The sequence below is a fragment of the Bacillus sp. JNUCC-21 genome (genome assembly GCF_041222765.1).
Taxonomy (GTDB): Bacteria; Bacillota; Bacilli; order Bacillales; family Bacillaceae; genus Bacillus; species Bacillus velezensis.
Window position 1 is genome coordinate 1,142,239 of record NZ_CP166019.1, and the last position, 223,670, is coordinate 1,365,908.

General features: G+C 44.9%; 254 protein-coding genes, 1 tRNA gene, 2 pseudogenes and 7 riboswitches (2 of these 264 only partly in view). Of the genes and pseudogenes, 187 read left to right on the forward strand and 70 right to left on the reverse strand.

Annotated elements, in window-relative coordinates; translation table 11 throughout:
* Nucleotides 1–731, forward strand: partial view of a subclass B1 metallo-beta-lactamase gene (gene bla, locus JNUCC21_RS05945; RefSeq protein ID WP_072589810.1) — the 3' portion only. The gene continues 19 nt to the left of window position 1, outside the view; only the last 731 of its 750 coding nucleotides appear in the window; its start codon lies off the left edge, out of view; its stop codon occupies nt 729–731.
* A 41-nt stretch (nt 732–772) separates the two neighbouring features.
* Here bla (JNUCC21_RS05945) and JNUCC21_RS05950 read toward each other — a convergent pair whose 3' ends face one another.
* The 6 genes from JNUCC21_RS05950 to JNUCC21_RS05975 form a co-directional block, all read right to left on the reverse strand.
* On the reverse strand, nt 773–1,495 hold the full coding sequence (locus JNUCC21_RS05950) for an ABC transporter permease (RefSeq protein WP_007409080.1): 723 nt from the start codon (nt 1,493–1,495) through the stop codon (nt 773–775).
* Nucleotides 1,488–2,225, reverse strand: coding sequence for an ABC transporter ATP-binding protein (locus tag JNUCC21_RS05955; protein WP_007409079.1), 738 nt, complete (start codon nt 2,223–2,225; stop codon nt 1,488–1,490). Before JNUCC21_RS05955 ends, JNUCC21_RS05950 begins: the two co-directional genes overlap by 8 nt.
* On the reverse strand, nt 2,226–2,459 hold the full coding sequence (locus JNUCC21_RS05960; RefSeq protein ID WP_007409078.1) for an AbrB/MazE/SpoVT family DNA-binding domain-containing protein: 234 nt from the start codon (nt 2,457–2,459) through the stop codon (nt 2,226–2,228). It lies immediately after the preceding gene.
* Nucleotides 2,460–2,618: 159 nt separating this feature from the next.
* On the reverse strand, nt 2,619–3,050 hold the full coding sequence (locus JNUCC21_RS05965; protein WP_012117312.1) for a GNAT family N-acetyltransferase: 432 nt from the start codon (nt 3,048–3,050) through the stop codon (nt 2,619–2,621).
* A gap of 4 nt (nt 3,051–3,054) precedes the next feature.
* Complete coding sequence (locus JNUCC21_RS05970; RefSeq protein WP_007409076.1) at nt 3,055–3,570, reverse strand: YjcG family protein; 516 nt, start codon at nt 3,568–3,570, stop codon at nt 3,055–3,057.
* 25 nt (nt 3,571–3,595) lie between these two features.
* On the reverse strand, nt 3,596–4,318 hold the full coding sequence (locus JNUCC21_RS05975; protein ID WP_012117313.1) for an esterase family protein: 723 nt from the start codon (nt 4,316–4,318) through the stop codon (nt 3,596–3,598).
* Nucleotides 4,319–4,492: 174 nt separating this feature from the next.
* Nucleotides 4,493–4,618: riboswitch (SAM riboswitch) on the forward strand.
* A gap of 68 nt (nt 4,619–4,686) precedes the next feature.
* Here JNUCC21_RS05975 and JNUCC21_RS05980 point away from each other — a divergent pair.
* The 3 genes from JNUCC21_RS05980 to JNUCC21_RS05990 all read left to right on the forward strand — a co-directional run bounded on the left by JNUCC21_RS05980 (nt 4,687) and on the right by JNUCC21_RS05990 (nt 7,187).
* Nucleotides 4,687–5,808, forward strand: coding sequence for a methionine biosynthesis PLP-dependent protein (locus JNUCC21_RS05980; protein WP_369878677.1), 1,122 nt, complete (start codon nt 4,687–4,689; stop codon nt 5,806–5,808).
* A complete protein-coding gene (metC, locus tag JNUCC21_RS05985) occupies nt 5,801–6,976 on the forward strand; it encodes a cystathionine beta-lyase (protein WP_007409073.1) in 1,176 nt (391 codons plus the stop codon). The genes JNUCC21_RS05980 and metC overlap by 8 nt, the downstream gene beginning before the upstream one ends.
* Before the next feature lie 138 nt (nt 6,977–7,114).
* Nucleotides 7,115–7,187: transfer RNA gene (locus tag JNUCC21_RS05990), tRNA-Val, on the forward strand.
* 131 nt (nt 7,188–7,318) lie between these two features.
* Here the strand turns inward: JNUCC21_RS05990 and JNUCC21_RS05995 are convergent.
* The 4 genes from JNUCC21_RS05995 to JNUCC21_RS06010 form a co-directional block, all read right to left on the reverse strand.
* Nucleotides 7,319–8,548, reverse strand: a complete 1,230-nt coding sequence (locus JNUCC21_RS05995; protein WP_326220472.1) for a site-specific integrase — start codon at nt 8,546–8,548, stop codon at nt 7,319–7,321.
* A 4-nt stretch (nt 8,549–8,552) separates the two neighbouring features.
* The gene (locus JNUCC21_RS06000; protein WP_326220474.1) at nt 8,553–9,074 is read right to left on the reverse strand and encodes an ImmA/IrrE family metallo-endopeptidase; all 522 of its coding nucleotides are present in this window, start codon (nt 9,072–9,074) and stop codon (nt 8,553–8,555) included.
* Between the two features lie 66 nt (nt 9,075–9,140).
* Nucleotides 9,141–9,713, reverse strand: a complete 573-nt coding sequence (locus tag JNUCC21_RS06005) for an SHOCT domain-containing protein (protein WP_326220477.1) — start codon at nt 9,711–9,713, stop codon at nt 9,141–9,143.
* A gap of 244 nt (nt 9,714–9,957) precedes the next feature.
* A complete protein-coding gene (locus JNUCC21_RS06010; protein WP_061046888.1) occupies nt 9,958–10,323 on the reverse strand; it encodes a helix-turn-helix domain-containing protein in 366 nt (121 codons plus the stop codon).
* A gap of 164 nt (nt 10,324–10,487) precedes the next feature.
* Here JNUCC21_RS06010 and JNUCC21_RS06015 point away from each other — a divergent pair, with 164 nt between their 5' ends.
* From JNUCC21_RS06015 to JNUCC21_RS06270, 52 genes are all read left to right on the forward strand, one after another.
* Nucleotides 10,488–10,715 (forward strand): helix-turn-helix transcriptional regulator, encoded by a 228-nt coding sequence (locus tag JNUCC21_RS06015; protein WP_326220479.1) that lies wholly within the window; start codon nt 10,488–10,490, stop codon nt 10,713–10,715.
* 10 nt (nt 10,716–10,725) lie between these two features.
* Nucleotides 10,726–10,917: a helix-turn-helix domain-containing protein gene (locus JNUCC21_RS06020; protein WP_014470596.1), complete on the forward strand. Its 192-nt coding sequence runs from the start codon at nt 10,726–10,728 to the stop codon at nt 10,915–10,917.
* Nucleotides 10,918–11,067: 150 nt separating this feature from the next.
* A complete protein-coding gene (locus JNUCC21_RS06025) occupies nt 11,068–11,640 on the forward strand; it encodes a transcriptional regulator (protein ID WP_326220480.1) in 573 nt (190 codons plus the stop codon).
* The gene (locus tag JNUCC21_RS06030; protein ID WP_326220482.1) at nt 11,637–11,894 is read left to right on the forward strand and encodes a YqaH family protein; all 258 of its coding nucleotides are present in this window, start codon (nt 11,637–11,639) and stop codon (nt 11,892–11,894) included. Before JNUCC21_RS06025 ends, JNUCC21_RS06030 begins: the two co-directional genes overlap by 4 nt.
* Nucleotides 11,891–12,088, forward strand: coding sequence for a hypothetical protein (locus JNUCC21_RS06035; RefSeq protein WP_326220484.1), 198 nt, complete (start codon nt 11,891–11,893; stop codon nt 12,086–12,088). The genes JNUCC21_RS06030 and JNUCC21_RS06035 overlap by 4 nt, the downstream gene beginning before the upstream one ends.
* 102 nt (nt 12,089–12,190) lie before the next feature.
* Complete coding sequence (locus JNUCC21_RS06040) at nt 12,191–12,382, forward strand: hypothetical protein (protein WP_326220486.1); 192 nt, start codon at nt 12,191–12,193, stop codon at nt 12,380–12,382.
* Nucleotides 12,379–13,296: a hypothetical protein gene (locus tag JNUCC21_RS06045; RefSeq protein ID WP_161503360.1), complete on the forward strand. Its 918-nt coding sequence runs from the start codon at nt 12,379–12,381 to the stop codon at nt 13,294–13,296. The genes JNUCC21_RS06040 and JNUCC21_RS06045 overlap by 4 nt, the downstream gene beginning before the upstream one ends.
* Nucleotides 13,256–14,053 carry a PD-(D/E)XK nuclease-like domain-containing protein gene (locus JNUCC21_RS06050; protein WP_326220489.1) on the forward strand — a complete coding sequence of 266 codons (798 nt, stop codon included), beginning with the start codon at nt 13,256–13,258 and terminating at the stop codon, nt 14,051–14,053. Before JNUCC21_RS06045 ends, JNUCC21_RS06050 begins: the two co-directional genes overlap by 41 nt.
* Nucleotides 14,054–14,250: 197 nt before the next feature.
* On the forward strand, nt 14,251–14,952 hold the full coding sequence (locus JNUCC21_RS06055; RefSeq protein ID WP_326220493.1) for a DnaD domain protein: 702 nt from the start codon (nt 14,251–14,253) through the stop codon (nt 14,950–14,952).
* On the forward strand, nt 14,837–15,784 hold the full coding sequence (locus JNUCC21_RS06060; protein ID WP_326220495.1) for an ATP-binding protein: 948 nt from the start codon (nt 14,837–14,839) through the stop codon (nt 15,782–15,784). The genes JNUCC21_RS06055 and JNUCC21_RS06060 overlap by 116 nt, the downstream gene beginning before the upstream one ends.
* Nucleotides 15,781–15,924: a hypothetical protein gene (locus tag JNUCC21_RS06065; RefSeq protein WP_007408611.1), complete on the forward strand. Its 144-nt coding sequence runs from the start codon at nt 15,781–15,783 to the stop codon at nt 15,922–15,924. The genes JNUCC21_RS06060 and JNUCC21_RS06065 overlap by 4 nt, the downstream gene beginning before the upstream one ends.
* Before the next feature lie 94 nt (nt 15,925–16,018).
* Nucleotides 16,019–16,447 (forward strand): RusA family crossover junction endodeoxyribonuclease, encoded by a 429-nt coding sequence (locus tag JNUCC21_RS06070; protein ID WP_326220497.1) that lies wholly within the window; start codon nt 16,019–16,021, stop codon nt 16,445–16,447.
* Between the two features lie 57 nt (nt 16,448–16,504).
* Entirely contained in the window at nt 16,505–16,657 is a 153-nt protein-coding gene (locus JNUCC21_RS06075) for a hypothetical protein (protein ID WP_169509751.1), read from the forward strand.
* A gap of 82 nt (nt 16,658–16,739) precedes the next feature.
* Nucleotides 16,740–16,943, forward strand: coding sequence for an XtrA/YqaO family protein (locus JNUCC21_RS06080; protein ID WP_169509752.1), 204 nt, complete (start codon nt 16,740–16,742; stop codon nt 16,941–16,943).
* Nucleotides 16,944–16,974: 31 nt separating this feature from the next.
* The gene (locus tag JNUCC21_RS06085) at nt 16,975–17,259 is read left to right on the forward strand and encodes a hypothetical protein (RefSeq protein WP_169509753.1); all 285 of its coding nucleotides are present in this window, start codon (nt 16,975–16,977) and stop codon (nt 17,257–17,259) included.
* Nucleotides 17,256–17,519: a hypothetical protein gene (locus JNUCC21_RS06090; protein ID WP_042635071.1), complete on the forward strand. Its 264-nt coding sequence runs from the start codon at nt 17,256–17,258 to the stop codon at nt 17,517–17,519. The genes JNUCC21_RS06085 and JNUCC21_RS06090 overlap by 4 nt, the downstream gene beginning before the upstream one ends.
* Complete coding sequence (locus JNUCC21_RS06095) at nt 17,516–18,268, forward strand: DNA cytosine methyltransferase (protein WP_169509754.1); 753 nt, start codon at nt 17,516–17,518, stop codon at nt 18,266–18,268. Before JNUCC21_RS06090 ends, JNUCC21_RS06095 begins: the two co-directional genes overlap by 4 nt.
* 18 nt (nt 18,269–18,286) lie before the next feature.
* Nucleotides 18,287–18,991: an HNH endonuclease gene (locus tag JNUCC21_RS06100; RefSeq protein ID WP_130571136.1), complete on the forward strand. Its 705-nt coding sequence runs from the start codon at nt 18,287–18,289 to the stop codon at nt 18,989–18,991.
* Between the two features lie 55 nt (nt 18,992–19,046).
* Nucleotides 19,047–20,063 carry an HNH endonuclease gene (locus JNUCC21_RS06105; protein ID WP_257228980.1) on the forward strand — a complete coding sequence of 339 codons (1,017 nt, stop codon included), beginning with the start codon at nt 19,047–19,049 and terminating at the stop codon, nt 20,061–20,063.
* 123 nt (nt 20,064–20,186) lie between these two features.
* Nucleotides 20,187–20,315 (forward strand): hypothetical protein, encoded by a 129-nt coding sequence (locus JNUCC21_RS06110; RefSeq protein WP_014304492.1) that lies wholly within the window; start codon nt 20,187–20,189, stop codon nt 20,313–20,315.
* Between the two features lie 14 nt (nt 20,316–20,329).
* Complete coding sequence (locus tag JNUCC21_RS06115) at nt 20,330–20,845, forward strand: sigma-70 family RNA polymerase sigma factor (protein ID WP_169509755.1); 516 nt, start codon at nt 20,330–20,332, stop codon at nt 20,843–20,845.
* A gap of 124 nt (nt 20,846–20,969) precedes the next feature.
* Nucleotides 20,970–21,182, forward strand: a complete 213-nt coding sequence (locus JNUCC21_RS06120) for a helix-turn-helix domain-containing protein (protein ID WP_042635075.1) — start codon at nt 20,970–20,972, stop codon at nt 21,180–21,182.
* Between the two features lie 181 nt (nt 21,183–21,363).
* Nucleotides 21,364–21,576, forward strand: coding sequence for a DNA-binding protein (locus JNUCC21_RS06125; protein WP_169509756.1), 213 nt, complete (start codon nt 21,364–21,366; stop codon nt 21,574–21,576).
* A 135-nt stretch (nt 21,577–21,711) separates the two neighbouring features.
* The gene (locus JNUCC21_RS06130; protein WP_042635077.1) at nt 21,712–21,954 is read left to right on the forward strand and encodes a hypothetical protein; all 243 of its coding nucleotides are present in this window, start codon (nt 21,712–21,714) and stop codon (nt 21,952–21,954) included.
* A 415-nt stretch (nt 21,955–22,369) separates the two neighbouring features.
* Nucleotides 22,370–22,525: a hypothetical protein gene (locus tag JNUCC21_RS06135; protein WP_169509757.1), complete on the forward strand. Its 156-nt coding sequence runs from the start codon at nt 22,370–22,372 to the stop codon at nt 22,523–22,525.
* A gap of 44 nt (nt 22,526–22,569) precedes the next feature.
* Nucleotides 22,570–23,289 carry a phage terminase small subunit gene (gene terS, locus JNUCC21_RS06140; RefSeq protein ID WP_169509758.1) on the forward strand — a complete coding sequence of 240 codons (720 nt, stop codon included), beginning with the start codon at nt 22,570–22,572 and terminating at the stop codon, nt 23,287–23,289.
* Nucleotides 23,276–24,484 (forward strand): PBSX family phage terminase large subunit, encoded by a 1,209-nt coding sequence (locus JNUCC21_RS06145; protein WP_326220692.1) that lies wholly within the window; start codon nt 23,276–23,278, stop codon nt 24,482–24,484. The genes terS and JNUCC21_RS06145 overlap by 14 nt, the downstream gene beginning before the upstream one ends.
* A complete protein-coding gene (locus JNUCC21_RS06150; protein ID WP_169509759.1) occupies nt 24,484–25,887 on the forward strand; it encodes a phage portal protein in 1,404 nt (467 codons plus the stop codon). The genes JNUCC21_RS06145 and JNUCC21_RS06150 overlap by 1 nt, the downstream gene beginning before the upstream one ends.
* Nucleotides 25,874–26,800: a phage minor head protein gene (locus JNUCC21_RS06155; protein ID WP_169509760.1), complete on the forward strand. Its 927-nt coding sequence runs from the start codon at nt 25,874–25,876 to the stop codon at nt 26,798–26,800. The genes JNUCC21_RS06150 and JNUCC21_RS06155 overlap by 14 nt, the downstream gene beginning before the upstream one ends.
* 102 nt (nt 26,801–26,902) lie before the next feature.
* A complete protein-coding gene (locus JNUCC21_RS06160; protein ID WP_063095625.1) occupies nt 26,903–27,490 on the forward strand; it encodes a DUF4355 domain-containing protein in 588 nt (195 codons plus the stop codon).
* A 15-nt stretch (nt 27,491–27,505) separates the two neighbouring features.
* Nucleotides 27,506–28,423 carry a phage major capsid protein gene (locus tag JNUCC21_RS06165; protein ID WP_169509761.1) on the forward strand — a complete coding sequence of 306 codons (918 nt, stop codon included), beginning with the start codon at nt 27,506–27,508 and terminating at the stop codon, nt 28,421–28,423.
* 4 nt (nt 28,424–28,427) lie between these two features.
* On the forward strand, nt 28,428–28,763 hold the full coding sequence (locus JNUCC21_RS06170) for a hypothetical protein (protein ID WP_326220507.1): 336 nt from the start codon (nt 28,428–28,430) through the stop codon (nt 28,761–28,763).
* Nucleotide 28,764: 1 nt separating this feature from the next.
* Nucleotides 28,765–29,016, forward strand: coding sequence for a hypothetical protein (locus JNUCC21_RS06175; RefSeq protein ID WP_015388404.1), 252 nt, complete (start codon nt 28,765–28,767; stop codon nt 29,014–29,016).
* A gap of 8 nt (nt 29,017–29,024) precedes the next feature.
* The gene (locus JNUCC21_RS06180) at nt 29,025–29,324 is read left to right on the forward strand and encodes a phage head-tail connector protein (RefSeq protein WP_015388403.1); all 300 of its coding nucleotides are present in this window, start codon (nt 29,025–29,027) and stop codon (nt 29,322–29,324) included.
* A complete protein-coding gene (locus JNUCC21_RS06185; RefSeq protein ID WP_013351229.1) occupies nt 29,321–29,659 on the forward strand; it encodes a phage head closure protein in 339 nt (112 codons plus the stop codon). Before JNUCC21_RS06180 ends, JNUCC21_RS06185 begins: the two co-directional genes overlap by 4 nt.
* Nucleotides 29,652–30,068, forward strand: coding sequence for an HK97 gp10 family phage protein (locus tag JNUCC21_RS06190; RefSeq protein ID WP_318001432.1), 417 nt, complete (start codon nt 29,652–29,654; stop codon nt 30,066–30,068). Before JNUCC21_RS06185 ends, JNUCC21_RS06190 begins: the two co-directional genes overlap by 8 nt.
* An 18-nt stretch (nt 30,069–30,086) precedes the next feature.
* On the forward strand, nt 30,087–30,485 hold the full coding sequence (locus JNUCC21_RS06195; protein ID WP_007408588.1) for a DUF3168 domain-containing protein: 399 nt from the start codon (nt 30,087–30,089) through the stop codon (nt 30,483–30,485).
* Between the two features lie 13 nt (nt 30,486–30,498).
* The gene (locus tag JNUCC21_RS06200; protein ID WP_326220511.1) at nt 30,499–31,014 is read left to right on the forward strand and encodes a phage major tail protein, TP901-1 family; all 516 of its coding nucleotides are present in this window, start codon (nt 30,499–30,501) and stop codon (nt 31,012–31,014) included.
* Nucleotides 30,938–31,270 carry a fibronectin type III domain-containing protein gene (locus tag JNUCC21_RS06205; protein ID WP_326220514.1) on the forward strand — a complete coding sequence of 111 codons (333 nt, stop codon included), beginning with the start codon at nt 30,938–30,940 and terminating at the stop codon, nt 31,268–31,270. Before JNUCC21_RS06200 ends, JNUCC21_RS06205 begins: the two co-directional genes overlap by 77 nt.
* Complete coding sequence (locus JNUCC21_RS06210; RefSeq protein WP_228550842.1) at nt 31,239–31,526, forward strand: fibronectin type III domain-containing protein; 288 nt, start codon at nt 31,239–31,241, stop codon at nt 31,524–31,526. The genes JNUCC21_RS06205 and JNUCC21_RS06210 overlap by 32 nt, the downstream gene beginning before the upstream one ends.
* A gap of 56 nt (nt 31,527–31,582) precedes the next feature.
* The gene (locus JNUCC21_RS06215; RefSeq protein ID WP_003155845.1) at nt 31,583–32,089 is read left to right on the forward strand and encodes a tail assembly chaperone; all 507 of its coding nucleotides are present in this window, start codon (nt 31,583–31,585) and stop codon (nt 32,087–32,089) included.
* Between the two features lie 47 nt (nt 32,090–32,136).
* Nucleotides 32,137–32,445: a hypothetical protein gene (locus tag JNUCC21_RS06220; protein WP_003155844.1), complete on the forward strand. Its 309-nt coding sequence runs from the start codon at nt 32,137–32,139 to the stop codon at nt 32,443–32,445.
* 4 nt (nt 32,446–32,449) lie between these two features.
* Nucleotides 32,450–37,267 (forward strand): hypothetical protein, encoded by a 4,818-nt coding sequence (locus JNUCC21_RS06225; RefSeq protein WP_369878678.1) that lies wholly within the window; start codon nt 32,450–32,452, stop codon nt 37,265–37,267.
* On the forward strand, nt 37,260–38,024 hold the full coding sequence (locus JNUCC21_RS06230) for a distal tail protein Dit (RefSeq protein ID WP_101605519.1): 765 nt from the start codon (nt 37,260–37,262) through the stop codon (nt 38,022–38,024). Before JNUCC21_RS06225 ends, JNUCC21_RS06230 begins: the two co-directional genes overlap by 8 nt.
* Nucleotides 38,025–38,036: 12 nt before the next feature.
* Nucleotides 38,037–41,420: a prophage endopeptidase tail family protein gene (locus JNUCC21_RS06235; RefSeq protein ID WP_326220521.1), complete on the forward strand. Its 3,384-nt coding sequence runs from the start codon at nt 38,037–38,039 to the stop codon at nt 41,418–41,420.
* 13 nt (nt 41,421–41,433) lie between these two features.
* Nucleotides 41,434–41,823, forward strand: a complete 390-nt coding sequence (locus JNUCC21_RS06240; protein WP_134986466.1) for a hypothetical protein — start codon at nt 41,434–41,436, stop codon at nt 41,821–41,823.
* Entirely contained in the window at nt 41,813–41,941 is a 129-nt protein-coding gene (locus tag JNUCC21_RS06245) for a hypothetical protein (protein ID WP_017417518.1), read from the forward strand. The genes JNUCC21_RS06240 and JNUCC21_RS06245 overlap by 11 nt, the downstream gene beginning before the upstream one ends.
* A 20-nt stretch (nt 41,942–41,961) precedes the next feature.
* Nucleotides 41,962–42,129 (forward strand): XkdX family protein, encoded by a 168-nt coding sequence (locus JNUCC21_RS06250; protein ID WP_326220524.1) that lies wholly within the window; start codon nt 41,962–41,964, stop codon nt 42,127–42,129.
* Between the two features lie 12 nt (nt 42,130–42,141).
* Nucleotides 42,142–42,363 carry a hypothetical protein gene (locus JNUCC21_RS06255; protein ID WP_017417520.1) on the forward strand — a complete coding sequence of 74 codons (222 nt, stop codon included), beginning with the start codon at nt 42,142–42,144 and terminating at the stop codon, nt 42,361–42,363.
* 70 nt (nt 42,364–42,433) lie between these two features.
* Nucleotides 42,434–42,703, forward strand: a complete 270-nt coding sequence (locus JNUCC21_RS06260; RefSeq protein WP_014470540.1) for a hemolysin XhlA family protein — start codon at nt 42,434–42,436, stop codon at nt 42,701–42,703.
* A 15-nt stretch (nt 42,704–42,718) separates the two neighbouring features.
* Nucleotides 42,719–42,982, forward strand: coding sequence for a phage holin (locus tag JNUCC21_RS06265; protein ID WP_014470539.1), 264 nt, complete (start codon nt 42,719–42,721; stop codon nt 42,980–42,982).
* A gap of 55 nt (nt 42,983–43,037) precedes the next feature.
* Complete coding sequence (locus tag JNUCC21_RS06270; protein WP_326220528.1) at nt 43,038–44,009, forward strand: N-acetylmuramoyl-L-alanine amidase; 972 nt, start codon at nt 43,038–43,040, stop codon at nt 44,007–44,009.
* 37 nt (nt 44,010–44,046) lie between these two features.
* Here the strand turns inward: JNUCC21_RS06270 and JNUCC21_RS06275 are convergent, their stop codons facing one another.
* Together JNUCC21_RS06275 and JNUCC21_RS06280 are read right to left on the reverse strand one after the other, a co-directional pair.
* On the reverse strand, nt 44,047–44,487 hold the full coding sequence (locus JNUCC21_RS06275; RefSeq protein WP_326220530.1) for an SMI1/KNR4 family protein: 441 nt from the start codon (nt 44,485–44,487) through the stop codon (nt 44,047–44,049).
* 12 nt (nt 44,488–44,499) lie between these two features.
* Nucleotides 44,500–46,326, reverse strand: a complete 1,827-nt coding sequence (locus JNUCC21_RS06280; RefSeq protein ID WP_326220531.1) for a T7SS effector LXG polymorphic toxin — start codon at nt 46,324–46,326, stop codon at nt 44,500–44,502.
* Between the two features lie 272 nt (nt 46,327–46,598).
* On the opposite strand from JNUCC21_RS06280, the gene JNUCC21_RS06285 reads away from it, so the two are divergent.
* From JNUCC21_RS06285 to JNUCC21_RS06305, 5 genes are all read left to right on the forward strand, one after another.
* The gene (locus tag JNUCC21_RS06285; RefSeq protein ID WP_262975063.1) at nt 46,599–46,733 is read left to right on the forward strand and encodes a hypothetical protein; all 135 of its coding nucleotides are present in this window, start codon (nt 46,599–46,601) and stop codon (nt 46,731–46,733) included.
* Nucleotides 46,734–47,058: 325 nt separating this feature from the next.
* The gene (locus JNUCC21_RS06290; protein WP_326220534.1) at nt 47,059–47,265 is read left to right on the forward strand and encodes a DNA-binding protein; all 207 of its coding nucleotides are present in this window, start codon (nt 47,059–47,061) and stop codon (nt 47,263–47,265) included.
* A 223-nt stretch (nt 47,266–47,488) separates the two neighbouring features.
* Nucleotides 47,489–48,490 carry a hypothetical protein gene (locus JNUCC21_RS06295; protein ID WP_326220535.1) on the forward strand — a complete coding sequence of 334 codons (1,002 nt, stop codon included), beginning with the start codon at nt 47,489–47,491 and terminating at the stop codon, nt 48,488–48,490.
* A gap of 22 nt (nt 48,491–48,512) precedes the next feature.
* The gene (locus JNUCC21_RS06300; protein WP_326220537.1) at nt 48,513–48,917 is read left to right on the forward strand and encodes a hypothetical protein; all 405 of its coding nucleotides are present in this window, start codon (nt 48,513–48,515) and stop codon (nt 48,915–48,917) included.
* A 77-nt stretch (nt 48,918–48,994) separates the two neighbouring features.
* Nucleotides 48,995–49,342 (forward strand): hypothetical protein, encoded by a 348-nt coding sequence (locus JNUCC21_RS06305; RefSeq protein WP_326220538.1) that lies wholly within the window; start codon nt 48,995–48,997, stop codon nt 49,340–49,342.
* Nucleotides 49,343–49,464: 122 nt separating this feature from the next.
* Here JNUCC21_RS06305 and JNUCC21_RS06310 read toward each other — a convergent pair whose 3' ends face one another.
* On the reverse strand, nt 49,465–49,653 hold the full coding sequence (locus tag JNUCC21_RS06310; RefSeq protein ID WP_213390673.1) for a hypothetical protein: 189 nt from the start codon (nt 49,651–49,653) through the stop codon (nt 49,465–49,467).
* A gap of 396 nt (nt 49,654–50,049) precedes the next feature.
* On the opposite strand from JNUCC21_RS06310, the gene JNUCC21_RS06315 reads away from it, so the two are divergent.
* Nucleotides 50,050–50,454, forward strand: a complete 405-nt coding sequence (locus JNUCC21_RS06315) for a hypothetical protein (protein WP_015239644.1) — start codon at nt 50,050–50,052, stop codon at nt 50,452–50,454.
* A gap of 213 nt (nt 50,455–50,667) precedes the next feature.
* Here JNUCC21_RS06315 and JNUCC21_RS06320 read toward each other — a convergent pair whose 3' ends face one another.
* Together JNUCC21_RS06320 and JNUCC21_RS06325 are read right to left on the reverse strand one after the other, a co-directional pair.
* Nucleotides 50,668–50,958, reverse strand: coding sequence for a contact-dependent growth inhibition system immunity protein (locus JNUCC21_RS06320; RefSeq protein WP_015417243.1), 291 nt, complete (start codon nt 50,956–50,958; stop codon nt 50,668–50,670).
* A gap of 16 nt (nt 50,959–50,974) precedes the next feature.
* On the reverse strand, nt 50,975–52,849 hold the full coding sequence (locus tag JNUCC21_RS06325) for a ribonuclease YeeF family protein (protein WP_369878679.1): 1,875 nt from the start codon (nt 52,847–52,849) through the stop codon (nt 50,975–50,977).
* A gap of 520 nt (nt 52,850–53,369) precedes the next feature.
* On the opposite strand from JNUCC21_RS06325, the gene JNUCC21_RS06330 reads away from it, so the two are divergent.
* The 4 genes from JNUCC21_RS06330 to JNUCC21_RS06345 all read left to right on the forward strand — a co-directional run bounded on the left by JNUCC21_RS06330 (nt 53,370) and on the right by JNUCC21_RS06345 (nt 56,082).
* Nucleotides 53,370–53,732, forward strand: a complete 363-nt coding sequence (locus JNUCC21_RS06330; protein WP_025284574.1) for a hypothetical protein — start codon at nt 53,370–53,372, stop codon at nt 53,730–53,732.
* A gap of 290 nt (nt 53,733–54,022) precedes the next feature.
* A complete protein-coding gene (locus JNUCC21_RS06335) occupies nt 54,023–54,409 on the forward strand; it encodes a VOC family protein (protein ID WP_007407334.1) in 387 nt (128 codons plus the stop codon).
* A gap of 353 nt (nt 54,410–54,762) precedes the next feature.
* Nucleotides 54,763–55,683 (forward strand): class A beta-lactamase, encoded by a 921-nt coding sequence (gene bla, locus JNUCC21_RS06340; RefSeq protein WP_369878814.1) that lies wholly within the window; start codon nt 54,763–54,765, stop codon nt 55,681–55,683.
* A gap of 117 nt (nt 55,684–55,800) precedes the next feature.
* Nucleotides 55,801–56,082: a putative quinol monooxygenase gene (locus JNUCC21_RS06345; RefSeq protein WP_007407331.1), complete on the forward strand. Its 282-nt coding sequence runs from the start codon at nt 55,801–55,803 to the stop codon at nt 56,080–56,082.
* 99 nt (nt 56,083–56,181) lie between these two features.
* On the opposite strand, the gene JNUCC21_RS06350 is transcribed toward JNUCC21_RS06345, so the two are convergent.
* The 9 genes from JNUCC21_RS06350 to lacG all read right to left on the reverse strand — a co-directional run bounded on the left by JNUCC21_RS06350 (nt 56,182) and on the right by lacG (nt 66,829).
* On the reverse strand, nt 56,182–57,594 hold the full coding sequence (locus JNUCC21_RS06350; RefSeq protein WP_369878680.1) for an MDR family MFS transporter: 1,413 nt from the start codon (nt 57,592–57,594) through the stop codon (nt 56,182–56,184).
* A gap of 142 nt (nt 57,595–57,736) precedes the next feature.
* A complete protein-coding gene (locus JNUCC21_RS06355) occupies nt 57,737–58,210 on the reverse strand; it encodes a MarR family transcriptional regulator (RefSeq protein WP_007407329.1) in 474 nt (157 codons plus the stop codon).
* 285 nt (nt 58,211–58,495) lie between these two features.
* Nucleotides 58,496–59,608 carry an arabinogalactan endo-beta-1,4-galactanase gene (locus JNUCC21_RS06360; protein ID WP_369878681.1) on the reverse strand — a complete coding sequence of 371 codons (1,113 nt, stop codon included), beginning with the start codon at nt 59,606–59,608 and terminating at the stop codon, nt 58,496–58,498.
* Nucleotides 59,609–59,659: 51 nt separating this feature from the next.
* Nucleotides 59,660–61,159, reverse strand: a complete 1,500-nt coding sequence (gene galT, locus JNUCC21_RS06365; RefSeq protein ID WP_369878815.1) for a UDP-glucose--hexose-1-phosphate uridylyltransferase — start codon at nt 61,157–61,159, stop codon at nt 59,660–59,662.
* A 1-nt stretch (nt 61,160) separates the two neighbouring features.
* Nucleotides 61,161–62,153, reverse strand: a complete 993-nt coding sequence (gene galE / locus JNUCC21_RS06370; RefSeq protein WP_012117333.1) for a UDP-glucose 4-epimerase GalE — start codon at nt 62,151–62,153, stop codon at nt 61,161–61,163.
* Between the two features lie 3 nt (nt 62,154–62,156).
* Nucleotides 62,157–63,326: a galactokinase gene (locus JNUCC21_RS06375; protein WP_369878682.1), complete on the reverse strand. Its 1,170-nt coding sequence runs from the start codon at nt 63,324–63,326 to the stop codon at nt 62,157–62,159.
* A gap of 15 nt (nt 63,327–63,341) precedes the next feature.
* A complete protein-coding gene (locus tag JNUCC21_RS06380) occupies nt 63,342–65,039 on the reverse strand; it encodes a PTS lactose transporter subunit IIBC (protein WP_064116079.1) in 1,698 nt (565 codons plus the stop codon).
* Between the two features lie 11 nt (nt 65,040–65,050).
* On the reverse strand, nt 65,051–65,365 hold the full coding sequence (locus JNUCC21_RS06385; RefSeq protein ID WP_007407323.1) for a PTS lactose/cellobiose transporter subunit IIA: 315 nt from the start codon (nt 65,363–65,365) through the stop codon (nt 65,051–65,053).
* Nucleotides 65,366–65,428: 63 nt separating this feature from the next.
* Nucleotides 65,429–66,829 (reverse strand): 6-phospho-beta-galactosidase, encoded by a 1,401-nt coding sequence (gene lacG, locus JNUCC21_RS06390; protein ID WP_199022477.1) that lies wholly within the window; start codon nt 66,827–66,829, stop codon nt 65,429–65,431.
* A gap of 252 nt (nt 66,830–67,081) precedes the next feature.
* On the opposite strand from lacG, the gene JNUCC21_RS06395 reads away from it, so the two are divergent.
* Both JNUCC21_RS06395 and JNUCC21_RS06400 read left to right on the forward strand, forming a co-directional pair.
* Complete coding sequence (locus JNUCC21_RS06395; protein WP_007407321.1) at nt 67,082–67,843, forward strand: DeoR/GlpR family DNA-binding transcription regulator; 762 nt, start codon at nt 67,082–67,084, stop codon at nt 67,841–67,843.
* A gap of 17 nt (nt 67,844–67,860) precedes the next feature.
* Nucleotides 67,861–68,544, forward strand: a complete 684-nt coding sequence (locus JNUCC21_RS06400) for an HAD family phosphatase (protein ID WP_124693093.1) — start codon at nt 67,861–67,863, stop codon at nt 68,542–68,544.
* A 195-nt stretch (nt 68,545–68,739) separates the two neighbouring features.
* Here JNUCC21_RS06400 and JNUCC21_RS06405 read toward each other — a convergent pair whose 3' ends face one another.
* Together JNUCC21_RS06405 and JNUCC21_RS06410 are read right to left on the reverse strand one after the other, a co-directional pair.
* Nucleotides 68,740–69,087 carry a DUF3147 family protein gene (locus tag JNUCC21_RS06405; RefSeq protein WP_122503838.1) on the reverse strand — a complete coding sequence of 116 codons (348 nt, stop codon included), beginning with the start codon at nt 69,085–69,087 and terminating at the stop codon, nt 68,740–68,742.
* Nucleotides 69,071–69,496 (reverse strand): MarR family winged helix-turn-helix transcriptional regulator, encoded by a 426-nt coding sequence (locus JNUCC21_RS06410; protein WP_015239656.1) that lies wholly within the window; start codon nt 69,494–69,496, stop codon nt 69,071–69,073. The genes JNUCC21_RS06405 and JNUCC21_RS06410 overlap by 17 nt, the downstream gene beginning before the upstream one ends.
* A gap of 361 nt (nt 69,497–69,857) precedes the next feature.
* Here JNUCC21_RS06410 and JNUCC21_RS06415 point away from each other — a divergent pair.
* Nucleotides 69,858–70,254 (forward strand): annotated as a pseudogene (locus JNUCC21_RS06415) (MgtC/SapB family protein); the annotation flags it as partial.
* Between the two features lie 283 nt (nt 70,255–70,537).
* Here the strand turns inward: JNUCC21_RS06415 and JNUCC21_RS06420 are convergent.
* The 4 genes from JNUCC21_RS06420 to JNUCC21_RS06435 form a co-directional block, all read right to left on the reverse strand.
* Nucleotides 70,538–70,720, reverse strand: coding sequence for a hypothetical protein (locus tag JNUCC21_RS06420; RefSeq protein ID WP_072177299.1), 183 nt, complete (start codon nt 70,718–70,720; stop codon nt 70,538–70,540).
* A gap of 115 nt (nt 70,721–70,835) precedes the next feature.
* Entirely contained in the window at nt 70,836–71,009 is a 174-nt protein-coding gene (locus tag JNUCC21_RS06425; RefSeq protein WP_012117340.1) for a YjfB family protein, read from the reverse strand.
* A gap of 43 nt (nt 71,010–71,052) precedes the next feature.
* A complete protein-coding gene (locus tag JNUCC21_RS06430) occupies nt 71,053–71,454 on the reverse strand; it encodes a DUF2809 domain-containing protein (RefSeq protein WP_369878683.1) in 402 nt (133 codons plus the stop codon).
* A 97-nt stretch (nt 71,455–71,551) separates the two neighbouring features.
* The gene (locus JNUCC21_RS06435; protein WP_025284586.1) at nt 71,552–72,121 is read right to left on the reverse strand and encodes a YjgB family protein; all 570 of its coding nucleotides are present in this window, start codon (nt 72,119–72,121) and stop codon (nt 71,552–71,554) included.
* Nucleotides 72,122–72,245: 124 nt separating this feature from the next.
* Here JNUCC21_RS06435 and fdhF point away from each other — a divergent pair, with 124 nt between their 5' ends.
* The 4 genes from fdhF to JNUCC21_RS06455 all read left to right on the forward strand — a co-directional run bounded on the left by fdhF (nt 72,246) and on the right by JNUCC21_RS06455 (nt 78,347).
* Entirely contained in the window at nt 72,246–75,203 is a 2,958-nt protein-coding gene (fdhF, locus tag JNUCC21_RS06440) for a formate dehydrogenase subunit alpha (protein ID WP_369878684.1), read from the forward strand.
* On the forward strand, nt 75,196–75,738 hold the full coding sequence (locus tag JNUCC21_RS06445) for a DUF1641 domain-containing protein (protein WP_012117344.1): 543 nt from the start codon (nt 75,196–75,198) through the stop codon (nt 75,736–75,738). The genes fdhF and JNUCC21_RS06445 overlap by 8 nt, the downstream gene beginning before the upstream one ends.
* 207 nt (nt 75,739–75,945) lie before the next feature.
* Nucleotides 75,946–77,166 carry a cytochrome P450 gene (locus JNUCC21_RS06450; RefSeq protein ID WP_015239660.1) on the forward strand — a complete coding sequence of 407 codons (1,221 nt, stop codon included), beginning with the start codon at nt 75,946–75,948 and terminating at the stop codon, nt 77,164–77,166.
* Nucleotides 77,163–78,347: a macrolide family glycosyltransferase gene (locus JNUCC21_RS06455; RefSeq protein ID WP_031378841.1), complete on the forward strand. Its 1,185-nt coding sequence runs from the start codon at nt 77,163–77,165 to the stop codon at nt 78,345–78,347. Before JNUCC21_RS06450 ends, JNUCC21_RS06455 begins: the two co-directional genes overlap by 4 nt.
* A gap of 42 nt (nt 78,348–78,389) precedes the next feature.
* On the opposite strand, the gene JNUCC21_RS06460 is transcribed toward JNUCC21_RS06455, so the two are convergent.
* Nucleotides 78,390–78,575, reverse strand: a complete 186-nt coding sequence (locus tag JNUCC21_RS06460) for a hypothetical protein (RefSeq protein ID WP_003154919.1) — start codon at nt 78,573–78,575, stop codon at nt 78,390–78,392.
* A gap of 175 nt (nt 78,576–78,750) precedes the next feature.
* Between JNUCC21_RS06460 and JNUCC21_RS06465 the strand changes: the two genes are divergently transcribed.
* A complete protein-coding gene (locus JNUCC21_RS06465; RefSeq protein ID WP_369878685.1) occupies nt 78,751–79,569 on the forward strand; it encodes a uroporphyrinogen-III synthase in 819 nt (272 codons plus the stop codon).
* Between the two features lie 25 nt (nt 79,570–79,594).
* Here JNUCC21_RS06465 and fetB read toward each other — a convergent pair whose 3' ends face one another.
* The 3 genes from fetB to JNUCC21_RS06480 are packed head-to-tail and all read right to left on the reverse strand — an operon-like array spanning nt 79,595 to nt 82,105.
* Entirely contained in the window at nt 79,595–80,356 is a 762-nt protein-coding gene (gene fetB, locus JNUCC21_RS06470) for an iron export ABC transporter permease subunit FetB (RefSeq protein ID WP_369878686.1), read from the reverse strand.
* A 1-nt stretch (nt 80,357) separates the two neighbouring features.
* Nucleotides 80,358–81,095, reverse strand: coding sequence for a phosphate ABC transporter ATP-binding protein (locus JNUCC21_RS06475; protein WP_025284590.1), 738 nt, complete (start codon nt 81,093–81,095; stop codon nt 80,358–80,360).
* A gap of 26 nt (nt 81,096–81,121) precedes the next feature.
* Nucleotides 81,122–82,105 carry a multidrug resistance efflux transporter family protein gene (locus JNUCC21_RS06480; protein WP_039251828.1) on the reverse strand — a complete coding sequence of 328 codons (984 nt, stop codon included), beginning with the start codon at nt 82,103–82,105 and terminating at the stop codon, nt 81,122–81,124.
* A gap of 129 nt (nt 82,106–82,234) precedes the next feature.
* On the opposite strand from JNUCC21_RS06480, the gene JNUCC21_RS06485 reads away from it, so the two are divergent.
* From JNUCC21_RS06485 to JNUCC21_RS06585, 21 genes are all read left to right on the forward strand, one after another.
* Nucleotides 82,235–82,732 carry a cupin domain-containing protein gene (locus JNUCC21_RS06485; protein WP_025284592.1) on the forward strand — a complete coding sequence of 166 codons (498 nt, stop codon included), beginning with the start codon at nt 82,235–82,237 and terminating at the stop codon, nt 82,730–82,732.
* A 386-nt stretch (nt 82,733–83,118) separates the two neighbouring features.
* A complete protein-coding gene (locus JNUCC21_RS06490) occupies nt 83,119–83,535 on the forward strand; it encodes a DUF1641 domain-containing protein (RefSeq protein WP_003154908.1) in 417 nt (138 codons plus the stop codon).
* A gap of 39 nt (nt 83,536–83,574) precedes the next feature.
* Complete coding sequence (locus tag JNUCC21_RS06495) at nt 83,575–84,753, forward strand: NAD(P)/FAD-dependent oxidoreductase (RefSeq protein WP_012117352.1); 1,179 nt, start codon at nt 83,575–83,577, stop codon at nt 84,751–84,753.
* A gap of 198 nt (nt 84,754–84,951) precedes the next feature.
* The gene (uxaC, locus tag JNUCC21_RS06500; RefSeq protein WP_369878816.1) at nt 84,952–86,337 is read left to right on the forward strand and encodes a glucuronate isomerase; all 1,386 of its coding nucleotides are present in this window, start codon (nt 84,952–84,954) and stop codon (nt 86,335–86,337) included.
* A 23-nt stretch (nt 86,338–86,360) separates the two neighbouring features.
* Nucleotides 86,361–87,746, forward strand: a complete 1,386-nt coding sequence (locus JNUCC21_RS06505; RefSeq protein WP_053573479.1) for an MFS transporter — start codon at nt 86,361–86,363, stop codon at nt 87,744–87,746.
* A 76-nt stretch (nt 87,747–87,822) separates the two neighbouring features.
* Complete coding sequence (locus tag JNUCC21_RS06510) at nt 87,823–88,821, forward strand: LacI family DNA-binding transcriptional regulator (RefSeq protein ID WP_369878687.1); 999 nt, start codon at nt 87,823–87,825, stop codon at nt 88,819–88,821.
* Between the two features lie 75 nt (nt 88,822–88,896).
* Nucleotides 88,897–90,342 (forward strand): tagaturonate reductase, encoded by a 1,446-nt coding sequence (locus tag JNUCC21_RS06515; protein WP_369878688.1) that lies wholly within the window; start codon nt 88,897–88,899, stop codon nt 90,340–90,342.
* A complete protein-coding gene (locus JNUCC21_RS06520) occupies nt 90,339–91,832 on the forward strand; it encodes a UxaA family hydrolase (protein WP_072588994.1) in 1,494 nt (497 codons plus the stop codon). Before JNUCC21_RS06515 ends, JNUCC21_RS06520 begins: the two co-directional genes overlap by 4 nt.
* A 183-nt stretch (nt 91,833–92,015) precedes the next feature.
* Nucleotides 92,016–92,687, forward strand: coding sequence for a response regulator transcription factor (locus JNUCC21_RS06525; protein WP_015417275.1), 672 nt, complete (start codon nt 92,016–92,018; stop codon nt 92,685–92,687).
* Nucleotides 92,684–94,042 (forward strand): HAMP domain-containing sensor histidine kinase, encoded by a 1,359-nt coding sequence (locus JNUCC21_RS06530; RefSeq protein WP_025284598.1) that lies wholly within the window; start codon nt 92,684–92,686, stop codon nt 94,040–94,042. The genes JNUCC21_RS06525 and JNUCC21_RS06530 overlap by 4 nt, the downstream gene beginning before the upstream one ends.
* A gap of 119 nt (nt 94,043–94,161) precedes the next feature.
* Nucleotides 94,162–95,097: an ABC transporter ATP-binding protein gene (locus JNUCC21_RS06535; RefSeq protein ID WP_072588995.1), complete on the forward strand. Its 936-nt coding sequence runs from the start codon at nt 94,162–94,164 to the stop codon at nt 95,095–95,097.
* On the forward strand, nt 95,078–95,809 hold the full coding sequence (locus tag JNUCC21_RS06540; RefSeq protein WP_072588996.1) for an ABC transporter permease: 732 nt from the start codon (nt 95,078–95,080) through the stop codon (nt 95,807–95,809). Before JNUCC21_RS06535 ends, JNUCC21_RS06540 begins: the two co-directional genes overlap by 20 nt.
* Before the next feature lie 17 nt (nt 95,810–95,826).
* Nucleotides 95,827–96,018 carry a hypothetical protein gene (locus JNUCC21_RS06545; RefSeq protein WP_003154894.1) on the forward strand — a complete coding sequence of 64 codons (192 nt, stop codon included), beginning with the start codon at nt 95,827–95,829 and terminating at the stop codon, nt 96,016–96,018.
* Nucleotides 96,019–96,083: 65 nt separating this feature from the next.
* Nucleotides 96,084–97,334: an ATP-binding protein gene (locus JNUCC21_RS06550; RefSeq protein ID WP_326245907.1), complete on the forward strand. Its 1,251-nt coding sequence runs from the start codon at nt 96,084–96,086 to the stop codon at nt 97,332–97,334.
* 11 nt (nt 97,335–97,345) lie between these two features.
* The gene (locus JNUCC21_RS06555) at nt 97,346–98,011 is read left to right on the forward strand and encodes a response regulator transcription factor (RefSeq protein WP_072588998.1); all 666 of its coding nucleotides are present in this window, start codon (nt 97,346–97,348) and stop codon (nt 98,009–98,011) included.
* Nucleotides 98,012–98,203: 192 nt separating this feature from the next.
* Nucleotides 98,204–98,386 carry a plantaricin C family lantibiotic gene (locus JNUCC21_RS06560; RefSeq protein WP_003154891.1) on the forward strand — a complete coding sequence of 61 codons (183 nt, stop codon included), beginning with the start codon at nt 98,204–98,206 and terminating at the stop codon, nt 98,384–98,386.
* 86 nt (nt 98,387–98,472) lie between these two features.
* Nucleotides 98,473–101,655 carry a type 2 lanthipeptide synthetase LanM family protein gene (locus JNUCC21_RS06565; protein WP_072588999.1) on the forward strand — a complete coding sequence of 1,061 codons (3,183 nt, stop codon included), beginning with the start codon at nt 98,473–98,475 and terminating at the stop codon, nt 101,653–101,655.
* A complete protein-coding gene (locus JNUCC21_RS06570) occupies nt 101,645–103,792 on the forward strand; it encodes a peptidase domain-containing ABC transporter (RefSeq protein ID WP_072589000.1) in 2,148 nt (715 codons plus the stop codon). Before JNUCC21_RS06565 ends, JNUCC21_RS06570 begins: the two co-directional genes overlap by 11 nt.
* A 207-nt stretch (nt 103,793–103,999) precedes the next feature.
* Complete coding sequence (locus JNUCC21_RS06575; protein WP_017417595.1) at nt 104,000–104,176, forward strand: class II lanthipeptide, LchA2/BrtA2 family; 177 nt, start codon at nt 104,000–104,002, stop codon at nt 104,174–104,176.
* Nucleotides 104,177–104,212: 36 nt separating this feature from the next.
* Nucleotides 104,213–104,389 carry a class II lanthipeptide, LchA2/BrtA2 family gene (locus tag JNUCC21_RS06580; RefSeq protein ID WP_017417596.1) on the forward strand — a complete coding sequence of 59 codons (177 nt, stop codon included), beginning with the start codon at nt 104,213–104,215 and terminating at the stop codon, nt 104,387–104,389.
* Between the two features lie 86 nt (nt 104,390–104,475).
* Nucleotides 104,476–107,361, forward strand: a complete 2,886-nt coding sequence (locus tag JNUCC21_RS06585) for a type 2 lanthipeptide synthetase LanM family protein (RefSeq protein WP_072589001.1) — start codon at nt 104,476–104,478, stop codon at nt 107,359–107,361.
* Between the two features lie 44 nt (nt 107,362–107,405).
* On the opposite strand, the gene JNUCC21_RS06590 is transcribed toward JNUCC21_RS06585, so the two are convergent.
* The gene (locus tag JNUCC21_RS06590) at nt 107,406–108,170 is read right to left on the reverse strand and encodes a sulfite exporter TauE/SafE family protein (RefSeq protein WP_369878689.1); all 765 of its coding nucleotides are present in this window, start codon (nt 108,168–108,170) and stop codon (nt 107,406–107,408) included.
* 144 nt (nt 108,171–108,314) lie between these two features.
* The gene (locus JNUCC21_RS06595; RefSeq protein ID WP_025284602.1) at nt 108,315–108,782 is read right to left on the reverse strand and encodes a DinB family protein; all 468 of its coding nucleotides are present in this window, start codon (nt 108,780–108,782) and stop codon (nt 108,315–108,317) included.
* Between the two features lie 205 nt (nt 108,783–108,987).
* On the opposite strand from JNUCC21_RS06595, the gene JNUCC21_RS06600 reads away from it, so the two are divergent.
* The 3 genes from JNUCC21_RS06600 to JNUCC21_RS06610 all read left to right on the forward strand — a co-directional run bounded on the left by JNUCC21_RS06600 (nt 108,988) and on the right by JNUCC21_RS06610 (nt 111,344).
* The gene (locus tag JNUCC21_RS06600; protein ID WP_087920760.1) at nt 108,988–110,124 is read left to right on the forward strand and encodes a Rap family tetratricopeptide repeat protein; all 1,137 of its coding nucleotides are present in this window, start codon (nt 108,988–108,990) and stop codon (nt 110,122–110,124) included.
* Nucleotides 110,114–110,248 carry a PhrA family phosphatase inhibitor gene (locus tag JNUCC21_RS06605; RefSeq protein ID WP_003154881.1) on the forward strand — a complete coding sequence of 45 codons (135 nt, stop codon included), beginning with the start codon at nt 110,114–110,116 and terminating at the stop codon, nt 110,246–110,248. Before JNUCC21_RS06600 ends, JNUCC21_RS06605 begins: the two co-directional genes overlap by 11 nt.
* A 142-nt stretch (nt 110,249–110,390) precedes the next feature.
* Nucleotides 110,391–111,344: an N-acetylmuramoyl-L-alanine amidase gene (locus tag JNUCC21_RS06610; protein ID WP_015417280.1), complete on the forward strand. Its 954-nt coding sequence runs from the start codon at nt 110,391–110,393 to the stop codon at nt 111,342–111,344.
* Nucleotides 111,345–111,381: 37 nt separating this feature from the next.
* On the opposite strand, the gene JNUCC21_RS06615 is transcribed toward JNUCC21_RS06610, so the two are convergent.
* Complete coding sequence (locus JNUCC21_RS06615) at nt 111,382–111,759, reverse strand: PH domain-containing protein (protein ID WP_007610770.1); 378 nt, start codon at nt 111,757–111,759, stop codon at nt 111,382–111,384.
* Between the two features lie 111 nt (nt 111,760–111,870).
* On the opposite strand from JNUCC21_RS06615, the gene JNUCC21_RS06620 reads away from it, so the two are divergent.
* Nucleotides 111,871–112,476 (forward strand): poly-gamma-glutamate hydrolase family protein, encoded by a 606-nt coding sequence (locus JNUCC21_RS06620; RefSeq protein ID WP_015239671.1) that lies wholly within the window; start codon nt 111,871–111,873, stop codon nt 112,474–112,476.
* A 138-nt stretch (nt 112,477–112,614) separates the two neighbouring features.
* On the opposite strand, the gene JNUCC21_RS06625 is transcribed toward JNUCC21_RS06620, so the two are convergent.
* Nucleotides 112,615–113,205 carry an ImmA/IrrE family metallo-endopeptidase gene (locus tag JNUCC21_RS06625; protein ID WP_007610775.1) on the reverse strand — a complete coding sequence of 197 codons (591 nt, stop codon included), beginning with the start codon at nt 113,203–113,205 and terminating at the stop codon, nt 112,615–112,617.
* A 148-nt stretch (nt 113,206–113,353) separates the two neighbouring features.
* Nucleotides 113,354–113,692 (reverse strand): HTH-type transcriptional regulator Xre, encoded by a 339-nt coding sequence (gene xre / locus JNUCC21_RS06630; protein WP_015239672.1) that lies wholly within the window; start codon nt 113,690–113,692, stop codon nt 113,354–113,356.
* A 190-nt stretch (nt 113,693–113,882) separates the two neighbouring features.
* Here xre and JNUCC21_RS06635 point away from each other — a divergent pair, with 190 nt between their 5' ends.
* The 36 genes from JNUCC21_RS06635 to JNUCC21_RS06810 all read left to right on the forward strand — a co-directional run bounded on the left by JNUCC21_RS06635 (nt 113,883) and on the right by JNUCC21_RS06810 (nt 141,055).
* Complete coding sequence (locus JNUCC21_RS06635; RefSeq protein ID WP_007407285.1) at nt 113,883–114,062, forward strand: hypothetical protein; 180 nt, start codon at nt 113,883–113,885, stop codon at nt 114,060–114,062.
* Nucleotides 114,052–114,879: a hypothetical protein gene (locus JNUCC21_RS06640; protein WP_020955681.1), complete on the forward strand. Its 828-nt coding sequence runs from the start codon at nt 114,052–114,054 to the stop codon at nt 114,877–114,879. Before JNUCC21_RS06635 ends, JNUCC21_RS06640 begins: the two co-directional genes overlap by 11 nt.
* On the forward strand, nt 114,779–115,579 hold the full coding sequence (locus JNUCC21_RS06645) for an ATP-binding protein (RefSeq protein ID WP_007407283.1): 801 nt from the start codon (nt 114,779–114,781) through the stop codon (nt 115,577–115,579). Before JNUCC21_RS06640 ends, JNUCC21_RS06645 begins: the two co-directional genes overlap by 101 nt.
* Nucleotides 115,579–115,746 carry a hypothetical protein gene (locus tag JNUCC21_RS06650; protein ID WP_003154863.1) on the forward strand — a complete coding sequence of 56 codons (168 nt, stop codon included), beginning with the start codon at nt 115,579–115,581 and terminating at the stop codon, nt 115,744–115,746. Before JNUCC21_RS06645 ends, JNUCC21_RS06650 begins: the two co-directional genes overlap by 1 nt.
* 97 nt (nt 115,747–115,843) lie before the next feature.
* On the forward strand, nt 115,844–116,185 hold the full coding sequence (locus JNUCC21_RS06655) for a hypothetical protein (protein WP_007407281.1): 342 nt from the start codon (nt 115,844–115,846) through the stop codon (nt 116,183–116,185).
* Nucleotides 116,175–116,378, forward strand: a complete 204-nt coding sequence (locus tag JNUCC21_RS06660) for an XtrA/YqaO family protein (RefSeq protein WP_007407280.1) — start codon at nt 116,175–116,177, stop codon at nt 116,376–116,378. Before JNUCC21_RS06655 ends, JNUCC21_RS06660 begins: the two co-directional genes overlap by 11 nt.
* 113 nt (nt 116,379–116,491) lie before the next feature.
* Nucleotides 116,492–117,004 carry a sigma-70 family RNA polymerase sigma factor gene (locus JNUCC21_RS06665; RefSeq protein WP_007407279.1) on the forward strand — a complete coding sequence of 171 codons (513 nt, stop codon included), beginning with the start codon at nt 116,492–116,494 and terminating at the stop codon, nt 117,002–117,004.
* Between the two features lie 112 nt (nt 117,005–117,116).
* Complete coding sequence (locus JNUCC21_RS06670) at nt 117,117–117,914, forward strand: terminase small subunit (RefSeq protein ID WP_007407278.1); 798 nt, start codon at nt 117,117–117,119, stop codon at nt 117,912–117,914.
* Nucleotides 117,911–119,209 (forward strand): PBSX family phage terminase large subunit, encoded by a 1,299-nt coding sequence (locus JNUCC21_RS06675; RefSeq protein ID WP_076423957.1) that lies wholly within the window; start codon nt 117,911–117,913, stop codon nt 119,207–119,209. The genes JNUCC21_RS06670 and JNUCC21_RS06675 overlap by 4 nt, the downstream gene beginning before the upstream one ends.
* A 48-nt stretch (nt 119,210–119,257) precedes the next feature.
* Nucleotides 119,258–120,649 carry a phage portal protein gene (locus JNUCC21_RS06680; RefSeq protein ID WP_094031916.1) on the forward strand — a complete coding sequence of 464 codons (1,392 nt, stop codon included), beginning with the start codon at nt 119,258–119,260 and terminating at the stop codon, nt 120,647–120,649.
* Between the two features lie 19 nt (nt 120,650–120,668).
* The gene (locus tag JNUCC21_RS06685; protein ID WP_015239679.1) at nt 120,669–121,514 is read left to right on the forward strand and encodes an XkdF-like putative serine protease domain-containing protein; all 846 of its coding nucleotides are present in this window, start codon (nt 120,669–120,671) and stop codon (nt 121,512–121,514) included.
* 26 nt (nt 121,515–121,540) lie between these two features.
* A complete protein-coding gene (locus JNUCC21_RS06690; protein WP_007407274.1) occupies nt 121,541–122,476 on the forward strand; it encodes a phage major capsid protein in 936 nt (311 codons plus the stop codon).
* 16 nt (nt 122,477–122,492) lie between these two features.
* Complete coding sequence (locus tag JNUCC21_RS06695) at nt 122,493–122,876, forward strand: DUF3199 family protein (protein ID WP_015239680.1); 384 nt, start codon at nt 122,493–122,495, stop codon at nt 122,874–122,876.
* Entirely contained in the window at nt 122,873–123,229 is a 357-nt protein-coding gene (locus JNUCC21_RS06700) for a DUF3599 family protein (RefSeq protein ID WP_007407272.1), read from the forward strand. Before JNUCC21_RS06695 ends, JNUCC21_RS06700 begins: the two co-directional genes overlap by 4 nt.
* Nucleotides 123,226–123,729, forward strand: coding sequence for an HK97 gp10 family phage protein (locus tag JNUCC21_RS06705; RefSeq protein WP_015239681.1), 504 nt, complete (start codon nt 123,226–123,228; stop codon nt 123,727–123,729). The genes JNUCC21_RS06700 and JNUCC21_RS06705 overlap by 4 nt, the downstream gene beginning before the upstream one ends.
* Nucleotides 123,726–124,172: a hypothetical protein gene (locus JNUCC21_RS06710; protein ID WP_032871277.1), complete on the forward strand. Its 447-nt coding sequence runs from the start codon at nt 123,726–123,728 to the stop codon at nt 124,170–124,172. The genes JNUCC21_RS06705 and JNUCC21_RS06710 overlap by 4 nt, the downstream gene beginning before the upstream one ends.
* The gene (locus tag JNUCC21_RS06715; RefSeq protein WP_007610809.1) at nt 124,169–124,378 is read left to right on the forward strand and encodes a hypothetical protein; all 210 of its coding nucleotides are present in this window, start codon (nt 124,169–124,171) and stop codon (nt 124,376–124,378) included. The genes JNUCC21_RS06710 and JNUCC21_RS06715 overlap by 4 nt, the downstream gene beginning before the upstream one ends.
* Complete coding sequence (locus tag JNUCC21_RS06720; RefSeq protein WP_150941163.1) at nt 124,378–125,775, forward strand: phage tail sheath family protein; 1,398 nt, start codon at nt 124,378–124,380, stop codon at nt 125,773–125,775. Before JNUCC21_RS06715 ends, JNUCC21_RS06720 begins: the two co-directional genes overlap by 1 nt.
* A 1-nt stretch (nt 125,776) precedes the next feature.
* Nucleotides 125,777–126,220, forward strand: coding sequence for a phage tail tube protein (locus tag JNUCC21_RS06725; RefSeq protein ID WP_003154837.1), 444 nt, complete (start codon nt 125,777–125,779; stop codon nt 126,218–126,220).
* Nucleotides 126,221–126,296: 76 nt separating this feature from the next.
* Entirely contained in the window at nt 126,297–126,743 is a 447-nt protein-coding gene (locus JNUCC21_RS06730) for a phage portal protein (RefSeq protein ID WP_003154836.1), read from the forward strand.
* A 41-nt stretch (nt 126,744–126,784) separates the two neighbouring features.
* Nucleotides 126,785–126,937 (forward strand): hypothetical protein, encoded by a 153-nt coding sequence (locus JNUCC21_RS06735; protein WP_015239684.1) that lies wholly within the window; start codon nt 126,785–126,787, stop codon nt 126,935–126,937.
* Nucleotides 126,925–132,213, forward strand: a complete 5,289-nt coding sequence (locus JNUCC21_RS06740) for a transglycosylase SLT domain-containing protein (RefSeq protein WP_369878690.1) — start codon at nt 126,925–126,927, stop codon at nt 132,211–132,213. The genes JNUCC21_RS06735 and JNUCC21_RS06740 overlap by 13 nt, the downstream gene beginning before the upstream one ends.
* The gene (locus JNUCC21_RS06745) at nt 132,206–132,865 is read left to right on the forward strand and encodes a LysM peptidoglycan-binding domain-containing protein (RefSeq protein WP_025284610.1); all 660 of its coding nucleotides are present in this window, start codon (nt 132,206–132,208) and stop codon (nt 132,863–132,865) included. Before JNUCC21_RS06740 ends, JNUCC21_RS06745 begins: the two co-directional genes overlap by 8 nt.
* A 13-nt stretch (nt 132,866–132,878) precedes the next feature.
* Nucleotides 132,879–133,856, forward strand: coding sequence for a hypothetical protein (locus tag JNUCC21_RS06750; RefSeq protein WP_015239687.1), 978 nt, complete (start codon nt 132,879–132,881; stop codon nt 133,854–133,856).
* Nucleotides 133,856–134,122, forward strand: coding sequence for a DUF2577 family protein (locus JNUCC21_RS06755; RefSeq protein WP_007610818.1), 267 nt, complete (start codon nt 133,856–133,858; stop codon nt 134,120–134,122). Before JNUCC21_RS06750 ends, JNUCC21_RS06755 begins: the two co-directional genes overlap by 1 nt.
* A 103-nt stretch (nt 134,123–134,225) precedes the next feature.
* A complete protein-coding gene (locus JNUCC21_RS06760; RefSeq protein WP_369878691.1) occupies nt 134,226–134,651 on the forward strand; it encodes a DUF2634 domain-containing protein in 426 nt (141 codons plus the stop codon).
* Complete coding sequence (locus JNUCC21_RS06765; protein ID WP_052827322.1) at nt 134,644–135,690, forward strand: baseplate J/gp47 family protein; 1,047 nt, start codon at nt 134,644–134,646, stop codon at nt 135,688–135,690. The genes JNUCC21_RS06760 and JNUCC21_RS06765 overlap by 8 nt, the downstream gene beginning before the upstream one ends.
* The gene (locus JNUCC21_RS06770) at nt 135,674–136,252 is read left to right on the forward strand and encodes a YmfQ family protein (RefSeq protein ID WP_015239689.1); all 579 of its coding nucleotides are present in this window, start codon (nt 135,674–135,676) and stop codon (nt 136,250–136,252) included. Before JNUCC21_RS06765 ends, JNUCC21_RS06770 begins: the two co-directional genes overlap by 17 nt.
* The gene (locus JNUCC21_RS06775) at nt 136,249–136,521 is read left to right on the forward strand and encodes a hypothetical protein (protein WP_015239690.1); all 273 of its coding nucleotides are present in this window, start codon (nt 136,249–136,251) and stop codon (nt 136,519–136,521) included. The genes JNUCC21_RS06770 and JNUCC21_RS06775 overlap by 4 nt, the downstream gene beginning before the upstream one ends.
* A 2-nt stretch (nt 136,522–136,523) precedes the next feature.
* Entirely contained in the window at nt 136,524–138,113 is a 1,590-nt protein-coding gene (locus JNUCC21_RS06780) for a hypothetical protein (RefSeq protein ID WP_015239691.1), read from the forward strand.
* Between the two features lie 12 nt (nt 138,114–138,125).
* Complete coding sequence (locus JNUCC21_RS06785) at nt 138,126–138,551, forward strand: hypothetical protein (RefSeq protein WP_326161497.1); 426 nt, start codon at nt 138,126–138,128, stop codon at nt 138,549–138,551.
* A 4-nt stretch (nt 138,552–138,555) separates the two neighbouring features.
* Nucleotides 138,556–138,753: an XkdX family protein gene (locus JNUCC21_RS06790; protein ID WP_007610833.1), complete on the forward strand. Its 198-nt coding sequence runs from the start codon at nt 138,556–138,558 to the stop codon at nt 138,751–138,753.
* 56 nt (nt 138,754–138,809) lie between these two features.
* A complete protein-coding gene (locus tag JNUCC21_RS06795; protein ID WP_043021265.1) occupies nt 138,810–139,571 on the forward strand; it encodes a hypothetical protein in 762 nt (253 codons plus the stop codon).
* Between the two features lie 51 nt (nt 139,572–139,622).
* Nucleotides 139,623–139,886: a hemolysin XhlA family protein gene (locus JNUCC21_RS06800; protein ID WP_003154815.1), complete on the forward strand. Its 264-nt coding sequence runs from the start codon at nt 139,623–139,625 to the stop codon at nt 139,884–139,886.
* 13 nt (nt 139,887–139,899) lie between these two features.
* Nucleotides 139,900–140,163 carry a phage holin gene (locus JNUCC21_RS06805; RefSeq protein ID WP_003154813.1) on the forward strand — a complete coding sequence of 88 codons (264 nt, stop codon included), beginning with the start codon at nt 139,900–139,902 and terminating at the stop codon, nt 140,161–140,163.
* A gap of 13 nt (nt 140,164–140,176) precedes the next feature.
* A complete protein-coding gene (locus JNUCC21_RS06810; protein ID WP_064107867.1) occupies nt 140,177–141,055 on the forward strand; it encodes an N-acetylmuramoyl-L-alanine amidase in 879 nt (292 codons plus the stop codon).
* 34 nt (nt 141,056–141,089) lie between these two features.
* Here the strand turns inward: JNUCC21_RS06810 and JNUCC21_RS06815 are convergent, their stop codons facing one another.
* The 6 genes from JNUCC21_RS06815 to JNUCC21_RS06840 all read right to left on the reverse strand — a co-directional run bounded on the left by JNUCC21_RS06815 (nt 141,090) and on the right by JNUCC21_RS06840 (nt 145,564).
* A complete protein-coding gene (locus JNUCC21_RS06815) occupies nt 141,090–141,215 on the reverse strand; it encodes a hypothetical protein (protein ID WP_023356844.1) in 126 nt (41 codons plus the stop codon).
* A 96-nt stretch (nt 141,216–141,311) separates the two neighbouring features.
* Nucleotides 141,312–141,482 (reverse strand): type II toxin-antitoxin system SpoIISB family antitoxin, encoded by a 171-nt coding sequence (locus JNUCC21_RS06820; protein ID WP_003154807.1) that lies wholly within the window; start codon nt 141,480–141,482, stop codon nt 141,312–141,314.
* On the reverse strand, nt 141,483–142,229 hold the full coding sequence (locus tag JNUCC21_RS06825) for a type II toxin-antitoxin system SpoIISA family toxin (RefSeq protein ID WP_007407256.1): 747 nt from the start codon (nt 142,227–142,229) through the stop codon (nt 141,483–141,485). It lies immediately after the preceding gene.
* 104 nt (nt 142,230–142,333) lie between these two features.
* On the reverse strand, nt 142,334–143,332 hold the full coding sequence (locus JNUCC21_RS06830; RefSeq protein WP_007407255.1) for an inorganic phosphate transporter: 999 nt from the start codon (nt 143,330–143,332) through the stop codon (nt 142,334–142,336).
* 12 nt (nt 143,333–143,344) lie between these two features.
* Nucleotides 143,345–143,962 carry a DUF47 domain-containing protein gene (locus JNUCC21_RS06835; protein WP_003154804.1) on the reverse strand — a complete coding sequence of 206 codons (618 nt, stop codon included), beginning with the start codon at nt 143,960–143,962 and terminating at the stop codon, nt 143,345–143,347.
* 285 nt (nt 143,963–144,247) lie between these two features.
* Nucleotides 144,248–145,564, reverse strand: a complete 1,317-nt coding sequence (locus JNUCC21_RS06840) for an APC family permease (protein ID WP_007407254.1) — start codon at nt 145,562–145,564, stop codon at nt 144,248–144,250.
* 322 nt (nt 145,565–145,886) lie between these two features.
* Between JNUCC21_RS06840 and JNUCC21_RS06845 the strand changes: the two genes are divergently transcribed.
* From JNUCC21_RS06845 to JNUCC21_RS06855, 3 genes are all read left to right on the forward strand, one after another.
* Nucleotides 145,887–146,837, forward strand: coding sequence for a ring-cleaving dioxygenase (locus JNUCC21_RS06845; protein WP_012117369.1), 951 nt, complete (start codon nt 145,887–145,889; stop codon nt 146,835–146,837).
* 182 nt (nt 146,838–147,019) lie between these two features.
* On the forward strand, nt 147,020–149,167 hold the full coding sequence (locus JNUCC21_RS06850; protein WP_369878692.1) for an ArnT family glycosyltransferase: 2,148 nt from the start codon (nt 147,020–147,022) through the stop codon (nt 149,165–149,167).
* 11 nt (nt 149,168–149,178) lie between these two features.
* The gene (locus JNUCC21_RS06855; protein ID WP_007610846.1) at nt 149,179–150,150 is read left to right on the forward strand and encodes a glycosyltransferase family 2 protein; all 972 of its coding nucleotides are present in this window, start codon (nt 149,179–149,181) and stop codon (nt 150,148–150,150) included.
* Nucleotides 150,151–150,238: 88 nt separating this feature from the next.
* On the opposite strand, the gene JNUCC21_RS06860 is transcribed toward JNUCC21_RS06855, so the two are convergent.
* Nucleotides 150,239–150,415 carry a hypothetical protein gene (locus JNUCC21_RS06860; protein ID WP_015239698.1) on the reverse strand — a complete coding sequence of 59 codons (177 nt, stop codon included), beginning with the start codon at nt 150,413–150,415 and terminating at the stop codon, nt 150,239–150,241.
* A gap of 97 nt (nt 150,416–150,512) precedes the next feature.
* A complete protein-coding gene (locus JNUCC21_RS06865) occupies nt 150,513–151,862 on the reverse strand; it encodes a S1C family serine protease (protein ID WP_025284616.1) in 1,350 nt (449 codons plus the stop codon).
* A 287-nt stretch (nt 151,863–152,149) separates the two neighbouring features.
* Here JNUCC21_RS06865 and JNUCC21_RS06870 point away from each other — a divergent pair, with 287 nt between their 5' ends.
* The 10 genes from JNUCC21_RS06870 (at nt 152,150) to JNUCC21_RS06915 (ending at nt 163,231) form a co-directional block, all read left to right on the forward strand.
* Complete coding sequence (locus JNUCC21_RS06870) at nt 152,150–153,709, forward strand: MFS transporter (RefSeq protein WP_369878693.1); 1,560 nt, start codon at nt 152,150–152,152, stop codon at nt 153,707–153,709.
* Between the two features lie 155 nt (nt 153,710–153,864).
* Nucleotides 153,865–154,689, forward strand: a complete 825-nt coding sequence (locus JNUCC21_RS06875; RefSeq protein ID WP_007407248.1) for a M55 family metallopeptidase — start codon at nt 153,865–153,867, stop codon at nt 154,687–154,689.
* A 14-nt stretch (nt 154,690–154,703) separates the two neighbouring features.
* Nucleotides 154,704–155,630 (forward strand): ABC transporter permease, encoded by a 927-nt coding sequence (locus tag JNUCC21_RS06880; RefSeq protein WP_043021258.1) that lies wholly within the window; start codon nt 154,704–154,706, stop codon nt 155,628–155,630.
* A gap of 5 nt (nt 155,631–155,635) precedes the next feature.
* Nucleotides 155,636–156,583: an ABC transporter permease gene (locus JNUCC21_RS06885; protein ID WP_072589008.1), complete on the forward strand. Its 948-nt coding sequence runs from the start codon at nt 155,636–155,638 to the stop codon at nt 156,581–156,583.
* Nucleotides 156,584–156,588: 5 nt separating this feature from the next.
* Nucleotides 156,589–157,617, forward strand: a complete 1,029-nt coding sequence (locus JNUCC21_RS06890) for an ABC transporter ATP-binding protein (protein WP_012117374.1) — start codon at nt 156,589–156,591, stop codon at nt 157,615–157,617.
* Nucleotides 157,614–159,233, forward strand: a complete 1,620-nt coding sequence (locus tag JNUCC21_RS06895; protein WP_369878694.1) for a peptide ABC transporter substrate-binding protein — start codon at nt 157,614–157,616, stop codon at nt 159,231–159,233. Before JNUCC21_RS06890 ends, JNUCC21_RS06895 begins: the two co-directional genes overlap by 4 nt.
* Before the next feature lie 87 nt (nt 159,234–159,320).
* Entirely contained in the window at nt 159,321–160,256 is a 936-nt protein-coding gene (locus JNUCC21_RS06900; protein WP_301294486.1) for an LD-carboxypeptidase, read from the forward strand.
* Between the two features lie 36 nt (nt 160,257–160,292).
* Nucleotides 160,293–161,360: a dipeptide epimerase gene (locus JNUCC21_RS06905; RefSeq protein ID WP_369878817.1), complete on the forward strand. Its 1,068-nt coding sequence runs from the start codon at nt 160,293–160,295 to the stop codon at nt 161,358–161,360.
* Nucleotides 161,357–162,256: an NlpC/P60 family protein gene (locus JNUCC21_RS06910; RefSeq protein WP_369878695.1), complete on the forward strand. Its 900-nt coding sequence runs from the start codon at nt 161,357–161,359 to the stop codon at nt 162,254–162,256. The genes JNUCC21_RS06905 and JNUCC21_RS06910 overlap by 4 nt, the downstream gene beginning before the upstream one ends.
* A gap of 3 nt (nt 162,257–162,259) precedes the next feature.
* Nucleotides 162,260–163,231, forward strand: coding sequence for an ABC transporter ATP-binding protein (locus JNUCC21_RS06915; protein ID WP_012117379.1), 972 nt, complete (start codon nt 162,260–162,262; stop codon nt 163,229–163,231).
* A 27-nt stretch (nt 163,232–163,258) separates the two neighbouring features.
* Here JNUCC21_RS06915 and JNUCC21_RS06920 read toward each other — a convergent pair whose 3' ends face one another.
* Together JNUCC21_RS06920 and JNUCC21_RS06925 are read right to left on the reverse strand one after the other, a co-directional pair.
* Entirely contained in the window at nt 163,259–164,308 is a 1,050-nt protein-coding gene (locus tag JNUCC21_RS06920) for a lactonase family protein (protein ID WP_012117380.1), read from the reverse strand.
* Between the two features lie 70 nt (nt 164,309–164,378).
* The gene (locus tag JNUCC21_RS06925) at nt 164,379–165,239 is read right to left on the reverse strand and encodes a dimethylarginine dimethylaminohydrolase family protein (RefSeq protein WP_015239707.1); all 861 of its coding nucleotides are present in this window, start codon (nt 165,237–165,239) and stop codon (nt 164,379–164,381) included.
* Nucleotides 165,240–165,428: 189 nt separating this feature from the next.
* Here JNUCC21_RS06925 and JNUCC21_RS06930 point away from each other — a divergent pair, with 189 nt between their 5' ends.
* The 8 genes from JNUCC21_RS06930 (at nt 165,429) to JNUCC21_RS06965 (ending at nt 171,674) form a co-directional block, all read left to right on the forward strand.
* Complete coding sequence (locus JNUCC21_RS06930) at nt 165,429–165,947, forward strand: acyl-CoA thioesterase (RefSeq protein WP_003154772.1); 519 nt, start codon at nt 165,429–165,431, stop codon at nt 165,945–165,947.
* Nucleotides 165,948–166,047: 100 nt separating this feature from the next.
* The gene (locus tag JNUCC21_RS06935) at nt 166,048–166,593 is read left to right on the forward strand and encodes a GNAT family N-acetyltransferase (protein WP_369878696.1); all 546 of its coding nucleotides are present in this window, start codon (nt 166,048–166,050) and stop codon (nt 166,591–166,593) included.
* Between the two features lie 12 nt (nt 166,594–166,605).
* Nucleotides 166,606–166,714, forward strand: a riboswitch (guanidine-I (ykkC/yxkD leader).
* Between the two features lie 66 nt (nt 166,715–166,780).
* A complete protein-coding gene (locus JNUCC21_RS06940; RefSeq protein ID WP_007407236.1) occupies nt 166,781–167,119 on the forward strand; it encodes a multidrug efflux SMR transporter in 339 nt (112 codons plus the stop codon).
* Nucleotides 167,119–167,433, forward strand: a complete 315-nt coding sequence (locus JNUCC21_RS06945; RefSeq protein WP_007407235.1) for a multidrug efflux SMR transporter — start codon at nt 167,119–167,121, stop codon at nt 167,431–167,433. The genes JNUCC21_RS06940 and JNUCC21_RS06945 overlap by 1 nt, the downstream gene beginning before the upstream one ends.
* 74 nt (nt 167,434–167,507) lie before the next feature.
* The gene (purU, locus tag JNUCC21_RS06950; protein WP_007407234.1) at nt 167,508–168,410 is read left to right on the forward strand and encodes a formyltetrahydrofolate deformylase; all 903 of its coding nucleotides are present in this window, start codon (nt 167,508–167,510) and stop codon (nt 168,408–168,410) included.
* Between the two features lie 369 nt (nt 168,411–168,779).
* Complete coding sequence (proB, locus tag JNUCC21_RS06955) at nt 168,780–169,892, forward strand: glutamate 5-kinase (RefSeq protein WP_369878697.1); 1,113 nt, start codon at nt 168,780–168,782, stop codon at nt 169,890–169,892.
* The gene (gene proA / locus JNUCC21_RS06960) at nt 169,889–171,136 is read left to right on the forward strand and encodes a glutamate-5-semialdehyde dehydrogenase (protein ID WP_369878698.1); all 1,248 of its coding nucleotides are present in this window, start codon (nt 169,889–169,891) and stop codon (nt 171,134–171,136) included. The genes proB and proA overlap by 4 nt, the downstream gene beginning before the upstream one ends.
* Nucleotides 171,137–171,248: 112 nt before the next feature.
* Nucleotides 171,249–171,674, forward strand: coding sequence for an organic hydroperoxide resistance protein (locus JNUCC21_RS06965; protein ID WP_072589015.1), 426 nt, complete (start codon nt 171,249–171,251; stop codon nt 171,672–171,674).
* 27 nt (nt 171,675–171,701) lie between these two features.
* Here JNUCC21_RS06965 and JNUCC21_RS06970 read toward each other — a convergent pair whose 3' ends face one another.
* Nucleotides 171,702–172,211, reverse strand: coding sequence for a MarR family winged helix-turn-helix transcriptional regulator (locus tag JNUCC21_RS06970; RefSeq protein WP_012117386.1), 510 nt, complete (start codon nt 172,209–172,211; stop codon nt 171,702–171,704).
* A 73-nt stretch (nt 172,212–172,284) separates the two neighbouring features.
* Here JNUCC21_RS06970 and JNUCC21_RS06975 point away from each other — a divergent pair, with 73 nt between their 5' ends.
* The 4 genes from JNUCC21_RS06975 to JNUCC21_RS06990 all read left to right on the forward strand — a co-directional run bounded on the left by JNUCC21_RS06975 (nt 172,285) and on the right by JNUCC21_RS06990 (nt 175,035).
* Complete coding sequence (locus JNUCC21_RS06975) at nt 172,285–172,695, forward strand: organic hydroperoxide resistance protein (protein WP_003154758.1); 411 nt, start codon at nt 172,285–172,287, stop codon at nt 172,693–172,695.
* Nucleotides 172,696–172,835: 140 nt separating this feature from the next.
* The gene (locus JNUCC21_RS06980) at nt 172,836–173,420 is read left to right on the forward strand and encodes a hypothetical protein (RefSeq protein ID WP_369878699.1); all 585 of its coding nucleotides are present in this window, start codon (nt 172,836–172,838) and stop codon (nt 173,418–173,420) included.
* 21 nt (nt 173,421–173,441) lie between these two features.
* The gene (locus tag JNUCC21_RS06985) at nt 173,442–173,903 is read left to right on the forward strand and encodes a hypothetical protein (RefSeq protein ID WP_059367131.1); all 462 of its coding nucleotides are present in this window, start codon (nt 173,442–173,444) and stop codon (nt 173,901–173,903) included.
* Nucleotides 173,904–173,907: 4 nt separating this feature from the next.
* Nucleotides 173,908–175,035 (forward strand): glycosyltransferase, encoded by a 1,128-nt coding sequence (locus JNUCC21_RS06990; protein ID WP_025284627.1) that lies wholly within the window; start codon nt 173,908–173,910, stop codon nt 175,033–175,035.
* A 20-nt stretch (nt 175,036–175,055) separates the two neighbouring features.
* Here the strand turns inward: JNUCC21_RS06990 and JNUCC21_RS06995 are convergent, their stop codons facing one another.
* Entirely contained in the window at nt 175,056–176,153 is a 1,098-nt protein-coding gene (locus JNUCC21_RS06995; protein ID WP_025284628.1) for a collagen-like protein, read from the reverse strand.
* A gap of 271 nt (nt 176,154–176,424) precedes the next feature.
* A complete protein-coding gene (locus JNUCC21_RS07000; protein ID WP_025284629.1) occupies nt 176,425–177,609 on the reverse strand; it encodes an MFS transporter in 1,185 nt (394 codons plus the stop codon).
* An 81-nt stretch (nt 177,610–177,690) separates the two neighbouring features.
* On the opposite strand from JNUCC21_RS07000, the gene yeiL reads away from it, so the two are divergent.
* Nucleotides 177,691–178,362 carry a transcriptional regulator YeiL gene (yeiL, locus tag JNUCC21_RS07005; protein ID WP_025284630.1) on the forward strand — a complete coding sequence of 224 codons (672 nt, stop codon included), beginning with the start codon at nt 177,691–177,693 and terminating at the stop codon, nt 178,360–178,362.
* A gap of 47 nt (nt 178,363–178,409) precedes the next feature.
* Here the strand turns inward: yeiL and metE are convergent, their stop codons facing one another.
* The gene (gene metE, locus JNUCC21_RS07010; RefSeq protein ID WP_326246085.1) at nt 178,410–180,698 is read right to left on the reverse strand and encodes a 5-methyltetrahydropteroyltriglutamate--homocysteine S-methyltransferase; all 2,289 of its coding nucleotides are present in this window, start codon (nt 180,696–180,698) and stop codon (nt 178,410–178,412) included.
* A gap of 83 nt (nt 180,699–180,781) precedes the next feature.
* Nucleotides 180,782–180,936, reverse strand: a riboswitch (SAM riboswitch).
* Nucleotides 180,937–181,075: 139 nt separating this feature from the next.
* The gene (locus JNUCC21_RS07015; RefSeq protein ID WP_007407222.1) at nt 181,076–182,035 is read right to left on the reverse strand and encodes a S8 family peptidase; all 960 of its coding nucleotides are present in this window, start codon (nt 182,033–182,035) and stop codon (nt 181,076–181,078) included.
* Between the two features lie 219 nt (nt 182,036–182,254).
* On the opposite strand from JNUCC21_RS07015, the gene JNUCC21_RS07020 reads away from it, so the two are divergent.
* Nucleotides 182,255–183,088: an STAS domain-containing protein gene (locus JNUCC21_RS07020; RefSeq protein WP_059367122.1), complete on the forward strand. Its 834-nt coding sequence runs from the start codon at nt 182,255–182,257 to the stop codon at nt 183,086–183,088.
* Between the two features lie 45 nt (nt 183,089–183,133).
* Here JNUCC21_RS07020 and JNUCC21_RS07025 read toward each other — a convergent pair whose 3' ends face one another.
* From JNUCC21_RS07025 to JNUCC21_RS07035, 3 genes are read right to left on the reverse strand one after another with little or no spacing between them, the layout of a single operon-like run.
* Nucleotides 183,134–183,895, reverse strand: coding sequence for an energy-coupling factor transporter transmembrane component T (locus JNUCC21_RS07025; RefSeq protein WP_326156929.1), 762 nt, complete (start codon nt 183,893–183,895; stop codon nt 183,134–183,136).
* Nucleotides 183,870–185,507, reverse strand: coding sequence for an ABC transporter ATP-binding protein (locus tag JNUCC21_RS07030; protein ID WP_369878700.1), 1,638 nt, complete (start codon nt 185,505–185,507; stop codon nt 183,870–183,872). The genes JNUCC21_RS07025 and JNUCC21_RS07030 overlap by 26 nt, the downstream gene beginning before the upstream one ends.
* On the reverse strand, nt 185,494–186,093 hold the full coding sequence (locus JNUCC21_RS07035; RefSeq protein ID WP_007610905.1) for an ECF transporter S component: 600 nt from the start codon (nt 186,091–186,093) through the stop codon (nt 185,494–185,496). Before JNUCC21_RS07035 ends, JNUCC21_RS07030 begins: the two co-directional genes overlap by 14 nt.
* A 179-nt stretch (nt 186,094–186,272) precedes the next feature.
* A riboswitch (TPP riboswitch) is annotated at nt 186,273–186,386 on the reverse strand.
* A gap of 148 nt (nt 186,387–186,534) precedes the next feature.
* On the opposite strand from JNUCC21_RS07035, the gene JNUCC21_RS07040 reads away from it, so the two are divergent.
* The 3 genes from JNUCC21_RS07040 (at nt 186,535) to mgtE (ending at nt 189,884) form a co-directional block, all read left to right on the forward strand.
* Nucleotides 186,535–187,797 (forward strand): glycosyl hydrolase family 18 protein, encoded by a 1,263-nt coding sequence (locus JNUCC21_RS07040; RefSeq protein ID WP_369878701.1) that lies wholly within the window; start codon nt 186,535–186,537, stop codon nt 187,795–187,797.
* 87 nt (nt 187,798–187,884) lie between these two features.
* Entirely contained in the window at nt 187,885–188,022 is a 138-nt protein-coding gene (locus tag JNUCC21_RS07045; protein WP_003154740.1) for a transcriptional regulator SplA domain-containing protein, read from the forward strand.
* Between the two features lie 106 nt (nt 188,023–188,128).
* A riboswitch (M-box (ykoK) riboswitch) is annotated at nt 188,129–188,294 on the forward strand.
* Between the two features lie 234 nt (nt 188,295–188,528).
* Nucleotides 188,529–189,884, forward strand: coding sequence for a magnesium transporter (mgtE, locus tag JNUCC21_RS07050; RefSeq protein ID WP_012117400.1), 1,356 nt, complete (start codon nt 188,529–188,531; stop codon nt 189,882–189,884).
* A 35-nt stretch (nt 189,885–189,919) separates the two neighbouring features.
* Here the strand turns inward: mgtE and tnrA are convergent, their stop codons facing one another.
* Entirely contained in the window at nt 189,920–190,252 is a 333-nt protein-coding gene (gene tnrA / locus JNUCC21_RS07055) for a MerR family transcriptional regulator TnrA (RefSeq protein WP_003154734.1), read from the reverse strand.
* A 194-nt stretch (nt 190,253–190,446) separates the two neighbouring features.
* Here tnrA and JNUCC21_RS07060 point away from each other — a divergent pair, with 194 nt between their 5' ends.
* The 4 genes from JNUCC21_RS07060 to JNUCC21_RS07075 all read left to right on the forward strand — a co-directional run bounded on the left by JNUCC21_RS07060 (nt 190,447) and on the right by JNUCC21_RS07075 (nt 192,214).
* Nucleotides 190,447–190,602 carry a hypothetical protein gene (locus JNUCC21_RS07060; RefSeq protein WP_099566684.1) on the forward strand — a complete coding sequence of 52 codons (156 nt, stop codon included), beginning with the start codon at nt 190,447–190,449 and terminating at the stop codon, nt 190,600–190,602.
* Nucleotides 190,603–190,690: 88 nt separating this feature from the next.
* The gene (locus tag JNUCC21_RS07065; protein ID WP_003154731.1) at nt 190,691–190,873 is read left to right on the forward strand and encodes a Fur-regulated basic protein FbpA; all 183 of its coding nucleotides are present in this window, start codon (nt 190,691–190,693) and stop codon (nt 190,871–190,873) included.
* Between the two features lie 142 nt (nt 190,874–191,015).
* A complete protein-coding gene (locus JNUCC21_RS07070) occupies nt 191,016–191,480 on the forward strand; it encodes a MarR family winged helix-turn-helix transcriptional regulator (RefSeq protein WP_007610911.1) in 465 nt (154 codons plus the stop codon).
* Between the two features lie 179 nt (nt 191,481–191,659).
* Entirely contained in the window at nt 191,660–192,214 is a 555-nt protein-coding gene (locus JNUCC21_RS07075) for a hypothetical protein (protein WP_007407215.1), read from the forward strand.
* A 9-nt stretch (nt 192,215–192,223) separates the two neighbouring features.
* Here JNUCC21_RS07075 and JNUCC21_RS07080 read toward each other — a convergent pair whose 3' ends face one another.
* Complete coding sequence (locus JNUCC21_RS07080; RefSeq protein ID WP_253599863.1) at nt 192,224–194,059, reverse strand: DNA ligase D; 1,836 nt, start codon at nt 194,057–194,059, stop codon at nt 192,224–192,226.
* A 2-nt stretch (nt 194,060–194,061) separates the two neighbouring features.
* Nucleotides 194,062–194,943, reverse strand: a complete 882-nt coding sequence (locus JNUCC21_RS07085) for a Ku protein (RefSeq protein ID WP_015239724.1) — start codon at nt 194,941–194,943, stop codon at nt 194,062–194,064.
* 545 nt (nt 194,944–195,488) lie between these two features.
* On the opposite strand from JNUCC21_RS07085, the gene JNUCC21_RS07090 reads away from it, so the two are divergent.
* From JNUCC21_RS07090 to JNUCC21_RS07105, 4 genes and pseudogenes are all read left to right on the forward strand, one after another.
* Nucleotides 195,489–196,124 carry a DedA family protein gene (locus JNUCC21_RS07090; RefSeq protein WP_369878818.1) on the forward strand — a complete coding sequence of 212 codons (636 nt, stop codon included), beginning with the start codon at nt 195,489–195,491 and terminating at the stop codon, nt 196,122–196,124.
* 130 nt (nt 196,125–196,254) lie between these two features.
* A pseudogene (locus tag JNUCC21_RS07095) lies at nt 196,255–197,152 on the forward strand (TerC family protein).
* A gap of 276 nt (nt 197,153–197,428) precedes the next feature.
* A complete protein-coding gene (gene sigI, locus JNUCC21_RS07100) occupies nt 197,429–198,184 on the forward strand; it encodes an RNA polymerase sigma factor SigI (protein WP_044801321.1) in 756 nt (251 codons plus the stop codon).
* On the forward strand, nt 198,181–199,350 hold the full coding sequence (locus JNUCC21_RS07105; RefSeq protein ID WP_014417566.1) for an anti-sigma factor domain-containing protein: 1,170 nt from the start codon (nt 198,181–198,183) through the stop codon (nt 199,348–199,350). The genes sigI and JNUCC21_RS07105 overlap by 4 nt, the downstream gene beginning before the upstream one ends.
* Before the next feature lie 6 nt (nt 199,351–199,356).
* Here JNUCC21_RS07105 and JNUCC21_RS07110 read toward each other — a convergent pair whose 3' ends face one another.
* A complete protein-coding gene (locus JNUCC21_RS07110; protein ID WP_003154717.1) occupies nt 199,357–199,551 on the reverse strand; it encodes an alpha/beta-type small acid-soluble spore protein in 195 nt (64 codons plus the stop codon).
* Between the two features lie 135 nt (nt 199,552–199,686).
* Complete coding sequence (locus tag JNUCC21_RS07115) at nt 199,687–200,388, reverse strand: DUF1836 domain-containing protein (RefSeq protein ID WP_007407208.1); 702 nt, start codon at nt 200,386–200,388, stop codon at nt 199,687–199,689.
* 148 nt (nt 200,389–200,536) lie between these two features.
* Between JNUCC21_RS07115 and htpX the strand changes: the two genes are divergently transcribed.
* From htpX to JNUCC21_RS07135, 4 genes are all read left to right on the forward strand, one after another.
* Nucleotides 200,537–201,430: a protease HtpX gene (gene htpX, locus JNUCC21_RS07120; RefSeq protein ID WP_025284642.1), complete on the forward strand. Its 894-nt coding sequence runs from the start codon at nt 200,537–200,539 to the stop codon at nt 201,428–201,430.
* A gap of 158 nt (nt 201,431–201,588) precedes the next feature.
* A complete protein-coding gene (locus tag JNUCC21_RS07125; protein WP_007610933.1) occupies nt 201,589–202,941 on the forward strand; it encodes a TrkH family potassium uptake protein in 1,353 nt (450 codons plus the stop codon).
* 94 nt (nt 202,942–203,035) lie between these two features.
* On the forward strand, nt 203,036–203,710 hold the full coding sequence (locus tag JNUCC21_RS07130; RefSeq protein WP_041482012.1) for a DUF421 domain-containing protein: 675 nt from the start codon (nt 203,036–203,038) through the stop codon (nt 203,708–203,710).
* A 1-nt stretch (nt 203,711) separates the two neighbouring features.
* Nucleotides 203,712–203,882, forward strand: coding sequence for a hypothetical protein (locus JNUCC21_RS07135; protein WP_007610936.1), 171 nt, complete (start codon nt 203,712–203,714; stop codon nt 203,880–203,882).
* A gap of 41 nt (nt 203,883–203,923) precedes the next feature.
* Here the strand turns inward: JNUCC21_RS07135 and JNUCC21_RS07140 are convergent, their stop codons facing one another.
* Nucleotides 203,924–204,946 carry an acyltransferase family protein gene (locus tag JNUCC21_RS07140; RefSeq protein ID WP_072589023.1) on the reverse strand — a complete coding sequence of 341 codons (1,023 nt, stop codon included), beginning with the start codon at nt 204,944–204,946 and terminating at the stop codon, nt 203,924–203,926.
* A 255-nt stretch (nt 204,947–205,201) separates the two neighbouring features.
* Here JNUCC21_RS07140 and JNUCC21_RS07145 point away from each other — a divergent pair, with 255 nt between their 5' ends.
* Nucleotides 205,202–207,421, forward strand: a complete 2,220-nt coding sequence (locus tag JNUCC21_RS07145; protein WP_020955724.1) for a PAS domain-containing sensor histidine kinase — start codon at nt 205,202–205,204, stop codon at nt 207,419–207,421.
* The gene (locus JNUCC21_RS07150; protein WP_085341934.1) at nt 207,418–207,915 is read left to right on the forward strand and encodes a methylated-DNA--[protein]-cysteine S-methyltransferase; all 498 of its coding nucleotides are present in this window, start codon (nt 207,418–207,420) and stop codon (nt 207,913–207,915) included. The genes JNUCC21_RS07145 and JNUCC21_RS07150 overlap by 4 nt, the downstream gene beginning before the upstream one ends.
* Nucleotides 207,916–208,157: 242 nt before the next feature.
* Here the strand turns inward: JNUCC21_RS07150 and mtnA are convergent, their stop codons facing one another.
* The 3 genes from mtnA to JNUCC21_RS07165 form a co-directional block, all read right to left on the reverse strand.
* Entirely contained in the window at nt 208,158–209,219 is a 1,062-nt protein-coding gene (gene mtnA, locus JNUCC21_RS07155; RefSeq protein ID WP_369878702.1) for an S-methyl-5-thioribose-1-phosphate isomerase, read from the reverse strand.
* A 6-nt stretch (nt 209,220–209,225) separates the two neighbouring features.
* Nucleotides 209,226–210,410: an S-methyl-5-thioribose kinase gene (mtnK, locus tag JNUCC21_RS07160; RefSeq protein WP_108654845.1), complete on the reverse strand. Its 1,185-nt coding sequence runs from the start codon at nt 210,408–210,410 to the stop codon at nt 209,226–209,228.
* 109 nt (nt 210,411–210,519) lie between these two features.
* Nucleotides 210,520–210,674, reverse strand: a riboswitch (SAM riboswitch).
* Nucleotides 210,675–210,766: 92 nt separating this feature from the next.
* Nucleotides 210,767–211,546, reverse strand: a complete 780-nt coding sequence (locus JNUCC21_RS07165) for a carbon-nitrogen family hydrolase (RefSeq protein WP_015239733.1) — start codon at nt 211,544–211,546, stop codon at nt 210,767–210,769.
* 91 nt (nt 211,547–211,637) lie between these two features.
* Between JNUCC21_RS07165 and JNUCC21_RS07170 the strand changes: the two genes are divergently transcribed.
* The 6 genes from JNUCC21_RS07170 (at nt 211,638) to JNUCC21_RS07195 (ending at nt 216,647) form a co-directional block, all read left to right on the forward strand.
* Entirely contained in the window at nt 211,638–212,834 is a 1,197-nt protein-coding gene (locus tag JNUCC21_RS07170) for a pyridoxal phosphate-dependent aminotransferase (RefSeq protein ID WP_108654844.1), read from the forward strand.
* 36 nt (nt 212,835–212,870) lie between these two features.
* A riboswitch (SAM riboswitch) is annotated at nt 212,871–212,970 on the forward strand.
* A gap of 81 nt (nt 212,971–213,051) precedes the next feature.
* Nucleotides 213,052–214,266, forward strand: a complete 1,215-nt coding sequence (gene mtnW, locus JNUCC21_RS07175; protein ID WP_159078063.1) for a 2,3-diketo-5-methylthiopentyl-1-phosphate enolase — start codon at nt 213,052–213,054, stop codon at nt 214,264–214,266.
* Nucleotides 214,263–214,967, forward strand: a complete 705-nt coding sequence (mtnX, locus tag JNUCC21_RS07180; RefSeq protein WP_369878703.1) for a 2-hydroxy-3-keto-5-methylthiopentenyl-1-phosphate phosphatase — start codon at nt 214,263–214,265, stop codon at nt 214,965–214,967. Before mtnW ends, mtnX begins: the two co-directional genes overlap by 4 nt.
* Nucleotides 214,925–215,554, forward strand: coding sequence for a methylthioribulose 1-phosphate dehydratase (locus JNUCC21_RS07185; protein ID WP_014417578.1), 630 nt, complete (start codon nt 214,925–214,927; stop codon nt 215,552–215,554). The genes mtnX and JNUCC21_RS07185 overlap by 43 nt, the downstream gene beginning before the upstream one ends.
* 15 nt (nt 215,555–215,569) lie before the next feature.
* Nucleotides 215,570–216,106 (forward strand): acireductone dioxygenase, encoded by a 537-nt coding sequence (locus tag JNUCC21_RS07190; RefSeq protein WP_012117415.1) that lies wholly within the window; start codon nt 215,570–215,572, stop codon nt 216,104–216,106.
* A 280-nt stretch (nt 216,107–216,386) separates the two neighbouring features.
* Nucleotides 216,387–216,647, forward strand: a complete 261-nt coding sequence (locus JNUCC21_RS07195; RefSeq protein ID WP_003154690.1) for an aspartyl-phosphate phosphatase Spo0E family protein — start codon at nt 216,387–216,389, stop codon at nt 216,645–216,647.
* 211 nt (nt 216,648–216,858) lie between these two features.
* Here the strand turns inward: JNUCC21_RS07195 and JNUCC21_RS07200 are convergent, their stop codons facing one another.
* Nucleotides 216,859–218,376: an ATP-binding protein gene (locus JNUCC21_RS07200; RefSeq protein ID WP_046559543.1), complete on the reverse strand. Its 1,518-nt coding sequence runs from the start codon at nt 218,374–218,376 to the stop codon at nt 216,859–216,861.
* Between the two features lie 198 nt (nt 218,377–218,574).
* Here JNUCC21_RS07200 and JNUCC21_RS07205 point away from each other — a divergent pair, with 198 nt between their 5' ends.
* Nucleotides 218,575–219,021, forward strand: a complete 447-nt coding sequence (locus tag JNUCC21_RS07205) for a MarR family winged helix-turn-helix transcriptional regulator (RefSeq protein WP_007408463.1) — start codon at nt 218,575–218,577, stop codon at nt 219,019–219,021.
* Between the two features lie 35 nt (nt 219,022–219,056).
* On the opposite strand, the gene motB is transcribed toward JNUCC21_RS07205, so the two are convergent.
* The 3 genes from motB to clpE all read right to left on the reverse strand — a co-directional run bounded on the left by motB (nt 219,057) and on the right by clpE (nt 222,895).
* Complete coding sequence (gene motB, locus JNUCC21_RS07210) at nt 219,057–219,842, reverse strand: flagellar motor protein MotB (RefSeq protein WP_003154685.1); 786 nt, start codon at nt 219,840–219,842, stop codon at nt 219,057–219,059.
* Nucleotides 219,814–220,629, reverse strand: coding sequence for a flagellar motor stator protein MotA (gene motA, locus JNUCC21_RS07215; protein ID WP_007408461.1), 816 nt, complete (start codon nt 220,627–220,629; stop codon nt 219,814–219,816). The genes motB and motA overlap by 29 nt, the downstream gene beginning before the upstream one ends.
* 169 nt (nt 220,630–220,798) lie before the next feature.
* Complete coding sequence (clpE, locus tag JNUCC21_RS07220; protein ID WP_108654842.1) at nt 220,799–222,895, reverse strand: ATP-dependent protease ATP-binding subunit ClpE; 2,097 nt, start codon at nt 222,893–222,895, stop codon at nt 220,799–220,801.
* A 403-nt stretch (nt 222,896–223,298) separates the two neighbouring features.
* Between clpE and JNUCC21_RS07225 the strand changes: the two genes are divergently transcribed.
* On the forward strand, nt 223,299–223,670 hold the 5' end (the start) of the coding sequence (locus tag JNUCC21_RS07225) for a membrane protein (RefSeq protein ID WP_012117417.1). The gene runs 666 nt beyond the window's last position; only the first 372 of its 1,038 coding nucleotides appear in the window; its start codon is at nt 223,299–223,301; the stop codon falls past the right edge of the window.

The following is a 223,670-nucleotide window of genomic DNA, read 5'->3' on the forward strand; positions in this document are numbered from 1 at the left end:
TAATTGCGGGGTTATTTCTATTCGGCCTCTTTACTGCCGGAATGAAACCGGCACACGCGGCGGAGAGCTCCGCAGCAAAAGATGTCACTCTCACACAGCTGACGCCGCATGTTTGGATGCATACAAGCACCGGTACGGCAGACGGAAATCCCGTCCCTGCGAACGGATTGCTTCTTGAGACTTCCAAAGGAATCGTACTGATTGATACTCCGTGGAATGACAGTCTCACAGAGCAATTAATGACACAAATAAAAAAGCGGTTTCCCGGCAAAAGGATGACCGATGCCATTGTGACACACGCCCATGATGATCGTATCGGCGGGCTGAACACCCTGTACAAATACGGGGTAAAGGTGCACAGCACGAAACTGACCGCCGACTTCGCCCGACAGCAGGGATATGACCGGCCGCTCGGAGATTTGAAAAACGTGACAAAGCTGCAGTTTGGCGATATGAAAATTGAAACGTTTTATCCGGGAAAAGGGCATACGGAAGACAATATTACCGTCTGGCTGCCTGAGGATAAGCTCTTATTCGGCGGTTGCTTAATCAAAGCTTTAGAAACAAAGGAAATCGTGCCTACTCCGGGCTTTTATCCGGATCAGTGGCCGCGCGCGGTCCGCAAAGTCATGAAAAGATATCAGGACATCAGCATTGTCGTTCCGGGCCATGGCAGTCCGGGGGATGACCGTCTGCTGCCGCATACGATAAACCTTCTGAAAGAAACGTAATAAAGAAGACCGGCGCTCCCATTACGGAGTGCCGGCTTTTTTTATCTCTTCCTGATTTTCATAAAACTGAGGAAAGCAAGTGCAAGCGCCAAAACGGTATATCCCGCTATCGGCCAAATATGCTGATGAAAGGAAGAATAATCTCCGGATATGACTTCCTGGGCCAGCTCGATCGAGTGAACAAACGGTAAGGCATAAGCGATATGTTTGAATGTGTCACCGAGCAGGCTCACCTCCATCCAAGCCCCGCCCAGAAATTGTACGAGTGTAATATAAATCGTTCCGATGCCTGAAATTTGTTTGTCCGTAAACACAGCCCCTAAACATAAACCGAAGAAAACGGACATCATCGCAATCGGCAGCAAGACAGCGATACCTGCGAGAAGATTCATCCACTCGGCGGATAAACCGGCAGCCGCTGCTGCGATAAAACAAATGACGATTTGTAAAATGGCTAACGGCAGCATCGGCATTGCATAACCGATGACATAATCGGCTGTTTTTAAAGGGGAAGCAAACAAACGGGTCAAAAGGGCGGTCTGTTTGTCTTTTGCGATCAGCAATGCAGAGAACATCGTAAGGAAAGCAAAACCGAAAACAATGAGTCCGGGTGCTAAATGCTGAATTTTAAAGGTATCAAGCGGCGCATTTTTTTCAATCGCCGTAAACAGAAACAATAGAATAACAGGCAGTGCGATTCCAAGGATAATAGACAGAGGGTCACGAAAAATTTCTTTGCGGTTGCGAATGGCGAAATCAAGCATAAAGACCCGCCTCCCCGTCACAAATCGCTAAAAAGGCATCTTCAAATGTAGCTGAATGAGTTTGCTTTTTCAGAGCCTCCGCCGTACCCAGTGCTTTTAAAGTCCCATTTTCTAAAATGCAAATACGATCTGCCAGGGCTTCAGCCTCTTCTAAATAGTGTGTCGTTAAAATAATCGTCATGTCCCCCTTTAATGCCTCAAGATTTTTCCACAACTCGCGGCGTGAACGGACGTCCAGCCCTAATGTCGGCTCATCTAAGAAATAAATATCAGGCTTGGTGATCATTCCCATTGCGATGCTGAGGCGGCGCTGCATTCCTCCTGATAATGTTTTTGTTTTTGCTCTTTCTTTCTCTTTTAATTGAAACAATTCGAGCATCTCATCTGTTCTTTTTTTTGCTTCTTTTTTCGGAATTCCGTAGACTCCGGCTATAAACTCTAAGTTTTCCCGTACGGTTAGATGAGGAGCGATGGCTGTTTCCTGCGGGGACATATTCAATTTCGGTTTTATTTTATCCAAATCAGTCAAAATACTGTGTCCAAGCACTGATGCATCACCGTCATCCGGAGAAAGGAGTCCGCAAAGCATACTGATTAATGTCGTTTTTCCGGCTCCGTTCTCACCGAGTAAAGCGAAAAATTCCCCTTTCTCAACTGAGAACTCAAGACGGTCAACGGCGGCGGTTTCTTTATAATGTTTCGTTAATTGCTTCAGCTCAATCGCGTGCATTTACTCATCCTCGCTATCTTCATCGATTTGCTTAGCGTTTAAAATATCTTTTGCAAACTCGAAAAAGAGTTCTTGTTTAACAAGTGCGATACCTTGCTGGTCATCTCCGAGCATAAGCAGTGAATCCCCCGGATTTATATCGAAAACATCTCTTGCTTCTTTAGGAATGACAATCTGTCCTTTTGTACCCACTTTAACAGTCCCGAATATGTGTTTTCCTTTTGGTGCCGTCATGTTTATCCCTCCGAAATATGAATTGTACTTTTTGTATGAATTGTAATACTTCGCATACTAAACATACATTAACCTTCCATAAAATGCAATAAAATTCATGAAATAGTATTATTTTCATAAAAAAGCACTCCTGCCATATCAACAGGAGTGCTTTTGATTTTATCGTTTGTGTTCCTTTATCATTTCCAGATGGGGGATGCCCGCATCGAGAAATTCTTCGCCGGATGTGACGCGGTATCCTTGTTTTTCGTAAAACGGAACCGCCTGCGTCTGCGCATGTAAGATAAAGCTGTCGGCGCCCTTGGCTGCCGCCGCTTTTTCAAGCGCCTGCATAATGATGGCTCCGACGCCTAAAGAACGATGGCTTTTCATCACGCAGATGCGCTCTAATTTTCCATGCCCGTCTTTCAAGCGCCATCTGCCGGCTCCGACCGGCTGGCCGCCGTCATATATGACTATATGCTCTGACGTGTCTTCGAATTGATCAATCTCTTCTTCTTCCGGAACGTGCTGTTCTTTAACAAAGACCTCTTTTCTGACGAAAAAAGCGTCGTTTAGCTGTTTTTCAGTTTTTGCGATGATGGATTCCAAGCAGTTATTCTCCTCCGCCTAATAAAAATGTTTCGTACACAGTCCATGAGCCGTTATCCAGCTGATAGAGCAAGTGAAAACGGTCGATGACTTCTTCGTGGGAAATGTCCAGCATTTTCAGCTGTCCGAGTACGTCGGAATGTTCATCTGACGACAGCTTCTGGCCGACCGTGACATGCGGAACGAAGCTGTATTCCGGCTCGCCGGATAATGCTCCTGAGTAGCATTTCTCACTCAGAGATTTTAATTCCTCCGTCGGCTCTGCTTTCATATATATCACATTATTCACAGGAGAAAACGAGCTGTATTTTGTGATTTTCAGAACGAGCGGATGCGACTCTTTCGCCGTCTGTCTCAGCTGTGATACGACCTGCTCGATTTCCTGTTCTGTCGCTTCAAACGGATCTCTTAGCGTCAGGTGCGGAGGAATGAGCGCGTAGCTCGGGTCGTAGCGTTTCCGGTACGAATTTGCGAGATCCTGTAATTTTTTTGATGGAAATAAAACAATACCGTATTTCATGAAAGTTCCCTCCTTAAATGAATGGTTACAGCATTTTTTTCAGCGCCGGCGTGATGAGCGGCTGCCAGTAGGTCCATTTATGATCCCCGTCGAAGGTTTCATACGTGTATTCAGACTGTTTGCTTTCCAGCAGCTGTTTGAGCTCTTCGTTCGGCGCGGTGAAATCAAGAACCTGGCCGTCTGTCGTGTGAACGCCGGTTTCTTTTTCTCCGATTTGATGATAAACGGAAATCTGTTTGAGATCCTCCGACTGCCGGACGGCATCCAGCACGTGCCCGTCAACATACGGAGACTGCATGATGACGTTTCCAAACATGTTCGGATAGTCAATCGCCGTCATGAGCGAAACGGTTCCGCCGAGGGAATCCCCAATCATGGTGCGGCCGTATCCGACTTGATAAGTCGGGTATTCTTTGTCGATAAAAGGAACGAGCTCATTTGCGATAAACCGCTTATATGAGGCGAACTTAGAGCCTTCTGGATGGTATGTGTTTCTTCGCTCCCGCACATTTTTATAAGGGACGCCGATAATGATGCAGCGGTCAATTTCCCCTTTTGACATAAGCTCTTCCGCCTGCCGCCCGATTCTCCCTAATCTGAAATAATCATGGCCGTCCTGAGCGATGATCGTATGATATTTATACAGGGGGGAGAAGGTGGCGGGCAGGTAGACCAAAACGGTCATTTCCTCTTCAAGCTCATGGGAGAAAAGTTTTTTCTCATGAATGATTCCGTTTTTTGATGCCACTTCGCATTCCTCCAGGCCGCTTCTTGTCTTGATGGTTTTTTCCTATTGTACCATGAATTATTAGAAATTTCTTTCTTCAGATGCACTTCTTGCGAGAGTTCAGATAAATAAAAAGTTATTGAAATTCATTTTATAGTGCGTTAATATAGAACAATCAGAAAATACAAAACAATATTCTTATCACGAGAGGTGGAGGGACTGGCCCTTTGAAACCTCAGCAACCGGTTTGCTTTGCCGCGGGAAGGCAAAGTGCCAAGGTGCTAAATCCAGCAAGCGATTCACATGCTTGGAAGATAAGAGGAAGAGAAAAGCTCCTTCTTCTTATGAAGAGGGGGCTTTTTTATTTTGAAAAAGGATGGTGCTTACTGATGACGCAGCATGTTGATACAAAATTAGCCCAAATCGGAAATAGAAGCGAAGAAGCAACGGGAACGGTCAGTCCGCCGATTTATCTGTCCACCGCCTATCGCCATAGAGGAATTGGAGAATCTACAGGCTTTGATTATGTGCGTACGAAAAACCCGACACGCCAGCTCGTTGAAGACGCTATCGCCGTGTTGGAAAACGGTGCGAGAGGCTTTGCTTTCAGCTCGGGAATGGCAGCCATTCAAACGATTATGGCTTTATTTAAAAGCGGAGATGAATTGATTGTATCCTCCGATTTATACGGAGGCACGTACCGTTTGTTTGAAAACGAATGGAGAAAATACGGCTTAAGCTTTACTTACGATGATTTCAGCGATGAAGACTGTTTACGCTCCAAAATAACGGAAAACACGAAAGCGGTATTTGTTGAAACACCGACAAACCCGTTAATGCAGGAGGCGGACATTGAAAAAATCGCCCGGATTACGAAAGAAGCCGGCCTGCTTTTGATTGTGGATAATACGTTTTATACCCCGGTGCTCCAGCGTCCGCTTGAACTGGGAGCGGACATCGTCATTCACAGCGCCACAAAATATTTAGGCGGGCACAATGATCTCCTTGCCGGTCTTGCTGTCGTAAAGGATGAAGAGCTCGGCGAGATCATGTTTAATCACCAAAATGCGATCGGCGCCGTTCTCCCGCCGTTTGATTCGTGGCTTTTAATGAGAGGGATGAAAACACTCGGACTCAGAATGCGCCGTCATGAAGAAAACGCCCGTGAACTTGCGGAATTTTTAGAACAGGAAGAAGAAATCGCCGATGTGTTATATCCCGGAAAAGGCGGGATGCTGTCTTTCCGGCTGCAAAAAGAGGAATGGGTCAATCCGTTTTTAAAGGCGCTGAAAACGATCTGTTTCGCAGAAAGTCTCGGCGGGGTGGAAAGCTTTATTACATACCCCGCGACACAGACGCACATGGATATTCCTGAAGACATCCGTATCGCAAACGGCGTCTGCAACCGTCTGCTGAGATTTTCAGTGGGCATTGAACATGCAGAAGATTTGAAGCGGGATGTAAAGCAGGCATTACAGCAAGTAAAAGAGGGGGCCGTGTCATATGAGTAATCACAATTGGACGCTGGAAACCCAGCTCGTGCACAATCCATTTAAAACAGACGGAGCCACCGGAGCCGTCAGCGTCCCGATCCAGCATGCTTCCACATTCCATCAGTCTTCATTTGAAGAATTCGGGACATATGACTACAGCCGCTCAGGCACACCGACAAGAACAGCGCTTGAAGAAACGATCGCAGGTCTTGAAGGCGGAACGAGAGGCTTTGCTTTCAGCTCGGGAATGGCGGCGATTTCGACGGCATTTCTGCTCTTATCCCAAGGCGACCATGTCCTTGTCACGGAGGATGTGTACGGCGGAACATTCCGCATGGTGACTGAGGTTCTGTCCCGTTTCGGGATCGAACATACCTTTGTCGATATGACGGACACAGAAGCGGTCGCCCGCGCCATCCGGCCGAATACGAAAGCCATCTATATGGAAACACCGTCAAACCCGACGCTCGGCATCACGGATATTAAGGGCGTCGTCAAACTGGCAAAGGATCACGGCTGTCTGACATACCTTGACAATACTTTTATGACGCCTGCTCTGCAGCGGCCGCTTGATCTCGGCGTAGATATCGTGCTTCACAGTGCGACGAAATTTTTAAGCGGCCACAGCGACGTGCTGTCAGGCCTTGCCGCCGTAAAAGATGAAGAGCTCGGCAATCAGCTGTATAAGCTGCAAAACTCATTTGGAGCGGTGCTCGGCGTTCAGGACTGCTGGCTCGTATTGAGAGGCTTAAAAACATTGCAGGTCAGACTGGAAAAAGCGAGCCGGACGGCTGAGCGGCTGGCTGCCTATTTTGACGGACATCCCGCCATCAAAAACGTTTACTATCCCGGCCTTGCCGGACACCCGGGAGCCGATACCCATAAACGGCAAGCGAGCGGAGCGGGCGCCGTCCTGTCCTTTGAATTGGAAAGCAAAGAAGCCGTCAAAAAGCTGGTCGAAAACGTATCGCTTCCGGTATTTGCCGTCAGCCTCGGCGCCGTCGAATCCATTCTCTCATACCCTGCAGCCATGTCGCATGCCGCCATGCCGAAAGCAGAGAGGGAGAAACGCGGCATCACAGACGGCCTTCTGCGCTTGAGCGTCGGAGTCGAAAACGCCGAAGATTTAGAGCGGGACTTCGAACAGGCATTGAAAAAAATAACCCCCGCCCAAGTGAGATCATAAACGAAAAGGGCGCCGTCAATTTTGTGACGCGCCCTTTTTTTATTTTAGATAAAAAAAGTGTTGACGAATGAGAAATCAGGATATATAATTATAAATGTCAGAGAGACAATAACATACCCAGCAACACATACATATCATGATTCCGTAGCTCAGCTGGGAGAGCGCTACCTTGACAGGGTAGAGGTCGCTGGTTCGAGCCCAGTCGGAATCATAGCCAAAACCCTTGCGTAGCAAGGGTTTTTTACTTTGCTTATTTATTGATTTTGTCATCATTCATCGAGTTGGGGACGAATTGGGGACGAAATTATTTTTTTGAGCTGATTTTGAAGAGGAATTTCAAAATCAACTCTGTTTTTGTGCTAGGTTTCTAGGATCGAACTGGTTAAAGTGTTTTACTGTGCTATTTTCGAGTTTCTCGGTAACATGACCATAAATATCACTAGTTGTTCGAGCACTGGCATGTCCGGCTCTTCGTTGAATAGCACTGAGACTTTCGCCAGCTTCCATAAGGAGAGCCACCATAGTATGACGCAAGTCATGAAGACGAACATCTTTTAGACCGTACTTCTTTTTGATTTTAGTCCATTTTGCGGTAGGGGTTGTATAGTAGTAAGGTTTTCCTTTACCACTGTGAAACACATATTGATGTGCTCCGCCTTCCCAGGCATCGCCAAGCAATAATTTTTCTTTTTTCCATAAGCGATAATATTTTACCAGTTCATTCATATAAAAATCAGGCATTTTGACGAATCGTTGAGAACTTTTTGACTTTGGGCTTTTGACATGAGGCTCTCCGTTAATTGTTTTAGAAATTGATCTATTTACGTATATTCCACCTTTGTCCCAATCTACGTCCAAGTGCCATTCACAGGCAAGAGTTTCCCCTCTACGAAGCCCCCCGATCAGAGCTGCAAGATAATATAAGCGCCATTTAATATCTATTTCATACAACACTTTAATACATTCAGCTGCTTCGTCAGATTCAAGAAAGTTCATTTCTTTATTCTCAGCTTCTGGCGAACTCAATCCCTCAATAGGGTCGTCTTTTATCAATTTCCATTCCTCTGTGGCAGTTTTAAATAATGCTTGTAAGATTTTAAATATATCTTTGATTGTTTGATCACCTAATCCGCCAGGCTTTCCATCTTTTCTAGCCCCATCTTTAGATAAATCATCTATAAAATCAACAATATGAAGGCTTTTTAATTTGTCTATTTTTTTATGACCTAATGCTGGAAGAATGTGATTTTTTAAGTGATTTGAATATTTAACAGATGTTGTAAAAGAGTAAGGCTTACCATTCTTATTAAAGAGTTTCTTTTCAACCCACTTCTCTACAAATGATTCAAATGTAGCTTTTTCTGGGGCGATATATTCGCCGGCCTCTACTTCAATTCTGAAACGGTGCAGCTGGTCCTCAAGATACTCTTGTAATTTCCGTTTAGTCTTTAATAGCTTTGGATCTTCTATACGAATTGTTTTCTTTCTTCTATCCCTTTTACCTTTGGCATCGTAACCATTCTCAACAATTAATCTAAAAGAGTTTTTTCCACGGGGCTCTATACTGGCCATTTGGCTACCTCCTAACATTCAATTTACTTATTTGATGAAGATTTTTATGCCAGAGAATTGAAAACTGCTTTCTGTTGAATATTTCTAGCCGTTTAGCGGCCAAGGAATATGTCACATTAAATGTATCTCCTATTAATTTAATGGCCTCTGATTTAAGACGGGGCAGCTGCATTTTTATGAGCATGAACGTTGGTACGCAGAAGTGATACATGAAACTGTTCGCCTGGTATTCCTGAAGCTGCCTGAACATTCTATTCATGTGAAATTGGTTTCCAGTATGTTTTAAGACATGGCATAGCTCATGAACAAAGTCTTGCCACTGTTCTTGTGGAGAGGCTCGAGCATCAAGGACAACGCTATACTCACCGTTAATTTGAAACATGCAGCTGTCTCTTTGCTCATAATGAAGCCAGATACGAAATGCCGCGGCAATCCTTTCTAAATCAATGTCTTCAGGGGTCTCAATATTTAATTTGTAATAGATTTTTTTCACTTCTTCTTCAAGATACGATAACTGGATTGACATTAAAAACACCACCATAGAGGGAATGTATGTTCTGTTTTTGGTGTGAAAGAAAAGCCCATAGGGCCACTATAATTTTAAAAGCTGCTTTTTTTTCGCTGTAAACTCTTCTTCTGTCAAAAGACCTTCTTCTTTTAACTCAGCATATTTTTTAATTTCTGAAGCTATCATGTCAAAATCAGATAAATGCTGGTGAGTGGACTGGGCAGGGGACGGATCATTATTTTTTTGAGCAGTTTGTATTTCTTTTCTCACGTAGTTGACAAACTTATCATGATCCCCTTCTTGAATTCCCTTAATCAAGAATTCCACTTTATGGGTTTTGAGATCTATCTGAAACCCTGTAAATGTTTCCTTTAAGATGGTGATGCTCGTAATTTCGTTATATGACCAGCTGATTATTCTATGGGCACCAGCTTTATCTGCAATATGATATAAGTTTTCTTTGGTAGCAATAAGTAAACCTTGAGTGCCGAATTTTTTGTCATTTAACACACCGAATATAGCTTCCATTATTACTTGGTTTTTCTTCCCCAATAATGGTTGGGCTGCATAATAAGTTTTCCTGAAAGCCCCTGAAGCTCTGCGTTTTTTTCCAAAGGCACTGTTATATACTTCCTCATTAGTGAACAAAAACGCCAAATTAATTTCCCCTTTATATGTAGTCACGGCTGAGTTTGTCTTTCTTTTTTCTGATCCATTCCAGTTTGAATACTGAAGCAATCCAGAAGAGGACGATTGCTGAATCCCTTGATATAACTGGCTTCAACCTACTAATGAAAAATGCTTTCCCGTTTCAGTTCGGTTCTAATCCCGATCCAATCCCGATCTTATTAGTAAACAGAAATAACATAATAAATAATATAAATAAAGGTTTCGGCAGTTGTTACTTTTTAGGCTTGCGGCCTTCGCGTTCTTCTTTCTCTTTAAGGTACTTAATAAAATCAATTGCTTGTTTTTGACTTTCTTCTGAGAAATCACGAGCTTGTCTAAAGGCGAGTTGTAAATCAGGATCATCAAAAAGGTCAGTATTAAAAGCATTAGGTTCTTTGCCGGTTAGGAGATAGTCAGTAGTTACACCATACAGCTTTGCAATTCTCACAAGCATCTCGCCATCCGGTTTCCTTAAGCCGTACTCCCAATTCGCATATGTAGACATTGTTTTAATGCCCAATTTTTTTGCGACAAAAGATTTGCTCCAACCTTTTTTTTCTCTTAATTCAGTTAGAATTTTCCCTGTTATATTATCCATTATTATACACCTTTTTTCATTTGGTGTGTAAATTTTAACATGGTTTACACACAACAGATAATAACTTACACAAAAAGAATAAAAATATATTGACTTACCCTTATTGTGTATATTATTATGAGTTTAACGAGTTACACAAAAAGAGTAAGGTGGTGAGTTAAATAGTGTTAGAAAATTTACGGGCGACTAGAATTTCTCAAGGAAAGACCCAAACCTTTATGGCTAAAAAGCTCGGATACAGATCTGTAAGTGGGTATGCGAATATAGAAATGGGTCGTACAAAACCAAGTCTTGAAAAAGCACATCAAATATCCAAGTTGTTGAATAAAGATGTAGATGAACTTTTTTTTGATCAAAAGTTACACGAATCGAGTAAAGAACACACTGCTTAGGAGGCCGAGTATGACACGCAATACATTAACTGTGCAGGAAACAGCTGATTACCTGGGTGTTCACCATGACACAATTTACACAATGGTTCGAGAAAAACAAATTCCTCACTTTCGTGTGCGAAATCGCATTTTCTTTACCAAACACAATATTGATGCATGGATCGAAGCTCAAGAACAAGCAATCATGAAAGAGGCTCTATAGAGTGAATATTTGTTTTTATTGTGGCCACAAAGCGAAGTTTAGAGCCATGAGGCCGGATATTTGAAAAATCATAAGCCAATACAATAAAACATCTTTTGACCCTAATTAAATTTTAACAGCAAACAGCTGAATATATCAGGAGGCAAACATATGGAGAACAATCCGTACAACTTGCGGAATTTACCGAAGATCATGCGCTTTGTTCGTAAAGCGGCTGGATTTACACAATATCAGATCGGATGTTTGATAGGCGGGAAGGATCAACGATACGTTTCCGATGTTGAAAATGGTTTTAGTAAGCTTACCCCCGAATTATGCATCAGATGGTTTGAGGCGTGTGAGGCCTATGAACATATTGATCTAGTACATTACCTTTTTCGGCTGCACCCGACAACGGCGGCTCCAATAGACCCAGCTCTTAACGAGAGTGCAAGCACAGCGGTAATCAACATGATTCACCAGCTTGAAGAAGCATTGCAGGCAACAAAGCATTTAGCGCGCTGGCTGGCAAATGATAGGCCAGGCCGACAGGCGGAAGAACTGCCAATGGCCGATATTAAACAGATTTTTGATCTGATCCCAGCAAACAAAACGCTGATATATTCACTGGCCCGCAGTCATGGCCTGAACATGAAGGAACTGGCCGAAAGGTGGACCCGTAAAGCGCTAGTGAATCAGGTTGCGATGGCAAAAACAGAGGAAAGGCAGGCATTATTGGTATGAAAATCAATCAATTTCTTAAATCGGATGCAGATTCAGCAAAAAGAAAAATCGAGTCGGCGGAAGAGCTCTCTATCTTGCTTTCGGATGCGTTACGGGATGGCGATTACGAAGAAGCTATCAGTCTTGCAGGGAGCATCAAGGTTCTTACAGAGGATATTAACCGGCTGGCGAATAAAGGGCGCTTACATCAAACTGTCTTAAATATGGCGGCCCGCGGGATTCACCTGAGTGTTGTAAGTAGGTGTTCACAATGAATATTGAAAATCCGATGGTCTTGAACAACTGGCATGACAAGGGGACTGAGCCGGAAACAAAAAAGGACTTTTTCGGGGACGAAGTAACGTCAGCACATAATTATGTAATCGACAGCGGCGAGGTAATTTTACAAGACAATCTTAAACGCTATTTGAAGGAGCAACTTGGATTTAGGTTTCATTCAGCACAATAAAAAAAGCCCACTTTGAAGAGTGGACTAGGTAAGGCGTTTTGATAATTGATTGTATTCCTATTATACCAAAACGCCCCATAAAAAACAATGGAGGTTTTATACATGGCTAAAGCAGTTAAAGTGGCATTCAGTGAGCGTGCGGAGGATCAGCGACGTTTAAGGCAGGCCGGCGGCTCAATTGTATTCTCCAAAAACGGTAAAGCGCAGTTTAGTTTCCCTTCAATGGATCACTATCGGGAATGGCAGCGGCTTGGAACGGAAGCATATAAAAGAAAGGTGGCAGAAGCACAATGAATGGATTATCACAGGTGGATTACTCAGATTACATGCCGGCGCCCCAGCAGGCTACTGGCGTGACTACGGAAGCGATGGTAAGCCGACAGGCTCAAGAAGTACAAGCAGCAATGGTTATAGCAAAGAAATTCCCACGGGACGTATACGCGGCTTTTGACCGGATTAAAAAAGCATGTGAGCGGAGGCTATTGGCTGAGAATGCGGTATATGAATATCCGCGCGGCGGCACAAAGGTTTCCGGCCCATCCATCCGGCTGGCTGAGGCCTTGGCACAGAACTGGGGGAACATTGATTACGGAATTATGGAGTTGGAACAAAAGGCCGGTGAATCATCTGTCATGGCTTACGCTTGGGATCTTGAAACGAATACCCGGCAAACCAAAATTTTCACTGTGAAGCATGAACGGAAGGCGCGGGGCGCCATTACCAAACTTGATGATCCGAGGGATATTTACGAAATGGTTGCCAATCAAGGAGCTCGCCGGGTTCGCGCCTGCATACTTGGAGTGATTCCGGGCGACATCGTTGATGCGGCGGTAGATATGTGTCAAAAAACATTGATTAGCGGTCATAAGGAACCACTGGAAGACCGGCTCAGAAGCGCCTTCTCCCTATTTAAAAAAGAGTTTGGCATCACTAAGGAAATGATTCAGGAGTACATCGGAAGTAATGTTGATGCCTTTACTGAGCAAGATTTCCTGAAAATTGGCCGTATTTACACGTCCCTGCGTGATGGGATGGCGAAGAAAGAGGATTACTTCAATGTGAAGGCCACTGGCGCGACTAAATCAAAGGCTGAGGAAGAATTCAAAAAGCAGAAAGAGCAAGCTGACAAGCCTGCTGATAGTAAAGAAAAGGCGGGTGATCCTGCTAATGCGGATACCGGCGCTGAACAAGGAGAATTATTACTCTAACGAAATTGATAGATACTACATGTCAAATTCTCAATATAAAAGCTTTTTGCAGTGCGAGGCTGCCGCGATGGCAAAGCTGAACGGAGAATGGACACCGCCTACATCGGAGGCGCTCCTCTTCGGCCAATACGTTCATGCCTGGCTTGAGGGTGAACAGGCTTTTGATGAATTTAAAAAGAACACCCCATCACTTTTTACACAAAAGGGCCAGCTGTACAAGCAGTATCAGTTAGCTGACCTGATGATTGAGGCAATTCAACATGACGAACTCTGTATGTTCATTCTGCAAGGAGCAAAGGAAGTTATCGTAACGGCTGAACTGTTCGGCATCCCGTGGAAAGGCAAGCTGGACGTATACAACCCTGCCGGCAGCCGTTTTGCCGATCTGAAAACAGCCCGTTCACTCCGGGAGAGGGTTTGGCATCCGGAAATAGGCTATTGCTCATTCGTCGAGGCAAATGGCTATATTGCACAAATGGCACTGTATGCTGAGCTTGAAAAAAGAATGAATGGACGGAGCGAATGGCTTGAGCCCCTGATCGTAGGGGTTTCAAAAGAAGATCCACCTGATAAAGCTGTCATCAATATTGATGAGGGCAGGATGGAAGTAGAGCTTGAAGAGATTGAGCAGCGGATGGATCGGATTTTGCAAGTGAAACACGGCGGAGAGAAGCCAGAGCGATGCGAAAAATGCAAGTATTGCCGGGCCACTAATCAACTGAACAGCATCATCCATTTTTCGGAGTTGGTGAGCTAATGGAAAGGGAGCTGATCAGGATTCCTATCCCGCATTGTTATCTCTGGCTGGTCAAAACGGTTCAGCGCGACATGAGAAAGGACTTGTATACCCGGTACACGACTGACTACTTAAAGACAAATGAGCCGTCTCTGAGATTAGTAGAAATAGATTTCAAGGCTCTGACAGCACTGTGTGAAAGGAAGTAGGTGAGCGGTATGGATATGCAAGGTTTGGGGTATGTGGTCATGCCCCGGCTGCCATTTAAAGATTCACGAGACGAGACAATATACGATTATTTATTCAAACGAGCGGAGTACAGGGCAGATCAAGAACTAAAGCTCGGGCAGACAATCGTTAAGCTTGTGGATTTAGCCAAGCGCTTCAACTGGTCGTCTGATCAGATCAAATACTCATTAGATCGGATGGTAAAGCAAGAGTATTTGAAGTTAGACCGGCTGCCGCAAAAACGCGGTTTCATTGTGACGGTGTTGAATTATGCCGAGTACATACAGCTTGGAAATTACAACAAGAAGATAGACCCGGCTCCAATACCTTTAGGACAGCAGGAGGTTGACGAAAAAATGAAAAACGCATTTGAACTATTCGAAAACAAAACAGCCCGCACCATTGGCACGATGGAGGTTCAGCGGCTCGGGTATATGGTGGATGATTACGGCGAAGAGAAAGTCATGGAGGCGATGAAACAGGCTTTCAGAAGCAAGGGCAACAACGTCAATCTAAATTACATTGAAGCCATCCTCTCAAACCCATTTAGCCAGAGACGAAAGGAGAAACAGCAGTATGGAAGCTCGCAAAACGCAAGATATGGACGCGGCAATGAAGGCCATTCTAACCAAACTCCGGGATCGGTCAGCAGCATCTTCAGTGGGACAGGCCGCCTCAGAAGAAAAGGCTGAATACGAGTGCTCTGACTGCAAGGATAAGGGCATTATTGTTTACCGAATTCATCAAGACACAGAACGCCAGCTGAGAAAAGAGCATAAGACAATGGAAAGCCTGGCCCCTGATCAAATGGTCAGAGAAGAGGATTACCTGGCTGGGAAAGTATGCTTGCCGGATAAGGCCCGGGAATGGAAGACCACATTTTCAAAGCAATGCGAGTGTGTAAAACGAAAAAAGATCGCCCGGCTTATGAAGGCCAGCGGAATCACGGAAGAATTCGAAAAGCTCCTTTTTGGAAACTTCATCAAGGACGGGAAGCCGGACATGATCAAGGACGCTTATGAGTGCGCAGTGGAATACTATAAGGATTTTCCCAACATCATGGGAAAACGTTCAAACAGTATCGCTTTGCTCGGGCAGCCGGGCAGCGGAAAAACGCACCTGTTAACGGCGATCATGAACAATCTGATCAAGAAAAAATCAATTTACTGCATGTATTTCCCGTACGTTGAGGGAATGGGCGATCTGCGAAATGACTTTGACCAGTTGGAAACAAAGCTCGACGCCATGCGGAAAGCCGATGTCCTGTTCATTGATGACTTATTCAAGCCAGTGAAGGGGGAGCCGCGGGCGACGGATTGGCAAGTGGAACAAATTCAATCGGTTGTGAACTATCGGTACCTGAATCATAAGCCTCTGCTAATCTCTTCCGAGCTTGATACGGGCGAAATTTTGGATATCGACGAGGCGCTGGGCTCCCGGATTCATCAAATGTCCAGAGATTACACGGTGATCATTAAGGGCGACCGGATGCAATTAAACCATAGGTTAGGAGATTGGGAATGACAGAAAAAGCGAATTTCACAGCGACCGACGGAATGTATCTGTTCGGGCCCGCCGAGCAAACGGCCGGCCAGGACCTTACCCCGGCGATCCGGGTGCTTGAGGAAAAAATCAAACAAATGGAGCTGATGCACAGTGCTTAAAGCGGTGATCCTGCTGCCGGCCATCATCCTCACTGCGCCGTACAAGGAAAAGCAGATTCAGCACTGGGAACAAATTGACGGGAGGTAATGACGGTTGGATTCCATTCAGTTTATAGTTTACGGCGAGCCTGTTGCACAGGGGAGGCCGAGGGGATCTGTTATAAATGGCAAGGTTAAAATGCGTGATCCTTTGAAATCAAAGAATTTTAAACAATATGTTGCGCTGGTGGCGTCACAGTATCGGCCAAAACAAGTTATTACGGGACCTGTGGCAATGGATGTCAGAGTATTCAGACCGATGACGAAAGAAATTTCCAAATCCAAGACAAAAAGAGAAAATGCGGAAAAGGGTCTCCTGCGTCCCATAACAAAGCCGGACGTTGACAACTATGTAAAGGGAGTTAAAGACGCCCTGAATCATCTGATTTACCGGGATGATAGCCAGGTAGTCGATCTGAAAGTTAGCAAGTTTTACAGTGAAGAACCCCGAGTGGAAGTCATTATAACGGAAATCATGCCATAACGCTTTGCGGCAAAAGTTTGGTACTTGAAAACTAAATCAATTCAGGAGGTTATCGCTATGCAAGAAAAAATCAATCCATACAAGCCTGGTCCAGTTAAGGAGTGGAAAATGACACCGGAGCAGTTGGCGGCATACGTCGAAAAGCATCCAATCATCTACCGCGAGGAATTAAAGCCATCTGCCGGCTTAACGATGCGGCTGCCGTCGTAAAACGTAAAAAAGCACCGAAGCCGTGGCCCCGATGCTCTGATATGAACTGGTACTTCTATCATAGCACAGGGGGCGGGGCAGAGTGAACAAGCCAACAGAAATAAAAAATCATGAAACAACTATTCAGCAAAGCATCGAGCCGGGGAAAGTCCGCATCATCGTTTTAGATGGTATTGAAGGGACAGCCCACTTAATGGACGCCCCGGAACACGGTAAAACAATTATTCAAACAATAAAAGGCGGCCTGGCTCGTTGTGATTACGAGATCGGCCATAAATTCAAATAGCAGGGGTTTCCCCTGCGGGGGAGGAACGGGCATGAAAGAGAGAATTGAACGTCTGAAAAAACTGACATACATTCCTCAGAAGGAAATTGCTTGGCTTATTGAGCAAGCTGAACAGAGTGTTAAGCAGCAGGAAATCATCGAGGAAAACAAGCGTCAGCAGGAAGTAACAGTTCATCAATTCCGACAGGCACAAAAGGACATTCAGCATCTAAGCGGGGATAGAAAACGATACAAACAGGCATTAGAAAAGATCATTACTAATCTGAATTTCGCGATAACAGTTGCCCAAAACGAATTGGAGGGCGCAGCGGAATGATGCCATTACAAGTAGAACTACAACGGAACGTGAAGGCCACGAAGGACGAAGCAATGACTGTCGAGCAGGCGGCCGAGCTTTTAAAGGTTCATCCGGATTACATCCCGACGCTTGTCGCTCGGTCTGACGATCTAAAAATGATCGGCGATACTATTATCGCAAAACGGGATAAAACAAATATCTGGCTGGTTGGGGGATGCGTGGGACTCTTCTTCCTGGCTGTCTCTGTCCTGCCGGGAATGTTGGGGATGACGGGATGAAAAGCATTGAGTTATTTGCGGGCATTGGGGGAATCGCTCTAGCAGCTGAATGGGCCGGCATTGAGACGGTAGCATTCTGCGAGCGTGACCCTTACTGCCAGAAGGTTTTAAATAAAAATTTCCCAGATGTTCCTATCTTCGATGATGTTCACGCTTTGAACAGACAACTTTTAGAGGAAAAAGGAGTGATCGAGCCAGGTGGAACAATTGACATTCTTTCCGGAGGATATCCCTGCCAGGGTGAAAGTGTTATCGGTAAGAGAAAAGGAAAGCGGGACGATAGATGGCTATGGCCTGAAATGTTCCGGCTCACAAAAGAACTGCACCCAGATTGGGTTGTTGGAGAAAATGTTGCTGGACACATCACAATGGGCTTGGACACAGTCCTATCCGACTTGGAAAGTGAAGATTACCAAACAAGGGTATTCGTATTACCGGCTGTCAGTGTTGGCGCACCGCATCAAAGATACAGGACATTTGTTGTTGCCAACTCCGGCCGCAAGTCAGAATCACAAGCCTATCAGAGCTTTAGCACCTTCGGAAGCGGACGGAACACACGGGGTAATCTTGCCCGGGGGATTGGGCTATCTGTTTCCCAATCTTACTGGAAAATACATCAATCCCCAGTTGTTGGAGTGGATGATGGGTTTCCCAATCGGGTGGACCGAAGTATAGCATTAGGAAACGCGGTAGTACCTCAGCAGATTTTTCCTATTTTTTATGGTATAAATTATATATCCAAAAAATAGAGAAGTTGGGTGAACTTCATGAAAAATCCAAAATGGAATAGAGATGAACTTATATTGGCTCTTGATCTTTATTTCAAATTGCCGGCGTCGAAGATTTCCTCATCAAATGACGAAATTATAAAACTTAGTAAGATATTAAACCAGTTATCGTCAAGTGATAAACAAAAAGAGGAAACTTTCCGTAATCCTAACGGTGTAAGTATGAAACTCAATAATTTTAAAAGACTAGACCCTGACGCACCAGGCTCAGGGCTAGTTAGGGGTGGGAAATTAGAAAAAGTCATATGGGAAGAGTTCTCTGCAAATAGATCTATGCTGGAGTTAGTTGCATCTAAAATTAGACAGGCTGTAAAAGTCGGAGCTTTCGCGGCTGTAGCAGAGGCAAGTGAAGAAGATGAATTATTTCCTGAAGGAAAAGTGCTTTTTAGATTACATAGGTATAGGGAGAGAAATTGTAAAGTTGTCAAAGCATTAAAAAAGAAAGCAATGGAAAATAATGAGCTAAGGTGTTCTGTTTGTAGCTTTGATTTTTATCAGACATATGGAGAATTAGGTAGGGGATTCATCGAATGCCATCATACTGTTCCAATTTCAGATTATCAGTTTGAAGGTAGCAAAACCAATATGTCAGACCTAATACTAGTATGTTCAAATTGTCATAGAATGTTGCATAGAAAAAGACCATGGCCGACAATTAAAGAATTGAGACAAATATTAAGTTAATTTAAGCGGAAATCTAAAGTCCATATCAGATATACAAGTTTTTAGGGGTGGGAAAATGCTCTACTATTTCACAGCAAGCGATAAAGAAGCACAAAAACATTTTTTTGATACTATTAAAAATTCATATCATATCAAACCCTTATTAAAATATATGAATGAGGAAGTTGTTGATAAATTAAAAAGGAACAGTTCTGATGAGTATGTTCATATGTGGGGAGCAACTCCCGGAAAAAGCAATATTAGTCGTTGGAATAAATTAAAAGAGGGAGACGAAATTCTTGCCTATTCTAAAGGAGTTTTCTATTATTCCGGGACAATTTTTGCAAAGACAAGAAATTCTCTATTAGCACAAGAGGTATGGGGAACTAATAAATTAGGCCAGGCCTATGAGTATGTCTATTTTATAAAAGATTTGAAACCAGTGAATATTGATACAAAAAGATTTGCTCGTTTTTTCGGCTATAAAGCAAATTTTACTCCTCAAGGTTTTAATAATATCAAAAAAGATCTATTAGACACCAAAATGAAAAGATACAATGATTTAAGGGAGCTTATTTATGACCTTAATCATAACTTTTTTCTTTCTGAAGACGATGAGATTATTGATAGTTACCAGGAAGCTATAGACTCAGATTATTCTAAGATTGTTCTCCATCCAGATGAAGGGCCAGAACCAAGAAAAGAGCCAAAAAAAATGAATGGTAAGAATATTTGGCCGAGAAACCCAAAGAAAGCCAAAGAAGCAATCAAAAAAGCTAAATTCAAATGTGAGATTGATAATTCGCACGAAACATTTTTTTCTGAGTCAAGTAAAAATCCATTTATGGAAGCCCATCATCTAATTCCGATGCATATGCAACATGAATTTGAAGTTAATTTGGATAAAGTAAATAATATTGTATCATTATGTCCTAATTGTCACAGGAAAATCCATTATTCAAATTCTCAAGATAAAAAAATATTATTAGAAAAATTATTCAATCAAAGAAAGAGAGACTTACTACTAATAGGTATTGATATTGGATTAGAATATCTTTTAAACTCCTATGCTATTAAGAATAGAGGGAAATAAACTTTTAAAAGGATTTGAGATAAATAGATACAGTCCAAGACGGAAAGCCTGCGGACACTGATCATTGCACAGAATCACTGTGCTCTGATTGGTGTCCGTTTTTTATTTGAGCGGAGGGATGACATGAAGCAGAAAAAGAAAAAGCCCAATAAAAACGCGCAGGAGCGATCTGAACGCTTTTGGCGGCAAATGATGGGGCAAGACATGCAAAGGCTTAAAAGAGGCAAAGGCGGCGCATTTAAACGCAAATAAGGGGAGGAATCAGAATGCAGGATTTAATCATTGAATACAAACGAGCTTTAAGAGAAACAAGAAAAATGTACCGGCACAACAAAGATACGGCTGAAGTCAATCTGACGGCTGAACAGCTCAACGACAAAAAGATAATCAGTAGCATGATCAGTGACATTGAATTCACTCTTGAATGGCTACAGAACGGAAGACAGCCCAGCGCCCGCCGAGGTGCTGACAGAAGAGACGCATATCAAAGGACGATTCTTGCTGAACCGCGCTTAATTGATGCGCTCCCGGAAGAATACACAATCGTTCAAGAGGCTGAGGGAGAGGTAAGTGATTGGGATAAGGAAAGAATTGCTGATGCCCTATCCGTGCTTACCGAAAGAGAAAAAGACATTTTCATGATGCATACTGTGCAAAACATGTCATTCGAAGAGATAGCGCAGTTATTGGGGATTAAAAAAGGAACCGTGCAGAAGAACATTGAACGTTCCCGCCTGAAAATGAAAAATAGAGCAGATCACAGCCTATTCTGTTTAGCATGAATAGGTTGTTTATTTATTGAAATATAAGAAAAGTTTGCGAAAAATCCTTTAAAGACTACTATTGTCATAGGTATAATGGTATTGTTTATTGTTACAAATTAGGGAATTCAAAGAGGATGATATTATGTACAATCTTAAAGAACGCGATGCAATTAAACGGTTCTTAAATGAGGAAACCGTTAATACAAGCGAAGCAATTGAAATATTGGGCTTCACTCGTCAATACCTAAACCAGTTAGTTAAAAGCGGGGAATTAGAGCCGATGAAAGAAATGCCTCGGGACAGGCTTTTTCTAAAAGAGGATATTTTGGATTTTCAAAAACATAGAAGGAAATGAGCAAATATGAAAAAATTAATCGATGGTTCAACGATCTTATTCTTTATTCTGTTTGTGATATTGTTCACTAATTTTAATTATGGTCATCTCAGCACTCTCGATATTATTACTATGAATTTGGCAATGATCTGGTTGGTATTGACTATAATTAATATAACCCTAAAATGGAGAAACCTCCGAAATGGCTAAGTTTATTTTTGAGAGTATAGACGAGCTGAGAGATTTTATGGATAAAGAGGTCATAACGACATCTGAAGCCATTGAGATAATAGGATGCAGCCGGCAGAACCTCAAGCAGCTGGTGGATTATAAAACATTGGTTCCGATTAAAACTACGAACAGAGATCGCCTATTCTTGAGAAAAGATATTGAAGGCTATAAAAAGAAATGTTGATTGCACCCTGTCAAAAGGGTGTTTTTTCGTCTTACGGTTGCCACCTATTTATGAAGGGCGCTTTCGTTCGACAAATTTTGCGAATGGTTCCCTTGTCACACTCCTTATCCGATAATAAGGTGGGAGGTGAGAAGATTGGAACAGAAAATTTATCATATCGAAAGTCATATTTATGTGAAAATCGATAATTTTAAAACACCGGGAAATACGATCCATTTTGACGTCTATATTGCTAGAGATGAAAACGGTTATTATGGTAGAGCAGAAGTGTTTGGCGAAAAACCGATTTTTATTCCTTGGGTCCCACTTAATGACGAGGCTAGAGGACAACAAACTGAAATGATTGATTATGTAAAAGATTATTTATCAAAGAGTTAAAAGAAGCATCCTTCGGGGTGCTTTTTTATGTTCTCTGTAAACTGATTCCGGTAAATCTCAGAAAAACAATTGGCGGTTAACGGTCTGAGTGCGGTGTCGGTTTAGAGAGAATAAAAAAACACTCCAAAGAGTGCTTCATTGATTACCTTTCCAATCTTTATTAAACACAAAATTAATTGAAAGAACAGATGCTTTTTGGGAAATTTCTCGATTACAGTTAGGGCAAGTGGTTTTAAATCTTTCAGCAAATGGATATTCACCCTCATATTCCATTATATATGGTTGCCCGCATGAACAGTTATTCTCGTATTTACGCATTAACAATTTCATCACCTCTTATTTATTTTTTGGCTTTGCTAATTATTTTACAGGGAGAAAAGTTACAAAACAACACAATTCAAAGGGAGGCACAATAATGAAATTACAAGCTGAACGAAATTTTTCGTTGAGTGCTGGAATACCTGCTTATAGGTCTGTTCTGATTACAGATGAAGACAGACGCCGAGAACAACTGAGAAAAGAGCTGTATAAGGAATTAAGAATCAATCCAATGAAATCAGCACGAAGATAATTCCAAAACAAACACGAATCAGAAGGGGGCGGCGGTGAATGTAGATGGCTGAAAAGCACATTCAGGCGTATAAGGATTACGTCAAAGGCATGAAATACAAGGACCTTGCCGAAAAATACGGGGTGTCAGTGAACACCATCAAATCGTGGAAGCAGCGGCATGGTTGGGAAAGGAAAAAGGGTGCACCCCCTGAAAAAAGTGTGCACACAAAAATAGGCGGGCAACCCGGCAACAAAAACGCATTAGGAAATAGCGGCGGGGCGGCTCCGGCAAGAAATCAAAACGCGGTTTCGCATGGATTCTTCTCGAAGTATCTGCCGGAAGAAACGCTTGAAATCATGGAAGAGATTCAGGAGCGTTCCCCTGCTGATATGATATGGGATCAGATTCAGATCCAATACGCGGCCATTCTACGGGCGCAACGCATTATGTTTGTGCAGGATCAAGATGATGTAACCAAAGTTTTGAAAAAAGAGAAGCCGGGCGCATTTGGTGATGAGCAAGAATGGGAGTTTCAATTCGCTTGGGATCGTCATGCAACATTCCTGAACGCTCAATCTCGGGCAATGGGCGAGCTCCGGAGCTTGATCAAGCAATTTGACCAGCTGGCGCATGAGCAAGATGAGCGGCGCCTTAAATTGGAGCAAATGCGCTTGAATATCGAGAAGACGAAGAAGGCTGTTAACGGCGGCGACGGAAACACCCAAGAAAATGATATTGCCGCAATGTTGAGGAAAATGGTGAATGCCGATGGAACTGAATAAAAAGCAAAAGGAAGTTTGGGACAGCTTTATTAAAGAGCAACCCAAAATTCTGATTTGTAGCGGTGCAAAGAGGGCAGGGAAAACATTCGTGCTCCTTTTGACGTTCCTTGCTCACGTCAGTAAGTATCAGAATATGGGTTTATCCTTCATCATCGGCGGGGCTACTCAGGCAGCCATAAAACGAAATGTCTTGAACGATATGGAATTGATTCTGGGCAAAGAATTGAGGCTCGACAAGTCGAATGCCGTTGAGATATTTGGCAACCGTGTATATTGCTTTGACGGGGCCAATGCTGATTCATGGAAAAAAGCGCGGGGGTTCACGTCAGCCGGCGCATTCCTAAACGAAGCGACTGCCCTGCACGATTCATTCGTGAAAGAAGTCATTTCCCGGTGCTCGTATAAAGGCGCTGTGGTCATGATGGATACAAACCCCGAAAACCCGATGCACACCGTCAAAACGGATTATATCGACAAAGACGGGCAAATGCTGAAAAGCGGGCGGCTGAACATCAGGTCATTTCATTTCTCGCTGTTCGACAACAATTTTCTCGATCCGGAATATGTGGAGAGCATCGTGGCATCAACGCCGAGCGGCATGTTTACAGATCGGGATATACACGGTTATTGGGTGGCGCCTGAAGGGGTCATATACAAGGATTTCAATAAGGACATCCACTATATCAGCTCTGAGGAATTGGGAAACAGGCGCGTCAATTTCAAGAAGTATTTTGCGGGCGTCGACTGGGGATATGAGCACCCGGGTTCTATTGTTGTAATCGGACAAGATGACCAGGGGTGTTTTTATTTGCTCGAAGAATATGCCAAGCAACATGAGGAAATTGATTACTGGGTGAAGATAGCGCAGGACATCAAAGAGCGATACGGCAACATCAATTTCTACTGCGATACTGCGCGGCCGGAACACGTTCAGCGATTCCGCAGGGAGAAACTGCGTGCATTGAACGCTGATAAGGCGGTCATATCCGGTATCGAGGAAGTGGCGCGGCTGTTTAAGCGACATGAATTGTTCATCGTGAAAGATAAGGTCGCTCGTTTCGAAAAGGAAATTTTTATGTATGTTTGGAATCAAAAGACTGGCGATCCTGTGAAGGAATGGGACGACGTGCTGGACTCACTCCGGTACGCTCTGTATTCGCATAATAAACCGAAAAGGCGGAAAGGGGAGAGCTGATGAATCAGTTTATAGAAATCATTGAGAAGTCCGGCATAACACCTGAATTGATTGACAAGATCATTCAGGAACATAAGCCGGATCATGACAGAATGAAAAAGCTTTATGATCGGTACCAGGCTGAGGTTCAAGGCGTTCCGATCTTATCCAGAGAAGCCATTGAATACGAGGATTTTGAAACAGGAAAATTAAAACGTATTGATCACAAAGTAAACAATAGGCTGAACAACTCGTTTGATTCTGAAATCATTGATACAAAGGTGGGCTATCTGTTTGGTCATCCTATTGCATATGAGTTTGATGAGAGCGGTGAAGCAAGTAATGCAAAACTTGTGAAACAGCTGATTGAAGGTTTCAATGCGGAAAACAACATTGCTGATGAAGACAGCGAGTGGGGGAAAATGGCCTCTATTTGCGGTTACGGCGCCCGCCTCGCTTACGTTGATCGTTCTGGAAACGAGCGAATAAAAAATATTGATCCATGGGAATGTGCTTTTATTACTGATGGAAGCATCCATGAACCTACTTACGCTTTGCGATATTACACGGTGTATGGCGGCAAGATTAAAGCAGAATTCTATGATCAGAAATATGTTTATTATTTCAGTACGAAAGACAGCTCGGCCTTCACTCTTGATAAAAAAACTTTGCATCTTTTTGACGGCTGCCCCTTATTCGGTTTAGCGAATAACAAGGAACTAAAGGGAGATGCCGAAAAGGTCCTTTCGTTAATTGATGCGTATGACCGCACGTTGTCCGATGCATCGAATGAGATTGAGCAATACCGACTGGCTTATCTGATTTTAAAAGGGCTTGGCGCGGATGAAGAGACGCTTGATCAGCTAAAAAAGACCGGAATCCTTGAGTTGCTTGACGAAAAAGATGACGTAAGCTATCTGACAAAGGATATAAACGATGCCATCATAGAAAACCATCTTGATAGGTTGGAAGAGAATATCCTTCGCTTTGCAAAATCGGTCAATTTCTCCGATGAATCATTTGGCGGGAATGTTTCAGGGGTTGCGATGAAATATAAATTGATGTCGCTTGAAAACAAATGCATCACAATGGAACGGAAGATGACTGCTGCTCTGCGTTATCAATATAAACTGATTTTTTCCGCATGGGGCACTAAAAGGCAAGCGGCGGCGGAAGATTATAAAAAAGTTTGGTTTGGATTTAAGCGAAATCTTCCGGCAAATGTACTAGAAGAAGCAAACACGACGGGACAGCTTAAAGGAATGGTAAGCGAAGAAACCCGCCTGTCTCTGCTGTCGTTTGTTGATGATGTCCAGTATGAGCTGAAGAAGATGGAAGAGGAAGAAGAGGAATACAGGCTCAACATGCCGCCGTTAACGGATGTGGAAACAGACGCGGGCGGTGATGAAGATGAACCAGAATGATATTGATAAGTACCTGGACGACATGATCACTGAGGATGCTCAGAAGATTGATGTCGTTTTTGCATCTCGCTTAAAGGAGATCAATGCACAAATTGCCCGGCTGTATGCGAAGTACAGCAAGGACGGCCAGCTTACTTTTGCCGATGCCAACAAATACAATCGTCTGAATAAGGAAATGGAGAGGGTGGCCGAGGAATCTCACAAGGCTTTCAAAACCATTTTGACTATTGTTGAGGCATTAGCAGCCAAGCAGTTTTTAGAGAATTATATGCGTTCTGCTTATCTATTTGAAATGGAATCCGTGGTTAACTTGGGTTTTAGCATCCCGACAGCCGAAGTCATCCGGCAGGCCATTCTAAACCCCATAGCTGAATTGACTTTGTCAGCGATATACAGGCGGCATCGAGACGATTATGTCCGGCAGATTCAAATTTCCGTCGCACAGGGCCTACAAGCGGGGGAGGATTATTCAAAGATCGCCCGCCGCATTGAAAGAGCGACGGAATTTGCTCGCAGGAAAGCCCGTGACGTGGCGAGAACAGAAGCTCATAGGGTACAAGTCTCGGCAAGGATGGAAAGCGCTGAGAAGGCCTCAAAACGGAGCAATCTAAAAAAGATGTGGAATGCTACCCTGGATCTTAAAACACGAGCCGGTCACAGGAAGCTGGACGGGAAGACAATAGAACGCAATGGGCTGTTCAAATCAATTTACGGCGGCGTCGGCCCGGCTCCGGGGCACATGAATAATGCGAAAGATGACATAAACTGCCGTTGTACGATTGCTTTTAAAGTAAACGGCGTCCTGCCGGATACGAGAAGGGCGAGGGAAGGCGGTAGCGGGGCAGGTCAAACAATCCCATACCAAACCTATGAAGAGTGGTACAAATCCATTGAGGAAAAGGGCAGCCGTTAAACAGCGGCTTTTTATTTTGTCCTGAGCATGACGTTAAAAGGCTTATTTTTCATGCACTCATAACAGGCGCGCACTGTAGAGGGCAAAGGAGGAAGAAGCGTAATGCCAACATTAGAAGATGTGAAAAAATTTCTTGAAGAAAATAAAGAGAACGAAGAAGTACAGTCGTATCTGAATGAACTTTCTGCCGTGTCTGCTGACAAGGTGAATGGGTTTTTAGATACAGAAGAAGGAAAACGTCTCATTCAGCCTCGGTTGGATTCCCATTTTACGAAAGGCCTTGATACGTGGAAGGCGAACAACCTCGATGCTCTGGTTGATGCAAAGGTAAAAGAGCTTTATCCAGAAGAAACAGAAGAGCAGAAGCGGATCAGGAAGCTCGAAAAGGAGCTGAAAGATCAAAAGACAGCAGCACAACGTGAAAAGCTTTTAAACAAGGCTGTTTCTTATGCTTCCGAAAAGCAACTGCCGGCAGATGTAGAAGTAGTGGGATTCTTTGTCGGTGAGGATGAAGAATCAACGATGAAGAACCTCGGAGCATTCGAAGAGAAGTACAACGCTGCACTTCAAAAGGCTATTGAATCCAAGTTTCAAGAGAATGGCCGTGATGTCCAGTCCGGCAGCAACGAACCGACAAATCAAGATTTAGACATCAGCTCACTTGCAGCTGAAGCAAGTATTAGAAAATAAGGAGGGCTATCTTTAATGCCAACATTTAATCCAAACAATGCATTAATGCAAGACTCAGTAAATGGGAAGGTTCCAACTGAACAAGGAACGCTGGTTTTAAAAGAGTTTATGACCCAATCTGCTGTCACGAAACTCGCAAAATATGAAGAAATGACTAAGCCGGAGAAAGAATTCACGTACTTGGCTTCTGGGCCAGGGGCATACTGGGTTGGAGAGGGCGATAGAATTCAAACGTCTAAGGCCCAATGGTTAACAGCAAAAATGACTTCAAAGAAATTGGGTGTCATCATCCCTGTTTCTAAAGAATTCTTGCGCTACTCTGTAACAGATTTCTTCACGCAAATGCGCCCGGCTATCGCTGAAGCCTTTGCGATCAAATTTGATCAGGCTGCGTTATTCGGTGTAGATTCACCATTTGGAAAAGGCGTATCTGTATTTGAAAAAATCAAGGAATCTGGTAACGCTATTGCGTTAAACTCACTTGGCAATCTATATGATGAGTTAAGCGGGGTCATGGCTTTGGTCGAAGACGCTGACAAAGATGTAAACGGCTTTACAACAACACGCCGATTCCGTCAGAAACTTCGTGGTACTAAGGACGGTAACGGGCTTCCGATCTTCAACGATGCGACAGGCGGTGCCACACAGCAGGCCCTTGGCCTTCCGATTGGATATGTGGATTCTAAGTCATGGGATTACGAAAAAGCGGCATTACTTGCGGCTGACTGGAATTACACACGTTACGGAATCCCTCAAGGAATGGAATACAAAATCTCAGAGGATGCAACATTGACAACGATTGTCGATGCAGACGGAAACCCGATCAACTTGTATGAGAGAGATATGGTTGCTCTCCGTGTAACTCAGCAAGTCGGATTCATGACATTGACTGACGATGCGTTTGCGGCCATTACACCAGCAACGGAGGCGTAAGCTTATGGGGTATACATCTAAAAACTATAACACTAATAACGGCGACAAATTGGTGATCGGCGGCGAGCTTGAAATAAAAGAGGGCGCGAAGGTGACCGGGTTATCGGGTTCTGCGCCTGCTCCTAAAACTATCACTTCGGAAATGATCGGCGACGGAGAAGTGAAAAACATCAATATCGGTGATGGATCCGTCCAAAACCGTAATATTGGCACCGGGAGCGTTCAAACAAAAAATGTGGGAGATAAGGCAGTTACTTTAGCTAAACTCGGTGACGATGTGACAGCCAAACTATCTGATTTAGAGAATCGGGTAAAAGCACTGGAAGGAGGCGGCACGTGATATGAAAGCATCTAACGGTTCCAAAACCATTGAATGCACTGAAAAGGCTTTTGAGGTGGTTTATTCTCACATTGGTTTTAAGAGAGTGGAAGAGGCCAAGAAGCCAGCTGCCGATCTTCTTGATATGACTGAGGCTCAACTGCAGAAGGTAAACAAAGATGAGATTATTGCTTTCTTGAAAGAGAATGAATATGATTTTGACCCTAAAGCGCCTAAAGACGAACTGATCAAGATTGTCTTAGGTGAAGAGTAGGTGATTCAGTGGACATCGCACAAGTAAAGCGAATGACAGAGATTAAGACAGATAGGCATGACGAATATTTGTCTGAAATAGTCCCTATTTTGATTGAGTCTGCCAGTGATTTTTGTAGCAACACTTTCGATCCGGAGGCTTTACCAGCTGGCGTGAAGCTTTTTGTTGCGAAGGCTGCGGAATATAATATGAATCCTTCTGGACTCTCGGGAAGAAGCATGGGGGATGTGTCCTATTCGTACAATACAGAATTTCCTCGGTACATCACAAAACACCTTACGCCATATCGAAGGCTGAGAGTTAAATGATCTATGAGGAATTCCCGCACGTCATAACGTTTCAGCGGTGGGAAGAGGTGCCGGACGGCGGCGGGGGCTATGTTGAAAAATTCACTGATTATCTCACAACAGAGGCCTTTGTCGGCGGGATTACGTCCCGGGAATATTATCAGGCTCAGCAGCTTCAAAACCCGGTTGATTGCAATGTGTATTTCCCGTATCGCAATGATATTGAGAAGACAATGCGGATCATCTATGAAAACAAGGTGCTGACTCTCAAATCAGATCCGATCGACCAGGGAGGCATGCATGAGATTATGAATTTGAAATGTCAGGTAACAGGGGTGCTGAAGGGCAATGGCTGAGGTCAGTGGTAGATGGGTCAGGCAGATGCAAAGAGCTACGAGCGAGTTCAGAAACCGGATCATAGATGATATTAAGCAACTGGTCACAGACACGGCCGAGCTGATTTACAGCCATGCTGTTCTGAATGCTCCGACCGCCGCGATAGACGGGGGGAACCTGAAAAATTCAATTGAAATCGACTACCAAGAGGGCGGCTTGCGGGCCGTTATTTCTGTTGGTGCCGATTATGCCGTATATGTGGAATACGGAACAGGGATTTACGCAGAGGAAGGCGGCGGTCGGCAAACGCCGTGGGTTTATTATGACACCAAGCTTAATAGATGGGTGATCACGCGGGGAATGCGGGCGCAGCCGTTCTGGAATCCAGCGGTGGACGAAGGTATGCGGTATTTTGCCAGTCAAATGTAATAGAAAGGAGCTGTCATCATGCGATCTGCCCTGTGGCCGTTGCAGGCTGCTCTATTTAAGAGGTTATCAACAGACGAAGAGCTGAACGGGCGCGTCACGGGCGTCTTTGATGCAGTCCCGAAAGATCAGCAAAAGCCTTATGTAACAATGGGGGATGATGATGTATCCCCATTTAAAACCAAGACATCCAGCGGTGAAGAAATCAATGTGGTTTTACACTGCTGGTCAGGTTACAACGGAAAAAAAGAAGCGATGGAGATTCTGAGCCTCATGCTTCAAGCATTAACAAGCAAGCCCCTAACAATAGAGGGCTTTTCTTTATGTCGTTCTGAGATGCGCAGCATGCAAGTAATCACCGATATTGACGGGTACACGCGTCACGGCATTCTCAGAATGCGCTTCACAATAAACAATTGAGAGGATGAAAGAAATGCCAGATTTATTAAACGGTAAAGATGAGATTTTCTTTGTGCAGCCAATGGATGCAAAAGATGGCGAAGGTCTATTTATTGCCTTTCAGATGGAAGGATCACATACGAAAGAACAAGATACACTGGACGAGTCCACAAAATCAGGTCGGATCGTTGGATATGGTACGAAAAACGAAAGCTTTGAATTGACTTATTTTGCTGCCGTTACCGATCCAGGACAAGAAGCGATTGAAAAAGCATTTGACGACGAAAAAGCAATTAAAGTCTGGAAGGCGAATATCAACAAAAATGCAGAGGGCAAACACCCTGCCGTTTATGGGCATGCGATCATCGAAAGTTTAGAATCAGGCTCTCCACAGGATGGCTTTGTCGAAGTATCAGTCACCTTACCGGTATTAGGGAAAACCTTTAAGGGAGAATTGCCCGCGATCCCTGATGATGTGCTGGAAACAATTAAATCATCGGCCGGCGCTAAAGGCTTTGAAGATTTCGGCACTAAAAGCACTACGCCCTAATGCGCCCCAAAATCTATCGTTCACGGCTACGTCTGACAGCGTGACCGTGAAATGGGATGTGGTAGATGGGGCGACTTCATATAAGGTATACAGGGGAGCGGGCAAGCAGCTGGACGCAACTGTCACTGGCACATCCCACACCTTGACAGGAATTGCGGCCGACACGAAACTGACGGTCAACGTCTCTGCTGTGAACGATGTGGGCGAGTCCTCAATGACCGAGATTGTTACGCAAACACAAGCGGTTACGCCCTAACGTACCCCGCAATATAACTGCGAAAAGCGTCACTTCAAATCAGGTGAGTTTTTCATGGGATGCGGTGAAAGGGGCGACATCTTACAACATTTACAGATTTTATGCAAAAATAGCGACTGTCTCAAAGAATTCGTACACGTCGAATCCTAACCTGAAACCGGACACCGCCTACATTTTTAACGTGTCGGCAGTGAACTCGGCCGGGGAATCGGAACGATCGGCCAATTTTACGATACGAACAGAAAAGGAATCATAGAGTCCGGGCTTCCCGGGCTCTTTTTTAACATACAAAAATAATCGGAGGTTTTATAAATGGCTTACTTAACTATCGGAGATAAAGAATACAAATCACGTTGCGACTTTGCTTTTGACAGGTTGGCAAACGAAAAATACTCCACTGAGGACGAAAAGGGCAAAGGCGGCACAATGAATATTTACATGAGCCTGCTCAACGAAGAGGCTTCGTATCTTTCTGCTTTTTGGGATTGCGCACTCGCTTACTTGAAGAAAGAAAAGCCTTCAACTGAGGCTATTGAAGAAGCAATCATGAAAATCATTGATGAAGACGAGACAGGCGAGGCAATTGATAAGATGATCAATGAAGCATTCACAACACTGGATTCAGCGGGTTTTTTCAAAGGCGTGATCCGTCAGCGCTGGAAGATGATGGAGAAGATGAACAAAGGGAAGAAACCGGCTCCGAACGAAACACCGGAAATGGAAGCGAAACGGCTGGAGGACGAAGAGAACGGCAAGGAAGTCCTGAAGATGATGAAAGAGGCGTACAAAGAGAGAACGGGATCGACTACGACCAAATAATTACGAATTCCGCACGTTGGCTCAATGTTTATGATGTGGATTTAATCATGTCATGGACTCCTAACGAGTACAAGCTTCTGCTCAAAGGGGCCAAGTTGCGAGAAATAGATGAATTGGAGCTTATGGCAAGAAACGCCATGTTTCACCGTTACGCCATGAATGAGAAGCGCCCCAAAGAAACAAAAATGTTTGATGCAAAGAAGGCCAGACGCCAATTGGAGCGCAATATCACTGGCGATAACGACAAATGGCGCAAGTCAGATGTAAACGAGCTCGGCAAACGAGCCAAAGGGGTTCAGCGGTTTAATGATGCGATCCGCAACCACTTTGCAAAATCCGGACAAGGAATGGGGTGAGGGAATGATCGAAAGACTGACAGCAATAGTTGAAGCGCAGACACGAAGATTTACTCGCAGCATGGATCGTGTGAATGATATGATGCGCCGGATGAATGATCATCAGACGGTGGAAATTGACGCAGAGATCGCAAGCTTTCAGGCCAGAGTGCGGCAGGCCGAGCAGCAAATTGATAATTTTGTACATCGACATGAACGCACGCGAGTTGATTTAGATGCTGATTCAGATCCTCTGACTAGAGCTGTGTCAGAAGCACGGACAGCTTTAGCTTCGTTGCGAAATAGAGTCACAACCAACATAAACGGTGATACCTCGAATTTAACGAGAGCGGTAGCAGTAGCCAGAACAGAGACACATTCCTTGCCAAAACGTGTTTGGATACACATCGAAGCCCGAATTGATCGGTTTGAAACATCGATGAATAGGCTCGCCAAAATCACTAACTCTGTTTCAACTGTCATAGGTCATTCGCTTGCCGGCGCCTTCACATCCGTATTGCCTGCAATTTCTCCGGTTCTTGCCAGCATAACTGGAGTAATCGGGTCATTGGGCCCTATGCTCGGAGTGGCAGCCGGCGGAGTAATGGGGTTAACCAGTGCATTTGCAACAGCGGGAACAGGCGCGGCGGCATTCGGCGCCCTTGCTGTTACTTCAATAAGCGGTGTATTTAAAGCATCCGAAGACCTTTCAAAGCTGCAGGAGAAGCTGGACAATGCAACAAACGCAAAAGAGCGCGCTAAAATCATGAAACAGATCAATAATCTACAAAAATCTCTTGGAAAAGAAGAGAGAGAGGCATTAAAGAACCTCGAAGACTTTAAAGACAATTGGCGGGACATCGGTACGATGGTTCAAAAGCCGATCTTAAAAACATTCGGTATGTCTCTAAATACGTTTAAACTCGCGCTTAACTCACTCATTCCAATGTTTGATGGACTGGCAAAAGAGGGCGTGGGACTGGCGAAAAGCATGGACAAAGCTTTTAAAGCTCCGGACATGCAGAGATTTATTTCCTATCTGAACAAAGAAGCTCCGGCGGCGTTTGCTTCATTCGGCCGATCTGCCGGGAATGTCTTACGGACAGTTTTTAATCTGATCGTAGCATTCGGACCGACTGGAAAGAGCATGACAAAATCCATCGAAGGAATGACCCAATCATGGGTAAAATGGTCAGCGAACTTGGGTTCCTCAAAGAAATTTCAGGCTTTCGTGGAGTATACAAAAACCAACGGCCCAAAACTGCTACAGATTATCAGAAACTTTTCCGGCGGCCTGACAAAGCTGTTTACTGGATTCGCTCCTATGTCTCAAGACATGATGACGTCACTCGTAGATCTGACCAAGCGGTTCAATGAGTGGGCTGGTAGCGTTACGAAAACAAAAGAATTTCAATCGTTCATTGACTATATCAAAACCAACGGCCCTACAGTATGGAGCACATTGGGGCAGATCGCGAAGACTATCATCAACTTGCTTGTTGGCATGGCTCCACTCGGTAAAACGATTTTGGAGAATGTAAACGGGTTTTTGAAATTTACTAATGCGGCGATGGAAGCAAACCCGGCAATCGGGAAATTTATCGCAGCCGGTATTTCATTAATTGGTGCTTTAAGAGCTATAGTTCCGGCGATAGTAGCGGTAAGCGCTGTTACCAACGGTCTTAAAGATTTTAAAGATGCAGCTGAATATCTACGAATCTTCAAAACCACAGCTGCGGGTATAAAACTGACTGGCATGATTGGCCAATTAAAATCAGCGATAGCAACTATGGGGCAATTCATTGCGAAGTATACAGCGATGGCAGCAAGCGCAACAGCTAATGCTGTGAAAATGGCAGCATCGTGGACAGCCATGAAAATTTCAGCATTGATTTCTGCTCTGAAACGCGGCATTGTTCAAATGGGCTTATGGATCAAGAATATGACTGTAATGGCGGCCCAATCAATCGCAAGTGCTGCCCGTACAGCAACCGCATGGACAGCAATGAAGATCACCTCTTTTATCACAATGCTGACAAACGGGATTAAGCAGATGGGTCTTTTCATTGCCAAAATGACCGTGCTCGCAGCGCAATCCATAGCGCAGGCAACTCGCATGGCAGCGGCCTGGACAGCGGCGCAGATCAGCAATTTTATCTCTTTGCTGGTTGCAGGCGGTAAGCAAATGGTTTTATTCGGCCGGCAACTCGTCGTGCTTACAGCACAAGCGGCAGCACAGGCGGCACGTATGGCGGCATCATGGGTCATCGCAATGGGGCCTATCGGATGGATTACGGCGGCTGTCATCGGTCTGGTTGCCTTGATCATCGCGAATTGGGACACGGTGAAATCGGCTACAATTGCGGTATGGGGTGCTATTTCCAGTTGGTTGTCTACTGTCTGGACAGGTATAAAGACGATAGCAACATCAACATGGAACGGACTAACGTCGTTCTTCTCTAATGTCTGGAATGGTATTAAGAAGACTGCGACTTCAGTATGGAATGGCATTAAGAAGACTATTACCTCAATTTGGTCAGGTCTTAAATCGGCGGCTGTCACAGTCTTTACGTATATGCGGGCCCAGATCGTTAACAGGATCATTGCGACGAGAGATAAAATGATCAGCATCTGGAATGCAATTAAGAGTAAAGTCTCGTCCATATGGAATGCTCTGAAAAGTGCTGCAGTGACTGCTTTTACCTATATGCGCGCACAAATTGTGAATCGGATTATTGCAACCAGAGACAAGATGGTCAGTTTGTGGAACGCGATAAAAAGCAAAGTGACATCTGTCTGGAATGCTTTAAAAAGTGCAGCTGTAACAGCCTTCAACTACATGCGGGCGCAAATCGTCAATAGAATTGTAGCGACGAGAGACAGAGTAATAAGCCTCTGGAATACAGTGAAAAGCAAAGTGATGTCCATTTGGAACGGCATTAAAAGCGCAGCTTCTACAGCATTCAGCTACATGAAAGCTCAAATCGTAAACCGTATCCAAGCAACAAAAGAACGTATCGTCAGCATTTGGAATGGTGTCATGAAATTTTTTAGAGGCATCAACCTCAAGTCCATTGGGCGCAACATCATACAAGGATTAATAAATGGTATCAGCGGCATGGCAGGGGCTTTAGCGAGCAAAGTGAAATCAATGGCAAATGCTATTCCTAACGGCATGAAAAAACTTCTGGGAATCCATTCTCCGTCAAGGGTAATGCGTGACCAGGTCGGTTATCACGTCGGCACCGGTATGGCGGCTGGTATTGATAAATCGCAGGCCAAAGTAAAAGCGGCCGCGGCAAAAGCAGCAAAATCGGCTCAGAAGGCGGCTGAGGTAAAGGTATCCAACAAAATTAAGAACGCTGAAGTGAAGTATGACACCAAGAAAATGGGCGCCGATACCTATATCAAAACATTGCAAAAGATTCAGAAGCAAAACAAGCTTACCAGCGAGCAAAACCGAAAAATCCAGCGCGAGATATATCAGGCATCCAAAAGCGCCTCTGATAAACAGAAGAAGCTACTGAAAGAGCAGCAGCGCAAGGAAGCGAAGGCGAAACTGGCTTATACCAAGAAAGTATCAGATCAGATTAAGAAAGCTGAGGCAAAATACGATACAGGAAAAATCAGCGGGAATACCTATATCAAAACGCTTGAGAAAATCAAGAAGAAGAACAAGCTGAATTCTGACCAGCAAATAAAGGTTCAACGGGAAATCTATCAGACTCAAAAAGCGATGGCTGATAAGGCCAGAAAGCAGAAGGAAGCCGAAAAGAAAGCGGCTGACAAACTTAACAAGGGCATTCTTTCTGCAAACAATACTTATCTCTCAAAATTCAAAAGTGTGAATGATAAACTGACTGCCGATATTAAGGCGGCCAACGATGCCTATAAAAAGGAGCTGCAAGACCGAACAGACGCGATTTATAACGCCATCGGTCTATTTGACGATGTCTCAAGTGAAAAAGTGAACGGCTCCAAGCTGACTGCAAATCTTAAAAAGCAGCTGGACAAGATCAAAACGTTCAACAATGACATTTCAAAAATAGCAGGTCGGGCACCGAAGGCGTTCACAGACGAATTGAAAGAAATGGGTGTCGGGTCAGCTGATCAAATTAATGCGATTTCACGCATGACAGATTCCGAGTTAAATGAGTATGTCAAGCTGTGGCAGGAAAAGCATAAGCTGGCGAGCACTCAGGCGGAACAAGAATTAATCGGACTGAAAAACGAGACAACTAAGAAAATAGTTGAATTACGCTCGGCCGCAAATAAAGAACTGGCACTTCTGAAAAATGACTATCTCCGCAAAATTGGGGAGCTTACAGTCGATGTGAAACAACTTGGTTCTCTCAAGAAAAGCGGCAAAGCCATCGGATCAAATACAATGGCCGGCATTATTTCTGGAATGAAGAATATGAAGGGCGAGCTGGCGAAAGAAGCAAACTCCATCGCATCGACAATTGAGAAAACCATTAAGAAAAAATTGAAAATCCACTCCCCGTCCAGATTGATGCGGGATCAGGTGGGGATCATGGTTCCTGCTGGTATCGCTGTCGGGATTCAGAATGGTATCGGCACTGTTCAGAGAGCTATGGGAGCCGTCAGTGATGCCATGACTATTCAGCAAGAGGATATGAATTTTGCATATGACACATCCATTTCTAGCAGCGAACTCGGCACGGTTAGAAAAGAATTGAGCGCGGACATCCGGAACCTTGAATTGCCTGACAGGATGATTGTTGTTGAGATGGACAGCAAGAAGGTCGGTCAAGGAGTAGAAAAGCCTGTCACAGACGCACAGAAAAGGTCAAACGCAAGGAGGGTGAGATTTAATGATTAATTATCAGGAGCTGCTGCCAAACCAATGGAAAATCACGTTTGACGGCATTGATATATCACCCTTCTTTTATGTAAAGTCCACGGGCGGCCGAGGCGTGACAGGGAGGGAAGTGAATACAGCCACTATAGGGAATCGTCCGGGAGGTTTCCTGCGGGACACAAGAATTCCTGTAAGAGTCATAACCGTTGAGGTTCTTTTTGCCTTCCGTAGTGAAGAAGAGCTGAAGAAAAAGCAGGAGGAACTGACTTTTATTCTGCACACTGAAGAGCCTAAACCGTTAATTTTTAACGATGAGCCTGACAGAGTCTATAATGCTGTCTTTGAAAGCATTTCAGAAGGCGAAGAACAGGGAGGCTTTCAAACTGCAACATTGACTTTTATCTGTCCCGATCCAAAAAAATACGGCCCGGCGAAGGATTTTGAATTTAATTCAGGTGTTCAAACTATTACTAATCCGGGCTATGCAGCCGTAGACCCAACAATCGAATGCGTCTTTGAAGAGAAAGCCACTTCATATGAGGTGGCTCTTCTTAATGCTGATGGGTCTGTATCGAAAACGATCAAGCTGCTGTACGATTTCATCGCTGGTGACACTCTTGTAATTGATTCAGCAAAAAGAAAGGTCACTTGCAGCGGTAATTTAATCATGACAGCACTTCAAATTCAATCAGATTGGTTTCTGCTACCGCCCAGGACGCCAGTTAAAATCAAGTTCAGTCATAAGAGCAGCATCAAATTTAATGAGGCATATTTGTAAGGAGGTCCGGTCATGGCTGACATTTATATACTTTCACCAGATGATAAATTATTGACAGTGCTGTCCAGCCACGGACGAGAAACCTGTACGTTCTGGGATGCTAAATACAAGGAAGAGCTCAACAAGGGCTCTTCTTTTTCTTTTGTAGCCGATGCCTCCCACCCTGACGCGCGCTTCCTATTCGAAGAGAATCAAGTGGTGTTCAGGGATAAGGACGGTGTACTGCGTCTGTTTGTCATTAAGGAACTCGATGATACAAGTGAAGAAGGAGAGGTTAACACCCAGGTTACCTGTGAGGCTGCTATGATGGAGCTTGCCGAAACCTTTGTAAAAGATTTCCGCCCGACTAACAAAACTGCTCAGTTTGTACTGGACAACGTCCTTTCTCGGTCAAGATGGGTGGCGGAAGTAACGGCGGAGCTTGGAGTGAATACGACTACCTTCTATAAAAAAACAGCGTTGGATTGTATCGCTGATGTGATCAATATATGGGGCGGAGAGCTTCAGGACACTATAGAATTTGATGGAAATCAGGTCGTCAAACGAATTATAAAAATACTTCCCCGTCGCGGTAAAGACGGCGGGAAGCGCTTTGAGAGTGATAAGGATACAACAAATATCCGGCGGACCGTTATCAGTTACCCGGTGACAGCCCTTTGGGGTTACGGAGCATCCATAGCATCTACGGATGAGGAAGGAGAGGAAACGGGCGGTTATTCCCGTTTTATTGATTTCTCTGAAGTAGAATGGAAAAAATCAAAAGGCGACCCGGTCGATAAGCCTTTAGGCCAGGAATGGGTTGGCGATCCGGATTTATTAGAACGATTGGGGCGCCTTAAAGATGGAAAGCTGATCCATCGGGAAGGCCAGTTCAATAATGAAGACATAACAGATCCGGTAGAGCTCTTAAAGGCCACATATAATCATTTGATTACGACTGCATGTAAGACAGAAATCAATTACGAACTGTCCGTGCAACTGCTCGAGAGCGTGCCGGGACACGAACACGAACATGTGGAATTGGGAGATACAACGATCGCAATTGACCGAAACTTCGCTATTCCAATCGAGACATCGCAGCGCGTTATTTCAATGGAATACGATATTACCGACCCTGAAAACACTTGCGTTGTTGAGATCGGCCAATTTTTATCAGCATTACAAAAAGACGGCCGAATTGATCAAATCGAAAGCGTGATAGAAAAAAACCGCGGTACTTGGGAAAGCAAACCGGACGCCGGGGAGGTTACGGATGGAAGTTTCCCTGACAAAGCCCCGCCAGTTCCGTCGAATGTAGTGATCAAGCCAATGTTTCAGAATGTGGCCCTGACATGGGATTATGATCCGTCCAGTTATATTGCAGCCTATGAGGTATATGCTTCACAAGTAAATGGATTCACCCCATTAAAAGAGAATCGTATTTTCAGAGGCAAAACAGGCGGATATGAGCATTTTACGGGAGTAAATGAAGTTTGGTATTATCGCTTGCGCTCAATCAACACACGAGGCACAGCGAGCGAATTCACAGATCAGTTTTCCGCGACCACTCAGCGCATTCTGACTGATGATATTGTTTTCGGAGCGATCACAAAAGAAAAACTGGCCCAGCTGGCCGTTGACGCTGATAAACTTTCAAGAAACTTTGATGATGCTAATATCTTACCTGGCTCTCTTTTAAAATCTAAATGGTTCTATGATTACCCGGACACAAGCCACAGTGTTGAGGAAAAAGAATTTAACGAAATGACTGTTTCTCAAGTCATCAATGGAACAACTAGAATAGCTTTCGGAATATGTGGTAACAGGTCCTCGCCTGTTAATGTTCAAAGAATGGCCTTGGTCAAAGATCAACAATATATACTGTCTTTTGAAATAAAGCGGAATAATACCACCGACATAAATTATATTCATTTGAAAAAAAGCAGTACTTTCATACAAATTAGCAGCAATGAACAGAAAGATATTTCTGCTTTTCCGTCTGATCAATTTATAAGGGTTAATATCAAATTTACTGCTCCGGAAACCGGCTCTGATTACACAATTGGAATCGGCGGATATAATCGAAACGGAAACACTGAGCCCTGTAGCTTTGTTATTCGTAAGGTACAGGTACGCAAAGGCGACGTCATTTCTGATTATGGTTATAGCCCGTTTGATACTCAGCTGGTTGATGGGGTTATTGATGGCGACCACATCCAAAAGGCGGTAATAGAAGCAGCTCATATAAAAAATGCAGCCATAACAAGTGCGAAAATAGCTGAGGCGGCAATCGGGACAGCGGCTATTCAAAATGCGGCTATCGCAAAGGCACATCTAAAAGAAGCAATAATTGATTCGGTACACATCATTGATGGTTCAATAACAAACGCCAAGATCAAAGACCTTTCAGCGGACAAAATAAATGTCGGGACGTTAAAAGGTATCACGATTGAGGGGGTGACCATAAAAGGGGCCCGTTTCGAGGCGCTGACACAATCAGAAGATGCCGAATACTATATCGAAGGCGATAAGATTTACCAGTACACCAGAGACTCTCATTATGTTTACAACAAATTGATTGTTAGTTCTGGGAAAATAACGCAGGAACAAGGAAAGTTTTTTGATCCTGGTGATTCCTATAATGAAATCTACAGAACAGTTTCAATTGGTGATGGCAAAATAGAGCTCCGTGGCGCAGGCGAGCAAACCGCATATGAAACGGTTCCAACTATTTCAATGTATTCAGAAATAGGAGATGTTGGACAAGTTATAAGCCATTTTAATATGAAAATGGAAAGACAGGCAGCTGTTGAAGAAGACGCTTTTCTTCTTACTGCTACTACCAATCCTAAAAATATAGGAGAGCCGTTCACATATAATCGTTATCAGGCCCTTTTTGAAGGATCAGCTACTATTTATCGCTTTAAACCGAATAATTTAGATATTGATGTCCCCGGGGTCATTCGACTGAAATCAGGCCAAAAAACGATTGTTGATGCATCAGATTTAACGCTGCCATTGGGAACCAAAGTTGTAGCAGGGAATGCAAAAAATTGCGAATTCAAATTGATGGGTGGCAATGTTTCTACAGAATTAGAAGACGAGCATGGAGGCCTACAATACGGTTTGATGGTTTACTGCTTTACTTGGGACATTAAACTGCCGCCTGACGGAGGGGCAACTGCGTACGCGCGCTACAATCGCATTCCTTTTGTTGATAGTTTTGATTATGCGCCTGAGAACGTTTTTGCGGCGGTAGGTACAGCGATTGGCGCATATTCTAATGCGGTTACGGTAGGATTAGAAAATATAAGCGCCAGTTCTGTTGATATTGGAGTGAGAGGGACCGGGACTACTGCCGGAGTTGCGGGAAAAACGATAAAGGTTCAAATTGTTATTTTTTACGAATCACAATAAGGGAGTAATTTTTATGGTTGAAAAAAGGGATTTTAACATGAGTCTTTATTATGCGGACGGCATCGAAATAGAAGAAACCGGCGCGGGAATTGAAATAACTGCCGGCTCTATAAAAAAAGGAGACAAGACATATCCCATGGAGGCTGTTTCGTTCGATCTGCAGCCGGACGATACAACAAAAGTAGCGTATCAATTATATGTCCTTCATGATATAAAGTCTGATGAAATAAGCTATTTGCTCACAAAAACTTATGTAGAGCCTGACGGTTATTATCAAGGGTACAGTGGGAGCAAAAAGCTTATTATGATTCCAGTTCAAATTGTCGTTGATCCACAAGGCAACCGAGAAGGGCTTATAACAATCTATGTTCAAAATAAGGAGGATGGCAAAGATGAAGCTTGAGCCCGTGGTATTAAATATTGAAGCAAAAGATAGAGAGAAGGAAAAGACTACAGAGGAAAAGTTGCAGGAACAAGTCCTTGACCTTCAGCGGGTTTGCAATCTCTTAATGAATCAATAAAAGGAAACGGGGGGAGCCCATTGGAGAACCGAAGTGCTCTTTTCGGGTTTTTTGAGGATTGCTGGAAAAACGGAACTGTTTTGACCGTTGAAATGAGAAAAGCCGTTGAGATAGGCCGCATCACACAAGCGGAATATGATGAAATTACAGAAAGCGAACGCGGTAATGCGTATCCCGATCAAGAGTAAGGAGTGAAAGGCATGCAAGAAATGACAAAAGAGCAACTTCAGGACCAGTTACAAATTGCAGCATATAAAGCTGCTTCCCTACAGCAGGAATTGAATCTGAAGAATAATGAGCTGGCCGAATATAAAGCGCTATACACGTTTGCAGATAATAAACGCGAGGAACTCGAAAAGCAATTAAATGCGACAGTAGCGGCGAAAGAAAATAATAGTGAACCAGCACCTGTAACTGAATAGGTGTTTTTATTTTGCCTCGAAGGAGGTGAAGCGTATGAGATAGAAAAAGGGGGGCGTACTAATGTCACAAATGACGGAGGTACCGGAAGTGAATGCTTTACAAAAAGAAATAACAGAGGTTAAAGCCGGGCAAAAGACTCTTGAACAGCGAGTGAGTGTCCTTGAGCGTTCTTCAGACAGGCATGATCAGCAAATCATTTCATTAAACGAAAAGCTGAACAAAATTGATGAAAATACGACTTGGATCAAACGGACCATCACAGGAGCCATAATAACGGCAGTCAGCACCGGTTTTATCGGGGGGGCTATCGCGATCATGTATAACCTGCTGCAAAAATAAGGAGGGAAATAACATATGAAAAAATTCGACAAAGGTACAGTCGTCCGGACTGTGCTTCTTTTTATTGCTCTCGTAAACCAAGTTTTAGTGATGTTTGGTAAGGATGTGCTACCGATTGCAGATGATCAAGTGAATGACCTTGCGGACGCGGTTTATTTAGGCGGCTCCATCGGTTTTACGATCATCATGTCACTGGTAGCATGGTTCAAAAACAACTATGTGACTGAAAAAGGCCATAAGCAAAAAGCCGTTTTAAAACAGCACGATTTGACCAAGTAAGGGCTGCCGTTCGGCGGCTCTTTTATATTTCAAAACAGAATAGGAGAGATTTTTCATGACAATTGCAGTTAAAAAAAGAATAGTAGAATCTGAGAAATATGCTCTGAAATGTCCGAATCCGATGACGCCGGAGTACATCACCATTCATAATACGGCAAACGATGCATCAGCCGCCAATGAAATCAGTTATATGACTGGTAACACTGAATCGACAAGCTATCATTTTGCTGTAGATGATAAAGAAGTAATTCAGGGGATTCCGCTGGACCGGAACGCTTGGCATTCTGGCGACGGTACAAACGGAACCGGGAACCGTAAGTCTATCGGTGTAGAAATCTGCTACAGCAAGTCAGGCGGAGCGCGATACCAAGCAGCGGAGGCGCTGGCTATCAAGTTTGTGGCGCAGCTTCTAAAAGAGCGCGGCTGGGGCGTCGACAGGATCAGAAAGCATCAGGACTGGAATGGAAAATACTGCCCGCACCGTATTTTAGATGAGGGGCGCTGGGATGAAGTGAAATCGTCTATCGTTGCAGAACTTGAACGCCTTGGAGGTAAAAAAGCATCCAAACCACAAAAAACAGATTCGAAGACCAGCGGGGCGACGTACACCGTCAAGAAAGGCGATGTCCTTTCTGTAATTGCAGAGAAAACAGGAGTAAGCATGAAAACCCTGCAAAGCTTGAACGGCATCAAAAATCCGAATCTAATCAAAGTCGGTCAAATATTAAAGCTGACTGGCTCGACCGGCTCTTCATCCAACGGCAAGAAATCATCTTACACGTTGCCGTCAGGCGTTTTTAAAGTTACAAGCCCCTTAACTAAGGGAACGGCCGTGAAACGGATTCAATCTGCACTGGCGGCTCTCTATTACTACCCGGACAAAGGGGCAAGTAACAACGGAATAGATGGCTATTACGGGCCGAAAACAGCAAACGCGGTTAAACGATTCCAGTCCATGTACGGCCTGACTGCTGATGGCATTTATGGGCCGAAAACAAAAGCGAAGCTTGAATCTCTACTAACATAAGAGAATCCCTTCTCGTTATGAGAAGGGACTTATCTTTTTATTCATCGTATAGTTTATTAACCAAATCGGTAAATGAATCAGATATATGACTCAAAGCTCCATCAGGGTCTTCATAAGCAATTTCATGATCCCAGAAAACCACAGAGGGATTTTCTTTATTCTGACGATAATCGAAACAGATTTCATTACCGAAAGGATCACAGGCGAAAGGGACTATCCCTGAAAGCATTCTTCCATCCTGATAATCTTCTAAAACTTCTAAAATAAAACTTGAACTATCTTCAGTTAGGCCATGTAATCGATTAAAAACCGCACCTTTTGTATTTTCAAAGTCAAATATCTTTTTACTTGGGCGTGCTCCATTGTTGTTTAATATAGTTGAAATGTAGTCGTTTGGAAACTTAATATCTAATGCCTTTTCGATTTTTTTAACAGTTGTTTCCCCGATGGGTTCTTCGGCAAATCTCCACTCTGTCATATTGACCAACTCCTATCTGTTCTTACTTCCACCACCCCAAAGGTGCCGACCTCCTGTATGGCCTGTTTGCCGATGCACCTTTTGGTCAACTAATTGCATTCTCCCTGAATCTTGGTGATGATGCCAAGTATATCCGTCTGGTGTTTCACCAGCTTTTATCATTTGGATTTGAAGGTCATTGAATTGATTTCTAAGTAAAGGATCTCTTTCAATTTCTTCTTTTAATTTTAAGGTTGCATCTTTAAATTGTAAATAATCGCTTTCCTTATAAAGTTTAGAATCAATCTTCGTATCAAATTTTGCTTTGAAAATTGGGAAACCGTCTTTATTATATGGAACTCCAGTTTTAGGATGTTTTTGGTTTTTAAGATGGCCCATTTTTAAGTTAACTGTTTTGAGGTTTCCGTATTCATCTTTGTAAGTATAAGGTGCGGCTTTAGTAAACAAATCATCCTTTGATTGAACTAATCTCTTTAAAAGCGGCGTGTTTTTTACATTATGGGTGTTTTCAATATCTTGCGCTATTCCAACAAGGGCAGGTTCGTTCTTATTTTTCAATAAAGAGTTGATATAGTCTGTTCCATTTTTTATTCCTGTGTGTACATGGCGTGCAGCGCCAGGCTCCAATACTTTTCCCACCTTGGAGAAGCCTGTTTTTGCGAGTTTGCTTGATACGTTAACCGTCGAGCCCACACCTTTCAGGCCGACAAGGCTGCCCACCGCATATGAGACGTAGTGCGCTCTAGAGTACGTATCACCATTCACCATTTGATCATTCCACGAATCGGCTAGGTTTGTCCATATGATTTTTGCGTAAGACGGAGTATTCAATACGGTAGAAATCGTTTTAACAACCTTTTGTTCATCAGTGAGCTGATAAAAGTCCCAGGCGCCGACAGCGAGGTCTTTCAGACCTAACACAGTATCTTTCCCAACATCATAAAGACCGACTGCAACCCCTTTGAAACCGTCTGTGAGTTCTTGCGTGTTTTCAATTTGTGTGAAATAACGCTGCTGTTCTTTTGTCAGGTTTTCATAGCCGATTGTTTTAGCCATTGAGTAGAACTCATCGGCATTCGCATAGTCGAAATTGTTTAGTCTTTCTTTCAGTTTTTCAACCTCACGTTCTCTTGCTTCTTCTTTCTTAATCGTAAGGTAAGCATCTGAATGCTTTGCAATCTCGCCTTTTTTCTTATGGATGTCGCTTTCACGGTACGCCTTGGCATTGTAGTGAAGCGGCGTGGCGCTTTTTCCTTTGCCTGTGGCGTTTTGAAGCTGCTGAAAGTCGGCTTGGATAAACTGTTCGTTCGCTTCGGTTTCGGCGTATTCCTTCGTTAGATCGTGATCAAGCTTGCCGAGCTTATGTATTGTTTCACTTCTTTTTTTGTCAGCTGAAGAGAGCTTCTGATCCGTGTTTTCGGTTGAAAACAGATCAAGCGAGATGATGTCTTCGATCTCTCCGAGGATGGAGCGCATGTCCTTTTTCTGCTCTTCCATAATTGCTTTTGATTTATTCAAGGCGTGGGTAAGCTCGTGCTCCAGAAATGATTCTTCTACATGAGATTCGGAAAGACCTGCTTCTTCGACTTTGCCGGGAAGGCTTGTGAGAAATGCGATTTTCATGTCGATCAGATCAAGCCAGCTGTCTGTGACGCCGGCGTGGTCTTTGAAAAAAGCTTTGATGTTGTCAGCGCCCCGGCCTGAGAAATCGCCGTCGCCAAGATCAGCCATACCTTGAAACGCTTTTTTTAGATTGCCCATCTGGCCGCGCAGTTCTTTGTATTCACTCGCACGCTGTTTGGCAGCGGTCAACAAGCTGTTTGCTTCAAAAACTTTCATGACCATATCCTTTCTTTTAAAAAGCTTCAACAAGATATTACCATGGAAGAATGAAGGAAATGGTCGCTGTACGATTGAAAAGGTAAAATGAATCATTTGGTCTGCGTCTTTATTCCTTGTGTTGTTCTTGAATAAAGTTGATAGAAAGCAGATTTTAAGTGGTTGGGTAAAAATGACTGGCGGAGCATCCGTCTCTTTAGAGTGGTTTTTTTATGAAATATATTGGTGTCTCGGATAAAAATGGTATAATTCTTGTGTTAGGAGGTGGTTAAGTGGATGAGTTTAGAAACTGGGTACTTTCGATTGCGGGAATTGTCACAATATGCAAACAGCTTTATGACATCTTCCAAAATGAAAAGAAGCAGCGAGGAGAGAAAAAGAAAAAGCGCTTCCGCCGGCAAAGCTAGAAGCGCAACTGCAGGTTTCAAGGTTTTCAAGGGGGGGAAACCCCCTGTTTCCTCGAATATACACTCAGTATACATTAAAAGTGATTGCGGTATGCCGCAAAAACGTATTGCGGTATACTGTAACTCATCCACTTTCGAATGAAAGATTATCTCAGCAAGTACAGTACATCAGAAATGGCCATGCTTCTAATAATGTTATTTGGCCTTGTCGCTATTGATTCTAAAAACTTATCGCTTTCGGGAATGATAGCGAGTGTAATTTTATATCTGGCTGTGATCCTCACACTATTCAAAGGTCTTATTATGATTTGGTCAGAAAAACGACGTGAAAGAAAGCGAAAAAATTAAGTTTATCAAGGAAGAAGTTTTGACTGCAAGGGAAGCGAGGGATCTGCTTGGAATCACCCGGCAGCGCTTAAGTATCCTTGTGACTTCAGGAAAGCTCAAACCGGTTAAAAAGGTTGGAACAGTTGCATTGTTCTTGGACATGTGCAAGATCTTAAAAGAATTAGAAGCTAGCCATAAGAAATAGCGGAGGCATGATACAAGAGGCCTTTGTCATACTTTTCTCTACTATAAGTGAAGGGGAATTTAAACAAAAAGATGGATCTGCTGTAAAATTTTTGTTAGTATCAAATAAGAAAACCCGTCATTTAGGGGTGAGCACTTAACTTTGGACAACTTGATACAAACATATTCACTGTACAAGGTGTTTAGTGCTCTTTATTCTTGGATATAGTGAAGGGCAGGTCTATATGCAGAAATATTTAAATATAATTGAACAGAGCACAATATTAAATCAATTTGCAAAAACAAAAAAAGTTAAGTTTTCTAAACGCGATGCTAAAGAGATCATAGGCGAACTTTCAGAAAAAGGCTACCGAGACGACTTGAAGTATTTAGATGAACAATTTAAGTTTTCAAGTAAACATTTAACGTTGTGTGAACTCGAAGAAGCTTTTCCTGAAACTTCAAACACTCCAGAAAAACTGTTGAAATTTTTAACTGAAAAAAGAGGACTCAGAATAAATCAAATTGATACAGAGTGGGAACCAGATTTAAAGCCAGCATTACAATTGTGTGCAATCAAGCACGAAGGAAGTGCCGTATACTTAAAATTTGTAGAAGAAAAGAGTACAACACGAAAAAAAGGATACGGTTCAATGAAAGTCTCTTATGCTCATTTTATCTCTGTTGTTGTAATATTTACCGATAAGCCCCTTTTGGAGATGAGATGTGCATTTAAAGATATACTCAAATATAGAGAACAAATATTAGAATATATAGGTTATACAAAAGATTGTAATCACTTTACTGTTCCAAAATTGACAAAGGAAAATGCAAAAAGAATGTGTGCTCACCTTTCAGCAGGTGTTTCTTCAAGTCATATTGCACTTCCAACAAGTGTAGGGAGTATTCAATTTAATGGTAAAAGAGGTGTTGATCTAAATAGTGATAACACCTTTAACGTTATTACTAGTGCAATAAATAAACTTGGTTATCCAACTGATCATAAAATGGACGAAAAGTGTATTTTCAAATATACTGATCCAAGGACTTCTGTTGAAATAGAAACTACGTTTGAAGTTAATTACGGAAAGGGCTATTTTAAGTTTGCAAAAGAAGTACCTGAAAGTGTTGTTGATCATGTTTTAGATGTTTTAGTTAAGGTTGATATAGAAGATAAAAAAATGGCGTCTATAATTGAAGCAGCTCCTACTACAGAGCTCTTGGAAGAAAACATATCAACAAAATAGTAAAACTATTGGAGGTGGAATTATGAGCACAGTATATTTTGAGGATATTAATAATGTATTGTCAAAGTGGGCTGCAAACGATCCTCCAATAGAAGACTTCACTGTTGAGAATGTTCTATTCGCTATTGGTGTAGACATTGATTCGTATGATTTTGTACTAAAATATTTAATGAGAAAACGGGATTTTGAATTAATTCCTAAAAAAATGCTTTTGTGCCCAAATAACCATAAGGTTCGATCTTTTGATCTGGAAGAGGAAATTGAGGATTATTTTGATTGCTTTTGTGGTGAATTAGACTTTATTCCCGAGCCAGAGCACTTTTTGTTAGTTTTTGAGTTCACAGATTATTTTATAACCCAATGTCAAAAAAAAAAGAGACAAAACAGCTTGAACAGAAACTTGAGCGGGAGGCTCCTGTTAGTCTAGCTGATAAAGTAAGAACAATGAATGAACTGATAGTTAATGGACAATTTGAAGAGATAACGAGAGGGGCCTTCATTTACGTGGATAAAACAACTCATAACAATGTTTATAACCCAAGCGGAACTGCAATTAGTTTTGGTTCGCATTCTAATAACACAGTGATAAATAACAACAATAAAGGAGACAATGAGCTAGAGGAATTAACCAAATTACTGCTCACTGAGATAAAGAGTTCAGAATTAAAACCTGAAAGACAGCAAGAATTAAACGAGCTTGTGGAAGCAGCTAATTCTGAGGTAACCGCAGAAAAACCAAAGAAAGCAGTGTTGAAAAGCTTCATAGAGTCAGCAGATTCAATAATTAAGACTGCTTCTAACTCAGTGAATTTGATTTCGGCCTTTGAAAAATGGCAAAATTTTTTCTCTTAAAAAGCTTACTTTTATGTAAGCTTTTTCAATGCTTTTATTTAGCAGTCGAATAGGTACCTATTTTATAAAGAGACTCAAATGTATCTCCTTTTAAATCCTTTGTTTAACCTTATTGTAATGTGTCAAAACATCCACTTCTCTTTTTTCTTATCCCACTTCAAAATGCGCTGCCTCATCAAATTTTTCACAGCAGCACGGATCGTCTGCTCATCTTTTCCGGTTTTTCTTTTCAATTGTTCCATGGAGGGATTTTTCCCGAAGCGGGTCATATTAAAAATAATCCGATACACTTTCCGTTCAAAATCAGTCATTGCAATTCAACTCCTGTAAAGATGATATGCGAACATAGGTTCTGTTGTCGATAAATCTGATTTGGGGACAGTTGGGGACGAATTGGGGACCAACTTGTTCATTTTTAGCCAAAACAGAAGATTTATTATCAGAAAGCCTGGTCAGCAAACCTTATAAAATAAGGTTTCAAAATAAAACGTCTGTTCGTATCAGAAGATAATCACTACCTTGACAGGGTAGAGGTCGCTGGTTCGAGCCCAGTCGGAATCATACACTGCGGTTAGAGACGTTATATCAACGTTTCTAGCCGTTTTTTATTGCGTTGACTTAGTCGTATTAAGGCGCAGGGTAGCGGTCCTACCAACGACAAGGAAGCGGTTTTTATTGCGGTGACTTAACCGAATGGAGGCGGTAATATGTCCGCAAATAGAACAGGAAAACGCGTCAAAAAGGAACGTACTTTACGGAAGACTACGAGCAATCTCGATGTGCTTTTCGTACAGTTTCGCGGAAATCAGAGGGGCGGGCGCAATCAACGCTCAACCAATACGAAGACAATTACAGGTTCTTTCGAATTTTTGGATCGTAAGGGGATCGGGCGGTCCATTCACGAAATGAGCCGAGAGGTAATTCGTAAGTATATCGTGTACAGTCAAGACGAGTGGGTTAAATTCGAGGACCATTATTTTAAGAAGGACGAGCATATGAAGAAAAGGCTTGCGCCGGGGACGATTAATACATTAGCGTTTTTTTTTAAGACGTTAGTCGCATTTCACGATGTCAGAAGCTGGGTGAACGATTCGTCTAGTCTATATGTCTAAGAGCATTGGTGGAGTAACGGAACAGGATACCGTCGAATTGTGGGCCGTATCTCTTTTTAGGGTCAAAATTGTTGAAAAGTTCAGCTAGTGATGCCGTCAAGTAGTTCCAAACCGCACTGTCGGTATTGCGTTTCTATCCGGATAAGAAAGCCGAAAAATTCGGTATCAATATAAAAAGGCCCTCCATAAAATGGGGGCCTTTCAGTGTTTCTTTTAAATAGCCTCTTTTAGTTGTTCTATTACACTTTTTAACCATTCTATAGGCGGTAAGCCAATTGTCGGGAAATATATTTCTGCATTACACTTTATAATGTCTTCCTTTTCTTCTTTGGTTAGATCGCTATTTAGAAACTCTTCGCAATACTTTACTGTAAATAGCAAACCTTCTTTACTAATTTCCTCAATAAATTCGTCTAAGGCGTGTTCAGGGGATTGGATATCTTGATGAAATGTTGCACCTAAAAAATTTTCTAATTCATCTAAGAAATCATACCTTTCATCCATGATACTTCCTCTCTTTCTATTTGGTTGGATATCCTGTAAGAATAAAGTTACCGTTATTATCTTTTTTGAGTATAATTTTTGCGTTTGTGACGTTTTCTACTAGTTCTGAATTTCTTGATACACTTTTGCCGATTATTTCTCCATCGCCCTTGTATCTTAACATTAATTTAGGTTTTTTAGGATCATCAATCCAATTTTCGATTTTCTTTATATTTTTTGGATCGTTTAAAACTGAATTAGCAATTCTTTCAGCGGTAGCCCTATCTTTAAAAGTAGATGAAGCTGTAATATGTGGGTTAGGATCAGTTTTCAGTCTTTCTATTAATTCTTTATCTGTTTTCCCAACATGTCTTTCTATAAGGTGTCCGCCTTTTGCTTCGTGAGCAGCTAAACCCCCGCCCGGTGCGAGAGGACTGCTGTCTCCTTGTTTAACACTATGTATGCCAGAAGTCACAGATTTACTGAGCACACTCTCTTTCTGATCTTCAATAATACTTTTCAACAAAGGAGTATTCTTCACATTGTGAGTGTTTTCAATATCCTGTGCTATTCCGGCAAGCGCGGGTTCGTACTTGTTTTTCGAAAAGGAATTGATGTAGTTTTGTCCTTTTTCAATCCCGGTTTTTACATGTTTTGCGGCTGCTTTTTCTCCAGCTTCCAAGACGTTATCCACTTTGGCGGCACCTGTTTTCGCGAGCTTGCTTGATACTTTTACAGCTGAGCCGGAACCTTTGAGTCCCACAATGCTCCCGATGGCGTAGGTGATGTAATGTGATCTTGAATACGCATCCCCGTTAACCATTTTATCATTCCATGAATCCGCCAGGTTTGTCCATATGATTTTTGCGTAGGAGGGTGTGTTCAATACGGCCGATATGGTTTTAGCGACTTTTTGTTCATCAGAGAGATGGTAAAAATCCCATGCGCCGACAGCGAGATCTTTGACGCCTGTTATGGTGTCTTTCCCGACATCATAAAGGCCGACGCCTATTCCTTTAACGATATCCCAAGCCGTTTCTCCGACTTCTTCTAGCTGTTTTGCTTGTTCAAGCTGCATCACATATTCCACCTGAGCAGGTTCAAGGTTTTCATAGCTGATTTTCTTCGCGATTTCTAAGTATTCATCCGGATCGGTGACACCAGCGGCCAGCTTTTTCTTCAGATCCTTGATCGCTCGCTCTTTCGCCTCTTCCTTTTTAATCGTCAAATAAGCATCCGAATGTCTTGCGATATCGCCTTTCTTCTTATGGATGTCGCTTTCTCGGTACGCTTTGGCGTTGTAGTGAAGCGGCGTGGCGCTTTTTCCTTTGCCTGTGGCGTTTTGGAGCTGCTCAAAGTCGGCCTGAATGAACTGTTCGTTCGCTTCGGTTTCTGTGTATTCCTTCGTTAGATCGTGATCAAGCTTGTCGAGCTTATGTATTGTTTCGCTTCTTTTTTTGTCAGCTGAAGAAAGCTTCTGATCTGTGCTTTCGGTTGAAAACAGATCAAGCGAGATGATGTCTTCGATCTCTCTGAGGATGGACCCCATGTCCTTTTTTTGCCCTTCCATAATTGCCTTTGATTTACTGAGGGCGTGGGTGAGCTCATGCTCCAGAAATGATTCCTCCACATGCGAATTGGAAAGTCCGGCATCTTCGACCTTACCGGGAAGGCTTGTGAGAAATGCGATTTTCATGTCGATCAGATCAAGCCAGCTGTCTGTGACGCCGGCGTGGTCCTTAAAAAAAGCTTTGATGTTGTCAGCGCCCCGGCCTGAGAAATCATTGTCACCGAGATCAGCCATACCTTGAAACGCTTTTTTCAGGTTGACCATTTGGCCGCGCAGTTTTTTATATTCACCCGAACGCTGTTTGGCGGCGGCGAGGAGGGTGGTTGCTTCGAAAACTTTCATGATCATATCCTTTCATTCGAAATACTTCAACGAGATATTACCATGGAAGAATGAAGGAAAAGACAAATAAGTATTTTGAAAGTGCAAAATGATTAATTTGTTCTGGGTAAATTTACTTATTTTATGATCGGGAATTGGGGAAGAGTTAGCTTTAGGTTGAATCGGTTGTTAGAACATCATGTGACGCACCTCCTTTAAAAAGCATACACACATATTAGAGGGCTGAAATTTACCCATATGAATTGGATACGCCGGCCCAAACGGCTTTTCGCATGGAACCAACATGCGGCAACTGGTCCACAGCTTTGGAAATTTCATCCTAACAGGGAAGTACGGCAAGCATTGGGAATATAAAGGAATATAGGCTTACAGCTATGCAGGATGGATGAATATCCGTCAGACGGCGAAGGAAAGGCAATCTCCATGTAATTGTGACGGTTTGAATGCGGGTGTATGGAACTTCCCATTCATCTGCTGTTACGTCAGAGGGACGAAGCGACTTTTTTGAGGAGGAAGCGGAATGATTGAATTTACACGGCCATCGCCTATGAAGAAAACATGCACGATGCACCCGGGAAAGGAATCTGTCAGATCGGTTTCGTTTACTGATTTTAACGGCAATTCTGTAACAGTAACCCTTTGTCAAATGTGTCTGGCTGAATTAAAAATGAAAGCCGCGACTGAATACAGGAGCATGACAGAGGAGCGGGCCAAACTGAATCGTTTCAAGATTGGTGATCATGTGTATTTAGAGCATTTGGGAGTAGTCAGCGAGATAAAAAACATGGAAGGCGCTCAAGTGGCAAACAGGACAGACACAGACGGAGTCCGGAAGGCTACCCCTAGGGAAATCGCAGAATACAAAAAACAGGGGAAGCAATGACGGTGAAAAAACGATTCAGTCAATCATTTATCAGTTGTGTTACTTACAGGAGCGGCGGCCGGATGTTTACGGATGCGCGACTTACACGGCCGGAGCCTCCACGGTGAAGTGAAGGAAAATTCAAACCAAGAATGTGAATTAATCAAACGCAGTTTCATGAATCTCCGAAGGCTTTCATCCGAAATTTAGGTGCAGTATGGAAAAAAATTTATGGAAACTTGACATAATGCTGTCAGGTCCCTATTGTATGATTAAATGAATGGCCAGTAAAATGATAGGAGGCGTTCAATATGAAATTGCTGCAAATTAGACTATTGGTTAATGACTTTAAGAAAAGCGTCGAGTTTTATAAAGATTCATTAGGACTTCCAATAAGTTGGTTAGAGAAGGAAATGGAATATGCACTCTTCGATAATGGAGAAACGAAAATAGAGCTTTTATCTCGAGAAAATATGGCTGAAATAGTTGGAGAAGAAAGAAAATCTTTAGACGGAGATGCGCAATCAAGATTTTTGCTTCAGTTTAAGGTAGAAGATGTTGATAAAACGTATGACTATCTGCACAAGCAAGGGATTAAATGCGTCAATGAACCGCATGATCGTCAGGAATGGCGTGCACGAGTTGCTCATTTCAGAGATCCAGATAATAATCTTATTGAAATATATAAAATGATATAATTTTTTGACTGGCAGGATTAAGGTAATGCGTTTGTTAACTTACCTTATGATTTTTATAGTCTGCAAGAGAAACATATATAGGTCCAAGACGGAAAGCCTGCGGACACTGATCATTGCACAGCATCACTGTGCTCTGACTGGTGTCCGTTTTTATTTGCACGGAGGGATAACAAATAGATGATGAACACGAAGCGGAAATGCAAACATTCAGACGGCAAGGGCGGCGCATTTAAGCGCAAATAAGGGGATGAATCAGAATACAGGATTTAATCATTCAAAGGAAATATATTGACTTTCATCCTGTTTGTAATGTTAATTAGAAGATGTATACAAAATCATTTTAATGAGGAGGTCTGGATGTGAAAAATAAAGCGAGAATACAATTTGGAATATGCATTGGACTTTTATGTTTAAGCTTTACCGGTTTCAATCCTTTATTCGGCTCAGCGCATGCTGAAGCGAAATCTATAGAGGACGCAAAAATGACAAGCTGTATAACGAATCAGAAATTTGTTCAGCTTGAGAAAAAATTTGATGCCAGGCTCGGCGTTTATGCGATTGATACAGGTTCAAACAAGACAATCGCCTATCGGCCGAATGAACGGTTTGCTTACGCATCAACCTATAAAGTTCTGGCTGCAGCTGCTGTTCTGAAGAAAAGCTCAAATGAAAAACTTAATGCCATCATCCGCTACAGCAAAGACGATTTGGTTACATATTCTCCAATCACAGAAAAACACCTGGATACAGGCATGAGCCTGAAAGAAATCTCAGAAGCCGCTGTCCGTTACAGCGATAATACCGCCGGGAACCTATTGCTGCTGCAGCTTGGCGGTCCCAAAGGTTTTGAAAAATCATTGAAACAGATCGGGGATCATGTAACGAAAGCTGATCGATTCGAGACGGATCTAAACTCTGCGATTCCCGGGGATCGTCGTGACACAAGCACCGCAAAAGCACTGGCAACTGACCTTAAGACTTTCGCTTTGGGTAACACTCTCACGGCTGACAAGCGCACAATTTTAACAGATTGGATGCGGGGCAACGCTACCGGCGACGAACTGATTCGGGCAGGCGCTCCTGCAGGATGGGAAGTCGGCGATAAATCCGGAGCCGGAAGCTACGGCACACGAAACGACATTGCGATCGTTTGGCCGCCTGACAGAGCCCCAATTGTTTTGGCAATCCTGTCAAACCGGTTTACGGAAGATGCCAATTATAATAATGCGCTTATCGCTGAGGCTGCAAAAGTCGCTCTTAATGCTCTTAAATAATTACCGTTCATTTTTATGGACGGTTTTTTATATGTTGAGAATGCGGTATGCCGGTTTCGTTTTTCGATACATGTTATAATGTAAAGCCATAAAAAGATGGGAAGAGGGGGAATTTCGATGCATTACATAACGGCATGCTTAAAAATCATCAGTGATAAAGACCTTAATGAAATAATGAAAGAGTTCAAAAAACTTGAGGAAGAAACGAACAAAGAAGAAGGCTGTATTCAGTTCCATGCTTATCCGCTCGAACCATCAGAACGCAAAATCATGCTTTGGGAGATTTGGGAAAACGAAGAAGCTGTTAAAGTCCATTTTACGAAAAAACATACAAAAGACGTTCAAAAACAAGAATTAACGGAAGTAGAATGGTTAATGAAAAGCAATGTGAATGAGTAAAAGGCTTTGTCTATTGTTGGCTGACTCTGCCGGCAACCATCATCAGTTTCATTCACTAAAACCCTTGCTGTGCAAGGGTTTTTTACTTTAAAAAGTTCTTTATATCGCAGTCTTTTTATGGGTAAGGAACAGACTTGGAACGAAGATGGCGGCAAGGATGATGACGGATACTAAGAATCCGGCATGGTAGCCTTTTAAACTGTTCGGAATCGTCGGCTGCAATCCTTGTATGACAGTTGCGGTAACGGTTGCGATCACAGCTGACCCAAAGCTGGAACCGAGGTTTTCAATCATATGAATACCGACACCTGCTTCCGGAAGCTGTTTGCTGTCAAGACCTGTATAAGCGTTACTCATCAATGGGAGCATAATTCCTCCAAAACTGGTGCCGCGGATAAATAATACGACGGAAATCCAAATCATACTTGTGTTATCGGTGATAAAAATAAGCGGGATAGATCCGATCAGCGAAAGAACAAGACTGACCGTAACCACGTATTTCGCACCGATCTTATCAATCATTTTTCCGATCAGCGGACGAGTCACGAGCATTCCGACTCCTTGAGGGATTAAAGCGAGTGCTGCTCCGACTGCCGTGAACTGACGAATGTTTTGAAAAAACAGCGGAAGTATTAACATCGGCCCCATGATGGCAACATTCGCTAAGAACAACCCGATCGAAGATGATAAGAAGCTTTTGTTTGCAAACAAATTCATAGGCAGCACGGTTTGGTTTTTCTTGATCAGATTATATACAAGATAAATGGCTGCTGAAACAAGACCGATGCCCGCCCATAAAATGGTGTCGCTATTGTTAAATGATGCATGATCCGCCGCTTTCGTAATACCGTACATCAATGCCGCGCTCATTAATGACAAATTGATAATCCCGAAAATATCGAGTTTACGATCTTTGTTGAATGGTTCAAATTCTGGAATGGTTTTCATCATAAGCGGTGCAGCAATCAAAACGATGAACACGTTGATGTAAAAAATCCAATGCCATGAAGCGCCTTGGACGATGAAGCCTCCGATGACAGGTCCTAAGATCGGGCCGAAGATCATAGGGGTGCTGACGATTGCCATCACTTTTCCCAGGTTTTCCGGACCTGCCGTTTTAACCAAGAGTGTTGACATAAGCGGAGTGATAATGCCGGCGCTGAATCCTTGAAGCAAACGGAAGAAGATGAAGCTGGAAACGTCACGGCTCATTCCCGCAAAAACAGAAATGACACCAAAGGCGATGACTGAGCCGATGAAGATTTTCTTACCGTTATATTTATTCATAAGCCAGCCGGATACGGGTACTGCAATCGCAAGTGCTAACATATAGCCTGTAACGGACCACTGAATGATATCCAATGTTGTGTTGAAGTCTTTGGTCAGTTTGCCGATGGCGATGTTTACCATCGTAGAGTCAAGCATTGGAGCGATTGCTCCCAGTGCAATAGCCCAGGCGGCTGTGAGAACTTCTTTTGGAAGCCGAAGTTCCTTTCTTTTATGTGTTGACATAGTATTCTCCTCTCAAAATTGCTGTCTTTGTTTCCCTGTCAACAAAATAATAGAGTGGTTTTGTTTCTTTGTCAACAATAAGAGGGATATAAAAAGGCAGCCCGTTTTCATGGAGACGGGCTGCCTATGGTTTTATTCATATTTATTCCGATTTCATGTCTGCACCAAGTTTCTTTATTTCTGAATCCAAATGCCTGCTGTATGTTTCCACGAAGTTCAGCATCGTGTCAAATTGTTCATCAGTTACTTGTTCAAACACGATTTTGTCCCGTTCTTGAAACTCTTTGTGCAATTCCTCGTGAATTTTATAAATGACTTTTCCTTGCTCAGTAAGCCTGAAATAGATTTCTTTCTTGTTAAGCGGCTTCTGATAGCTTTCGATAAGGCCTTTATTGATAAGCTTCTTCGTTAATTTACTTATGGCGCCTCTTGTCATATAAAGGGACTCCGCAAGTTTTGTCACATTGGCGTCTTCAATTTTTTCGATGAATTCGATGCAATGCACTTCAGAAGGTTTATGCCCCTTAAGGCTTTCTTCCATCTTCAGCCTATTCAGCCACACCATCTTGTTAAAAAAGTCCCTGAAATCCGTGAGGAGCTGTTCTTTTTTGTCCATGTCCCGTCCTCCTGCTCGGTGGTGCTTACACAATATTATAAAATGTTTGTTTCTTTTTCAACAATCGTAAAGTTATTATTTAGGAACTGAGAGATAGTGCGCAGAAATAAGAAGGAGGGGGAAGAGAAGAAGTATTCTATTTAAAAAGCGGCTTTTTAACCGAAACGCGGGTTTTCGGGTATTTTTCTTTCCGTATTCGTTACTTGCTCTGTTTCATAACAGGCCAGCACTACAGCCTTATAAAAAAGCAGGCTGCGCAATGAGCCTGCTTGAGATTCGCATCAATCATTTTCCTGTTGCGGCGTCATGAAAAGCGTCAATTGCGGTTGTGTATTTCAAGACGTTTTTAGACACTTTGGCGGTTGCGCCTAATGGATACGCGTCTGACAGAACGCTGGAGTGAGCTTCGGGTTCCCAGTAAAATACGCCGGTTCCTTTGCCGTTCGGAACGGCTTTCACCAGTTTTATGGTGTCTTTTATGGTCCAGTAGGAATCTTTCGGATTATTTTCATCTCCGCCCAGTTCAACCACCATGACTTCCTTGTTGTAGCGTGAGGCGATGTCATTCAAATTAGATGATAAATGGCTGGTGAGCTCCCAGTACGGCTTACCTTCCCAATAGGGATAGAACGAAACGCCGATGATGTCGGTTTTTCCTCCGTTTTTAAAGAATTGATCAAACCACCATCTGAATAGGCTGTTGTCCGTGCCGTGTGCCAAATGGCTGATGACCTTGGTGGCCGGGCTGACGGATTTCACGGCGTCATAGCCTTTGTTCAGTAAGGCGGTCAATTTGCTGAAATCGTTCGTGCTGCCGTCGGGCAGTAAAATTCCTGAATTCATTTCATTCCCTACTTGCACCCAATCAGGGGAGATGCCGTGATTTTTAAGTTCTTTCATGACATCGTACGTATGGTTATACACGGCTGCCTGCAGCTGGCTGTTTGAATAGCCGGTCCATTGGTTCGGCTTGATCTGGTGGCCTGGATCAGCGAACACATCACTGTAATGGAAGTCAACCATTACCTTCATTCCTAACGCTTTTGCCCTTTTGGCCGCTGCAAGTACGCCCGCTTTGTCACTATAGCCGAGCATGGTCCATGTTGTGCCGTCTTTCAGCCAATAATAGCTGCTTGGCGGATTCACAAACACTCTCAGTCTCACGGCATTTATTCCGTGATCTTTAAGAATCTGCAAGGCATCTTTCTGTTTTCCGCCGTCATCCAGCCAGCGCACACCTTCGTCCTCCATTTGTTTCAGCCATCCTATATCAGCGCCATAGGCAAACGGGGCTTCCGCTTTTGCTTTAGGAGACTTCTCAAAGAATGTAAAAGCAGTGAAAATGAGAGAAAGACAGATTGCGTTTACAAATACACGTTTCAATCGGTTTTTGAACATCACAATACCTCCTGATAAAAAAGATTGTTGATTGATTTCACTCTGAATGTTTCAGCTGCCATTCTCCAATAACGTCGTGAAACGCTGAAACGCCTGAATTCCTTCGGGTGTCATTTTAAAAACGCCTGCATCGGTCAGCGCGCGTAAAAATACATTCGCGGTTTCTTTTTGTAAAACAGCGGCTGCATTTTCCGGTGTCACGTCTTCATCCGCTTTGATGTTTTCGGCCCACGGAAGATGAATGTCTTTGATGTCATGAGGTTCATTCAGTAAATACTTTTTCACTTCTGCCAGCTCATCTTTCAGGCGGGGAGGTAAAACGGCGAGTCCCATCACTTCAATCAGACCGATATTTTCTTTTTTGATGTGATGGACATCTTGATGCGGGTGAAAAATGCCATCCGGATAATCTTCGGAGGTGCGGTTGTTTCTGAGAGCGAGATCCATTTCGAAATCCGTTCCCCTGCGTCTGGCAATTGGAGTGACGGTATTATGGGGTTCATTCGTTTTTGCGATGATGCTGACGGTTTCGTCTGAATATTCCCGCCACTTTTCAAAAACATACGCAGCGGCATCTGTCAGCAAATCCGGATCTTTTGCGCGAAGGCGGATCACTGATACCGGCCACTTCACGGCTTCGGCCTGAACGTCTGGAAAATGACGTATATGAAAAGGGTAGAGGGAACCCGCTTTTGCCATCGGAAACTCATGGGCGCCGCCTTGATAATGATCGTGAGAAAGAATGGAGCCTCCTACGATCGGCAAGTCTGCGTTTGATCCCGCAAAATAATGCGGGAAGATTTCCGTAATGGCCAGAAGCCTTCTGAAGCTGTCACGGCTGATTTTCATCGGCTTGTGCACGCTTGAAAGAAAGATGGCGTGCTCGCTGTAATACGCATAAGGAGAGTATTGAAACCCCCACTGTTCTCCCGCTAAGTCAAGCCTGATGATGCGGTGGTTTGAACGGGCGGGGTGATGCGGTGTTCCGGCATACCCCTCGTTTTCCATACAGAGCAGGCATTTCGGATACCGGTTTTCCGGACTGTTTTTTACCGCGGCGATGTCTTTAGGATCTTTTTCCGGTTTTGATAAATTAATGGTGATGTCCAATTCCCCAAAAGGTGTTGGTGAGCGGTACACGATATTTTTTCGAATGGCCCGCGTCTTAATATAGTCGTTGTTTTGGCTCAGTCGGTAAAAGTAATCTGTTGCTTTTTTCGGGCAATCTGATAACAATTTGCTGAATGCGGCATTGATCAGAGAAGGGGCCGGCGTGATCACGTCCATGATTCTGCTTCCCAGCATGTCTCTTTCAGCCGGCGTATCGTTAATGATTGACCGTTTTACCGCGTCTTTCACCATTTCGTCCAAATAGTGAAGCCTGTTTTGTTTCTTGATATGTTTCGGTTCTGCATAATCCGGCAGTCCGAGCAGATCGAGAAGTCTGTTTCTTGTATAAATCACATCTGTTTCATTTATGTCGCCTAAGACAGTGCTTTCTTTCAGAAACCCTGCCACTGATTCAAAAACTTCAATGACCGCCGCCTCCATTTCATTTGTCCTTGTATCCGTTTGGATGTTGCCGATGCCAATTCCATGCTGACGCAATGATTTCCGATATGTCCGTTTGTTTCGGATTCCAGCCCAGAATGTTCCGCGCTTTATCGCTGGAAGCAATGAGGGTGCTTGGATCACCGGGTCTTCTTGCGGCCGCTCTTACTTTTATGTCTCTTTCGGTCACTTGCCGGGCCGCTTCCGCCATTTCTGATACGGAAAACCCGCTGCTTGATCCTAAATTGAAAATGCCGCTGTCTCCGCCGTTTTGCAAATATTCCAGAGCGAGAATATGGGCATCGATTAAATCGGAAACATGGACATAATCGCGGATGCACGTGCCGTCTTTTGTATCATAGTCAGTGCCGAATATCAAAACCTCCTCGCGCTGACCGAGCGCGGTTTGTAAAAGGATAGGGATAAGGTGGGTTTCCGGATGATGATCTTCTCCGATGGAACCGTCCGTTTTCGCGCCGGCAACGTTAAAATACCGAAGCGAGACATATTTTATGCCGCAGGCAGTTTCACACCACTTCAGCATTTTTTCTGCCATGAGTTTTGATTCGCCGTATGCGCTTTCCGGCTTTTCCGGCATGTCTTCTGTGATGGGCACTTTTTCAGGTTCGCCGTATACAGCGGCGGATGAAGAAAACACAATGTGTTTCACCCCGAATTCCTGCATGACCTCCAGTGTAATTTGCGTACCGTACACATTATTATTGAAATATGAAAGAGGGTCTTTCATTGATTCGCCGACAAGGGATTGAGCGGCAAAATGGAGAACGCCTGTTACGTTCTCCTTCGCAAACACAGAGCGAAGAAACGGTTTGTCACGGATATCTCCATGGTAAAAAACTGCTTTTTCATGAACAGCTTTCCGGTGGCCTGTCTGCAGATGATCAACAGCTATCGTTTTAAATCCTTTGTTTAATAATTGATCAACCGCATGAGAACCGATATAGCCGGCTCCGCCGAGAACGAGAATCGCCATGATTTATTTTTCCCTCCATTCAGCCGCGCCATCGCTTATATCCGCGATGTAGAAAGAAGCTTCAAGACCTGTCCTGCTGCGGTAGTGAGATGAAACGGCCCGGATAAAGCCGGCGGTTTCTTCATTTTCCACAATGGCTATGGCGCAGCCGCCGAACCCCGCGCCCGTCATCCGCGCTCCGAGTGCTCCTTCTTTCCAGGCTGCTTCAGCGAGTGCGTCTAATTCGTCACCGGTCACTTCATAATCATCGCGTAACGAACGGTGGGACGCATTCATCAGCTCGCCGAACGTTTTCAAATCATTCGATTTGAGAGCCTCCGCGGCTGAGAGGGTCCGCTCGTTTTCATTGACCGCGTGCCGGGCTCTTTTACGCAAAGTTTCACAGGAGAGAAGGGATTCGAGTTCGTTGAATTCTTCTGCCGTCAATTCCGCAAGTGATGCGATATTCCGATATTGCCGCAGTTCCGAGAGAGCTGCGTCGCATTCGCTGCGGCGTTCATTATATTTTGAAGCGGCCAGCTCCCGGCGCTTGTTCGTATTCATAATGACGATTTTATATCCGTTAAAAGCAGCCGGAATCATTTCGTGCTCAAGCTTATCGCAGTTTAACAGAATGGCCATGTTCTTTTTGCCTTTTTGCACTGCGAATTGATCCATAATGCCTGAATTCACGCCGATAAATTCATTTTCGACTCTTTTTCCGATAAGCGCCAGTTCAGTATCGGAAACATCCAGGCTGAATAACTTTCTTAAAATGGAACCGGTTAACATTTCAATAGAAGCGGAGGAGCTTAAACCGGCTCCGTTTGGAATCGTACCGTGAAAAAGAATATCCATTCCGCTGTCTATTTGGCCGCCGGCTTTAAGAAGGTAATGGATCATCCCCTTCGGATAATTGGCCCAGCCGTCTTCTTTTTTGTATGCTGTGGCGGAAAGATCAAGGCAGACAATGCCGCTGTCAGGAAAGTTTTCTGAGTATAACCGGATCTGGTGATCTCCGCGTTTTGCGCATACGGCATATGTTCCGATCGTGATCGCGCATGGAAGAACGTGGCCGCCTATATAATCCGTATGTTCCCCGATCAGGTTGATCCGGCCGGGTGCGAAAAACAGGTCTCCGTTACTTCTCTTGAAAATGTCTTCGAATCTTGATTTTAAAAGTTTGGCATCCATGATAAACCTCCGATTCTATTTTGAGGTATGCTCCAGTATGAACTGAATGGCTTTTTGTGAATTTCTGGTGAGGCTGATATATTCTGCTCCTTTCGTTGCGATGAGTTTCACTTGCAGGCGGTCCGCATCTTCTTTAATGTCATCATAATAAGAGCCGACTTGCGGAGCTAAAATGATCATATCGAAGTCTTTCATGATGTCGTAATGGGATCCGTAGGCGCCTGCTGAGGCGGTAATCGGCACGTTATATTCTTCGGCTCCTTCTGTCAGTGCGTTCGCAAGCATGGCGCTCGTTCCCGCTCCGGCGCACAGCACTAATACATTGGTGCCGTGTTCCAAGGCGGATGAGGATTCCTGAAGATTTGTGCTGATGACGGAGGACGCGTCTTCGGAGGCGCCGGCCATGGCGGGCTGTAATGTTTGCGGCGCGGTTTCAGGCTCGGTGTGTTGGGCTTCTTTCGCCGCTAATACTTTGTCATAAGCTTTGCAGAATGGCAGGTATATCAGGAAATCGACAATGATTAATACAGCCGTCAGCACAAAAGCCGAGAGCCCCATGCCGGTTCCGAGAATCAAGCCGGCGGGCGCCGGGGTGGCCCACGGAAGAACATACATAAAACTGTTCATTCCGATGACATCCACGAAAAATTTAAACAGACAGACATTCACCATCGGCGTTACAACAAACGGAATGAAAAAATAAGGATTTAAAATGATCGGCGCAGCAAAGAGCAGAGGTTCGTTTACTGCGAAAGACACCGGAACCGCGGATGCTTTTCCGACAGCTTTCAATTGCTTGGATTTCGCGAAAAGAAGAAAGATAAACGGAACCACAAGGGTTGCGCCGGTTCCTCCCATTGTGCCGACGAAGTTCCCGAGTCCGACGGTCAGCACGTTGGACGCCTGCTCGCCGGCATTATGAAGCTGAAGGTTCGCCTCCACATTTGCGTAAATAATAGCTGCGATGGCCGGTTCCACAATAGAAGGACCGTGAACGCCGACAAACCAGAACAGCGCCATCATTCCCCAAATGACACAAATCCCGAAATAACCGTCTGCGGCGGTAAAAAACGGCGATAAGAGAGAGGAGAGAGCCTCTGCAAACGATACGTTCAGCGTGTTCCTGATCAATAAATCAACGATCACCATGGCCAACACGGAAAAAGCGAACGGAAAAACATCTTTAAATGTTTGTGAAATGGTACCCGGTACTTCTTTAGGCATTTTAATCGTAATATTTTTCAGCACGCAGAATCTGTAAACGTTCACTGTTATGAAAGCGGATACAAAAGCGGCTAAAAGACCTTTTGTGCCGAGGTATTCCGTGGAGAATCCGCCATCAATTTGAGTGACGCTTAAAATGAGAAACCCGACGACTGAAGCAAGCATCGCTGAAACGGGGTTGATCCCTTTGTTTTTAGGCATTTTTCGGTTCATTGATTCACTCAGGCATTTCGCACTTGTTGCCGCAACGATCAGACCGAGGGCGCCCATTGAATAGTTATAAACTTTCCAAAGCCATTCAGAAACACTTTTAGGCCAAGTGAACCCCAACACTTCCGGCACAGCGGCGGTGAGGATGAAAATGCTGGCGAATAAAATAACAGGCATGGCCGTTAAGAAGCCGTCGCGGATCGCGCCTAAATAAATGTTTCTTGAGATTTTTTCAAAAAACGGTTTTCCCTTTTCGATTTGCTTGATGATACCGTTCATTTTTCCACTCCTTATCGGCGGCTTCGGTAGAGTTCTATAAAATCCTGAATAAGATCACGGAGCAAAAGGGTTGTCATCAAGTGGTCCTGACCGTGAACGAAAATAAATCCTAATTCCATGTCCTTGCCGTCAGCTTCTTCAGCTAACATTTTCGTTTGCGCATTGTGGGCGAGGGTTAAATTTTCATCGGCGCTTTTCAATGCTGCTTCCGTGTTTTCGAAGTTTCCGGCACGGACTTCTTTCAGGACTTTCAATAAAGTGCTTCTGGCGTCGCCGGCATAGGCGACGATTTCAAAACCGAGCATCTGCAATTCTTCCTTTGTCATGAAAAAAACCTCCTAAAGACGGCACACATGATGAAAAGAGACTCTTTTCACCATGTATGATCGTTAAATGATTGTTTTTGTTTCACTTACAAGTTTGTACCAGTAGGCCGATTCTTTCGGATACCGTTTTTGGGTGTCAAAGTCGACGTAAAAAAGACCGTAACGTTTGTTGTAGCCGTTGGTCCATGAAAATAAATCCATTAAGGACCATAAGAAGTACCCCTTTACATTGACTCCGTCGGTAATCGCTTTACTGACGGCTTCTAAATAGACTTTTAAATAGTCGATTCTTGCCTTATCCATAATGATGCCGTCTTCAAACTCATCTTTATAGCCCATGCCGTTTTCGGTAATGTACATTTTGTTATATTGCGGATAGTCCCGTTTGATGCGCATCAGCATGTCATACATGCCTTCAGGATAAATGAGCCAGTCCCAATCGGTCCGTTTCAGGCCTTCTTTGTAAATTCTTTCGCCGATTCCTTTTACTTTATAGACCGAAGTGCCCTTATCGCCCGTTCCGTTATGGTGAATAACGGTTTCTCCGTCGTACGCTTTGACGAAATGGCATTGATAATGATTGATGCCGAGATAATCATTGCGCGTTGAAGCTTTTTTCATCACGTCAAAGTCACTGTCTGAAAACTCGTATGAAGCGCCGTTTGCCTCACAGATTTCATCCAGAGCCCGCATGGTTTCCTCAGAATAATAGCCGAGGTAGGTGGCGTCGAGGAGAAATCTCACTGATAACGCGTCATCCAGAAAACAGGCGCGGCGGTCTTCTTCTGAGTCGCTGGCGGGATATTTTGTTTCCAATGAGTGGACGACACCGATTTCTCCCGGATAGCCGCCGTCTTTAAAAAGATTGACGGTCATCGCATGCGCTACCATCATATGATGGAGGCATTGAATGACTTTTGTGATATCACTTTTAACAGATGGCGGGAAAACCCCGAGTAAATACTGGTTGGTGGCTGTGGGATAAATTTCGTTAAACGTGCTCCAATATCTGATTTCGCTGAATTCTTTAAAGCAAAACTCCGCATAGCTGACGAACGCTTCTATTGAAGCGCGGTTGAGGAAATCTCCCTGGTCAAATAATCCTTTCGGTGTATCGAAATGATGCAGCGTGACAAAAGGGGTGACGTTGCGTTTATGGCACTCTGAGAAAATACGATGATAGTAATCAACACCTTCCTGATTGATTTTGCCCGTGCCGTCAGGGAAAATTCTCGTCCAGGCTATAGAAAGGCGGATGCCGTTTATTCCGAATTTTTCACATAGTTTAATATCTTCCGGAAACTGGCGGTAAAAATCACTTGCCGGATCAGGGCTGAATCTTCCCTGTTTTTCAAGAAATTCATCCCAGGCCACAGGCCCTTTGCCGCCTTCTTTTGTGGCGCCTTCCGCTTGATATGCCGCAGTCGCCCCGCCGAAAATAAAGTCATGAGGTAATTTGAGCATTACTGAATCCTCCTTCGCCAATGTGTGAATTGAAGTTTGTTAATGTTTGTAATTGTTATCTTTTGTTTAATAGTAAACGCATACATTTTTGTTGTCAATAGCTTCATAAAGAAATAAAATCTGTTTTCATAGGGGTTATATAAGTTTTTCGTTGTTTTATATGTTGATTATGTTGTTTGTTAGTGTTTGTTTTTGTTGACCGGATAGCCGCGGTGTGTTAGATTGTGTGTAAAGTTGAGGGGATGATTGAACATGTTAAAAAAAGAGCGTCTTTTAAAAATCATCGATATCGTAAACTCGCGGGGGTTTATTACGGTGAGTGATATTATCGATGAACTGGATGTTTCTGATATGACAGTGAGAAGAGATCTGGACGAGCTGGATAAGGCCGGAAAAATCGTACGTATTCACGGAGGCGCACAGAGCATATCTTATTCCATTGATCACGAATTATCGCATAATGAAAAACTGGGTGTTCAAATGGATGAGAAGGGGAAGATCGCGGAACTCGCAGCTTCATATGTAAATGACGGCGATACCGTTTTTTTAGGGCCCGGCACGACGATTGAACTTTTAGCCAAACACCTGCTGCATAAGCGAATCAGGATTATCACAAACAACTATCCCGTATTTGATATTTTAAAACATGGTGACACTGCGGATACCATCCTGATTGGCGGCGATTTCCGAAAAAATACCGGTGCCTTCGTCGGGCCCATCGTGAACGGCAATCTGCAGAAATTCAATTTTACGAAAGCCTTCATCAGCGCCAACGGCATACATAATGATGAGATTTCTTCTTACAGCATTGAAGAAGGGGAAGCTCATCAAATCGCGCTGAATAATTCGCGGACGAAATTTTTGCTGGCGGATAATAAAAAATTCAACCGGGAAGATTTTTACGTGTTCTATAACTTACATGATATGGATTATCTGATTACGGATGATAAAGTGATGAAAGATGTTCAAATTCATTACGAGCAATATGTAGATGTCAAAATCGCAAAAAAATAAAAAAGGCGGGCGGTTCAATGAAAGGGGTTATTTTTGATTTTAACGGCACGATGTTTCAAGATTCGCATCTGCACGAAAAAGCATGGTTTTTCATGGTGAAAAAATACGCGCCGAAAACCATTTCTGATGAAGAGATTTTCGTTAACATTCACGGGAGAACAAACAGTGAAATCCTGACGTATTTTATTTCCGGCGATTTAACAAATGAAGAAATCAAGAAGCTGTCTTTTGAAAAAGAAGCCTACTACAGAGAATTATGCCTTGAAAACAAAGATGAGTTAAAGCTGACGAAGGGACTGACCGGCGTATTGAACCATCTGAAAAAATCAGAAACGCCAATGACCATTGCCACGGCTACGGTAAAGGAAAATGTCGAGTTTTACTTTGACGTCTTTCAGTTGGATCGGTGGTTTGATTTTGACAAAGTCACGTTTGATGACGGGAGCTTCCCCGGAAAACCGGCGCCGGATATTTTTCTCATCGCATCGGAAAAGTTAGGCCTCAGACCTGAAGATTGCTTAGTCATTGAAGATGCCTTTTCGGGGCTCACAGCGGCGAAAAAAGCAGGTGCAGGCAAGATTATGGCCATTGACCCGCTTGGAAAAAACCGCGCGCTATTTGAAGAAAAACAGCTGGCGGATGACGGGATACTGACAGATTTCACCTCGTTTTTTGAGGTGATTGCCGGACATTCTGTTTGAGAGATCAGCCGGTTCTTCATGGCGATATGGCTGTACAGGCTGCGGACTCCGTTCGCAACACGGGATGTTTTTGTGTTCGGCGGTGTCTGCTTCTCGTGAAGAAAGGGGTTTCGCTTTTTAATCGGAGTCACTTTTAAGACAGGGGTATCCCTGTTTTTTTTATTTCCTCGTATTTACAAAGAAGCGCTAAGGTGCTTATTGCTGACTGTTTATATGTTTTACGATAAAATCCTGAGCATACAAGAAAACCAGCCATCCTGTAAGTCCAAGCCCTGATGCGGCAATGAAAGACAGTGAATGGCGAAGAGCGATGCCGATAATGACCAGCATAATGACTGTGGAGGGGATGCCGGAAGCCACGCTGAATGCCAAATGACTTAATGTCTCCTTCGTTTCGCCTTGGATGTACAGCCAAACCATGCTCAGCATACTGACAATTGGTAAAGCCGCTATTATACCTCCATAACTGGGGCTTCTTCTTGATATTTCAGTGATAATCCCAATAATAGCAGCGGAGACAATGATTTTAACGATCGTAAACATCTTCAGCACGCTCCTTCATCAAACTGAATGCTTTTAGGACAAGTGTTCTTTCTTCATTATTCATGCTGTCAAAAAGAAGCTGTTTAAGCTTTTCTTCATCAAGACCGGAATGCCGGTAAAGGACATCCGCCCCCAAACTGGTAAGTTTTAAAATGACTTTCCGCTCATCCTCAACACTTCTGGTTTTATAAACGTACTTTTTCTGCAGTAACCGCTTTATATGTTCCGAAGCGGTATTATGTGATACTTGAATCGCTTCGGCAATGTCTTTTATTCCGACTGCCTTCTCTTTTTGAATGACTTGCAGAATCCGTACACCTTGGTGAGTGATTTTTTCATGGTGCTGATAACGGAGCCGGTAATAAATATCTGTCCAGAGGTCATTTAATCGCATGATTTCGTTTGACATTATCATCCACCTTCTATCGTTTATTAAGATTATATCTTATGTTACGATATATTTTTGCGGATTGAAAGCAATTTTTGAGTATGAGGGAGCGGCATTCGTTCTGTTTTTAGAAGATTGGAAGAGACAAGCGGCCGCAGCTTCAACGAATAAACTTGTTTCATATACTCTCAATAAGTTATTTCCTTTATTTTGGAAACGCCAGCTTAATACCTTCCGCATATAAATAAGGGCACTGACAATATGATAAAGAACCAAAGTATATATTCAAATGCAGTTTTTTTCAGCAGGGCAGTCTTGTGCTGATAGAAAAAGATACGGGGGATAAAAAGCGGGTAAGAAGATAAGGAAAGGAGAGAGACGGATGGAACTTGATTTTGTGATTCGTCTGGCGGTTGCGGGTCTGCTTGGGGCTCTTATTGGATTGGAGAGAGAATTCAGGGCGAAGGAAGCCGGTTTGAGGACGCATTTTTTAGTGGCCGTCGGCAGCGCCTTGATGATGATCGTTTCCAAATACGGCTTTTTTGATTTGTTATCCAACAGCCATACGTCCTTTGATCCGAGCCGGGTGGCGGCGCAGGTCGTCAGCGGCGTCGGATTTTTAGGAGCCGGCACGATTATTTTGCAGCGGCATGTCGTGCGGGGGCTTACGACGGCCGCGGGGATTTGGGCTACGTCGGGCATCGGGCTGACGATCGGGGCAGGTATGTATGTCATCGGCATCAGCGGCACGATTTTGGCGTTAATCGGGCTTGAACTGTTAAATTTTCTGTTTAAACCGGCGGCGCATTCTTTGTCTGTCAGTTTCAGGATTGAGGAGAAAGCCGTCATGCATGATATTTTAACTTCTCTTGAGGAAAAAGGAATTCTTATTACGTCCTATGAATTGAATAAGGCGGTGCTTGAAGTGAAGGGAAGGGTGAAAAGCAAAAGCGGGAAAGCGGCGGTAATGGAAAAAGTTCAAGCTCTCCCGTATATTCTGTCGGTCAAAGTTGAATAGCAGACAGGGGAAGCCTCCTGTCTGCAGTCATTTCTTTTCAAACATTAATACCAGGGATAGAACGGGATATACGGCCGCGGATAGTATGGATACGGTCTTGGGAAATAATAAGGCGGCCGCGGATAGTATGGATATGGTCTTGGGAAATAATAAGGCGGCCGCGGATAATGATATGGCACCCGTTCGTGGCTCTCGGCTGTGTATTCATGATAGAAAGGATCGTACAAGAGGAAAACCTCCTTTTCAAATGTTGGTTCCGTTTACCTTATTCCTGTATGCCGGGTATGGTGTACGTACAACGGGCAAAAAAAAAAGACGCCGGTTATCATCCGGCATCTTTTTTTACACTTTCACATCAATTGAATGTCCGGCAGTCGGGTGCTGGGACGGCAGCATTTTCACTGTTTCTTCCGCCGCAGCCTGTGCATGCTGCATGACCGTTTTTGTTAAAGCGATATTTACATTCTGCGCCAGAGATGCTTGGTGCATAGCGATTGATAACGCAGGGATATCCATAGCTTCCACCTCCTTATCCCTTCATATCGGCGGCATGCTCCGATTATGAAGGGGACTGGCGGTTTCTTTTTACGGCCCATTCTAAAAATGCGGCAGCGCATACCCCGAGGGTATAGGCGAAAATGTCACTCCAGACAAATTGCCAGCCGAGGATCAGCCCGCCGAGCGTGCTGCTTCTGATTGCGTCAATCCAAGGCGCGTGATACAGCTGGGTGCATTCAATCAGACAGCAAAACGAGAGGCTCAAAAATGCGGCTGTTTCCGTCCGGATGTGCCGAAATAAAAGCCCGAATCCTGTAAAAATCATTGCCGCCCACAAGGCATCTCCTAAATAAGCGTTTATGATGCCGGGCAATAGGGCGGTGATGTATGCGGTTCTGGACAGCAAACCGAGGGCGATGATAAAAACGGTACATATTCCGTATGTCAATGGATGTCTATTCACTTCACACTGTTCCCCTTTTTTTGTACTCCCATGTATTGTAAGGAACGACGGAAAAGCTGTCTATGAAAAAACGGCCCGGGAGGCCGCTTTTTTTGCGTTATCTGGCTTTTAGGTTGACGTGGTCTGCTTTTTGGTCACTGCCGATGACGAAGCGGAGCTCATACTGCCCCGTATGGTAGACGTAATCTGTTTCGCCCGTTTTTGGCACTGTCAGGATTTTGTCAGCGCTGCCGATTTGTTTGCTTAAGACGTCAGGTGTGACGCTGCCGAGGTTTAAGCGCCGCTCAACCCCTGTTCCGAAATAGCGTATTTCCGAGATTTTTCCGTTTTTATGATAGGAAAATCCATAACCGGGGTTTCCCATGTTCCAGCTGTATAAATCAAATGGATTGCGGCTGTCTGCTTTTTGTTCCGGCTCGCCGATTTTATCGTAAACGTCCTGTCTTGTGCTTTGGTTGATTTTCAGGCCTCTCACATTTTGCGGCATTTCCCCTTTAAACGCCGATTGGTAAAGGCTGTTCACCAGTTCTTGTGCACGTTGATTTTCCGTTTTTGAAGCGGCTGCGGCATGGACGGGCTGTATAACCGAAAATGCTTCTGCGCCGAATGCGCATCCCGTGAGCATCACTGCCGATAATCCCGTGGCGAGTGTTTTTTTCTTCAACATATGTGAACGCCTCCTTTTTACCGCTCATACCCGTATGTTTCCTGAGATAAACGAGATGTTTTAGTGAAAGGCCGGCTGGGAATCATAGAGGATGTATAGAGGGGTACAGAAAGGGGAAAAGAAAATGGCTGGTACAAAGAAAGTTACAATCAATGGGGTTGAAATGGAAGCGCCGGACGGCCAAACCGTTTTGCAGCTTTTGAACAATAGTTCAATTGACGTGCCGCACGTGTGTTATCATCCGAGTCTCGGGCCGATTGAAACGTGCGATACCTGTATCGTCAATGTTAACGGGGAACTGGTGCGTTCGTGTTCCGCGCAAATAAAGGACGGAGATGTCATCGATACGCTTTCGTCCGATGTGAAAAAAGCGCAGATTATCGGCATGGACAACATTTTGCACAACCATGAATTGTACTGCACGGTCTGTGATTACAACAATGGGAGCTGCGAAGTACATAATACCGTAAAGGAAATGAAAATCAATCATCAAAGCATTCCGTTCGATCAAAAACCGTATCCTAAAGATGAATCAAATCCGTTTTACCGATATGATCCCGACCAGTGCATTTTGTGCGGACGCTGCGTCGAAGCCTGTCAGGACGTACAGGTAACCGAAACGTTAAGCATTGATTGGGAGCGGAAACGCCCGCGGGTCATTTGGGATCAGGATGTGCCGATCAATGAATCATCATGTGTTTCCTGCGGACATTGCTCGACGGTATGTCCGTGCAATGCCATGATGGAAAAAGGCATGGAAGGCGAAGCGGGGTATTTAACAGGCATTAACCAAGAGACGCTTCGGCCGATGATTGACATCACAAAAGGGGTCGAAACCGGGTACGGATCGATTTTGGCCATATCGGACATGGAATCGGCCATGCGGGATGAAAGAATCAAAAAAACGAAAACCGTATGCACTTACTGCGGTGTCGGATGCAGTTTTGATATATGGACAAAAGGAAGAGACATTTTAAAGGTCGAGCCTCAGGCCGAGGCGCCAGCAAATGGCATTTCGACGTGTGTGAAAGGGAAATTCGGCTGGGATTTCGTCAATAGTGAAAAGCGCCTTACCAAACCGCTTATCCGGGAAGGAGACTCGTTTCGGGAGGCGGAATGGGATGAAGCGCTGCAGCTGATCGCTGATAAATTTACCGATATAAAAGAACATTTCGGCCCGGACGCACTTGCCTTTATCACATCTTCCAAATGCACGAATGAAGAATCATACGTGATGCAGAAGCTTGCCAGAGCCGTCATCGGCACAAATAATGTCGACAACTGCTCCCGCTACTGCCAGTCTCCCGCCACGGCCGGATTGTTCAGAACGGTCGGATACGGCGGTGATTCAGGGTCGATTACAGATATAGAAAAAGCTGAGCTCGTGCTGATTATCGGCTCAAATACGTCTGAGTCTCACCCCGTCCTGTCCACACGCATTAAACGTTCTCATAAACTGCACGGACAGAAGCTCGTCGTCGCTGACTTGCGAAAACATGAAATGGCCGAGCGCTCCGATGTGTTTTTCCAGCCGCGTGCCGGATCAGATATTGTCTGGCTGAATGCCGTATCGAAATATCTGCTTGATCACGATTTCGCGGATACTGCATTTCTGAAGGAGAGAGTGAACGGATTAGATGAATTCGTGAAAAGCCTTGAACCTTATACAATGGAATATGCGGAAAAACATACCGGTGTGGACAAGGATACCCTAATCAAAGTGGCCCGGATGATTCATGAAGCCGGCAGCGTGTGCGCACTGTGGGCGATGGGGGTCACCCAGCATATCGGAGGTAGTGATACGAGCACGGCCATTTCCAACATGCTTCTTGTGACCGGAAATTACGGCAAGCCCGGCGCAGGCTCATATCCGCTTCGGGGCCATAATAACGTGCAGGGAGCCAGTGATTTCGGCAGTATGCCTGACAGCTTCCCCGGTTATGAAAAAGTAACGGATGAAAAAGCCCGCAAAAAGTATGAGCAGGGCTGGGGAACAGACCTGCCGAAAGAAATCGGAATGACAAATCATGAAATGATCGAAGGCATCCACTCAGGAAAACTGAAGTCCATGTACTTAAACGGAGAAGAAATGGGGCTTGTCGACTCCAATATTAACCATGTTCATGCCGCATTTGAAAAGCTTGATTTCTTCGTTGTGCAGGATATCTTTCTTTCGCGTACGGCCGAGTTCGCCGATGTCGTGCTTCCGGCAAGCCCGAGCCTTGAAAAAGAAGGGACGTTTACGAATACGGAACGGAGGGTGCAGCGCCTTTACAAAGTGTTTGAACCGCTGGGCGATTCAAAGCCTGATTGGCAGATCATTACGGACATCGCCAACCGTCTGGGCGCTGATTGGCACTATGAACATCCGGCAGACATTATGGAAGAAGCGGCAATGCTTTCGCCGCTCTACGCAGGCGTCACTTACGAACGTCTCGAAGGCTACAATTCACTGCAATGGCCGGTTGCAGCGGACGGAACCGATTCACCGCTTTTATTTACGGATAAGTTCCCGTTTTCAGACGGCAAAGCGATTCTATATCCCGTTCAGTGGACCGAGCCGAAAGAATTTGGTGAAGAATATGATATCCATGTGAATAATGGGCGGCTGCTCGAGCATTTTCACGAAGGGAATCTGACTTACCGATCAAAAGGAATATCCGAAAAAACACCGAGTGTGTTCCTTGAGGTCTCGCCCGAACTCGCCGAAGAAAGAGGGCTGGAAGACGGAACGCTTGTCCGTCTGACATCACCGTACGGAAATGTGAAAGTCAAATGCGTCATCACAGACAGGGTAAAAGGCAAACAAGTCTATCTTCCGATGAACGATTCAAAAGACGCCGCCATTAACCTTTTGACAAGCAGCTATGCCGATAAGGATACCGATACACCGGCTTATAAAGAAACATCAGCGAAGATGGAGATTTTGAAAAAAGAAGGCGTTAATCCGCTTCCGAAAATCAATTTCCGTTACGGAAACCCGCAGCCGCAGATCGGTGTCCGGGTTGATCGGAAATGGGCGCGTAAAGATTATGTATTTCCGGGAGACGCCGTAAAAAGGGGGAAACAGCAAAATGGCTAAAGCAATCAGCGGCATCCGAAAACAGACCGTCACAGAAGAAGACAAACGAAAAAAGGACTTAGAAGAGATCGAGACGGCTCTTTTACGAAATAAAGACGCGATTTTGGAATCTCTGCACATTCTTCAGCACATGAACGAGCGCGGCGTTTTGGCGCTTCTGCGCGGGCTCTTCGGCCAGGGAGACAAAGTGATGGATATCCTCGTGAAGAAGGCGAATACTCCGGAAACGGCCAATATGCTGAAAAATCTCCTGTTGTTAAGCGGCGTTCTCGGCATGCTCGATGTAAAACAGCTTGAGCCGTTTATCGTTAAAATCAATGCGGGGGTCACAAAGGCCGTCGAGGAAAAAGACAGCGGCAGGAAGACCGGGTATTTTGATATCGTCCGCGCTTTAAAAGACCCGGAAATCAACAAGGCCGTCACTCTGCTGTTTTCTTTCCTGAAAGGCATGGGCGCTGATACGGACGATATGGAAAGAAATACGCAGCCTCCTGAAGACCAAAAGCAGCACCAGAAACCGCAGACGAATGAGTGAACATATCTCCCGAGCCTGGCCGAAGGCTCGGGTTTTTTGTGCGCTTCTGCTGTTTTCTTGGGAGAAATTTCACCTCCGGATTCATGACTTTTGTTGTGTTATGTTAATAGTTAAGGTTATGAATAGAAAAAAATTGAAAATATGTGCTAGGATAAAATTCAAGGTACGTCAACTATTCAAATATGAAACAATCAGGAGTGATGAAACATGAGTAAGCTGAGGAGCACGAGACAAGCCATCCAAAGAACCCTGATGAAAGGAAAAAACGGCCTGGACGTATACAACCCTTTTCCTTGGTACGAAAAAATGAGACGGGAAAGCCCTATACACTTTGATGAAGAAACGAAGGTTTGGAGTGTGTTTTTATACGATGATGTCAAAAAAGTCATCAGTGATAAAGAGACGTTCTCAAGCCTCATGACTGATGTGAAAAGCTCGATTGCAAAGTCCATGCTGAATATGGACCCGCCGAAGCATACCCAAATCAGATCCGCCGTCAATCGCGCTTTCACTCCCCGCGTCTTGAAGGAATGGGAGCCGCGAATTAAAGACATTACCGATCATCTCCTGAAACAGGCAAAGAACAAAGGGCGGATTGATATCGTTAAAGATCTCTCTTACCCTTTGCCGGTCATGGTGATTTCAGAATTATTAGGCGTTCCGTCCGAACGTATGGATCAGTTTAAAAAATGGTCGGACATTCTCGTCAGCATGCCGAAAGATGCGAGCCCTGAAGCGGCGGAGAAAAATCAGCAGGAACGTGACCAATGTGAGGCGGAGCTGGCGGCGTTTTTTGCGGAAATAATAGAAAGCAAACGAAAACAGCCCGGCCAAGACATTATTTCTATTTTGATAAAAGAGGAAGAAGAGGGAGAGAAGCTCACGGCAGAAGATCTGATCCCGTTTTGCAACCTGCTTTTAGTGGCGGGAAATGAAACAACGACTAATCTCATTTCAAATGCGGTTTACAGCATATTAGAGACGCCCGGCCTTTATGACGAACTGAGACAGGACCCTTCTCTCATCGCGCAAACGGTGGAAGAAACGCTGCGTTTTCGCGCTCCCGCTCCGTTTGTCAGAAGGACGGTCCGGCACGACACTGAACTGCGCGGACGCCGCTTGAAAAGCGGGGAGATCGTTCTCTGCTACGTTGCATCTGCCAACCGTGATGAAAACAAATTTGAGAAGGCGGGCGTATTTGATATTCATCGCCAATCGAATCCGCACCTTTCCTTCGGATTCGGCGTACACTTCTGCTTAGGCGCTCCGCTTGCCAGACTTGAAGCGGAAGTCGCGCTGAAAGGAATTGTAAAAGCCTTTTCACACCTTGAGCCTGTTCGGATTGAGCCGATCCGAAACAGTGTCATGTACGGGCTGGAGTCTTTAGAAGCGGAGATAAACGAAAATAAGGGAGAAGAAAAAAGATGAGAAAAACACATATCGCCATTATTAATGTGGCCGCTCACGGTCATGTCAATCCCACGCTGCCCGTAGCCGAGGAACTTGTCAATCGCGGGTATAAAGTGACATTCGCTACGACTGAGGAATTCGAAGCTTCCGTTGCCAAAACGGGCGCCATTCCCGTTTTATACCGCACAAGCATAAAGGCGGACCCGGAGACGATAAAAGAACGGGTAAATAAAAATGACGCGTTTGTGATGTTTCTGGAAGAAGCGGTTGAAGTGCTTCCGCAGCTGGAAGAGCTGTACAAAGACGACCTTCCTGACATCGTCCTGTTTGATTTTTTAGCTCTTGCCGGAAAATTGTTTGCGGATAATGGCGGCATCCCGGCCGTAAAGTTCTGCCCGAGCTATGCAATGAATGAGTATTTTCAATTAGGAAGAGACGAAGAAACACTGGAAGCGGCCAAACAGGCGATAGAAGAATACCAGGAGCAGATTGAAAATGAACAATTGAAACGGATGACAATGGAAGAATTTTTTATGCCTGAAAAACTGAATATCGTCTTTATGCCAAGAGCCTTTCAGCCGAAACAGGAAACCTTTGACGAACGTTTCTGTTTTGTGGGTCCGTCTCTTGGAGAACGCACAAATACGGGAAGTCTGGAAATTGATGCAGCCGATGACCGTCCGCTTATGCTCATCTCACTGGGAACGGCGTTTAACGCCTGGCCTGAATTTTACCAGATGTGTATTGACGCGTTTCGGGACTCGGACTGGCGGGTTATTATGTCAGTCGGCACAACAATTGATCCGGAAAGTTTTTCGGATGTCCCCGATCACTTTATCATCCGCCAGCACGTTCCTCAGCTTGATGTGCTGGAGAAAGCAAAGCTGTTCGTATCTCACGGCGGGATGAACAGTACAATGGAGGCGATGAATGCGGGTGTCCCGCTCGTTGTCGTTCCGCAAATGCACGAACAAGAGGTCACCGCAAAGCGTGTGGATGAATTGGGGCTTGGCGTGCATCTGCCGCCGAAAGAAGTCACTGTGGCCCGTTTGCAAAAAGACGTTCAGAACGTATACGGCGATAAAAACATCCTCAGCCGCGTGAAAAGCATGCAGCAGAAAATAGAAGAAACCGGCGGCCCCAAACAGGCTGTTTGCGCCATTGAAGAATTTTTGAAAACGGCGGCCGTCGAAAATTGATTGAGAAACAGGCAGCGCACCGGAAGACGGCTGCCTGTTTTGTTATATGTTTTTCTTCATGCCGCATCTCCGGCATTCCCTCAAAAATTTTCCGCCCTTCACTGAGCTTTTAAACAGCGTGTAGTCGCAATTGTCACATCGGCCGCTGTGAACATCAGGATATTCATTGAACTCATAAATGACCGAAGTATCGTATCCTTTTGTCTCGAACTCTTTTTTTGTTTCCATGATTGAAAATCCCTCCGCGAATCAAATCGTTCTGCCCGGTTAATGATACAGCAACTGCACGGGGGATTCAACGGGAGCATAGCTTGATTTTCCCGGCTGATTGCGTAACAATAATAGAAATAAATGACGGCCTGCCATAGGGCGCCCGGCATCTGAAGGGAAGAAGAAAACAGCGATGGGAAAAGGATTGAACAGGAAACGGATTGCCATCGGCGGTTCGCGGAAAACAGAAGAGATCACAAGATTAATAGAAAAGCAGGGCGGAACGGCGGTCGTCCGTTCCCTCCAAGGAACCGTATACCTGGCGGAGGATCAAATTGAACCCGACGTAAGAACATTTGCCGGGCAAAAAGCCGACTGGGTAATATTCACCACAGGCATCGGTACGGAAACGTTATTGTCGGTATCGGAAAAAATCGGTCTGAAAGAAGAATTTTTAGCGGCCGTTCATGAAGCGAAAATCGGCTGCAGAGGCTATAAAACATATGCGGCCTTAAAAAAGCTCGGCATCACGCCGCATGCCTCAGATGAAGACGGTACAACAAGAGGGCTGATCCGCTCCTTGGAACGATTTGACTTTAAAGATAAAAAAGTCATGATACAGCTTCATGGCGAAAAAGCGCCGGTCTTAACGGAGTTCCTTGAGAAAAACGGAGCGGAGGTATTCCCTGTTCTGCCGTATCAGCATATTCCGCCTGAAAGGGAGACGGTTGATAAACTGCTGGGAGAGCTGTTAAACGGAGAGGTCGATGCCGTATGTTTTACAACAGCCATTCAAGTGCGCTCTCTCTTTGATTATGCAAAAGAAAAAGGGATCACAAAAGAATTGCAGCAGGCATTCGAAAAACAAGTGCTTGCCGCCGCAGTCGGCAAAGTGACGGCTGAAGCGATCCGGGATGAAGGGGTAAAGAGGGTCCTTGCTCCGGACATTGAGCGGATGGGAGCGATGATTATTGAATTATCCCGTTACTATGAATCTCTGACCTTGTCATAGACCATCATTCAGCAGGGAAAAAAGCCTACGCTTCCCTGCTGAATTTTTTTAATTGCCAGTGTTCCGTGAAAAGGGAAGGATATGTCAAGGCGCTGAGTATGATACATGTAAGAAGAGCGGAGGCCATCGTTGTAAAAACGATCAGCAGCTGAAAGCGCACCGCCTGTATCGGATCAGCCCCCGCTAAAATCTGCCCCGTCATCATGCCGGGAAGCTGAACGAGACCCAATGTTTTCTGGCTTTCAAGCGTCGGGATCATACTGAGCTTCATACTGGACGTCAATATCTGCCGGACGGCCTGCTTAGGCGTTCCTCCGAGAGAGAGAATCAGCTGGATTTCTTCTTTCCGCAGGTCTGCTTCCGAACTGAGCCTGCTTAAAAACAGGCTTGAGAGCACCATGGAGTTTCCGATGACCATGCCGCTTATCGGAATGACATATCTTGAAGTGAACGGAATGATGTGAAGGGTCAGTAAAAGTCCCTGCGTCACGGTTTCCGCGATCGCCAGTGTCAGAAAAACGCGCCAAAATGAGCCGATCCGCATTTTTTTCCGTTTGGAGACATTGTGCGAAGCGGCCGTGAGCATGAGAAGCACCATGAATATGATAAATATCGGGTGATCACCGCGAAAAATCAATGACAGCACATAGCCGATGATGAGAAGTTGAATGACGGCCCTGACGGTTGCGACGATCATATCCTTTTCGACGCCGGCTTTAAAAGATTTAGACAGGAATAAAGCGATAATGACAAATATACTTGTCAATAACAGAGAAAGATCATTCATATCAGCACCCGCTCCCTTGTAAAAGCGCCCGGGCCTTTTCGTGTTTCGGTTCCTTAAAGAACGTTTTCGTTTCCGCGGTCTCTAAAAGCCGACCCTCAGCCATAAACCATACCGTATCGGATAACCGTTCCGCTTGTTCAAGGTTATGGGTGATCCACAGGACCGTCAGCTGTTTTTGCCGATGGAGTTTCGTAATCAGTTTCTCAATGATGAGAACGGATGACGGGTCCAGCGCCGAGGTGATTTCATCCAGCAGCAGGATGGACGGCAGTCCGGCGAGAGTTCGCGCTAATGAGAGCTTCTGCCGCTGGCCTCCGGATAATTCTTTTGCATTTCGATCCAGAAGCACGCGCGGAAGGTCTGTAAAATCTGCGAGCTCTTCAGGCGTATAGTGCTGTGCCCCGTGGAGTTTTTCTGCGAGCAGAAGGTTGTCCCGCACCGTTCCCTCGAGGACGGGAGCTGATTGAAATGCAAGGCCCGCGGTTTTTCTGAGCTCTCTGATGTCCCAGTGTCTTATTTCTTTTCCGAATACAAGCACTTCCCCTTCATCAGGTGTATTCATCAGATTGCACAGTGACAGCAATGTGCTTTTTCCCGCGCCGGAAGGGCCTATCAACGCCGTGATAGAACCTTTTTGAATATGTCCGGTTACACGGCTTAGGACATCAAAGGACGTATTGTTTTGTTCAAAGCGTTTGCCGGCTGACAGAAAAGATATTGCCGGAATTTCTTCTTTCATACAGGAGGACACCTTTCGTAAAAAAATCAGGAACCGGTGAGATTGGCTGACGTTTGCTCAGCCGTTTTCTGGTCTGTCTGCCGGGAAGCGAATGTATGCATGACCATTCCCGCAATAATAATGAACAGTCCGGCAAATGAAAGAAGTGACGGAAACGCCGCGGATAAAAAGACGATTTCGCCGATCAGTGCAAAAAGAACCTCTCCGGACTGCGTCGCTTCAACAGCAGCGAGCTTCTGCGGCTCATTCCTCACCATATCGGTGGCGCGGAAAAATAATACTGTTGCGATAACGCCAGAGCTGAGTGCGACGATAAAGGATTGGAATGTCTGTCCCATTGACGGAAGCCCGTCTCTATGCCAGCCGAAAGCGGCGATCAAAAGCCAAAACGGAAGGCTTGCGAGCGTCATGCCGAGCACCCGCTGAAACGTATCGAGTTTTCCGCCGTATTGTTCCAGCATTTTGCGGTTGCCGAGCGGATAGGCAAAAGCGGCGATGACGACCGGCACCACGCTGAATAGTATCGTGCGGCCGGACAGAGAACCCGCATGCTGAAGCTGAATCAGACCGGCTCCGATCAGGATGATGACGGAAGTAACCAGCGAAATCAGCGGGATCTTTTGTCTGGCGGAAACCGGGCCCGCCGGTGAATTTTTTGTTTCGTAGAAAAACGGCGACAGAAGCACACCCGCGACAATTGTAATCTGCCACGTGCCGGCGATCAGCCAGCCCGGCCCATATGCCGCCGCAAACGTAATCGGGGCATAAAAAAGCACGAACCCGGTAAAACTCCACTTCAGCCAAAAAAACGGTTTTTTCCGGATTTCATGCCAGAGCGGCGCCCATTTTCCTTTCGCATAAACGATCAAAAATAAAAACGGAACCATAAAAAGAAAACGCAGGGAAGAGCTCCACATCCAGCTTCCGCCGGAAAGCTCCATCGCCCTGTTTAAAATAAATGTGACTGCAAAAAACAGAGATGCCAATATTCCGATCACGATGGCTTTCATTAAATCCCTCATTTTGACACATATTTTTTTATACTATACTATTCACCGGCAGGCTTCGCAATGGAATATGAGAAAATAGCGTTTTAACAAATGATGAATGGGAAACAGACATATACGGAGGTGAAAACAATGCAGAAAGAGGATATTCAAGTGCTTTATTTTGAAGATGACGGCCGCATTCCGAATAACCCGAATCTTCCGCTTGTTATTTATAAAGCGGTATTTAATGAAGAAACGGTGCAGAAAGCAGAGTCCGTCCTCAGCCGGCACGATTGGTCGAACAGCTGGACGGGCGGAGTATTTCCGTATCACCATTTTCACAGCACCACGCACGAAGTTCTTGTCGCGGTAAAAGGAAACGCGGTTTTGAGGTTCGGCGGGGAACAAGGAGCGGATGCCGTTCTTCAAACGGGGGACGCAGCGGTCATTCCGGCCGGCACCGGACATAAAAAACTGTCGGGCAGTTTTGATTTTACCGTGATCGGGGCTTATCCGGGCGGCCGGCAGTACGATACAAAAACGGAGAAAAATGATAGAACTTCAGAAGAAATCAGCCGTGTCCCCCTCCCGGAATGCGACCCCTTTACGGGAAAAACGGGCCCGCTATTAAAATTGTGGGAAAAATGACAGTGGAAAAGCGGATGGTCTGTAAAAAAATAGCCTAAAAGAAACGTTATTACACCCCCGCCATATAAATAATTTCATAAACGAAACAATTCACGTTCAAATTTTGTTCAAAAAGTGTTATTATATAAGAGTAAATCAAATTGGGGTTTTTTATGTTTGCTATTTTCAGAGAGGAAAAAGAAATTTTGACTTATTCAATTGTTTTTGTTGATATAAAAATAATACTGGATATGGCAAAGTGAAAAACTGGGTAGTAAACATTTATTTTTGTAAATGATTGTGCATGAATTCACAATCTTGCTTTTTCATGCTTTTCTGCATGAAGGGGGAAAGGCTACCCTTTCCAAAAAAATCAGCATACTGCTTATAGTAAAGGAGAATCGGATATGCCAGAAACAATCGATCAAACAAATGCATCTGTCAGCCAAGGCCAACGCGATCTTATTGATCAGCTGCTAAAACCTGAAGTTCAAGAATCACTGACTGTTTTAGTGGATCAGCTTCCAAAACTGACTGAGTTAGTAAATATTTTAACGAAGTCTTATGATTTTGCACAGTCTGTAGCGACAGACGAAGTATTGAAGAGCGATACAGTGGGTGCGCTTACAGAAATTCTTGAGCCGGTGAAAGAAACAGCGAAAGAAGTGGCGGCTACTGCGATCGAAGCAAAAGACCGCGCGGATGCAAGCAATGAAACGATCGGACTTTTCGGCCTGCTGCGCATGCTGAAAGATCCTCAAGCTCAAAAGCTGTTCCGTTTTGCTAACAGCTATCTTGAAATCATGAACGAAAAACAAAAATAATCTCAGATTCAAATTGATATAAAGGACGGAGGATATACGATGTCAAAACATATTGTCATTTTAGGCGCTGGTTACGGCGGAGTTCTTTCTGCTTTAACCGTTCGCAAACATTACAGTAAAGATGAAGCACGCGTAACCGTTGTGAACAAATACCCGACTCACCAAATCATTACGGAACTGCACCGCCTTGCAGCCGGCAACGTGTCTGAACAGGCTGTTGCTATGCCGCTTGAAAAACTTCTGAAAGGAAAAGACGTCGACATCAAAATCGCAGAAGTCAATTCTTTCTCAGTTGATAAGAAAGAAGTTGCCCTTTCTGACGGTTCTAAGCTGACTTATGACGCGCTTGTTGTCGGACTTGGTTCTGTTACGGCTTATTTCGGCATTCCTGGACTCGAAGAAAACAGCATGGTGCTGAAATCTGCGGCTGATGCCAACAAAGTATACAAACACGTGGAAGACCGTGTGCGTGAATACGCTAAAACGAAAAACGAAGCTGATGCAACAATCCTTATCGGCGGCGGCGGCTTAACAGGCGTCGAGCTTGTCGGTGAGCTTGCTGACATCATGCCGAACCTTACGAAAAAATACGGCGTAGATCCGAAAGCAATCAAACTGAAATTAGTAGAAGCAGGTCCGAAAATTCTTCCTGTTCTTCCTGATGACCTTATCGAACGCGCGACAAAAAGTCTTGAAAAACGCGGCGTTGAGTTCTTAACAGGTCTTCCTGTTACAAATGTTGAAGGAAACGTTATTGATCTGAAAGACGGTTCAAAAGTCGTTGCCAACACATTTGTATGGACAGGCGGCGTACAAGGCAACCCGTTAGTCGGCGAATCCGGCCTTGAAGTGAACCGCGGACGTGCGACGGTTAACGATTTCTTACAATCTACTTCTCACGAAGATGTATTCGTTGTCGGAGACAGCGCTGTATACTTTGCGCCGGACGGCCGTCCGTACCCGCCGACAGCGCAAATCGCTTGGCAGATGGGTGAACTTGTGGGTTACAACCTGTTCGCTTACTTAGAAGGAAAAACGCTTGAAACATTCAAGCCTGTAAACTCTGGTACGCTTGCAAGCCTCGGACGTAAAGACGCGGTTGCCATCATCGGAGCGAACTCTACTCCGCTGAAAGGTCTTCCGGCATCTTTAATGAAAGAAGCAAGTAACGTACGTTATTTAACACATATCAAAGGATTATTCAGCCTCGCTTACTAATCCTTAAGATCACACAGAAGACATTGCCGGACTTTCTCGGCAGTGTCTTTTTTTTGCATGAAAATGTTAACGGATACAATTTTCTGAAAAATAAAATAAAAATGATTGATATGTGAGAAAGAGGAAGCTAAAATAAAAAAGAACCATTTTGTTAACGTTAACATTTTTAAGAGGGAGGATGAAAGTGTGAAAGCTTTTATGGATGATGATTTTTTACTGGATAGTACAACGGCCGTAAAGCTGTACCGGGAATACGCTGAAAACATGCCGATCATTGATTATCACTGTCACTTAAGCCCAAAGGAAATCTATGAAAATAAAACCTTCGCAACGATTACGGAGGCATGGCTTTACGGTGACCACTACAAGTGGCGGATCATGAGGGCCAACGGCATTGAAGAGCGCTGCATTACCGGAAACGCTTCAGATGAAGAGAAGTTTTTCGCCTGGGCAAAAACGGTGCCGATGGCGATAGGCAATCCGCTGTACAGCTGGACGCATTTAGAGCTGCAGCGCTGGTTCGGCATTTATGACGTATTGAATGAAAAAACGGCCGCGGCAATTTGGAAAAAAACGAATGAGCTCCTGCAGGGAGACGGGTTTGGCGCAAGGGATCTCATTCTGAAATCAAATGTCAAAGTCATTTGCACAACCGACGATCCTGCCGATGCGCTGACATACCACGAACTGTTGAAAGAAAGTGATTTTCCGGTGCAAGTGCTGCCCGGATTTCGGCCTGACAAAGGACTGGACATCAGCAGCCCGGGTTTTGCCGATTGGGTCCGTTCGCTGGAGAGCGCTTCCGGAATAGCTGTCACCACCTACCAATCGTATTTAGATGCGTTAGAATCCCGCGTCCGCTTTTTTCACAATGCCGGGGGAAGAGTGTCGGATCATGCGTTAGATCAAATGGTTTATGCCGAGACGACCGAAGAGGAAGCGGCCCGGATTTTTGCCGCCGGATTAAGCGGAGAGCATGTATCTTTTGAAGATGAAAAGAAATTCAGAACACGGACGCTGCAATATCTTTGCGGTCTTTACGCAGAACTGGACTGGGCGATGCAGTTCCATATAAACGCGTTAAGAAATACCAATACAAATAAGTTCAGCAGCCTCGGTCCTGATACGGGATATGACTCAATTAATGATGAACGTATCGCAAAGCCGCTTGCCCGGCTGTTAGATTCCGCCGAAAAAAAGCGGCAATTGCCTAAAACGATTTTGTATTCTTTGAATCCGAATGACAACTATATTATCGCCAGCATGATCAACAGCTTTCAGGATGGGAAAACACCGGGGAAAATTCAATTCGGCACAGCCTGGTGGTTCAATGACACGAAAGATGGAATGCTCCAGCAAATGAAAGCGTTATCAAACATGGGCCTGTTCAGCCGGTTTATCGGGATGCTGACGGATTCAAGAAGTTTCCTGTCCTACCCCCGCCATGAATACTTCAGGCGGCTTGTCTGCACGCTGATCGGCGGCTGGGCGGAACAAGGCGAAGCGCCTTACGATATGGAGCTTTTAGGAAGGATTGTCGAGGGAATTTGTTACCGGAATGCTGAGGAATATTTCCGCTTTTAAAAATGGAATGAAAGAGGTGGCCTATGAGTAATGTGCCTGTCGTGACAGCACCTGCCGCAAAAGTGAAGGAGCATAAGCTGAGTCTGAAAGAAAAAGTATCCTATGGTTTTGGAGATTTTGGTAACGGATTTATGTTTGATCTCGGGCAGATCTATTTGCTGAAGTTTTTCACAGATGTCGCAGGCATTCCGGCAGCGTTCGCCGGCAGTATTTTTTTGGTCAGCAAGCTGTTTGCGGCTGTGACTGATCCGATTGTCGGCTCGGCCATTGACTACAGAAAAAAGATCGGACCTCGGGGGAAATTCAGGCCGTACTTATTATTCGGAAGTATTATTCTTGCGGTCATGACCGTATTGATTTTTGTGTCACCGGACGTGAGCGTCACCTGGAAGCTTGTGTACGCCTATGCTTCTTACATGCTGTGGGGGATCGCTTATTCTTTCGTCAATATTCCGTACGGCTCCCTCGGCGCGGCCATTACACAGGATGCGGAGGACAGAACGGCGCTTTCCGCATTCCGCCAGATAGGCTCCCTCGGCGCGCTGCTCATTACAAGTGTCATCGTCATCCCGATTCTTGTTCATTTTGATAACGTTCACATCGGCTACCCGGCAGTCATGGGAATGATGGCCGTAATCGGAATCGCGGGATTTATGATCTGCTACCGAAACTGCAAAGAAAGAATTATCGTCCGTGAAGCGCCGAAAGAAAAGCTGTCCGTCATGTCGGTTTTCAAATGCTTTATCGGCAACAAACCGCTTCTGACCGTCGTTTTCATGACGATTTTCTCAATATCGGCATATAACATTAAATCCGCTATGCTTGTTTACTTCGCCCAGTACAATCTCAACAATGCGGAGCTGATGTCCTACATGAGTTTTATCATCATCGGTTCTTCATTTTTAGGTGTTTTGTTTATGCCGAAACTCGTCAAACGTTTCGGAAAAAAGCAAACGGTGATGATCGGTTTCGCCGTCAGCGCCGCGGCTGATGCGCTGAATTTCTGTCTCCCGTCAAACGTATTTATCTTTACGGCGTTAGCGAGCATTGCTTTTATCGGGATCAGCATACCAAACGGCATTACGTGGGCGCTCGTGTCGGACATTATTGATTACGGAGAATGGAAGACGGGTGAACGGAAGGAGGCGACGACATATTCGCTTTTCAACTTCTCCAGAAAACTCGCCCAATCTTTATCAGGTTTTCTTTCAGGCATCGGGCTGAGCGTTATTGGCTATATCCCGAATGCATCTCAGACAAAAGGCACGCTGATCGGGATTAAAGGGCTTCTGCTGCTGTACCCGGCTTTCGCTTTAGCGTGCGCCATGCTGATTATCGGTTTAATGTATAAACTGACGGACCGGCAGCATGCCGAGCTCGTTCAGGACTTACATCATGCAAAACCTTAACTTTAGTGATTTTATGGACTGTCCGTTAATGGTACAATAGAAATAAATGCCAGCATACAGAAAGAAAGGAAAAACGATGGTAACCATAAAAGATATCGCAAAACTCGCCAACGTATCCCACACAACCGTATCCCGGGCACTTAACGGCAGCCCCTACATTAAAGAGCATACAAAACAGAAAATATTAGAGCTCGCTTCACAGCTGAATTACACACCGAATGTAAATGCAAAAAGCCTTGCCATGCAAAAGTCCCATACGATCGGACTGTTTTTTACAAGCATCACAAACGGAACCTCACACAGCTTTTTTTCCGATACCATCAAAGGTGTAAACCGCACAATCAGTGAGGAATACAATTTGTTCGTCCGCGCGATTGACGACCTGAAAAGCTTTGAAACCATTACGCCCATGAGATATGACGGAATCATTTTAATGAGCCAAAGCGACAGTGATAATTCATTTATTTATTATATCCGCGAGAAAAACATCCCGCTTGTTGTGCTGAACCGGGACATTGATGACCGGAGCATCACGAATATCCTGTCAAACGATAAAGAAGGCTCCAGACAGGCGGTCGACTGCCTGATCGCAAACGGACACAGAGATATCGCGATCATTGAGGGAAAGGAAGGATTCAGGTCAACTTCTCAGCGGAAAGAAGGCTATTTGACATCTTTAATTGATCATTCTATCCCGATTAAGCATGAATACAGTGTAAAAGGCCGCTATGATATGGAAAGCGGCAGTCAGGCGATGGAAAAACTCTTGGCGCTTCAATCACCTCCTACGGCTGTTTTTTGTTCAAACGATGATATGGCGATCGGGGCGATGAATGCCATTTTCGCCAAAGGCCTGAGCGTTCCGGAAGATATATCTGTTATCGGGTTTGATGACATCGGCATTTCCCAATACATGACGCCGAGGCTTTCGACAGTAAAACGCCCGGTTGAAAACATCAGCATACTTGGCGCAGAGAAGATTTTGGCGCTAATCGCCGACCCGGATACGGCGGCGGAAAAAATATACGAAAACACCGAGGTGATGATAAGAGATTCAATTAAAAAACTCACATAACGGCCCGTCTGATTATCCGGGTTTTCGCACGGTGAAATGTTAACGTGTGCATAAATACAGAAGGAGGCGGACAGCTTGCAGCAGCTGAATAAAAAGATGTGCGGCGAATACATTCAATATCCTGAAAAAGTCCTTCAGTTCGGCGAAGGCAACTTTTTGCGGGCTTTCGCTGACTGGCAGATCGATCAATTGAATCAATTGACGGATTTTAACGGAAGCGTTGTCGCCGTACAGCCGAGAGGCTCTGAGAAAATCAAACGTTTAAACGAGCAGGACGGTTTATTTACGCTTTTTTTGCAGGGGATAAAGGATGGAAAACCGGCTGAAGAACACATGATCGTCAAATCCATCAGCCGCGGCATTGATCTTTTTTCTGACTATGATTCCTTTAAACGGCTGGCAGCACAAGAGGAGCTTCGTTTTATCATTTCCAATACGACGGAAGCGGGAATTACGTTTGAGAAAGGCGACCGGCTTGAGGATAGACCTCAAAAAACATTCCCCGGGAAATTAGCGGCGTTCCTTTATTTCCGCTATAAGGCATTTGCGGGTGACGCCGAGAAAGGGTGCATTGTGCTTCCATGTGAACTGGTCGAAGAAAACGGACGGAAACTGAAGGCGGCCGTGCTTCAATATGCCGGGCTGTGGGAGCTGGAACCTGATTTTACTCAATGGATTCATGACGCGAACATCTTCTGCAATACCCTCGTGGATCGGATTGTTCCCGGATTTCCTGTTGATACCGCGGAAGAACTTACCGATTTTCTCGGATACGAAGACCGTCTGCTTGTGGTTGGTGAGCATTATTATTTGTGGGTGATAGAAGGGCCGGAACAGCTTCAGAATGAGCTTCCTTTTGCTGAGGCCGGGCTGAACGCACTGATCACGTCTGACCTTACGCCTTATAGGACAAAAAAGGTGAGAATCTTAAACGGCGCTCACACGGCATTGGCGCCAGTGGCTTTACTATACGGACTGCAAACCGTCCGGGAAGCGGCTGAGCACGAGGTGACGGGCAGATTCATCGAAGAGCTGATCAATGAAGAAATCCTCCCTGTGCTGCAAATGGAGGGTGTCACCCAATACGCGGCAGATGTGTTACAGCGGTTTAAAAACCCTTATATCCACCATTATCTGCAAAGCATTACCCTTAACGCCGCCGCGAAATTCAAAACAAGAAACCTGCCGACGCTGAAGGCTTATATCGAACAGGAGGGCCGGCTACCTGAGAAGCTGGTATTTTCGTTCAGCGCCATGATCTATTCATACTGGAACGGACCGAACAAACCGGCAGACGGCGAGGAGGTTCTTAACCGTTTTCAAATGGCGCGTTCCCGTTGCAAAGATGATATGTTTCAAGCGGCATCTGCCATATTAGGAGAAGAGCGATTGTGGGGGAAGAATCTGAATCATCTTCCGGGGCTTACCGAACGAACGGCTTTTTTTCTGTCTGTCATTCATAAGCGGGGTATGAAGCATGCGTTACATGAATGCTGCGGAAAAAAGGGGGAAGTGAAATGAAAGAGGTCATAAAAATCCATAAAAACGATAACGTGCTTCTCGCCATGCGCCATTTTAACAAAGGGGAGCGGCTGCATACAGACGGACTGACGATTGAAGTGAAGGACCCTGTAAAGCGGGGGCATAAAATCGCGCTGCAAACCATTGAAGAAAACGGCAGCATCATTAAATACGGTTTTTCAATCGGGCGTGCGACAAGGCGGATTTCGGCCGGCGAGCATATTCATACCCATAATCTGCAAACGAATTTATCCGATGTGCAAGAATACACGTATTCACCGCGCTTCGAGGACAATCCTTTTACAAATGAGAACCGGACATTTAAAGGCTACAGAAGAGAAAATGGTACATCCGGCGTCCGGAATGAACTGTGGATCGTGCCTACAGTCGGCTGCGTAAACGGCGTCGCTGAGAAAATCCTGCAGCGCTTCGTAAAAGAGTCGAAAGACATTGCGCCCTTTGACAATGTGCTGGTTTTAAAGCACCAATACGGCTGCTCCCAGCTTGGCGATGATCATGAGAATACGAAACAAATGCTGATGAACGCCATCCGTCATCCAAATGCTGGCGGTGTGCTGGTTTTAGGGCTCGGCTGTGAAAATAATGAGCTTGCGGCGATTAGGGAAACGCTTTCTGAAGTGAATGGAGATCGGGTGAAATTTCTCGAATCACAAGCTGTCACAGATGAAATTGAAGCGGGTACTGCGCTTCTTAAAGAGATACACCTTGCGGCAAAGGGAGATAAACGTGAGGAGATTCCGCTGTCAGAATTGAGCATCGGATTGAAATGCGGCGGGTCGGACGGTTTTTCCGGCATCACCGCAAACCCTTTATTAGGGAGATTTTCAGATTACTTGATTGCACAGGGAGGGAGCACGGTCTTAACGGAGGTGCCTGAGATGTTCGGCGCTGAGACGATTCTCATGCAGCGTGCGGCGAGTGAAGAAGTGTTTCATAAAACAGTCCGATTGATCAATGATTTCAAGCAATATTTTATGAAGCACGAGCAGCCGATTTATGAAAACCCGTCACCAGGGAATAAGGAAGGCGGCATTTCAACGCTCGAAGACAAGTCGCTCGGCTGCACCCAAAAAGCCGGTCTTGCACCGGTTTCTGATGTGCTGACATACGGTGAAACACTGAAGACAAAGGGATTGACACTGCTCAGTGCGCCCGGCAATGATTTAATCGCTTCTTCAGCGCTCGCCGCGGCGGGCTGTCACATCGTTTTGTTTACAACCGGAAGAGGCACGCCGTTCGGCACATTTGTCCCGACTGTGAAAGTATCAACAAATACCGATTTATCTCAATCAAAGCCTCATTGGATTGATTACAACGCGGGCAGATTGGCGGAAGACCAAACAACAGAAGATCACATTGTAAGAGATTTTATTCAATACATTATTAAAGTTGCAAGCGGAGAATTCGTCAATAACGAAAAAAACGATTTTCGGGAGCTTGCAATCTTTAAGTCCGGTGTGACGTTATAAGGGGAAAGGCGATCTGACAACAGACCGCCTTTTCGAGTTGACTTATCGTTTTGCCCCTTGATGAATTGTGAATATCTATAAGTTATAATAATGGAATGGTGCCTTACATAAAGGAGATTTTTATAATATATATAATTATTATGGAAGATTGATTTTCAGTCACATATTTCAGAGGGGGTCCTAATGAATAACATTTTATACATTGAAGATGACCAAGAAATTGGCCAATTTGTAAAAGGTGATTTAGAAGATCGGGGCTATATGATTATATGGCTCACTTCTTCCTATAATTACGAAACATATATAGAAAAGGCTGATCTGATCGTGCTTGATATAATGATGCCCGGTTTAGACGGATTTACAATCGGTCAAAGGATGAAAAAAACACATCCGCAGATCCCGCTCTTGCTTTTAACAGCCAGAACGGGTCTGGAAGATAAGCTGAAAGGCTTAGGATTTGCGGATGATTACGTGACAAAGCCCTTTCATCCCGATGAACTGGCTGCTCGAATCGAAGTATTATTAAGAAGATTTGACAAGACTGCCATTCATGAATTGAAGCTAAAACACTTAAGTGTTCACTTGAAAGAAAAAAGAATTTTAAATCATCAAAGTCATGAGGAAATATTTTTAACTGATAAACAGTTAAGGATTTTTTTGCTTTTGCTTAGACATCCCAATCAAATATTAACAAAGGAACAAATTTATGAAAATATTTGGGAACAGCCTTATATCGAAGGGGATAAGACGTTGATGGTACATATCCGGCATTTACGGCAAAAAATCGAGATCAATCCAAATGAGCCGGAAATTCTTGAAACAATCAGAGGGATTGGATACAGGATCAAACAATGAAATTATCAACCAAATACCTTATTAATATCGTTGCCTCAATTTTGTTTTTTCCGATAGCCTTTTTAGGCGTGAATTTTCTATACTATGTCACATTAACATACTTGATTGATCACCAAGGGCAAGTACACTATGAACCAAACAAGTTGGAAAGTGATTGGAAGTCTGATGTGGAAGATTTTTCAGGGAAATCCAATCGGGAAATTACGTCTGCTTTCCCGCACATGAAGCAATATAAACACTCTGATATTGTATGGATAAATGATAAGGGAAAGGTGATGTTTTCTAACTCAGAACGGTTGGCCAAAAAGGGTGAGGTTATTCACCTTAGCGAATTGATTAAAATGATAGAACAAAACGAAAAGAAATATTTATTGCTGAGTGCTTATGTAAATGGGAGTGAAGACAGCGGATATGCATTTTTAGAAACTCCGCGCTCAATTATAGGATCTCAATGGGAGGTTATGAGGGCTAAGTATTCCTATATATGGTTTATCGCCTTGATTTTTGTCTGTTCACTTTTTGTGATTAATTCATGGATGTTTTTTGCGAAAATACAAAAAAGGTTAATTTCTTTGGGGTATCATATGAAAAAACAAGATAATGACGGCATACCGGAATTTGTAACAGTTAAACAGAAGGATGAACTGGGCCAAGTGGAATATTCATTCAACCAGATGGTTGAGGAACTAAGGAACAGCAGACAAAAAGAGCGCGAAGAAGGCGAAATCCGAAAAAACTTGATTGCTGATTTATCTCATGATTTAAGGACCCCTCTTACGGTTATAAGAGGGCATACATTTACATTAAAGAATGAAATAAGCAGTGAAAATGGAAAGCATTCTTTAGGGATCATAAACGATAAAATAACGTTTATGGGCGAACTGATTGACAATTTGTCATCATTTTCTCTTCTTGCCGCAGGTAAATTGCCGCTTCATAAAAAGAGTTGTGACATATTAAAGATAATACGTTCTTCGTTAACAGCTTGGTATCCGATTTTTGAGAAAGAGCACTTTACAATAGATATTGATCTGAAGGAAAACATCGTATGGGAAATAGACGAGACTTGGTTGAAGAGAATTCTTGATAACATTTTTCAAAATGTTTTGCGCCATGCTCATTCAGGAAAATACGTTTCCGTACAGACAAAGCTAATTGAAAACAAACCCGTAATCATAATTGAGGATAGGGGCCCGGGAATGAATAATAAATCTGAAAGAAAAGGCGCCGGGATTGGCTTATCGATCATTAATATGATGCTTAAACAAATGGGGCTTGAACATAAAATAAAGAGCAATCAAAACGGAACGATTTTTATAATTTATCCAAACAGCAGTGAATACGTGAAGCCGTAGAGGCTTCACGTATTTTTTATGTTGAGAAATTTAAACGCAAATTAACCTTGATTATATCTTCTTTTTAACCTCGTAAGTTTATATTATAAACAGAACAAGACGGAAAGGAATGATGAAAAGTGGGAAAGGCTGATCCAGCTTTAATATCCAAAGGTATCAATGTTTCTATAAAAAAGAAAGAAATTTTACATGATATAAATTTAACATTGGAAAAAGGAAAAATATATGGTTTATTAGGTCCCAACGGTGCAGGAAAAACGACATTGCTTAAAGTTCTTTTAGGCATATTTCCTCCAACTTCAGGTGAAGTGATTTTTGAGGGAAATAACTTATATCGCAATCCAAATAATGATGTGATTCAGTCTATCGGAAGTATTATAGAATTTCCTGGCTTTTATGAAAATTTGACTCTTTTTGAGAATATTAAATTACATCTTAACTATTTAAAAAGATCAGCTTCTGATGAAGAGATAAATGAGATTTTAGGAAAGGTTGGACTTTTTGAACATAAAGATAAACTGTTTTCGCAAACTTCATTAGGAATGAAACAGAGGCTGGGAATTGCCAGAGCAGTTGCGCATGCTCCTGCATTGCTTTTGCTGGATGAGCCGACGAACGGTTTAGATCCATATGGTATTAAAGAAGTACGTGAAATGCTGATCCAAGAAGTAATGAAAAATGGAACCACAGTCGTTATCTCAAGTCACCTTTTAAGTGAGATTAATCTCATGGCCGATGAATTACTTATTATGAATAAGGGGCAGATTATTTTCGAGTCAGCCTTTATGAAAAATACGCAACATCTTTATTTATACAAAATTCCAGCTGAAGCGGGTATTAATTGGGCGGATATTGAGAAATTTGCGGATCATGTTATTTCAAGGAATAAACAGCAATTCGAGTTTATTTCAGTAATTCATCCGTCGGAAATGAAAGAGAAATTAAATTCTTGTGGATTTAACAAGGAATCTATTGACGGATTTAAGCTATCTTTGGAAGATCTTTATTTAAAACTGCTGGCAAAGGAGAAAGGTCATGAGTCTGTTAGTGCGTAACGAGTTTCTAAAACTTAAAAGACTGAAATCAATTTATGTTATTTTCTTTCTAAGCTTTTTGCCATTTCTCATAAACGGAATCGGTCTTTTGGCTATGAACGAAAATACAGATTGGAACAAATTTTATATGTTTGTTTTTAATCAGTATTCGATCCTTTTTCCAACTGTTATTTTTATTTTTTCAGGTTTTTATTTTTATTTAGAATTTAAAAACAGGACAATGCTGAATTGGATGTCATATCCGTATCATAAATTCAAATTGATATTATCAAAGCTAGCTGCAGCTTTTCTATTTTTGTTTTTAATTTCAGCTGTTAATCATATTATTCACTTATCCACCTTGTTTTTCTTTTTTCGGGAAGATGTCTCAGCAAGCGACTTATTAAGATTAATAGCGACATCTTTTACTTCTACTACTTTGAGCCTGCTAACCATTCCGATTGCAGCTTTAATTGCTTTCTTAAGTAAAAATATAGTGGTTGTCATGATAACCGGTGTAGCTTCCTTTTTAATAATGACGATACTGTTAGCAAGTGATGTCTCAATAGTCTTTCCTTTTTCTTTTATTTATCGTTTCAGTATTCAAATTTTTGAAAGTGATATGGGATATTCCGATTCAATTCTTTTAGTTTGGGGATTACTGATCATGGGACTGTATGTTTTGGTGTCCTTATCAGGATTATACGTATATTCGAAAAAAAACAGAATGTAAATGGAGGATGAGTATACATGGAGCAAGTTATTTTTGTGATTTCAATGCTCGCTTTAGGAGTTACACTGGTTACCTTTTTCGGAATGATTTTGAATGACGGATTAAGAGGAGTACTAAACTTTTCAAGAAAACCTGTAAAATTTATGACTGGATCATTTCTGGTATACATTGTTGCCTTTGCTGTTTATATTTTAATAAGTGTAAAGTAACTTTTTCATTTTAAGGGGATTCAAAGGGATTCCCTTATTTTCCTTAGTAAGGGGCTTGGTTACAAATGAAAGATAATTGGGTGAAGCTTAATATGGAGCAGTTTGCAAGGGCTTTTGTTTTCTCCTTATTATTGTTATTTATGCTTTTGCTTATAACAGACAGCCAATTACAGTTTAAACAGTATAGTCTATTTTTTGTTCTAAGTATATTCGGCAGTAGTTGTTTATGCTTTACCAATGATGACAGAAATAAGACATATCTTCGCAGCCTGTTCCGTTTTTCAGAATTATGCCAAGAGGGATCCAATGCAGATCAATTGATAAAAGAACTAACCAATGAAATACAAAGTGTGTTTTCAGGAAAGCAGATTGCTCTTATAAACTATGACAAAAAAACATTAAAATTGAAAGGAAATCACATTCAGGTTCCTAACATAAACATTTCAAATTTTAAGATAGGAGAAATACGTGAAACTGCCAGCGGATCAATTCTGTTTATCGGGGAGAAGTGTGATACATTTGTTTTTATTCATTTATCACATAAAGGACACCCTATAAAGATTCGTGAAAACGAAGCAGATTGGCTGCGAATGCTGGCATTCTGCACAGCATCTGCACTTCAGAACAAATTATTAATTCAAAAAAAAATTGATGAAATTATCATAGACAATCAACATAAATGTAAGTCGGCTGTACTTTCTAAGGTTTTATTTTCTATTTCAGAAATAGAGAGAACCAAGCTTGCACAGGATATTCATGACTCTATCATTCAAGAGCTGATATTTGTATGCAGAGAATTAGAGTATCATGTTGAGAAATACAAGGATATTTATTACATAAGAGAAATTTTGCTGGGCAATATCCAGTATATAAGAGAAAAATGTTTTGATTTAAGACCACCTTTTTTAATGGAGATGGGACTTCTGCGAAGCATTCAAGTCCTGATTGATAAACATAAAAGCAACTATCAGCTTGATATTGAATTCTTTGTAGATGTAAAAGATGATTCTATTTTTACAGAAGATATCACAATAAACATTTACCGGATTGTTCAAGAATTGCTTACTAATGCTGTAAAACACTCAAAAGCCAGTTATATTGTTTTGACGATGATTCAAAAACAAACAAGTCTTATGTTTGTTTACGAAGATAATGGAATCGGCATTGATTGGAATAAAGTAAATTCAAAAACAAACAGTTTTGGGCTGACAGGGATCAAAGAGCGTATAAATTGTATGAATGGAATTCATAATATATCTTCAGGCGTAAATGAAGGATTGCTGTTAAGGTTTGAAATAAGTACGAAAAATGAATAGGGAGCGCTGACATGATAAAGATTCTATTAATTGATGATCATATTGGTGTTGCTCAAGGGACAAAAGCCATTCTTGAAAAAAGCAATAAAATGGGAGTAACAATATTGTCTTGCTGTAAAGAAGTACTTAATCACCTTAAGCATTACGAGTATGACTTACTTTTACTTGATTTATATATGCCGGAGTTAAATGGAATGGAATTGTCAAAAATGATTCTTAGAGAGAGTCCCGATCAAAAAATTATAATTTATACTGGTTTTGATATCTCTGCGCATTTCAATCTTTTGGTTGAAGTTGGTGTTTCCGGGTTCATAAGTAAGTCTTCAACAGAAGAGCATATGATAAAAGTAATTGAAAGTGTCATTGAGGGAGATACCATTATTCCTACTCATCTCTTTAAACAATTAAGAAGAACAGAAGCAAATACGTTCAACATTGATAAGCTTGAAGATAGAATAAGAGATATTACTTTAAATGAAAGAGAACAAGATATCTTAGCGGGCGTAGCGGAGGGAATGACAAACCGGGAATTATCAGCAAAGCTGTTGATCAGTCAAAGAGCGGTTGAATACATACTTACTGGTGTGTACAACAAACTCGGTGTAAAATCCAGAACAGAGGCACTGATCAAAGCAAATCGATATTCATTAATTTCTATGAAAACTATATATGAGTAAATGAATCGGGATTAACGGAACAGTTAATCCCGATTTTCTTTGTAACCGATACTTCGGAAACGCGCAAAAAAAAAGCGCTTTTCCGAATATGACTTTTCGGTGCCTTATAGGTAAAAGATCGTTTATCATAGATTTATAGAAATATATGGATTCAAATCCAATATATTTCAAAAACTTAAAGGGGGAATAGTAATGAATGAGAAAATGTATCGTTTTGCCGGTGATTTAAGAGAAGAACTCGAGGAAATTTCTTTAAGTGAATTCAGCGGAGGAGGAGGCGCAGAACAGCGGGGGATTTCTCAAGGAAATGATGGTAAGCTTTGTACGTTAACTTGGGAATGCGGTCTTTGTCCTACTCACACTTGCTGGTGTTAAAACAAATCCGAAAATAAGAAAATAGATTTCCAATGCTCTGGGAGATCCAGCTGTCTCCCTCTTTTTTAAAAGGAGATGAATATTAAATGAATTCGCTAACTAATATTCTATTAAGTAAAGAAAAAAAAGCTGCTGTCTCTCAATTTGATGAAAATGAGAATCTGTTTGATCAAAACTTAGAATTAATCTATAAGAATGATATTCAAATGGCCCAGGAAAGCATTCATAATGTGTTATCCATTCAATCAATTGATAAAGTGAAAAACTTATATCAAACCCCCCTACATAAATCCGCTTTTACAGTTCATGTTTTCGAAAACCTAAAAAAAGGGATCGCTCACCAAGCTATTAAAAAAGAAGACGTAAATGAAGAAATCATGTTTCACGTTTTTGCGTTAAAAGTGTCCTCTTACTTCAATGATCTACTTAAAAAATCAAAGTTTCCTTCTTATGACTATCTGCTGGAACAACCGGCTCTTTTTCATCATAGTATTTCAAATCAATTAGAAAAAATTATTTTAAAAGTATCCTATAGAACACTTGTATTGGATATGAATATGAATCGGGAAAAAGGTTTTTTGGCAGGGGAGACTCCTAAAGAAAAATATGGTTATTATAATAAAACTCTTTTGTGCAGTCCGGAGTATCTTAAAAGCTTTTTTCAACAATATCCAGTCTTATTAAGAGTGATCGGAAACGAACTGAGAAAATTTAAAAAATTCATATTGGAATTTATCTCGCGTTTTGAAAAGGACCAGCCTGAACTGCTCTCTTTATTTGGTTTTTCAGAACAAGTCAAATTAAGGGACATTGAAGTAGGAATGGGTGATTCTCATTCTGATGGTAGAAAGGTTACTAAAATAACATTAAATGAAGGCAAGCTTATTTATAAGCCGAGAAGTTTAGAAATTGATCTATTATATAAAAAGATAATTGAATTTTTGAATGAGAAAATTAGAGATCATGATATAAAATTGAGTACTCCGAATGTGCTTAGCAGAGACGGATATGGATGGACTGAATTTATATCTTTTAAAGCTTGCAATTGTCTAAAAGATATTCAAAACTTTTATCAGCGTACAGGAGCTCAAATCGGTTTGTTATATGCATTGAAAGCCGTTGATTTTCATTCGGAAAATCTCATTGCCAACGGGAGCTATCCAGTTCTCATTGATTTGGAATCCTTATTTCATCCTGCATACCAGAAAAAAAAGGATGGGATGGACGCTTATGAAAAAGCTGAAACGCAGCTTCATGAATCTGTCAGAGCATTAGGACTGCTTCCTTTCTTCTTTGGGGGCAAAGCCGACATCAGCGGAATAGGCCGGAAAGGGAAAGCAAAGTCGATCATTAAAGTTCCTCAGCTTATCAATTTAAAGACAGCAGAAATGTCGGTCAAACGAGACTATGTCGAAATTGATACAGCTAATAATCACCCTATGCTTGAGAATAAATTTGTATATGCAAAAGATTATGTCGAAGAACTGAAGCAAGGTTTTTCAAAAGCATATATGACTATATTAAAACATGCTTCGGAACTGATCCGCATAATAGAAAAGAGCGAAAATAAGATATATGTTCGGTTTATATCAAAACCGACAATAAAGTATTCTGCTTTATTAGAATTAAGTTTTCATCCTAGATTTTTACACAACTCTATTGATAGAGAAATTTTCTTATCAAAAATATGGGAGAGACCAAAGCCAGAAGATGAATATCAATCCATTGTTAAATATGAGTTCAACGATTTAATCAATAATGATATACCTTATTTCAAAGTGAAATTGAATGAGAAAGACTTACTAAGCTCAAAAAATAAGAAAATTGAAAATTACTTTCCGAAAACACCAGCTCAAAGTGTAAAAGAAAGAATTTTAAATTTATCAAAAGACGATTTAAAGTTTCAGCTCTATGTTATCGAACTGTCCATGCTTGCTTCGGAGGATGACCGGCAAATTGTTTTGAAAGAATTTATAACAAAAGAACCAGGACAATATGTAAATGTTTTCAGTAGTAACCAAGAAAGTATCTTAATAGAAAAAGCAGAGGAATTGGCCGCTTATATTTATAATCAATCTTACAAAGCACACACAGATAAAGGAAGTTCGTATTCCTGGCTTAACGCTACTCCTATTGGAGTCGATGAAATTCAATGGAACTTGTCTGTTATGGGTGATACCTTTTACGACGGGCTTTCCGGGATGGCTTTTACCTACTTGGCTTTATGGCGTGTCACGAAAAAAGAAAAATATCTGGACATAGCCGAAAAAATTATGAAAGATGTCATCTCTCGTTTTATTGATATTGAGATGAAACCGGACGAAGACAGCACTATGTCTGTAGGTGCTTTTTCCGGAGTGTCTTCAATAGTATATACTTTAATGAATTTCTATATGTATACTAAACGCGAAAAATATAAACAGGATGCAAAACAAATCGCTCAGCTTATTCCGTCTTTGCTTCCTTATGATAAAGAATTGGATATAATCGGGGGCTCAGCGGGGGCTCTTATTGTAATGATACGTTCGTTTGAAATAGAGAATGATACATTCTTTTTATCATTGGCTGAACAATGCGGTTCATTCTTAATGAAACAAGCGACCTTTCTTGATGGGAATCTTGTCACTTGGGAAGGTATTGCAAATAAGCCTTTAACGGGTTTTTCTCATGGAAACGCTGGAATGATATATGCCCTTCAATTACTCGAGAAACATTCAAAACATCAAGATATAAGTATGTACATTCGAAAAGGACTTGCTTTTGAAAATTCAAAAAAAGTAAACGGTAACTGGCTGGATCTAAGAAAACCGGTAAATGAAGCTGCAACATCTGCATGGTGCCATGGATCCCCCGGAATTCTATTAAGCAGATTAGAATTGAAAGATTCAAAGCACCCAGATATTGCCGAAGAGGCCAAAAAAGATCTGAATAAAACCGTTTCTAACGTTTTTTATGACGGTTTTGGCCGAGAGCAAAGCCTTTGTCACGGAGACATGGGAAATGCTTTAATACTGATCGAATATGGAAAAAAGACTGGCGAAAGTCAATTTGTAAATATCGGAAAAAACTTGATTTTGGAGAGTGTACAAGACAAAAATATAGGTTTCTACCAATGCGGAGTGGGAAGGGATGTTGAAACGCCTAATTTAATGCTTGGTTTGGCGGGAATCGTATATGGAATGCTGTATGCAGCAGACGTGAAATTGCCGAATATTCTTAATCTTGAAATAGGATGTGTGGATACATTAGGAGACTTTTATGAAAATTAGAAAAAGAAAACTTCCGGTTATTCTTCAAAGAAATCAATTTGATTGCGGTATTACTTGTTTAGCCATGGTTTTGAGCAGGGCAGAGGGAATAAAAATCAATCCTAACAAATTAAAATTAAATAAAGAAATTATCGGAAGAGACGGCACTGATTTAATTGAAATGAAAAAGATTTCTGAAACATTCGATTATGAATTTAAAGCATTCAGCACAGACAATATAACGCAGCTTAAAGAGTTAAATAAAAACCATCCGCTAATTGTTCATTGGAATCATAATCATTTTGTAGTTGTCGACGCATTTGGCACAGATAGCGTTAAAATTATAGACCCTTCGTCCGGCAGACTGACAATCACATTAGAAGAGTTCAAAACCTTCTATAATGGCATTTCTATTATGTTAATCAGAAAGAACGAACGAGAGAGAAAGGATAAGTCTGCTTCGTCATTAAAAGATGTGTCTTCATTTAGAAAGATCGGAAAATATCTTTTGAAAGATAAAAAAATATTGGGGTTTATTATAAGTTTCACTTTTATTTTTCAAGCATTAAACTTAATGACCCCTTTTTTTACTCAATATATTATTGATTCATTTATTGACGGGAATGAGAAAAGTCTTCCCATACCAATGCTTTTTATGATTGTTATTGTTTCAATTGTATTATTCTTTAGTCTGTCCTTAATCAGAATGAAATTTATTATCAAACTGCAATTAAAAATTAATAAGAGTATGACTGATAAAATAATTCATAAAATATTCAGTCTTCCATTAAAGTTTTTTGAGGCGAATACCGCTGGGGATATTTCAACTAGAATCCATAACATTGCTGTGATTCGTGAAGTCATTTCCAGGTTAGCGTCTACTTTGATATTAGATATCAGTCTTATATTTGTATTTTTCATAGTCATGTTTGTTTATTCCCCGATTTTAGCTTTTATAGTTTTATTGGGAGCAGGTATACAGGTGATGAGCACTAAAATTTTACTTCCGAAAATTGAAATGTTCACAAAACAGGAAGTAAATAGTCAATCAAATTTTCAGAGCCAGCTAATTGAAATTTTAAGATCCATGACATTTATAAAAACAATAGGAGAGACAAGGAATATTGAAAGCCAATTAAATTATAACTTTAATCATCAACTAGATTATTTCTCAAAAAGAATGAATTATTCATCCTTACTGGGTGCGGTCTCCAATGCAATCAATCTATCTTTGCCATTACTTATTTTAATTGTGGGTACCTGGTCAGCAGCATCTATAGGCCTTACGCTAGGCGCGGTAATTGCCTTTTCTAACATTGCCGGACGGTTTATGTCTCCGTTGGGATCAATTATCGGCAGTTTAGAGTCTATTAAATTAGTTGAAGAAATGGTAGACAGGGTTGAGGCTGTACTGGATGAAAAAGATGAGGAAGTCAATGATAAAAGCAATGAACTATTTAACCCGGCCGCTCATAATATCAGCTTGAAAAATATTGATTTCAGCTACAACGGAAACGATTATATTTTGAATAATATAAATTTAATGATCCGGCCGAAAGAAAAAATCACATTAATCGGAAAAACCGGAAGCGGAAAGTCTACTTTGATTAAAATCATTGCCGGCCTTTATCAAAAAACAGCAGGAGAAATTTGCTACGGTGAATTCAAAATAGAGGACGTTAATATGGTTAAGCTGAGAGAAACGTTAGGTTATATTGTTCAAGATGTCAATCTGTTTAATGACACTATTATAAATAACATAAAATATTTCAATGAAAAAATAACAATGGAAGAAGTTGTACAAGCTGCAAAAGAAGCATGTATTCATGAGGATATTATAAAAATGCCCATGGGTTATCATACCATGATTGGAGAAAACGGTATTACTTTATCAGGTGGACAGCGGCAGAGAATTTCAATAGCCAGAGTATTAGCGAAAAATCCGCAAATTCTTTTTATAGATGAAGGAACAAGCAATTTGGATAAGGATACAGAATTAAAAATATTAAATAACATTTACAAAAAGGATATCACTGTAATTTCTATTACTCATAGAACCGAATGGCTCGAATTTTCCGAATCTGTCTACGAGATTGAAAATGGAAACTTAAAGACCATTAAGGCCAAATATGAATCGCAGCTGCAGCAGACTTATTAACTTGAAAGGAGGTGAGATATGAAATATGAAAAAGAACTTCAGCGCGTTGTATGAAACATCAGAACAAGAATTAAAAGAGCTTGTTGGAGGGCAAAACTCAGTATCAATAACAACATATCCAATCACAAATCATATTTGTCCAACTATCACAGTAGGCTGCGCATGTCCGCAAAGGCAAGTATAAAAAACAAATCGGGGGGATTTTTAATGAAAAAAGAATTTTTAGCATTGGAACTAATGACTGAGGAAGAATTAAAAGAATTGGCGGGGGGATCGGAAGCAACTCCAATGACCGTAACACCGACAACTATCACAATACCAATCTCTTTAGCAGGCTGTCCTACAACTAAATGTGCGTCTATTGTCAGTCCATGTAACGACTGAAATTTATAAAAAACTCAAACAATAGGAGGAATTAACATGAAAAAAGATTTTCAAGCACTGACTCCAATGACTGAAGAAGAATTAAAAAACCTTGCAGGGGGATCAGATGCAACCCCGATGACCGTAACGCCGACAACCATCACAATACCAATCTCTTTAGCAGGCTGTCCGACGACAAAGTGTGCGTCCATTGTCAGTCCATGTAACGACTAAACATATCCGAAAAAGAATATGTATATGCGTACATATTCTTTTTCTTTTGTCAAAGACAGTCAAGAATATATAAGGAAGTGATAAATGTGAACAAAACACAGAATTCGGATAACTATGTTTATGAAAACTCTATGTTAAATATTTTTAAAGAAGAGGATTATTTCGAAGGTTTTGCGCAGTATTATATAAGTATTTTTAAAGCTCAGATTGTTAAAGAAATAGATAGAATACCATCCGAAAGTCTGCTGGATAAGGGATGTCTTGTTGAATCGATATTAATTAATTATAAGAAAAAAATATACTATTTGGCGGGGAAAACACTTATCCATGAGTTTCATCAAACTTTTGACGAGTTTGATGAAAAAAATGAATCTAAAAATTATGATATATTCTCAGAAAGGCTGAAAAACTCCGCATTTGTTGAAGAAATACTCAATAATTATCCTGTATTGCAAGATTTAATCTCCAGATCCACTTCTGATTTTATACGCTTCACTATATCTATCATTAAACATTGGATTAATGACTATAAAAACATCCAACAAAAATTCAATCTTTCGTTCGGAAAAATGAGAAAGATTAATATGAATGCAGGGGATGTTCATAATGGCGGTAAAAGTGTTGTTATTATTGAATTTGAAAATAACAAACTCGTTTATAAACCCCGTTCACTGGAAATTGATGTTTTTTATGAAAAGGTCATTGATTATGTCAATCAGTATTATCAAACTAATTTAAAAACACCTTTATCCTTGGATCAAGGTGAGTACGGGTGGCAAGAGTATATACAGGCTGAACCGTGCGATAATATTGAACAGGTAAGAAATTATTATTACCAATTTGGAATGCATTTAGGATTTATTTATGCTTTTCAAGGGTCAGATTTTCATTTTGAAAATATCATAGCATGTCGTGATAAACCGGTGTTGGTTGATCTTGAGACTCTGTTTCAAAGCAGCCTCTTTTTTTCTGAGGAGAACAAGGAAAATGTTAATTTAATGGCATCAGCACAGGTAAATAAAACAATATTAAAATCTGCACTTTTTAACTATATGAGTTTTCCGGAAGATAACGGTTTGACTAATATAGGAGGCTTGATAAATACAGAAAATCAAAAAGGTGAAAAAGAAGAAGTGCTTCATATAAAAACAGATAAAATTTCTATGAGAAAGAAACAATATCTCTTTAAAAGGGGAAGGAACCTTCCTGTTTACAAAAATAATGTAGCAGAATGCTTTGAATTTGAAAGAGAGTTTATTGAAGGTTTCAAAAGAATATACTTTATTTTGAAAGAAGATTTATATATACGGAACCTTATAAGCGATTTAAATTATGCCCCCATTAGAATTATTGTCAGACCTACATATGTTTACGCTTCATTTCTTGAAACCCTCCTCCATCCTATGTATTTAAAAGATTATGGAGAAAGGATAAGGGTTTTATCTTTTATTAAGGATGCTTATACAAAATATGATGTATTTGATTCTATCAGTCCATTTGAGATCAATGATATGATGATCGGTGATATACCCTATTTTAATGCTCCTATTAGTGAAAAAAGGGTTTATTCAAATTCAATATACGTGGCGGATACAGGAATTATGAAACAAAGCGCTAAACAAGAAGTTTTAACTCGCTTAGAGAATATGTCAGAAGAAGACATGCACCAGCAAGTGAGCTTAATAAATATGGCCTTAAGCTCTACAGCGGCTAATTTGGATATCATTTGCAAAAATCAAATTGATGATTTTGCACCTGGATATTTTAAAAATGACATACAAATCAAAGAGCTGATTCAAATAGAAACAGATTGTATATTAAAACAAGCAATCGAATCGGAGAAATATCTTCAATGGGTATCAATAGTCTCGGCTCCCAATGGCACTTTATCCGTAGGCCCGCTGAGTTTTGGGCTGTACGATGGGTTAGCTGGAGTAGGGCATTATTTTTCAGCTTATGATTTTATTTATAATGATGAAAAAGTCAAGCCGATTCTTTGTAAAATAGTAAATTCAATTAATCAAATATATGAGCACAGCATTTATAAAACAAATTTCTCCGCTTTTTACGGGTCAAGTTCTTATATCTATTTTGTCAATAAAATGAGAGATACCGGACTTTTTTCGGAAAATGAAGTGAATAGTATGTGTAAAGCATACTTAGAGAAACTTCGTCAGGAAACCGCGCAAATAACACATACTGATTTTATAGGCGGACTCGCAGGTATATTAAAGGTTGTGATTCAGCTTGGCAAGTATTATCGGACTGAATTAATGGAAGATACGGCAAGGGCAGTTTGTAAAGAAATTTGCAAAAGAGCGATTCAAAATAGAAATGAAGCATTTTGGAAATCTGACGCGGATAAGAATATTGTTTTAGCAGGTTTTTCTCACGGTATTACTGGGATTTGTTATGCACTATCTGAATATTATGCGCATATTGAGGCATCTGAAGAAGTACTCAGACTGATTGAATCAGCTCTCAAATACGAAGATAGATTTTTTGATATTAAAATAAATAAATGGAGAGATAACAGAAAAAATGAGTCGGATTATTCTTCCGCAATGTGGTGTCATGGGTCTTGCGGTATTCTTCTTGGAAGAAGCAGGATATATGAAAATGTAGACGGGCGTATTCACGTCGGGTATATTAATGAGTCTTTAGATGACACATTGCTGAATGGAAATTCCCACCGTCAGGGCTACTCATTATGCCATGGAACGATGGGGAATATAGATGTACTTCACGCTATTAAGGATTTATCTCTCTTTAAAAATCGCAAGCAAGAGATTGAGAATACAATTAATATATGGGTTAACCATTTTAAAGAAACCCTATTGAAAAATGGCTGGCAAAATGGAATAAGAAATGATCATTCGGGACTTGGTATGATGTTAGGGAAAACCGGACAATTATTTGCACTCTTGAGATTAATTGATAAAGAAATTCCCACCCCGCTGGCTTTGGATTAAGGGGATTTCCCAAATGAAAAAGCGATCCTGTAAAGGACGCTTTTTTATATTAATTTTATTCCGCTGATTAAAATAATCGCCGCCATCACAAACTGCAGGGGGCGCGGTGAGAATTTCGGCGAAAAGAAGCTGCCGAGAAGCACACCCGGCACAGAGCCGATCAACAGATTCAATACAAGCAGGTAATCGACGCTTCCGAAGCTTGCGTTTAACAGACCGGAAGCAGTTACGAGCAGAAAGGCATGTGCGATATCCGTTCCCACCACTTCTGCCGTTTTCATTCTGAACAGGTATAACATGGCGATCGCAAATAATGAGCCGGACCCAATAGATGTCAGGCCGACGATGAAGCCGAAAATGACGCCGATCATTATCAAGAGTGTCCGCTTTTCTTCAAGCGTTTTTTGCTGCCAGCGGTTCGGCCGCAGTCTTTTATCGAAAAAAAGGCGGGCGATAATGGAAATGGCGACAAGGGTCAGTACGTAGCCGAGCGCCTGTTTGATAATCTGCTCCTGATGCTGGTGAAAAGCGGGAAACACGTGAAGAACACCGATGGCGGCTGTTGCGCTGGGAATGCTTCCGAGCGCCAAGTAACCGACAAGTTTAAATTGAACGGTGCGCTGCTTCCAGTGAGAAACGACACCGAACAGTTTGGTGATGGAGTTATATAAAAGGTCAGTGCCGACGGCGATTGAGGGGTTGATCCCCAAAACGATCAGTAAAGGAGTCAAAAGCGCCGCTCCTCCCACACCCGTCAATCCGACAAGCGTTCCGACAAAGAAACCCATAAACACAATGCTTACTGTCATCTGTGTGCCTCCTGAATAATCCTACTATTTTTATCAGATTATATATGATTAAGAGGCGGTAATCAATTAAATTTTCGGAAAATTTTATACAGAACAAAAAATCCGCCAGCCTGCTGTTATGTCGCAGACCGGCGGATGACCGGATTATGATTTTTGCTGATAAAACGGAAGTTCCGTGTGGCCCATTTCTCTGACATACACGAAAAGATTGCCTTTATGATGAATTTCATGCTCCATCGCAAGCTGAAGGAGAGCCGCGCCGGTCACTTTTCTGCCGAAAGAGGCGGTCAGGTCAATTTCGCGGTTCAGCTGCTCTTCTGTCAGCTGTGACAGGATGTCTGTCGTTTTTTCAGTACACGTTTCAGCCAGTTTGACGAGGTCTGTTTCTGCTTCTTCTTTCGGTTTGTTCTGGATGGCTGATGCGTTTCCGTCGTTAATGACGTTTGCAAACATAAGAAAAGAATAAACCATGTGCTTTACAAGTTCCTGAGCGGACATTGATGTCTCTGCCGGCTTGTAATCGTAATGTTCGCGGCTGATTTTTTCCGCCAGCTCAATCGTCACGTTTCGATGTGACAGAAAGTGGCTGACCAACTGATTTTGTGCTGTCATGTGAAAACCCCCATTTAATACAGAATAAAAAGCTGCAAGGATATGCTATATCAACGGCACGGAAGAAACAAGCAATAAGCTTGTGACGGAGATAAATCGTTGCGGATATCCGAAATTCGACAATTGCGGTCTTTTTGCGTTCTTCTTTTTCTAGCAAATATGATAAAATATGACATATCTCGGTCATTCCAAAAGGGGGGATTTATTGAGGATGAAGCAGACTATTCCGTCCTCTTTTGTCGGGCTCAAAATTAATGAATGGTATACCCATATCCGGCAGTTTCACGTCCTTGAGGCGGAGCGCGTCAAACGTGAAGTAGAGAGAGAGATCGAGGATATGGAAGAAGATCAGGATCTGCTGCTGTATTATTCATTAATGGAATTCAGACACCGTGTCATGCTGGATTACATCAAGCCCTTAAAAGAGGACCCTTCTCAGCCTGAGTTTTCAGAATTATTGGAAGACATTGAAGGCAACCAGTATAAACTGACAGGACTGCTTGATTACTACTTTAATTTTTTTCGAGGAATGTACGAATTTAAACAGAAAATGTTCCTAAACGCCATGATGTATTACAAACGGGCTGAAAAAAACCTTGCACTCGTTTCTGATGACATCGAGAAAGCTGAGTTTGCTTTTAAAATGGCCGAGATATTTTACAACCTGAAACAAACCTACGTCTCCATGAGTTATGCCGTTCAAGCCCTTGAAACGTACCAATCGTATGAGACGTACAACGTCCGCAGAATCCAATGTGAATTCGTTATTGCAGGGAATTATGATGACATGCAGTATCCAGAAAGAGCATTGCCCCACTTAGAACTTGCTTTAGATCTTGCAAAACAAGAAGGCAATCCCCGTCTTATCAGTTCAGCCTTATATAATCTCGGAAACTGTTACGAAAAAATGGGAGACCTCTCTAAAGCAGCCGAATATTTTGAGACATCCGTTTCCATTTGCAGGTCAGAAAAGTTCGATAATCTTCCGCATTCTATTTACTCATTAACACAGGTTCTTTATAAACAGAACACTACAGCCGAAGCAGAGAAGCAATACCGCCTCGGGCTCAGTATCGCCCGCGAATACAATGATGAATTGTTTGTGAATCTGTTCCAATTTTTACATGCGTTATACGGCAAGGAAATGGATAACGCATCCGTCAGGCACACGTTTGATTTTCTGGAAGAACACATGCTGTATCCGTATGTGGAAGAATTGGCGCATGACGCTGCCAAATTTTACATGAAACACGGACAGCCTGAAAAAGCGCTCACGTTTTATGAAAAAATGGTGCACGCCCAAAAACAAATCCAGAGAGGAGATTGTCTATATGAAATCTAAACTGTTGTCAGGATTGCTGCTTGTTGCTGTCGGGTTCAGCTTTACACAGGTGATCGGCCATGAAAGCCATTTGGAAAATCAAGCGGACGGCACATTCCATATTGCCGCGCGCAACCAAACATAACATAAAGACCCTTCTTTGGAAGGGTCTTATTTTTTGCATGCGTATCCATTCCATTTTTATCCGAATGCAGGGTCTATATGCTCAAGTTATCTGTCCTACGAATGCCACCTATTGATGAAAAAGGCATAAGGAGAGATGAAGAGTGGGGATTGAAGTGAAAAAACGGCTCGTATCGGCTGATAAATATGCGTTAAAATGTCCGAATCCGATGACGCCGGAGTATATTACCATTCATAACACGGCAAACGACGCATCCGCCGCTAATGAAATCAGCTATATGACGGGAAACAGCGAATCAACGAGCTATCATTTTGCGGTTGATGACAAAGAAGTGATCCAGGGAATTCCGTTGGACCGGAATGCCTGGCATTCGGGAGACGGCACGAACGGTACCGGAAACCGAAAGTCGATTGCTATAGAAATCTGTTACAGCAAGTCAGGCGGCGAACGGTACAGAGCCGCAGAAGAACTGGCGATTGCGTTCGCGGCGCAGCTTTTGAAAGAACGGGGCTGGGGGATTGACAGAATCAGAAAGCATCAGGACTGGAACGGAAAGTACTGCCCGCACCGCATTTTGTCTGAAGGCCGCTGGGATGAAGTGAAGGCGAAGATTGAAAAAAAATTAAGCGGGAGTATGCCGGCGAAAAAAGCCTCTATTGCTTCTTCCGCGTCTGAATACCATGTGAAAAAAGGCGACACCTTATCGGAAATCGCCGCATCGCACGGTGTCAGCGTAAAATCGCTGCAAAGCATCAACCATATCACCGATCCGAATCACATTACAGTCGGACAAGTGATCAAGCTCGCTCAGACGGGTTCTTCTTCAAAAAGTCAGGCTGTGTCTTCCTATCCGCTTCCATCCGGTGTGATCAAAGTGACGAAACCGCTGACGAAAGGGACAAACGTAAAACAAGTGCAAAACGCTTTATCCGCTCTTTATTTTTATCCCGATAAAGGAGCAAAAAATCATGGGGCGGACGGCGTTTACGGTCCGAAAACGGCAAATGCCGTAAAACGTTTTCAATCCGTCAGCGGGTTAACGGCAGACGGAATTTACGGCCCGAAAACGAAGGCGAAAATTGAAGAAAAACTGTAATCAATAAAACGGAAGCTCTCCGGGCTTCCGTTTCTTCTTACATACAAACTGCGGCAAGGGCCTTTTGAATATCATAAATGCTTTCATCTTTTTTAAACTGCTTTGAGACAGCGGGAAGTTCCGCGCCTGAAATCCAAATTTTCAGCTCTGAATCAAGGTCAAAGCGGCCGGCGGTTTCTACGCTGAATCTGGAAATGCTCTTGTACGGAATGGATTGAATCTCCGTTTTCTTCCCTGTGAGTCCCTGTTTATCAACAAGAATAAGACGCTTATCCGTAAAGACAATTATATCTCGGACAAGCTTAAATGCGGCGTTGACATTCTCACCTTCCAGCAGAATACGAGCCAGTTCTGCTTTTGCTTCAGCCGTCGATATTGTCGACGCATTGCCCAGCAATCCATTGATGAACCCCATGATATATCCCCCCCCTGATACGTATTCTATCAAATCATACTATAAAAAGGTTTCCATTCCCAGATGAGTAGAGTAAACTGGTGCTGACTGGAAAAGGAGAGCATGTTACACATGAAAGATAGATATGATAATTTCGCAGCCCTTTCTGCTGCTGAATCGGAATACAGAATTATTTATGAAGAAAAAGAGGGAAGTAAATGTATCGTCCTCGCTCCCCACGGCGGCAGGATTGAGCCGGGTGTCAGTGAGCTGGTGCGGGCATTTTCTGACCAAAGCTCAATTTATTTATTTGAAGGAACGAAGCGGTGCGATAACCGTTCTCTCCATTTGACAAGCACACGCTTTGACGAACCCCTGGCTTTAGAAAAAGTGACCGCCCATCATTACGGATTGGCTTTTCATGGGTATCATGATCTGAAAAAGGCAAATACACTCGTCGGGGGCGCGGATCTGGAAAAAGCAAGACTGATTTGTGATCTGCTGCGTGAAGCGGGGTTTGATGCCGAGCTGACAGAGAAGAATGATCGGCTGGCAGGTGTAAACCCCGGCAACATTGTCAATCGGACAAAAAGGAAAATGGGGCTGCAATTGGAAGTGAGCACGGCGCAGAGACACGCGCTGTTCAGCAATTTTGGCTGCCGGGGAGAAAAATATACGCCAACCGATCTGTTTTTTCGGTATGTAGAAGCCGTGAAGGCCGGTTTTTATGATAAATGAACAGGGGGCCCGTTCTTACATTCATTGAAGCTATGCGGCGCAAGAAGTGCGTGGCGGGCAGCACGGTGGGAACAGCGTCATGATGCAAAAAACCTTTCCTGCGATTTAAAATGCCGACACTCTGGCGGCGGAGTATCGCTAATTTTCAATAAAATACGGCGTTTTTTCTTCAGCGGCATGCAAGTGTGTCTGTCCGCTTTCATAATACACATTCGGCCGCTTGTCGGATAACAGACAAGCGAGCCGCTTCTGAAATTGAATACCTGCTTTACGCCGTTCAAACAGCTCCAGCCTTTTTTCCGCAAATGATGCCGTCACCCGGAAAGCGGCTGCGATTAAAATAACGGCATGGCTTCTCCGTTGGGGAAGCTCCATGTTTAACAGCATAAAGGTCGGCACACAGAAGTGGTACATAAAATGGTTGGCCTGAAATTCCTGCAGTTCCCTGAACAGCTTGTTCATATGAAAATGGTTGCCGGTATGCTTCAGTACATGGCACAGTTCGTGCGCAAAATCCTGCCATTGCTCTTCGGGTGACTTTTTTTGATTCAGGACGATGCTGTACATGCCGTCCCGCTTCAGCATCATACTGTGCGTATCTTCAAAATGAATCCAAATGTCAAGCTCCTTGGCAATCATCTGCATATCAATATGGAGAGGGGCGGTCATTCCCATGCGGCAATATAAGTTTTTGACGTATTCCTCAAGATGTGTTAAAAAATCGCCCAATTGAATACACCCTTTCGAACATATGTTCTTTTTTAAGCGAGAAAGAAAAGCCCTGATCGGACTTTGAATCAATTCCCTTTTCTTTTAAAAATAAACATTCAGCTTTTATATCGGCTGAACGTTAAGCAGTTTAAAGGAAAAGAGCGGATTATTTATGTTTTGGCCTGCGGTTTTTCTCTTTTTCTTTTAAATAATTAATGAATTCAATTGCCTGCTGCTTGCTTTCCGGAGAAAAGTCCTGCATGTCCCGATATGCGATCTGCAGGTCGGGATCGGCAAACATGTCTTCATCTGAAGGTTCTTTTCCGGTTAACAAATAATCAGTCGACACTTTGAAATAATCCGCAAGCTTTTGCAGCGTGTCGTAATCGGGTTCAGATCGGCCGTTTTCATAATGAGAATATCTGGCGCGCGAGACACCGATATGATTTGCGACTTCTTCCTGTGTTTTCTTTCCTCTGAGATTCTTTAATCTTCCGCCTATCATCCGAATGACCTCTCTTTTTTCAACACCCTAAGTTACTTATGATTATAGATACAAAATGTATCAAAATAAAGAGATGATAAAAAAAGTATCAAAAAGGTCTTGATGATACGAAAGGTATCGTATATAATCAACATCATAGAGATACGGAATGTATCAAAATACGATAAGAAATTGATCGGGAGGGTGAGAGATGCAGCCGATAATCATCCGTTTCAGCAGCAATCCGGCTGACCAGAGATGTTTAGGAAAAGCAGGCGGTTCGATATCTTTTACCGCTTGCGGACTTCCGGTATTCCGATTTGATAACCGATTGCAGTATGAACGCTATATAGGTCTGAAGACAAACGGAGACGTTCCTTATGAGTCGTAAAAGCTACCCGTTTTTCATCTATTCCGGATTATTGAATTCAGAACATTATGACAAAATAGGGTCCGCCATTTGGCTGTTTTTATGGTTCATCAGCTCAACGACAAAGGAACACGTAAAAGACGGTGTAAAGTGGGGGATCGTCCTTGGTCATAAGCCCGTAAAAGCAAGAGAGATGGCCGATGTATTTGCCGTCAGCGAAAAAACCGTCAGACGGTGGCTTGAGGTTTTGGAACAGCATGAATATATCAAAACCGTCCGCGCCCCTTACGGACTCATCGTCTCCGTAAAGCACTCGAAAAGATTCACGCCGAAAAAGACATTGACCCGCCCGGAAGCAACTGACCGGACAATATCGGCGGATCACCGGGACAAAAATGTCCGGAGAGAAATAGATATAACAAAAAATCATACTGCTGAAGAAGCGATTAACGACATTGCCGCCCATTTTATCAGATTAAGGTCTGCACAGGAGGGGCGGAGCGTATACCCGTCGCCCCGGGATTATCAGGCCATCGCCCGTATTGTTTCCCTCGGTGCGTCAGCACAAGAAGCAATCAAATGGCTCGGCGAATGCTTTACCGCTTTTGAACAGCGGCGCACATCTTCAGCTGAAACGATCAAGGCTTTCAGCTATTGCGCCAAGTATATGGAAGACCGCTTGAATGCACGAATTGCGGGAAGGACAATCACAACAAAAAAAGAGAGGAATACGATACATGACAAAACGAACGATCGAGCAGATACTGGCCGACCTGAAAAACGGAAAACGTCCATTACTGGCGGACAGACCGGAAGAATCAGACGAAAGCCGCTTTGACTGTCCGCTCTGTAAAGATCAGGGCGGTTATCTCAAAAACCAGCTGGGAATGGATGTGTGGGTTAAGTGCCGCTGCGCCGCCGAACGAAAAGCAGAGCGCATCCTCAGCGCAAGTGAGATTACAGGCGCCTTTCGGAAGCTGGATTTCAAAGGATTTATCACGCGGGGCAAGCCTCAGGCAGTCGTCGACGCATACGAGTGCGCCCTTGAATATGTTGAAAACTTCGACAAGATTAAAAACTGCCGGAAAAACAGCATTGCCCTTTTAGGGCGTCCGGGGTCGGGAAAAACCCATCTTTTGACCGCTCTCAGCAATTATGTCATGAGACAGATGCAGACACCCGTGCTGTATTTTCCTTTTGTGGAGGGCTTTACGGATTTAAAAAATGATTTTGATCTGCTTGATGCAAAGCTTGGCCGTATGAAACAGGCGGATGTGCTTTTTATTGACGATCTGTTCAAACCGCTGAACGGAAAACCCCGGGCGACCGATTGGCAGATTGAACAAATGTACGCCGTCGTGAATTACCGCTATTTAAATCATAAGCCGGTTCTTATCTCGAGCGAGCTGGCCTGTGACAGACTGGTGCAGGTTGATGAAGCCTTGGGCACAAGAATTTATGAGATGTGCAGCGATTATTTAGTCATCATTAATGGCAATTCATTTGACGTAAACCACAGATTAGAGGGGGCGAGATAATGTGTAAGCTGTGCGGGCCGAAGAAGGTCATTGTGACGGAAACGGGTTTCGGCGCTGTCTTTCACCCTTGCCCGAACTGCAAAACAGGCACTGATTTAACGCCGGTCATTAAACGTCTTGAGCGAATGGTTCAAGACGCAAAAGCGAGGCTTGATGCACGTGTATAAATATATTAAATGGCTTTTTTGCCTGCTGTTCAGGGCGAAACGGATAGAAAAGCAAATTGAAGCATGGCATGAGGCTGATGGAAAGTGAGGATAACCATTGCAAGAAAAACACAGCCCCGCTCCATGGCGGGCCGTACACAGCGGAAAAGAAAAACCCATTTACATTTATTCCGCTTACAGCGAAGCGGATAAAGAGAAGTTCCCTTATTCAAACGGAAGGCTCATCGCGGCCGTTTTCAACTTAAGTTCATACTCTCAGCAGATCAACGCGGCATTGATGGCAAAGGCCCCGGAACTTTTTGAGGCGGCCGAAACGGCTCTCCGCCTGCTCCGGGGAGAAAGTTCTGAAGAAAAAGAAGCGTTCATAAATGAGCTCGGAAGCCTCATACATGAAGTAAACATCCTGAAAAAAACGGAGGACGTAAAACATGAATCCTAAAAAACTGACTGACATTGAACATACAACATTACAAAGCCAGCTGGAAGAAGGCAAGGTTCGGGTGATTATTGTAGACGGACTGAAGAAGGAAGCATGGCTCGCCGAAGCGCCGGAGCACGGCAAAACGCTTGTCGAAACGCGAAAAGGGGATCTGGCCCGGGTCGAATATGAAATCGGCTTTAAATTGAATTAATCGAAAAAAACAGAATACGTCCAAGACGGAAAGCCTGCGGACACTGATCAATCGCGTACATGCTGCGCATTGGTTGGTGTCCTTTTTTTGTTCCGAAAAAGAGGAGGATCTGCATGGAAGACTTACTATTTGAATATAAACGCACGCTGAAAGAGACGAAAAAGTGGTACAAGCAGCTGGAGGAAGCCGATGAAACGGTGCTTACTTCAGAAGAACTGAAAGATAAAAAAATCATCAGAACGATCATTACAGATGTGGAATATGTCATCGAATGGCTTGAAAAAGGCCGGCAGCCCGGCATAAGAAGAGCGATAGACCGCAGAGACGCTTATCAGAGAATGCTGATTAAAGATCCGAGAATCATAGAAACCTATTCGCAGGCGCTGATGTTTGAACCTTCCGGGAATGTGACTGAAGAAGACAGAATCAGACTGCGGGACGCATTAGCCGTTTTAACGGATAGAGAAAAAGAAATGCTGCTGCTCCACAAAGCGGAATGCTTTTCATATGAACGGATCGCCGCCTTGCTGAATGTAAAGAAATCAACCGTACAGACGACGGTCAAACGGGCGCTTCTAAAAATACAAAAACAGCAGGAACAAAGAAATCAATCGCCTGCTTCATAAGTTGTCATACGTTTGCCACCTAGAAGTGAACAGACGATCACAAAAAGCGGCCCGATTAGAAGCCGCTTTTTATTATAGACAATCATGTCGGAGGTGGCGGTGATGCCGTAGCATGAAAAACGCAAAAAGAAAACAGGCATTTACAATCTATCAGTCTCATAAAGGCCGCATCACAAATCGCGCCCTTGCCGGCAAATCAGGCGTATCCGCAAGAACGATCGGCAGATGGAAAAAAGAAGGGCGCTGGGACGAGGCGCTTCATAAGAACGCGGAAAGCGGCGGAAAAAATAACCCGGGCGAAGGTGATGAGTTAAACGAACGCCAGCGGCTGTTTTGTCTTTATTATGTGAAAAGCTTTAACGCCACCCAATCTGCGATAAAAGCCGGCTATTCACCGGAAAGCGCGCATGTGACGGGAAGCAGGCTGTTAAAAAACGAAAAAGTCGCCAAAGAAATCAGCCGCATGAAAAAGGAAATGGTCAATAAAGTGTTTGTCGAAGCGATGGACGTTCTTCAAGTCTATGTGAAAATCGCTTTCGCCGACATTACCGATTATGTAACCTTCGGAAAAAAAGAGGTTCAGGCCTTCGGAAAATCAGGGCCGCTCTTTGACGAAAATGATAAGCCGATTATGCAGGAAATCAGCTACGTTGACGTTAAAGATTCGCACCTTCTGGACGGAACCATCGTCACAGAAGCAAAACTCGGAAAAGAGGGCATTGCAATAAAGCTTGCCGACAAGATGAAGGCTCTTGAAAAGCTGTCCTTGTACTTTGACCTTTTCCCTGATCAATTTAAACAAAAAATCGAAAATGAAAAATTAAAGCTGGCACAGCAGAAGATGGAAAAAACAGAAGACAGCCAAAAGCCGATTGACATTGTCATTACGCGGAAAGAGGAACGGTCATGATTGAAAAAGCGGTCAACCCGCGCTTTGAAGATTATTTGTTCAATTGGAATGAAACGTACCAATTTCTCGTCGGAGGCTACGGCTCGTCAAAAAGCTATCATACCGCGCTGAAAATCATCCTGAAGCTGCTTCGTGAAAAGCGGACGGCGCTTGTCGTGCGGGAAGTTTTCGATACGCACAGAGATTCTACGTTTGCCTTGTTTGAAGATATTATCGGAGAGCTTGAGCTGGGACATGCTGTAAAAGCCGTGTCTTCACCGATGAAGCTGAGATTTTCAAACGGAAGCCGGATTATGTTTAAAGGGATGGACAACCCGGCCAAATTGAAATCCATTCATCATATTTCACTGATTTGGATTGAAGAATGCTCTGAAGTGAAGTATGAAGGCTTTAAGGAGCTGATCGGGCGTCTGCGCCATCCCGAGCTTTCGCTTCATATGATATGCACCACAAATCCCGTCGGCACCTCCAATTGGACGTACCGGCATTTTTTTCGTGATGAGCAAAAAAAACGCTTCGTATTGGATGATCAGACGCTGTATGAAAAAGGCACCGTCGTTAAGGGGGATACGTATTACCACCACTCCACAGCGTGCGATAATCTGTTTTTGCCGAAAAGCTATATTAAGCAGCTGGACAGTTTACGGCATTACGATCCCGATTTATACCGGATCGCCCGCAAAGGACAGTTCGGCATCAATGGCATCCGCGTGTTTCCGCAGTTTCAGGTCATGGAGCACAACGAAGTAACGGAGCGGATTGCTTCCATCAGGCGCCCCCTGTTTCGGACCGGCATGGATTTCGGTTTTGAAGAGTCATACAATGCGGTCATCCGGCTTGCCGTCGATCCGGATCAAAAAGAGCTTTATATTTTCTGGGAGTATTACAAAAACAAAATGACCGATGATCAGACAGCTGAGGAGCTTCAGGAATTGGCGGATCAAAAAGAGCTGATCAAAGCGGATTCGGCTGAGCCGAAAAGCATCCAATATTTTCGCAGGCAGGGCTTTTGCATGGTTGCGGCCAAAAAGTTTCCGGGCTCAAGACTTCAGTATACAAAAAAACTGAAACGGTTCAAACACATCTATTGCTCAGACAGCTGTCAACATACGATCCGCGAATTGCAGAACTTAACGTACGCAAAAAACAAAAACGGCGTTCTGTCGGAAGATGAGTTTTCAATTGATCCCCACACACTTTCAGCCATTTGGTATGCGCTGGATGACTATGACGCGGCGGATCTGAAAGATGCATCACAAAAACGGAGACGTCCGAATCGGGAAAGGAGGAGGTAGGCGTTGCCGAACTATCAAAACGTTAGAGCCACCGTCTTTAAATCAAAAATGGCCGCGCCGCAGGCAAGGCAGATGAACGAAGATCAATTTGCCGATCTGTACGGCGAAGACATCATTTCACCGCCCTATAATCTCATTGAACTGAAAACAATCGCCGAATACTCGACGATTCTTCAGCAGTGCATTGACGCGTATCGGGTCAATATTACGGGTTTTGGGTTTGATGTGGAATACACCTTTGATGTAAATAGCCCAGATTGCTCCCCGTCAAAAAAGGCCCGGGCCGAAAAAAACTGGATGAAGCTGGAGAGCTTTTACAAATGTCTTCATTTTGATGAATCGGCCGAGACGATCCTCGGATATGCGATAGAAGACCGTGAAAAAACGGGCAACGGTTTTCTCGAAGTGCTTCGGGACGGGGCGGGAAAACCAGCGGGGATTGAATATCTGGATGTGAAACATATGCGCGTCTGCGGTGTGACTGATCCCGTTGAAGTTACATTTTCTTATGAAGAAAATGGCGCATCCAAAACGATTAAAAGGCAAAAACGGTTCCGTAAATATGTTCAGATGCTGAACGGTCGGAAAGTGTTTTTTAAGGAATACGGCGACCCCCGCATGATGGACATGAGAACCGGCGAATACGTAAAGACCCTGTCTGAGGAATACCGGGCAAATGAAGCCATTCACTTAAAAATCGGCAGCGGCACTTACGGAATTCCGCGCTGGGTCGGCAATATCGTCAATCTGTACGGCGCCCGGAAAGCGGAAGAACTGAATTTTATGTATTTCAAGCAGGGCCGTCACGTGCCGGCCGCCATTACGGTTGAAAACGGCATGCTGTCAGAAGCATCGTACAAAGAGCTCCAGGATTATATGAATGACCTGGAAGGGGTGGAAAACGCCCACAAGTTTCTGCTGATTGAGGCGGAAGGCATTGCGAAGGAAAAAGACCTTCACGGAGGCGAAGACATTACGCCCGTGTCTGTGGAAATTAAATCACTTGCGGAAATTCTGCAGGATGATGCGCTGTTTCTTGAATATGACGACAAAAGCAGAAATAAACTCCGCTCCGCTTTCCGTCTCCCGCCGCTTTATACGGGCGAGGCGCAGGAATACAACAAAGCCACCGCCGATACGGCACGGAAAATAACGGAGGAGCAGGTGTTTCAGCCGGAGCGGAAAACGCTGATTAATAAGCTCAACACGTTATTTTTGCCTGAACTGGGTCTCCACGATGTACAGCTTACATTAAAAGGGCCTGATTTTCGCGATCCGCTTGAAATTGCGAAGGTGCTTACACCATTTATTTCCGCCGGCGCGGTCTCTCCTAATGACCTCCGTGATCTGGCCGGAAGAGTGCTCGGCAAGACGCTTGAGGAGTGGCCTGAAGAGTACTACAGCCGGCCGGTGCTGAAAGGGAAAAAGGAGCAATCCTGAAAGGGGGTGAAAACATCTCGTGCCGAGAGAATTGAGAAATGCCGTCATCAGTTTTGTGAGCTATGTCGATAAGGCGGCGAACCAAACGGAATTCTTTTTTACAAAATCAGCCGGAGGCCTTCCGTCATTTGAAAAAAAGGTGCAGGTGTTTACAAAAAGCGAATCGGATGAGCAGAAGCTTGTTTACGGCATCGTTTACGAGCCGGATGTCCCGGATGCCCATGGCGATTATATGACGGCTGAAGAGATTGAAAAGGCCGCTCACGGTTTTTTGGCGGACGCCCGCAACATCGATACAAATCATAATTTTGAAGGCGGGACCGGCGAGGTGGTGGAGTCGTACGTCGCCCCGGATGACTTTGAAATCGGGAATGCTGTGATCCGGAAAGGATCTTGGGTGCTTGTCACCAAAGCTTCCGATGAAGTATGGGATCAGATTAAAGCCGGTATCATTACGGGCTACAGCATGGCGGGAACCGCTGACGTTTACGAAAAGCCGGCAGAAAAGCAAGCCGGCTTATTCGGCGCGGTCAAGCAATTTCTCGACCGTGACCGCAAATCAAGAAACCGCAAAGGAGAGGACTTGAACAAGATGAGAAAAGAAGACGTTAGAGAATCGATTGAGCACGCGCTGCACCCGCTTTTAAAGCGGCTTGACAGCTTGGACCAAAACACGGAAGACAAAGACGGGGCGGCTGCGCCGTCTGATGAAGAAAAGCTGAAAACGCTTGTTGAGGACATGCTCGCGCCGATTATTAAACGCATTGAAGCGCTTGAAAAAGTAAGAGGCGCATCAAAGCAGCCGGAAGAAGAGACGGGCGGCCAAGAGCCTGTTAAAAAATCCATTTGGAGCGGACTGCTTTAAGCCCAGTCAGAAGGAGGAACTGTAGAGTGAGAAATCAAGATATCATCAGAAAGGCGGAAATGTCACTTTCCGCTTTAAAAAGCGGCGGTTTAATGAACCCCGCACAAGCTTCAGCATTTATCCGCATGGTGCAGAACACGCCGACCATTTTCAGCGAATCGCGTGTGATTCAAATGGAAAATGACTCGCAGAAATTTGAAAAAATCGGTTTCGGACAGCGTATTCTGCGTGCCGCTGAGGAAGGAAAAGCCTTAACTGACGATCAGCTGACCGTCCCGGCAACAAGTACGGTGCAGCTGAATACGAAAGAAGTCATTGCGGAAATTAATATCACCTATGACACGCTTGAAAATAATATTGAAAAAGACGGCCTGCAGCAGACGATCATGCAGATTTTGGCGGAGCGGGCGGCAGTCGATATTGAGGAGCTTGTCGTAAACGGCGATACATCTTCTTCTGATCCGTACTTGGCACAGCTTGACGGAATCCGTAAGCAGACTGTATCTCACGTCATTGACGGAAACGGGGAAGAGCTGTCCAGAGCCACATTTAAAAAAGGCTTAAAAGCCATTCCGGCTAAATATTTGCGCTTGCCTCAGGAATTCAGATTTTACACATCTCAAGGCATGGAGATTGAATGGAAAGACCGTGTGGCTGACCGTCAGACCAATCTGGGGGATCTTGCGGTGCAGGGCGGTTTGTCTTCAGCATTCGGCGTTCCGGTCAAAGGAGTGTCCAATCTGCAGCCGTACTCGGTCGGAGAAGGTGACTCCCAATACGATGCGTCTGACATCATTTTGACTCACCCAAAAAATATCATTCTCGGTTTTTCACGGAATATCCGAATCGAAGTAGATAAAGATATTCGCAGCCGCAAATTTATTATCGTACTGACGGCTAAACTTGACAGCAAATTTGAAGAAGAAGATGCAAGCGCCAAAATCGTAAACGTTAAAGAATAAGACGGGGGTGGCAGTTATGTTAATTCAGCCGTCTGACGTTGTTTCATATTCAGTTTATGATCAAGTCAAAAACAGGCCGGAGCCGCTTCTAATACAGGACATTCTGGAGGCGGAGGCGGAAGCGGCCAGAATGGCGGGGCATTCGTTCACTGACCCTATTTACTCACCGCTTCCCGAAAAGATTAAGCTTGCGTTATTAAAGCTTTCTCAATATTTTGCGCTGATCAACCAGAATGAAGCAGCCGCTTCCGCCTATCAATCTGAAAAGATAGGCGACTACTCGTATACGGTGGCAGGTGAAGGCGGAATCAGAAAACCGGCGGTGCACCATCTGCTCTGTGAATATATCACGCCGGGTTATTCCCCGGTTTCTGCAATCGCAAAGGTGAGACCTTTATGAGCTACGAACGGCTGCTCACTGACAGATGCGATATTTATCATGAGACGGTGTCAGTTCCGAAGGCCGGACGCTTCGGGATTCCCGCCGAAAAGCTCCAGCCTGTCTTTTCTTATCCGGAAGTGCCCGACGCTGAAGACGTGCCGTGTCTGTTTGTTGAAAAACAGCAGCAGCTTATTCAGCTTGCGCCTGATCATAAGGTATATCAGCGGTTTCTCGTTCATTTTCCGAAAGAGGCCGCTGTGCGTGTCAATGACAAAATCATTTGGGAAGGACAGGCGTATATTCTGGAAATGCCGAAGAAAGCAAGACAGCACCATTGGGAGGTTATCGCTGTGAGAGATGACAGGCTATGAGCATAAAAAACCTTGAACAATGGAATCGGTCGCTGCAAAAGGCATCATCCGGAGAATTTGCCCGTCAGGCAGGCGAATGGCTGGAACAGTCAGGAGAGGATTTTCTCGACTTGGTACGGGAGGAGCTTATTCATTCGGGAGGGATTGATACAGAAAACCTGCTGTCTTCTTTCCGAAAAGGAGCGCAGGATCATGTATGGATCATTGAAAACGGGGGACTGACCCTTGAAATCGGCACCAATGTAGAGTATGCCTCATTCATAAATGACGGACATTGGACCGTCTCAGATGAAAATGTCAGATGGGTGCCCGGGTATTTTCAAGGCTCCCGGTTCATCTATGATCCGTCAGCTTCAACGGGAATGGCGCTCAAAAAACAGTGGATCAGCGGGAATGGGTTTTGGGACAAAGCCCTTCTTTTGTATGAAACACTCTTCGCCGAATCGCTGGACAAGCGTTTCAATCAGTGGCTTAACACGTTGGGGGGAGATATCGGATGAATCGCGAAACCGGTTCAATCGCCGCTTTTTTGTATCAGCAGTGCGGCGTGCCCGTATATGAAAATGAACTGCCTGAACAATTTCAGGTGCCGTCACTATACATTCCGCCCCCATTTGTTTTTGACGAAAATGATACAGTCTCCACTTATAAGAAAACGTACAGTCTGAATGTGAAGCTGTTCCATGCCGACTCGGTGCAGGCGCTCTATACAGCCGACCGGATCGCTGATGCGGTGAGAGAATCAAGACAGCTGATTCCGCTGCTTACGGAATCAGGGGAGGATACCGGTGATTTCGTCCGCATCAGCCGTATCGAAACAAGAGTCGGAGACAAAGGCGAGGCAGTGATCACAATCCGCTGGACGAGCCGCTACTACTATCAGAAACAAACATCTCCCGCACTGCGGGATGTGGACATTAACAGCGGGGTGAAAGAAAAGTGAAACAACATAAAAAGAAAAATGCCGCAGCGGCGGAACGAGCGGTTCTTTATGACACGGCGGATTTAACAAAGCACGCGAAGGAGCTTTTCGGCGTAAAACCTGAGATTCTCCAGGGGGCTTTATTCGGCGTGAAGCAAAAACAAATGACAAAAGCGCAAGCCAAGTCTTACATTGAAGCATTTTTAACCAAGGAGGTCATGCAATAATGAACGGCGGAACATTTACGCAAGGAAAAGAAAAAGAACGTGCCGGGATCTATTTTAACTTTAAAACAACCGCCCAGGAGCGGGTATCGATCGGTGAACGCGGGATTGTCGCCCTTCCCGTCGCATCCGGCTGGGGGGAAGCGAAAACATTCGTTTCCATTTCAAGTATTGAAGATTTGAATAAAAAAGTGGGGCTCAGTATTGAAGATCCGTCACTGATTCTGCTTCGTGAGGCGAAAAAGAAAGCAAAAACCGTTTTGATGTACCGTCTGACAGAGGGAATCAGAGCGAGCGCCGATCTTTCGCAAGGTGTTAAGGCAACCGCTTTGTACGGCGGTTCAAAAGGAAATGACATCATCATCCGCATCAGTGAAAACGTCCTTGATCAGACCGCTTTCGATGTGACCACTTACATGGATGAAGCGGAAGTTGACAAACAAACGGTGAAAAAAGCCGAAGAATTAAAAGAAAACGGCTATGTCACATTCACGGGAACGGGCGAACTGTCGGCTTCCATCCCGCTGACAGGCACTGAGGAAGAATCCGGGGAAACGTTAAACCCGCAGGCAGGCATCCGTCTCGCGGGCGGAACTGATAAAGCACCGGTCAACTCAGACTATACGGATTTTTTAGCTGCTGCTGAAACGGAGAATTTCGATGTCATCGCTCTTCCTGTCGCGGAAAACGATCAGCTGAAAGCGACATTTGCCGCATTCATTAAACGCCTTCGCGATGCGCAGGGACAGAAAGTGCAAGGGGTGACCGCCCATTACAGCGGGGATTATGAAGGCATTATCAATGTGACTGAAGGTGTCCTGCTGGAAGACGGAACCGAGATTAAAGCTGAAGATGCGACCGCCTGGGTGGCAGGCGCAAGTGCCAGCGCCGCATTTAATCAATCCTTAACATTCGTTGAATACGAAGGCGCCGTCGATGTGCTGCACCGCCTGACTCATGATGAAGTGATCGAACGTCTTTCCAAAGGTGAATTCCTTTTCTCTTATGATGCCCGTGATAAGTCAGTCAGCGTTGAAAAAGATATCAACTCATTGGTGACATTTACGGCAGAGAAAAACAAAAAGTTCGCGAAAAACAAAATCGTCCGTGTGCTTGATGCGGTGAATAACGATTTGACACGTGAACTGAAAGCCTTAATTAAATCGAAAAAAGGCACGGGCAGCGATCTTCCTGCGACAAATGACGGCCTTCAATTCGTCAAAACGATGATCATTCAATATTTGACTACGCTTCAGGATGCGGGCGGCATCGCCAACTTTGATTCAGACAAAGACATTACAATCGGGCTGAATGAAGACCGCGACGGCTTTTTAATCGATCTCGCCGTACAGCCTGTGGATGCGGCAGAAAAATTCTACTTTAACGTGGAGGTAAACTAAGATGGCATTAAAAGCGCAAAACACGATTTCAGGAAAAGAAGGCCGTTTATTTCTCGACGGAGAAGAGATGGCGCATATTAAAACGTTTGAAGCAAACGTGGAAAAAAACAAATCAGAAGTAAACATCATGGGCCGCCGCATGACGGGACATAAAACAACAGGCGCCAACGGAACGGGCACGGCAACATTCTATAAGGTCACATCCAAATTTGCTGTCCTTATGATGGATTACGTCAAAAAAGGCAGCGACCCGTATTTTACGCTGCAAGCCGTTCTTGATGACAAATCATCGGGCCGCGGAACAGAACGCGTCACTCTGTATGACGTCAACTTTGATTCTGCAAAAATCGCCGGACTGGACGTAGACTCAGAAGCACTCGAAGAAGAAGTGCCGTTTACCTTTGAAGATTTCGATGTGCCGGAAAAGCTTTCTGAAACGTTTTAATTAAGATCGGTATGAGTGAAATAGGCCTTTTTACAGGCCTGTTTTTTATAAAAAATAGAGTAAGGGAGTTTTCATCATGAGCGAAAAAAACGAACAAGTATATGATCTATCATTCTTTATGCCAGGTAAAACAGTCGAGGCTGAGGAGATTCGGGTTCCGCTTTCAAAGCGTTTTGTCGATAAAAAAGGAAACATCGTGCCTTTTATTTTTAAAGCCATTACGACTGAGCGCATTGATGAACTGGAGAAGGAAAGCACGACATATAAAAATGTGAAGGGCAGAGGCCGCGTAAAAGACTTAGACAGCCAGCGCTTCTATGCGCGGATCGCGGTTGAATCTACGATTTACCCTGATTTCCGGTCTAAGGAGCTCCGCGACGCTTACAAAACGGCAGATCCGGTCGAGGTGGCAAAACGCGTGCTTTCAGTCGGCGGTGAGTATGCAAATTGGCTGAATAAAGCGATTGAGATCAATGGTTTTGAAGATGAATTAGAAGATCTGGAGCAAGAAGCAAAAAACTGATAAAAGATGGGAATAAGGAAGCCGTGTATCTCTATTACGCGATGCATGAGCTTCATTATTCTCCATCAGAACTGAAAGAGTTATATGAAGCACCGAGACATTTTAAGGCGCTGTTGTACGGTTTAATCGGTTACAAGCTGGACATTCTTGAAAAACAAGCGAAGAAAGGGGGAGCGACATCATGGCAAAGCTGACCGCCCGTTTTGAATTGGAAGATCGGGTTTCAAAGAAAATAAGGAAAATCCAAAATGGCTTCAGAGCGCTTGAGAAATACAGGAAAATGACAAAACGCCAAAGTGAAATTGATATACGCAAAGAGAGTAAATCAGTTTTAAGAACAATTGACCGCATTCAGCGCTCTATGAAAAGAAAGCTGGGCGCACAAATGATCTCTATTTCAGCTGAAGACGGAGCCAGTGCCGTCATTCAAAAGGTGCAAGCCCAATTAGCGGGTCTGCCTGCGTCTTTAACCATTAAAATAGGAGCAAAAGACAGCGCGACAGCGGCATTTGAGAGATTGCGGGATCTGGCTGCCGGTTTTAAAGGATTTACCGTTTCACTTTATGCGTCAGACGAAGTGACCCCTGCCATGGAACGTATCAAACGCTATATGCAATCTGCGTTAAAGAACGGGTACTCTGTCACTATACGCGTCATAGATCACGTCATGAAAACAGTCGGCCGAATTTCAGCGGGCATTGATTCGCTGACGGGAAAAAACAATGTTATTCAATTATCGTTAAACGAAAAGGTGACAGCACAGCTGGCTGCAATGCAAAAGAATATGCCGGACGTCGGAAAAGCTTCTGCATCTGCTGCTCCTGCTTCGCCGAAAAACGATTTTTCAATGCTTGACTCCATTGCAGACACCTTCATGAAAAAAGTCAATGACATCGCATCCAAATTTTATCCGGAAACAATCATAGCGGAACTGGATAAATTCGCTGCAAGCTTTATGAAGAAAGCGGACGAAATCGCAAGCAAATTCAGCCCGGAGACGATTTTAGCAGAATTGGACAAGTTCACGACATCATTCATGGGGAAAGTGGACGAGATCGCAAGCAAATTCAGCCCGGCAACGATATTAGCCGAATTGGACAAGTTCACGACATCATTCATGGGGAAAGTAGACGAAATCGCAAGCAAATTCAGCCCGGAGACGATTTTAGCCGAACTGGACAAGTTCACGAGCTCATTCATGGGAAAAGTGGACGAGATCGCGAGCAAATTCAGCCCGGAGACGATTTTAGCAGAGTTGGACAAGTTCACGAGCTCATTCATGGGAAAAGTAGACGAAATCGCGAGCAAATTCAGCCCGGCAACGATTTTGGCAGAGCTGGATAAGTTTACAACATCATTCATGGGAAAAGTAGACGAAATCGCGAGCAAATTCAGCCCGGAGACGATTTTAGCAGAGTTGGACAAGTTCACGAGCTCATTCATGGGAAAAGTAGACGAAATCGCGAGCAAATTCAGCCCGGCAACGATTTTGGCAGAGCTGGATAAGTTTACAACATCATTCATGGGAAAAGTAGACGAAATCGCGAGCAAATTCAGCCCGGAGACGATTTTAGCAGAATTGGACAAGTTCACGAGCTCATTCATGGGAAAAGTAGACGAAATCGCGAGCAAATTCAGCCCGCAAACGATATTAGCCGAACTCGATAAGTTCACGAGCTCATTCATGGGGAAAGTAGACGAAATCGCGAGCAAATTCAGCCCGGCAACGATATTAGCCGAACTGGACAAGTTCACGAGCTCATTCATGGGGAAAGTAGACGAAATCGCGAGTAAGTTCAGCCCTGAGACGATTTTAGCAGAGCTGGACAAGTTCACGACCTCATTCATGGGAAAAGTAGACGAAATCGCGAGCAAGTTCAGCCCTGAGGCGATATTATCAGAACTGGATAAATTCGCTGATTCGTTTATGAAAAAAGTAGACGGGGTCGTGAGTAAATTCAGTCCGGAAGCCATATTGAAAGAACTGGATAAATTCACTGATTCATTTATGAAAAAGATAGATGACGTTGTCAGTAAATTCAGTCCGGAGACCATATTGAAAGAGCTGGATCATTTTACTGATTCGTTTATGAAGAAAGTCGACGACGTTGTCGGCAAATTCAGTCCTGATAAGCTAATCGACCGCGCCGAACAATTTGTAAATGACACGATTGACCGAATTTCTGAGAAATTCGATTTTCTCAATCCGGATAAGATTTTGGAAAAAGTGGAGCAGTTTACATCCTCACTGTTCGGAGGCATTGATAAAAAGTTCGGCAAATTCAGTCCTGATGCGATCATCGAAAAAGCCGAGGCATTTGTTGATAAAATTGTCAGCAAGATTGCCAAGAAATTTGAGAAATTCAGCCCGGACAAAATCATCGAAAAAGCCGGGGAATTAATAGAAAAAATATTTTCAGGAATCGCTGAAAAATTAGGCAAACTCAATATCGGCGGATTATTAGGAGGCGGCACGAAAAAAGAAAAGAGTAAGGGCGGCCTTACTGCCGGCGGCTCCAACGGCCCGAAGCGTCCTGATCTGGCAAAGGGTTCACAGCGCACGGTAACAGCGCCAAAATCTTCAGGAAAGTCAGCCAAAAAAAACGGCGGGGCTTTTGGGGGATGCTGCTGCTGTACCGGAGTGACGAGGGGCAAAAGCAGTAAAGTCGAAGAGCGGAATAAATCTTCAAAACGAGGTTCATCCGCAAAGGGAAGCAAACAGGCATCCGTAAACACGCCAAAAACAAAAGGGGCAGGTAAAGGCATCGGCGCGCTTTTGAAAGGCTTGGGAGATTCAAAGGCGCTAAAAGGCGGTATGAAAGGGTTAAAAGGTGCCGCTAAAGGAATTCCCGGCATAGGTGAATTGTTATCACTCACTGATTTAGCCGGCATCAATAAAGATAATGCAGGAGAGAAGGTCGGCTCAGCAGGCGGCGGTCTTGCCGGAGCCGCGGCCGGAGCGGCAATAGGAAGCGTTGTTCCCGGAGTAGGCACGCTAATCGGCGGCGCGGTAGGCGGCATCGCCGGCAGTTTGGGCGGTTCCAGCTTGGGAGAGGCCTTTGATTCAGGGGCTTTGAAAGACACTTGGAATGATATTTCCAAAGCGGCGCAAAGTGCTTGGACAACAATACAAGATACTTGGGGAAGCGTTTCATCCTGGTTCATGGAAAATGTATGGACGCCGGTTTCATCAGCTGTCGTCGGAGTGGCGACAAGCATCTGGTCAAATATCGTGAATGCGTGGACGACGATTCAAGGGATTTTCAGCACGGTGTCATCCTGGTTCATGGAAAATGTATGGACGCCGGTTTCATCGGCTGTCGTCGGAGTGGCGACAAGCATCTGGTCAAATATCGTGAATGCGTGGGCGACGATTCAAGGTGTCTTCAGCACAGTATCCGGCTGGTTTATGAGCACGGTGTGGGGGCCCGTAAAATCGGCTGTCGTCGGAGTGGCGACGTCCATTTGGAGTAAAATCACAGGAGCTTGGGATAAAATTAAATCCGTTTTCAGTACGGTTTCCGGCTGGTTCATGGATACTGTCTGGAATCCGGTGAAAGACATGGTGAAAAATGTCGGTAAAGGAATATCAGATGCTTTCCAGACTGCTTTAGATACGGTAAAGGATATATGGAAAGGGTTAAGCGGCTGGTTTGAGAAACATATAAAAGAACCTCTTGTAAAAGTGGGAACGGCCATATCAGATGCTTTTTCTGCAGCATTCGACTGGGTGAAAAAGATTTGGGATAAAACCGGCGGCAAAATGATTTCAGGCATAATGAACTTTGTCACAGGAGGCGGCGGAGATAAAAAGAAAAAACCGGACAAAAATGCCACGGGCGGCTACATTACAAAGCCGACCATTTCCTGGATCGGTGAAGCCGGTAAAGAATTTGTCATCCCCGTCGACAACAATCGCGGACGCGGAAAGATGCTGCTTTCACAAGCTGCGTCTAAGCTCGGCATGCGTGTTGTCGATGATATGGGCGCGGCTTCGGCTCAGTCTTCTGCTGTTCCGGCGGGAGCGGGCGGTGTTTCTTCTTCTGCATCTGTATCGGCCGCAGCGTCTGTAGAGGCATCCGGACTTGGCGGGACGGCTTCATCACTCGGCAAACAGTTTACTGAAGGCTTTGACAGCGGAATCAGCAAAAAAGCGGTGGATATGGACGGCTGGAAGGAAAAAAACATCGGAACGCCGTTCAATGCCCTCATTTCGTCTTCATCCGGTTACGGAAAGCAAGTCGTTGCGGGCTATGCCAAAGGTCAGAATACTTCGCCGACGGGCACCGATTCATTTTTAAAAACAAAGGTGAAAACACCTTATCAATCGGCGGTTAATCAATCGTCATCATGGGGCGCCGCAACGGTGAAAGGATATTCGGCCGGACAGAATGCAAAAGATACGGGAACGTCGCAATACGTAAGCACACATATCAATAAACCGTTTGTGCAATCAAGAGATTCCGCGAACGGCTGGGGGTCAGGCCTGATCGGACACTTCGTATCAGGGATGACTGCAAAAGGAAGCGAAGTCAAACAGGCGGCCAAAGATATGGCCAAAAAAGTCGAGGACGCATTCAGGGAAGAGCTTGATATTCACTCTCCTTCCCGTGTCATGATGAGCCTCGGGCGCTTTGCTTCAGTCGGCGTCGTCAAAGGGCTCAGCTCAGTTGACGTGAAAAAATACGCCGAAAAACAGGCAGGCTCGCTTGCAGCAGCCTTTTCCGGCATGGGTGCAGCGGGAGGAAGCGTCAAAGAGTGGCTTTTGGCCGCAATGAAAGCAACCAATACGCCGATCAGCTGGCTTCCGGGATTAATGACGATCGCACAGCATGAGTCAGGCGGCAACCCTAATTCCATTAATCTATGGGACAGCAACGCCAAAGCCGGACACCCGTCACAGGGGCTTATGCAGACGATTCCAAGCACCTTTGAAGATCACAAAGCACCGGGTATGAATGATATCAGAAATCCAATTCACAACGCCGCTGCCGCTATCGGCTATATTAAAAGCCGATACGGCTCGATCAGCAATGTCCCCGGGATTAAAAGTATGGCTCATGGAGGCCCTTACGTCGGTTATGCCAATGGGGGTCTGATTACCAAGGAGCAGATCGCCCGTGTCGGCGAAGGGAACAAACGGGAGTGGATCATCCCTGAAGAGCGGGGCATCCGCGGCCGTTATCTGCTGCAACAAGCCGCTCAAGCGCTCGGCATGGAAGTGTCCGATCCGTCCCAGACGGAACCGGCGGCGCTTTCAGCCGGCACGGTTTCCGCAGCCGTTAAAGGCGGCGGACAAACCGTTCAAAAAACGGGAACAAAAGAAATTAAAATCGAATTCAGCGGCGATCAGCATTTCCATAACGGACAGGACGCCGACAGCCTCGCCGCCAAAATCAAACAGGCGCTGATTGATGAACTGCAAAAAGACATTTATACCGGAGCAAAGGGGGCCGTTGCTTTTGACTAAATCTGTTTACGAATTTTGGCTGTCTCAGGGGAAGGACAAGCTCCGGCTTCCCGTTCTCCCTGAAGCGATTGATATCGCAAACAGCGTGCAGAATGATTCCGTGAAAGTCACCGGACTTGGAGAGGTGACGTTTATCGAAGAACCGGGAGCGAAAGAAATTTCGTTCTCTTCTTTTTTTCCGAAACGGTACAGCCCGATTGCCGAATATCAAAGCATCCCTTCGCCGGAAAAAGCCATTTCAGCCATTGAAGCATGGATGAAAGCGAAAAAACCCGTTCAGTTTTTGATTACAGGGACAAAAATCAATGTCACATGCAGCATTGAAAGCTTTAATTACAGCGAAGGTGACAATGAAATCGGTGACCGGAATTTTGATATCGTACTGAAAGAATATAAAACCGCTTCGCCAAGAAAAATCAAACAAAAGAAAAAAACGAAAGCGAAGCGCCCGTCCAAAGCCTCACCCAAAACATATACCGTCAAAAAAGGGGATACGCTTTGGGACATCGCCGGCAAATTTTACGGAAACCATACGGAGTGGCGGAAAATCTGGAACGCGAATAAAACCGCCATGATTAAGCGCAGCAAACGGAATATCCGGCAGCCGGGGCATTGGATCTTCCCGGGGCAGAAGCTGAAGATACCGCAATGAAACGGGTGAAAAGATGATTGAACTATTTGTCATAAAAGAAACGGAGTGGCTCGAGCTTGTCACAGAAAGCGTCACGCTGGAAGGGCACAGATATCAGGCGCCCCGCTCCATCGAAGCGACGATTGTCGTAAAGCAGGGCAGCCAGACGTATTACGGTGTATCGGAGGGGGATACGGTTTTGTTCAAATGGAACGGAAAAGAACTGTTCCGCGGCGTTGTTTTTGCAAGAACGCCCGATGAGCATACCGTCGCCTTCACCGCATACGATATGCTCCAATATCTTGTGAAAAACCAGGACGTTTACGTGTTTTCCAACAAGCGCGCCGATCAAATATTGAAAAGGATCGCCAGCGATTTTCAAATTCCCGTCACATCCATTGCCAACACAGGCCATACCATTAAATCACTCGTTTTTAAAAATGATACAAGTCTTTACGATATGATGCTAAAAGCGTTAAAGCAGACAAAAAGCCAGACGGGGCGCAATTATCAGCTCTATTCAGAAAAAGGCAGGCTCGGCTTGCGTGAATGGCCGGAGCCGTCTGACATATGGGTGCTGGAAACAGGAGTTAATATCACAGGGTATCAATACAGCACCTCAATTGATGACACCGCAACCCGTGTCGTCATGCGGCTGCAAAAAGACAATAAAACGATAAAGGCTTCCGCGTCAGACAGCGCGGGCATGAAAACATTCGGCGTTTTGCAGTATACCGAAACGGTTTCTGACGACATTAACGAAGCCCAGCTGAAACAGCGCGCAAAAGTGAAGCAGGCTGAGAAAAAAGGCGTTAAGAAAGAGCTGAAAAATATACAGGCGATCGGTATTCCCGGGTTGGAAAGCGGATTGCCTGTCTATATCTCAATTCCGGAAATCGGGCTGAAGAAAACCTATTATGTAGATACGGACCGCCATGAATTCCAAGGAACAAAACATACCATGACGATTGACGTTACGGAGAAAAATTCACTTCCGGAGGGGACATCCTGATGAGATTAAGTGATGCCATTAAACATTTAGCCGTCGGAGCGGTTGACGCCGAAGCGCCGGTGGAGCTGATGCCGGCCGAAGTGACCTCCGTTTCGCCGCTCGAGCTGAAACTGAAAGATCACGACAAACTTTTGATTCCGTCTGATGCACTCATTGTGCCGAAGCGGCTGAGATCCGGAGAAGATGATCAGCTCCAGGCGGGAGATCGGGTGATGACCGCCGCCTTAACAGGAGGACAGTCTTTCTTTGTACTGGACAAAATTTAACCGGCATCCGGACGGAGATGTACGAGAATATCAGCCTATTAAAGCCGCTTCATCTGCCGAAGAGGGCTTTTTTACATGAACAAATCTAAAAGGAGCGGGTGCAATGGCCCTGACACCGGAAATCGAATTTGAAGATTTGGAGGATCCGAGTGAGGCCGTTGAGACTTCACAAACCTACCGAATTGATTTTGAAAACAACCGAATTACCAATGAACTGATAAACGGACTGGACGCAATCAGACAATTCGTCTATATCGCTCTTCACACAGAACGGTATTCATATTCGGTTTTCAGCCATGATATCGGAAATGAACTGCAGGAAGTGCTTTCAGATCAGAACACGACGGATGCTTATAAAAAAATGGAGATTCCAAGACTGATAGAAGAAGCCTTGCTGTATGATGACCGTATTTTGGCCGTTACCAATTTTGAGATTGAGAAAAAAGATGATGCCTTCATCGTCTTTTTTACCGTTGAAACTGATGAGGGCATGCTTGAGATAGAGGAGGTGCTGGGTGAGGATGTTTGAAGCTCAGACGTTTGACGACATTATGGACAGAATGCTGGCGCGCGTTACGGCGGATATTGATATGAGAGAAGGCAGCGTCATTTACAATGCGCTCGCGCCTGCGGCCGCTGAGCTCGCAAAGTCTTATATTTGGCTGGATACCGTGCTGGAGCTCGTGTTCTCCGATACGGCTCAGGGAGAATTTCTGGACAGGCGTGCTGCTGAAGCGGGAATTGAACGAACACCTGCCACAAAAGCGGTCAGAGCAGGAGAATTCACAGCGGGCATCACCATTCCGCCAGGCTCCCGTTTCTTCGTTGATAACCTGTATTTTCAATATACGGGGGATGGAACGCTTGAATGTGAAACAGCCGGTGAAGCGGGCAATGCCGGCATTTCAGGGCAGAACCTGCTGCCGCTTGATACGATACCCGGGCTTGAGAAAGCAGTCGTGCGCGATATATTAATTCCCGGCCGTGAGGAAGAAGACGACAACAGCTTAAGGGCGCGCTATTTTACCCGTGTCCGCCGGGAAGCAGTCAGCGCAAATAAACAGCACTATAAACAATGGGCCGAAGAGGTTGACGGCGTCGGCAGGGCGAAAATCTTTCCGCTTTGGAACGGAGCCGGAACGGTGAAGGTTGTCATCACAAATGCGAATTTGGAACCGGCATCAGATATTCTGATCAAAAAAGTAAAGGATTATATTGATCCGGACGAAGGGCAGGGAGAAGGACAGGCGCCGATCGGAGCGGCAGTAACGGTGGAAAGCGCCGTATGGAAGGAAATCGAAATCTCCGCTTCCGTGCTGCCTGAGCTGAACAGCTCGATCGATGACGTGAAAGCGGAGATTGAAAAAGGCGTCCTGAATTTATTTAAGAAAATGGCTTTTGAAGAAAACACCGTCCGTTTATCACAAATTAACAACATCGTTTATAACTCGGCATCCGTCAGTGACTACGCCGATATCAAAATGAACGGTGCGGCGGAAAACCTCGTGCTCAGTGACGTGGAAATTCCTAAACTCAAAGAGGTGACAATCCTTGAGCAGACTCGATGAGATGACGGCGTACCTCCCGCCGTTTTTAACCCGATTAAAGGAGATGGCACAACTGCTTGAGGCGGAAGCTCCCGAGTTTGAGCGGCAGAATAACGATATTTTCGATTTGACAGATCAGCTCTTTATCACGACGGCGACGTGGGGGCTTGAACGCTGGGAAAAAATATTAAAAATACCGCGGGAATCAGGTGACACGGAGGATATGAGACGGCTCAGGCTGATTTCAAAGATGTCGAATATTCCGCCCATCACACATCAAGCGATCGAGCAGGCGCTAAACCGTTTTTTAAAACATCCGTCAGCTTACGTTCGGATGTTTCCGGGGCAGTATCGTTTTTATGCCGATATCGGGCTTGATGACCTGCAGCACATGAACGAGCTGATTGAAACGCTTGAAAAAATCAAACCTGCTCATTTGGCGTATACACTGAGAGCCGCATTAAACGAAACACTGGAAATCAAAGACCGGGTCATTCTCAACAATCGGAGATACCGAAAAGTCAGTGAACTGAAGGTCGGTTATTCCGTCACACTCAACAATAACGAGGTGGTCTTACCATGATATCAGCCGCTTACAGACAGCGTGCCGCAGCCGATCTGAAAAACAGGATCACAAAAGTGCTGTTAAACGGAAAAGAAACTCCGATTGCGGACATTTCCGTAAAAGATGCCGCAGTCACCGTTCTCACTCGCAGGGAAGAAGACATCAAACACATTGAAACCGTGCAGATGCTTGACGAAACAGGAAGCGTCATCACAGAACGAAAAACAAATTTAGATCTCAGCAATAACAGAACGCTTGATTTAAGATTTACCTTTGAGGTGGTGTAACGATGGCTTACGAAGAAAAAACAGACTGGCTTCCGGACGATCCGATTAATGAAGATGACGTCAACCGCTGGGAAAAAGGCATAAAAGACGCCCACACGGATCTGGCGGCCCATAAAAACGACATGAACAACCCGCACAAAACGACAAAGGCGCAAATCGGCCTCGGAAACGTGGACAATGTCCAGCAGGCAGCAAAAAAAGATTTTGATCAGCACAATCAAGATCTGGACCGGCATGTGACGAAGGAAGAGCGCCAGAAGTGGAATGACGGGCAGTTAACAAAGCTGACGGATGATTCAGGTAAATATTTAATAAGTATACAAGATGGCTTGGATTTTCATCAAATTGTAGACCAGCTTAATCAATCTTTTTTCTTTTACACAAATAACACGGGAGTTCATACTCCTCCGCTTTCCACCAGAGGCTTATATATCGGATTCAAGTCTTATGGTGAGGCTCTGGCAATGGATTATGAAGGAGGCACATGGAGAAAAACCCTTAAAGCTTCCGGCTGGACTGATTGGGTTCAGTTAGAAACTTCGGAAGGCGCCCAAAAAAAAGTCGATGCCCACACAAATCAGACTGATATCCATGTAACGAAAGCTGAGAAGGATACATGGAATGCAGGGCAGCTGTTTAAAATCACCACTGATAACGGCACGCAAAAAATCAATTTAACTTCCGGCTCGTTTTATGACTCGTTAAAAGATGTAGGTTCTGTAACTTTTTACGGAACCAATGCAGTAACAGACAACCCGTCAAATACGAGTCTGCGAGGTATGCAGTTAGTGGGGCAGCCGGGAATAGGTAATGGTTATGCTGTAGACGTGAAGGGTAATGCATGGTGGTTTTATTATAACACTAATCAAACAGCAATCAATTGGTATCCAATTGAATCCATAGCTGGAGCGCAGTCAAAGGTCGATGCACATGCGATAGATTCATCAATTCATATAAGTCCTATCGAAAGAGACAAATGGAACGGCGGCCAGTTGGCGAAGTTGACAAAGGATGATGGGAGACGGACACGATTAGAAAACGGATCAGACATACTGGCGCTGAGCTCGGGGTTTTATTGTGGAATGGGTGCTCAGCTGAAAAACAATCCGGTTGAAAATGATAATTCCTGGTTTAACTATGATGTGGTTGAGGGGGAGTCAGGGAGGAAGTCGATTTTAGCTTGGAGAAGTTACGATAACAATGTATGGATTGCAACTGTTCATACAGACGGTGTTTTTAAGGGGTGGAAACGTCTATTTACTGAAGAGGATTTTAATAAAATAACTTGGTATGATTTAACGCTAATTAATGGACATAAGGTTGGCGGAAGAAAACCTCAGTATGCAGTGTGGGGCAACCAAGTATTCACCCGTGGTGAAGTGGTTCCTCCAGACTTCGATAGTGTTTTTGCTGTACTCCCTGCTGAAGCTCATCCTTCAACACAGAAAGCAATGGCTGCCACTTTCTTTGGAACAACGGGGGTAACAAAATATTATGCCGAACCAACGGGTGAACTGAGATTTAGCGGAAAATTCGCTAAAATAGAGGAAAATATTACAGGGATTTCAATAGATAATAATTTCACTTTGTAATGAGGGATGAATATGCAAGTCTTTTTGTATGATGAGAATTTTTATTTTCAAAGGCCTGAAATCTTAGACAGTACATCAAGTATAATGCCGCAAAACTCAACATCCATAAAACCTCCGGACGGCTTATGGAGACCGCAGTTTGATGAAGTAAATAAAATTTGGAACGAATCTGCTGATCAAGAATATAAGGAAAATCAAAAAAACAAGTATCAGGATGTGGTGGAGCCGGATCCCATTTTGGAACAGTTGAAAGAAATCGGACAGCAACTGGCAGATGAAAAACTAGCGAGAAAACAAGCAGAACAAGCTCAAAATGCTTTGGGTGTACAATTGTCTGCCGAAGTGGTAGCAAGGGAGAAAACAGAGGTGTTGAATAAAGCTTTAGGTGAACAATTAGCGTCTTTAAAACTGGAATTCTTAAACGTAAAAGGAGAATGAAAAAATGAAGAGACTTAACTTTTGGGTTTACGCTTTGTTTTATAAGTGGGCCTCAATAGAAATGGTCAAACAAGCTATGGGCTATGATGACTGCTCTGCCGAAGATCTGGCTGAAGGTGTGGCCGCGAAGTATATCACGCCTGAGGAATTTCAAGAAATAACGGGTGAAACATACGAAAATTATAAAAATGCTGTGTCATAAGCCAAACGGCTTTTTTTATTTGTCATTTTTAATAAATGAGAAAAGGAGGACGGCCGATGAAAAAGCATTCATTTGAATTTCCCGCCGATCAACTTGGCAGACCCGGCGCCGTAAAAGCTTACCGCGGTAACAAAAACGATTATGTCACACCTGTTGCTGATTTGTCCGGAATGGCAGAGCTTCTTACCAATACGCCGCTAGAAGCGATTGAAGTTTACAGCCAATTCGGACAAGACCGTTTAGGAGCCGTCTTAATAGACAGAGCACAGGGGTGGGCTTATTCGGACCGCAGCGGAACTCTTTTTATTGAAGAGAGCGAGGATAACAATTCGTGGACAGCTTCACATTTTGTCGCAGTCAAAGGCGGAGTGCTGACCGCTTCGGGGTGGGTCTTCCTGACAAAACGATATTACCGGTTCCGTTTTGAAAACGGAAATCAAAAGCAGTCCGAATTTGTTTTATACCAATCTGTCGGTACGGGCGGTGATATGGCGTTTTCATATACAGACGTGATTTTTCATGAAAATGCAGCAGAGGCGGGCGAGGGAAGCATCTTCTCGGCGGGCGCTTGGAAAAAACTTCTCGTCGAAATCACCGGCACGGCTGAGTCGGGCCATGTCGCGTTTTGGGGGAGATCCATCTCAGGAAAAAACGTGCCGATCAGAGGAATCAGGTCTGATGACGGGACATCAGCCGCCGGTACGTCAGGCACAGAAGAAGTGTGGTCATTTGATATTGCCGGCTTTAAGGAAATCGTCATGGAAATCCAGAGCATTTCCGGCGGGAGCCTTTCTGTCAAAGGCACGGCATTTTCGTAAGAATGAAGCTTCCGAAGGGAGGTGAGAACAATGTAAGAGGGGGGAGCGGAAGTGCTTCTGGATGAACAAGCGGTGCAAAAAGAATTCGCAGGCATCAAAGGTGAACAAAAGGTGCTTGAACAGCGGGTAGCCGCATTAGAGCGGGTATCCGACCGGCAGGATCAGCAAATCATGACGCTGAATGAAAAACTGAACAAAATTGACGAAAACACAACATGGATTAAGCGGACCATTACAGGAGCGATCGTGACAGCAATCTGCACGGGCGTCATTGGCGGAGCCATCGCCATCATGTACAATCTGCTGCAAAAGTAAGGGGGAAACCAATATGAAATTCGCGGACAAAGGCACGGTCGTCAGGACGGTGCTTCTTTTGCTTGCTTTATTGAATCAAACTTTGCTGATGTTCGGCAAATCGCCGCTGAATATTCAGGAGGACCAGGTCAGCCAGCTTGCAGATACGCTGTATGCCGCCGGGTCGGCCGTTTTTACAATCATAACGACTGCCGCCGCCTGGTTTAAAAACAATTACGTTACAGCAAAAGGGAAAAAACAGCAGGCTTTATTAAAAATAAACAATTTATCGAAATAGGAGAGATGAGAATATGGTAAAGATCACACAGGATTTTATCCCGGCAGGAAACAATAACCGCCCAGGCTATGCAATGACACCGATTTACATTACGGTGCACAATACAGCCAATACTGCAGTCGGAGCTAACGCCAAAAGTCACGCAAGCTATGTGAAAAATCCCGATACACCGACAAGCTGGCATTTCACAGTCGATGATACGGAAATTTATCAGCATCTTCCGCTGAACGAAAACGGCTGGCATGCCGGTGACGGAAACGGGGACGGCAACCGTAAATCCATTGGTATTGAAATTTGTGAAAACGCAGACGGCAACTTTTCACAGGCCGTGGCAAACGCCCAATGGCTCATCCGCACATTAATGACCTCGCACGGCATCCCGCTTGCAAATGTCGTTGCGCACAAGCATTGGTCAGGAAAGCTTTGTCCGAGAAGACTGTTGGATACATGGGATGAGTTTAAAGCGGGAATCGGTTCTGGGGAAAGACAGACGTATACCGTCCAAAAAGGAGATACGCTGTCGGCGATCGCGCGGAAATTCGGCGTCAGCGTGGCCGACCTGCAGAAATGGAATAACATCGCTGACCCGAACCTGATTAAAGTCGGACAAGTACTGATCGTCAGCCCGCCGGTTGAAGCACTGTATTCTCTTCCGGACGAGATGATTCAGCTGACAGAGCCGTACACGTCCGGCGAAAAGGTATACCAGGTGCAAAACGCGCTCGCCGCGCTTTACTTCTATCCTGAAAAAGGAGCTGTCAATAACGGCATTGACGGTATCTACGGTCCGAAAACCGCAGATGCCGTGGCCCGCTTCCAATCTGTAAACGGACTGACGTCTGACGGCGTCTACGGCCCCGCTGTAAAAGCGAAAATTCTGATGCAGCTTTAACAAAAAAGGCTGAGTCCCGTTCACATTGCGGGATTCAGCCTTTTTTCTTTTTTAACCGGTTCAATAGCCTGAGATTCCTCGCCCGCATCCTCAGCGAATAAGCGGAAAGCCCGAAGCGTCCGTAATCCACAAACTTTACGCGCCTGACAATTTTCTTCACATCATCACCTGTCGCATCTCTTTGTTGGTTTTATTATATGAAAGATAAGGAAAAAAGGAATAAGGACAAGAGCCGTGTCTCCTGTCCTTAGTGTAATCAAGCTTTTTTTTGTTTATACTTGTCAATCAGCCGCTCGTTTTCTTTGAAAATTCTGGCGGTATGAGGGCTGACCTGGTAACTTGCGATACTTGTCATTGAACGTTTTTTAAACATTTTGAACGGTTTCGCTCTTTGTTCCGGCTGCCCGTTTTGAAATGCCTGCTCCATTTAACCGTCACCTTCCTCTTCTATTGGCAGCATTAAATCATAAATGCTCGTTAGCGATGTGAAAAGCAAATAATCGAATTCCGTCAACAGGTTTTCCGACGTGAGTTTGATCACGTAATGGCGGTTCTGGACTGTAAACGGAATAAGCACAAGCCTGCCTTTTTGATCATAGTAGACATCTTTACGGTTAAGACGGGACTGAACGTCCGCCGCATCAGGCATATGCTCCGTCAAGCGGTCCTTATCCGATTGTGCGGAATAGTCGCACAAGGAAGCCGTGACATTCATTTTTTCGGCATAAGCGGCCAGCAGTCTGCTGATGCCTTCCGCATAAGCTTCTGTACTTCCATAATATACATGGATCGGTTCATTTTTCAACAGATATTGATAGGTTTTCAGTTTTTCAAGATAGGAGTGAAGCATTTCGTTATTTTCTTCTAAAATTTCCCGCGTATCCGTCTCTAATTCATTGCCGGCGAGCTTTTTGATATACGCGCTCAAAAAGATAAACGCATCAATAAGGGCAAAGCAGACGGCAACAATCAAATATTGTCTCCATGCGGCAAAGAGCGATTCAGGATCATATGTCCAATAGACCATGGAGCCCAGTACAAATAGTAAATACCACGTTTTACGGATGGCAAACATTTTTTCTTTTACCTTTGCCTCATACCGCCAGGATGCGTACACATATAAAATGAGCGCGGCCGCCATCGTCCACACCATGATCTGAAAAAACAAAAGCATGAGCATCCCTCACAATTTGAAAAATGGTCTGCTATGTTCATTCTATGTCATGACATCATTTTCCTGTCACAAAAAAAACCGCTTCTGTAAAGAAGCGGATGTCATCAGAAAAAGAGATCTAGGATGAAAAAGGCGATGGCGCCGAGTGTACCTGCAATCGGCAGGGTGATGACCCATGTAATGAGCATCCGTTTAGCCGTTCCCCAGTTTACGCCTTTTACGCGGTGGGAAGCGCCCACACCTAGAATGGAAGACGAAATGACGTGCGTCGTGCTGACAGGGAGATGAATAAACGTGGCCCCGAAAATAATGGCTGCGCCGGTTAAGTCGGCAGATACGCCGTTTACCGGACGGATTTTCATAATTTTTCCGCCGACGGTTTTAATGATTTTCCAGCCGCCGATGGATGTGCCGAGACCCATTGCCAGGGCACAAGAGAGCTGCACCCAAAAAGGAATGGCATCACTTTTATGTAAATTGGCCGTCATAAGCGCCATCGTAATGATACCCATCGCTTTTTGCGCGTCGTTCGTTCCGTGTGTATAGGACTGAATGGCAGCCGTCAAAATCTGCACTCTGCGGAAGCGTTTATTTGTTTTCGCCAGATTGCTGTCTTTAAAAATCAGCTTCACGATCGAATATACGATAAAGCCGAGAACAAAGGCGATGATCGGTGATAAAATAAGTGCTTCGATAATTTTAATGAACCCTTTATAATTAAGCGTTGCAAAACCTGACGCTGCAATGGCCGCTCCGGCGATCGCTCCGATAATCGCATGTGAAGAGCTGCTCGGAATGCCGAAATACCATGTGATCAAGTTCCAGACGATTGCGGCGAGTAAAGCCGCCAGAATGACAACTGACCCGTTGTCTAATGTATAAGGATTCACAATGTCCTTTGTAATGGTTTTCGCCACACCGGTAAATGTCATCGCTCCGAGAAAGTTCATGATGGCGGCCATAACGATTGCGTGCCGCGGCTTCAGCGCTTTTGTCGAAACTGAGGTGGCGATTGCGTTTGCGGTATCGTGAAATCCGTTAATGAAGTCAAATACCAAAGCGCATATGACAATTAATATCGTTAAAAGTAATAGAGTATCCATTATAACCCCTCGTTACGCGTTTTTCATAATAATGGTTTCAAGGTTATTGGCAACGCTTTGGCAAGAGTCGGCAATTTCCTCAAGCGTTTCGTAAATTTCGCGGTACTGAATCACTTTAATCGGATCGGTTTCTGTGCCGAACAGATTTTTTAATGATTTACGGTGCAGGTTATCACAGCTGTGCTCGTATTCCTTAATTTTAATGGCGTGAGGGTGAATGTCCTTCAATCGGTTTTCTGCAAGCAGTTCAATCGTGATTAAAATTTCCTTCGCGCACTCTCTGATGTATCCGCTGAACTTATCGATATGCTCATCGGAAGAAGTGATCGAGAAAATCTCCATCATTGCTGAAAAATGTTCGATTCCGTCAAGCACGTCATCGAGGCTGTTTGTCAGCTCAAGGATGTCTTCACGTTCAATGGGAGTGATAAAAGCTTTGTTCAGCTCTTTAATCATGACATGAACATGATTATCTCCTTTTGTTTCAAACTCTTTTAACGTATCGGCAAATTCCTTTAAAGTCGTCTGGTTCGTCACTTTAAAGTTGACAAAGTATTCTGCGGTTTCGTCTATGTTTTTTGCGATTTCTGTTAAAAGGAGTGAGAACTTATCTTTTTTTCTTTTTATCATTAAAAACCCTCCATTGTTTGAATGAGACAATGCACACATCAAATTATTATATAGCCTTTTGTCGAAAAAAAACAGATAAAGTCGAAAAAAACGCCTCTTGATTTTTTCGTAAAAACGTGTCTCATCCTGTTTTTCTTATGTTACCCACTTCGCCAAAAAAACGTAACATACTTCGAATTCAGACATCTTGCTTAAAAAGTATAACAAAAGATGTGAATTTGCTGTCAACTTTTGCACGTGATTTTGCCAGAAAAAAAACGGCTCCCGTAAAAGGAACCGTTTTTGTCAGTTTTTTCTGCCGTTTTTCAGCCAAAAATAAAGCGGCAGCCCGGCGAGGCCGATCAAGAGGGACAGCACGCAGCTCAGTGTATCTGTAATGATCGTGCTGATCAGCACAAACAGTGAACCCGCGATGGCCAAAACAGGAATGATCGGATACAAAGGCACGCTGTAGGCGCGCGGTTTTCCGCCGCTTTTTTTTCTGAGGATAAACACGGCGAAAAAGGCCATGACGTAAAAAATATAAATCATGAAAATAGAGATTTCAGACAGCTTATCGGGATTGCTGGCGATCATAAAAATAATGGCCAGCGCGATCTGAAATGACACGGCAATCCACGGGGTGCGGAACGTCGGGTGCACCCGCGAAATCTGTCCGGCAAACGGCAGCTGTTTCCGTTCCGCCATCGCAAATGAGACACGCGGAAAAGCGAGAATCTTTCCGTTTAAACAGCCGAAGATGCTGACGATGATTCCGACGCTGATCAATTTTCCTCCGATGTCGCCAAATAGCATTCCGGCAGCGGTGCCGGTCGCATTTTCACCGAGTTTGACGATGTCGGTCGCAGGAAGAATGTGCAGCAGCGCAAAGTTAATGAAAAGATAAATGGCGGTGACGACCAAGAGTCCGCCCGTCATCGCTCTCGGGAGCAGCTTTTCCGGATTTTTCATTTCGCCGCCGAGTGCCGCAAGCAGAATCCAGCCGTCATAAGCAAACAAGGTGGCCAGTATGGCAGCGCCGAAATTCATGTCCGACATGCTGCTTGTGACGGCTGTGAAAATATGCTGATCGCCTTTCCAAAGGCCGAACACGATCATGCAGATAATCGGAATCAATTTGCCGACAGTCGTAATTCCCTGGACGATGCCGCCATATTTCGTTCCGATAATGTTAATGATGCTTAAAAACAAAACGGCTGAAATCCCGATCAATTTAGACCAGCCGGAATCCCAATTGAACAAGTGCGCCATCAAAGAGCCGAAATACAAGCCGATTGCTCCGATAATGGCGGGGCCGTAAATGATAATTTGAACCCATCCGCACAAAAAGCCCCAAAATTCGCCATACACTTCTTCGAGATATGTATAAAGTCCGCCCGTTTTCGGAATCTGAGTGCCGATTTCCGCAACGGTCAAGCCGCCGGCAAGCGTCAAAATGCCTCCTAACAGCCACGCGATAAGCGCGGTTTTCGCATCACCGGAGTAGGCAAGCACGGCGCCTGGTTTCATAAATACGCCGGAACCGATGATGGTGCCGATAACAAGTGAGAGGGCGATGGTAAGGCCGATCTCTTTTTTAAGTCCGTTCTCTTCAATCTGCATATCCTATCCCTCCAGATGTAAAATCGTCATGCTGAAAAAACTATTTTCCATATTGTAAACCCTAATTGCTGAAACACGAATAAAATAAATTTTCTGATTTTGTTGTTTTCCCTAAAAGATAAAGGTTTCTGCTTTTGAGAAGGAAAAAATACCGTTTTAAAAACGAACATTAATGGTTTTTTAATATCGAAGGTTCGTTATTTGGGGAGCGGCAGTCTGCAGACCGTCTGTGAAGCAGATGGGTTGACTTTGCGATCCGGATAACATAAATTGTATATATAAAATATCTCGAAATCGAGATAATTGACTGGAGGATAACATAATGAAAGTTAATGGAATACACCATGTATCAGCATTGACGGCTGATGCGCAGAAAAATTTAGATTTTTATCGGAACATCCTGGGATTGAAGCTTGTGAAAAAGTCCGTAAACCAGGATGAACCGACGATGTATCACTTATTTTACGGTGATGAAACAGCTAATCCGGGATCGGAATTGACGTTTTTCGAAATTCCGCGGATTGCGCCGTTTCATGCGGGAACAAACAGTATTTCTTCAATCGGCCTGCGTGTCCCGGATGCACAAGCGCTTCAATATTGGAAAAAACGATTTGAAGAGCATCAGGTCGCTCATGGCGACATCATGACAATAGCGGGCAGAGAGACACTCGCTTTTTGGGATCATGAAGGACAGCGGCTTGTGCTGACAGCTGACGAAAAAGGAAAAGACATCGGTGAAGCGGTGAAGCAAAGCGGCATACCGGAAGAATATTCTTTCCGCGGTCTTGGTCCCGTTGAATTGACCGTCCCGTATGCAGAACCGACGCTGCGTGTGTTAACCGATGTGCTGGGCTTCACTGAAATCGGGAAAGAAACGCATGAAGACCGGGGCACGGTTACGGTGCTCGAATCCGGAAACGGAGGCGCGCGCACAGAAGTCCATCTCATTGAAAGAAACGATCTTCCGCGCGAGCGTCCGGGGAAAGGCAGCGTCCACCATGTGGCCTTCCGCGTTCAGAATGAAGAGGAGCTTGCTTTATGGCACCGCATCATTACAAAAGAAGGTTTCAGCAACTCAGGCATTGTAGAGCGTTATTATTTCAAAGCGCTGTACTTCCGGGAGCCGAACGGAATTCTGTTTGAATTGTCAACGGACGGTCCGGGATTTATGGTTGATGAAAAACCTGAAGAGCTAGGCAAAACGGTTGCGCTCCCGCCTTATCTCGAACACCGCCGTTCTGAAATAGAAGCACGGCTGAAACCGATACAGTAAATCAGAAATCATGACAGATGCCTCCCGGCTTGACGGGGGCATCTTTTTTTGCTTTTTTACCCGTTTTGTCATTCTTTTTACCTATTTGTAAACGGCAAAATAATTGTCTTTGTTTATTAATAAATTTTTCACATTTGGTTGTTACACTTGTTCAAAGTTAAACAAAAGGAGTGAAAACACAGGTGAAAATGAAAAAACGCGAGATAGACGCAGTCTTCATTCTCATTTTACTCGCTTCCGCATTCTTGAATATGTACAACATCTGGAATGACGATACGGTGAATCCTTATTACACCGCAGCGGTAACGAGTATGCTTCAAAGCTTTCATAATTTCTTTTACGCTTCATTTGACGCAGCCGGGTTTATCACGGTAGATAAACCGCCTGTTACATACCAGGTTCAAACGATCAGCGCGCTGATATTCGGTATGCACGGGTGGAGCGTCATCCTGCCTCAGGCATTGGCGGGTGTAGGTTCAGTTCTATTCATGTACTTATTAATAAAGCCGACGTTCGGAAAAACGGCGGCGCGCATCGCCTCATTTGTCATGGCGTGTACACCGATCGCAGTAGCGGTCGCGCGGACGAATAATGTCGATGCTTTACTGGTCTTTTTCCTCTTGTTCGCCACCTGGCTTCTCTTTAAAGCGATCAGAAAAGGCAGACTGATCTGGCTTTTGGCGGCATTTTTTGTCGTCGGAGCAGGCTTTAACACAAAAATGCTTCAGGCTTATATGATTTTGCCGGCCTTCTTGCTGTTCTATATGATTGCGGCAAACACCACGATTAAGAAAAAAATCATTTCATTGGTAAGCGCGTTAGCCGTTTTAGCAGCCGTTTCATTGTCATGGCCGCTCATTGTTGATAATATTCCAGCCGGCAAAAGGCCATATGTCGGAAGCAGCCAGACAAACTCCGTATTGGAATTGGCTTTCGGATATAACGGGATTCAGCGGCTGACAGGGCAAAGTTCCGGCGGCGGTCAGGGCGGGCCGGACGGAAACGCATCGAAAGAGATGTCTTCTTCCGATGGTTCTTCACAAATGCAAAAACCGCCTGGCCAGTCTTCAAGCAGCAGTTCAGCAAGCGGAGACAAACCACAAAACGGCAGTATGACGGCACCTCCATCTAACGGGAAAATGCCAAGCGGCGGTCAAGGAGGTCCTACAAGCGGCGGAGATGGTCCCGGTGGCGGAGGAAAAAGCGGTACAGGCACCGGCTCGAAAATGCAATCAGGTTCAGGAATGTTCGGAACGGGAACTCCTGGTCCGCTGCGCCTTTTCCAAACGGAATTATCTGATCAGATCAGCTGGCTCCTGCCGTTTGCGATTTTTGGAATGGCCGGTTTATTGATCGCCGGGGCGAGAGAAAGAAGACGATTATCAGCAGAACAGAAGGAAACGATCTTTTGGGCAGCGTGGCTTGTGCCGATTGCCGGATTCTTCAGTGTGGCGGAATTTTTCCACCATTATTATCTCATTATGCTGGCGCCTCCGATCGCGGCACTTGTCGGTGCGGGATGGGTCGCCCTCGTTCATCTGTACCGCAAGCAGGCGGGATGGAAAACTTGGCTATTGCCGGCCGCTATTCTTGTGACAACCGGATTTGAGCTGTTTATCCTCAGAAACTACAATGATCAAATCGGCGCAGGCTGGAGCATCGGAGCAGGCGTTCTCGGCGCAGTGGCAGCAATCGCCCTGTTCGTATTCAAACAGCGCCAAAAACCGCTAAGTTATTATGTTTCACTTGCAGCCCTTTTCGTCTTGATGGTCATGCCGATTTATTGGGCGAGCACACCGCTTCTGTACGGAGGCAACAGCTCATTGCCTGAAACAGGCCCTCAGCTCGCTTCAACAAGCGGAAAAGGCATGGGAATGGATAACGCATCTGTCAATACAAAACTGATCAACTATTTAGAGAAACATAACGCCGGAGCGGACTATCTATTTGCAACAACCGATTCCAACACGGCGGCGCCTTACATTATCAAAACGAAAAAAGCGGTCATGGCGATCGGCGGATTCAGCGGGTCTGACCCGGCCATTACGCTGACTCAATTTAAAAAGCTCGTAAAAGAAGGGAAAGTAAAATACTTCTTAACATCCGGAATGGGCAAAGGCGGAAATAACGATATTGTGCAGTGGGTTGAGAAAAGCGGAAAGAAAGTATCTTCAGATAAATGGAAATCAAGCACAGATCAGAAAACGAAAAATAGTGATCCAGCTGATACAAAAAGCAGCAAGGCCGCGGGTAAAAACAGCCGAATGAGCGGCGGGCCGGGCGGAATGAATCAGTCAGCTTCACTATACGAACTTCAATCTGATGAATAGGAGGAAAAAACATGAGCAGACATATTCAATATTCAATAGTCGTCCCTGTTTATAACGAGGAACTCGTCATTCAGACAACCTATCAGCGCCTGAAAGAAGTCATGGATCAAACAAAAGAGCATTATGAATTGATCTTTGTCAATGATGGAAGCAAAGACCGCAGTATTGAGATTTTAAGAGAGCAAAGTCTGATTGATCCGAGAGTGAAAATTATTGATTTTTCCAGAAACTTCGGACATCAGATCGCGATCACAGCGGGTATGGATTATGCAGAGGGGAATGCAATCGCCGTCATTGACGCCGATTTGCAGGACCCTCCTGAATTAATCCTTGATATGATTGAGCAGTGGAAAGAAGGCTACGATGTGGTGTACGCCGTCAGAACGAAACGAAAGGGAGAAACCTTTTTCAAGAAACAGACGGCCTCTATGTTTTACCGGCTGCTGCGGAGCGTGACTGATATTGATATTCCGCTCGACACCGGAGATTTCCGCCTGCTGGACAGAAAAGTCTGTGATGAGATGAAAAGATTAAAAGAAAAAAATCCTTTTGTCAGAGGACTCGTCAGCTGGGTCGGCTTTAAGCAGACTGCTGTAGAATATGAACGAGATGAGCGGCTTGCGGGGGAAACGAAATACCCGCTTAAAAAAATGCTGAAGCTTTCCATGGACGGAATCACAACGTTCTCTCATAAACCGCTCAAGGCGGCAAGCTATGCGGGAATGATCATGTCCGGAGCGGGTTTTCTCTATATGTTTATCGTTTTATACATGAAGCTGTTTACGAACAGCACCATTACGGGCTGGTCCTCTCTGATTGTGATACAGCTGTTATTCAGCGGCATCGTTCTATTAATGCTCGGAATGATCGGCGAATATATCGGAAGGATTTATGACGAAGCAAAAGACCGTCCGCTCTATATCGTGCAAAAAGCGTACGGCATGAAAAACGAAAAGATTTATCGGGACCAGCATATGTCTTAACCGAAACACCCTGTCCGGCCAGCGGACAGGGTGCTTTTATGTGAAATAAAAGCCGCGGGATGACAGAATGTCCCGCGGCTTTTTTCATTCATCTGCGGCCGGTCTGCGTGTGCAGAGAGCGCATGATCAGTCCGGTTCCCGAAAGGTTCAGTAAAATGCTTGCACCCAGCGTCATACCCCAAGCAGCGTTTTGCTGAGGAAACTGAATGCTCAGCTGCAGCAAGATCAGGCCTGTAACGACCAGCAAAAGTCCGGTTTGGTTCATGTGTATGTATCCTCCTGTACACTAAGTCATACGGCTGATCCAGGCCTAAAGTTTCATCTGTATATAAAAAATCCAAGGCGGCTGCCTTGGATTTTTGTTAAGAAGATGTTTCTTCTTTTTGAGTCAGTTTCATTTTTTTCGTCATTTCCTTGCCGTTTCTGATAATCTTCACGTCAACGGTGCTGCCGACTTTCGTATTCTTGTAGAGAATATTGCGGAGTTCGCTGCCCGTGTCAGTTTCTTTCCCTTTTAAGCTGATAATGATGTCTTCTGCTTTTAATCCGGCTTTGGCAGCAGGTGAGCCCTGCGCCACTTCGCGAATATAAACGCCTTTATTCAGCTGTTTGCCGAAAAGCCCGAGTGTGCCTTCCTGATAGTTTTGCGGCACTTGTTCCAAGTCGATCATGCTCACGCCGATATAAGGGCGCTCCACCTGTCCTTTCGTGAGAAGCTCTTCGGCGATCGGTTTTACATCGTTGCTCGGGATGGCAAAGCCGATGCCTTCTACATCACTTTCGCTGATTTTCATGCTGTTGATGCCGATGATTTTGCCGTCTGTATTTAAGAGCGGTCCGCCGCTGTTTCCGGGATTGATGGCGGCATCGGTTTGGATGACGTTGATGCTCGACTCGCCGGCTGACGTAGAGATCGAGACGGTTCTGTTTAAGCCGCTCACGATGCCTTGTGTGACGGTGCGGGAAAGGTCTTTTCCGAGCGGATCACCGATGGCGATGACGGATTCACCCGTTCTGAGAGCGGATGAGCTGCCGAAGCTTGCCGTTTTTGTCACGTGTTTATCACTGATTTCTAAAACGGCCAAGTCTGTCAGAGAGTCGCTGCCGACGAGTTTAGCTGTTACATCGGTGCCGTCAAATAATGACACTTTAAGGGAAGAGGCGCCTTCGACCACGTGGTTATTCGTAATGATATACGCTTTGCCGTTTGCTTTCTTAAAAATAACGCCTGAACCCGATCCCGTTTCCGCATCATCACCCGACGAATTAGAGTTTGAATCTGAGCTTGATCCGAATCCGAATAAATCGGAACTGCTTTGCTGCTTCTGCAGATTGGTGATCCCGACGATCGCCGGTGAAATGTCTTCCACCATATTCGAAATGCTGCTTGAATTTGCCGATGAGCTGTTTGCCGATTTGCCGCTGTCTGATTCAGAAGATGTCTGCTTGGCGGTTACCGATGACGTTTCCTGAGCGGGAGCCGGATTGGAAGTATCTTGAGTCTGATAGTCTCCAAGCGGCGTAAATGTATAGATGCCGAGGGCGAGCCCTCCGCCGATCACTCCGCCGAGAAGCGGTCTGAACCAGCCGAAGCTTCGTTTTTTCTTGTCCTCGTCCGGCGCGGAATATCCGGCCGTCTGCGGGTTTTCTTTTACTAAAAGGACTTCCTGTTCTTTTTGGTCTGTCCGATTTTCATCACGATAGTTATCCATCATGTTCACTCCGTTTCTCTATTTCATCATAGCATGATTTGCCTATTATTACTGACCCCATCTTAAACAAAAAGTGTGGGATAATAATGAAAAGATTGTGGGAAATTGTGAAAAAGACGAAATCGGACGCGCGGCGCTTTATATTGACAATTTCCATCGGATTTGAAATAATAAATGAGATATTATGTTCAATCCTTCACATGAAAAGATATGAAAATTCTGTCAAGCTAATGGGGGAGATCTGTTAGCTTTTTCACTTTGTCAAATAGTCAGAAAGGAGCTGTCACATGAAAGAAAAACATCACTGGATTATTTCTCTGCTCGCTGTATTGGCGGTCGGGCCGGGGCTGATGTCGAATACCGCTCTTTCGGCTGTCCAAAGCCTTGTCCGGCAGACGGTCGGCGGGGAAAACTTTGACTCTTTTCATCCGATTATTATCGGTAATATGGCATTTGCCTTATTCGTGCCGGCGGGGCCGTATTTAAGAAAAAGATTCGGCTCCCGGCCTGTCTATATGATTTCGATGGCCGCGGGTGTCATCGGAGCGCTCCTTGCTGCTGTGACAAATGATATTTATCCGCTCGCCGCGGGCCGTTTTTTACAGGGAGCTGCGGCGGGCACTATGCTGATGATTATGATCCCGATGCTGGTGCTTTCGTTTCCGATTGAGCGCCGGAATTACGCATTATTTGTGTTGATCGGCGGATTTTACGGGTCCGTCATTATGGGAACCGTTTTAGGCACGGCGGCGGCAAGCGCCGGCCATTGGCATTGGCTGTTCGGCATTTTTGGCCTGCTGTCTTTTTTCGGCCTCATTTTCAGTTATATGTGGCTGCGGGATGACGCTCATAAAAATGCTGAAAAATCTCCATTTGACGGCATCGGTTTTCTGTTAGCGGGTGTATCAGCCGTGCTGACCGCCTATACATTTATTCATCTGCCGAAATGGGGCTTTTCATCATGGCAGACATTGGCGGGATTTGGAGGAAGCATCGTCATTCTTCTGATCTTGCTGATCATGCAGTACAGAAACGAACATGCGCTGATTTCGATTAAACTTATGCTGATTCCAAAGCCGATTCTGGGTGTTTTCATGATCGCTGCGGGCAGTATTTCCATAGCGGTCAGTCTTTCTGCATTTCACGGGGAGCTTCAGACCGCATATCATATGTCACAAACTCAACTGATATTCCTTTATGCGAGCCTTTTGGGAGGCGTGGCCATCGCCGCTGTCATCAGTGCATTAGCATATGATAAAGTCGGTCCGGGCATGCTCGGCATAACAGGCTCTGTTATACTGGTGTTCGTGAATTTCCAATGGATGACGGCGGATCATCATATACCGCTTATTCTATTTGCGGGGCTTTTCGTGATGCTGGCGGCCGGGACAGGGCTTATTGTGGCAGCCGGACTGATGGGAGCCGCGTTGGGCGGACCGCTTCCGGAACTGGTGAAACGCATGACGGCAGTTCAGTTTTTGAGGCTTTTCATTTATATGGGCGCACCTGTTTTAATAGGGTATTTTACGAAAAGAGATGCTTCCGGCACGCTTCGGGGCGCGCGCGGCACACAATCACCGCATGACCTGCTGATGGGGACATACAGCGATTTGTTTCTTATTGCTTTCATCTTAAGCTTGCTTTTAGTGTGTTTATCATTTGTCATGAATGCGACCGGCATGGGACATAAGCTGGCGCATAAACCGCATGCCGTCCGTAAGCAGGCGGTTGAACAGCCTTCGCCGCAGGCTCCTGAACCGATCAGGCATCAGGTCATTCCCGATCATGAATACAGAAGTACGGTCAGACAGTTTCAGCGTAATCATATAAGCAAAAACAGTATGTAACTTTTTCTATCAGCAAACCCTTTTCCCGGTGAAAAGGGTTTGTTTTTTCCCATAATGGCAGAATGGTATATTGCATGTTTCATCCTTTTTTAATATAATTTGTTAGAATATTCATAATTTAATATCGAAATTTTAAGTAAAAAAGGAGGCATTACATGAAACTGTATCTATCTGTGGATATGGAAGGGATTTCCGGGCTGCCTGATGAAACATTTGTCAATTCCCGCATGCACAATTATGAGCGCGGCAGGGTTCTGATGACCGAAGAAGCAAACTGGTGCATCGCAGAAGCGTTTAATAACGGATGCACGGAAGTGACCGTGAATGACAGCCACTCAAAGATGAATAATCTGCTCGCGGAAAAACTTCACCCTGAGGCAGAGCTGATTACGGGGGATGTCAAGCCGTTTTCCATGATGCAGGGGCTTGATGAATCGTATTCAGGCGTGATGTTTATCGGCTATCATGCGAGAGCGTCGATGCCGGGCGTTATGTCGCACAGCATGATATTCGGCGTCCGCCACTTTTACATAAATGATAAGCCGGTCGGTGAACTGGGGTTAAATGCCTATCTCGCCGGATTTTACGATGTCCCGGTCATCATGGCTGCAGGAGATGATTGCGCCGCAAAAGAAGCGGAGGAGCTGATCCCGAATGTGACGACTGCCGCCGTCAAACAAACCATTTCAAGAACCGCGGTCAAATGCCTGTCCCCTCAAAAAGCCGGACGGCTCCTGACGGAAAAAACAGCCTATGCGCTCAAAAATAAAGATAAGGTCAAACCGCTGACTCCGCCTGAAAGACCTGTATTAGGCATTGAATTTGCCAACTACGGACAGGCTGAATGGGCCCATTTAATGCCGGGCACAGAAATCATCCCGGGAACGACAATCGTTCAATTTCAGGCAAAAGACATGCCGGAAGCCTATCAGGCCATGCTCGTCATGACAGAACTCGCCATGAGAACAACATTCTGTTAAAGGGGTGAACGGCATTGCTGCGGTATTTTATCAAACGTTTTATCGCCATGATTATGACCGTCCTCGTCATCACCACTCTGACATTTGTCATGATGAAAGTGATACCCGGCTCGCCTTTTAACGAAGAGCGGGGCACAAACGAAGCGGTCCAGCGAAATCTCGAATCCTACTACCATCTGAACGAACCTCTTATCACTCAATACACCATCTATCTAAAATCCATTCTTACCTTTGATTTCGGTCCTTCAATTAAAAAACCGTCAGACAGTGTAAACGCCATGCTTGAACGCGGGTTTCCGGTCTCATTTGAGCTTGGGATAACGGCGATCATCATCGCTGTTATTTCCGGGCTCGCGCTCGGCATAATGGCCGCTCTCAGGCGCGGCGGATTTCTCGATTACGCGGCCATGAGCCTTGCGGTGCTCGGGATTTCCATTCCGAATTTTATTATGGCTACGCTGCTGATTCAGCAATTTGCGGTTCATCTGAAATGGTTTCCGGCAGCTACCTGGACGAGTCCCGTTCACATGGTCCTGCCGACTGTTGCGCTTGCCGTCGGTCCCATGGCCATTATCGCGAGGCTGACAAGATCAAGCATGGCCGAAGTGCTGACTCAGGATTACATCCGCACGGCAAAAGCAAAGGGGCTTTCTCCCGTCAAAATTGTGATCAAACACGCATTGAAAAATGCTCTTATGCCTGTTGTGACAGTCCTCGGGACGCTTGCCGCAAGTATTTTAACAGGCAGTTTCGTCATCGAGAAAATTTTTGCCATACCGGGAATGGGCAAATATTTCGTAGAAAGCATCAATCAGCGTGATTACCCGGTCATCATGGGAACGACCGTATTTTACAGTGTGATTCTGATCGTCCTGCTGTTTCTGGTTGATTTGGCATACGGCCTGTTAGACCCGCGCATAAAACTTCATAAGAAAGGGTGATCCTGATGAATCTCCCGCAAGAAACGGTAAAACACACAGAAGTGCCTGATGACTGGTTTCAGCCGGGCGCGGAAAGAAAGGGTGAAACCGAGTCGGTCAAGCGTCCGAGCCTGTCTTACAGTCAGGATGCGTGGCGGCGGCTTAAAAAGAACAAATTGGCGATGGCCGGGCTTGTGATATTATGCTGCCTGTTTCTATCGGCTGCGTTCGGTCCGCTGATATCACCGCACAGCGTGACAAGGCAGACGCTCGCCGAGCAGAATCTTCCGCCGTCTTTTTCACACTGGTTCGGAACCGATGAACTTGGCCGGGACGTGTTTACAAGAACGTGGTACGGAGCGAGGATCTCTTTATTTGTCGGTGTGATGGCGGCGCTGATCGACTTTTTGATCGGCATCATCTACGGAGGCGTCGCCGGCTACAAAGGGGGCCGGACAGACAGCGCCATGATGAGAATCATCGAGGTTCTCTATGGATTGCCGTATCTGCTCGTTGTCATTTTGTTAATGGTGCTGATGGGGCCGGGGCTCAGTTCCATTATCGTCGCTCTGACCGTGACGGGATGGGTCGGCATGGCGCGGATTGTCAGAGGGCAGGTGTTGAGGATGAAGCATGATGAACACGTATTGGCTTCGAAAACGTTTGGAGCGAAAACATTTCGGATCATTAAGAAAAATCTGCTGCCGAATACGATGGGAGCCATTATTGTCCAAATGACGCTTACGGTGCCGGCGGCGATTTTTGCGGAATCATTTTTAAGTTTTCTCGGACTCGGCATTCAGGCGCCGTTTGCAAGCTGGGGAGTCATGGCAAACGACGGGCTGCCGGCGATTTTATCAGGCCATTGGTGGCGGCTGTTTTTCCCCGCTTTTTTCATTTCCTTGACGATGTACGCGTTTAACGTACTTGGAGACGGCTTGCAGGACGCGTTAGACCCGAAACTGAGGAGGTAGGAAAAATGGCGCAGCAAGTTCTTTCCGTTCAAAATCTGCATGTTACTTTTTCAACATACGGAGGCACTGTAAAAGCCGTCAGAGGCGTCAGCTTCGATTTATATAAAGGTGAAACGTTTGCGATCGTCGGTGAATCGGGCTGCGGAAAAAGCGTGACGTCACAAGCCGTGATGGGTCTTCTTCCGAAACATTCGGCAAAGATTGAATCCGGAAGCATACAATTTAAACAGAAAGACCTTTGCCAAATGTCGGATCGGGAAATGCGGGGAATCCGGGGGCGCGATATTTCTATGATCTTTCAGGACCCGATGACGGCGCTCAATCCGACTTTGACCATAGGGAATCAGCTCTCAGAAGCGCTGTTGGAACACCGCGCCATGACAAGAAAACAAGCTGAATCCGAAGTTCTCGCCATGCTGGATCTGGTCGGTATCCCGGACTCGAAATCCCGCCTGAAGCAGTACCCCCACCAATTAAGCGGGGGCATGCGGCAGCGGATCGTGATTGCGATGGCTCTGATCTGCGAGCCGGAAATTATGATCGCCGATGAACCGACAACGGCTCTTGATGTGACGATTCAAGCACAAATCCTTGAATTATTTAAGAAGATTCAAAGAAAAACAGGCGTGTCTATTATTCTGATCACACACGATCTCGGCGTCGTCGCTCAGACCGCCGACAGAGTCGCCGTCATGTATGCGGGGAAAATCGCCGAAATCGGCACGAGGCATGATATTTTTTACCGTCCGGCTCATCCGTACACAAAGGGGCTGCTTCGTTCAGTGCCGCGGCTGGATATGGAGGATAGTGAGCTGTCGCCGATTGACGGGACGCCGCCTGATTTATTCGATCCGCCGCCGGGCTGCCCGTTTGCCGCCCGCTGCCCGGACAGGATGATCGTCTGTGAAAAGGTATACCCGGCAACAACCGTGAAATCCAAAAGCCATATCGTCAACTGCTGGCTTCAGGATCACCGTGCAGAGCGGCTGAAGCAGCAGCTGACGGCAGCAGAGGAAAAAGGGGGATTGAAATGAAAAAGAGATGGGCGATCGGTGTGATTGCTGTTGTTTCGTTTGCTCTGATGGGCTGTACAGCCAATGAACAGGCGGGGACAGAACCCGGAAAAGCAAAAGAACAGGGGGGTGAAACGGTGCTGCGGCTCAATAACGAAAATGAGCCGACCTCACTTGATCCGCCGATCGGATTTAATAATGTTTCCTGGCAGCCGCTGAATAACATCATGGAAGGATTGACGAGGCTCGGAAAAGATAATAAGCCCGAACCGGCCATGGCGGAAAGCTGGAAGGTGTCCGCTGATAAGCTGACATATACCTTCAATATCCGGGATAACGCCGAATGGACAAATGGCGATCCCGTTACGGCGGAAGACTTCGTGTACGCCTGGAAACGGATGCTCGATCCGAAAACGGGCGCATCTTCCGCTTTTCTCGGCTATATGATCAAAGGCGGGGAAGAATTTAACAGCGGAAAAGGCAAACAAGAAGACGTGAAAGTCACGGCAAAAGATAAAAAAACGCTTGTCGTCACATTGGCGGCACCGCAGGATTATTTTCTGAGCGTCGTGTCCAATCCGGCGTATTTCCCGATTAATGAGAAGGTCGCCAAGGCTGATCCGAAATGGTTCACTGAAGCAAAAACCTTTGTCGGCAACGGGCCGTTCAAACTGACGGAATGGAAGCATGACGACAGCATGACGATGGTCAAAAACGAGACGTATTGGGATAAAAAGACGGTGAAACTGGATAAAGTCACATGGGCGATGGTCAGTGACCGGAATACCGACTATCAGATGTTCCAGTCGGGGGATTTGGATACCGCCTTTGTGCCGGCAGAGCTGAGCGAGCAGCTGATGGGAGGGAAAAATGTCCGCACGTGGGATCAGGCCGGACTCTATTTCTATCGTTTTAACGTAAAAATAGAGCCGTTTCAAAATGAAAAGATCAGAAAAGCGTTCGCGGCAGCGATTGATCAGAAAGAAATCACGGATTATGTGACCAAAAACAGTGAAAAGCCGGCACATGCCTTTGTGTCCCCGGGATTTACTCAGCCTGACGGGAAAGATTTCCGCGAAGCGGGCGGCAGTTTATTAAATCCGGATGAATCAGAAGCCAAAAAACTGCTGGAAAAAGGCATGGCAGAAGAGCATTATGACAAGCTGCCCGCCGTTACATTGACATACAGCACAAAACCGGAGCATAAGAAAATAGCGGAAGCGATTCAGCAGAAGCTCAAAAGTGTGCTCGGTATAGACGTTAAGCTCGCCAATATGGAATGGAACGTCTTTTTAGAAGAGCAGAAAGGACTGAAGTTCCAGTTCTCTCAAAGCTCATTTTTACCGGATTACGCAGATCCGATCAGTTTTCTAGAGGCTTTCCAGACGGATAATTCCATGAACCGCACCGGCTGGGGCAGCGCGGCATACGACGGCTACATCAAGCAGGCAAAACAGGAAGCCGATGCCAAAAAACGTTTTGCGCTCATGCATAAAGCGGAAAAACTGCTCATGAACGAGGCTCCGATCATTCCGATTTACTTTTACAATCAGGTGCATCTGCAGAACAGCGGCGTGAAGGGCATTGTCCGGCACCCCGTCGGTTACATTGATCTGAAGTGGGCGGAAAAGTCCTGATCTTACAGCGGAAACATACGCCGCTCTTTTGCCGATAAAGGAGCGGCGTGTTTCACTTTTCAATCCGGAAAGGAGATTGAAAAAGTCATGAACCATAAACCGAAAGCACTGCAAAAAGGCGACACGGTCGGTGTGATTGCGCCCGCAAGCCCGCCTGAGAGCGGGACGCTGCAAACCGCGCTGCTGTTTTTAGAGAACGAGCTTGGCCTTCAAGTGAAACTCGGCCGGGCGCTGAAGACCCGTCACGGCTATTTGGCGGGAGAGGACCGGGCGCGCCTCGATGATCTCCATGACATGTTTAGTGATCAGAGTGTCAAAGCGGTGATATGCGCGTGCGGAGGATTCGGCACGGGCCGCATTGCCGCCGACATCGATTTCGGCTTAATCCGCCGCAATCCGAAAATTTTCTGGGGATACAGTGATATTACGTTTTTACATACCGCCATTCATCAAAATACGGGGCTCGTCACATTTCACGGCCCGATGCTGAGCACGGATGTCGGGCTTGAAGATGCTGATCCCCTGACAAAAGCGTCGTATCATCAGCTTTTTACAGAAACGGAATTCACCTATACGGAGGACATTTCTCCCTTAGAGGTGCTGACAGGCGGAAGGGCCGAGGGAGAGCTTGCGGGAGGCAACTTGTCGCTCATTACGTCCACACTCGGCACGCCGTTTGAAATTGATACAAAAGACAAATTGCTGTTTATCGAGGATATTGATGAGGAGCCGTATCAAATCGACAGAATGCTGAATCAATTAAAGATGGCCGGAAAACTGTCAGACGCAGCCGGAATCCTGGTCTGTGATTTTCACCAATGCGAACCGAAGCATAAAGAAAAGTCGCTTACTTTAGAGCAAGTGCTGAACGATTACATTGTCAAATCAGGGAAGCCCGCGCTCAAAGGCTTTAAAATCGGCCATTGTTCACCGAGCTTCGCCGTTCCGATCGGAGCCCGCGCGGTTATGGATACGGCGGCCAAAGCGGTAACGATTGAATCGGGGGTTTCCGGAAGGGAGTGATCAGGCGTGAGGATTACAGATATTCAAACGGGACGGATGTCCGTGCCGCTGAAAAAGCCGTTTAAGACCGCTTTACGCACGGTTTACAATGCTGAATCGGTCATTGTGAAGCTCACTTTTGACAACGGTCTGACCGGCTGGGGGGAGGCGCCGCCGACGGTTGTCATTACAGGCGACAGCGCGGACGGTATTGAAAGCGCCGTCCACGATGTGCTGAAGCCCGCTCTCTTGGGGCGGGGCATTTCCGGCATGGAAGCCGTTTTGTTTGATATCAGCCGGCTGTTGGAAAGAAATCAAAGCGCAAAAGCCGCGGTGGATATGGCTGTATATGACGGATGGGCGCAAATGCACGGACAGCCGCTTTACCGGCTTCTCGGCGGCTATCGGAATACACTGGAAACAGATTTTACCGTCAGCGTTAACTCTCCTGAGGAGATGGCGGGGGATGCAGACCGTTATGTGAACAAAGGATTTCATATTTTAAAAATAAAAGTCGGCATAGGTGACATATCAGACGATGTTGCCCGGATTCAGGCGATCAGATCACGTGTCGGCGCAAACGTCAAACTGAGATTGGACGCCAACCAAGGCTGGACGCCGAAAGAAGCCGTGACTGCGATCCGAAAGATGGAAGACGCCGGACTGGGCATTGAGCTGGTCGAGCAGCCTGTTCACAAAGACGATATCGCCGGGCTGAAGCAGGTCACAGATGCCGTAGACACGCCGATTATGGCGGATGAGAGCGTCTTTACCCCCCGTCAGGCCTTTCACGTGCTGCAGACGAGAAGTGCCGATTTAATTAATATTAAGCTGATGAAAGCGGGCGGCATAAAGCAGGCGGAAACAATCAATGCGATGGCGGAAACGTGCGGCGTGGAATGCATGGTCGGCAGCATGATTGAGACCAAACTCGGCATCACCGCCGCGGCCCATTTTGCCGCGGGCAAACGGAATGTGACAAGGTTTGATTTTGATGCGCCGCTTATGCTGAAAGATGATTTGATTCAAGGCGGCATCACATACAGCGGCAGTCAGATTGCGATTCCCGACGAACCGGGTCTCGGCATTACCGGTGTGTCGATACAAGAGGGGGCGAAAAGATGAGAGCAGCCGTTACAGCGGCGGCAGCCAACGTATGGACGCTGCCGTCATCTCCCCGTTCGTATGATGCGCCGATGCTTGAAAACCCGCCGCAGATCAGAAAATGGTTAGCGTCTATGGGATATGAAGAGCGGCTGCAATTATGCACAGACAACCTTGTCCAAACGCAAGCGCTTTTCGGGGAAGAAGTGATCATTCTCAAAGAGGAAGGGGAATGGACTTTTGTCGCCGTTCCCGGCCAGCCTTCAAACAAGGATGTGCGCGGATATCCGGGGTGGATGAAAAAAAGCCAGCTTTCAAAAGACGGCTTTCATACATCTTCCCCCGCCGTATGGATTACCAAACCGACAGCTTTTTTATATCACACAAATGGCGAACCGGACTTGGAAGTAAGTTTCTTAACGCGTCTTCCGGCATCAGGACGTGAGAAAGGCTTTTTCCGGGTGGTGACGCCGCTCGGAGAAAGGTTCGTAAATGAAGCTGACGCAGACGAGTGCCGGCATACGGAAGGACGGGCGGCCGAAGTCATCGAAACGGGCATGATGTTTCTCGGGCTTCCGTATTTATGGGGAGGACTGAGCGGTTTCGGGTTTGACTGTTCCGGGTTTATGTATTCGATATTTAAAGCAAACGGCTATACCCTTCCCCGTGATGCAACGGACCAAGCAAAAGCCGGATGCGGCGCGGCGGTAAACGATATCCTGCCGGCTGACCTTTTGTTTTTCGCCTATGAAGAAGGAAAAGGCGCGATCCACCATGTCGGTTTGGCGCTGGGAGACGGCCGAATGCTGCACTCCCCGAAAACGGGAAAAACAATCGAAGTGCTGTCTTTGGAAGGAACCGTCTATGAAAAAGAATTATGCACCGTACGCCGCTGTATAAGCGAAAAGGGGGAATAGAAAATGACGGCATCTCCGCTCCTTGAAGTCAGCGGGCTGAAAATGCATTTTGACGCAGGAAGAAAGAAAGCCGTAAAAGCAGTCGACGGTGTCAGCTTTCACATTAACAGAGGGGAAACATTCGGACTTGTCGGAGAATCGGGATGCGGTAAATCGACGCTCGGAAGGGTTATTCTCCGTCTGTATGACCCGACGGCCGGTTCGGTATCATATGAAGGGACGGATATACACCGTGCCGCGGCAGAACAGCGGTCGGTCTTCTTCCGCAAGCTGCAGATGATTTTCCAGGACCCTTACGCCTCGTTAAATCCGCGCCTGACCGTAAGGGAAATTATTATGGAGCCGATGGAAATCCACAATCTTTACAATACAAGAAAAGCCCGTCTGATGATGGCGGATGAACTGCTTGAAGCTGTCGGGCTCCATCCGGATTTCGGCAGCCGGTATCCCCACGAATTCAGCGGCGGACAGAGGCAGAGAATCGGGATTGCCAGAGCGCTCTCTCTGCATCCCGAATTTATCGTGGCGGATGAGCCGATTTCCGCGCTGGATGTGTCGGTACAGGCTCAGGTCGTCAACCTTTTAAAAAGGCTTCAGAAAGAGAAAGGGCTGACATTTTTATTTATCGCCCACGATTTATCAATGGTCAAGCATATCAGCGACCGGATCGGCGTGATGTATTTGGGCCGCATGATGGAAATTACAGAAAGCGCTGCGCTTTACCGGGAACCGCTTCACCCTTATACGAAGGCGCTTTTATCCTCAATCCCGATTCCTGATCCGCTTCTTGAGGACAAGCGTGAACGGATTATTCTGAAAGGGGAGCTGCCGAGCCCCCTTAACCCGCCGAGCGGCTGTGTATTCAGGACGCGGTGTCCTGAAGCGATGGAGCTCTGCGGTAAGATAACGCCAGAGCTTGAAGAAGTGAAGGCGGGGCGTTTTGTCGCCTGCCATTTATACAAAAAAGAAAGCTGACAATATAAAGTCAGCTTTCTTTTTTAATTAAACCTGATGCAGAAATGACACACAGACCGGATACGGAACCGGAATGTCAGATTGAAGCAGAGTCAATTTGCCCGTTTCCGGATCACGTTCAAACAAAACCAGATTTCCCGTTTCTTCGTTTGACGCGACAAGGAATGTCTCGGAAGGGTCAAACGCGAAATCACGCGGCCAGTTTCCTTCTGTCGGCACCCATTCAATAAGAGACAATTCGCCGGAATATTGGTTGATCTTATAGATGGCGATGCTGTCATGTCCGCGGTTGGCGGCATAAAGAAATCTGCCGTCTTTAGATATGCGGATCGCGCTGCCTTGCGATTTGTCCGTAAAGCCTTCAGGCAAAGCGGAAATGACCTGCAGCTCTCTGAATTCACCTAAGGTCGGGTTGTATTCAAGCGCGATGACTTCATTACTGATTTCCGTCATGACATAGGCGTATTTTTCCGCCGGATGGAAAACGATGTGGCGCGGCCCTGAACCCGGTGCGAAAGAGTGAGTTTTCACCTCTGTGAGCGAACCGTTTTTCATTTGGTAAGTATAAAGCGTATCCGTCCCTAAATCGACGGCTGCAATGTAGTTATGCTCAGGTGTATAGCCTGCGAAATGGGTATGCGGTTTCTCTTGTCTTTCATGAGGACCTGTTCCCGTATGAGCGGCTTCGGCAGCCGGCTCCCGCAGACTTCCGTCTTCATTGACGGGAAAGGCGTGCACTTTTCCGCTGTGGTAATTAGCGGTTAACACATATTCATGTTTATCATCAATGCTGACGTGGCATGGAGACGGGCCTTCAATCAGCTGGTGGTTCACAAAAGTTAATTCCCCGCTGTTCTGATGAATCTGATAGGCTGCGACGCCGCCTTTTCCGTCTGCCTTTTCAATGGAATACAGCATGCTGTTATCAGAATTCGGAGTGACGTATGTCGGGTTGCCGAGCTTTGCTGCCAGCTTCGGACGGCTGAGCCGTTTCGCTTCTGTATCAAGTTCAAAACAATAAATGCCTTCGCTTCCGCCTTTTGTATATGTTCCCGCGTATCCTATGTACTTAGCCATTCGGTTTCCCCCTTTAGAGTCTTGTCTTCTCTATATTAACGTATCTTGAAGGAAACTGCCTTGTAAATGTTTAAGATGTTCTGACAAGCGGCAAGGTGCAGCAACGGAAGGAACCGCCTGATTTAATAATTTCGGAAAACTCGGTTTCAATGACTGTATAACCTCTTTTTCTGAGCTCGCGGTTCGTATGACGGTGCTGCGGCAGGCTGATAATTGTCTGATTGCCGATTGACAAGATATTAGGACCGAGCGTGAATTGCTCTTCTTCAGGCACTTCTATCATCTCAAAACGTTCGGCGAGAAGATCAATTTCTTCCTGCCGCAAGCCATTTTTGCAGTATAGCGCCTCCGTTTCCGAGATCATATTAAATACACAGTCCAAATGTAAGAAATCTTCCTTGAGAGGGATCGGCACAACCGTCATCTCCGGCAGCGCCTCCCGCAGCTCCCGGACAGCCGCTTTATCCGTGCGCTCGCTCAGCCCGGCGTAAACGGTGCCGTCTGCGATCAAGATGTCGCCGCCTTCAATGTTCGCTTTTTTCAGTCGCGTATAGGGGATTTTCTTATTGTCAAGCAGGTTTTGAAACACTTTTTCTTCTCCCTGCCGGACTGAAGCCGCCATGTTTGAAATAAACGCCGTCTCGCCTAAGACAAATCCGATATCCCGGGTGAATACCTGCTCAGGCAATGCGGGATCGGCAGGCAGCAGGACGACTTCAATCTGATGAGATCTTAAAATGTCAATAAACTCACTATGCTGTTTGAGGGCAACGGGTATGTTAATATTTTCTTGTTTGAAATGTTTCTGCGTTCCGTTAATAATATCCTTGATGGCCATGTGTTCCGGCCGGCATAAGATGACTGTCTGCAAAGCATCAAACTCACTGCGGCAAGCCGGTTTCCGCGTGGATTTGGGAATGGATACGTCCATGTGATATCCTCCTATCGGTATTCAATGTGCGTTTATTATTCCCGGATGTGATGAATAATGAAACATTTATGAGAGAATATCTAACCAACTTAATATTTAAAATTTTAGACAAAACGATCAAAGTATTGTTTAATAGGGTACAGATGAATGAGTCAAAACGACCAGACACCAAAGGGGAGTTTAAATAATATGAAGTTGCCAGAATCAAGATTTTGCAAAGAAACAAGGGTTGTTAAAACAAGCAGGGTTTTTCCGCTTGATACGAATAATCACAATACGCTGTTTGGCGGAAAGCTGATGAGCTACATTGATGATATCGCTTCAATTTCCGCGGCCCGCCACTGCCGGTGTGAAACAGTCACGGCCTCAATGGATTCTGTAGATTTTTTGCGCCCCATCGGCCAACAGGATTCCGTATGCCTTGAATCTTACGTCACATGGGTCGGCACATCGTCTATGGAGGTGTTTGTCAAAGTCATTAAAGAACATCTGATGACGGGCGAACGCGAGCTTGCGGCAACGTCGTTTCTGACCTTTGTCGCGCTTGATTCAAACGGGAAATCGGTACCCGTTCCGCGGATCGTGCCGGAAACCGAGGAAGAAATCATGCTTCACAATACGGCCGTTCAGCGCGCCGGAGAACGAAAAAACCGCTTAAAACACAGCAAGGCCCTGGCCGAGGCGCTCGGAACAGATAAACCTTGGTAATCATCAAACCGCTTTTTTTTAAAAGCGGTTTTTTTATGCTGAGAAAGGACTTTTCCTGCCGGATCCATAATCTATTACAGGGAAAGGAGACGTGGCGTGCATGATGAAACATAAGTCTTCCGGCACCATCCTGACAACCGGGCGTATCCGTCTGCGGACTATGCGGGATGAGGATGAAGAAAATTTGTACGGGCTGTTTACCGACAGAGAGGTCATGAAATATTATCCTTCTCTTAAAAGCAGACGGGAAACGAAGGAATGGATTGCCTGGAACAAACGATTGGCCGCAGGATACGGCGTCAGTCTTTGGATCGCAGAGGATAAAGAGACGGGCGCATTTCTCGGTCAATGCGGAATCGTTCCGCAGACGGTAAACGGAAACACTTTGATGGAAATCGGCTATATGTTTGCCCGCCGCCGCTGGGGCTGCGGCTATGCGACAGAGGCGGCGAACGCCTGTCTGGACTACGGTTTTCATACGCAGCAATACGGACGCATAGCGGCGCTGATTGATCCGGAAAACGCTGCCTCCGTCCGTGTCGCGGAAAAAATCGGTATGGTGCCCGGTGAGACCGTTACCAAATGGGAGAGGCAGCTGACGGTTTTTTACATCACATCTGACGTTGAACGTTTCGGCGAAATGTAGTATGATACGAACAGACATGTTTTCTAGGGTTCCGCATGTTTATACATGGCCTGGTCCGAGAGAAAACACATATGCGGACATATCCCGCATATGCACACGGAGGGAAAAAAGCCCGGGAGAGTCAATCTCATGTGAGACGACTATCCGGGCTTTTTTGTATTGTCCGGATACAGAAAGGGTGAAGAACATGAAATGGGGTTTAGTGGTCATAGCGGCCGTATTTGAAGTGGTATGGGTCACCGGCCTGAAACATGCTGATTCGGCACTGGCGTGGAGCGGCACGATTACGGGAATCATCATCAGTTTTTATCTATTAATCAAGGCGACAGACAGCCTGCCCGTAGGAACGGTATATGCGGTCTTTACCGGACTCGGGACAGCGGGCACCGTGCTCAGTGAAATCCTGCTTTTCAAAGAGCAGGCCGATCCGGTGAAAATCGTGCTGATCGGCGTTTTGCTGATCGGTGTCATCGGATTAAAGCTGGTCACACAGGATAAGCCTGAGACGAAGGAGGAGAAGGCGTAATGCATTGGATCAGCCTGATAGCCGCGGGTCTTTGTGAAATGCTCGGGGTCATTTTAATGAATCAATTTCAAAAAGAAAAGAAAGTCAAATGGATTCTTTTCATTATCGCCGGATTTGCGGCTTCTTTTTCCCTGCTTTCTTATGCGATGGAGACGATCGCGATGGGCACGGCCTATGCGATCTGGACCGGTATCGGCACGGCGGGCGGCGCATTAGCCGGCATTCTTTTCTACGGCGAGCAGAAGGATGCGAAGCGCATCTTTTTCATTGCGCTTATTTTATGCGCTGCCGTAGGGCTGAAAATTCTTTCGTAAATTGATTTTTATCAAATCTTCAGTATAATCTATTAGTAAGTTACGAATTATGAAGATACGAGGGATTAAAACAGATGAATTCATATATGACACAGCGGCTGAAAGAATACCGCCGCGGGAATGAGGAAAAAGGGCGCCTGCTTGTCAGCTGCCCCGACCAGCCGGGAATTGTATCGGCCGTGTCGGCGTTTTTGTTTGAACATGGCGCAAACATTATTGAATCAAATCAATACACGACTGACCCTGAAGGCGGACGGTTTTTTCTTAGGATTGAATTCGACTGCAAGGGCATTCGTGAGAAAAAAGAGGACTTACAGCAGGCGTTCGCCTCAATCGCCCAGACATTCGGCATGACATGGAGCCTGTCTCTGGCAAGTGAGCTGAAGCGGGTGGCGATCTTTGTATCGAAGGAGCTGCACTGCCTTCATGAACTGATTTGGGAATGGCAAAGCGGCAATATGATGGCCGAAATTGCGGTCGTTATCAGCAACCACGAAGAGGCCAAAGAAGTGGTCGAACCGCTGAATATTCCGTTCCATTACATGAAAGCTAACAAAGACATCCGCGCCGAAGTGGAGCGGCGCCAGCTTGAGCTGCTGGAGCGGTATAAGATTGATGTGATCGTTCTTGCCCGCTACATGCAGATTTTGACGTCTGATTTTGTATCTGCCCATCCGAATCGGATTATTAACATCCACCATTCATTTCTGCCGGCCTTTATCGGCGCTAATCCGTATAAACGGGCTTATGAGCGCGGAGTGAAATTAATCGGCGCGACCTCTCACTATGTGACGGACGATCTTGATGAAGGGCCTATTATTGAACAGGATATTGAACGCGTCGATCACAGAGATCACGCAGAGGATCTGAAGAATATCGGCAGAACGATTGAGCGGAGCGTGTTGGCAAGAGCCGTAAAATGGCATCTGGAAGACCGCGTCATCGTTCACGGAAACAAAACGATCGTATTTAATTGATGGCGGTCCGCCGGGGAGGCGGACTGTTTTTTATGGATGAAAATGTCTTGACAAGAACCTGTTTTCTTTGCATAATATAAAAAAATCATTGAGCGTTGAAGAGGATCAGTACGCAGAACTTTCTGTGACAGAGAGCAAAATGGCCCGCTGAAACATTTTGCCGCATGAAACCTGCCGAACCTGCCTTGGAGTCCTGAGGGGAAAACTCAGGCGCGATAACCTGGCGTTACAGGAAAGCGGGACGCGTGAAAAACGCGTTCAAACAAGGTGGTACCACGGAAAGCCCATTTCGTCCTTATTTTTCAGGATGGAATGGGCTTTTTTTATTGACGAGAGCCGGTTTGGATTGATTGCCACGGAGGAGAAACGATGAAAAAACAAAGAATTGTTGTGAAAATCGGGAGCAGCTCGCTCACCAACAGTAACGGAAGTATTGATGAAGCAAAAATCAAGGAACATACGGAAGCCATTTCTTTATTAAAAGAAAACGGGCATGAAGTGATCCTCATTACCTCAGGCGCGGTGGCAGCGGGTTTTTCCGCTCTCGGCTATCCGTCGCGACCCGTTACGATAAAAGGAAAGCAGGCAGCTGCCGCAGTCGGCCAGACGCTTTTAATGCAGCAATATATGGACCATTTAAAAAGATACGGTCTGACGCCGGCACAAATTTTATTAACAAGAAATGATTTCTCAAAAAGAGAGCGGTACAGAAATGCCTATGCCACTGTAATGGAACTGTTGGAGCGCGGCGTCGTGCCGATTATTAATGAAAATGATTCCACATCAGTCGAAGAGCTGACGTTCGGTGATAACGACATGCTGTCGGCGCTTGTAAGCGGTTTGATTCATGCAGACCAATTAATGATTCTCACAGACATTAACGGGCTGTACGATGCCAATCCGAATGAAAACCCGGACGCAAAGCGGTTCGACTATCTGAATGACATCACACCTGAATTGCTCGGATATGCCGGATCAGCAGGCTCAAAGGTCGGCACCGGAGGCATGAAGTCAAAACTTCTCGCCGCCCAGACCGCATTGTCGCTCGGGGTAAAGGTATTTATCGGAACCGGCTCCGGACGGGAAAAACTGATGGGAATTTTAGACGGAAAAGGCGACGGCACTTATATCGGCGATAAAGACCTGTCCTCAGTAAATAATACACGGCAATGGATCATGTTTCATTCTCCGATATCAGGGGGAATCATCATTGATGGGGGAGCGGAGCAGGCGATGATCCATAACGGGTCAAGTCTCCTCCCTGCCGGCGTCGCCGATGTCTACGGCAGTTTTCCGAAAGGGGCCGTAGTGGAAGTCAAAGGGCCCGGCGGCATTATCGGCAAAGGGCAGACGCAGTACTCATCCGATGAAATTTTAGAAGTCAAAGGGAAGCGGAGCGACCAGCTTTCAGGAACGAAGCAGGTGGAAGTGATTCACAGAGATGATTGGGTGAATTTATTTGACGAGGGGGAACACAAATGAGTGAAGTATTGCAAAAAGCAGCCTTGGCAAAAGAAGCGGCTGCCGAAATGGTCATGAAAACGACGGCTGAAAAAAACGAAGCGCTCCAATGTGTCGCAGACGGACTCAGAAATGAACGCCGGCTGATTTTAACAGAGAATCAGAAAGATATTGAAGCGGGACGGAACAGAGGACTGACACCTGACATTATTGACAGGCTGACTCTTGATGAAAAACGCCTGCTCGATATCGCGGACGCCGTGGAACTATTAATCGGTCTTGAAGATCCCGTCGGTGAATCGCTGGAGACCATTCAAAAAGAGAATGGATTATCCATTGAAAAAATCCGCGTGCCCCTTGGAGTAGTGGGCATGATCTATGAGGCCAGACCGAACGTTACCGTAGACGCGGCCACACTCTGTCTGAAAACCGGAAACGCGGTTGTGCTCAGAGGAAGTTCTTCCGCCATCCACAGCAACATAGCGCTTGTCAGTGTGATGAAACGCGCACTGGGGCTGTCAAAGCTTCCGATTGATGCCGTTCAGCTCATAGAAGATACAAGCAAAGAAACCGCCAAACAGCTCTTTACATTAAATGACGGGCTGGATGTATTGATCCCGCGCGGCGGTAAAAATTTAATTGATCTAGTGGTCAGGGAATCAACCGTACCCGTTTTAGAAACCGGAGCGGGCAATTGCCACGTGTACATAGATGAGTCAGCAGATCCTCAAATGGCAAGCGAGGTCGTCATCAATGCCAAAACACAGCGTCCTTCGGTCTGCAACGCGATTGAATCTCTTTTGATTCATGAAAAATGGGCCGAAAAACACGGACGAAAGCTGCTGAATCAGCTGACAGAAAAAGGGGTGGAGCTCCGAGGAGACCAGGTGATTTGCAAACTGGAGCCTCAAGCGAAACAAGCAGAAGAAGCCGATTGGGGAGCGGAGTACCTGGCGCCGATTCTCAGTGTGAAAACGGTGCAGGACGTACAGGAGGCGGTCCGCCACATTCAGCAGTACGGCACAAACCATTCAGAAGCCATTCTGACGGAGAACGCCGAGCATGCGGCTTACTTCCAGACCGCCGTTGACGCCGCCGCCGTGTATCATAATGCTTCAACCCGGTTTACGGACGGTTTTGAATTCGGATACGGAGCCGAAATCGGCATCAGCACGCAAAAGCTTCACGCGAGAGGGCCGATGGGGCTTCCGGCGTTAACATCTACAAAAATCATCATCAAAGGAAACGGACAAATCCGCGTATAATCTTTTAAGCTTATCCTTCAAAAAGGGTAGGCTTTTTTTATCGGAAAGATTGACGGTTCCTATTATATTGTGTAAAATTAAATTGTACACAATATAATAGAGGTGAATTCACATGACAAATCCATTATTTACTGCAACCGTATCAGCCGCCGGCGGACGTGAAGGGAAAGTTACGTCTTCTGACGGAGTGCTGAATCTTGATGTTGCCATGCCGGGAACGCCAAGAGCAAAACGGCTCGAACATGCTACAAACCCTGAACAGCTGTTTGCCGCAGGATATTCAGCCTGCTTTGACAGCGCTCTTCAGCTCGTAGCGAGAAAAGAGCGTCTGAGTATTGAAACAGAGGTCACTGCGCATGTCAGTCTGCTGAAAGATGAAGCAGACCAAGGATATAAACTAGGCGTTACGCTTGAGGTCAAAGCATCCGGCATTGATAAACAGGAGCTTGAAGCCCTTATCCAAAAAGCGCACAGTGTCTGCCCGTATTCAAAAGCGACAGCGGGAAATATTGAAGTGAAGCTTCTGGCAGCAGAATAAAAATAAGGATGCCCATTCGGGGCATCCTTATTTTTTGCCGTGCAGCGTATTCAAAACCTCATAAAGCGACTGCTTTAACTGCTTTAATTCCTCTTTTGACCGTCCCGTCTGTTCCAGCATGGCAATGGGGATATCCGCCGCTGTTTTCTGCAAGGCCCGTCCTTCATCTGTGAGCCTGATCGTCACGGATCGCTCGTCTTCAGCCGATCGCTTTCTCATGATGATTCCGTGCTGCTCCATCCGTTTCAGCATCGGTGTCAGCGTTCCGGAATCCAGGTACAAAAGCTCACCCATCCGTTTCACATTCAGTTCTTCGTGCTCCCATAATAAAAGCAGCGCCAAATACTGGGGATAAGTTACGTTGAGCTTATCAAGCAGCGGTTTGTACCGTTTCGTCATTTCCCTTGAGCTTGCGTACAGCAAAAAACAAAGCTGATTCTCCAGTTTCATATGTTCAAAATCTTTTTCTGCCATTACTTCTTTCACCAACTCTTTGTTTGTTAACGTTACCCCTATTGTAGCCGAAAAACAGTCCATTTCCTATTCCTCATGTTTAAAAATATGAGCAGGGGCAATATATACAGTAAGTACAATGAGGAGGCTGATAATAATGGCATTATTTACTTCAAAAGCGACCGCAGTCGGCGGACGAGCAGGACATATTAAATCCGAAGACGGGGTGCTGGATTTTGACATCATCATGCCGAATGCAAAAAAAGACGGAGAAACCGGCACAAACCCTGAACAGCTCTTTGCGGCAGGATATGCTGCCTGCTTCGGGGGAGCGCTTGAGCTCGCCGCCCAAAAACAAAAAATCGACATGACCTCTGAAATTGAAGGACAGGTCAGCCTTTTAAAAGATGAGAGTGACGGAGGTTACAAAATCGGCGTAACGCTCGTCATTGATACAAAAGATCTTGACAAAGAAACGGCGGAGAAGCTTGTGCATGCCGCTCACGAGTTCTGTCCGTATTCAAAAGCAACAAGAGGAAATGTAGACGTCAAACTTGAATTAAAATAAATAACCGAACGAATATCCCGGATTTTATATCCGGGATATTTTATTAACGAAAACATCAGTAATGATCTCTTCTCTCCCGGAATAAGAATACGATATAGCACTTTTGCATAATAACACCAAGAGAAAAGAGGGAGAAATCGATGTCTCTTCCAAACATACCGAACATCACCCCCGACATTACACTCTCCAGATGTGAGACCCTGAACCTCCTTCTTTCATCCGTGGCTATGGAAGAAATCGGACTATCCCATATTCTGCAGGCGGAAGCGGAAAGGATTCAAATGTTTCTCGGCGCTTCCGGCGATCCCTCCTTGGAGGAATTGTCATCAATCAATAGAAGCACTGAACGGCTCCTGCGCACCGTCATGAAATCACAACTCCTTTTGCAGACGAAGCTTGAGGACATTATCTTCTTACAGGATTCTGAAGCCTGTATGGACCAGGACGACCCAAGCAATCCGAGTAATCCGGGCGATCCTGATGAACAGTGGAATCCGGATGATCCAAGTAATCCGAGTGATCCGGGCGATCCTGATGACCCGTGGAATCCGGACGACCCGAGCAATCCGAGTGATCCGGGCGATCCTGATGACCCGTGGAATCCAGACGATCCCAGTGATCCGGAAGATCCGTGTGACGGCCTGTTTTACGGCCGCATTGGCTGCTGTGAGTGCGGGGATTGTGAGGACTGCGGTTGGAAGAAAAAAGGCGGGGAGCGTTCATAAAAAAAGAGACGGGTGAAGCATATGCCGTATCCAAGCATCTCAAAAGCGAAGCAGGCATCTTTTGAAGCCATGCATTGTCTCACGATTGCGCTGTTACATATATTATCTGTGACCGTGGATAAAAGAAGGGGTTCAAATTACAAAGAAGAAATCAGGCTGTTCTCCGCATTGTGCCGCTGGCAGATGGAAACAGGCGGCCGTCTGTTTTTAATGATCAGCTTGGAAGAAGAGCAGAAGCAGATGTATGAGCGGCACTTTCTTGAAATGAAGACAGTTACGGAACGAACGAAAAAATTCATTTCTGAAAGCCCGCGCGAATTCCGGGCGCATCCGATTACGAAGCGGGCTGTCAGGCAGCTTCAGGAATGGAATACGGAAACTGCCGAACCTGCCGTCAGATGGGTGCGGCCTGTCATCATCACGATGAACGGCACTCCTGAACGGCCTTGGTTCAATCAACAACTCCAAAATCGGGAAAGGTGAGAAAATGAGCGGAAATGCTGAATGTAAACTGACTCTTTGCATGATTGTGAAAAACGAGGAGAGATACATCTCCCGTTGTTTATCAAGTGTACAAGACATCGCTGATGAGATCGTCATCGCAGACACCGGATCACAAGATAATACAAAAGATATATGCAAAAGCTTTCAGGCAAGAGTGTTTGATTTCGAATGGGAGAATGATTTCGCAAAGGCCAGAAATTACGCCCTGCAGCATGCCGAAGGAGATTGGATTTTAGTGCTTGACGCGGATGAAGAGCTCGATCAGGAGACGGGCCGTTTTTTAACTTCGCTGCTTCATGACGGATTACCGAGCCGGGGTCTTATGAAAATCATCAATTATACGGGGAAGCAGCTCGATGAAAACGAAGCGTTTGAAAGCATGCAGCCGAGACTGTTCCGCAATCATAAAGGCCTTCTGTATCAAGGCAGAATTCACGAGAATATCTCGGCTTCCAATGAGGAAGAAAACAATGCTTTTTTCACGCTCCCATGTGTGATTCATCACTACGGCTACTTGGAGCAGGAAGAAAAGATCAAGCAAAAACATAAACGGAATATCAGCATTTTAAATGAAGAGCTTTCAGAGGAAAATCCTGATCCGTGGCTTGTCTATCATTTGGCAAGTGAATGCTACAGAATCAAAGACTATGAAAAAGCATTACATCTTGTCAACGGCTCAATTTTTCAATTTTTAAGCGAAAAACGAATGCCTCCGTCTCTCCTGTATTATTTGAAATATACAATATTGCTTGAGCTCAAACGGTATGAAGAAGCCGAACAAGGGATTGAAAAAGTGCTCAAGCTATATCCTGATTACAGCAATCTTCATTATTATAAAGGCCTTGTATTATATCATTTGGAAAAGTACAGAGCGGCAATCAAAGCATTTGAAAACGGAACGCAGGTTGAAGGAGAAAACGCTGATCACTTCATTTTAAAAGGTGCCGCCGATTTCAGAGCCTTTTATTATATGGCGAAATGCCATGCTGCATTAAACCATGATATGACAGCCATCGCTTACGCCAAAAAATCGGTGAAGTTCAATCCTCAATTTAAACCCGCGAAAGAACTTCTGTCTCAATTAAAAAAGGATCAGCGGACAAACGCCTGATCCTTTTTTTGCATGTTCCATTAAGATAATCGAATAATGTTTAAAGCTGCACCGGTGCTTCCTCCAAGCAATGTGGCCGCACCCAATAATCCGAACAGCTGAAGCTGGATGGTGCTGCCTGCTGGCAAAGTCACAATAAAGGAGTTATTAAAGTTTGCCAAAGACGCGACCGGGGCGATAATCGAACTTGCAGGAGGAGTGCCGTTGATTAAAATACGCGAACTTACAAGCAAGCCGGCCGTTAAATTAATATGGTAGGAAATATAGTACCGTCCCGCCGGAGCAACGGTAAATATGGTATTTGCGGCATTAGCCGTAATATCTGCCGAAAGGTTTTGTTCATTCGGTAAGGAAATGGTCGTACCGCCGACAATAACTGCGACAACACCGCCGCCCGTATTGCTCGCATAGCCGGAAGTTGCTGTCAGACTTGTTCCGGTGCTTCCGGTCGGTCCGGTGCCGCCAGCAGCACCGGTAATTCCAGTCGGTCCGATGTCGCCAGTAGCGCCGGTGCTTCCGGTCGGTCCGGTAGCGCCAGTAGCGCCGGTGATTCCCGCCGCAGCTAAAAGTGTATAGTCAGCTGAGGCTCCGGGGGTTCCCGCCGGGCTGTTTACGTTTGCGACGTAAGAGCTTCCGTTATACAAGACAACCTGTCCGGTTGTGTAAGTGGGAGCAATCAGCGGATTAAAAGCAACAATCCCTTGAAGACCCGCACCGGTGGCCCCCGTAGGTCCGATCGCTCCGGTTGGCCCCGTCGCTCCGGCCGGTCCGACTGCTCCCGTAGGTCCCGTCGGCCCCGTAGCACCAGTCGGTCCCGCCAGTGTAGGGATATTTGAGATACTGTCCAATTTTGAACCGAGAAGAAGCTCCTGTTTCATTAAGCTGTCAAGCGTATCACGGACGCTCTCATTCAGGTTAAGAATATCCGCAAGACTTGACGGGGGCCCTGTTAATCCGGGAATCGTTCCGAGCGCGTATTGGATTTTTTCCCCTTCCGCATTCAGAATATGTGCCATTCCCAGCTCTTCCATAGCAATTGACGAAAGAAGAAGGTTAATGGTATCGTCTCTGGAAAGTGTAACGACAGGGGTGATATTGGGCAAATTAGGCTGTGACACAATGTCCCTCCTTATGAGTTGGCTGAAAATCATTTTATTACGAACAAAGTTCCCCGAAATGAGCGTAAGCAGTACTGTATCAGTATATTCACTGATTCTGTCCAAGTTTCTGAATGGATTCCCTTTATAAACCAATTGAGCGGGTTATACCACTGTTTTTGATTTCATCATATATGAAGGAAATACTTTAAATATAGAGAAAATACATCGCACAGCATTCGCAAATCGGTCAAAATGACAGCGGGACATGTGATCGTCTATAAAGCGATGGCTATATATCTTGTGCGTTTCCTGCAAAAACTCTCTTTTTCATTTCAAGTTTTCTGTATAAAAGGGCGAGAAGCATGGATGGGATCGTACAAACAATCATTCCGATAAAGGCATACCGGGGTTCAATTTCATATAAAAAACCTCCGAAAATAGTAAATACCGCAGTGCTCCAGCTGAGAGCAAGCGCTGAATATATGCCTTGGGCTTTCGGGATTTGCGCGGGTGAAATATTTTTAATTAAGTATTTCATAAATGCATAGTGTCCCATCGCGAATGAACAGGCATGCAGCGTCTGCGCAATACAGAAAATGATGACATGCGGAAATGTAAATACGAGTATCCAGCGTACGGTAGCACCAAGCGCCGCCAAGGCGAGCAAAGAGCCTGCCGTAAATTGATGAAAGTATCGGTCAGCGATTGCAAAGAAGATAATCTCCGCGATAACGGCGATGTTGATAATGATTCCGATGGCATATGCGGGGGCATCGATTTCCTGCAAAAAGAGATAACCGTAATTGTAGTAAGATGCATGTGCCGCCTGCAGTAAGATAACGATTGCGAGCACCAGACCGAAATATTTGATGCGGAATAAGGCAAACATGCCCTCTTTTCTTGCGCGGTCTGTTTCCGGCCGTTTTGAAAGAACAGCTGGCGCATGCATAAAGCTGAGGCATGCGAATATCAGGGTGCCCAAAAGCAGTGCCCATAAAATCGCTTGATCTCCGAATATACCTGTAAAGACGGACAGGATGACGCCGGCTGAAACAAAACCCGCGGACCCCCACTGTCGGCTTGTCCCATAGGCCTTTAATTCGTTATGCTGTACAAGGACGCCGCAAGCGCTGTCTAAAGCAGGCATTAAAGCAGGGTAAAACACATGCAGCACTAATGTGACAAGAAGCAGGCTTTGAAAAGAATCAGCGGGAATATAACATAAAAGTGCGAGAAGCGTCCCGATTCTGGCGCCGTTTAATAAGGCTTTGCTGCTGAATTTTCCTGATAAATAAGGGAAGAATAATAATGTGGAAATCCCTCTTGCCGCTAAGCCCAGGCTCATAATGAAACTGGCTTCGGATACGGAAACCCCTTTTATATGCACCATCCATCCCGTCCAATAGGGCAGAAAAACACCCCATGTCATAAAAAAACTAAAAAAATGCAGACTCATCCAGCGATATGCTTTCATTCCCGTTCCTCCTTTAATTGGCATGTTATCATGTAAAGACATAAAGACAATATGAGATATCTCATATTTTTGGGGTGGACGATGGAAATTTATAAAGGCGAGAAAAAGCGGCATCAGTTAAAAAAACACTCAATCGCGCATTTATTCTCTTTCCCCGCTGAAGAGTTTATGGAAGTGCGCGAATATGAGCGGGACGAATGGATTATTCAAGAGGGCAGGAGGCCTGACTTCCTGTTTTACGTGATTGAAGGAAAAGCGAAAATATATGTAACCCACCAAAACGGGAAAGTTTCTTTAATTAATTTTATCAACAAAAATGATTACATCGGAGAGATGGAACTATTACATGAAGTGTATTACACAAAAGGAATTCAAGCCTCAGCGAAGACTGTTTGTTTTGCTCTGCCTATTTACCGCTGCCGCGCGCAATTGCTGCAGGATGCGAAATTCCTGCGTGAATTGGCTAAGTTTTTAAGTGCTAAGGCAACGCTTATGGCTTCGAAATATTCACAAAGTCTGGCGTTCCCGCTTGAAAACCGGCTGGCCGATTTTATTTTGCAGACGGCTTATGAAGGGGTTTATAAAGAGAAGCACGTAACGGTCTGTGATTATTTGGGTGTATCTTACCGTCATCTCTTGCATGTGCTGACGCAATTCTGCCAAAAAGGGTATTTGCAAAAAGAAGGGCGGGGCTATCAAATTATGCAGCATGATTCACTAAGTGAACTTGCGAAGGCGCTGAAGAATAAGTAGCACGCCCAGAAAAAACAGCCACCCGCGATTTGCGGATGGCTGTTTTTTTATACAAGCTGAGCTTGTTTTTTTCGTGCCTGTTTCGCGGCGTCGACCATATTTTTTAATGCCGCAACGGTTTCTTCCTGCTGTCTTGTTTTCAGTCCGCAGTCCGGGTTTACCCAGAAGCGGTCAGTCGGACACACTTCAAGCGCGTCATCAATAATTTGATAGATTTCTTCAGTTGCCGGCACACGCGGGCTGTGAATGTCGTATACACCGAGTCCAAGGCCTTTCACGTAAGGATGTTCTTTCAAATATTCTAAAAATCCTCCGTGGCTTCGGCTGTGTTCGATTGTAATGACATCCGCGTCAAGATCATTGATCGTATCTACGATATCTTCAAAGTTGCTGTAACACATATGCGTATGAATCTGTGTCTCATTTTGCACAGAAGACGTCGTTAACCGGAATGCTTCTGCGGCCCAAGTTAAATATTCATCCCAATCCTGCGTTTTTAACGGCAGTCCTTCGCGGAGCGCGGGTTCATCCACTTGGATAATCTGAATACCGGCATCTTCAAGCGCTTTTACTTCTTTTCTGAGGGCAAGCCCGATCTGGAAGGCGATTTCTTTTCTTGAAATATCCACACGCGGGAATGACCAGTTTAAGATGGTGACAGGTCCCGTCAGCATGCCTTTCATGTGTTTTTCCGTCAGCGATTGGGCGTAGACCGTATCTTTTACCGTCATCGGTTCGATAAATTCGACATCTCCGAAAATGACAGGCGGACGTACGCAGCGTGAACCGTAAGACTGCACCCATGCATATTTCGTAAAGGCGAATCCGGCCAGTTTTTCACCGAAGTATTCGACCATGTCCGTACGCTCGAATTCTCCGTGAACGAGCACGTCTAAGCCGATTTCTTCCTGAATGTCAACCCAGCGCTTCGTTTCCGCATTAATAAAGGCTTGGTACTGTTCATCCGTCCAATCTTTTTTCCGCCATTTTTGCCGTGCGCTCCGCACCTCGGCAGATTGAGGGAAGCTTCCGATTGTCGTCGTCGGCAGAAGGGGAAGACCGAGTGATTCATTCTGCAGCGCCAATCGTTCTTCAAAGCTTGCCGGACGGGAGAAATCTTTTTCTGTCAGCTGATTCAGCTCTTCTTTTTGAGCTGAGTTCGCTCCTGTTGCGAATGCTTTTAAAGCCTTAAGTGCCGCTTTTGATTCTTCGATCTGCTCACTGACGGCCGCTTTGCCGGACAGAAGCCCTTCTTTTAAGACGCCGAGTTCCGCCAGTTTTTCTTTAGCGTATGACAGGCCGTTCAGCAAATCCTTTTCAAGATGCTCGTCAGGGTGTTTCGCCACCGGCACGTGCAGAAGGCTGCTTGAAGGCTGAATCCATAACTCCTCAACATCGGCGTGGCTGAGGATATCCAGAGCTGCATCAAGGCGTTCTTCAACATCGATTTTCCAAATGTTGCGGCCGTCGACCACACCGGCTGCCAGCACTTTATCTTTCGGGAAGCCGTGCTTTTTCAGCTGATCAAGGTTTCTGCCTTTATCATGCACGAAGTCAAGCCCGATTCCCTGTACGGGATAAGAAACGAGTTCTTCATATGCATCAACCGAATCGAAGTATGTCTGCAGGAGGACATTCAGCCCTGAAAGCTCTTTTGTAATAGATTCATAGAGTTCTTTTGCGGCACGGACGTCTTCAGAAGAAGCTGTCACAAGGGCCGGCTCATCGATCTGAACCCATTTTACGCCTTCAGCTTCAAGTTCTTTCAGCAGCTGAACATAAAGAGGAACAAGGCGTTTTTGAATCGCTTTCGCTTCTGATTCTTCGTATCCTTTCGCAAGCGTGACAAATGTATACGGACCGACGATGACAGGTTTCGTTTCCGCTCCGAATTCTTCTTTGATCCGGCGGTAGTCGTCAAGCTGTTTGTTTCTCGTCAGACGGAATTCAATGCTTTCGTCATATTCAGGAACGATGTAATGGTAGTTGGTATTAAACCATTTCGTCATTTCACTGGAAACGGCGTCTTTTACACCGCGGGCAATCGCAAAGTATGTATCAACGGGATCCGTGATGCTGCGGAATCTTTCCGGAATCCAGTTAAAGCTGACGGCTGTATCAAGCACATGGTCATAATGGGTGAAATCAGAGACCGGCACGATATCGATATGTTGGTCAAGCTGTGTTTTGACAGCTGATAAGAATAAACCGTCAAGTTCTTTAAGAAACGTTTCTTTGTCAGTGTTTCCTTTCCAATAAGCCTCAAGCGCTTTTTTCCATTCTCTGTTCAAGCCGATTCTCGGAAAACCGAGGTTCGAAGTTTTGATTGTTGTCATTAAGTTTCCTCCTTTAAGTGAGATGTAACAAAAAAGCCTCTTTCTCATGAGAGAAAGAGGCTTTAACTTCAAAATGCAAGCCTCTCTTATCTCTCAGATCACGTCTGATGGAATTAGCACCGTGCCTTATGAGACAGTCGTCTCGGCGCAAAAATCACGCGCCCCATTTCACAATGGAATTACGGTCGGTTGCTGTTGGGGTCAAAAGGCCAATCCCTCGCCCAACTCTCGATAAGAGAAAATATTTCAATTTTTTTGAAAAGTTACATCATTTGTTGGTTATCTTATCAGCTTATTCAGATCACTGTCAATAGAAAATCTTACATTTTAAAAATTAGTGATGTGACAAGCTGATCAATCATTATATGAGAAAAATATCAGAAAGACAGCAGCTGTGCCTGTTCGGCTCTTTCCATCAGTACTTCAGGCGCGTCTAAATACAGAAATCCGTTCCCGGCCAATGTTTTGGCGATGTCCAAAGGAAGGGTCCGCCGCACGAGCTGGGCGTAGACTTCAGCCTCAGAAAGCGTCCGCTGAAACGCGTCCTGTTCAAGCCCTTTTATTAAGGCAAGCGCTCCGCTCACATGCGGGGCGGCCATTGAAGTGCCCGTCAGCTTCCCGTATTTATGGTTGGGAAGGGTGGAGAGAATATTTTCTCCCGGAGCCACCAGGTCAATCTCTTTATTAGCGTTTGAAAATTCAGACGATTTACGGGCGATTGAGACTGATCCGACTGCGATCACCTCGTTGTAAGCGGCTGGATACGACAGTTCCTCTGTACGTTCGTCTCCGTCGCCTTCGTTTCCTGCCGCGCAAACGACCAGAACACCGCTTTTTACCGCATTTGTGACGGCTTCTTTCAATTCAGGCACATCGCTTGGCCCGCCGAGTGACATGGAAATGATATCGGCCTTTTGTTCAACGGCGTAGTTGATGCCGTTAATGATCCATTCGTATTTGCCGCTGCCATTTTGACCGCCGAGAACTTTAACGATTAAAAGGCTTGCTTCCGGCGCGACACCCGAAATTCCGCCGTTTGAATCATTGGCGGCAATCGTTCCGGAAACGTGTGTCCCGTGTCCGTTATAATCGGAAATCGCGTCTTCTTTGCCTCCATCATCATCGGTGAAGTTTTTCCCGCCGACAATTCGGTCTTTCAAATCAGGATGATTGATGTCGCAGCCTGTGTCAAGCACCGCGATTTTAATATCCTTGCCTTTAAACCCTTTTGCCCACAACTCTGGCGCCTTAATCACTTTAATCCCCTCTGGAAGCTCGTTCACCTCCATGATCTGTTCATCCGTGACATAAGGAATCAAATGCATTTCACCATTCATAAAAAAGCCCTCCTTTTTTATGCTTGCGAGTGGATACAAGGGTGTTGCTACTATTTTATGGCAGATCATGCCGGCCGGAAAGAGTCATTTGAAGCATTTTCATAAAAAAGGCGTAATCTATCGCACTAAAAAACTTCAAATAAATGGATAGTTTAACAGCTTTTATTTTCATTCATGATCCGCTGACGGTATAATTGGAAATGGGAAAGGAGAAGAGATATGAAGATAAGTGAAGCATTATACAACTATTTTTCAGAACAAGTGGATCAAATTGCGAAAGAGTGGATCGAAACGATGGAAGATTCGGATCCGAATTCGATTTATTCTTTGACAAATCCCGTCATCACAGAAGAACTGACGGAGCAGGATAAAGAATTTTACCGGCATATTAATAAAATGTATATCATGCCGAAAAAAGAATTTTTAGAAGAGTTCGAGCGGTGGGTGATTGAGCTTGCGAAAGACCAGAAGCATCTGGATACTCCCGTCCAGTATGTGGTCCGTGAATTCATGAGAAACCGGAGACTATATGTCAGTTATTATGATGCGTTTGCCGATAAACATGAATCTTCGTTTGCACAGGGAGAAAGGAAAAAATGGGAGAATTTAATTGTACAAGTATTTGATTTTACGATTTACACGTTTGTCGATCATGCCGAGCATAACTCAAAAATGCAGCTGAATGCGCAAAGAGAAATGATTTTGGAGTTAAGCTCGCCGGTTATCACACTGAGCAAACGGACGGCGCTGCTGCCGCTTGTCGGCGATATTGACACGGAGCGCGCCAAATTCATTCTTGAAAATACGCTGAGCACATGTGCAAAACGGCTGATTGAACATCTGTTAATTGACCTGTCGGGTGTAGTGGTTGTCGATACGATGGTGGCGCATCAGATTTTTAAATTAGTTGAAGCGCTGAAATTGATCGGCGTCACGTCCACTTTATCCGGAATCAGGCCGGAAATCGCTCAAACCGCTGTACAGCTCGGCATTAATTTCTCAGATATTACGATCAAGTCCAATCTCGCTCAGGCTCTCAATTATCATCAATAACATACATAACAAAGCAGGCTGCCGAATCACTCCGGCGGCCTGTTTTTATACAAACAACAATGAAATGAGCCAGCTTGCGCCGAATAACAGAAGCACGAGCAGGAAAAAGCACCAGTCGGCGCGGCGCACGGTAACAGTTCTGTAAAACGTGCGGTTTCGGCTCCCCGTAAAGCCTTTAGATTCCATCGCGATCGCCGTGCGTTCCGCCTTTCTGATTGCGCCTGCCAATAGCGGAATGGTGAAGCGCCTGACGGCGGAGAGTTTTCCTTTCAGCCCGGAATCAGACGCCGCGCCCCTGATTCTGTGCGCCTGCCGGATGATCAGGATTTCATCTTTCAGAAGAGGGAGAAACCGGAACCCCGCGATAACGCCGTATGCAAGCTTGGGCGGCAGCTTACACTGCTGAATCAGACTGAGCATGAACAGAATCGGATCGGTTGTGAAAAGAAACATCATCGACAAAGCGGAAAAACATAAAATACGAAACGCGATAGAAATCCCGAGCGCCGCGTTATCACTGTTGACGGCAATCGGCCCGAGCTTAAACAGCAGGTTGCTTCCGGTTGTCGGGATGTTTCCGAATACGGCGGCTGTCCATAAAGAACCGAAGGCCAGAATGACAAACGGAATCGTGAACAGCAGCCATTTTTTCAGCGGCACACGCCCCGCCGAGAGGACGCCTCCCGCAATGATGATATAAAACAAAGCAGGGGTGTACGGATTATAAATAAACGACAGCATAATGACGCATAACAATACAGCCGCCGCCTTTATTGACGGGTTAACAGCCTCCAGCCGCAAGTTCATTTCTCCGCCTCCTGTCGTGTTTCATCCATTCATACCGCAGCGGCAAAGCCAAATGCGCCTGCTCGGCGATCCCGGTGTTATCAGAAAATAAAGCGTCGGGAGTTCCCCGGAATACCAGTTTCGTGCCGCAGAGCACAAGGATCGTGTCGGCATAATCTGAGACGAGTTCCATATCGTGTGTCACCATTAAAACAGCCGTTCCTTCCTTTTGAATCTCACGGAGCATTTGCATACACTCCCGCGCCGTTTTGGCATCCTGTCCGAAAGTCGGTTCATCAAGCATCAAAACGTTCACATTGTGCATAAGCATCGTCGCGACGCTGAGCCGTCGTTTTTGTCCTTGGCTTAAAGAAAACGGATGCTGTGAGGCATGGCGTCTCAGGCCGAATCGGGTTAACAGCTGAAGAGCTTTCTCCTTTGCGGCTCTGCTGCTTTCAAAACCGAACATCAGCTCATGAATGACGGAATCTGTGACAAACTGGTGTTCAGGATTTTGGAAAACATATCCGATCAGCCGCCGCAGCTCTTTTTCAGAATAGGAATCAATCGGTCTGCCGTCTATTTTGATGTCTCCGCCCAGCGGACGGATGAACTTGGCCGCGGCAGAAAGGAGCGTGGATTTTCCTGTTCCGTTAGGGCCGGCAATCGCGGTGATTGAACCTTTTTTTACGGAAAAGCTAACATCCTGAAAAATGACGTCTGCTCCTCTTGAGAATGACAGCTCGTGAACGCTCAGCGCGTCTTCTGCCGAAAGCGCGGCGGGCCGGGGTTCGGGCAGAGATGGTACAGGTTCGTGAAACAGCTTTTCTTTACACAATGTAAAAGGAATGCTGACGTGCTCCTGCAATGAGATCACACGCGGGATCGGAATGCCGAGCTCCATCAGCTCTCCAATCTTTGTTTCAAAGATAACGTCCGTCTCTCCGTCCATCACCTTCTGACCCGTTTCGTCAAGGACAATCGTCCTGTCCATCCACGGCGCCCAATGATCAAGCTGATGTTCGATAACGAGAAGGCCGAAGCCTTTTTTTGCTTGAAGATCTTTGATCAGCCGCACTAATTCACGTGCGGAATATGGATCAAGCTGTGCCGTCGGTTCGTCCAAAATAATGAGTTCCGGTTCCATCGCAATGATACAGGCAAGCGCCACTTTTTGTTTTGAACCGCCTGACAGCGAAGCGATCGTTCGCGTTTTCAGATGAGTGATCTCTAATTTTTCTAAAACGTCATCGATGATTGCGTCCATATCTTCTTTTGTATATTGCAAATTTTCCAGGCCGAAGGCGATTTCATCTTCAACCGACAGCATGCAAAACTGCTGGTCCGGATCTTGAAACACGACGCCGATGGATCTGGCGGCGGGTTCTGTCAGATGTGAAAGAGGTGTTCCGTATAAAGAAACGGTTCCCGATTGAACCCCATCGCATGCTTCCGGGTACAGACCGTTTAAACAGAGAGCGAGCGAGCTTTTGCCGCATCCGCTCGGCCCGAGCAATAAAGCCCGCTCTCCTTTGCGGAGCTGAAAGGACACGTTTTGAAGAATCGGCTTTTCATCCTGATCATAAGAAAAGGTAAGACGGCCGGCCGATAGAAGGGGTTCAGATGCCTGCATCTTGGTTCACCTGTTTCTTTTTCTTCTTGAATTGTTTTCCGAGCGCCATGCCGTTCAGCACCCCTGTGTAAGCCAGCGCATCACTGATTGCTTTGCCGAGAAGGCCGGCAAGAAGCGCACCTGAGACCAGACGGATGAGAAGCATGACGGCTAATAAACCCGGATTCAAAACAGAGTATCCGGAAACGAACAAGTCATAAATGAAGCTTGTCACAGAAGACCCCATACCGGATAAAAGAAGCACGGGCAGGGTATAAATGCGCCAGCGTGTCGCAAAAAAGACCGCTTCCGCACCGATTCCCTGTGCGATCCCGATCAGAATCACCATCGGTCCTGACGGATTTCCGAGTAAGCACTCCACAAACGCGGCGATGATTTCAGAAACAAGAGCTGCTCCCGGTTTTTGAATAATGTACGCGGCAATCACCGAGACGATAAACCAGATACCGTAAATCGGTTCGTAGCTCATCCGGCCGAAAAATCCTGCCGCTATATTGCTTGCATGAGTTGATACTAAATAAATGACAGCAAATACAACACTGATGACGGACATGACAACAATTTCTCTCATTTTCCAATTTTTCATTGTGATCTCCTGCTTTCTTATCGGATAGTGGTTTGTATGAAAGAGTTGATTTTACAGGCGGTTTATATTCAGTTTCATATTGCGGTGTCCTCCCCCGTTTTTTAATGAAAAATAAAAAACTGCATATCCGAGGGAATATGCAGCAGCAGAACGAAAACGCATGGGGAAAAACCCTGCGCTCCGGTCAATCTGCACTTCCCCACGCTGGTATTATCCAGATCGGGTTATAAGGGATCAAAACACGCCTGCCGCATGTTTTATCTCAGCCGATAACAGCACCCCTAGTGCGTTTCCTATACAGTTTTTTATGATGACATCATCATAGTTGATCATGTCTGATTTGTAAACAGCCTTTCTCCAAACAGAGTTTGGAATCGGACCGGAAGATCATTCATAAAGATAAGAAGAGCCCTTTTGATCAAAAGGAAACGGAGGACATCTATGTTTGTTCATACAGTGCAGTCTGGCGACTCGTTATTTTCCATCAGCAGAAAGTACGGATACCCTGTTGACAGCATCAGAAGCGTCAACGGGCTTGAGGAAACGAATATCGTTCCGGGGCAGGCGCTTTTAATCCCTCTTAATGAATATACGGTTCAGCCGAATGATACGTATGCCGTTATCGCAGGTAAGGCTTATGTGCCGCAGATGCAGCTGATGCAGGCAAATCCGGATATTCCGTCGAACCGGCTGCGGGCGGGTATGAAAGTGAAGATCCCTGATATCTCTAACTATCTTGCGGGAACCCTGCAATTTTATGTCATTCGGACGCCTGAAGCGGATAGAGAGTTAATTAATGATTTTGCGCCGTATTCTTCGGCGATTTCTTTGTTTGAATATCATTTTGGCCCGAATGGAGATATCATTAACGATTTAAACGACAGAACCGCAATAGAAACCACATGGCAAAACAGAGTGCGCCCGCTTGCCGTCATTACGAATCTGACAGAAGGGCGATTCAGTCCGGAATTAGCCCATCAAGTGCTGCAAAATCCGACGGCAAGAACGAATCTCGTTAACAATATCGTCTCCTTAACCGTAAGAAAGGGATACGGCGGTGTAAATATCGATTTTGAACGGGTCAGAGAAGCTGACAGGGACCTCTTCACAGGATTTCTCCGGCAGTTAAAAACCCGGCTTTCAGAGCATCACCTCGCGTTAACGATATCGGTTCCGGCGAAAACAAGTGATGCAGTGCCGTGGCTGAGGGGATATGATTACGGCGGAATCGGAGCTGTCGTCGATTATATGTTCATTATGGCGTACGACTGGCACCACGCCGGCAGTGAGCCGGGACCCGTGGCGCCTTTGACAGAGGTCAGGCAAACGATCAATTTTGCCATCAGCAGGGTGCCGAGAAGAAAAGTGATTCTCGGTGTTCCGCTGTACGGGTATGATTGGGTGATTCCGTACCGTCCGGGAACGATCGGATCCGCCATCTCCAATCAGCGCGCCATGGAAACGGCCATGAAGCATCAATCAGTGATCCGTTATTCCCAGCAGGAGCGTTCCCCTTACTTCCGGTATACTGATGAAAATGGAAGAACGCATGAAGTGTGGTTTGAGGATGTGCGAAGCATGAGTGAAAAAATGGTTCTCGTTCGGGAGTTCGGACTGCAGGCGATCGGCGCGTGGCAATTAACGCTCGGTTTCAAACCGGGCCCGTGGCTGCTTAGGAACTTTTTCACGATCCGAAAAATATAGCTGCATGTCCCGCTCCGCAAGTGATTTTTTTCCTATGATAACGGGTCTTCTTTTGGACAATCTAAAATTGAACAGGAGGTCTGTCATATGAAGAAAAGGGAAGAGCAGTATATCAACGAGGCTGAGTATGTACCGCATCCGACAAAAGAAGGGGAGTACGCGCTCATGCTGCATGAATCCTATCATTTCCTTTCAGAAGAGGATGAAAGCGATTTGCCGGAATAAGGGCTTTATGCCTTTATTCCGATTATTTTATAGGCATGTGCTGAAATCACAAATTTAAGGTTGACACATTCCTTTTTTTTCTGTAATCTCAGTGTGTCAATTCAAATAAGAACTTCGTTAGGTGAGGCTCCTGTATGGAGATACGCTGCTGCCCAAAAATGTCCAAAGACGCCAATGGGTCAACAGGAATCATCGACATAAGGTGATTCTTAACGCAGCTGGATGGCTGTCCTATGCCATACAGTGCTAAAGCTCTACGATTGGAGGCCCCGCACGTTTATTTGCCGTGCTTGTTTTCGCCTTCATATCAGAAGGTTTTTTTTATGCCTCAAAACGTACACGACTGAGCATGATAAGGAGGTGCGGAGTATGGATTCTCCCCATTCGAGTATGTCAGAAGAAGTACCCATATACAGCCAGATAACCAGTGACGACATGATGAGGAGACAAACCGCCGCACTTCCCTTGACGGACGGCGCGTCTCCGTAAAGGAGGTACGAGTCCCGATGGTCCAAAACATGACCTATGACGAACTCATATTACGCATTATCATTTTATTGCGGGACGGAAAAATAAAAGAATTCCGAAACATGATAGATGAGCTTCAGCCCTATGACATGGCATTTTTGTTTAAAGAAATGCCGGAAAAGCACCGGGCCCGCTATCTGTCATATATGACGGTTGATGACATCACCGACATGATCGGAGAGCTGGAGCGGGAATTTCAGCTTGCCGTTTTGCATAAAGTCGGTAAAACGAAAGCCACTCTCGCAATGAATAAAATGGATAACGACGATCTCGCCGCATTGCTGGAAGAGATGGATGAAGAACTGAAAGAACAGCTTTTATCCAGCATGGAGGCTGAGGAATCAAAGGCCGTGCAGCTTTTGATGAACTATCCGCAAGAATCGGCGGGACGGATGATGACGAACCGCTTCGTCTGGATTCCGCAGCATTATACAGTAAAAGATGCGGTTGTAAAGCTGAAAAGCTTTGCAGAAATCGCAGAATCAATAAATTATTTGTACGTAATTAATGACAGCAAGCAGCTTGTCGGAGTGCTCTCTTACAGAGATTTAATTCTCGGCGAGCCTGAGGATAAAGTGCAGGATCTCATGTTTACGCGTGTCATCTCGGCCGGGGTGCTCCAAGACCAGGAAGAAGTCGCCCGGCTGATCCAGCGGTATGACTTTTTAGCCATTCCGATCGTGGAAGAAAATCATGTGCTTGTCGGTATTGTCACTGTCGATGATATTATTGACGTCGTGATTAAAGAAGCCGATGAAGATTACGAAAAATTCGCAGCCTCCGGTAAGGCGATTACATTTGATACGAAAGCGTACGTTGCGGCGTACCGCCGTTTGCCGTGGCTCATTCTGCTTTTGTTTATCGGATTGATTTCCGGAAGCATTCTGAATTATTTTGAAGATACATTGCAAAAAGTAGTCGCCCTCGCGTTTTTCATGCCGATGATCGCGGGAACGACGGGTAATACAGGCACACAGTCACTCGCCGTCGTCATCAGAGGACTGGCTAAAGAAGAAATGAATAAAAAAACCATCTTTAAACTGATTTTCCGTGAATTAAGAACCGGTATCTATATCGGCATCGTCTGTGCGATCGCGATTACGATTGTCGCAACCGTCTGGCAGAAAGACTTAACGCTCGGTTTTGTCGTCGGTTCATCGCTGCTTGCAACGTTGATTATCGGTACGATGGCCGGAACGATCGTCCCTATTATTCTTCATAAACTGAACATTGACCCGGCGATTGCATCAGGACCGCTGATTACGACGCTGAACGATATTTTGTCCTTATTAATTTATTTCGGCATTGCAACTGCATTTCTTCATGCTTTATAAAAAAAGTCCGTCTCACAGGAGGCGGACTTTTTTGATTAGCGGTTTTTATACTTAAAATGAGCATTAAGCTGTCCTTCCAGCATTTTTTTGCGGAGCTGCGGGTCGTTTTTGAGAGCCTGTTCTTTTTTTCGCATGTCTTTTAAAATTTCAGCCGTCTGCACGCCGTCTTCCCGCTTGTTGGCAATATCCATCAGCCGCTCAACGTCCGCGAAGGAATACTTTCTCGTTCCCCGTGATGAACGCTGCGGATAGATTAATTTCCGTTCTTCATAGTATCTGATCTGTCTGACTGACAATCCGGTTAATTCGCTTACAATGCCGATCGAGATTACTTTTTTATCTTTGTAAGATTGTTCGTCTGTCGTCATTTTTCCACCCCTGGATGTCTTTTACTCATATTATATAAGAAAAAAAGAGAAAAAACCTGACGCTTGTCAGGTTTTCTGACGCGGAATAGAAAATTTTAGAAAAAAAGCGGCAGAAAAATTGACAAGGTTAATGCATGGTCCTGTGCCCCGTTTTATGCTGTACTATACAGACACAATGAGGAGGAAGGATAGTAATGGAGAAAGAAAAAGCGGTTTCGCTGGCAAAAGAAATCATTGAATTAGATATGAAACGTGATGAAATGCTGGAGGCGTTCATGCAGATTGCCGGGGAACACGCTTTTCCGCTGCTCAGAGCCGTCCAGAACGGACTTTACCGAAAAACATCATAATCTACAGAAGTTTTACAATGGCTTTATACGTCTTTGATATAAAAGCGTTATTCTGATCATAGAATAACGGAAAACAAAGGAGGCCGCCATGAGTCGTTTGCTTCAAAATGCATTGGACAAAGAGAGAAACCATTATTCCAAAAAGCTTCTGCAGATCGGAGTCTATACGAAAGAAATACTCAATTCCATGACAATTACGGAGCTGAGAAAGGAATACGCGTATTTTTTTCGGAACATTCCCTATAAAGAACGGAACCCTTATACAAATTAAATGATGTATAAGGGTATTTTTTTATATAAAAAAGAAGGAATTCTGAAAAACGGCACGAATAGAATATAAAACAAAGATCGACTCTTATGAATTGTAAGGGTTTACATTATTTTTTTATAAAAATCTTAAATACGGGGTAGATATGATGAGATTATCATTTAACGAAGAAGAAGTGATGCGTTCGATGAATTTGTACAAAGTTTTTGCAAGGGCTTTCAAGAGTGTGTCTGAACACAGCATCCGCGACAGTAAAGAACACGGTTTTAATCCGACTGAATTTGCCGTTTTGGAGCTGCTCTATACGAGAGGGCCGCAAAAGCTTCAGCAAATCGGGTCGCGTCTTTTGCTTGTCAGCGGGAATGTCACCTATGTCATCGACAAGCTTGAAAGAAACGGGTTTTTGGTCAGAGAACAAGACCCGAAGGACAAACGGTCTGTTTACGCCCATTTAACTGATAAAGGAAACGAGTATTTGGATAAAATTTATCCGATTCATTCATTGAGAATTGCGAGAGCGTTTTCAGGACTTATGCCTGAAGAACAGGAACAGCTGATAGCCTTACTGAAAAAAGCGGGCATTCACAGCCAGCATTTGCTTTTCCGTTAAAAGAAAGCGGATACAGACACTCTTCTTCACGAAGAGTGTTTTTTTTCTGTTCCGGACAGTAGAGCCTGAAGCGGTTTTTGCATAAGCTGATACAGGTCGGCATCATTATTTACCAATCATAATGTGACATGCCCCATGCCAAAATATGAGGGTGCTTTGATTATAAAGAAGGTGAACATGTGAGAAGCTGTCTGCTGTCTATATGGTACTTACTTGATCCGCTTTATTTCTTCTTTACCCGGCTGACGCTGATTGATAAACGGCAATCGAATGTATTCCGCGTCCGTTTGACTAGATATAAAGGAAAAGAAGTCATCCTGAGCGACGGAACCAGAATTAAAAAAAACGACGTGTTAGTTAAGATTCATCTTCATAATGTCAAACTCCTGAAAGAGCTGCAGCCTATTGAAAGCGCGGTCAGAAGGGGGATTATGCTATATCAGAAGGTATATCAATCCATGCCTCATTTAGCGGATTATATTAACCAGCATAAACGGAAAGACGAGATTAAGGGAGTCGTCGGCATTACAATGCTTCATAAAGGAGCGGCGAGACTCGGTTTTGATGTGATAAAACCGTCCAGCGGCTGCTACAGGCTGTTTAAGAAAGCGGCCCATATTCCCATTTTATACTTTACTGCAAAACAGCTCACCCTCAAAAACATTCCTTACTCCTGCTATTTATTTATTTCCAAAGAAAAATTGATGTGCACGTATCAGACTGAAAAGAGCTGACAAAAAGCGTCAGCTCTTTCTCTTGATTTGCTCAAGCACGATTGAAAGCGGGCCGTCCTGCGGATTCCGGTAAAAATCATAAAACGGATCTCCCTCTGTCCTGACGCGGTTCACTACTGTATCGATCGTATAATCATCAGGTGTTAAAGAGGAGTTGACTTCGCTCCAATAAAGGGGAGCCGCAACCGTTCCCAATTCGTTGCCCCGGGTCGAATAGGGGGCGATAATGGTTTTCCCTTCGGCATGCTGCAAGTAATCTAGGTAGAGCCTGCCGTTTCGTTTTTTGATAAACCGCTCTGTCGTAAAAAGATCCGGCCGCGTCCTGACGCAATAATCGGCGATGAGCATTGTGAACGCACGGGTTTCTTCATAGGTGAATGCTTCCGGTGAAAGCGGGATGTAGAGCTGAATGCCTTTATTTCCGGAGAGCTTCGGGAATGACGTAATGCTGAATGAGTCAAACAGCTGTTTCAGCACATGCGCAGCCTCCACTGCCATAGGAAAATCATTCCTTGACGGAGGATCAAGATCAATGACAATCTCTGCGGGCCTTTCAGAATGCACTGTCTGAAACGGAACGTGAAATTCAAGCGCCAGCTGATTAGCCAGCCATAAAAGTGACGGTATGCTGCTGCATACGATGTGCTCGTGGCTCCCGTCAAACACGCTTGAGACAAAGTCCGGCGTGTAGTCCGGTTTGTTTTTTTGAAAAAAAGATTCGCCAGGCGCGCCGTGCGGATAACGGATCACCGTGACGGCCCGATCTTTAAGAAAGGGCATCAGAAAATCGCTCATTTTCACCATATAACTAAGGAAATCTGCTTTCGTTTTTTCACGTTTTTTAAAAACAATCTTATCCAGGCTTGTGAACTGCAGCTTCGGCGGCAGCGTTTTAGAGCGGAGGATAAGCTGCTGATACGTGCATTCCGTCCAATCCATTTCAAACTGAAAAGACACAAAAGATACTTCACGCAGCGTGTCCTGCAATATGGTTAAATACTGCACGGTCATGCAGATAGAAGGCTCAAGTGTATACTCGCCGCTTTTTTGTTTTTTTCCGTGGGTCTCCATAATGGTTCTGACGGCGTTTTTTTCTTCCGCCCGCATGCCGTGGGAAACGGAAGCGATCGGGACGGCGGTGCCGTCTTTTAAAACAGAGGCCGTTACATACCCGTTCTTCGGATTAAACCCGGTTAATAGCACATGTGCCGTTTTCATATGTTTATACTTTTGCCAGTCGGGAGACCGTTTATTTTCCGCCCAGCCGCTGGAAGCCCTTTTTGCTACGATACCTTCTCCGTCATGGCGGACGACCTTGTCCCAAAGCGCATCAAAGTCAGTGTGTTCCGGAATGTATTGAATCGCTTCTTCCGCTAAGTGATGAGGGCAGGCGGGAAGATTTGCTTCTTTAAGCAGTTTGGAAAGGGCACGCTTCCGTTTCACATACGGTAATGAGACGGTGCCGGCGCCTTCCAGAACGAGGAGATCAAATGCCAGAAAGCGGCACGGCCGTCTATCAGCGGTGCTTTCAATTGCTTCCGTCCGTTTTAAACGGCCGCGGATTTGAAGATGCTCAAAGTCCGCTCTGTACGGATTGATTAAATAGACAAGCTCTCCGTCAAGCGTAATGGGGAACCTGTCTTTCATGTGCTGAAAACACCGGGCCGCAAAAGCCGTGATTTCCGGAAATTGATTCGTCAGCGTCTGTCCGTTTCTGCTGGTTAATGTAACGCCGCTTTCGTCTATGCGGAGAAGACAGCGGAATCCGTCATACTTTACCTCATAGCGCCACTCACTGCCTTCAGGCGGTACAGAGGTCAAAATCGGCTGCATCGTCAGCACCATGATTAAGACGTTCCGGCTTTTTGTCTGGTCGTCTTCTGCTTTTTGCCTCCGCCGCCTGCTGACGCGGCGTCTTTTGGCCGCGCCGGTGCAGCCTGTTCGCGATCCGGCCGCTTCGTCCGGTCAATGCTTGCCTGAAGCGCGCTGACAAGATCGATGACATCTTCGCGCGGGCCGGCAGCAGCCGGTGTCACGCCCGCTTCTTCATGTTCGAGCTTATCGTTAATTTTAGCGAGAAGGGCTTTCCGATACGTATCTTCGTATTGTTCCGGGTCAAACTCGGTTGTCAGCTCATTAATTAACGTAATCGCCGTCTGCAGCTCTTTTTCATTAACGGCTGTCTGCTCGGGAACGCCCGGCACATGTCCGGCATTTCTGACTTCATCCGGATAATGAATGGATTCCATCACGATGCAGTTGTCATACACGCGAAGAATCGCAAGCTGCTGTTTAGAGCGGATCGTAATGGAGGCAATCCCGATTTTACCCGTCGTCCTCAGCGCTTCCCGCAGAAGTGTATAGGCTTTTGTGCCGTTATCTCCCGGCCCGACATAATACGACCGGTTAAAATAAATCGGATCAATTTCCTGCAGCTGCACAAAGTCAACAATCTCAACCGCTTTTTCTTCATGTTCCTGTTTTACGTCTTTCAAGTCTTCGTCTGTCATAATGACGTATTTCCCTTTTACATACTCATAGCCTTTCACAATTTCATCAGGTTCCAGACTCTTTTCACATCCGGTGCAGATTTTTTCGTATTTAATCGGCGCATGGTCTTCTTTATGAAGACTGCGGAATTTTATATCTTTATCTTCAGTGGCCGCAAAGAGCTTGACCGGGATATTGACGAGGCCGAAACTGATCGAACCCTTCCACATCGTGTGCATGAATAAAAACTCCTTTTTGTCTTTATTGTGGATAAACGGGTCCGTTCCATGTGTAGCAACTTATGGGTGATGCGGCGCTTCATGGAGCGGCTGTTCCATTTCCTCAGGCGGAAATGGTCGGCTGAAAAGGAAATGAATTCTTTATTTACAATCAGTGAATCGGTAAGTTCTTTAAAGCGTTGAAGTCTCTGAAAACCATCAGTGGTAATCAAAAAGATTATACAAAATCATTCCCCGGGAAATGCCCCGCATTCCCATGCAGTGACTGAGAAAATTTCCCGCTCCCATATGAACTGAATCCGCGGTCAGCCGCCGCTTACCGCGAAGGGTAATTTTTCCGGAGAACTTAAGTGATATAACCGCCGCCAGACAAGCAATCAGGAGACAGGCGGGACGTTGTATTGCGCATGTCATTCCCTCCCGCTATACCGATCTGAAACGACTCACATTTATAACGGGCATGTCTAAAAGATATTTCAGACTCAAGGTTTTGTGTTAAAATCATTCTTAAGTTTCGGAATATAGACGTAAGCCGGGAGTGATAGATCATCGAAGATTTCATCATATCAATAATTGAAGCGTTTAAAAGCTTATCTTACGCCGGAATTTTTTTGGCGCTCAGTATAGAATTCATCCCGGCGGAAATTGTTCTTCCGCTTGCGGGCTATTGGGTCTCAAAAGGGGATATGACGCTTGCCGGGACCGTGTTTGCCGGTTCGCTCGGCGGTGTTTCAGGTCCGCTTGTCTTATATGGAATCGGCAGGCTGGGCGGTCGGCCGTTTTTGCTGAAATATGGAAAGTATATATGGATAAAACCCGAATCCCTGCAGAAATCAGATGATTTCTTTCAGAAGCACGGAGGTTTGGTCGCGTTCAGCGGCCGTTTTATACCGGGGGTCAGGACGCTGATTTCTTTACCGTGCGGCATTGCGAAGATGAATGTCTGGGTGTTCTCTCTATATACATATGCAGCGATGCTGCCGATTACATTTGCTTACGTATACCTCGGAATGAAACTCGGGGAAAATTGGAAAAGCGTCGGTTCCATTCTCGATCAATATATGCTGCCGCTCGGTATATTCATTGTGTTGCTTCTCATTCTTTGGATGTTTTTAAAGAGAAGAAAACAGCGGGCCAAAACAGAAAAAATTTCTCAATTTGTTAAAAAAGTTAAGCGTTGACAAATGATGAAACAGGCTTTATCATGAGCGTATAAACAAATATTTCTTGAAATCCCAAAGGGGAGTAGCGTCCGGATATTCCGGAAACAAAGTCGTCAATTCATGGATCATATCCATCGGCTTTGTTGGCATGCCAATCATTCATGTCTAGCAAGACCTTTGCCTTATATCGGCAAAGGTCTTTTTTGCGTAAAAAACCGCCGGTATAAGCTCGGATGATAGAAAAAAGAAACGGAGGGAATGGATTGGACTTTGCATTATTATTGGAGTATGGATGGGTTCTTCTCGTTTTAATCGGGCTGGAAGGGATTTTGGCGGCGGATAACGCGCTGGTGATGGCTGTGATGGTGAAGCATCTTCCTGAAAAACAAAGGAAGAAGGCTTTATTTTACGGATTGGCGGGCGCATTTATTTTGCGTTTCGGGTCGCTGTTCGCCATTTCTTTTCTGGTGAATGTTTGGCAGGTCCAGGCCGTCGGCGCTTTATATCTGTTTTACATTGCGGTCAGCCATTTGCTGAAGCGGTATGTATTTAAAGATAACGCCGGTCAGAAAATGCAGAAAGAAAGCGGGTTTTGGCAGACAGTCTTGAAAGTGGAGCTCGCGGACATCGCTTTTGCCGTTGACTCCATTTTAGCGGCGGTCGCGCTTGCCGTAACGCTCCCGGGAACAGAGCTTCCTGCCATCGGCGGCTTGGACGGCGGTCAGTTTCTCGTTATTTTAGCCGGCGGCGTAATCGGTTTAATCATTATGCGTTTTGCTGCATCAATGTTCGTATCCTTACTGAAAACCAGGCCGGGCCTTGAAACGGCTGCATTTGTGATTGTCGGATGGGTAGGCGTGAAGCTCGCTCTTTATACATTGGCCCATGAGGAACTCGGTATCATTCCGGCAGATGTCATCCATTCGGCGGCCTGGAAAATCATTTTCTGGGCGGTTCTGGCTGCCATTGCGGTTTGCGGATGGTTTATGTCAGGAGCAAAACAAATAGAGTCTGGCGCGGAATCGGAAAAAAGAGAACACGCGTAAAATGATCAAAAAGGGAGTCTGGCTTTTTAAAAAGCAGGTTCCCTTTTTTGTTTGAAACGCTTACATTTAAGACATATGATAACAATTTTATAACAGCATTGTTACAAAAAACACAGAGAAAACCCCCTTAATTCTGCATGGGGGCACGAAATCATGTATAGTACGTCTTATTGGCTTGTCATAATTGAGACAAATGAAATCGATTTCTCTTTTTCTTCCTTTGCGAATCCCTACTAAATTAGCTATGATTATGAGTAGTTATAGGGAGGAACTGAGGTGAAACCAGTGCTTAGCCTTTTGTTTAAATTGGGAAAAAAGAAGCAAACGCTTGAAACATCTGTTGAAAAAATACAAAAAGGCGACAAAGATCTGCAGAACGATTTAATACAGCAATATAAGCCTTTTATCGCGAAGACGGTTTCATCCGTTTGTAAACGATATATAGATGAAAAAGACGACGAATTCAGCATCGGGCTGATCGCGTTTAACGAAGCCATTGAAAAATATTCGGCTGAAAAAGGTAATTCGCTGCTTGCATTTGCAGAGCTGATTATAAAAAGAAAAGTGATAGACTATATCAGAAAAGAAGCAAGAACCGCTCAGCATATCAATATGGATGTGCAGGAAGGCGACGACCAGGAATCTTCGCAGAGCCTTATCGAAGCGGAGCTTTCCATTGATGAATACCGCAAACAGATAGAACAGGAACAGCGCCGGGAAGAAATTCTTTTTTTTCAGAAGCAGCTGAAAGAATACGGCCTGTCTTTTAAAGAGCTGCTGGAACAATCGCCGAAGCATACAGATGCGAGGCAGAATGCGATTAAGGTAGCCTACACGCTTGTTGAAAATGAAGAGCTGGCGTCCATTTTGCACCATAAAAAACAGCTTCCTGTCAAACAGCTGGAGCAGCTCGTGTCGGTCAGCAGAAAAACGATCGAACGGAACAGAAAATATATCATCGCCATGAGTATTATTATTACCGGTGATTATATTTATTTAAAAGATTATCTTAAAGGGGTGTTGCACTCATGAGAAGAGGGATCATAGTAGAGAAAAATAAAAAATTCGTCACGTTGCTAACCCCTGACGGACAATTTTTAAAAACAAAAAATGATCACCGCACTTGTGAAATCGGAGAGGAAATTACGTTCGAAGGCGAAACGCGTATGGGAAGAAGGGCCAGCTTTTTTGATTTTCTGAAACTGCGCCCTTTTAAATTGGGAGTGTTTACGATGACTGCTATTATTTTGTTTATTTTAATTTTGCTCCCGGTTTTTTCTGATAACAAAGCTTACGCATATATGACGCTTGACATTAATCCCAGCATTGAAATGGCTTTAAACAGCAAATATGAAGTCATTGAACTGACACCGCTGAACCATGACGCCAAACAGGTCATCAGTGACATTGGAGATTGGAAAAGCAGCGATTTTAAGGAAGTCATCAGTAATATTATTACCGATTGCAGCAAGCATGGATATGTAAAGGAATCAAAAGAGATTTTAATTTCCACGGTTTATGAAAATACAGATGACAATACATATAAAAAAGGCGTTAAAAAACAGCTGGCTGACATGACTGAAAAATATAAGGGCACCTACCAGGTCCAATCGCTTGAATCTGATATGGAAACAAGAGAAAAAGCAAAACAGGAAGGGATGTCAACAGGCAGCTACATAAGAAGAAACGAAAAGAAAACAGAAGAAAAACAGCCTGAAAAGCAAACCGACGGCAATGAAACAGATCAAAAAGATACCGAAACAGACGCTGATCAAAGCGAGCAGCCGGACACAGACAAGCCGGCGGCTGATGAAAAGACAGCTCCTGATGAAGAAAAGGCAGCAGAGAAGCCGGGAAACAATGAAACAACGCCCGGTACGGAAGAAGCGAAGCCGGACAGTCAGGACGGCAATCAGCAAACCGAAAAAAATGCAGCTTCCGGATCAGAGGAAAACACACAGAAGGAACAAGATGGGGAAACAGAGCAGCCCCCAACACAAAATCCTCAGGAAAACGGAAATGACAAAGAGCCTAAGCAAAAGTATTACAATCATTACTGGAATCATGATCGCAATGAACATTGGGAATCCTATCGGCATCATGAAGATTCGTCAGACCGAAGGAATCCGAACGGCTACCGGCACGGAAAGGAGAATGCCGATAAATATCAAAATTCGCCGAGAAGTCCCGGCGAATAAGCTGCATTATTGATTTTTCCCGTTTAATTGTGATTGAGCCTGCTGTACAAGACGTTTTGTCATTTCCCCGCCTACAGAGCCGTTTGCGCGTGCTGCTGTATCAGAGCTAAGGTTCACGCCGAATTCTTGAGCCACTTCGTATTTAAATTGGTCAAGTGCCTGCTCAGCCCCTGGAACTAAGAGTTTATTTCTGCTCGCCATCTTTTTCATCTCCTTTTCTCTGGCAAGATGTGTTTTCGCGTTTTAGTTTCAAACGGAACGGTATTGATTATGCTGGCAATTGTTGTACAGCAAAAAAACCCCGGCGCAGACACCGGGGCGAAGAAGCGTTATGAATTATAATAAATGGCTGGTCATTTTGTAGGCTGAGGCTTGAATATGGAAAGTCAAAACGGAGAGCACCGTGACGGCGATTATGGATCTGATATTGTTCCATTGTCCGCTTCCGAGTTCTTTAAAGCAGCCTTTGAGCTTGTCCGTCTGCTCTTCGACGAGCTCCTGCAGGCTCGTTTCCTTCATCGGCGGGTTTGCCTTATGATGAAGATAATCAATCACTTGGGCGCAGCTTTCATAGTAGCTGATCGGGCTGATGACGTCGTCTGATCTGTCTGTGATCGTGTTAAAAGCGATTTTTAATATGCCGCGTATATGTTCGAAGTCATAAATTGATTTTAAATCACGTACAATGAGAAGGATGACAGCTTGTTCAATTGTATATTTTTTGCCGAGTAAGGGGTGGCCGATTAAATCTTTAATATCGCGCTTCACCCAGTTTTGGACGGCGGTTGATTTTAAAGACGTCAGCTCGCACAGATTTCCCAGCTCGACAATCTCGTTAGTTGAAAGCCCGTATTCCTTTTTCTCTTTTTTTCGTTCGAATCTCGTCAGAAATTCAGGGATATGCAGACGGCTTTCCGCTTCATCCAAGGTCATATCCGCTGATTGCAATAAGATTTGGAGAGGGGTTGCGTCTCCTTGGCCTTTTAGCGCGTAAAGAAGCCGGACCATATCAGTTCGGGTCAGTTTAAACGTGTTCATGGTTCACCTCTGATTGATTACGTGTTCACTTTTTAATATCACTGAGAATTACATTAACATCATACGTCGAAATTGTTGCATTTTCAAACAGATCATTTATAATTTAAGTAAATAAGTTCTTTTGATCTTAAAAAAGACGGAGGTAATTATGGCGAAAAGAATATTTCTGTTTATTTTAACGAACCTTTTGGTCATTACGACAATCGGAATTGTGCTTACGATTATTACAAGCGTTACCGGTGTCGGCTCGTATATACAAAATGGCCGCATTGATCTGATGGCATTGCTCGTGTTCAGTCTTGTCGTCGGTTTTGTCGGTTCTTTTATTTCTCTCGGAATGTCCAGATGGATGGCCAAAACGATGATGGGCGTCCGGGTGTTAAATCCGAAGAAACAGTCGCTCAGCTATGAAGAACAGCAATTGGTTGACCGTGTGCACAGATTGGCCCGTGCCGCAGGGATGACGAAAATGCCTGAAGTCGGCATTTATCATTCCCCGGAGGTCAATGCTTTTGCGACCGGACCTTCTAAGCGCCGTTCGCTTGTCGCGGTTTCTTCAGGTTTATTGCAGCAGATGGATGATGCTGCGGTGGAAGGGGTTCTTGCCCATGAAGTCGCACACATCACAAACGGTGATATGGTCACGATGACGCTGCTGCAGGGAATCGTCAATACGTTCGTCGTATTCCTTTCCCGAATCGCGGCTTGGGTTGCAAGCCGCTTTGTCAAAGAAGACCTTGCGCCGGTCGTTCATTTTATCGCGATGATCGTGTTTCAGATTATCTTTTCCATTCTCGGCAGTCTTGTCGTCTTCGCCTACTCGCGCCACAGAGAGTTTCACGCTGACCGCGGCGGTGCAGACCTTGCCGGCAAGGATAAAATGATTCACGCCCTGCGTACGCTGAAGTCTTATACAGGACATGTGAATGAAGAGGACCAGACGGCGGTGCAGACGTTAAAAATTAACGGCAAAAAGCATTCGTCACTGTTCTCCACACACCCTGATCTCGATGAGCGTATCCGCAGGCTGGAAGCAAAATAATCAACAAAACCTCTGACAATCGTTTCAGAGGTTTTTTGTTTAAAGATCGGCAAATTACATAAGGTAATGAAAAATCTTTCTAAAAAGACCTTTAAAAATTCTCCCAATATCATTAGAATAATTACGTACTACATTTGAGAGGCAGAAGGAACTATCTTATGAAATTAAAACTGAAGAAATTCATACAGATCTTGTCGCCTGCACAGCTGATTGCATTATATTATTTTCTTGCTGTAACGGTGGCATTTATTTTGCTAAGTCTGCCGGCCGCCCACAAACAAGGGGCCAGCTGGTCGTTTATAGACGCGCTGTTTACGGCTGTCAGCTCAGTCAGTGTCACCGGTTTAACGGTCGTCAACACGGCTGATACATTCAGCACGGCCGGGATTGTCATTTTGGCTTTCGTGCTTCAATTCGGCGGAATCGGCATCATGACGCTCGGAACATTCGTCTGGCTCATTATGGGCAAACGGATCGGTCTGCGGGAACGGAAGCTCATTATGGTGGATCAGAATCAATCGCAGTTTTCCGGTATCGTCAACCTGATGAAGCAAGTGCTGTTTTTGATTTTATTAATCGAGTTTTTAGGCGGCATCATCTTAGGAACATATTTTTTAACGTATTATGATTCGTTTGAACAGGCGTACTTGCATGGATTCTTTGCGAGCGTCAGCGCCACGACAAACGGCGGTTTTGATATTACGGGAAATTCACTCGTCCCGTTCAGACATGACTATTTCGTGCAGTTTATTACGATGCTTCTGATTATTTTCGGTGCGATCGGTTTTCCGGTGCTCGTAGAAGTAAAAGACTTTTTGTTTTCAAAACAGCGCAGATACTCATTCACGCTGTTTACGAAAATTACGACCGTTACGTTCGGAATGCTCGTTTTGTTCGGAGCCGTGGGCATTTATGCGCTTGAAGCAAGCCATGTCATGAAGGGGAAAAGCTGGCATGATGTTTTATTTTTATGTCTCTTTCAATCAACCGCTACGCGAAGCGGCGGGCTTGCGACAATTGATATCAGCCAGCTGTCGGCGCCGACATTATTTTTCATCTGCGCCCTCATGTTTATCGGCGCATCACCGAGCTCGGTCGGCGGCGGAATCCGTACGACGACATTTGCGCTTAACCTGCTTGCCCTGTTTCATTTTGCCCGGGGGAATAAAGCGGTCAAGGTCTTTAAACGCGAGCTTCATCAGGCTGATGTCATGAAGTCGCTGGTCGTCACGATGATGGCGATTCTGCTCGTGTTCGGATCGACGCTGATTCTGTCCGTGACGGAGAAAAATCAGACGCTCCTCGGACTGCTTTTTGAAGTGTGTTCCGCATTCGGAACGACCGGCCTGTCGCTTGGGATTACTCCGCATTTAAGCGACATCGGAAAATGCGTGATCATGATTGTCATGTTTATCGGCCGGATCGGCATTTTGACGTTCCTTTATTTGATCGGCCGAAAAGAAATCGAAGCAAATTATCACTATCCGAAGGAAAGAATGATTATCGGCTGACACCGCTTTTTAGAAAGCGGTGTTTTTTATTGCCGTAAAATGGATGTGTGGAAACAGTTTCTTTGGAGATTCTACTTGTAAAGAGGTGACGTCATTGTTTGCCGTATTTTGGAAGTCGGTAGTTATGATAGCGGTCGGTACCTTTTTATTGCGGATTGCCGGACGGAAATCAATCAGCCAGCTGTCGGTGACCCAGACAGTCATCATGATTTCGATCGGCTCGATTATTATTCAGCCGTTTATTGAACATAATTTATGGGAAACCATTTTCGCGGCGGCGATTTTTATTGCGGTATTAATCCTGATGGAATATTTAGAAATCAAATCAAGCTTTTTTGAGTTTTTATTTTCAGGAAAAACCGTCGCCGTTGTCAGAAACGGAAAAGTCATCCCGGAAAACCTAAAAAAAATGCGTTTTACCGAAGCTCAGCTGTCAATGAGGATCAGGCAGGAAGGCCTCGGAGACATTCAAGATTTTAAATATGTTCTGCTTGAGCCGAACGGACAGATCGGCTATGAACTCATTGATGAGGCCAAAAACGTGACAGTGCGCGACTTGAAAAAAATGCTTGATGAATTCAAAACAGATTTGCTGACAGAAGGAGGAAATCAAATGAAACGCAAAGCAGCAAAGAATGAAGCTTTGACCAACAACAACACACCGACTGAGAGCATGGACAAAGATGCATACAAAACACAATATGACGGTGATCCCGGACTGAGAGGCGCAAACCGCAAATCAAAACACGGCAAACAAGGAGGCGAGTAACATGACGAAAAAAAACCGCCACAGCAAAGACATGCAAAACCATAAAAAGCCGATGGACCCTAAATTGCTTGAAGAAGAGTTTGCAAGCGAGCTCGGTGATTATAACGCCGGAAAATGGATTGAAACGCTTGAACAGACGAAGCCAAAGAAAAAAGAAGACGGCAAACAATAAAAAATACCTCTTAGGCGGCAACGCTTAAGAGGTATTTTGCATTATTTCGAATAAGCACTGTTTCTTGTTCCTTTCACCGCTTCAAGCCAGCCGGTGATCCGCAGCTCAATGAACGGCTGTGCGGCCGTTTTCACCGCATTGCTGGAGAGAATGGACGTAAGAGCGGCCGTTAACATTAAGAGCATGACTAAATTCTGATAATCAGATAAGTGATCTTCAAGCCCGATCTGCCGCAGCGTTTTTATAATGAATCCATGCAGCAGATACACGTAAAACGTTCTCGTACCCCATTTCGTAAAGAAATAACGCTTTTGCGGAACGAGCGCTAAAAAGCTGAAAGTGGCGGCAAAGGCCAAAACATACCAGCCGATGCGCGACAGACCGCTCAACAGCGACACTGTGCCGAATGTAGAATAAGGCTCCGATCCGAACAGCCACGAGTAATCAAAATCAATACACCAGCATAAGAGGAAAACAATCCCCAGTACGCCCGCGGCAATCTGCCTGCCTCTTTTAGCCCGAAGCAAATCAAAGTGCTGCTTCTTTAAATAAAACCCGACGAGAAACATCGGTAGAAAAACAAACGTCCGTGAAAGACTCAGCGTGCTGCTGATAAAATCAAGATACCCGATCATGACGGCAAGCCCGCAGCTCGCCCCAAGCGCCCACATTTTCGGCAGCTTCGTAAAGGGGTAAAGCAGCAGATTCCAAAAGAATAAGCTGACTAAAAACCAGAGAGACCACTGCGGATCAATCGGATTGACGCTTGCCATGCTTTCATCCTGAATCAAATAGTAAAAAACTGAGTAAATGCCCTGAAAAATCAAGTACGGAATAATCAGCTTCACAGCCAGCTTCTTCACATAACCTTTCCGCTTAAAGTTTTTTGCGAAATAGCCGGAAACCAGGATAAAGGCCGGCATATGAAAAGTATAAATGAATTTGTAGAGATGGAGCATAAACTCATTTCCGTTAATAAATGACCGGAGGATATGGCCGAACACCACCAGAAAAATCAAGATAAACTTGGCGTTGTCAAAGTAACTGTCTCGCGATTTTGTCATAGCATCACCTTCTCTTCAAAAATCATCCACTGCATGATTATTTCCTGTTGGTGTTCATTTTAAAATAAAAAACAAAAAATTGAAGGAGGACAAAAGGGATTGTTAGGATGATGTAATGGGGAGGTAAGGATCGTAGAAAAAGACTTTAACTTGTCATATCATTGAAATTTTCTGAAATGTATAGGGCGAATGAAGGAAGATGAGGTATTTTGTAGAAATATTGAAGGATAGGTTTTTGAAGAAGGAGTGTACTGAATGGCTGAAACTCTGGATTTGCAAACAAACGAGTCGCTGAAAGAGCAGCTGAAGCGGATGAAAGAGGAAAATGACCGCCTGAAGAGTGATTTGAACCGGTATCACGTGATTATGAATAACACGCTTGATGCCATTTTTATATGCCGTAAGGAAATGAAAATCGTCCAGGCGAACGAGGCTGCGGCCCGGATGATGCAGATTGAGGCAGAGAGCCTCATTAACCGCTCCGTCCTGGATTTTTTATATTCCGTGCCTCAGGAAGAACTGAATAAGGCCGTGAAAAAGTTTTTAAAAAAAGGCCATCTGTGGAAAGAGGTGCCGATTAAGCTTGACAGCGGCGCGACGAAATACATTGAATTCCTCGCCAGAGACGGAATTGGGGAGGATTATTTTTTTGTGGTGATGAGGGATATCTCCTCTAAAAAAATATTAGAGCGCGAATTCTCCATGAACGAGCAGCTGTTTAAAGATTTGTTTGACAGGGCTGTCGACGGCATCGTGCTGTTTGATAAGGACGGCGGGTTTATTGATGCGAACCTCTCTTTTTGCAAAAGCTTTGAGATCGGCCAGAATGAATTGTCCCATCTGTCGCTCCGCCATTTTACCGACGGAGAAAACAAAAAGCATCTGAAAGAAATCTGGGAAACCCTCCGCAGAAAAGGAAACGCCAAAGGAGAACTGCCCGTCAAGCTTCGGTCCGGCGAAGAGAAGCTGTTTGAATTTACGATTACGTCCAACTTAATCAGCGGGTTCTACATGTCCATTATGAGAGACATAACAGAGAAACGGTTGATGGAATTGAAACTTTTCAAAAGCGAAGAGCGATTCCGCGAAATTTTTGAAAACGCCATGGACGCGATTGTCATTTGGTCTGATGACGGAAAGATTGCCAAAGCAAACGAATCGGCGTGCCGCATTTTCGAACTGCCGATGGATAAGCTGGTGGAGACGAATTTATGTACGTTTATCGTTGATCCGCAGAAAAAATATAAGCAGATTAAGAAAAAATATGAAAAATATGGGGAAATCCGTGAAGAAATGCTGTTTCAGATGGCAAACGGCCAATTTAAAGAGCTGGAATTCACATCAAAACGAACCATACTTGAAGGTCAGCATTTAACCATTTTAAGAAATGTCAGCGATCGTAAGCGGATGGAAAAAGAATTGCGGGAAAGCGAGCTGAAATTCAGAAAAGTATTCAACGGCTCAATGGACGGCAAGGTCTTATTTGACAACCAATTCCGCATTATTGACGCGAATCCTCTCGCAAGCCGTATACTCGGTATGCCGGATGAGGAGCTGAGAGCGTACACCGTTCCGGATATTCTTTCTTTATTTGATATTGAAAACGCGGGTGTTCCCGCCAGAAAGATTGATTTAGAAGGAATGGATAATGAAATCCCCTTCCTGTTAAGCAGCAGCGACAGCCGCAAACTGGAATTCTCCTTCAAAAGAAATATCATTCAAAATATGAATCTGGCCATCTTTAAAGATGTCACAGAGGCCAAAGAGCTTGAAGAGAGGCTGCGGAAATCCGACACTCTTCATGTTGTAGGGGAGCTGGCGGCGGGCATCGCCCACGAAATCAGAAACCCGATGACGGCGCTGAAAGGGTTCATTCAGCTTCTTCAAGGAAGCATTGAAGGCGAATATTCTCTGTACTTTAACGTCATTACCTCAGAATTAAAACGCATCGAGTCTATCATCACTGAATTTTTAATTTTAGCGAAACCCCAGGCGATATTATATGAAGAAAAAGACGTGACGCAGATTATGAAAGACACGGCTGATCTTTTGAATGCCCAGGCCAATCTTGTCAATGTGCAGATCCATCTGAACCTGACCGGAAACATCCCGCCGATTTACTGTGAACCGAATCAATTAAAACAGGTGTTTATCAATATTTTAAAAAACGCCATTGAAGTCATGCCGGGCGGCGGCAATATCTACGTGACCATTCAGTCTTCTGATCAAGACCACATTTTGATTTCTATTCAAGATGAAGGAACAGGCATTTCCGAAGACAAATTAAAACGTCTGGGTGAACCATTTTACACGACAAAAGACAGGGGAACGGGTCTCGGTCTCATGGTCAGCTATAAAATCATCGAAGAACATCAGGGCCGCATTCATGTGGAAAGTGAAGAAGGGAAGGGCACCGTTTTTCATTTGACGCTTCCGATCCGGCAGAATACCGAAGAAAGAAGGAGCGGGGAATGATCTGTTTTACAAGTGTGAGAGCGCCGTTTGGAACCGTCATCATAACAGAGGAAGAGAGCTTTATTACCGGCCTGTTTCTCACCGGGGAAGATTTTGAGGAATGGCGGAAAGACGCGCCCGGCGTAAAGCCGTGCGAAACCGCTTTGCTGTCGGAGGCGAAACAGCAGCTGGCATCATATTTTTCAGGAGAAAGAAAGCAATTCTCTCTGCCTCTGAGACAAAAAGGCACACCCTTTCAGGAAAGGGTATGGAACGCGCTGACGATGATTCCTTACGGGGAATCCCGAAGCTACGGCGATATGGCTGAAGCGATCGGAAAACCGAAAGCGGTGCGCGCCATCGGACAAGCCAATAAACGAAACCGGCTGCCGATTTTGATCCCGTGCCATCGGGTAATCGGCAAAGACAGCGCCTTAACGGGATACGCGGGCACGAAGACGGATGTAAAAGCGGTGCTGCTGAACATCGAACAAATATCCTATAAAGAAAAATAAAGCGTATGGCACGTTCCGTTTTTTCACGTCCGACATATCATTTTATTAAGTGAAAAAAAGTTGGTCTGATGAAAAAGGAGGACGAAGCCTGATGAAAATGAGCCGTCCGCAGAAGATAGCCGGCTATGCAGAGCTGTTTTTTAAAATGCATCTCATTACAGCCGTCCAAAAAGATGAAGTGATTACATTGTGCAGACAAAAAAACCGCTGACATTGCCTGAGGCAATATCATCAGCGGTTTTTCAGCTCAGCTGGCAGTCAGCGAATAATTGTTCAATTTCTTCCGTGTAAGAGCCGGTCACAATTCCTTTCTCGGTTATAATGCCGGAAATCAGGCTGCCCGGTGTGATGTCAAAGGCCGGATTGAAGACCGGCACATCTTCGGGAGCGGTGCGTATGCCGGAGATCTGTCTGACTTCATCCGGATCTCTCTCTTCAATCGGAATCTGATCGCCGTTTTCAATCTGCAAGTCAAATGTCGAAAGCGGTGCGGCCACAAAAAACGGAATTTGAAAGGCGTTTGCCAAAATAGCGAGGCCGTACGTTCCGATTTTGTTGGCCGTATCACCGTTTTTTGCAATTCTGTCAGCGCCGACAATGACCGCAGAAATATGTTTTTCCTTCATTGTATGGGCGGCCATGCTGTCGGTAATGAGCGTGACATCAATTCCGCCCTGCATCAGCTCCCACGCCGTCAGCCGTGATCCTTGGAGAACGGGTCTTGTTTCACATGCGTAGATATGAAGGCCGAGGTCTTTTTGTTTCGCTAAGTAAAAGGGAGCAAGCGCCGTACCGTACCGGCTTGTGGCGATCGAGCCCGCATTGCAGATGGTCATGATCTGGTCGCCTTTTTTAAAAAGGTGCAGCGCATTTTGGCCGATCATACGGCATGTTTCTTCATCCTCAATCTGAATTTGAATGGCTTCATGAACGAGCGTTGTCTTCGCTTCATTGATTGAGGTCGCATCCCTGATGGAATCCGTCAGTCTGTCAAGCGCCCACGCGAGGTTGACGGCAGTGGGCCTTGAACTGTTTAAATATGCTTTGACATCCGCGAACTGACGTCGGAAATCTGAAAGGTCGCGGGCTTCAAACGACTTGGCGGAGAGCGCGAGTCCGAACGCCGCGGTTATACCGATGGCCGGGGCGCCCCTTACTTTCAGCGTGACAATCGCGTCGAATACATCTTCCTTTGTTTTAAGTTCCGCATATTCAGTGACGTCGGGAAGCTTTTGCTGATTTAAAATGCGGATGTAGGTTTCTTTCCATTCTACAGAACGGGGGATGGCAAATTCATTGGTCATGCTGCATCATTCCTTTACACGGAGCTTAAATTGGTCCAGAACCTCGGTGATATGCTTCAGTTCTTTTCTGTTTTCGATATAATAGGCGCCGATGTCAAGCGCCAGCTTCTTCCGTTCGATTCGTTTGTCAAACGGAGTGATTTCATCTAAGTCAGCCACATGAGCGAGTCCGATCGTGCGCCGGATCAGTTCGCATCCCGCAAAACCGACCGCTTCCTCAAACGCGTTTTTCAGTGTGTCTTCCAGCAGGTGTCTGCGGGAAGGCAAGCAGTCTTTCTCCCATGCTTCACTGAATGTTTTCACAAATGTATCCCATACGGCGGCAGTATGATCATATAACGGCTGTCTGTCGTCACCGTCGCGGCTGAGGGCGTTTAACAGCAGATTGGCGATAAATTGGCCGATGTCAAACCCGATCGGTCCGAAGAAAGCAAACTCGGGGTCAATCACCTTTGTTTCATGTTCATCTGCGAAGATGCTTCCCGTGTGCAGATCGCCGTGAACCAATGTTTCCGCGGAATTCAGAAAGATGGCTTTCAATTCGTCAGCGCCTTCTTTCAGCCGGGAATTGTTCCAAACTTTTTCTGCGTATGGGCGCAGCTCCTCTTCAAAATCGTTTGTCTCATGGTCGAGAAACGGTTCTGTAAACACAAGCCTTTCCGTAATATTGCAAAGCTCAGGATTTGTAAACTGCTTTGCGAGCTGCTGCTTTACTTTCGCATCAAGCGCATAATCGGATGAGTAAAAGAGCGTTTTCCCTAAAAATTCACCGATATGAACCGATAAGTTCGGATAATGCTGCCCTTCCAGCAGCCCTTTTCTTGAAATTCGCAAATGCGAGAGGTCTTCCATTACCGTGACGGCCATTTCAGTATCGGAATAGTAAACGGCCGGAACGAGGTGCGGCACGTGTTCGCCCTGGCGGATGAGGGCGCTGCTTTCGATTCTCGCCCGGTCAATGGTAAGCGGCCAGCTTTCACCGACGACTTTCGCGTAAGGAATCGCCTGTTTGATAATCAGTCCTTTTTTGTTTTCGTTATCGTAAACATGAAAGACGTAATTTAAATTGCCGTCGCCGATTTCACGGCATGTCAGAGTGCTTTTGCTTTGGAATAAGCCGAGCTTGACGGCTAACGCGGCGGCGGAGCTTTCTGTTAATTGTTCATAAAGACTTGTTTTAGTTGCTGACATGGATTTACCCTCCAATTATGTAGTGGCAGTAAGAGATCGTGACGGAGAATACGCCCGAAAAAAAGCCTCCTTCTCTGAAAGAGAAGGAGGCTGAAACAGTGCAGTCCGCCTCTTATCTCTCAGATAACATCTGATGGAATTAGCACCGTGCCTTATGAGACAATCGTCTCGGCGCAAAATGTACGCGCCCCATTTCACAATGGAATTACGGTCGGTTGCTGTTGGGGTCAAAAGGCCAATCCCTCGCCCAACTCTCGATAAGAGAAAAATATATTGATTTGTATCACAATTCGGATTAATCAGTTGATGAAAATATTAGCAGGTGCCGGATATTCTTGTCAACATTTTTTTGAAAATTAATATAAATCACGCCGCAAGTCTTGGAAAACCGGAATGGTTCCCCGCACGTCCGCGCTTTCTGACACATCGATTTCCGCCCGGACTGCGCCTTCCGTCCGGTCTCCTTCGGCTAAAATCCGGCCCCACGGGTCAATAATCAGGCTGTGGCCGGCAAATTCATTATCGGGATTGGACCCCGTGCAGTTAGAGGCTGCGACAAAACATTGGTTTTCAATTGCTCTGGCGATAAGCAGGCTTCGCCAATGATCAAGGCGGGGCAGAGGCCATTCCGCAGAGATAAACAGGACATTCGCGCCCTGGGACGTATGCTTTCTGATCCATTCGGGGAAACGGATATCATAGCAGATCAGCCCGGCGCACTTGACACCGTCAAGCTCAAAGGAACCGTCGCTGTTTCCTGCTGCCAAGTAAAGGTGTTCATCCATCAGCTGAAACAGATGGGCTTTCTGATACCGCTTCACGATCTGTCCGCTGTTATCGGCGATGTACATGGTGTTATAGACATTTTCGCCTTCTTTGACCGCAAAAGATCCGGCAACGAGGTGTACGTTGTATGTTTTTGCCGTTTCTTTAAGCCATTGTTCCGAAACTTTGCCGTTTTCATCCGCCAGCTGGTCTAGCCGTGTGAGATCATAGCCGGTCGTCCACAACTCAGGAAGCACGATTACATCAGCATGGCGGCTTTCTTGCTCAATCAAAGATTCTGCTTTTTTAAAGTTTTCTGAAGGATTTCCGTATGAAATATCAAATTGCAAACAGGAAACGGTCCATTTCATTTTTTAACACCTCAAGTTTCTCTTTACTTTTTTTATTTAACCATATATGATGATGGACTATCATTTCAAGACATTTTTAGAAGGTGAAAATATGAACTTTGAAATCTCAGATGTACTCAAACAGCTGCCGGAACAATTTTTCGCATCATTGGTGCAAAAAGTGAATCAAAAGCTGAAAGAAGGCAGAGACGTCATCAATTTAGGGCAGGGAAACCCTGATCAGCCGACGCCTCAGCATATCGTTGAAGAAATGAAGCGCGCCGTCGAAAGGCCGGAAAATCATAAATACTCATCATTCCGGGGCGCTTACAGCTTCAAAAAAGCAGCCGCTGCATTTTATGAAAGGGAGTACGGGGTCACGCTTGATCCGGAAACGGAAGTCGCCGTGCTGTTCGGAGGCAAGGCGGGACTTGTTGAGCTTCCGCAATGTCTTTTAAACCCGGGAGATACCATTCTGGTGCCTGATCCCGGATATCCTGATTACTGGTCGGGCGTCGCCCTTGCAAAAGCGAAAATGGAAATGATGCCGCTGACAGAAGAAAGAGGGTTTCTCCCTGATTACAGCGTAATTCCTGAAAAGGTGCGGAGTGAGGCGAAGCTGCTGTATCTCAATTATCCGAATAATCCGACCGGCGCTGTGGCGACAGAGGCGTTTTTCGAGGAGACGGTCGGTTTTGCGGAGCAAAACGGCATTTGTGTCATTCATGATTTCGCGTACGGAGCCGTCGGCTTTGACGGGCATAAACCGCTGAGCTTTTTGCAGACCGAAGGCGCAAAAGAGACGGGAATCGAAATCTATACCTTGTCCAAAACGTATAATATGGCGGGCTGGCGGGTCGGATTTGCCGTCGGAAACGCTTCTGTCATCGAAGCGATCAACCTATATCAGGATCATATGTTTGTCAGCTTGTTTCCCGCGGCGCAGCAGGCGGCGGCAGCCGCTCTTTTAGCGGATCAGGCATGCGTCGCAGCGCAAAATGACAGATATGAATCGAGACGCAATGCATGGATTAAAGCCTGCCGCGATATCGGCTGGGATGTGACGGCTCCGGCGGGCTCCTTTTTTGCATGGCTCCCTGTGCCTGACGGTTATACGTCACAGTCGTTTTCAGATCTGCTGCTCGAGAAAGCGGATGTCGCGGTCGCTGCCGGAAACGGGTTCGGAAAATGGGGGGAAGGCTATATAAGAGTCGGTCTTCTGACAAGTGAAGAAAGACTTAAAGAAGCTGCGGAACGGATCGGGAAACTGAATCTTTTCACCCGAAAAAGCATTGACATATCAGGATAACAATGCGATAATTCAAAATACTTTATAAAATCATTATTCTTATCAAGAGCAGGCAGAGGGACGAGCCCGATGAAGCCCGGCAACCGACTGATAAAGCACGGTGCTAATTCTTGCAGCAGGAGCTGAGAGATAAGATTCGGACATAACACGAAGCCTCTTTCTGCTCATACGGAAGAGGTTTTTTTATGTTTTGCGAAAGAAAGAGAGGCGTTCACGCATGAGCGAGGTATTGGCAACATATCTTCTGACAGACACAACGGACAGTGAAAAGCGGGCGGAACAGATTGCGGCGGGGCTGACAGTAGGCTCCTGGACTGACCTGCCCCTGGTGAAGCAGGAACAGCTCAGAAAACATAAAGGGCGGGTCGTAAAAGTTGAGGAGATAGAAGGAACCTCAGAAAACGAAACACAATCCGTCATCACCATCGCCTATCCCGAGGCGAACTTTTCAAGAGATATTCCGGCCGTCCTGACGACGGTATTCGGAAAGCTGTCACTGGACGGAAAAATAAAATTGACTGATCTTGAATTTTCCGAAGGGTTTAAACGCTCCCTTCCCGGGCCGAAATTCGGTATATACGGTATCCGCAAACTGCTGGGCGAATTTGAAAGACCGCTTCTGATGAGCATATTTAAAGGCGTGATCGGACGGGATCTCGCCGACATTAAAGAACAGCTCAGACAGCAGGCGCTCGGCGGCGTGGATCTGATTAAAGACGACGAAATTTTCTTTGAAAATGAACTGGCTCCGTTTGAAACCCGCATTATCGAAGGAAAACAAGTCCTGAAGGAAACCCGGGAGGAGACGGGGCATAAAACGCTGTATGCCGTAAACCTTACGGGAAGGACCGCTGAATTGCGGGATAAAGCGAGGCGCGCGGCAGAACTCGGGGCGGACGCGCTTTTATTGAATGTGTTCGCTTATGGTTTAGATGTGATGCAGAGCCTTGCTGAAGACAGGGAAATCCCGCTTCCGATCATGGCGCACCCGGCAGTCAGCGGCGCGTTCACATCATCTCCTGTTTACGGCTTGTCGCATGCGCTTTTGCTCGGCAAGCTGAACCGCTATTGCGGCGCTGATTTCAGTTTATTTCCGTCACCTTACGGATCCGTTGCTCTTCCGAAGGAGTCCGCACTTGCAATCCATGATGAATGTGTAAAAGACGATGTCTTTCATCCGTCGTTTGCCGTCCCGTCAGCAGGCATTCACCCCGGTATGGTGCCATTATTGATGCGCGATTTCGGCATCGATCACATCATCAATGCCGGCGGAGGCATTCACGGCCATCCGAAAGGAGCCGAGGGCGGCGGAAGAGCGTTCCGCGCCGTCATTGATGCGGTGCTTGAAGCGCAGCCGATTGAAGAAAAAGCCGCGTCGTGCAAAGATCTTCAGCTCGCATTAGACAAATGGGGAAGGGTGGAAGCCGTATGACCCGCACGCCGCTGATTATTTGTGATTTCGACGGAACGGTCACCATGAACGACAACATTGTCAGAATGATGAAAGAATTCGCGCCTCCTGAGTGGCTTGAAATAAAAGACGGTGTTCTGTCTAAAAGCATATCAATCCAAGAAGGAGTCGGCCGGATGTTCGGACTGCTGCCGAGCAGCTTAAAAGAAGAACTGACCGGCTTTATCCTGAAGGATGCGAAAATACGGGACGGCTTTTTGGATTTTGTCTCGTTTGTCCGGTCAAACGGCCTCCCGTTTTATATCGTAAGCGGGGGAATGGACTTTTTTGTGCATCCGCTTTTGGAAGGGATCGTAGAAAAGGAGCGGATTTTCTGCAATCATGCATCCTTTGACCATGAATATATTCATATAGACTGGCCGCACGCTTGTGATGGAGACTGTACCAATCAATGCGGCTGCTGCAAACCGTCAGTCATCCGGAAGCTATCCGATCAGCAGAAATTTCTCGTTATGATCGGTGATTCGGTCACGGATGTCGAGGCTGCAAAGTTGTCCGATATGTGCTTTGCGAGAGATTATCTTTTGACTGAATGCAAAGAACTCGGCCTCCGGCATCTGCCTTTTCAAGATTTTCATGAGGTGAAAACAGGCATTGAAAACATCGGGGAGGTGCAGGCATGGCTGCAAAAGAAGAACGCTGGCGCGAACTTGCCGAGGTAAAACGCGAGCTGGCTGAAAGAGACTGGTTCCCGGCAACGAGCGGGAATCTTTCCATCAAAGTATCCGACGGGCCGCTGACTTTTCTCGTTACGGCGAGCGGAAAAGACAAACGAAAAGAAACAGACGAAGATTTTCTCTTAATCGATGAGTACGGGAAGCCCGCTGAGACCGGCCATTCTTTAAAACCTTCAGCGGAAACGCTTCTCCATACTTACTTATACCAAAAGACAGACGCCGGCTGCTGTCTGCATGTCCATACTGTCAATAATAATGTCATCTCAGAGCTTTACGGGGATGAAAAACAAATCACTTTTCAGGGGCAGGAGATGATTAAGGCGCTCGGATTATGGGAGGAAAACGCGTCCGTGACCGTTCCGATCATTGACAATCCGGCGCATATCCCGGCATTGGCCGAAAACTTCGCGCACCATGCGGACGCCGGCTCAGGCGCGGTGTTAATCCGCAATCACGGCATTACGGCATGGGGGCGGACCGCATTTGAAGCGAAAAGGGTGCTGGAAGCCTATGAATTTTTATTCAGCTGTCACCTCAAGCTTCTGTCACTTCGGCCGCAGCTGGTAAAATAAAAGGAGGAATAGAAAATGGCGACCATCAGAATTCATGACGAAAAAAATACGCTCATTGAACATCAGGAAGAAGTAGCGCGCTTCTTAGACGAACAAGAGGTGATCTATGAGCAGTGGAACATTGAAAAACTTCCGTCTGAGCTTTCGGAAAAATACGACCTAACCGAAGATGAAAAAGAACGGATTCTCGCGGTGTTTGACACGGAGATTCAGGACATTTCAGCCCGGCGCGGATATCAGTCTCAGGATGTCATTTCTTTATCAGACACCACGCCGAATCTTGATGAATTATTAAAAAATTTCCAAAGAGAACATCACCACACGGATGATGAAGTCCGCTTTATCGTCAGCGGACACGGCATCTTCGTCATTCAAGGCAAAGACGGCACATTTTTCGACGTCCGTTTAAATCCGGGAGATTTGATTTCAGTTCCGGAGAACATCCGCCACTACTTTACGCTTCAGGAAGACCGCCGGGTCGTCGCAATCCGAATCTTCGTGACGACTGAGGGCTGGGTGCCGATTTACGAAAATGAAAGTGTGCAAAACTGATAGACGCCCGAACCTCTCATGCCCACGCCGGCATGAGAGGTTTTTTATTGTAATATAAAGTCAGCTGTGGCTGTTTTTTAATTCTTGAATATGCCGCATTCTGTTTATATCATTACCCGAATGGGTATTATTCTCGTATTCATGCTAAAGATTCCAATATGAAATGAAAAAATAAGTTATTTAGTAAAAAAATGTTTACAAATAAAGTATAATCTGTAATAATGCTCAATAACCCAATCAAACTTGTTTCCTATTCTTTTAGCGGTGAGGGGTGAAGTGAATGGGCAGTTATTCTGAACAAGAAAAATTGCTTGTATCTATTGATAAAAAAAGAAAAATGATGATAGATGCGGCTAACAGGCAAGGGTTTACAGGATATGACACGATCAGGCACAGCCAGGAACTGGACTGTCTGATGAACGCGTATCAGCAGCTGGTAAACCGTGATCGTACACATCACCAAGGAATACAGGGCCTTGTGAAGAAAATAGGCTTGTTCTCCCGCGGTGACGTCATGCCTGCATATGAAGCAAACAAATGATTGATGATAAAACAGATAACGAAGACTGAATGCGCTTCCTGATCAAGCGCCGCATCCGAAAGATGACCGCGTACAGTCAGCACATTTTTCCGCTGACACGGCTCACGAAGCGCCTCGTACTATCTGCCGGCTATGATGCCGTTCCTCTCGTATATCCTCTTACACATACTCTTCTTTAAATAAAAAACACCCCGATCCAGGGTGTTTTTTTTCATCGAGAAGCGGCAGGGAGGGTAATGGTGACCTCTGTGCCCTTATCGACTTCGCTTTGAATGTCAATCGAACCGCCGTACATCAGCATGATTCGTTTACATACGACAAGGCCGAGGCCGGTGCCTTTTTCCTTTGACGTTACAAACGGAAGAAAAATGTGCTCAAGCATATCTTCAGAAATGCCCATTCCGTTGTCGGCCACCTTAATGACTGCTTTATGATCGCGGGCTTCTAAATAGATGGACAGCCGGCCGCCTTCCTGCATGGATTCCAGCGCGTTTTTCGCGACATTTAAAATCACCTGTTTAATATGGTCTTTCGTGCAGTTGACCTTGAGCGGCCGATTGACGAGAATCTCCACATTCACTTCCACATTGTATAGATTCCCTTCAGAATAAATAATCGGCATAATCTCATCAAGAATATCCTGCAGCGAGTTCACTTCCAACCGTTCAGCAGTGGGTTTTCCAAGCACTAAAAACTCACTGACAATCTGATTGATCCGTTTAATCTCCTGCTCAATAATTGAGAAATACAGCTGATCTTCCTCCGATTTGTATTTTTTCTGCAAAAGCTGAATGAAGCCGCTGATCCCTGTAAGCGGGTTGCGGATTTCATGGGCGGTGCTGGCGGCAAGCGTTCCGATCAGCTCCAATTTCTGCGCTTCATTTTGAGCGCGCTCCAGCTGGGTCTTGCGCTTAAGCAAATAATATTGAACGAGGATGAACAGAATATTCAGCAGCACGGCAATACTGGACATCGGCAGCAGCACGCTTTTGGTCAGCTCATTCAGCTCAACCGGTTTCGGATAAACATTGATATTCCAATTAATATCATCCAGATAGCCGCTGACCGGTTTCACACCTTCTGATTGATCAGCCCGTCCGCTGGCAAATATCACTTTATTCTGATTGGTTGCCTTGACATAAACGTCAGGGCTCAGCATATTGATCATATTTCTCAAATAATCGACTTGTATGGCGGCTACTAAATAATCCGTGACTTCCCGTTTTGCGTCTAACACCGGCACGCAGATCGTGAAGATGCGCTGGCCTGTAATTCTGCTGGAGTAGTCATTTGTGATGACCGTTTTTTTCGTCTTTTTCGCCTTCGTAAAATACGGTCTGTCGGCCAAATTCACCTTTGATTTCAGATCAGTCGTGCTTGCGATGACATCACCTTTGGAATTCAGCATATACAGACCGCTGAATCTGGGTTCATCCTCAAAAGCCTGATCGAGAATGTCAATGATCTTTTCTTCATTGACAGGCTTATCGACAGCGATCGCAAGTGTTGTCATCCGTGCTTTTGTTTCACCGATTAAATAATTGAGCTTATTGCGGTGAAGGTTGAGCATCATACTGGCTTCCTGTATGTGTTTATCGGCTATTTTCTGCTTTTCTTTTTCATAAATGAAAAAGCTGATAATAAGTGCCGGGATGATCACCAATATGAGATAAAGCTTGATCTTTCCCCGGGCACCTTTAAATGTATTCACTCTGCATCGCTCCAACATTACACTTGAATAGAGGTATTATATCATTTTTATACTTCTTTAATAAGAAAAAATAACCAAAATGATAGAAAAACAAATTATTTTATTAAGGTCAGACAAAAAGAAGAGAAATTTTGGAAACATTTTTGTTGACATTTTTCATTTTGTTTATTAATGTTTCTCTGTAACGGTTTCTTTTGTAAAAGGATGATTGAATGTATGACGGATAAAACAGAAAACTCATTGAAATTATTTATTGTACTGTCACGTGCGTACCGATCTATTAACGACCATATGAATAAACATATTCATAAGCACGGCCTGAACCCGACGGAATTTGCGGTGCTTGAGCTGCTGTACCACAAAGGCAACCAGCCGCTTCAGCAGATCGGCGACAAAATTTTATTAGCGAGCGGAAGTATTACATACGTTGTTGACAAATTAGAGAAAAAAGAACTTCTCATCAGAAAAGCCTCGCCGACTGACAGAAGAGTGACTTTCGCACAGATTTCCGAAAAGGGAATCCGTCTTTTGGACGATATTTTCCCTGATCATGCTGACGAAATTAAAGAAATGATCAGTGTGTTGAGTGATGAAGAGATAGAAATGTGTACGGAAATGCTGAAAAGAGTGGGGTTAAACGCTAAACATTTTCATCAGAAATAAAAAAGGAAGCCATTTGAAAGGCTTCCTTTTTTATATTACTGATTTTGGTCAGTCGCGGCGTTTCTAGGCTGTATCAATACCTCGACGCGCCTGTTTTTGCTGCGCCCTTCGGCGGTTTTGTTCGACACGGCCGGTTTATACTCTCCGAAACCTTTGGCGCTGAATACTTTTGCGTCAAGTTTCGGGTTTTCCGTGAGAATAGCCATGAAGTTGACGGCCCGCATGACGCTTAAATGCCAGTTAGATTGATATTGTGAGTTTTTAATCGGTACATTGTCCGTATGTCCGCTGATAATAATGTTCCTTGGCGGATTCAGCACAAGGAGATTCGAGATTTCCTTGGCAAGCGGAATATCTTCCTGACGGATATCCGCCCGTCCGGAATCAAAAAAGATACTGTCTTTAATGGTAATTAAGAGTCCTTCTTTAGTCAGCTTTGTTTCCAGCTGAGTTTCAAGCTTTTTATTTTTTATAAATTGATTGACTTGCTTTTGCACGCCTTCAAGTTCTTCGCGGTCGGCTGCTTCTCTTTCTTTCTTTTTCTGTTCTTTATCTTTTTCCTTGTCTTTTTTTAACTGATCAACGCCGTCTTTTTCGTTTTCAGGAGGGGTGACGCTTGAATATTCAAGAACACCCGTGCCTCCGGTAAACACGGCGTTAAATGATTTAGACAGCATTTGGAATTTCGCCGCATCGACCGAGCTCATGGCGAACAATACAATGAACAGAGCCAAAAGAAGGGTGAGCAAATCCGCGTACGGGATCAGCCAAGACTCATCCACATGCTCGTCATCATGCTTCTTCTTCTTTTTTCTCGCCATTGTTTGCCTCTCCTTCTTGTTCAGCGACTTTTGCGCGTTCATTCGCAGGAAGATACATGAGAAGTTTTTGTTCGATCACTTTCGGGGCCTGTCCTTCAAGCACTGACAGAACGCCTTCGATCATGATTTCACGCAGTTTGACTTCCTGCTTTGATTTGCGTTTCAGTTTGTTGGCGAAGGGATGCCATAGTACATATCCTGTGAAAATCCCGAGAAGGGTGGCGACAAAAGCCGCACTGATGGCATGTCCGAGCGCCTCGGTATTGTTCATGTTGGAAAGAGCCGCGATAAGGCCGATGACCGCACCCAAAACGCCGAGTGTCGGCGCATATGTGCCGGCTTGTGTAAAGATGGCTGCGCCGGCCTGGTGTCTGTCTTCCATCGCTTCAACTTCCTCAGTCATAATATCTCTGATAAATTCTGCGCTTTGTCCGTCAACCGCCATACTCAGGCCGTTTTTCAAAAATGCGTCATCCACGTCTTCAATGCTTGCTTCCAATGCAAGCAGACCTTCACGTCTGGCGATTTGCGCCCATTGAGAGAACATAGGAATTAATTGCGCAATTGTCAGCTGTTTGTTTTCTTTAAACAGCACTTTAAAAAGGGCAGGCACTTTTTTGATTTCTTTTCCGGGGAATGCGATGATCACCGCAGAAATCGTACCGAACAAAATAATCAGAATAGCTGCCGGGTTAGCGAGTGCGCTTAAGCTGACCCCTTTCAGCACCATGCCCACGCTTAAAGCAATCAAGGCGAGGATGATACCGATAATCGATGTTTTATCCATAGTTTTCACCAAATCCTTTATACTAGCTTTCTATGGTTAATATCGGTGGCAGTGCATGGAACTTTAGGGTGATTGAGAAATTGTTCCCGAATTCTTCACAGTTTCTCCCTTCTGACATGGATAAAGAAACAAAAAAGCGGCTCCCCGCGAGGAGGGAACCGCTTTTTTCTTATTGTGCCCGGACTTTGATGCCGTCCTCTTCCATTACGACATGGAAGGCTTTTATATCGTTGTTATCCAATAAGAGATCTGTCATTTCGTCCTCGATCAATTCTTGGATGGTTCTTCTGAGCGGGCGTGCTCCGAAAGCTGGGTGGTAGCCGATTTCAGCGATTTTTTCTTTCGCATCATCGGTGACGTTCAGGCTGATGCCGCGCTCTTTTAATGTGTCTTCAAGCTCTGTGAGAAGCAGGCTGACGATTTTCACGAGATGTTCTTTTTTCAGGGATTGGAATTCAATGATGCTGTCAAACCGGTTTAAAAACTCCGGTTTGAAGAACGCGCTCAGTGAATCAATCAGCGTTTGTTCTTCCAGGACGCTCTCTTCAGATTGGAATCCGACTTTCACCTGTTTTTCGCCGGTTCCAGCGTTGCTTGTCATAATCAAAACGGTATCTTTGAAGCTGACCGTTCTGCCCTGGCTGTCTGTCAGACGGCCGTCCTCCATAATCTGCAGAAACATATGCTGGACATCAGGGTGGGCTTTTTCAATCTCATCGAGCAGCACGATGCTGTACGGATTGCGGCGCACTTTTTCCGTTAATTGACCGGCTTCATCGTGTCCGACATATCCCGGCGGTGAACCGATGATTTTTGATACGGCGTGTTTTTCCATGTATTCACTCATATCGAGACGGATAATGGAATCTTTTGTACCGAACAGTTCATCTGCGAGTGTCTTTGATAACTCGGTTTTTCCGACTCCGGTCGGTCCGACAAAGAGGAAGGAGCCGACAGGTCTGTTTTTGGATTTTAAGCCGGCGCGGCTTCGTCTGACCGCTTTCGCCACTTTTTTCACGGCTTTTTCCTGACCGATGACGCGCTGATGAAGATGCTCTTCAAGTTCCTTCATTTTGACTTGTTCATCAGCCTGGAGTTTTCCGACCGGAATGCCTGTTTTCTGTTCAATGATGGCTTGAATATGCTCCGCCCCGATTTTAGGTGAAGAGGCCGGAGCTTCTTGTGCCAGCTGCTTTTCCAACGCCGCTTCTTCATCACGCAGTTTCGCGGCAAGCTCATAATTTTCTTCATGAAGCGCTTTTGTTTTCTCCGCGTCAATTGCTTTGAGTCTCTCAGCCGCATCTTCTTCATTTACGGTATCAAGCTCCAGGTTCGCCTTAGAGCCGGCTTCATCTAATAAGTCGATCGCTTTATCCGGCAGGTGGCGGTCCTGAATGTAACGGGATGAAAGCGTAACACAGGCGTTTATCGCTTCATTGCTGAATGTGACGCCGTGGTATTTCTCATATTTATCTTTAATGCCTTCCAGAATGCTGATGGCTTGTTCTATTGTAGGCTCGTGAACCATGACAGGCTGGAAGCGTCTTTCAAGCGCCGCATCTTTTTCAATCTGGCGGTACTCTTTCAGCGTTGTCGCCCCGATGACCTGCAGCTCGCCTCTGGCAAGCGCCGGTTTCAGGATGTTCCCGGCATCCATTGAACCCTCGGCAGAGCCGGCGCCTACAAGAAGGTGAATCTCGTCAATGAACAAGATGACGTTTTTCCGTTCTTTTAATTCGTTCATTAATTGTTTCATTCTTTCTTCAAACTGGCCTCTGATCCCTGTATTGGCGACGAGAGAAGCGACGTCAAGCAGGTAAAGCTCTTTGTTTTTCAATTTGTTCGGCACATCGCCTTCAGCGATTTTAAGCGCGAGGCCTTCTGCAATAGCCGTTTTACCGACGCCCGGCTCACCGATCAGCACCGGATTGTTTTTATTCCGGCGGTTCAAAATTTCAATTACGCGCGCCACTTCATGATCGCGGCCGATCACAGGGTCAATCAGACCTGCTTTTGCGCCGTTTGTGACGTTTTGAGCGAGCTCGTCGAGCAGGCCTTTTTCAGAGCCGGCCTGCTGTTTATTTTGATTGGGAGCGAAACCTTGCTCAAACGGGAATCCGAATGATTGCGGCCCCATGCTCATAGACGGTTTTCGGGTTAATTCTGTATAACATGTTTCACATAAAACGAATTGTTTTTGAATGGAATTGACTTGCATGTTCAGGCGAATCGTCGCCTCGTTTTTCTGACAATGTTGACAACGCATTTGCCAAAACCTCCTCGAAAAATGTTTGATCATCTTTGACCAAATGGATTAGAAAATAAGGTCTTAACTTTGACCTTCTTTGATTAATAGTATACTCTGACCTTCTTTGACTTTCAAGTGTTTTGTTCCAAACCCCGAAAAATAAATGTTTACAGCATGATAAGTGATATTTGTGAGGTTTGATTATTTTTGACCAATATAGTCAGAAAGGAAATGAAATGCTTTGACCTTTCTTGATGAAGAGTATACGCCGGCCCTTTTTTTCTTTCAATATTTTTTTGCTTAGAGGAGAGAGCTGAATCTGTTTTCTCCGGGGAAGGACGATTTGTTCGTCTTTTCGGGCGACTTGTCTCATAAGCATATATAAAGGCCTGGACAAATCTGCGCTTAGCCGGAGGGTGAAATGGGACAAACAAAAGGTTCTGCAAGTCAGCTTGCATTTGTATACGTAGGCACGGTTGTAGGAGCCGGTTTTGCCACGGGACGGGAAATCGTTGAGTTTTTTCTGAAGTTTGGCTGGATCGGTCTGTTCGGTATCGTGGTAAGCGGTCTGATGTTTACATATTTAGGCGCCAAAATCATGATCATTTCCAAACGGATTCATGCAGCATCTTATCAGGAATTGAACACATATTTATTTGGCAAGTCCATCGGCCGCGCCGTTAATATGTTTATGATGTTTATATTGCTGGGAGTGACCTCTGTCATGCTGTCCGGAGCGGGAGCGCTGTTTCATGAACAGCTTGGCTGGTCCGCACAAGCGGGGATCCTTTTG

Bases quoted from the DNA above. Each gene is read 5' to 3' on its own strand.
- JNUCC21_RS06135 (WP_169509757.1), top strand. From the start codon at position 22,370: ATGAAATTACAAGCTGAACGAAATTTTTCGTTGAGTGCTGGAATACCT.
- JNUCC21_RS06665 (WP_007407279.1), top strand. From the start codon at position 116,492: ATGGAAGACTTACTATTTGAATATAAACGCACGCTGAAAGAGACGAAA.
- JNUCC21_RS06970 (WP_012117386.1), bottom strand. From the start codon at position 172,211: ATGGACTGTTTTTCGGCTACAATAGGGGTAACGTTAACAAACAAAGAG.
- mtnX (WP_369878703.1), top strand. From the start codon at position 214,263: ATGACCCGCACGCCGCTGATTATTTGTGATTTCGACGGAACGGTCACC.
- JNUCC21_RS06885 (WP_072589008.1), top strand. From the start codon at position 155,636: ATGAATCTCCCGCAAGAAACGGTAAAACACACAGAAGTGCCTGATGAC.
- JNUCC21_RS06360 (WP_369878681.1), bottom strand. From the start codon at position 59,608: ATGTTCAAAAACCGATTGAAACGTGTATTTGTAAACGCAATCTGTCTT.
- JNUCC21_RS06910 (WP_369878695.1), top strand. From the start codon at position 161,357: ATGAGAGCAGCCGTTACAGCGGCGGCAGCCAACGTATGGACGCTGCCG.
- JNUCC21_RS06150 (WP_169509759.1), top strand. From the start codon at position 24,484: ATGAATCAGTTTATAGAAATCATTGAGAAGTCCGGCATAACACCTGAA.
- JNUCC21_RS06835 (WP_003154804.1), bottom strand. From the start codon at position 143,962: ATGATAAAAAGAAAAAAAGATAAGTTCTCACTCCTTTTAACAGAAATC.
- JNUCC21_RS06510 (WP_369878687.1), top strand. From the start codon at position 87,823: ATGGTAACCATAAAAGATATCGCAAAACTCGCCAACGTATCCCACACA.
- JNUCC21_RS06040 (WP_326220486.1), top strand. From the start codon at position 12,191: ATGGCTAAAGCAGTTAAAGTGGCATTCAGTGAGCGTGCGGAGGATCAG.
- uxaC (WP_369878816.1), top strand. From the start codon at position 84,952: ATGGATGATGATTTTTTACTGGATAGTACAACGGCCGTAAAGCTGTAC.
- JNUCC21_RS07185 (WP_014417578.1), top strand. From the start codon at position 214,925: ATGGCTGCAAAAGAAGAACGCTGGCGCGAACTTGCCGAGGTAAAACGC.
- JNUCC21_RS06400 (WP_124693093.1), top strand. From the start codon at position 67,861: ATGAAAGGGGTTATTTTTGATTTTAACGGCACGATGTTTCAAGATTCG.
- JNUCC21_RS06540 (WP_072588996.1), top strand. From the start codon at position 95,078: ATGAGTCTGTTAGTGCGTAACGAGTTTCTAAAACTTAAAAGACTGAAA.
- JNUCC21_RS06405 (WP_122503838.1), bottom strand. From the start codon at position 69,087: ATGTTTACGATCGTTAAAATCATTGTCTCCGCTGCTATTATTGGGATT.
- JNUCC21_RS06220 (WP_003155844.1), top strand. From the start codon at position 32,137: ATGTCATGGACTCCTAACGAGTACAAGCTTCTGCTCAAAGGGGCCAAG.
- JNUCC21_RS06570 (WP_072589000.1), top strand. From the start codon at position 101,645: ATGAAAATTAGAAAAAGAAAACTTCCGGTTATTCTTCAAAGAAATCAA.
- JNUCC21_RS06810 (WP_064107867.1), top strand. From the start codon at position 140,177: ATGGTAAAGATCACACAGGATTTTATCCCGGCAGGAAACAATAACCGC.
- JNUCC21_RS06320 (WP_015417243.1), bottom strand. From the start codon at position 50,958: ATGGATGAAAGGTATGATTTCTTAGATGAATTAGAAAATTTTTTAGGT.
- JNUCC21_RS06085 (WP_169509753.1), top strand. From the start codon at position 16,975: ATGAAAGAGAGAATTGAACGTCTGAAAAAACTGACATACATTCCTCAG.
- JNUCC21_RS06010 (WP_061046888.1), bottom strand. From the start codon at position 10,323: ATGGATAATATAACAGGGAAAATTCTAACTGAATTAAGAGAAAAAAAA.
- JNUCC21_RS06445 (WP_012117344.1), top strand. From the start codon at position 75,196: ATGGCTAAAGCAATCAGCGGCATCCGAAAACAGACCGTCACAGAAGAA.
- fdhF (WP_369878684.1), top strand. From the start codon at position 72,246: ATGGCTGGTACAAAGAAAGTTACAATCAATGGGGTTGAAATGGAAGCG.
- galE (WP_012117333.1), bottom strand. From the start codon at position 62,153: ATGGCGATTCTCGTTCTCGGCGGAGCCGGCTATATCGGTTCTCATGCG.
- proA (WP_369878698.1), top strand. From the start codon at position 169,889: ATGAGTGAAGTATTGCAAAAAGCAGCCTTGGCAAAAGAAGCGGCTGCC.
- JNUCC21_RS06705 (WP_015239681.1), top strand. From the start codon at position 123,226: ATGAGCATAAAAAACCTTGAACAATGGAATCGGTCGCTGCAAAAGGCA.
- JNUCC21_RS06855 (WP_007610846.1), top strand. From the start codon at position 149,179: ATGAGCAGACATATTCAATATTCAATAGTCGTCCCTGTTTATAACGAG.
- JNUCC21_RS07195 (WP_003154690.1), top strand. From the start codon at position 216,387: ATGGGCAGTTATTCTGAACAAGAAAAATTGCTTGTATCTATTGATAAA.
- JNUCC21_RS06410 (WP_015239656.1), bottom strand. From the start codon at position 69,496: ATGTCAAACGAAATCATGCGATTAAATGACCTCTGGACAGATATTTAT.
- JNUCC21_RS07020 (WP_059367122.1), top strand. From the start codon at position 182,255: ATGAAGATAAGTGAAGCATTATACAACTATTTTTCAGAACAAGTGGAT.
- JNUCC21_RS06905 (WP_369878817.1), top strand. From the start codon at position 160,293: ATGTCCGTGCCGCTGAAAAAGCCGTTTAAGACCGCTTTACGCACGGTT.
- JNUCC21_RS07200 (WP_046559543.1), bottom strand. From the start codon at position 218,376: ATGTTGGAGCGATGCAGAGTGAATACATTTAAAGGTGCCCGGGGAAAG.
- JNUCC21_RS06965 (WP_072589015.1), top strand. From the start codon at position 171,249: ATGACAAATCCATTATTTACTGCAACCGTATCAGCCGCCGGCGGACGT.
- JNUCC21_RS06050 (WP_326220489.1), top strand. From the start codon at position 13,256: ATGCGGATACCGGCGCTGAACAAGGAGAATTATTACTCTAACGAAATT.
- htpX (WP_025284642.1), top strand. From the start codon at position 200,537: ATGGCGAAAAGAATATTTCTGTTTATTTTAACGAACCTTTTGGTCATT.
- JNUCC21_RS06065 (WP_007408611.1), top strand. From the start codon at position 15,781: ATGACAGAAAAAGCGAATTTCACAGCGACCGACGGAATGTATCTGTTC.
- JNUCC21_RS06645 (WP_007407283.1), top strand. From the start codon at position 114,779: ATGACAAAACGAACGATCGAGCAGATACTGGCCGACCTGAAAAACGGA.
- JNUCC21_RS06295 (WP_326220535.1), top strand. From the start codon at position 47,489: ATGCAGAAATATTTAAATATAATTGAACAGAGCACAATATTAAATCAA.
- metE (WP_326246085.1), bottom strand. From the start codon at position 180,698: ATGACAACAATCAAAACTTCGAACCTCGGTTTTCCGAGAATCGGCTTG.
- JNUCC21_RS06925 (WP_015239707.1), bottom strand. From the start codon at position 165,239: ATGGACGTATCCATTCCCAAATCCACGCGGAAACCGGCTTGCCGCAGT.
- JNUCC21_RS07170 (WP_108654844.1), top strand. From the start codon at position 211,638: ATGAACTTTGAAATCTCAGATGTACTCAAACAGCTGCCGGAACAATTT.
- JNUCC21_RS07190 (WP_012117415.1), top strand. From the start codon at position 215,570: ATGGCGACCATCAGAATTCATGACGAAAAAAATACGCTCATTGAACAT.
- JNUCC21_RS06530 (WP_025284598.1), top strand. From the start codon at position 92,684: ATGAAATTATCAACCAAATACCTTATTAATATCGTTGCCTCAATTTTG.
- JNUCC21_RS06860 (WP_015239698.1), bottom strand. From the start codon at position 150,415: ATGAACCAAACCGGACTTTTGCTGGTCGTTACAGGCCTGATCTTGCTG.
- JNUCC21_RS05995 (WP_326220472.1), bottom strand. From the start codon at position 8,548: ATGGCCAGTATAGAGCCCCGTGGAAAAAACTCTTTTAGATTAATTGTT.
- JNUCC21_RS07165 (WP_015239733.1), bottom strand. From the start codon at position 211,546: ATGAAATGGACCGTTTCCTGTTTGCAATTTGATATTTCATACGGAAAT.
- JNUCC21_RS06725 (WP_003154837.1), top strand. From the start codon at position 125,777: ATGGCATTAAAAGCGCAAAACACGATTTCAGGAAAAGAAGGCCGTTTA.
- JNUCC21_RS06805 (WP_003154813.1), top strand. From the start codon at position 139,900: ATGAAATTCGCGGACAAAGGCACGGTCGTCAGGACGGTGCTTCTTTTG.
- JNUCC21_RS06680 (WP_094031916.1), top strand. From the start codon at position 119,258: ATGGCCGCGCCGCAGGCAAGGCAGATGAACGAAGATCAATTTGCCGAT.
- proB (WP_369878697.1), top strand. From the start codon at position 168,780: ATGAAAAAACAAAGAATTGTTGTGAAAATCGGGAGCAGCTCGCTCACC.
- JNUCC21_RS06480 (WP_039251828.1), bottom strand. From the start codon at position 82,105: ATGAAAGCCATCGTGATCGGAATATTGGCATCTCTGTTTTTTGCAGTC.
- JNUCC21_RS06100 (WP_130571136.1), top strand. From the start codon at position 18,287: ATGAAAAATCCAAAATGGAATAGAGATGAACTTATATTGGCTCTTGAT.
- JNUCC21_RS06820 (WP_003154807.1), bottom strand. From the start codon at position 141,482: ATGGAGCAGGCATTTCAAAACGGGCAGCCGGAACAAAGAGCGAAACCG.
- JNUCC21_RS06310 (WP_213390673.1), bottom strand. From the start codon at position 49,653: ATGACTGATTTTGAACGGAAAGTGTATCGGATTATTTTTAATATGACC.
- JNUCC21_RS06315 (WP_015239644.1), top strand. From the start codon at position 50,050: ATGTCCGCAAATAGAACAGGAAAACGCGTCAAAAAGGAACGTACTTTA.
- JNUCC21_RS06595 (WP_025284602.1), bottom strand. From the start codon at position 108,782: ATGACAGCACAAAATCAGTTGGTCAGCCACTTTCTGTCACATCGAAAC.
- JNUCC21_RS06120 (WP_042635075.1), top strand. From the start codon at position 20,970: ATGTACAATCTTAAAGAACGCGATGCAATTAAACGGTTCTTAAATGAG.
- JNUCC21_RS06145 (WP_326220692.1), top strand. From the start codon at position 23,276: ATGGAACTGAATAAAAAGCAAAAGGAAGTTTGGGACAGCTTTATTAAA.
- JNUCC21_RS06640 (WP_020955681.1), top strand. From the start codon at position 114,052: ATGAGTCGTAAAAGCTACCCGTTTTTCATCTATTCCGGATTATTGAAT.
- JNUCC21_RS07070 (WP_007610911.1), top strand. From the start codon at position 191,016: ATGATGAGATTATCATTTAACGAAGAAGAAGTGATGCGTTCGATGAAT.
- tnrA (WP_003154734.1), bottom strand. From the start codon at position 190,252: ATGACGACAGACGAACAATCTTACAAAGATAAAAAAGTAATCTCGATC.
- JNUCC21_RS06425 (WP_012117340.1), bottom strand. From the start codon at position 71,009: ATGGATATCCCTGCGTTATCAATCGCTATGCACCAAGCATCTCTGGCG.
- motB (WP_003154685.1), bottom strand. From the start codon at position 219,842: ATGGCGAGAAAAAAGAAGAAGAAGCATGATGACGAGCATGTGGATGAG.
- JNUCC21_RS06450 (WP_015239660.1), top strand. From the start codon at position 75,946: ATGAGTAAGCTGAGGAGCACGAGACAAGCCATCCAAAGAACCCTGATG.
- JNUCC21_RS06525 (WP_015417275.1), top strand. From the start codon at position 92,016: ATGAATAACATTTTATACATTGAAGATGACCAAGAAATTGGCCAATTT.
- JNUCC21_RS06230 (WP_101605519.1), top strand. From the start codon at position 37,260: ATGATTAATTATCAGGAGCTGCTGCCAAACCAATGGAAAATCACGTTT.
- terS (WP_169509758.1), top strand. From the start codon at position 22,570: ATGGCTGAAAAGCACATTCAGGCGTATAAGGATTACGTCAAAGGCATG.
- JNUCC21_RS06710 (WP_032871277.1), top strand. From the start codon at position 123,726: ATGAATCGCGAAACCGGTTCAATCGCCGCTTTTTTGTATCAGCAGTGC.
- JNUCC21_RS06335 (WP_007407334.1), top strand. From the start codon at position 54,023: ATGAAATTGCTGCAAATTAGACTATTGGTTAATGACTTTAAGAAAAGC.
- JNUCC21_RS06840 (WP_007407254.1), bottom strand. From the start codon at position 145,564: ATGCAGATTGAAGAGAACGGACTTAAAAAAGAGATCGGCCTTACCATC.
- JNUCC21_RS06890 (WP_012117374.1), top strand. From the start codon at position 156,589: ATGGCGCAGCAAGTTCTTTCCGTTCAAAATCTGCATGTTACTTTTTCA.
- JNUCC21_RS05950 (WP_007409080.1), bottom strand. From the start codon at position 1,495: ATGCTTGATTTCGCCATTCGCAACCGCAAAGAAATTTTTCGTGACCCT.
- JNUCC21_RS06125 (WP_169509756.1), top strand. From the start codon at position 21,364: ATGGCTAAGTTTATTTTTGAGAGTATAGACGAGCTGAGAGATTTTATG.
- JNUCC21_RS06635 (WP_007407285.1), top strand. From the start codon at position 113,883: ATGCAGCCGATAATCATCCGTTTCAGCAGCAATCCGGCTGACCAGAGA.
- JNUCC21_RS06930 (WP_003154772.1), top strand. From the start codon at position 165,429: ATGAAGTTGCCAGAATCAAGATTTTGCAAAGAAACAAGGGTTGTTAAA.
- JNUCC21_RS06730 (WP_003154836.1), top strand. From the start codon at position 126,297: ATGAGCGAAAAAAACGAACAAGTATATGATCTATCATTCTTTATGCCA.
- JNUCC21_RS06830 (WP_007407255.1), bottom strand. From the start codon at position 143,332: ATGGATACTCTATTACTTTTAACGATATTAATTGTCATATGCGCTTTG.
- JNUCC21_RS06330 (WP_025284574.1), top strand. From the start codon at position 53,370: ATGATTGAATTTACACGGCCATCGCCTATGAAGAAAACATGCACGATG.
- JNUCC21_RS06550 (WP_326245907.1), top strand. From the start codon at position 96,084: ATGAAAGATAATTGGGTGAAGCTTAATATGGAGCAGTTTGCAAGGGCT.
- JNUCC21_RS06720 (WP_150941163.1), top strand. From the start codon at position 124,378: ATGAACGGCGGAACATTTACGCAAGGAAAAGAAAAAGAACGTGCCGGG.
- JNUCC21_RS06735 (WP_015239684.1), top strand. From the start codon at position 126,785: ATGCATGAGCTTCATTATTCTCCATCAGAACTGAAAGAGTTATATGAA.
- JNUCC21_RS06055 (WP_326220493.1), top strand. From the start codon at position 14,251: ATGGATATGCAAGGTTTGGGGTATGTGGTCATGCCCCGGCTGCCATTT.
- JNUCC21_RS06575 (WP_017417595.1), top strand. From the start codon at position 104,000: ATGAAAAAAGAATTTTTAGCATTGGAACTAATGACTGAGGAAGAATTA.
- lacG (WP_199022477.1), bottom strand. From the start codon at position 66,829: ATGCTCAAATTACCTCATGACTTTATTTTCGGCGGGGCGACTGCGGCA.
- JNUCC21_RS06760 (WP_369878691.1), top strand. From the start codon at position 134,226: ATGGCCCTGACACCGGAAATCGAATTTGAAGATTTGGAGGATCCGAGT.
- JNUCC21_RS06020 (WP_014470596.1), top strand. From the start codon at position 10,726: ATGACACGCAATACATTAACTGTGCAGGAAACAGCTGATTACCTGGGT.
- JNUCC21_RS06280 (WP_326220531.1), bottom strand. From the start codon at position 46,326: ATGAAAGTTTTTGAAGCAAACAGCTTGTTGACCGCTGCCAAACAGCGT.
- fetB (WP_369878686.1), bottom strand. From the start codon at position 80,356: ATGAATGATCTTTCTCTGTTATTGACAAGTATATTTGTCATTATCGCT.
- JNUCC21_RS06870 (WP_369878693.1), top strand. From the start codon at position 152,150: ATGAAAGAAAAACATCACTGGATTATTTCTCTGCTCGCTGTATTGGCG.
- JNUCC21_RS07030 (WP_369878700.1), bottom strand. From the start codon at position 185,507: ATGCAGGCATCTGAACCCCTTCTATCGGCCGGCCGTCTTACCTTTTCT.
- JNUCC21_RS06780 (WP_015239691.1), top strand. From the start codon at position 136,524: ATGGCTTACGAAGAAAAAACAGACTGGCTTCCGGACGATCCGATTAAT.
- motA (WP_007408461.1), bottom strand. From the start codon at position 220,629: ATGGATAAAACATCGATTATCGGTATCATCCTCGCCTTGATTGCTTTA.
- JNUCC21_RS06980 (WP_369878699.1), top strand. From the start codon at position 172,836: ATGTCTCTTCCAAACATACCGAACATCACCCCCGACATTACACTCTCC.
- JNUCC21_RS06240 (WP_134986466.1), top strand. From the start codon at position 41,434: ATGGTTGAAAAAAGGGATTTTAACATGAGTCTTTATTATGCGGACGGC.
- JNUCC21_RS06565 (WP_072588999.1), top strand. From the start codon at position 98,473: ATGAATTCGCTAACTAATATTCTATTAAGTAAAGAAAAAAAAGCTGCT.
- JNUCC21_RS06940 (WP_007407236.1), top strand. From the start codon at position 166,781: ATGAAATGGGGTTTAGTGGTCATAGCGGCCGTATTTGAAGTGGTATGG.
- JNUCC21_RS06060 (WP_326220495.1), top strand. From the start codon at position 14,837: ATGGAAGCTCGCAAAACGCAAGATATGGACGCGGCAATGAAGGCCATT.
- JNUCC21_RS06935 (WP_369878696.1), top strand. From the start codon at position 166,048: ATGATGAAACATAAGTCTTCCGGCACCATCCTGACAACCGGGCGTATC.
- JNUCC21_RS07205 (WP_007408463.1), top strand. From the start codon at position 218,575: ATGACGGATAAAACAGAAAACTCATTGAAATTATTTATTGTACTGTCA.
- JNUCC21_RS06380 (WP_064116079.1), bottom strand. From the start codon at position 65,039: ATGAACGGTATCATCAAGCAAATCGAAAAGGGAAAACCGTTTTTTGAA.
- JNUCC21_RS06215 (WP_003155845.1), top strand. From the start codon at position 31,583: ATGGCTTACTTAACTATCGGAGATAAAGAATACAAATCACGTTGCGAC.
- JNUCC21_RS07110 (WP_003154717.1), bottom strand. From the start codon at position 199,551: ATGGCGAGCAGAAATAAACTCTTAGTTCCAGGGGCTGAGCAGGCACTT.
- JNUCC21_RS06035 (WP_326220484.1), top strand. From the start codon at position 11,891: ATGAATATTGAAAATCCGATGGTCTTGAACAACTGGCATGACAAGGGG.
- JNUCC21_RS06495 (WP_012117352.1), top strand. From the start codon at position 83,575: ATGTCAAAACATATTGTCATTTTAGGCGCTGGTTACGGCGGAGTTCTT.
- JNUCC21_RS07065 (WP_003154731.1), top strand. From the start codon at position 190,691: ATGAGTCGTTTGCTTCAAAATGCATTGGACAAAGAGAGAAACCATTAT.
- JNUCC21_RS06460 (WP_003154919.1), bottom strand. From the start codon at position 78,575: ATGGAAACAAAAAAAGAGTTCGAGACAAAAGGATACGATACTTCGGTC.
- mtnK (WP_108654845.1), bottom strand. From the start codon at position 210,410: ATGTCAGCAACTAAAACAAGTCTTTATGAACAATTAACAGAAAGCTCC.
- JNUCC21_RS06490 (WP_003154908.1), top strand. From the start codon at position 83,119: ATGCCAGAAACAATCGATCAAACAAATGCATCTGTCAGCCAAGGCCAA.
- JNUCC21_RS06895 (WP_369878694.1), top strand. From the start codon at position 157,614: ATGAAAAAGAGATGGGCGATCGGTGTGATTGCTGTTGTTTCGTTTGCT.
- JNUCC21_RS06110 (WP_014304492.1), top strand. From the start codon at position 20,187: ATGAAGCAGAAAAAGAAAAAGCCCAATAAAAACGCGCAGGAGCGATCT.
- JNUCC21_RS06695 (WP_015239680.1), top strand. From the start codon at position 122,493: ATGTTAATTCAGCCGTCTGACGTTGTTTCATATTCAGTTTATGATCAA.
- JNUCC21_RS06485 (WP_025284592.1), top strand. From the start codon at position 82,235: ATGCAGAAAGAGGATATTCAAGTGCTTTATTTTGAAGATGACGGCCGC.
- JNUCC21_RS06300 (WP_326220537.1), top strand. From the start codon at position 48,513: ATGAGCACAGTATATTTTGAGGATATTAATAATGTATTGTCAAAGTGG.
- xre (WP_015239672.1), bottom strand. From the start codon at position 113,692: ATGATAGGCGGAAGATTAAAGAATCTCAGAGGAAAGAAAACACAGGAA.
- JNUCC21_RS06785 (WP_326161497.1), top strand. From the start codon at position 138,126: ATGCAAGTCTTTTTGTATGATGAGAATTTTTATTTTCAAAGGCCTGAA.
- JNUCC21_RS06670 (WP_007407278.1), top strand. From the start codon at position 117,117: ATGAAAAACGCAAAAAGAAAACAGGCATTTACAATCTATCAGTCTCAT.
- JNUCC21_RS06190 (WP_318001432.1), top strand. From the start codon at position 29,652: ATGGCTGAGGTCAGTGGTAGATGGGTCAGGCAGATGCAAAGAGCTACG.
- JNUCC21_RS06345 (WP_007407331.1), top strand. From the start codon at position 55,801: ATGCATTACATAACGGCATGCTTAAAAATCATCAGTGATAAAGACCTT.
- JNUCC21_RS07025 (WP_326156929.1), bottom strand. From the start codon at position 183,895: ATGAACTTGCGGCTGGAGGCTGTTAACCCGTCAATAAAGGCGGCGGCT.
- mgtE (WP_012117400.1), top strand. From the start codon at position 188,529: ATGGTCCAAAACATGACCTATGACGAACTCATATTACGCATTATCATT.
- JNUCC21_RS06790 (WP_007610833.1), top strand. From the start codon at position 138,556: ATGAAGAGACTTAACTTTTGGGTTTACGCTTTGTTTTATAAGTGGGCC.
- JNUCC21_RS06235 (WP_326220521.1), top strand. From the start codon at position 38,037: ATGGCTGACATTTATATACTTTCACCAGATGATAAATTATTGACAGTG.
- JNUCC21_RS06025 (WP_326220480.1), top strand. From the start codon at position 11,068: ATGGAGAACAATCCGTACAACTTGCGGAATTTACCGAAGATCATGCGC.
- JNUCC21_RS06875 (WP_007407248.1), top strand. From the start codon at position 153,865: ATGAAACTGTATCTATCTGTGGATATGGAAGGGATTTCCGGGCTGCCT.
- JNUCC21_RS07135 (WP_007610936.1), top strand. From the start codon at position 203,712: ATGACGAAAAAAAACCGCCACAGCAAAGACATGCAAAACCATAAAAAG.
- mtnW (WP_159078063.1), top strand. From the start codon at position 213,052: ATGAGCGAGGTATTGGCAACATATCTTCTGACAGACACAACGGACAGT.
- JNUCC21_RS06275 (WP_326220530.1), bottom strand. From the start codon at position 44,487: ATGACAGAGTGGAGATTTGCCGAAGAACCCATCGGGGAAACAACTGTT.
- JNUCC21_RS06255 (WP_017417520.1), top strand. From the start codon at position 42,142: ATGCAAGAAATGACAAAAGAGCAACTTCAGGACCAGTTACAAATTGCA.
- JNUCC21_RS06455 (WP_031378841.1), top strand. From the start codon at position 77,163: ATGAGAAAAACACATATCGCCATTATTAATGTGGCCGCTCACGGTCAT.
- JNUCC21_RS07000 (WP_025284629.1), bottom strand. From the start codon at position 177,609: ATGAAAGCATATCGCTGGATGAGTCTGCATTTTTTTAGTTTTTTTATG.
- JNUCC21_RS06660 (WP_007407280.1), top strand. From the start codon at position 116,175: ATGAATCCTAAAAAACTGACTGACATTGAACATACAACATTACAAAGC.
- JNUCC21_RS06795 (WP_043021265.1), top strand. From the start codon at position 138,810: ATGAAAAAGCATTCATTTGAATTTCCCGCCGATCAACTTGGCAGACCC.
- JNUCC21_RS06915 (WP_012117379.1), top strand. From the start codon at position 162,260: ATGACGGCATCTCCGCTCCTTGAAGTCAGCGGGCTGAAAATGCATTTT.
- JNUCC21_RS06385 (WP_007407323.1), bottom strand. From the start codon at position 65,365: ATGACAAAGGAAGAATTGCAGATGCTCGGTTTTGAAATCGTCGCCTAT.
- JNUCC21_RS06115 (WP_169509755.1), top strand. From the start codon at position 20,330: ATGCAGGATTTAATCATTGAATACAAACGAGCTTTAAGAGAAACAAGA.
- mtnA (WP_369878702.1), bottom strand. From the start codon at position 209,219: ATGACCAATGAATTTGCCATCCCCCGTTCTGTAGAATGGAAAGAAACC.
- purU (WP_007407234.1), top strand. From the start codon at position 167,508: ATGAATTCATATATGACACAGCGGCTGAAAGAATACCGCCGCGGGAAT.
- JNUCC21_RS06775 (WP_015239690.1), top strand. From the start codon at position 136,249: ATGATATCAGCCGCTTACAGACAGCGTGCCGCAGCCGATCTGAAAAAC.
- JNUCC21_RS06920 (WP_012117380.1), bottom strand. From the start codon at position 164,308: ATGGCTAAGTACATAGGATACGCGGGAACATATACAAAAGGCGGAAGC.
- JNUCC21_RS06590 (WP_369878689.1), bottom strand. From the start codon at position 108,170: ATGACAGTAAGCATTGTGTTTATGGGTTTCTTTGTCGGAACGCTTGTC.
- JNUCC21_RS06605 (WP_003154881.1), top strand. From the start codon at position 110,114: ATGAAATCTAAACTGTTGTCAGGATTGCTGCTTGTTGCTGTCGGGTTC.
- JNUCC21_RS07015 (WP_007407222.1), bottom strand. From the start codon at position 182,035: ATGAATGGTGAAATGCATTTGATTCCTTATGTCACGGATGAACAGATC.
- JNUCC21_RS07045 (WP_003154740.1), top strand. From the start codon at position 187,885: ATGAAGAAAAGGGAAGAGCAGTATATCAACGAGGCTGAGTATGTACCG.
- JNUCC21_RS06505 (WP_053573479.1), top strand. From the start codon at position 86,361: ATGAGTAATGTGCCTGTCGTGACAGCACCTGCCGCAAAAGTGAAGGAG.
- JNUCC21_RS06845 (WP_012117369.1), top strand. From the start codon at position 145,887: ATGAAAGTTAATGGAATACACCATGTATCAGCATTGACGGCTGATGCG.
- JNUCC21_RS06615 (WP_007610770.1), bottom strand. From the start codon at position 111,759: ATGGGGTTCATCAATGGATTGCTGGGCAATGCGTCGACAATATCGACG.
- JNUCC21_RS06375 (WP_369878682.1), bottom strand. From the start codon at position 63,326: ATGGATGCCAAACTTTTAAAATCAAGATTCGAAGACATTTTCAAGAGA.
- JNUCC21_RS06155 (WP_169509760.1), top strand. From the start codon at position 25,874: ATGAACCAGAATGATATTGATAAGTACCTGGACGACATGATCACTGAG.
- JNUCC21_RS06985 (WP_059367131.1), top strand. From the start codon at position 173,442: ATGCCGTATCCAAGCATCTCAAAAGCGAAGCAGGCATCTTTTGAAGCC.
- JNUCC21_RS06270 (WP_326220528.1), top strand. From the start codon at position 43,038: ATGACAATTGCAGTTAAAAAAAGAATAGTAGAATCTGAGAAATATGCT.
- JNUCC21_RS06170 (WP_326220507.1), top strand. From the start codon at position 28,428: ATGGGGTATACATCTAAAAACTATAACACTAATAACGGCGACAAATTG.
- JNUCC21_RS06755 (WP_007610818.1), top strand. From the start codon at position 133,856: ATGAGATTAAGTGATGCCATTAAACATTTAGCCGTCGGAGCGGTTGAC.
- JNUCC21_RS07150 (WP_085341934.1), top strand. From the start codon at position 207,418: ATGATCTGTTTTACAAGTGTGAGAGCGCCGTTTGGAACCGTCATCATA.
- JNUCC21_RS06185 (WP_013351229.1), top strand. From the start codon at position 29,321: ATGATCTATGAGGAATTCCCGCACGTCATAACGTTTCAGCGGTGGGAA.
- JNUCC21_RS05955 (WP_007409079.1), bottom strand. From the start codon at position 2,225: ATGCACGCGATTGAGCTGAAGCAATTAACGAAACATTATAAAGAAACC.
- metC (WP_007409073.1), top strand. From the start codon at position 5,801: ATGAGTAATCACAATTGGACGCTGGAAACCCAGCTCGTGCACAATCCA.
- JNUCC21_RS06825 (WP_007407256.1), bottom strand. From the start codon at position 142,229: ATGCTTTTGTTTTTTCAGATCATGGTGTGGACGATGGCGGCCGCGCTC.
- JNUCC21_RS06700 (WP_007407272.1), top strand. From the start codon at position 122,873: ATGAGCTACGAACGGCTGCTCACTGACAGATGCGATATTTATCATGAG.
- JNUCC21_RS07115 (WP_007407208.1), bottom strand. From the start codon at position 200,388: ATGAACACGTTTAAACTGACCCGAACTGATATGGTCCGGCTTCTTTAC.
- JNUCC21_RS06325 (WP_369878679.1), bottom strand. From the start codon at position 52,849: ATGAAAGTTTTCGAAGCAACCACCCTCCTCGCCGCCGCCAAACAGCGT.
- JNUCC21_RS07140 (WP_072589023.1), bottom strand. From the start codon at position 204,946: ATGACAAAATCGCGAGACAGTTACTTTGACAACGCCAAGTTTATCTTG.
- JNUCC21_RS06350 (WP_369878680.1), bottom strand. From the start codon at position 57,594: ATGTCAACACATAAAAGAAAGGAACTTCGGCTTCCAAAAGAAGTTCTC.
- JNUCC21_RS06175 (WP_015388404.1), top strand. From the start codon at position 28,765: ATGAAAGCATCTAACGGTTCCAAAACCATTGAATGCACTGAAAAGGCT.
- JNUCC21_RS05980 (WP_369878677.1), top strand. From the start codon at position 4,687: ATGACGCAGCATGTTGATACAAAATTAGCCCAAATCGGAAATAGAAGC.
- JNUCC21_RS07040 (WP_369878701.1), top strand. From the start codon at position 186,535: ATGTTTGTTCATACAGTGCAGTCTGGCGACTCGTTATTTTCCATCAGC.
- JNUCC21_RS06560 (WP_003154891.1), top strand. From the start codon at position 98,204: ATGAATGAGAAAATGTATCGTTTTGCCGGTGATTTAAGAGAAGAACTC.
- JNUCC21_RS06260 (WP_014470540.1), top strand. From the start codon at position 42,434: ATGACGGAGGTACCGGAAGTGAATGCTTTACAAAAAGAAATAACAGAG.
- JNUCC21_RS06095 (WP_169509754.1), top strand. From the start codon at position 17,516: ATGAAAAGCATTGAGTTATTTGCGGGCATTGGGGGAATCGCTCTAGCA.
- JNUCC21_RS07035 (WP_007610905.1), bottom strand. From the start codon at position 186,093: ATGAAAAATTGGAAAATGAGAGAAATTGTTGTCATGTCCGTCATCAGT.
- JNUCC21_RS06225 (WP_369878678.1), top strand. From the start codon at position 32,450: ATGATCGAAAGACTGACAGCAATAGTTGAAGCGCAGACACGAAGATTT.
- galT (WP_369878815.1), bottom strand. From the start codon at position 61,159: ATGGAGGCGGCGGTCATTGAAGTTTTTGAATCAGTGGCAGGGTTTCTG.
- JNUCC21_RS06580 (WP_017417596.1), top strand. From the start codon at position 104,213: ATGAAAAAAGATTTTCAAGCACTGACTCCAATGACTGAAGAAGAATTA.
- JNUCC21_RS06865 (WP_025284616.1), bottom strand. From the start codon at position 151,862: ATGGATAACTATCGTGATGAAAATCGGACAGACCAAAAAGAACAGGAA.
- JNUCC21_RS07105 (WP_014417566.1), top strand. From the start codon at position 198,181: ATGAGAAGAGGGATCATAGTAGAGAAAAATAAAAAATTCGTCACGTTG.
- JNUCC21_RS06000 (WP_326220474.1), bottom strand. From the start codon at position 9,074: ATGTCAATCCAGTTATCGTATCTTGAAGAAGAAGTGAAAAAAATCTAT.
- JNUCC21_RS07145 (WP_020955724.1), top strand. From the start codon at position 205,202: ATGGCTGAAACTCTGGATTTGCAAACAAACGAGTCGCTGAAAGAGCAG.
- JNUCC21_RS06675 (WP_076423957.1), top strand. From the start codon at position 117,911: ATGATTGAAAAAGCGGTCAACCCGCGCTTTGAAGATTATTTGTTCAAT.
- JNUCC21_RS07125 (WP_007610933.1), top strand. From the start codon at position 201,589: ATGAAATTAAAACTGAAGAAATTCATACAGATCTTGTCGCCTGCACAG.
- clpE (WP_108654842.1), bottom strand. From the start codon at position 222,895: ATGCGTTGTCAACATTGTCAGAAAAACGAGGCGACGATTCGCCTGAAC.
- JNUCC21_RS06765 (WP_052827322.1), top strand. From the start codon at position 134,644: ATGTTTGAAGCTCAGACGTTTGACGACATTATGGACAGAATGCTGGCG.
- JNUCC21_RS06545 (WP_003154894.1), top strand. From the start codon at position 95,827: ATGGAGCAAGTTATTTTTGTGATTTCAATGCTCGCTTTAGGAGTTACA.
- JNUCC21_RS06990 (WP_025284627.1), top strand. From the start codon at position 173,908: ATGAGCGGAAATGCTGAATGTAAACTGACTCTTTGCATGATTGTGAAA.
- JNUCC21_RS06750 (WP_015239687.1), top strand. From the start codon at position 132,879: ATGATTGAACTATTTGTCATAAAAGAAACGGAGTGGCTCGAGCTTGTC.
- JNUCC21_RS07085 (WP_015239724.1), bottom strand. From the start codon at position 194,943: ATGCACACGATGTGGAAGGGTTCGATCAGTTTCGGCCTCGTCAATATC.
- JNUCC21_RS06045 (WP_161503360.1), top strand. From the start codon at position 12,379: ATGAATGGATTATCACAGGTGGATTACTCAGATTACATGCCGGCGCCC.
- JNUCC21_RS06355 (WP_007407329.1), bottom strand. From the start codon at position 58,210: ATGGACAAAAAAGAACAGCTCCTCACGGATTTCAGGGACTTTTTTAAC.
- JNUCC21_RS05970 (WP_007409076.1), bottom strand. From the start codon at position 3,570: ATGAAATACGGTATTGTTTTATTTCCATCAAAAAAATTACAGGATCTC.
- JNUCC21_RS06030 (WP_326220482.1), top strand. From the start codon at position 11,637: ATGAAAATCAATCAATTTCTTAAATCGGATGCAGATTCAGCAAAAAGA.
- JNUCC21_RS06160 (WP_063095625.1), top strand. From the start codon at position 26,903: ATGCCAACATTAGAAGATGTGAAAAAATTTCTTGAAGAAAATAAAGAG.
- JNUCC21_RS07060 (WP_099566684.1), top strand. From the start codon at position 190,447: ATGGAGAAAGAAAAAGCGGTTTCGCTGGCAAAAGAAATCATTGAATTA.
- JNUCC21_RS06075 (WP_169509751.1), top strand. From the start codon at position 16,505: ATGCAAGAAAAAATCAATCCATACAAGCCTGGTCCAGTTAAGGAGTGG.
- JNUCC21_RS06205 (WP_326220514.1), top strand. From the start codon at position 30,938: ATGTGCTGGAAACAATTAAATCATCGGCCGGCGCTAAAGGCTTTGAAG.
- JNUCC21_RS06555 (WP_072588998.1), top strand. From the start codon at position 97,346: ATGATAAAGATTCTATTAATTGATGATCATATTGGTGTTGCTCAAGGG.
- JNUCC21_RS06620 (WP_015239671.1), top strand. From the start codon at position 111,871: ATGAAAGATAGATATGATAATTTCGCAGCCCTTTCTGCTGCTGAATCG.
- JNUCC21_RS06650 (WP_003154863.1), top strand. From the start codon at position 115,579: ATGTGTAAGCTGTGCGGGCCGAAGAAGGTCATTGTGACGGAAACGGGT.
- JNUCC21_RS05960 (WP_007409078.1), bottom strand. From the start codon at position 2,459: ATGACGGCACCAAAAGGAAAACACATATTCGGGACTGTTAAAGTGGGT.
- JNUCC21_RS06435 (WP_025284586.1), bottom strand. From the start codon at position 72,121: ATGTTGAAGAAAAAAACACTCGCCACGGGATTATCGGCAGTGATGCTC.
- JNUCC21_RS06740 (WP_369878690.1), top strand. From the start codon at position 126,925: ATGGCAAAGCTGACCGCCCGTTTTGAATTGGAAGATCGGGTTTCAAAG.
- JNUCC21_RS06195 (WP_007408588.1), top strand. From the start codon at position 30,087: ATGCGATCTGCCCTGTGGCCGTTGCAGGCTGCTCTATTTAAGAGGTTA.
- JNUCC21_RS06245 (WP_017417518.1), top strand. From the start codon at position 41,813: ATGAAGCTTGAGCCCGTGGTATTAAATATTGAAGCAAAAGATAGAGAG.
- JNUCC21_RS06165 (WP_169509761.1), top strand. From the start codon at position 27,506: ATGCCAACATTTAATCCAAACAATGCATTAATGCAAGACTCAGTAAAT.
- JNUCC21_RS06900 (WP_301294486.1), top strand. From the start codon at position 159,321: ATGAACCATAAACCGAAAGCACTGCAAAAAGGCGACACGGTCGGTGTG.
- JNUCC21_RS06945 (WP_007407235.1), top strand. From the start codon at position 167,119: ATGCATTGGATCAGCCTGATAGCCGCGGGTCTTTGTGAAATGCTCGGG.
- JNUCC21_RS06200 (WP_326220511.1), top strand. From the start codon at position 30,499: ATGCCAGATTTATTAAACGGTAAAGATGAGATTTTCTTTGTGCAGCCA.
- JNUCC21_RS06975 (WP_003154758.1), top strand. From the start codon at position 172,285: ATGGCATTATTTACTTCAAAAGCGACCGCAGTCGGCGGACGAGCAGGA.
- yeiL (WP_025284630.1), top strand. From the start codon at position 177,691: ATGGAAATTTATAAAGGCGAGAAAAAGCGGCATCAGTTAAAAAAACAC.
- JNUCC21_RS06475 (WP_025284590.1), bottom strand. From the start codon at position 81,095: ATGAAAGAAGAAATTCCGGCAATATCTTTTCTGTCAGCCGGCAAACGC.
- JNUCC21_RS06090 (WP_042635071.1), top strand. From the start codon at position 17,256: ATGATGCCATTACAAGTAGAACTACAACGGAACGTGAAGGCCACGAAG.
- JNUCC21_RS06105 (WP_257228980.1), top strand. From the start codon at position 19,047: ATGCTCTACTATTTCACAGCAAGCGATAAAGAAGCACAAAAACATTTT.
- JNUCC21_RS06465 (WP_369878685.1), top strand. From the start codon at position 78,751: ATGGGAAAAGGATTGAACAGGAAACGGATTGCCATCGGCGGTTCGCGG.
- JNUCC21_RS07080 (WP_253599863.1), bottom strand. From the start codon at position 194,059: ATGGTGCTGACGATGCAGCCGATTTTGACCTCTGTACCGCCTGAAGGC.
- JNUCC21_RS06395 (WP_007407321.1), top strand. From the start codon at position 67,082: ATGTTAAAAAAAGAGCGTCTTTTAAAAATCATCGATATCGTAAACTCG.
- JNUCC21_RS06520 (WP_072588994.1), top strand. From the start codon at position 90,339: ATGAAAGAGGTCATAAAAATCCATAAAAACGATAACGTGCTTCTCGCC.
- JNUCC21_RS06265 (WP_014470539.1), top strand. From the start codon at position 42,719: ATGAAAAAATTCGACAAAGGTACAGTCGTCCGGACTGTGCTTCTTTTT.